At 71.9% G+C, this 226,578-nt stretch carries 202 protein-coding genes, 4 tRNA genes and 6 pseudogenes (2 of these 212 cut by a window edge); 109 read left to right on the top strand and 103 right to left on the bottom strand.

Annotation, left to right across the window (positions count from 1 at the left end):
- Positions 1 to 1,500: the 5' portion of an MFS transporter gene (locus K8Z49_RS13550; protein ID WP_412519040.1), read on the bottom strand. 207 nt of this gene lie to the left of the window's left edge; the window shows 1,500 of its 1,707 coding nt (coding positions 1-1,500); its start codon is at positions 1,498 to 1,500; the stop codon falls past the left edge of the window.
- A gap of 170 nt (positions 1,501 to 1,670) precedes the next feature.
- Between K8Z49_RS13550 and K8Z49_RS13545 the strand changes: the two genes are divergently transcribed.
- A complete protein-coding gene (locus K8Z49_RS13545; protein WP_021597884.1) occupies positions 1,671 to 2,408 on the top strand; it encodes a TetR/AcrR family transcriptional regulator C-terminal domain-containing protein in 738 nt (245 codons plus the stop codon).
- Here the strand turns inward: K8Z49_RS13545 and K8Z49_RS13540 are convergent.
- On the bottom strand, positions 2,381 to 3,235 hold the full coding sequence (locus K8Z49_RS13540; protein ID WP_024935048.1) for a TIGR02452 family protein: 855 nt from the start codon (positions 3,233 to 3,235) through the stop codon (positions 2,381 to 2,383). The two genes, K8Z49_RS13545 and K8Z49_RS13540, sit on opposite strands and share 28 nt — an antisense overlap.
- 76 nt (positions 3,236 to 3,311) lie before the next feature.
- Between K8Z49_RS13540 and K8Z49_RS13535 the strand changes: the two genes are divergently transcribed.
- The 3 genes from K8Z49_RS13535 to K8Z49_RS13525 all read left to right on the top strand — a co-directional run bounded on the left by K8Z49_RS13535 (position 3,312) and on the right by K8Z49_RS13525 (position 8,236).
- Positions 3,312 to 4,175, top strand: coding sequence for a DUF3152 domain-containing protein (locus K8Z49_RS13535; RefSeq protein ID WP_412519038.1), 864 nt, complete (start codon positions 3,312 to 3,314; stop codon positions 4,173 to 4,175).
- Positions 4,176 to 4,244: 69 nt separating this feature from the next.
- Positions 4,245 to 5,678, top strand: coding sequence for a 3' terminal RNA ribose 2'-O-methyltransferase Hen1 (locus tag K8Z49_RS13530; protein WP_075020228.1), 1,434 nt, complete (start codon positions 4,245 to 4,247; stop codon positions 5,676 to 5,678).
- The gene (locus K8Z49_RS13525; RefSeq protein ID WP_412519035.1) at positions 5,675 to 8,236 is read left to right on the top strand and encodes a polynucleotide kinase-phosphatase; all 2,562 of its coding nucleotides are present in this window, start codon (positions 5,675 to 5,677) and stop codon (positions 8,234 to 8,236) included. The genes K8Z49_RS13530 and K8Z49_RS13525 overlap by 4 nt, the downstream gene beginning before the upstream one ends.
- A 54-nt stretch (positions 8,237 to 8,290) precedes the next feature.
- On the opposite strand, the gene K8Z49_RS13520 is transcribed toward K8Z49_RS13525, so the two are convergent.
- From K8Z49_RS13520 to K8Z49_RS13505, 4 genes are all read right to left on the bottom strand, one after another.
- Positions 8,291 to 8,557, bottom strand: coding sequence for a zf-TFIIB domain-containing protein (locus tag K8Z49_RS13520; RefSeq protein WP_024935050.1), 267 nt, complete (start codon positions 8,555 to 8,557; stop codon positions 8,291 to 8,293).
- 67 nt (positions 8,558 to 8,624) lie between these two features.
- Positions 8,625 to 9,524 (bottom strand): phosphotransferase family protein, encoded by a 900-nt coding sequence (locus tag K8Z49_RS13515; RefSeq protein WP_412519033.1) that lies wholly within the window; start codon positions 9,522 to 9,524, stop codon positions 8,625 to 8,627.
- Between the two features lie 8 nt (positions 9,525 to 9,532).
- Positions 9,533 to 11,212, bottom strand: a complete 1,680-nt coding sequence (locus tag K8Z49_RS13510) for an AMP-binding protein (RefSeq protein ID WP_021597891.1) — start codon at positions 11,210 to 11,212, stop codon at positions 9,533 to 9,535.
- A gap of 64 nt (positions 11,213 to 11,276) precedes the next feature.
- A complete protein-coding gene (locus tag K8Z49_RS13505; protein WP_111829801.1) occupies positions 11,277 to 11,819 on the bottom strand; it encodes an Lrp/AsnC family transcriptional regulator in 543 nt (180 codons plus the stop codon).
- A 105-nt stretch (positions 11,820 to 11,924) separates the two neighbouring features.
- Between K8Z49_RS13505 and K8Z49_RS13500 the strand changes: the two genes are divergently transcribed.
- From K8Z49_RS13500 to K8Z49_RS13475, 6 genes are all read left to right on the top strand, one after another.
- Positions 11,925 to 13,118, top strand: coding sequence for an MFS transporter (locus tag K8Z49_RS13500; RefSeq protein WP_024935052.1), 1,194 nt, complete (start codon positions 11,925 to 11,927; stop codon positions 13,116 to 13,118).
- A 279-nt stretch (positions 13,119 to 13,397) separates the two neighbouring features.
- The gene (locus tag K8Z49_RS13495) at positions 13,398 to 14,243 is read left to right on the top strand and encodes a hypothetical protein (protein ID WP_412519031.1); all 846 of its coding nucleotides are present in this window, start codon (positions 13,398 to 13,400) and stop codon (positions 14,241 to 14,243) included.
- Positions 14,244 to 14,315: 72 nt separating this feature from the next.
- Positions 14,316 to 15,440 (top strand): mannose-6-phosphate isomerase, class I, encoded by a 1,125-nt coding sequence (gene manA, locus K8Z49_RS13490; RefSeq protein WP_412519029.1) that lies wholly within the window; start codon positions 14,316 to 14,318, stop codon positions 15,438 to 15,440.
- Positions 15,437 to 16,348: an ROK family protein gene (locus K8Z49_RS13485; protein WP_021595731.1), complete on the top strand. Its 912-nt coding sequence runs from the start codon at positions 15,437 to 15,439 to the stop codon at positions 16,346 to 16,348. The genes manA and K8Z49_RS13485 overlap by 4 nt, the downstream gene beginning before the upstream one ends.
- A 224-nt stretch (positions 16,349 to 16,572) precedes the next feature.
- Positions 16,573 to 17,001, top strand: coding sequence for a hypothetical protein (locus tag K8Z49_RS13480; protein WP_143118300.1), 429 nt, complete (start codon positions 16,573 to 16,575; stop codon positions 16,999 to 17,001).
- Positions 17,002 to 17,474: 473 nt separating this feature from the next.
- Positions 17,475 to 17,738 (top strand): sigma factor-like helix-turn-helix DNA-binding protein, encoded by a 264-nt coding sequence (locus K8Z49_RS13475; protein ID WP_235206397.1) that lies wholly within the window; start codon positions 17,475 to 17,477, stop codon positions 17,736 to 17,738.
- Here K8Z49_RS13475 and K8Z49_RS13470 read toward each other — a convergent pair.
- Complete coding sequence (locus K8Z49_RS13470) at positions 17,726 to 18,604, bottom strand: LysR family transcriptional regulator (RefSeq protein ID WP_075020247.1); 879 nt, start codon at positions 18,602 to 18,604, stop codon at positions 17,726 to 17,728. The genes K8Z49_RS13475 and K8Z49_RS13470 overlap by 13 nt on opposite strands.
- 81 nt (positions 18,605 to 18,685) lie before the next feature.
- Between K8Z49_RS13470 and K8Z49_RS13465 the strand changes: the two genes are divergently transcribed.
- The 6 genes from K8Z49_RS13465 (at position 18,686) to K8Z49_RS13440 (ending at position 21,952) form a co-directional block, all read left to right on the top strand.
- Entirely contained in the window at positions 18,686 to 19,534 is an 849-nt protein-coding gene (locus K8Z49_RS13465; protein WP_412519026.1) for an oxidoreductase, read from the top strand.
- 195 nt (positions 19,535 to 19,729) lie between these two features.
- Positions 19,730 to 19,814: transfer RNA gene (locus tag K8Z49_RS13460), tRNA-Ser, on the top strand.
- Position 19,815: 1 nt separating this feature from the next.
- A tRNA-Met gene (locus tag K8Z49_RS13455) sits at positions 19,816 to 19,888 on the top strand.
- Positions 19,889 to 19,901: 13 nt separating this feature from the next.
- Positions 19,902 to 19,974 (top strand) — tRNA-Arg (locus tag K8Z49_RS13450).
- 2 nt (positions 19,975 to 19,976) lie between these two features.
- Positions 19,977 to 20,048: transfer RNA gene (locus K8Z49_RS13445), tRNA-His, on the top strand.
- Between the two features lie 59 nt (positions 20,049 to 20,107).
- Complete coding sequence (locus tag K8Z49_RS13440; protein WP_412519024.1) at positions 20,108 to 21,952, top strand: glycoside hydrolase family 3 protein; 1,845 nt, start codon at positions 20,108 to 20,110, stop codon at positions 21,950 to 21,952.
- A 24-nt stretch (positions 21,953 to 21,976) separates the two neighbouring features.
- On the opposite strand, the gene K8Z49_RS13435 is transcribed toward K8Z49_RS13440, so the two are convergent.
- Positions 21,977 to 23,260, bottom strand: coding sequence for an ABC transporter substrate-binding protein (locus tag K8Z49_RS13435; RefSeq protein ID WP_021599743.1), 1,284 nt, complete (start codon positions 23,258 to 23,260; stop codon positions 21,977 to 21,979).
- On the bottom strand, positions 23,257 to 24,540 hold the full coding sequence (locus tag K8Z49_RS13430; RefSeq protein WP_412519022.1) for a Gfo/Idh/MocA family protein: 1,284 nt from the start codon (positions 24,538 to 24,540) through the stop codon (positions 23,257 to 23,259). The genes K8Z49_RS13435 and K8Z49_RS13430 overlap by 4 nt, the downstream gene beginning before the upstream one ends.
- Before the next feature lie 126 nt (positions 24,541 to 24,666).
- On the opposite strand from K8Z49_RS13430, the gene K8Z49_RS13425 reads away from it, so the two are divergent.
- The 4 genes from K8Z49_RS13425 to K8Z49_RS13410 all read left to right on the top strand — a co-directional run bounded on the left by K8Z49_RS13425 (position 24,667) and on the right by K8Z49_RS13410 (position 30,451).
- Positions 24,667 to 25,866 (top strand): ROK family protein, encoded by a 1,200-nt coding sequence (locus K8Z49_RS13425; protein ID WP_412519020.1) that lies wholly within the window; start codon positions 24,667 to 24,669, stop codon positions 25,864 to 25,866.
- A 175-nt stretch (positions 25,867 to 26,041) separates the two neighbouring features.
- Positions 26,042 to 29,773 (top strand): glycoside hydrolase family 2 TIM barrel-domain containing protein, encoded by a 3,732-nt coding sequence (locus K8Z49_RS13420; protein WP_412521052.1) that lies wholly within the window; start codon positions 26,042 to 26,044, stop codon positions 29,771 to 29,773.
- Between the two features lie 79 nt (positions 29,774 to 29,852).
- On the top strand, positions 29,853 to 30,164 hold the full coding sequence (locus K8Z49_RS13415; RefSeq protein WP_021599027.1) for a hypothetical protein: 312 nt from the start codon (positions 29,853 to 29,855) through the stop codon (positions 30,162 to 30,164).
- A complete protein-coding gene (locus tag K8Z49_RS13410; RefSeq protein WP_250356754.1) occupies positions 30,161 to 30,451 on the top strand; it encodes a hypothetical protein in 291 nt (96 codons plus the stop codon). Before K8Z49_RS13415 ends, K8Z49_RS13410 begins: the two co-directional genes overlap by 4 nt.
- Positions 30,452 to 30,466: 15 nt before the next feature.
- Here the strand turns inward: K8Z49_RS13410 and K8Z49_RS13405 are convergent, their stop codons facing one another.
- The 10 genes from K8Z49_RS13405 to pdhA all read right to left on the bottom strand — a co-directional run bounded on the left by K8Z49_RS13405 (position 30,467) and on the right by pdhA (position 41,590).
- Positions 30,467 to 31,576 carry an AAA family ATPase gene (locus tag K8Z49_RS13405; protein WP_412519017.1) on the bottom strand — a complete coding sequence of 370 codons (1,110 nt, stop codon included), beginning with the start codon at positions 31,574 to 31,576 and terminating at the stop codon, positions 30,467 to 30,469.
- Positions 31,577 to 31,590: 14 nt separating this feature from the next.
- On the bottom strand, positions 31,591 to 32,241 hold the full coding sequence (gene pnuC, locus K8Z49_RS13400) for a nicotinamide riboside transporter PnuC (protein ID WP_075020254.1): 651 nt from the start codon (positions 32,239 to 32,241) through the stop codon (positions 31,591 to 31,593).
- Positions 32,242 to 32,281: 40 nt separating this feature from the next.
- Positions 32,282 to 33,016 carry an anti-sigma factor gene (locus tag K8Z49_RS13395; RefSeq protein ID WP_024935060.1) on the bottom strand — a complete coding sequence of 245 codons (735 nt, stop codon included), beginning with the start codon at positions 33,014 to 33,016 and terminating at the stop codon, positions 32,282 to 32,284.
- Entirely contained in the window at positions 33,013 to 33,624 is a 612-nt protein-coding gene (sigK, locus tag K8Z49_RS13390; protein ID WP_075020255.1) for an ECF RNA polymerase sigma factor SigK, read from the bottom strand. The genes K8Z49_RS13395 and sigK overlap by 4 nt, the downstream gene beginning before the upstream one ends.
- Positions 33,625 to 33,689: 65 nt before the next feature.
- Positions 33,690 to 35,084, bottom strand: coding sequence for a hypothetical protein (locus K8Z49_RS13385; protein ID WP_075020256.1), 1,395 nt, complete (start codon positions 35,082 to 35,084; stop codon positions 33,690 to 33,692).
- On the bottom strand, positions 35,081 to 36,391 hold the full coding sequence (locus tag K8Z49_RS13380; RefSeq protein ID WP_412519013.1) for a hypothetical protein: 1,311 nt from the start codon (positions 36,389 to 36,391) through the stop codon (positions 35,081 to 35,083). Before K8Z49_RS13380 ends, K8Z49_RS13385 begins: the two co-directional genes overlap by 4 nt.
- 8 nt (positions 36,392 to 36,399) lie before the next feature.
- Positions 36,400 to 37,956 carry a DUF4331 domain-containing protein gene (locus tag K8Z49_RS13375; protein WP_075020258.1) on the bottom strand — a complete coding sequence of 519 codons (1,557 nt, stop codon included), beginning with the start codon at positions 37,954 to 37,956 and terminating at the stop codon, positions 36,400 to 36,402.
- Between the two features lie 243 nt (positions 37,957 to 38,199).
- Complete coding sequence (locus tag K8Z49_RS13370) at positions 38,200 to 39,462, bottom strand: dihydrolipoamide acetyltransferase family protein (RefSeq protein WP_412519011.1); 1,263 nt, start codon at positions 39,460 to 39,462, stop codon at positions 38,200 to 38,202.
- Complete coding sequence (locus tag K8Z49_RS13365; protein WP_412519009.1) at positions 39,459 to 40,475, bottom strand: alpha-ketoacid dehydrogenase subunit beta; 1,017 nt, start codon at positions 40,473 to 40,475, stop codon at positions 39,459 to 39,461. The genes K8Z49_RS13370 and K8Z49_RS13365 overlap by 4 nt, the downstream gene beginning before the upstream one ends.
- Positions 40,476 to 40,486: 11 nt before the next feature.
- Entirely contained in the window at positions 40,487 to 41,590 is a 1,104-nt protein-coding gene (pdhA, locus tag K8Z49_RS13360) for a pyruvate dehydrogenase (acetyl-transferring) E1 component subunit alpha (protein WP_021598759.1), read from the bottom strand.
- A gap of 208 nt (positions 41,591 to 41,798) precedes the next feature.
- On the opposite strand from pdhA, the gene K8Z49_RS13355 reads away from it, so the two are divergent.
- Complete coding sequence (locus K8Z49_RS13355; protein WP_021598760.1) at positions 41,799 to 42,431, top strand: GntR family transcriptional regulator; 633 nt, start codon at positions 41,799 to 41,801, stop codon at positions 42,429 to 42,431.
- Between the two features lie 22 nt (positions 42,432 to 42,453).
- On the opposite strand, the gene K8Z49_RS13350 is transcribed toward K8Z49_RS13355, so the two are convergent.
- Entirely contained in the window at positions 42,454 to 43,149 is a 696-nt protein-coding gene (locus K8Z49_RS13350) for a GntR family transcriptional regulator (protein WP_021598761.1), read from the bottom strand.
- A 158-nt stretch (positions 43,150 to 43,307) separates the two neighbouring features.
- Between K8Z49_RS13350 and K8Z49_RS13345 the strand changes: the two genes are divergently transcribed.
- From K8Z49_RS13345 to K8Z49_RS13280, 14 genes are all read left to right on the top strand, one after another.
- Entirely contained in the window at positions 43,308 to 44,537 is a 1,230-nt protein-coding gene (locus K8Z49_RS13345; protein ID WP_021598762.1) for an NRAMP family divalent metal transporter, read from the top strand.
- 7 nt (positions 44,538 to 44,544) lie between these two features.
- Complete coding sequence (locus K8Z49_RS13340; protein ID WP_075020260.1) at positions 44,545 to 45,153, top strand: 5-oxoprolinase subunit B family protein; 609 nt, start codon at positions 44,545 to 44,547, stop codon at positions 45,151 to 45,153.
- Positions 45,150 to 46,040: a biotin-dependent carboxyltransferase family protein gene (locus K8Z49_RS13335; RefSeq protein ID WP_075020261.1), complete on the top strand. Its 891-nt coding sequence runs from the start codon at positions 45,150 to 45,152 to the stop codon at positions 46,038 to 46,040. The genes K8Z49_RS13340 and K8Z49_RS13335 overlap by 4 nt, the downstream gene beginning before the upstream one ends.
- A complete protein-coding gene (locus tag K8Z49_RS13330; protein WP_021598765.1) occupies positions 46,037 to 46,828 on the top strand; it encodes a putative hydro-lyase in 792 nt (263 codons plus the stop codon). The genes K8Z49_RS13335 and K8Z49_RS13330 overlap by 4 nt, the downstream gene beginning before the upstream one ends.
- 20 nt (positions 46,829 to 46,848) lie before the next feature.
- Complete coding sequence (locus tag K8Z49_RS13325; protein WP_412519007.1) at positions 46,849 to 48,339, top strand: protein kinase domain-containing protein; 1,491 nt, start codon at positions 46,849 to 46,851, stop codon at positions 48,337 to 48,339.
- A gap of 161 nt (positions 48,340 to 48,500) precedes the next feature.
- Positions 48,501 to 49,790: an ABC transporter substrate-binding protein gene (locus tag K8Z49_RS13320; RefSeq protein ID WP_075020264.1), complete on the top strand. Its 1,290-nt coding sequence runs from the start codon at positions 48,501 to 48,503 to the stop codon at positions 49,788 to 49,790.
- A gap of 603 nt (positions 49,791 to 50,393) precedes the next feature.
- On the top strand, positions 50,394 to 50,684 hold the full coding sequence (locus K8Z49_RS13315; RefSeq protein WP_412521050.1) for a hypothetical protein: 291 nt from the start codon (positions 50,394 to 50,396) through the stop codon (positions 50,682 to 50,684).
- Between the two features lie 12 nt (positions 50,685 to 50,696).
- Complete coding sequence (locus K8Z49_RS13310) at positions 50,697 to 51,590, top strand: carbohydrate ABC transporter permease (RefSeq protein ID WP_083597357.1); 894 nt, start codon at positions 50,697 to 50,699, stop codon at positions 51,588 to 51,590.
- The gene (gene yicI, locus K8Z49_RS13305; RefSeq protein ID WP_075020266.1) at positions 51,590 to 53,881 is read left to right on the top strand and encodes an alpha-xylosidase; all 2,292 of its coding nucleotides are present in this window, start codon (positions 51,590 to 51,592) and stop codon (positions 53,879 to 53,881) included. The genes K8Z49_RS13310 and yicI overlap by 1 nt, the downstream gene beginning before the upstream one ends.
- Positions 53,881 to 55,245: a GH1 family beta-glucosidase gene (locus K8Z49_RS13300; RefSeq protein WP_412519004.1), complete on the top strand. Its 1,365-nt coding sequence runs from the start codon at positions 53,881 to 53,883 to the stop codon at positions 55,243 to 55,245. The genes yicI and K8Z49_RS13300 overlap by 1 nt, the downstream gene beginning before the upstream one ends.
- Positions 55,242 to 56,474, top strand: coding sequence for an MFS transporter (locus tag K8Z49_RS13295; protein ID WP_250356734.1), 1,233 nt, complete (start codon positions 55,242 to 55,244; stop codon positions 56,472 to 56,474). The genes K8Z49_RS13300 and K8Z49_RS13295 overlap by 4 nt, the downstream gene beginning before the upstream one ends.
- Entirely contained in the window at positions 56,458 to 57,465 is a 1,008-nt protein-coding gene (locus tag K8Z49_RS13290; protein ID WP_412519002.1) for a LacI family DNA-binding transcriptional regulator, read from the top strand. The genes K8Z49_RS13295 and K8Z49_RS13290 overlap by 17 nt, the downstream gene beginning before the upstream one ends.
- Before the next feature lie 91 nt (positions 57,466 to 57,556).
- Positions 57,557 to 60,544: a glycoside hydrolase family 3 C-terminal domain-containing protein gene (locus tag K8Z49_RS13285; protein WP_412519000.1), complete on the top strand. Its 2,988-nt coding sequence runs from the start codon at positions 57,557 to 57,559 to the stop codon at positions 60,542 to 60,544.
- Between the two features lie 60 nt (positions 60,545 to 60,604).
- Positions 60,605 to 63,439 carry a beta-galactosidase gene (locus tag K8Z49_RS13280; RefSeq protein ID WP_412518998.1) on the top strand — a complete coding sequence of 945 codons (2,835 nt, stop codon included), beginning with the start codon at positions 60,605 to 60,607 and terminating at the stop codon, positions 63,437 to 63,439.
- A 33-nt stretch (positions 63,440 to 63,472) separates the two neighbouring features.
- On the opposite strand, the pseudogene K8Z49_RS13275 reads toward K8Z49_RS13280, so the two are convergent.
- Positions 63,473 to 64,344: pseudogene (locus K8Z49_RS13275) on the bottom strand (helix-turn-helix transcriptional regulator).
- A 67-nt stretch (positions 64,345 to 64,411) separates the two neighbouring features.
- Between K8Z49_RS13275 and K8Z49_RS13270 the strand changes: the two are divergent.
- The 3 genes from K8Z49_RS13270 to K8Z49_RS13260 all read left to right on the top strand — a co-directional run bounded on the left by K8Z49_RS13270 (position 64,412) and on the right by K8Z49_RS13260 (position 66,166).
- Positions 64,412 to 65,140, top strand: a complete 729-nt coding sequence (locus K8Z49_RS13270) for an SDR family NAD(P)-dependent oxidoreductase (RefSeq protein ID WP_111829868.1) — start codon at positions 64,412 to 64,414, stop codon at positions 65,138 to 65,140.
- A 236-nt stretch (positions 65,141 to 65,376) separates the two neighbouring features.
- Positions 65,377 to 65,769, top strand: coding sequence for an SSI family serine proteinase inhibitor (locus tag K8Z49_RS13265; RefSeq protein ID WP_412518996.1), 393 nt, complete (start codon positions 65,377 to 65,379; stop codon positions 65,767 to 65,769).
- A gap of 73 nt (positions 65,770 to 65,842) precedes the next feature.
- Positions 65,843 to 66,166 carry a protealysin inhibitor emfourin gene (locus tag K8Z49_RS13260; protein ID WP_021595652.1) on the top strand — a complete coding sequence of 108 codons (324 nt, stop codon included), beginning with the start codon at positions 65,843 to 65,845 and terminating at the stop codon, positions 66,164 to 66,166.
- 12 nt (positions 66,167 to 66,178) lie between these two features.
- Here the strand turns inward: K8Z49_RS13260 and K8Z49_RS13255 are convergent, their stop codons facing one another.
- From K8Z49_RS13255 to K8Z49_RS13205, 11 genes are all read right to left on the bottom strand, one after another.
- Positions 66,179 to 66,661, bottom strand: coding sequence for a deaminase (locus tag K8Z49_RS13255; protein ID WP_033331437.1), 483 nt, complete (start codon positions 66,659 to 66,661; stop codon positions 66,179 to 66,181).
- 145 nt (positions 66,662 to 66,806) lie between these two features.
- Positions 66,807 to 67,817, bottom strand: coding sequence for a LacI family DNA-binding transcriptional regulator (locus tag K8Z49_RS13250; protein ID WP_021595654.1), 1,011 nt, complete (start codon positions 67,815 to 67,817; stop codon positions 66,807 to 66,809).
- A gap of 36 nt (positions 67,818 to 67,853) precedes the next feature.
- A complete protein-coding gene (locus K8Z49_RS13245; RefSeq protein WP_412518993.1) occupies positions 67,854 to 69,278 on the bottom strand; it encodes a GH1 family beta-glucosidase in 1,425 nt (474 codons plus the stop codon).
- On the bottom strand, positions 69,275 to 70,096 hold the full coding sequence (locus tag K8Z49_RS13240; protein WP_033331439.1) for a carbohydrate ABC transporter permease: 822 nt from the start codon (positions 70,094 to 70,096) through the stop codon (positions 69,275 to 69,277). Before K8Z49_RS13240 ends, K8Z49_RS13245 begins: the two co-directional genes overlap by 4 nt.
- Positions 70,097 to 70,173: 77 nt before the next feature.
- Entirely contained in the window at positions 70,174 to 71,160 is a 987-nt protein-coding gene (locus K8Z49_RS13235; protein ID WP_021595657.1) for a carbohydrate ABC transporter permease, read from the bottom strand.
- A gap of 111 nt (positions 71,161 to 71,271) precedes the next feature.
- On the bottom strand, positions 71,272 to 72,567 hold the full coding sequence (locus tag K8Z49_RS13230) for an ABC transporter substrate-binding protein (protein WP_235206398.1): 1,296 nt from the start codon (positions 72,565 to 72,567) through the stop codon (positions 71,272 to 71,274).
- A gap of 187 nt (positions 72,568 to 72,754) precedes the next feature.
- The gene (locus K8Z49_RS13225; RefSeq protein ID WP_024935074.1) at positions 72,755 to 73,801 is read right to left on the bottom strand and encodes a LacI family DNA-binding transcriptional regulator; all 1,047 of its coding nucleotides are present in this window, start codon (positions 73,799 to 73,801) and stop codon (positions 72,755 to 72,757) included.
- 10 nt (positions 73,802 to 73,811) lie between these two features.
- Positions 73,812 to 75,443, bottom strand: a complete 1,632-nt coding sequence (locus tag K8Z49_RS13220) for a glycoside hydrolase family 13 protein (RefSeq protein ID WP_021597789.1) — start codon at positions 75,441 to 75,443, stop codon at positions 73,812 to 73,814.
- A gap of 31 nt (positions 75,444 to 75,474) precedes the next feature.
- The gene (locus tag K8Z49_RS13215; protein ID WP_021597788.1) at positions 75,475 to 76,299 is read right to left on the bottom strand and encodes a carbohydrate ABC transporter permease; all 825 of its coding nucleotides are present in this window, start codon (positions 76,297 to 76,299) and stop codon (positions 75,475 to 75,477) included.
- A complete protein-coding gene (locus K8Z49_RS13210; protein ID WP_412518991.1) occupies positions 76,296 to 77,315 on the bottom strand; it encodes a carbohydrate ABC transporter permease in 1,020 nt (339 codons plus the stop codon). The genes K8Z49_RS13215 and K8Z49_RS13210 overlap by 4 nt, the downstream gene beginning before the upstream one ends.
- Positions 77,316 to 77,320: 5 nt before the next feature.
- On the bottom strand, positions 77,321 to 78,634 hold the full coding sequence (locus tag K8Z49_RS13205) for an ABC transporter substrate-binding protein (protein WP_412518989.1): 1,314 nt from the start codon (positions 78,632 to 78,634) through the stop codon (positions 77,321 to 77,323).
- Positions 78,635 to 78,839: 205 nt separating this feature from the next.
- On the opposite strand from K8Z49_RS13205, the gene K8Z49_RS13200 reads away from it, so the two are divergent.
- The 9 genes and pseudogenes from K8Z49_RS13200 to K8Z49_RS13160 form a co-directional block, all read left to right on the top strand.
- On the top strand, positions 78,840 to 79,541 hold the full coding sequence (locus tag K8Z49_RS13200) for a nucleotidyltransferase domain-containing protein (RefSeq protein ID WP_021597785.1): 702 nt from the start codon (positions 78,840 to 78,842) through the stop codon (positions 79,539 to 79,541).
- The gene (locus K8Z49_RS13195; RefSeq protein WP_024935076.1) at positions 79,538 to 80,281 is read left to right on the top strand and encodes a nucleotidyltransferase domain-containing protein; all 744 of its coding nucleotides are present in this window, start codon (positions 79,538 to 79,540) and stop codon (positions 80,279 to 80,281) included. Before K8Z49_RS13200 ends, K8Z49_RS13195 begins: the two co-directional genes overlap by 4 nt.
- 113 nt (positions 80,282 to 80,394) lie before the next feature.
- Entirely contained in the window at positions 80,395 to 81,060 is a 666-nt protein-coding gene (locus K8Z49_RS13190; RefSeq protein WP_021597783.1) for a GTP cyclohydrolase II, read from the top strand.
- Entirely contained in the window at positions 81,057 to 81,887 is an 831-nt protein-coding gene (locus K8Z49_RS13185; protein WP_412518986.1) for a CDP-alcohol phosphatidyltransferase family protein, read from the top strand. Before K8Z49_RS13190 ends, K8Z49_RS13185 begins: the two co-directional genes overlap by 4 nt.
- Positions 81,844 to 82,815: a zinc-dependent alcohol dehydrogenase gene (locus K8Z49_RS13180; RefSeq protein WP_412518984.1), complete on the top strand. Its 972-nt coding sequence runs from the start codon at positions 81,844 to 81,846 to the stop codon at positions 82,813 to 82,815. The genes K8Z49_RS13185 and K8Z49_RS13180 overlap by 44 nt, the downstream gene beginning before the upstream one ends.
- Before the next feature lie 25 nt (positions 82,816 to 82,840).
- Positions 82,841 to 83,239, top strand: coding sequence for a 6-pyruvoyl trahydropterin synthase family protein (locus K8Z49_RS13175; RefSeq protein ID WP_021597780.1), 399 nt, complete (start codon positions 82,841 to 82,843; stop codon positions 83,237 to 83,239).
- Entirely contained in the window at positions 83,236 to 84,348 is a 1,113-nt protein-coding gene (locus tag K8Z49_RS13170) for a glycosyltransferase family 4 protein (RefSeq protein WP_412518982.1), read from the top strand. The genes K8Z49_RS13175 and K8Z49_RS13170 overlap by 4 nt, the downstream gene beginning before the upstream one ends.
- Complete coding sequence (locus tag K8Z49_RS13165) at positions 84,345 to 85,253, top strand: SAM-dependent methyltransferase (RefSeq protein WP_412518980.1); 909 nt, start codon at positions 84,345 to 84,347, stop codon at positions 85,251 to 85,253. Before K8Z49_RS13170 ends, K8Z49_RS13165 begins: the two co-directional genes overlap by 4 nt.
- Positions 85,253 to 86,044: pseudogene (locus K8Z49_RS13160) on the top strand (lysylphosphatidylglycerol synthase domain-containing protein); the annotation flags it as partial. The gene K8Z49_RS13165 and the pseudogene K8Z49_RS13160, both read left to right, overlap by 1 nt.
- Before the next feature lie 3 nt (positions 86,045 to 86,047).
- On the opposite strand, the gene K8Z49_RS13155 reads toward K8Z49_RS13160, so the two are convergent.
- Positions 86,048 to 86,809 (bottom strand): creatininase family protein, encoded by a 762-nt coding sequence (locus K8Z49_RS13155; protein ID WP_412518978.1) that lies wholly within the window; start codon positions 86,807 to 86,809, stop codon positions 86,048 to 86,050.
- 52 nt (positions 86,810 to 86,861) lie between these two features.
- A pseudogene (locus K8Z49_RS13150) lies at positions 86,862 to 87,395 on the bottom strand (phosphatase PAP2 family protein); the annotation flags it as partial.
- A gap of 288 nt (positions 87,396 to 87,683) precedes the next feature.
- On the opposite strand from K8Z49_RS13150, the gene K8Z49_RS13145 reads away from it, so the two are divergent.
- Both K8Z49_RS13145 and K8Z49_RS13140 read left to right on the top strand, forming a co-directional pair.
- Positions 87,684 to 88,247, top strand: a complete 564-nt coding sequence (locus tag K8Z49_RS13145) for a DUF1349 domain-containing protein (RefSeq protein ID WP_021599534.1) — start codon at positions 87,684 to 87,686, stop codon at positions 88,245 to 88,247.
- A gap of 55 nt (positions 88,248 to 88,302) precedes the next feature.
- Positions 88,303 to 89,265, top strand: a complete 963-nt coding sequence (locus K8Z49_RS13140; RefSeq protein ID WP_412518976.1) for an alpha/beta hydrolase — start codon at positions 88,303 to 88,305, stop codon at positions 89,263 to 89,265.
- Position 89,266: 1 nt separating this feature from the next.
- Here K8Z49_RS13140 and K8Z49_RS13135 read toward each other — a convergent pair whose 3' ends face one another.
- Positions 89,267 to 90,139: an NAD(P)-dependent oxidoreductase gene (locus K8Z49_RS13135; protein WP_021599532.1), complete on the bottom strand. Its 873-nt coding sequence runs from the start codon at positions 90,137 to 90,139 to the stop codon at positions 89,267 to 89,269.
- A gap of 155 nt (positions 90,140 to 90,294) precedes the next feature.
- Here K8Z49_RS13135 and K8Z49_RS13130 point away from each other — a divergent pair, with 155 nt between their 5' ends.
- The 4 genes from K8Z49_RS13130 (at position 90,295) to K8Z49_RS13115 (ending at position 93,394) form a co-directional block, all read left to right on the top strand.
- Positions 90,295 to 90,798, top strand: coding sequence for a hypothetical protein (locus tag K8Z49_RS13130; RefSeq protein WP_021599531.1), 504 nt, complete (start codon positions 90,295 to 90,297; stop codon positions 90,796 to 90,798).
- Between the two features lie 1,006 nt (positions 90,799 to 91,804).
- A complete protein-coding gene (locus K8Z49_RS13125; protein ID WP_024936503.1) occupies positions 91,805 to 92,158 on the top strand; it encodes a hypothetical protein in 354 nt (117 codons plus the stop codon).
- A gap of 84 nt (positions 92,159 to 92,242) precedes the next feature.
- On the top strand, positions 92,243 to 92,473 hold the full coding sequence (locus tag K8Z49_RS13120) for a hypothetical protein (protein ID WP_412518973.1): 231 nt from the start codon (positions 92,243 to 92,245) through the stop codon (positions 92,471 to 92,473).
- A 258-nt stretch (positions 92,474 to 92,731) separates the two neighbouring features.
- Positions 92,732 to 93,394 (top strand): DNA alkylation repair protein, encoded by a 663-nt coding sequence (locus tag K8Z49_RS13115; protein ID WP_412521048.1) that lies wholly within the window; start codon positions 92,732 to 92,734, stop codon positions 93,392 to 93,394.
- Positions 93,395 to 93,416: 22 nt separating this feature from the next.
- Here the strand turns inward: K8Z49_RS13115 and K8Z49_RS13110 are convergent, their stop codons facing one another.
- Both K8Z49_RS13110 and K8Z49_RS13105 read right to left on the bottom strand, forming a co-directional pair.
- Positions 93,417 to 94,772 (bottom strand): DUF222 domain-containing protein, encoded by a 1,356-nt coding sequence (locus tag K8Z49_RS13110; protein ID WP_412518971.1) that lies wholly within the window; start codon positions 94,770 to 94,772, stop codon positions 93,417 to 93,419.
- 771 nt (positions 94,773 to 95,543) lie between these two features.
- A complete protein-coding gene (locus K8Z49_RS13105) occupies positions 95,544 to 96,209 on the bottom strand; it encodes a class I SAM-dependent methyltransferase (RefSeq protein WP_412518969.1) in 666 nt (221 codons plus the stop codon).
- Between the two features lie 162 nt (positions 96,210 to 96,371).
- Between K8Z49_RS13105 and K8Z49_RS13100 the strand changes: the two genes are divergently transcribed.
- A complete protein-coding gene (locus K8Z49_RS13100) occupies positions 96,372 to 96,872 on the top strand; it encodes a winged helix-turn-helix transcriptional regulator (protein ID WP_021596887.1) in 501 nt (166 codons plus the stop codon).
- A 254-nt stretch (positions 96,873 to 97,126) separates the two neighbouring features.
- On the opposite strand, the gene K8Z49_RS13095 is transcribed toward K8Z49_RS13100, so the two are convergent.
- Both K8Z49_RS13095 and K8Z49_RS13090 read right to left on the bottom strand, forming a co-directional pair.
- Positions 97,127 to 97,747, bottom strand: a complete 621-nt coding sequence (locus K8Z49_RS13095) for a hypothetical protein (protein WP_412518967.1) — start codon at positions 97,745 to 97,747, stop codon at positions 97,127 to 97,129.
- A gap of 739 nt (positions 97,748 to 98,486) precedes the next feature.
- Positions 98,487 to 99,608, bottom strand: a complete 1,122-nt coding sequence (locus K8Z49_RS13090) for an ROK family protein (RefSeq protein ID WP_412518965.1) — start codon at positions 99,606 to 99,608, stop codon at positions 98,487 to 98,489.
- 173 nt (positions 99,609 to 99,781) lie between these two features.
- Here K8Z49_RS13090 and edd point away from each other — a divergent pair, with 173 nt between their 5' ends.
- From edd to K8Z49_RS13070, 4 genes are read left to right on the top strand one after another with little or no spacing between them, the layout of a single operon-like run.
- Positions 99,782 to 101,593, top strand: a complete 1,812-nt coding sequence (edd, locus tag K8Z49_RS13085; RefSeq protein WP_412518963.1) for a phosphogluconate dehydratase — start codon at positions 99,782 to 99,784, stop codon at positions 101,591 to 101,593.
- The gene (locus K8Z49_RS13080) at positions 101,590 to 102,753 is read left to right on the top strand and encodes a glucokinase (RefSeq protein WP_412518961.1); all 1,164 of its coding nucleotides are present in this window, start codon (positions 101,590 to 101,592) and stop codon (positions 102,751 to 102,753) included. Before edd ends, K8Z49_RS13080 begins: the two co-directional genes overlap by 4 nt.
- Positions 102,750 to 103,376, top strand: a complete 627-nt coding sequence (eda, locus tag K8Z49_RS13075) for a bifunctional 4-hydroxy-2-oxoglutarate aldolase/2-dehydro-3-deoxy-phosphogluconate aldolase (protein ID WP_075020283.1) — start codon at positions 102,750 to 102,752, stop codon at positions 103,374 to 103,376. Before K8Z49_RS13080 ends, eda begins: the two co-directional genes overlap by 4 nt.
- Positions 103,377 to 103,412: 36 nt before the next feature.
- Positions 103,413 to 103,802, top strand: coding sequence for a PPOX class F420-dependent oxidoreductase (locus tag K8Z49_RS13070; protein WP_075020284.1), 390 nt, complete (start codon positions 103,413 to 103,415; stop codon positions 103,800 to 103,802).
- On the opposite strand, the gene K8Z49_RS13065 is transcribed toward K8Z49_RS13070, so the two are convergent.
- Positions 103,783 to 103,953: a hypothetical protein gene (locus K8Z49_RS13065; protein WP_177287635.1), complete on the bottom strand. Its 171-nt coding sequence runs from the start codon at positions 103,951 to 103,953 to the stop codon at positions 103,783 to 103,785. The genes K8Z49_RS13070 and K8Z49_RS13065 overlap by 20 nt on opposite strands.
- 73 nt (positions 103,954 to 104,026) lie before the next feature.
- On the opposite strand from K8Z49_RS13065, the gene K8Z49_RS13060 reads away from it, so the two are divergent.
- On the top strand, positions 104,027 to 104,953 hold the full coding sequence (locus K8Z49_RS13060) for a LysR family transcriptional regulator (RefSeq protein WP_412518958.1): 927 nt from the start codon (positions 104,027 to 104,029) through the stop codon (positions 104,951 to 104,953).
- A gap of 33 nt (positions 104,954 to 104,986) precedes the next feature.
- Here K8Z49_RS13060 and K8Z49_RS13055 read toward each other — a convergent pair whose 3' ends face one another.
- Positions 104,987 to 107,578 (bottom strand): ABC transporter permease, encoded by a 2,592-nt coding sequence (locus tag K8Z49_RS13055; RefSeq protein WP_412518956.1) that lies wholly within the window; start codon positions 107,576 to 107,578, stop codon positions 104,987 to 104,989.
- Positions 107,579 to 107,707: 129 nt separating this feature from the next.
- Between K8Z49_RS13055 and K8Z49_RS13050 the strand changes: the two genes are divergently transcribed.
- Complete coding sequence (locus tag K8Z49_RS13050) at positions 107,708 to 109,066, top strand: sensor histidine kinase (RefSeq protein ID WP_412518954.1); 1,359 nt, start codon at positions 107,708 to 107,710, stop codon at positions 109,064 to 109,066.
- A complete protein-coding gene (locus K8Z49_RS13045; RefSeq protein WP_021598189.1) occupies positions 109,063 to 109,707 on the top strand; it encodes a response regulator in 645 nt (214 codons plus the stop codon). Before K8Z49_RS13050 ends, K8Z49_RS13045 begins: the two co-directional genes overlap by 4 nt.
- A 27-nt stretch (positions 109,708 to 109,734) precedes the next feature.
- Here the strand turns inward: K8Z49_RS13045 and K8Z49_RS13040 are convergent, their stop codons facing one another.
- Both K8Z49_RS13040 and K8Z49_RS13035 read right to left on the bottom strand, forming a co-directional pair.
- Complete coding sequence (locus K8Z49_RS13040) at positions 109,735 to 110,235, bottom strand: DUF1707 domain-containing protein (protein WP_412518952.1); 501 nt, start codon at positions 110,233 to 110,235, stop codon at positions 109,735 to 109,737.
- A 2-nt stretch (positions 110,236 to 110,237) separates the two neighbouring features.
- Positions 110,238 to 110,927, bottom strand: coding sequence for a PadR family transcriptional regulator (locus tag K8Z49_RS13035; protein ID WP_063747830.1), 690 nt, complete (start codon positions 110,925 to 110,927; stop codon positions 110,238 to 110,240).
- A gap of 205 nt (positions 110,928 to 111,132) precedes the next feature.
- Between K8Z49_RS13035 and K8Z49_RS13030 the strand changes: the two genes are divergently transcribed.
- Both K8Z49_RS13030 and K8Z49_RS13025 read left to right on the top strand, forming a co-directional pair.
- Positions 111,133 to 113,118 (top strand): bifunctional phosphatase PAP2/O-acyltransferase family protein, encoded by a 1,986-nt coding sequence (locus K8Z49_RS13030; RefSeq protein WP_111833044.1) that lies wholly within the window; start codon positions 111,133 to 111,135, stop codon positions 113,116 to 113,118.
- 120 nt (positions 113,119 to 113,238) lie between these two features.
- Entirely contained in the window at positions 113,239 to 113,799 is a 561-nt protein-coding gene (locus K8Z49_RS13025; protein WP_021598193.1) for a PH domain-containing protein, read from the top strand.
- Positions 113,800 to 113,832: 33 nt separating this feature from the next.
- Here K8Z49_RS13025 and hpnH read toward each other — a convergent pair whose 3' ends face one another.
- The 7 genes from hpnH to K8Z49_RS12990 all read right to left on the bottom strand — a co-directional run bounded on the left by hpnH (position 113,833) and on the right by K8Z49_RS12990 (position 121,391).
- Positions 113,833 to 114,837 carry an adenosyl-hopene transferase HpnH gene (hpnH, locus tag K8Z49_RS13020; protein WP_024936511.1) on the bottom strand — a complete coding sequence of 335 codons (1,005 nt, stop codon included), beginning with the start codon at positions 114,835 to 114,837 and terminating at the stop codon, positions 113,833 to 113,835.
- Positions 114,838 to 114,840: 3 nt separating this feature from the next.
- Positions 114,841 to 116,811, bottom strand: a complete 1,971-nt coding sequence (gene shc, locus K8Z49_RS13015; RefSeq protein ID WP_111833045.1) for a squalene--hopene cyclase — start codon at positions 116,809 to 116,811, stop codon at positions 114,841 to 114,843.
- Entirely contained in the window at positions 116,811 to 117,821 is a 1,011-nt protein-coding gene (locus tag K8Z49_RS13010) for a polyprenyl synthetase family protein (protein WP_021598196.1), read from the bottom strand. The genes shc and K8Z49_RS13010 overlap by 1 nt, the downstream gene beginning before the upstream one ends.
- Positions 117,818 to 119,203, bottom strand: coding sequence for a hydroxysqualene dehydroxylase HpnE (gene hpnE / locus K8Z49_RS13005; RefSeq protein ID WP_412518948.1), 1,386 nt, complete (start codon positions 119,201 to 119,203; stop codon positions 117,818 to 117,820). Before hpnE ends, K8Z49_RS13010 begins: the two co-directional genes overlap by 4 nt.
- A 28-nt stretch (positions 119,204 to 119,231) precedes the next feature.
- Positions 119,232 to 120,149, bottom strand: coding sequence for a phytoene/squalene synthase family protein (locus K8Z49_RS13000; protein WP_024936513.1), 918 nt, complete (start codon positions 120,147 to 120,149; stop codon positions 119,232 to 119,234).
- Positions 120,146 to 121,009: a squalene synthase HpnC gene (gene hpnC / locus K8Z49_RS12995; RefSeq protein WP_255268471.1), complete on the bottom strand. Its 864-nt coding sequence runs from the start codon at positions 121,007 to 121,009 to the stop codon at positions 120,146 to 120,148. Before hpnC ends, K8Z49_RS13000 begins: the two co-directional genes overlap by 4 nt.
- Before the next feature lie 151 nt (positions 121,010 to 121,160).
- On the bottom strand, positions 121,161 to 121,391 hold the full coding sequence (locus tag K8Z49_RS12990) for a hypothetical protein (protein ID WP_412518946.1): 231 nt from the start codon (positions 121,389 to 121,391) through the stop codon (positions 121,161 to 121,163).
- A gap of 100 nt (positions 121,392 to 121,491) precedes the next feature.
- Between K8Z49_RS12990 and K8Z49_RS12985 the strand changes: the two genes are divergently transcribed.
- On the top strand, positions 121,492 to 123,066 hold the full coding sequence (locus K8Z49_RS12985) for a carboxylesterase/lipase family protein (protein WP_412518944.1): 1,575 nt from the start codon (positions 121,492 to 121,494) through the stop codon (positions 123,064 to 123,066).
- Positions 123,067 to 123,081: 15 nt separating this feature from the next.
- Here the strand turns inward: K8Z49_RS12985 and K8Z49_RS12980 are convergent, their stop codons facing one another.
- The 4 genes from K8Z49_RS12980 to K8Z49_RS12965 all read right to left on the bottom strand — a co-directional run bounded on the left by K8Z49_RS12980 (position 123,082) and on the right by K8Z49_RS12965 (position 125,016).
- Positions 123,082 to 123,384, bottom strand: a complete 303-nt coding sequence (locus tag K8Z49_RS12980; protein WP_021599394.1) for a DUF1905 domain-containing protein — start codon at positions 123,382 to 123,384, stop codon at positions 123,082 to 123,084.
- A 145-nt stretch (positions 123,385 to 123,529) separates the two neighbouring features.
- Positions 123,530 to 124,150 (bottom strand): dihydrofolate reductase family protein, encoded by a 621-nt coding sequence (locus K8Z49_RS12975; RefSeq protein WP_075020288.1) that lies wholly within the window; start codon positions 124,148 to 124,150, stop codon positions 123,530 to 123,532.
- The gene (locus K8Z49_RS12970; RefSeq protein WP_412518941.1) at positions 124,150 to 124,671 is read right to left on the bottom strand and encodes an SRPBCC family protein; all 522 of its coding nucleotides are present in this window, start codon (positions 124,669 to 124,671) and stop codon (positions 124,150 to 124,152) included. Before K8Z49_RS12970 ends, K8Z49_RS12975 begins: the two co-directional genes overlap by 1 nt.
- Positions 124,672 to 124,674: 3 nt before the next feature.
- On the bottom strand, positions 124,675 to 125,016 hold the full coding sequence (locus K8Z49_RS12965) for an ArsR/SmtB family transcription factor (RefSeq protein WP_075020290.1): 342 nt from the start codon (positions 125,014 to 125,016) through the stop codon (positions 124,675 to 124,677).
- Between the two features lie 114 nt (positions 125,017 to 125,130).
- Here K8Z49_RS12965 and K8Z49_RS12960 point away from each other — a divergent pair, with 114 nt between their 5' ends.
- The gene (locus K8Z49_RS12960; protein WP_412518939.1) at positions 125,131 to 126,309 is read left to right on the top strand and encodes a HEAT repeat domain-containing protein; all 1,179 of its coding nucleotides are present in this window, start codon (positions 125,131 to 125,133) and stop codon (positions 126,307 to 126,309) included.
- 42 nt (positions 126,310 to 126,351) lie between these two features.
- On the opposite strand, the gene K8Z49_RS12955 is transcribed toward K8Z49_RS12960, so the two are convergent.
- Both K8Z49_RS12955 and K8Z49_RS12950 read right to left on the bottom strand, forming a co-directional pair.
- Positions 126,352 to 127,104: a hypothetical protein gene (locus K8Z49_RS12955; RefSeq protein ID WP_412518937.1), complete on the bottom strand. Its 753-nt coding sequence runs from the start codon at positions 127,102 to 127,104 to the stop codon at positions 126,352 to 126,354.
- 398 nt (positions 127,105 to 127,502) lie between these two features.
- Positions 127,503 to 128,006, bottom strand: a complete 504-nt coding sequence (locus K8Z49_RS12950) for a hypothetical protein (RefSeq protein WP_412518935.1) — start codon at positions 128,004 to 128,006, stop codon at positions 127,503 to 127,505.
- Positions 128,007 to 128,407: 401 nt separating this feature from the next.
- Between K8Z49_RS12950 and K8Z49_RS12945 the strand changes: the two are divergent.
- Positions 128,408 to 128,953: pseudogene (locus K8Z49_RS12945) on the top strand (DUF222 domain-containing protein); the annotation flags it as partial.
- Positions 128,954 to 129,184: 231 nt separating this feature from the next.
- On the opposite strand, the gene K8Z49_RS12940 reads toward K8Z49_RS12945, so the two are convergent.
- The 3 genes and pseudogenes from K8Z49_RS12940 to K8Z49_RS12930 form a co-directional block, all read right to left on the bottom strand.
- Positions 129,185 to 129,340 carry a hypothetical protein gene (locus tag K8Z49_RS12940; protein ID WP_412521356.1) on the bottom strand — a complete coding sequence of 52 codons (156 nt, stop codon included), beginning with the start codon at positions 129,338 to 129,340 and terminating at the stop codon, positions 129,185 to 129,187.
- A gap of 354 nt (positions 129,341 to 129,694) precedes the next feature.
- Positions 129,695 to 130,587: pseudogene (locus tag K8Z49_RS12935) on the bottom strand (transposase).
- A gap of 91 nt (positions 130,588 to 130,678) precedes the next feature.
- On the bottom strand, positions 130,679 to 132,382 hold the full coding sequence (locus K8Z49_RS12930) for a hypothetical protein (protein WP_412518933.1): 1,704 nt from the start codon (positions 132,380 to 132,382) through the stop codon (positions 130,679 to 130,681).
- A gap of 642 nt (positions 132,383 to 133,024) precedes the next feature.
- Between K8Z49_RS12930 and K8Z49_RS12925 the strand changes: the two genes are divergently transcribed.
- The 3 genes from K8Z49_RS12925 (at position 133,025) to K8Z49_RS12915 (ending at position 136,810) form a co-directional block, all read left to right on the top strand.
- Positions 133,025 to 133,426: an acyl-CoA thioesterase gene (locus K8Z49_RS12925; RefSeq protein WP_412518931.1), complete on the top strand. Its 402-nt coding sequence runs from the start codon at positions 133,025 to 133,027 to the stop codon at positions 133,424 to 133,426.
- A gap of 236 nt (positions 133,427 to 133,662) precedes the next feature.
- On the top strand, positions 133,663 to 136,428 hold the full coding sequence (locus K8Z49_RS12920; RefSeq protein ID WP_412518929.1) for an aconitate hydratase: 2,766 nt from the start codon (positions 133,663 to 133,665) through the stop codon (positions 136,426 to 136,428).
- 160 nt (positions 136,429 to 136,588) lie between these two features.
- On the top strand, positions 136,589 to 136,810 hold the full coding sequence (locus K8Z49_RS12915) for a hypothetical protein (RefSeq protein ID WP_412518927.1): 222 nt from the start codon (positions 136,589 to 136,591) through the stop codon (positions 136,808 to 136,810).
- A 56-nt stretch (positions 136,811 to 136,866) separates the two neighbouring features.
- On the opposite strand, the gene K8Z49_RS12910 is transcribed toward K8Z49_RS12915, so the two are convergent.
- Entirely contained in the window at positions 136,867 to 137,487 is a 621-nt protein-coding gene (locus K8Z49_RS12910) for a LysE family translocator (protein WP_412518925.1), read from the bottom strand.
- A gap of 95 nt (positions 137,488 to 137,582) precedes the next feature.
- Between K8Z49_RS12910 and K8Z49_RS12905 the strand changes: the two genes are divergently transcribed.
- A complete protein-coding gene (locus K8Z49_RS12905; protein ID WP_021596220.1) occupies positions 137,583 to 138,302 on the top strand; it encodes a sulfite exporter TauE/SafE family protein in 720 nt (239 codons plus the stop codon).
- Positions 138,302 to 138,850 carry a G/U mismatch-specific DNA glycosylase gene (gene mug / locus K8Z49_RS12900; protein ID WP_021596221.1) on the top strand — a complete coding sequence of 183 codons (549 nt, stop codon included), beginning with the start codon at positions 138,302 to 138,304 and terminating at the stop codon, positions 138,848 to 138,850. Before K8Z49_RS12905 ends, mug begins: the two co-directional genes overlap by 1 nt.
- A 102-nt stretch (positions 138,851 to 138,952) precedes the next feature.
- Here the strand turns inward: mug and K8Z49_RS12895 are convergent, their stop codons facing one another.
- The 5 genes from K8Z49_RS12895 to idi all read right to left on the bottom strand — a co-directional run bounded on the left by K8Z49_RS12895 (position 138,953) and on the right by idi (position 143,483).
- Complete coding sequence (locus K8Z49_RS12895; protein ID WP_235206587.1) at positions 138,953 to 139,375, bottom strand: hypothetical protein; 423 nt, start codon at positions 139,373 to 139,375, stop codon at positions 138,953 to 138,955.
- Between the two features lie 249 nt (positions 139,376 to 139,624).
- Positions 139,625 to 140,545: a carbohydrate ABC transporter permease gene (locus tag K8Z49_RS12890; protein ID WP_021596223.1), complete on the bottom strand. Its 921-nt coding sequence runs from the start codon at positions 140,543 to 140,545 to the stop codon at positions 139,625 to 139,627.
- Positions 140,542 to 141,450, bottom strand: a complete 909-nt coding sequence (locus tag K8Z49_RS12885) for a carbohydrate ABC transporter permease (protein WP_021596224.1) — start codon at positions 141,448 to 141,450, stop codon at positions 140,542 to 140,544. Before K8Z49_RS12885 ends, K8Z49_RS12890 begins: the two co-directional genes overlap by 4 nt.
- The gene (locus K8Z49_RS12880; protein WP_235206586.1) at positions 141,447 to 142,751 is read right to left on the bottom strand and encodes an ABC transporter substrate-binding protein; all 1,305 of its coding nucleotides are present in this window, start codon (positions 142,749 to 142,751) and stop codon (positions 141,447 to 141,449) included. The genes K8Z49_RS12885 and K8Z49_RS12880 overlap by 4 nt, the downstream gene beginning before the upstream one ends.
- Positions 142,752 to 142,904: 153 nt before the next feature.
- Entirely contained in the window at positions 142,905 to 143,483 is a 579-nt protein-coding gene (gene idi / locus K8Z49_RS12875) for an isopentenyl-diphosphate Delta-isomerase (RefSeq protein ID WP_024936648.1), read from the bottom strand.
- Positions 143,484 to 143,632: 149 nt separating this feature from the next.
- Here idi and dxs point away from each other — a divergent pair, with 149 nt between their 5' ends.
- On the top strand, positions 143,633 to 145,549 hold the full coding sequence (gene dxs, locus K8Z49_RS12870; RefSeq protein WP_024936647.1) for a 1-deoxy-D-xylulose-5-phosphate synthase: 1,917 nt from the start codon (positions 143,633 to 143,635) through the stop codon (positions 145,547 to 145,549).
- A 31-nt stretch (positions 145,550 to 145,580) separates the two neighbouring features.
- Here the strand turns inward: dxs and K8Z49_RS12865 are convergent, their stop codons facing one another.
- The 5 genes from K8Z49_RS12865 to K8Z49_RS12845 form a co-directional block, all read right to left on the bottom strand.
- Positions 145,581 to 145,946 (bottom strand): hypothetical protein, encoded by a 366-nt coding sequence (locus K8Z49_RS12865; RefSeq protein ID WP_021598810.1) that lies wholly within the window; start codon positions 145,944 to 145,946, stop codon positions 145,581 to 145,583.
- Positions 145,947 to 146,016: 70 nt separating this feature from the next.
- The gene (locus tag K8Z49_RS12860) at positions 146,017 to 147,372 is read right to left on the bottom strand and encodes an FAD-dependent oxidoreductase (RefSeq protein WP_033334162.1); all 1,356 of its coding nucleotides are present in this window, start codon (positions 147,370 to 147,372) and stop codon (positions 146,017 to 146,019) included.
- A gap of 60 nt (positions 147,373 to 147,432) precedes the next feature.
- Positions 147,433 to 148,917, bottom strand: a complete 1,485-nt coding sequence (locus tag K8Z49_RS12855) for an amino acid permease (RefSeq protein ID WP_021598812.1) — start codon at positions 148,915 to 148,917, stop codon at positions 147,433 to 147,435.
- Positions 148,918 to 149,086: 169 nt separating this feature from the next.
- Complete coding sequence (locus K8Z49_RS12850) at positions 149,087 to 151,174, bottom strand: 3-hydroxyacyl-CoA dehydrogenase NAD-binding domain-containing protein (protein WP_412518919.1); 2,088 nt, start codon at positions 151,172 to 151,174, stop codon at positions 149,087 to 149,089.
- A gap of 47 nt (positions 151,175 to 151,221) precedes the next feature.
- Positions 151,222 to 152,424 carry a thiolase family protein gene (locus K8Z49_RS12845; protein ID WP_412518917.1) on the bottom strand — a complete coding sequence of 401 codons (1,203 nt, stop codon included), beginning with the start codon at positions 152,422 to 152,424 and terminating at the stop codon, positions 151,222 to 151,224.
- 171 nt (positions 152,425 to 152,595) lie between these two features.
- Here K8Z49_RS12845 and K8Z49_RS12840 point away from each other — a divergent pair, with 171 nt between their 5' ends.
- Entirely contained in the window at positions 152,596 to 154,401 is a 1,806-nt protein-coding gene (locus K8Z49_RS12840) for an AMP-binding protein (protein ID WP_412518915.1), read from the top strand.
- On the opposite strand, the gene K8Z49_RS12835 is transcribed toward K8Z49_RS12840, so the two are convergent.
- The 6 genes from K8Z49_RS12835 to K8Z49_RS12810 all read right to left on the bottom strand — a co-directional run bounded on the left by K8Z49_RS12835 (position 154,398) and on the right by K8Z49_RS12810 (position 159,015).
- The gene (locus K8Z49_RS12835; protein ID WP_235206594.1) at positions 154,398 to 155,579 is read right to left on the bottom strand and encodes a sensor histidine kinase; all 1,182 of its coding nucleotides are present in this window, start codon (positions 155,577 to 155,579) and stop codon (positions 154,398 to 154,400) included. The two genes, K8Z49_RS12840 and K8Z49_RS12835, sit on opposite strands and share 4 nt — an antisense overlap.
- A complete protein-coding gene (locus tag K8Z49_RS12830; RefSeq protein ID WP_024936711.1) occupies positions 155,576 to 156,238 on the bottom strand; it encodes a response regulator transcription factor in 663 nt (220 codons plus the stop codon). The genes K8Z49_RS12835 and K8Z49_RS12830 overlap by 4 nt, the downstream gene beginning before the upstream one ends.
- 25 nt (positions 156,239 to 156,263) lie before the next feature.
- Positions 156,264 to 156,881, bottom strand: a complete 618-nt coding sequence (locus tag K8Z49_RS12825; protein WP_075020304.1) for a TMEM175 family protein — start codon at positions 156,879 to 156,881, stop codon at positions 156,264 to 156,266.
- 14 nt (positions 156,882 to 156,895) lie between these two features.
- Positions 156,896 to 157,702 (bottom strand): hypothetical protein, encoded by an 807-nt coding sequence (locus K8Z49_RS12820; protein ID WP_412518912.1) that lies wholly within the window; start codon positions 157,700 to 157,702, stop codon positions 156,896 to 156,898.
- 86 nt (positions 157,703 to 157,788) lie between these two features.
- Positions 157,789 to 158,688 (bottom strand): superoxide dismutase, encoded by a 900-nt coding sequence (locus K8Z49_RS12815; RefSeq protein ID WP_412518910.1) that lies wholly within the window; start codon positions 158,686 to 158,688, stop codon positions 157,789 to 157,791.
- 126 nt (positions 158,689 to 158,814) lie between these two features.
- Positions 158,815 to 159,015 carry a hypothetical protein gene (locus tag K8Z49_RS12810; RefSeq protein ID WP_412518908.1) on the bottom strand — a complete coding sequence of 67 codons (201 nt, stop codon included), beginning with the start codon at positions 159,013 to 159,015 and terminating at the stop codon, positions 158,815 to 158,817.
- A gap of 322 nt (positions 159,016 to 159,337) precedes the next feature.
- Here K8Z49_RS12810 and K8Z49_RS12805 point away from each other — a divergent pair, with 322 nt between their 5' ends.
- The 7 genes from K8Z49_RS12805 (at position 159,338) to K8Z49_RS12775 (ending at position 166,259) form a co-directional block, all read left to right on the top strand.
- Positions 159,338 to 161,323 carry a cation:proton antiporter gene (locus tag K8Z49_RS12805; protein WP_412518906.1) on the top strand — a complete coding sequence of 662 codons (1,986 nt, stop codon included), beginning with the start codon at positions 159,338 to 159,340 and terminating at the stop codon, positions 161,321 to 161,323.
- Positions 161,272 to 162,156, top strand: a complete 885-nt coding sequence (locus tag K8Z49_RS12800; RefSeq protein ID WP_412518904.1) for a serine/threonine-protein kinase — start codon at positions 161,272 to 161,274, stop codon at positions 162,154 to 162,156. Before K8Z49_RS12805 ends, K8Z49_RS12800 begins: the two co-directional genes overlap by 52 nt.
- 232 nt (positions 162,157 to 162,388) lie before the next feature.
- Entirely contained in the window at positions 162,389 to 162,898 is a 510-nt protein-coding gene (locus K8Z49_RS12795) for a hypothetical protein (RefSeq protein ID WP_152564156.1), read from the top strand.
- Positions 162,895 to 163,935, top strand: a complete 1,041-nt coding sequence (locus K8Z49_RS12790) for a peptidoglycan-binding protein (RefSeq protein ID WP_024936708.1) — start codon at positions 162,895 to 162,897, stop codon at positions 163,933 to 163,935. Before K8Z49_RS12795 ends, K8Z49_RS12790 begins: the two co-directional genes overlap by 4 nt.
- A complete protein-coding gene (locus tag K8Z49_RS12785) occupies positions 163,932 to 164,627 on the top strand; it encodes an ABC transporter ATP-binding protein (RefSeq protein ID WP_075020311.1) in 696 nt (231 codons plus the stop codon). The genes K8Z49_RS12790 and K8Z49_RS12785 overlap by 4 nt, the downstream gene beginning before the upstream one ends.
- Complete coding sequence (locus tag K8Z49_RS12780) at positions 164,624 to 165,817, top strand: ABC transporter permease (RefSeq protein ID WP_021597516.1); 1,194 nt, start codon at positions 164,624 to 164,626, stop codon at positions 165,815 to 165,817. The genes K8Z49_RS12785 and K8Z49_RS12780 overlap by 4 nt, the downstream gene beginning before the upstream one ends.
- Before the next feature lie 79 nt (positions 165,818 to 165,896).
- Positions 165,897 to 166,259 (top strand): hypothetical protein, encoded by a 363-nt coding sequence (locus K8Z49_RS12775; RefSeq protein ID WP_021597515.1) that lies wholly within the window; start codon positions 165,897 to 165,899, stop codon positions 166,257 to 166,259.
- Between the two features lie 10 nt (positions 166,260 to 166,269).
- Here the strand turns inward: K8Z49_RS12775 and efeU are convergent, their stop codons facing one another.
- From efeU to K8Z49_RS12755, 4 genes are all read right to left on the bottom strand, one after another.
- Positions 166,270 to 167,127, bottom strand: coding sequence for an iron uptake transporter permease EfeU (gene efeU, locus K8Z49_RS12770; RefSeq protein ID WP_412518901.1), 858 nt, complete (start codon positions 167,125 to 167,127; stop codon positions 166,270 to 166,272).
- A 120-nt stretch (positions 167,128 to 167,247) separates the two neighbouring features.
- Positions 167,248 to 168,486, bottom strand: coding sequence for a ribonuclease D (locus K8Z49_RS12765; RefSeq protein ID WP_033334242.1), 1,239 nt, complete (start codon positions 168,484 to 168,486; stop codon positions 167,248 to 167,250).
- A 184-nt stretch (positions 168,487 to 168,670) separates the two neighbouring features.
- On the bottom strand, positions 168,671 to 169,237 hold the full coding sequence (locus K8Z49_RS12760; protein ID WP_021600136.1) for a DUF3000 domain-containing protein: 567 nt from the start codon (positions 169,235 to 169,237) through the stop codon (positions 168,671 to 168,673).
- A 154-nt stretch (positions 169,238 to 169,391) separates the two neighbouring features.
- Positions 169,392 to 169,571, bottom strand: a complete 180-nt coding sequence (locus K8Z49_RS12755) for a hypothetical protein (RefSeq protein WP_021600137.1) — start codon at positions 169,569 to 169,571, stop codon at positions 169,392 to 169,394.
- 255 nt (positions 169,572 to 169,826) lie between these two features.
- Here K8Z49_RS12755 and hemE point away from each other — a divergent pair, with 255 nt between their 5' ends.
- Positions 169,827 to 170,849 carry a uroporphyrinogen decarboxylase gene (gene hemE, locus K8Z49_RS12750; protein WP_033334241.1) on the top strand — a complete coding sequence of 341 codons (1,023 nt, stop codon included), beginning with the start codon at positions 169,827 to 169,829 and terminating at the stop codon, positions 170,847 to 170,849.
- Positions 170,850 to 170,872: 23 nt separating this feature from the next.
- Here hemE and K8Z49_RS12745 read toward each other — a convergent pair whose 3' ends face one another.
- Positions 170,873 to 171,886: a DUF4349 domain-containing protein gene (locus K8Z49_RS12745; protein ID WP_075020313.1), complete on the bottom strand. Its 1,014-nt coding sequence runs from the start codon at positions 171,884 to 171,886 to the stop codon at positions 170,873 to 170,875.
- A 198-nt stretch (positions 171,887 to 172,084) separates the two neighbouring features.
- On the opposite strand from K8Z49_RS12745, the gene hemG reads away from it, so the two are divergent.
- From hemG to K8Z49_RS12730, 3 genes are read left to right on the top strand one after another with little or no spacing between them, the layout of a single operon-like run.
- Positions 172,085 to 173,557 carry a protoporphyrinogen oxidase gene (gene hemG / locus K8Z49_RS12740; RefSeq protein WP_021596877.1) on the top strand — a complete coding sequence of 491 codons (1,473 nt, stop codon included), beginning with the start codon at positions 172,085 to 172,087 and terminating at the stop codon, positions 173,555 to 173,557.
- The gene (gene hemQ, locus K8Z49_RS12735) at positions 173,514 to 174,212 is read left to right on the top strand and encodes a hydrogen peroxide-dependent heme synthase (RefSeq protein WP_021596876.1); all 699 of its coding nucleotides are present in this window, start codon (positions 173,514 to 173,516) and stop codon (positions 174,210 to 174,212) included. Before hemG ends, hemQ begins: the two co-directional genes overlap by 44 nt.
- Before the next feature lie 56 nt (positions 174,213 to 174,268).
- Entirely contained in the window at positions 174,269 to 174,844 is a 576-nt protein-coding gene (locus tag K8Z49_RS12730) for a hypothetical protein (protein WP_143118311.1), read from the top strand.
- On the opposite strand, the gene K8Z49_RS12725 is transcribed toward K8Z49_RS12730, so the two are convergent.
- Positions 174,841 to 175,251, bottom strand: a complete 411-nt coding sequence (locus tag K8Z49_RS12725) for a TIGR04222 domain-containing membrane protein (protein WP_412518897.1) — start codon at positions 175,249 to 175,251, stop codon at positions 174,841 to 174,843. The genes K8Z49_RS12730 and K8Z49_RS12725 overlap by 4 nt on opposite strands.
- Positions 175,143 to 175,544, bottom strand: coding sequence for a peptide-methionine (R)-S-oxide reductase MsrB (gene msrB / locus K8Z49_RS12720; RefSeq protein ID WP_021596873.1), 402 nt, complete (start codon positions 175,542 to 175,544; stop codon positions 175,143 to 175,145). The genes K8Z49_RS12725 and msrB overlap by 109 nt, the downstream gene beginning before the upstream one ends.
- Positions 175,545 to 175,594: 50 nt before the next feature.
- Here msrB and K8Z49_RS12715 point away from each other — a divergent pair, with 50 nt between their 5' ends.
- Entirely contained in the window at positions 175,595 to 176,677 is a 1,083-nt protein-coding gene (locus K8Z49_RS12715) for a DNA polymerase domain-containing protein (RefSeq protein WP_021596872.1), read from the top strand.
- A 63-nt stretch (positions 176,678 to 176,740) separates the two neighbouring features.
- Positions 176,741 to 177,511, top strand: coding sequence for an MBL fold metallo-hydrolase (locus K8Z49_RS12710; protein WP_075020318.1), 771 nt, complete (start codon positions 176,741 to 176,743; stop codon positions 177,509 to 177,511).
- Between the two features lie 66 nt (positions 177,512 to 177,577).
- Here the strand turns inward: K8Z49_RS12710 and K8Z49_RS12705 are convergent, their stop codons facing one another.
- Positions 177,578 to 179,512: a Xaa-Pro dipeptidyl-peptidase gene (locus K8Z49_RS12705; RefSeq protein ID WP_244938858.1), complete on the bottom strand. Its 1,935-nt coding sequence runs from the start codon at positions 179,510 to 179,512 to the stop codon at positions 177,578 to 177,580.
- A gap of 250 nt (positions 179,513 to 179,762) precedes the next feature.
- Here K8Z49_RS12705 and K8Z49_RS12700 point away from each other — a divergent pair, with 250 nt between their 5' ends.
- Positions 179,763 to 179,954, top strand: a complete 192-nt coding sequence (locus K8Z49_RS12700; RefSeq protein ID WP_021596869.1) for a DUF4236 domain-containing protein — start codon at positions 179,763 to 179,765, stop codon at positions 179,952 to 179,954.
- On the opposite strand, the gene leuA is transcribed toward K8Z49_RS12700, so the two are convergent.
- Entirely contained in the window at positions 179,951 to 181,663 is a 1,713-nt protein-coding gene (leuA, locus tag K8Z49_RS12695; RefSeq protein ID WP_200871952.1) for a 2-isopropylmalate synthase, read from the bottom strand. The genes K8Z49_RS12700 and leuA overlap by 4 nt on opposite strands.
- 278 nt (positions 181,664 to 181,941) lie before the next feature.
- Here leuA and K8Z49_RS12690 point away from each other — a divergent pair, with 278 nt between their 5' ends.
- The gene (locus K8Z49_RS12690) at positions 181,942 to 182,634 is read left to right on the top strand and encodes a FadR/GntR family transcriptional regulator (RefSeq protein ID WP_111833060.1); all 693 of its coding nucleotides are present in this window, start codon (positions 181,942 to 181,944) and stop codon (positions 182,632 to 182,634) included.
- On the opposite strand, the gene K8Z49_RS12685 is transcribed toward K8Z49_RS12690, so the two are convergent.
- Entirely contained in the window at positions 182,631 to 185,039 is a 2,409-nt protein-coding gene (locus tag K8Z49_RS12685; RefSeq protein WP_412518893.1) for a HelD family protein, read from the bottom strand. The genes K8Z49_RS12690 and K8Z49_RS12685 overlap by 4 nt on opposite strands.
- Positions 185,040 to 185,259: 220 nt before the next feature.
- On the opposite strand from K8Z49_RS12685, the gene K8Z49_RS12680 reads away from it, so the two are divergent.
- Entirely contained in the window at positions 185,260 to 186,936 is a 1,677-nt protein-coding gene (locus K8Z49_RS12680; protein ID WP_412518891.1) for an alkaline phosphatase D family protein, read from the top strand.
- A 75-nt stretch (positions 186,937 to 187,011) separates the two neighbouring features.
- Here the strand turns inward: K8Z49_RS12680 and K8Z49_RS12675 are convergent, their stop codons facing one another.
- Positions 187,012 to 188,103 (bottom strand): ATP-dependent DNA ligase, encoded by a 1,092-nt coding sequence (locus K8Z49_RS12675; protein ID WP_024936199.1) that lies wholly within the window; start codon positions 188,101 to 188,103, stop codon positions 187,012 to 187,014.
- Positions 188,104 to 188,178: 75 nt separating this feature from the next.
- Here K8Z49_RS12675 and K8Z49_RS12670 point away from each other — a divergent pair, with 75 nt between their 5' ends.
- Entirely contained in the window at positions 188,179 to 188,892 is a 714-nt protein-coding gene (locus K8Z49_RS12670; RefSeq protein ID WP_412518889.1) for a dihydrofolate reductase family protein, read from the top strand.
- On the opposite strand, the gene K8Z49_RS12665 is transcribed toward K8Z49_RS12670, so the two are convergent.
- Complete coding sequence (locus tag K8Z49_RS12665; protein ID WP_412518887.1) at positions 188,874 to 189,596, bottom strand: pyrimidine reductase family protein; 723 nt, start codon at positions 189,594 to 189,596, stop codon at positions 188,874 to 188,876. The genes K8Z49_RS12670 and K8Z49_RS12665 overlap by 19 nt on opposite strands.
- Before the next feature lie 237 nt (positions 189,597 to 189,833).
- On the opposite strand from K8Z49_RS12665, the gene K8Z49_RS12660 reads away from it, so the two are divergent.
- Positions 189,834 to 190,139, top strand: coding sequence for a hypothetical protein (locus K8Z49_RS12660; RefSeq protein ID WP_256255248.1), 306 nt, complete (start codon positions 189,834 to 189,836; stop codon positions 190,137 to 190,139).
- A gap of 9 nt (positions 190,140 to 190,148) precedes the next feature.
- On the opposite strand, the gene glgX is transcribed toward K8Z49_RS12660, so the two are convergent.
- The 3 genes from glgX to K8Z49_RS12645 form a co-directional block, all read right to left on the bottom strand.
- Positions 190,149 to 192,242: a glycogen debranching protein GlgX gene (gene glgX / locus K8Z49_RS12655; RefSeq protein WP_021593099.1), complete on the bottom strand. Its 2,094-nt coding sequence runs from the start codon at positions 192,240 to 192,242 to the stop codon at positions 190,149 to 190,151.
- A gap of 147 nt (positions 192,243 to 192,389) precedes the next feature.
- Complete coding sequence (locus tag K8Z49_RS12650; protein WP_075020325.1) at positions 192,390 to 192,971, bottom strand: GNAT family N-acetyltransferase; 582 nt, start codon at positions 192,969 to 192,971, stop codon at positions 192,390 to 192,392.
- 49 nt (positions 192,972 to 193,020) lie between these two features.
- Positions 193,021 to 193,596, bottom strand: coding sequence for a DUF4262 domain-containing protein (locus tag K8Z49_RS12645; RefSeq protein ID WP_075020326.1), 576 nt, complete (start codon positions 193,594 to 193,596; stop codon positions 193,021 to 193,023).
- 171 nt (positions 193,597 to 193,767) lie between these two features.
- Between K8Z49_RS12645 and K8Z49_RS12640 the strand changes: the two genes are divergently transcribed.
- The gene (locus K8Z49_RS12640) at positions 193,768 to 194,571 is read left to right on the top strand and encodes a DeoR/GlpR family DNA-binding transcription regulator (RefSeq protein ID WP_021593102.1); all 804 of its coding nucleotides are present in this window, start codon (positions 193,768 to 193,770) and stop codon (positions 194,569 to 194,571) included.
- Between the two features lie 15 nt (positions 194,572 to 194,586).
- Here the strand turns inward: K8Z49_RS12640 and galK are convergent, their stop codons facing one another.
- A complete protein-coding gene (gene galK / locus K8Z49_RS12635) occupies positions 194,587 to 195,732 on the bottom strand; it encodes a galactokinase (protein ID WP_412518883.1) in 1,146 nt (381 codons plus the stop codon).
- 81 nt (positions 195,733 to 195,813) lie between these two features.
- Here galK and K8Z49_RS12630 point away from each other — a divergent pair, with 81 nt between their 5' ends.
- The 6 genes from K8Z49_RS12630 to galT all read left to right on the top strand — a co-directional run bounded on the left by K8Z49_RS12630 (position 195,814) and on the right by galT (position 202,563).
- The gene (locus K8Z49_RS12630) at positions 195,814 to 196,593 is read left to right on the top strand and encodes a DeoR/GlpR family DNA-binding transcription regulator (RefSeq protein ID WP_412518881.1); all 780 of its coding nucleotides are present in this window, start codon (positions 195,814 to 195,816) and stop codon (positions 196,591 to 196,593) included.
- A 104-nt stretch (positions 196,594 to 196,697) separates the two neighbouring features.
- Positions 196,698 to 197,786 carry an ABC transporter substrate-binding protein gene (locus K8Z49_RS12625; protein WP_021593105.1) on the top strand — a complete coding sequence of 363 codons (1,089 nt, stop codon included), beginning with the start codon at positions 196,698 to 196,700 and terminating at the stop codon, positions 197,784 to 197,786.
- Between the two features lie 122 nt (positions 197,787 to 197,908).
- Positions 197,909 to 199,516: a sugar ABC transporter ATP-binding protein gene (locus K8Z49_RS12620; RefSeq protein WP_412518879.1), complete on the top strand. Its 1,608-nt coding sequence runs from the start codon at positions 197,909 to 197,911 to the stop codon at positions 199,514 to 199,516.
- Between the two features lies 1 nt (position 199,517).
- On the top strand, positions 199,518 to 200,483 hold the full coding sequence (locus K8Z49_RS12615) for an ABC transporter permease (RefSeq protein ID WP_021593107.1): 966 nt from the start codon (positions 199,518 to 199,520) through the stop codon (positions 200,481 to 200,483).
- On the top strand, positions 200,480 to 201,493 hold the full coding sequence (locus K8Z49_RS12610; protein WP_083597391.1) for an ABC transporter permease: 1,014 nt from the start codon (positions 200,480 to 200,482) through the stop codon (positions 201,491 to 201,493). Before K8Z49_RS12615 ends, K8Z49_RS12610 begins: the two co-directional genes overlap by 4 nt.
- Positions 201,490 to 202,563, top strand: coding sequence for a galactose-1-phosphate uridylyltransferase (gene galT, locus K8Z49_RS12605; RefSeq protein WP_021593109.1), 1,074 nt, complete (start codon positions 201,490 to 201,492; stop codon positions 202,561 to 202,563). Before K8Z49_RS12610 ends, galT begins: the two co-directional genes overlap by 4 nt.
- Positions 202,564 to 202,645: 82 nt before the next feature.
- Here the strand turns inward: galT and K8Z49_RS12600 are convergent, their stop codons facing one another.
- The 5 genes from K8Z49_RS12600 to K8Z49_RS12580 form a co-directional block, all read right to left on the bottom strand.
- Positions 202,646 to 205,114 (bottom strand): LamG-like jellyroll fold domain-containing protein, encoded by a 2,469-nt coding sequence (locus tag K8Z49_RS12600; RefSeq protein WP_412521045.1) that lies wholly within the window; start codon positions 205,112 to 205,114, stop codon positions 202,646 to 202,648.
- Between the two features lie 142 nt (positions 205,115 to 205,256).
- The gene (locus tag K8Z49_RS12595) at positions 205,257 to 206,207 is read right to left on the bottom strand and encodes a sigma-70 family RNA polymerase sigma factor (RefSeq protein WP_412518876.1); all 951 of its coding nucleotides are present in this window, start codon (positions 206,205 to 206,207) and stop codon (positions 205,257 to 205,259) included.
- Between the two features lie 18 nt (positions 206,208 to 206,225).
- Positions 206,226 to 207,437, bottom strand: a complete 1,212-nt coding sequence (locus tag K8Z49_RS12590) for an NAD(P)/FAD-dependent oxidoreductase (protein ID WP_412518874.1) — start codon at positions 207,435 to 207,437, stop codon at positions 206,226 to 206,228.
- A 194-nt stretch (positions 207,438 to 207,631) separates the two neighbouring features.
- Positions 207,632 to 208,999: an APC family permease gene (locus tag K8Z49_RS12585; protein WP_021593113.1), complete on the bottom strand. Its 1,368-nt coding sequence runs from the start codon at positions 208,997 to 208,999 to the stop codon at positions 207,632 to 207,634.
- Positions 209,000 to 209,032: 33 nt separating this feature from the next.
- Positions 209,033 to 209,923 (bottom strand): carbon-nitrogen hydrolase family protein, encoded by an 891-nt coding sequence (locus K8Z49_RS12580; RefSeq protein WP_021593114.1) that lies wholly within the window; start codon positions 209,921 to 209,923, stop codon positions 209,033 to 209,035.
- Positions 209,924 to 210,026: 103 nt separating this feature from the next.
- Here K8Z49_RS12580 and K8Z49_RS12575 point away from each other — a divergent pair, with 103 nt between their 5' ends.
- Positions 210,027 to 210,785, top strand: a complete 759-nt coding sequence (locus tag K8Z49_RS12575; RefSeq protein ID WP_412518871.1) for a FadR/GntR family transcriptional regulator — start codon at positions 210,027 to 210,029, stop codon at positions 210,783 to 210,785.
- 67 nt (positions 210,786 to 210,852) lie between these two features.
- On the opposite strand, the gene K8Z49_RS12570 is transcribed toward K8Z49_RS12575, so the two are convergent.
- Both K8Z49_RS12570 and K8Z49_RS12565 read right to left on the bottom strand, forming a co-directional pair.
- Positions 210,853 to 211,395: a hypothetical protein gene (locus K8Z49_RS12570; protein WP_412521354.1), complete on the bottom strand. Its 543-nt coding sequence runs from the start codon at positions 211,393 to 211,395 to the stop codon at positions 210,853 to 210,855.
- 22 nt (positions 211,396 to 211,417) lie between these two features.
- Positions 211,418 to 211,789: pseudogene (locus K8Z49_RS12565) on the bottom strand (tetratricopeptide repeat protein); the annotation flags it as partial.
- A gap of 409 nt (positions 211,790 to 212,198) precedes the next feature.
- Here K8Z49_RS12565 and K8Z49_RS12560 point away from each other — a divergent pair.
- The 10 genes from K8Z49_RS12560 to K8Z49_RS12515 all read left to right on the top strand — a co-directional run bounded on the left by K8Z49_RS12560 (position 212,199) and on the right by K8Z49_RS12515 (position 223,151).
- Positions 212,199 to 213,011: an alpha/beta fold hydrolase gene (locus K8Z49_RS12560; protein ID WP_412518869.1), complete on the top strand. Its 813-nt coding sequence runs from the start codon at positions 212,199 to 212,201 to the stop codon at positions 213,009 to 213,011.
- A 5-nt stretch (positions 213,012 to 213,016) separates the two neighbouring features.
- On the top strand, positions 213,017 to 213,886 hold the full coding sequence (locus tag K8Z49_RS12555; protein WP_412518867.1) for a VOC family protein: 870 nt from the start codon (positions 213,017 to 213,019) through the stop codon (positions 213,884 to 213,886).
- On the top strand, positions 213,886 to 214,647 hold the full coding sequence (locus tag K8Z49_RS12550) for a 3-hydroxybutyrate dehydrogenase (protein WP_021593119.1): 762 nt from the start codon (positions 213,886 to 213,888) through the stop codon (positions 214,645 to 214,647). The genes K8Z49_RS12555 and K8Z49_RS12550 overlap by 1 nt, the downstream gene beginning before the upstream one ends.
- Positions 214,637 to 214,891, top strand: coding sequence for an isochorismatase family protein (locus K8Z49_RS12545; protein ID WP_412518865.1), 255 nt, complete (start codon positions 214,637 to 214,639; stop codon positions 214,889 to 214,891). Before K8Z49_RS12550 ends, K8Z49_RS12545 begins: the two co-directional genes overlap by 11 nt.
- The gene (locus K8Z49_RS12540; RefSeq protein WP_075020336.1) at positions 214,892 to 215,674 is read left to right on the top strand and encodes an alpha/beta fold hydrolase; all 783 of its coding nucleotides are present in this window, start codon (positions 214,892 to 214,894) and stop codon (positions 215,672 to 215,674) included. It abuts the gene before it with no gap.
- Positions 215,671 to 217,302 (top strand): FAD-dependent monooxygenase, encoded by a 1,632-nt coding sequence (locus tag K8Z49_RS12535; RefSeq protein WP_021593121.1) that lies wholly within the window; start codon positions 215,671 to 215,673, stop codon positions 217,300 to 217,302. Before K8Z49_RS12540 ends, K8Z49_RS12535 begins: the two co-directional genes overlap by 4 nt.
- Before the next feature lie 21 nt (positions 217,303 to 217,323).
- Complete coding sequence (locus K8Z49_RS12530; protein WP_075020338.1) at positions 217,324 to 219,426, top strand: hydantoinase/oxoprolinase family protein; 2,103 nt, start codon at positions 217,324 to 217,326, stop codon at positions 219,424 to 219,426.
- A gap of 11 nt (positions 219,427 to 219,437) precedes the next feature.
- Complete coding sequence (locus K8Z49_RS12525) at positions 219,438 to 221,762, top strand: hydantoinase B/oxoprolinase family protein (protein WP_412518862.1); 2,325 nt, start codon at positions 219,438 to 219,440, stop codon at positions 221,760 to 221,762.
- Between the two features lie 447 nt (positions 221,763 to 222,209).
- Complete coding sequence (locus tag K8Z49_RS12520) at positions 222,210 to 222,785, top strand: hypothetical protein (protein WP_412518860.1); 576 nt, start codon at positions 222,210 to 222,212, stop codon at positions 222,783 to 222,785.
- A gap of 156 nt (positions 222,786 to 222,941) precedes the next feature.
- Complete coding sequence (locus K8Z49_RS12515; RefSeq protein WP_218163609.1) at positions 222,942 to 223,151, top strand: hypothetical protein; 210 nt, start codon at positions 222,942 to 222,944, stop codon at positions 223,149 to 223,151.
- Here K8Z49_RS12515 and K8Z49_RS12510 read toward each other — a convergent pair.
- From K8Z49_RS12510 to K8Z49_RS12495, 4 genes are all read right to left on the bottom strand, one after another.
- Complete coding sequence (locus K8Z49_RS12510; RefSeq protein ID WP_412518858.1) at positions 223,139 to 223,786, bottom strand: TetR/AcrR family transcriptional regulator; 648 nt, start codon at positions 223,784 to 223,786, stop codon at positions 223,139 to 223,141. The genes K8Z49_RS12515 and K8Z49_RS12510 overlap by 13 nt on opposite strands.
- 159 nt (positions 223,787 to 223,945) lie before the next feature.
- Positions 223,946 to 225,064 (bottom strand): sugar ABC transporter substrate-binding protein, encoded by a 1,119-nt coding sequence (locus K8Z49_RS12505; RefSeq protein ID WP_111831156.1) that lies wholly within the window; start codon positions 225,062 to 225,064, stop codon positions 223,946 to 223,948.
- 40 nt (positions 225,065 to 225,104) lie between these two features.
- Positions 225,105 to 226,181: an ABC transporter permease gene (locus K8Z49_RS12500; RefSeq protein WP_081842846.1), complete on the bottom strand. Its 1,077-nt coding sequence runs from the start codon at positions 226,179 to 226,181 to the stop codon at positions 225,105 to 225,107.
- Positions 226,178 to 226,578, bottom strand: the 3' end of a protein-coding gene (locus K8Z49_RS12495) for a sugar ABC transporter ATP-binding protein (RefSeq protein WP_021593129.1). The gene runs 1,087 nt beyond the window's last position; only the last 401 of its 1,488 coding nucleotides appear in the window; its start codon lies off the right edge, out of view; it ends in the stop codon at positions 226,178 to 226,180. Before K8Z49_RS12495 ends, K8Z49_RS12500 begins: the two co-directional genes overlap by 4 nt.

Raw genomic sequence — 226,578 nt, 5'->3', positions numbered from 1 at the left:
GTCCTGGAGCCGGTGGCAGGACGCGGGGACGGCGGCGGCGTCCTTGGCGGTGGCGCGGTCGTGGCCGCAGTCGCGCAGGCCGTCCACGATCCGGTCCCGCTGCGCCGCGGGGACGGACGCGGCGGCGAGCCGCCCGCGCAGCCCGGCGGCGCCGTCGTCGGCCGCGGCGGCGACGTGCCCGCCCAGCAGGCCGAAGAAGATCGTGCCGAGGACGGCGGCGCCGAGCGCGGCCCCGAGCTGCTGGACGGCGGTGAGCGTGCCGCCCGCCGAGCCGGTCTCCTCGGGCTCGACGCCCGCGAGGACGGTGTCGAAGAACGGCGCCATCAGCAGGCCCATGCCGAGCCCGGTCACGGTCAGCGCGGGGACGAGCTGCCACGCGGTGACGTCGATCCCGGCGTACTGGAGGGTGGTGGAGAACCCGGCGATGCCGGCGGCCATGGTGAGCGCCCCGGCGTGGATCACCGTGCGGCCGAACCGCCGCACGGCCTGGGCGACGCCGAACCCGATGACGATGCCGGCCGACCAGGGGATCTGCGCGAGCCCCGTCTTCAGCGGGGAGAACCCGAGGCCCATCTGGAAGAACAGCGACAGCACCAGGCCGAGGCCCGCGACGCCGGAGAAGAACACCATGCCGACGACGAGCCCGCCGGTGAAGCCGCGCTTGCGGAACAGGCTCGGGACGATGAGCGGGTCGCCTCCGGCGCGCTGCTTGCGGGACTCGTACCGGGCGAACACGCCCCAGACGAGCAGGGACGCGGCCATCATGGCGAACGTCCAGGCGGGCCAGTCGTGCTCGCGGCCCTGGACGAGCGGGTAGATCAGCAGGCCGGCGCCGAGGGACGCCAGGGCCGCGCCGGTGAGGTCGAGGCGGGAGGCGTGCTCGGCGCGCCCGGCGGGCAGGAACCGCAGCCCGGCCAGCACGGCGGCGGCGCCGAGCGGCAGGTTGATCAGGAAGATCATCCGCCAGCCGGTGCCGAACAGGTCGGCGTCGATCAGCCAGCCGGCCAGCACCGGGCCGCCGACCGACGACAGGCCCATCACCGGCCCGAACAGGCCGAACGCGGCGCCCATCTCCTTCGCCGAGAACATCTGCTTGATCATCCCGATGCCCTGCGGGAGCATCAGCGCGCCGAACAGGCCCTGCAGGGCGCGGGCGCCGATCAGCATCCCCGGGGAGACGGCGATGCCGCACAGCAGCGATCCGAGGGTGAAGCCGGCGGCGCCGACGAGGAACATCCGCCTGCGCCCGTAGAGGTCGCCGAGGCGTCCGCCGGTGATGAGGCCGACCGCCATGGCGAGGGTGTAGCCGGCGGCGAGCCACTGGATCGTGGCGGCGGATCCGCCCAGCTCGGCGCGGATCGTGGGGGCCGCGATGTTGGTGATCAGCGCGTCCAGCATGTCCATGATCTCGCCGGCGAGGATCACGAACAGGGCGACCCAGCGCCAGCGGTAGCCGGCCTCCCCGGTGCCGTGTTTGAGGGGCGTCATCGTCTCGGTCATCGTCATCTCCGGAGGGAACATCATTCGTTTAACGAACACTGTTTCTAGATAGGAACAGTGTTCGTGTCAAGTACGATGTTCGGGTTCGACTCGAACTTCTCTCTCAAGTAGAGAAGATATATCGCGATTCGCCAGAGTCAAGATGTATCGCGAGATTGGGAGGTCCCGCCGTGGGCACCGCGCACCCGGACATGCCGACGCCGCCCGGACGCAAGGCCCGCAAGGCCGCGCCGCCGAAGCAGCCCCTGACGCAGGAGGCCGTCGTCGAGACGGCGATCCGCGTCCTGGACGCCGAAGGGCTGGAGGCGGTGACCATGCGCCGCGTCGCGCAGGAGCTCGGGACCGGCCCGGCGTCCCTGTACGCGCACGTGTCGGGCAAGGAGGAACTGCGCGAGCTGATGCTCGACCGGATCGCCGCCGAGGTCCCGCTCCCCGTCCCCGATCCGGCGCGCTGGCAGGAGCAGCTGAAGGACCTGGCCCGCGACATCCGCCGCGTCTACATCTCGCACCGCGACATCGCGATGGTCTCGATGGGGCTGATCCCCACCGGCCCTCACCTGCTGGACGTCGCCGAGGCGCAGCTCGCCCTCATGCGGGCCGGCGGCGTCCCGAAGCGGGTCGCCGGCATCGCCGTCGACACCCTCGGCAGGTTCCTCGACGCCGAGGCCATCGAGGAGACCGCCTACGTCGCGAAGACGCCCGCCGGGCAGGACGCGTGGGAGCACTTCCAGGAGTACTTCCGGCAGATCCGCGACTACTTCTCCGCGCTGCCGCCGGACCGCTACCCCACGATCGGCGGCATGGTGGACGAGCTGCTGGACGAGAACGGCGACGGGCGGTTCGAGTTCGGCCTCGACCTGCTCGTCCGGGGGATCGCGTCCTACGTCGAGGAGCCGCGCCCGTCCTGACCGAAGACGCGCTGGAAGGCGGTGTGCCTGGGGGAGCCCGCGGCGGTGTCCCAGACGGCGAAGACGACGTGCTCGAACCGTCCGGCGAACTCGCCGCCGGGACGCAGCGCCTCGGCGAACACCTCGGCGACCTCCGCCGGGTCGTTGCGGAAGACGCCGCAGCCCCAGGCGCCGAGGACGATGCGGCCGTGCCCGTTGGCGAGCGCCACGGCGAGGACCTTCCGGGCGCGCAGCCGCAGAACCGCCGGGATCCGCTCGGCCTGGGCGGCGTCCCGGATCGCTCCGCGGTTCGGAGCCGCGGACGTCAGGAACGCGATCTCGTACGGCTCCTCCAGCAGGCGCCCGGCATCGTCCCTGAACACCGGCACGCCCGGTGAGTAGATCATGTGGTCGCTGTAGAGCAGATCACCCTGGGCGCGGTGGAAGTCGTAGTACTCCCTGGCCGAGCGCAGCGACTCGTACAGGCCGGACGAGCGCGCCAGCCCCTCCTCCTGGGCGTGCGCCCCGTTGAGGAACCCGCCGCCGGGGTTCTTCGCGGAGGCGAAGTTCAGGGCGAACGGAACCGCCCCCTCCCCGCGCAGCCGGCGTGCGGCGGCGAGCGTGGTCTCGTCGGTCACCTCGATGAGGGTCCCGGTGCCGCCTCCGCCCGCGGGGAGGTTCTTCAGGAGGGTGTCCAGCTCGTCCGGCCGGTACAGGACGGTGTCGTGGACGGCGCGGGCGAGGCCTCCGGCGATCGAGACGGTGCGGCCGGAGGGGGCCGTGTAGTCGCCGCGTTCGAGGATGGCCACGGTCTCCTGCGCGGTCCTGCGGCGGGGATGTCTGCTCATGTCGCCTAGGATTCTGCTGGCTCGGAAAACCCGGTCGCAAACCCTTTTGTGATCATTTCTGGCATCCTGGCTCGCGATGCACCCCACACGAACGCGTACCAGACGGTCCGGCAGGGGGACGCCCGGAGACCTGGACGCGGAGTTCGAGCGGGCGCGACGGGGACGGGTTCGCGGCACGATCGCCGGCATGCTGGCGCTCGTGCTGGTGATCACGGCCGGCGGCGCGCTCGCCTGGTACCTGCGGCCGGGCTCGGACGTGCCCGGTGTCACCTCCGCCGGGAGCGGCGGCGGCACGGGCGGCGAGGAGAACCATGCCAGGGTGGAGACGGAGCCGTCCGACCCGCCCCTCGTCAAGCCCGCGCGTCCCCCGTACGTCCCCGCCAAGGGGTCCGGGAAGTTCGCCCGCCCGACCTCGACCGGCAAGGTGCACGGGCGCGGCAAGCTCATGCGCTACATGGTCGAGGTCGAGGGCGGCCTCCGGCAGGACCCCGCCGCGTTCGCGCGGAGCGTCGACGACATCCTGGCCGACCCCCGGGGATGGACGGCCGGCGGCCGGTGGTCGTTCAAGCGCGTCAGCTCCGGACCGTACGACTTCGTGGTCAAGCTGGCCTCGCCCGGCACCGTCGACCGGATCTGCGGCGCCTACGGGATGACGACCGAGGGCAAGGTGAACTGCAGCGCGGGCAAGCAGGTCGTCGTCAACCTGAAGCGCTGGCTGCTGCTCACCACCTACTACCGCGGGCAGCCCGAGCACTACCACGCGCTGACCATCAACCACGAGGTCGGCCACCGGCTCGGGTACGGGCACATGACCTGCGCCGGGCGGGGCCTCCCCGCGCCCGTCATGCAGCAGCAGATCTTCGGGCTGAAGGGCTGCCGGATCAACGGCTGGCCGTACGACCGCAAGGGCCGGTTCGTGAAGGGGCCCTCCGTTCCCTGAGCGCGGCTCCCGAGCCCGGCGCGGCGAAAAAGAATGTGGGCGTCCGGGACGGTCCGCCACACTTGGGGCGTGCTTTTGACGATCACGACGACGATGGACCAGGCGACCGACCTGGGTTTCCTCCTGCATAAGCATCCGGACCGCGTGCAGCGGTTCGAGCAGTCCTTCGGGACGGCGCACGTCTTCTACCCGGACGCCGACGAGCGGCTCTGCACCGCGGCGCTCCTGCTCGATGTCGACCCGGTCAAGCTCGTGCGCACGCGCGGCAGGAACACCCCCGACTTCTCTCTCGGTCAGTACGTGAACGACCGTCCATATGCGGCGTCGTCCCTGCTGGCGTCCGCCATGGCGAACGTCTTCCGCACCGCCATGCGCGGACGATGCGACCTGCGCCCCGAACTCGCGGAAACGGCGATCCCGCTCGAAGTCGTCCTTCCAGCGCTCCCATGCAGAGGCGGTCCGGGGCAGGCGGAGCGCTTCTTCGCACCACTCGGCTGGGACGTGTCCGCCGTGCCCGTCCCGCTCGACCCGGAGTTCTCCGAGTGGGGCGACTCCCGGTACGTGACCCTCACGCTGTCCGGGACGCTGCGGCTGGCCGACGCCCTCAACCAGCTGTACGTGCTGCTGCCCGTCCTGGACGACTCCAAGCACTACTGGATGGCGCCGGACGAGGTCGACAAGCTCATCCGGGCGGGGGAGGGCTGGCTGGCCACGCACCCCGACCGCGGAGCCATCACCCGCAGGTACCTGGCCAACCGGCGCGGCCTCGTCCGGTCCGCGCTGGGACGCCTCGCCGATGCGGAGGACGCGCCGGACGAGGCGCTCGACCCCGCGGAGGTCGAGGAGGAGGCGCCCGCCACCGAGGAGGACCAGGAGCGGGCACCGTCGGAGGAGAAGTCCGTCCCGCTGGCCGAACAGCGTCTCGAGTCGGTCGTGCGGGCGCTGCGCGAGGAGGACGCGCGGCGCGTCATCGACCTCGGCTGCGGCTCCGGGAAGCTGCTCGCGCGGCTGGCCAAGGACGACTTCTTCAGCGAGGTCTCCGGTACGGACGTCTCCCACCGTGCGCTGAGCCACGCGTGGCGGCGGCTCCGCTGGGACCAGGAGCCGCGCCGGGAGAGCGGCCGCGTCCACGACGTCTTCCAGGGCGCCCTGACCTACGCCGACGAGCGGTTCCGCGGCTACGAGGGCGCCGTGCTGATGGAGGTCGTCGAGCACGTCGACCCGCCCCGCCTGGGCGCGGTCGAGCGTGTCGTGTTCGGCCACGCCGCGCCCCGCGTGGTGGTCGTGACGACGCCGAACGCCGAGCACAACGTCCGCTACGAGGGGCTGGCGCCGGGGGCGATGCGCCACCCCGACCACCGCTTCGAATGGACGCGGGCCGAGTTCCGCGCGTGGGCCGACCGGGTCGCCGCCGACCACGGCTACCGCGTCCGCCACGTGCCGGTCGGCGCCGAGGACCCCGAGGTGGGCGCGCCGACCCAGATGGGGGTGTTCACCCGATGACCGAGATCCGGATTCCGGAGATGGGCCTCGTCCTGCTGGTCGGCGTGTCCGGGTCGGGCAAGTCGCACTTCGCGCGCACGCACTTCCGGCCCACGCAGGTCGTGTCGTCGGACTTCTGCCGCGGGGTCGTGTCCGACGACGAGAACGACCAGTCGGCCACCGGCGACGCGTTCGACCTGCTGCACTACATCGTGGCCAAGCGGCTGCGGCGCGGCCTGCTGACCGTGGTGGACGCGACCAACGTGCAGAGCAAGGCGCGGGAGTCGCTGCTGCGGATCGCCAAGGAGCACGACGTGCTGTCGGTCGCGATCGTGCTGGACGTCCCCGAGAGCCTCGCGGCCGAGCGGAACGCGGCCCGGCCGGAACGCGACCTGGCACCGCACGTGCTGCCGCGCCAGCGGCGGGAGCTGCGGCGCGGCCTGCGGTCGCTGGGGCGCGAGTTCCGCCGCTCCTACGTCCTGACCGGCGCCGAGGAGATCGACGCGGCGACCATCGTCTACGAGAAGGCGTGGACCGACAAGCGGGAGCTGACCGGCCCGTTCGACATCGTCGGCGACGTGCACGGCTGCCGCGCGGAGCTCGAGGACCTTCTGCGCGACCTCGGCTACGAGCTCCGGCACGACGCGGGGGGACGCGCCGTGGGGGCGAGCCACCCCGGCGGGCGGACCGCCGTCTTCGTCGGCGACCTCGTCGACCGCGGGCCCGACACGCCGGGCGTCCTGCGCCTGGTGATGGGCATGGTGGCCGCCGGCGACGCACTGTGCGTCTCGGGCAACCACGAGGCGAAACTGATCCGGGCCCTCCGCGGCCGGAAGGTGCGCCTGTCGCACGGGCTCGCCGAATCCATGGAGCAGCTCGGCGCGGAGGACGACGACTTCCGCGATGGCGCGCTGCGTTTCATGGACGGCCTCATCAGCCACTACGTCCTGGACGGGGGCCGCCTGGTCGTGGCCCACGCCGGGCTGAAAGAGGACTACCACGGCCGCGCGTCCGGCCGGGTCCGCTCGTTCGCGCTCTACGGGGACACCACGGGGGAGACCGACGAATACGGCCTGCCGGTGCGCTACCCGTGGGCGCGCGACTACCGGGGCAAGGCCATGGTGGTCTACGGGCACACCCCCGTCCCCGAGGCGGAATGGGTCAACAACACCATCTGCCTGGACACCGGTGCCGTCTTCGGCGGAAAGCTGACCGCGCTGCGCTATCCGGAGCGCGAGCTGGTGTCGATTCCCGCCCACCAGGTCTGGTACGAGCCCGCACGGCCGCTGGAGGCCTCGCGGGCGGCGGGGACGAGCGCGGGCGGGCACCGGGAGAACGACGTCCTCAACATCGGGGACGTCCTCGGGAACAACGGCGTCGAGACCCGCCTGATGGGCCGGGTCACCGTCCGGGAGGAGAACGCGCTGGCCGCGCTGGAGGTGATGAGCCGGTTCGCCGTGGACCCGCGCTGGCTCGTCTACCTGCCGCCCACGATGGCCCCGGCCGAGACGTCGTCCCTTCCGGGCTGCCTGGAGCACCCGGCGGAGGCCCTCGCCGCCTACCGGGGGAAGGGCCTCCAGCGGGTGGTGTGCGAGGAGAAGCACATGGGCTCGCGCGCCGTGGCGGTGGTCTGCCGTGACGCCTCGGTCGCCGCGGAGCGCTTCGGCGTGACCGACGGGACGACCGGTGCCCTCTACACCCGGACCGGGCGCTCCTTCTTCCGCGACCCGTCCCGGACGGACGAGGTCCTCGACCGGCTCCGCGCCGCGATCGGCGCCGCCGGGCTGTGGGACGAGCTGGACACCGGATGGCTCGTCATCGACGGCGAGCTGCTGCCCTGGTCGGCGAAGGCCATGGACCTCATCCGCACGCAGTACGCCGCGACCGGCGCGGCGGCCCGCGCCGCGCTGCCGGTCGCGTCCGGCGTCCTCGCGCGGGCGGGGGCGCGCGGTCTCGACCTCGGCGGGCTCGAGGAGCGCATCGGCCGGCGCGCCGCCAACGCGTCCCTGTTCCGGGACGCCTACGCGCGGTACTGCTGGACGGTGGACGGGCTGACCGGCATCCAGTTCGCGCCGTTCCAGATCCTCGCCGGAGAAGGGCGCTCCTGGGCGGACTCGCGCGACCACGACTGGCACATGGCCGCCGCCGGCCGGCTGGCGGAGGGCGACCCGAGCGGGTTCGTCCGGCGGACGCGGTCGCTGGAGGTCGACCTGACCGCGCCGGAGGCGGAGGCCGCCGCGGTCGAATGGTGGGAGAAGCTCACCGCCGCGGGCGGCGAGGGGATGGTCGTCAAGCCGCTGGGCCCGGTTCCGGAGGGCACGAGGATCCAGCCGGGCGTCAAGTGCCGCGGGCCGGAGTACCTGCGGATCATCTACGGCCCCGACTACCTGGAGCTGGAGAACCTCGACCGGCTGCGGCGCCGCTCGCTCGGCCGCAAGCGGTCCCTGGCGATGCGCGAGCACGCGCTCGGCATCGAGGCCCTCGCGCGCCTCGCCGGCGCGGAGCCGCTGTGGCGCGTGCACCAGGCCGTCTTCGCCGTCCTGGCACTGGAGTCGGAGCCGGTCGACCCGCGCCTGTGACCGGCTCTCCGCCGCGGCCCGCCTCCCGTCGGGGGGCGGGCCCGCGACGGCCGGTCAGGTCGTGAAGAGCATGTGGAACACGCCGCCGTGATGAGGGCGGTGGTGTCCGCCGTGGTGATGGTGGTGGACCGAGGCCGCGGGGGCACCCCATCCCGGCGCCGCGGCGGGCGGAGGCGCCGCCCTGTACTGCGACTCCATCTGGCTCAGGGCCTCAAGCTCGCCGTAGTCGAGGAAGATGCCCCGGCAGCTGTCACATTGCTCGATGTGGACGCCGCTGCGGGTGTAGGTCCGCATCACGCCACGACACTTAGGGCAGTGCATCGCCTTGTCGTCCTTCCGGTATGGATCCCCAGGTAGAGGCTAAAGGTAGGGCAGGTTCCGCGCCACGTCATGCCGCGTCCCCGGCCGCGGATATTCTCGCGCAGGCGTCGACCATCGCCTGCTCGGGCCCGTCAAGTGGTCGATCTTCCCTCCTCGCGGATATGACGCACGTGGCGGCGATCTGGATCGCAAGACTTCGGGCGGGGACGTCCAGGACGTTCCACGGGTCGCCCTGCGCCGGGACGGCCGGGCCGCCGGCGTCCCTGTACGCGCCGAGAAAGCGGTCCCAGTCGTCTGGAGGCAGGACGCCGGCGGAGTAGAGCGCCGCAGGTCGGGCGAGGTCCCAGGCCGGGTCGCCCCTGCCGAGGTCTTCGACGTCGATGAGCCGCCAATGGCCGCCGGGTATGCGGACCATTTGCCCGAGATGCCAATCCCCGTGGATAAGGCAATGGGTCCTGGTCGTGGGTTCGTGGCTGTCACCGCGTATCCAGGTGGGAAGCGTGGCGAACGCGCGCCGCACTTCGTCCTCGGGGGAGCCGTCGTCAAGGCCCGAGACCAGTCGCGCTACACGGATCGGGCGTCCCCAGGGAGGCGCGTCCGCCGGAACGGGCATCGCGTGGAGGGCCGCCAGGAGGCGTGCACCCTCCTCCCAGGGGAGAACCTGGGACGGGTCCACGGGGTCACCGAACGTCGAGAGCGTCACCATCCGGCCGTCCACGGTGAGCGGCGGGCCGAGGGGGCCGACCAGCAGGTCCGGCAGCGTCCCGGCCAGCCGGAGCCGGGCCAGGAACGGGTCCCCGTACTCCCGGTCGGCCTGGTGCGCCTTCACGACGACGTCCCCGACACGCACCACGAGGACGCCGTGCCGGTCGTACAGGGTCTGCGGGGGACCGGCTTCGCCGGCCTTCTCGCGGCCGATGCCGGCGAGCCGTGCGAACAGCTCGGACTGGACGGTCTCGGTGTGCACCCGCTCAGTCAACCACTCTGCGCCGAGCGCATCCGCCGCGTCGGCGAGGCGACGAACTCGTCCCGCAGCCGCTGGCGGACGACCTTGCCCAGCATGTTCCTCGGCAGGTCCGTCCGCGGGAGGAACTCGGAGGGCACCTTGTAGTGCGAGAGGTAGCGCTTGCAGTGCCGCCGCAGCTCGTCCGCCGAGAAGGGGTAGGCGGGATGCTCGACCACGTGGGCGATGACGCGCTCGCCCCGCCGGGCGTCCGGGACGCCGACCACCGCGCAGTCGTGGACCGCGGGGTGGCGGCGCAGCACCTTCTCCACCTCGGACGGGAACACGGTGAACCCGCTGACCTTGATCATGTCCCGCTGGCGTTCCAGGATGGTGATGAAGCCCTTCTCGTCCATCACGCCGATGTCACCGGTGCGGAGCCAGCCCTTCGACAGCGCCTGCGCGGTGGCGAGGGGCGCGTTCCAGTACCCGGCGAACACCTGCGGCCCGCGCACGACGACCTCTCCGGTCTCGCCCGGCGGCAGCACCTTCGTCGGCTCGTCCTGGTCGACGATCACGGCGTCGGTCATGGGCAGCGGCAGCCCGACCGTCAGGTTCCGGGCGCCGCCCCCGAGCGGGTTGGCCGTGACGGCGGGGGACGCCTCCGTGAGCCCGTAGCAGTTGATCAGGCCCCGGGCGCCGACCTTGTCGAGCCGGTCGATCGTCCCCTGCGTGAGGGCCATCGCACCGGAGATGTAGATGCGCAGCGACCGCAGGTCGTCCGGGCGGAAGCGCGGGCTGTCGAGGACCTGCTCGTACAGCGTCGGCACCCCGGGGAAGATGGTCGGCCGGTACCTGCGGATCGCCCGCACCACGCGGTCGCCGTCGTAGCGCGGGAGCAGCACCACCGCCCCGGCCGTCATCACCGGGGCCACCAGGCAGCTCGTCAGGCCGAACGAGTGGAACAGCGGCAGGACCGCCAGCGTCACGTCCTCGCCGGGACGCCCGTCGAGGTCCCACGCGTGCTGCTGGCAGGCGTTCGCCACCAGGTTCCGGTGCGTCAGCATCGCGCCCTTGGGACGCCCCTCGGTCCCGCCGGTGTATTGAATGGCGGCCAGATGCCGCGCCGGGTCGAGCGGGAACTGCCGCACAGGCTGCCGGGGCGCCCGCTGCAGATCCTTGAACGGGACGACGCCGGGATCGCGGGGCACGTCCGCGGTGATGGCGGCCCGGCGCTTCTGCGCCTGCACCAGCGGCAGCCGCAGGGCCATCCGCCTGGACAGCGGAAGGTGGTCGACCAGCGACGTCACCACGATGTGGTCGAGGCGGAGCCGCGAACGGACCGCGCGCACCGTCGCGTAGGAACGATCCAGGACGACCGCGACGCGCGCGCCGCAGTCCGCGAGCTGCCGGAGCATCTCCTCCTCGGTGTACAGCGGGTTGTGCTGGACGGCGACCGCGCCCCGCCGCAGCACGCCCCAGAACGCGATGACCTGCTGCGGGCAGTTCGGCAGGATCAGCGCCACCCGGTCGCCGGGCTGCACGCCGAGCCGGTGCAGGCCGGCGGCGAACCGGTCGGCGGCCTCGCGCAGGTCGCGGTAGGTCATCCGCCGCCCGAAGAAGATCAGCGCGGGCCGGCGCGGGTACCGCTCCGCGGCGTCGTCGAGCAGCCGGGTGACCGGGACGTCCGGAATGTCGATCTTTCCGGGCACCCCGGGCTGATACCACTGCCGCCACGGTGTGGAACGTAGTGACGAGTGCCACATAGCGCCCGATTCAATCACCTCCCGCAGGTCCGCGCTCCCTCGCCGGCCGGGCCGGCGCTGCCCGGCGCGTCCAGCCCTCGGAGGCGGTGACCGTCCGGGCCCCGGGGGACGGCGGCTCCACGGGCCGTCCCTCGTAGGCGGTCGAGAGCACGATATGCGAGTTCATCTCGCCGTGCTCGCCGAGCCGCTCCAGCAGCCCTTCCAGGTGCGGCATCGAGGCGACCCGCACCCTCAGCATGGAGCACCAGTTCCCGCTCAGCTTGTGCACCTCGGTGACCTCGGGCAGGTCCTCGGCGGCGGAGGTCTTCAGCAGGCAGCGGCCGTGGGCGCAGCGCATCTGGACGAACGCCGTCAGCGGCTGCCCGACCCGCGCCGGGTCGACCCGCGCCTGGTAGCCGGTGATCACACCGGCCTCCTCCAGGCGGCGCACCCGCTCGGCGACCGCCGGCGCCGACAGGTTGACCAGGCCCGCCAGCCTGTTGAAGGACAGCCGCCCGTCCCGCTGCAACTCGGCGAGGATGCGCCAGTCCGTCTGATCAGGCTCTCTGTCCATGCCGAAAGTCCTCTCGCCGAAATGCCTTTCAACCTAAAGGTCGTGGCGGATGAATACCAGGAAGCTCCCATTCCTCGGGCTGATCAGTCTTTCTAGCGTTAAAGCATGAATACTCGATCTCGTCCCATGGCGGCGCTGTGTTCCGGCACCGCCCTCATGAACGCGTCCATGGCGGTGGCGAGCGCGACCGGCACCCTGGTCGCCGCGGACCGGCTCGGCGCCGGCTGGGGCGGCGTCCCGGCCACCGCCGGCATCGTCGGGACCGGTCTCGGCGCGCTGGCGCTGACCCGGCTGGCACGCCGCACGGGCCGCCGCCGCTCCTTCGTCCTCGGCTACGCGGCCGCCGCGGCGGGCGCCTGCCTGGCCGCCGCCGCGGTCGCGTCCGGCGACGTCATCGGCCTCTGCCTCGGGATGCTCCTGCTGGGCCTCGGCAACGCGGGCGCGCAGCTGTCGCGGTACGCCGCGGCCGACCTGCACCCGGCCGGGCGCCGCGGCTTCGCCATCGGGCTCGTCGTCTGGTGCGCGGCGGCCGGCGCGGTCGGCGGGCCGCTGCTGCTCGACCCGTCCGGCACGGCCGCCGCCGGAGCGGGCCTCCCGGCGTTCACCGGCCCGTACCTGCTGGCCCTCCTCACCTGCGCGGGCGCCGCGTTCGCCGCGACGGCCGGCCCGCGCGGCGCGGCGACCACGCGGGCCACGCCGTCGGTGCGGGAACTCGCCCGCACGCCGGCCGCGCGCTCCGCGCTCGTGGTGATGGTGACGGCGCAGGTCGTGATGGTCGCCGTCATGACCGCCGCGCCGCTGGAGATGCACATGCACGGCGACGGCCTCGGCACGGTCGGCATGACGCTGTCCGCGCACACCCTGGGCATGTTCGCCCTGTCACCCGTGACCGGCCGCCTGTTCGACCGCCACGGCGCCCGCCCGGTCATCCTCGGAGGGCTCCTCACGCTGGCGCTGTCGACGGCGGCCGCCGCCGTGCTGACCGGCCCGTCCGGACGCGCCCTCGCGCTCTTCGCGCTCGGCTACGGGTGGAACCTCTGCTTCGTCGGCGGCAGCGGCCTTCTCGCCCGCGACCTGCCCGAAGAGCAGCGCCCGCACGCCGAGGGAGCCGTCGACGCCGCCGTCTGGATGATCGCCGCCGCCGCGAGCCTGCTGTCCACCGTCGTGCTGTCGGCGGGCGGCTACGCCGTCCTGGCCTGGGCGTCCTGCGCCGCCGCGCTCCTGGTCGCGCTCGGCCGGTCGCGCCGCGGCGGGCCGGTGCCCGCGGAGGCGGCCCGGCAGCCCGCGCGGCACCCCTGACGTCAGATCCGGCCGGTCCCGCGGCAGACGTTGCACCGTTCGCGGGTGGCGGTGCTGGTGCCGGTCCCGTTGCAGCCGGGGCACGACCGCGTCGCCGGTTTGTTGTGCTTCCCCACGTCACACCCCCTGGGCGTCCATTCTAAGGGCTCGGCCGATCCGGTACCGGGCCCCGATCATGAGTTCGCCGACGAGGCCTCCCAGGTTCACCAAGAGCGTTGCCGAACCCGAACCGTGACGGTCACCGTGCAAGAAGTAGGGGAACCGCGAGGGGAGATCGGCATGTTCGACGCGGCCGCGACGGCGGACGAGCGGGTCCGGGAGGCCGCCGGCGCCACCGGGCGGCTCCGGCTCGCCGCCGAGTTCTACGCCGGCGACCGGGCCCGCTACGGCCGCGCCGAACTGAGCTTCCTGCGCTGGGCGATCGCCCGCGGCGTGCTGAACCCGCCCGGCGGCGCCCCACCGGGAAGCCCCTGGTGGCGCGCCGTCAACGACCGGCTGCTGCGCGACAAGGCCGAGGCCGCGCTGCTCGACGCGGGCCGCCCCGGCGAGCCGTCGTCGCGGAGCGTGCTCCTCTGGGGCGAGTTCCTCCGCGTCCCGTCCCCGGCGGCCTGGTACCGCGCCCACAACGCCAGCGTCGTCACCGGATACCTGGACGGCGAACCGCTCGCCCTCGCCGAACTGCCCGCCGAGCGCTTCATGATGAACGTGGCGCTCGTCCGCGTCCTGTACGCGCACGCGCTGGTGGCGCGGCCCCGGCTGGCCCTCGGCGCGTTCGCGCCGCTCGGCACGCTGCTCGGCGACCCGCGCGGCGGCTCCGTCGGGTTCTTCCTCGACCTGCGCCGCGCGTTCCCCGAGCGGTACCCGCTGGACGGGCTGTCGGCCCGGGACCTGGTCGCCGCCGAGGGACCGCTGCCGCGCGCCCTCGACCACGGCGTGATCGTGCCGCGGCTCGTCCCGCTGTACGACTTCGCGGGCGCGTCCCTCGGCCTCCCGGGCATCGAGGGCATGATCGGCGACGGCGTCCCCTGCTACGCCGGGCGGGCCCGCCGCGCGGACTGGCACGCCGCGGGGCCCCTGCCCCTCACGGCCCGCCTGACCGCCTACGCGGTCCGGGTACGCGCCTGAGACTTGTACGCTATCCCTCACGAGCGCCGGCTTCCCGTAATGGCGCCCAAGGTAAGGAGATCGCGCAGGTTGGTGCCCTTGCCGCTGACCACCGCGATCCGGCCCTATGACTGGGGATCGCGGACCGCGTTGCCCGCCCTGCTCGGCGTCGAGCCGACCGGGCGCCCGCAGGCCGAACTCTGGGCCGGAGCGCACCCCGCCGCCCCGTCGTCCGCCGGCGGGACGCCCCTCGACACGCTCATCGAACGCGACCCGCTCGGCATGCTCGGCGCCGCCTGCGTGGACCGCTTCGGGCCCACCCTCCCGTACCTGCTCAAGGTGCTGGCCATCGAGAAACCGCTCTCACTCCAGGTGCACCCGACCATGGCCCAGGCCGAGGCCGGGTTCGCCCGCGAAGAGGCACGCGGCATCCCCGTCGACGATCCGGCCCGCACCTACAAGGACCGCTTCCACAAGCCGGAGATGGTCTGCGCCCTCACCGACTTCCACGGCCTCTGCGGCTTCCGCGACCCCGCCGAGACCGCCGACCTCCTCAACGGCCTGGCCGTCCCCGAGCTGCGCCTGTGGATCACGATCCTGCGCACCGAGCCGCCCGCGACGGCGCTGCGGACCGTCCTCGGGCAGATGCTGGACGAGTCCGCCCGCCCCGCCCTCGCCGCCACCGAACCGGCCCTGACCGGCGTCCACGCCGCCATCGCCCGCGCCTACCCGGGCGACCGCGGCGTCCTCGCCGCGCTCCTGCTCAACCACGTCGAGCTGAAGCCGGGCGAGGCCCTCTTCCTGGACGCCGGAGTGCCCCACGCCTACCTCGGCGGCCTCGCCGTCGAGATCATGGCGAACTCCGACAACGTCCTGCGCTGCGGTCTCACCGGGAAGCACATCGACGTCCCCGAGCTGATGCGCGTGGTCGAGTTCGCCCCCTCGGCCCCCGACCGCGTCGAACCCGCCGCCGGCCGCTACCGCGCGTCCGCGGAGGAGTTCACCCTCGTCCGCCACGACCTCACCCCCGTCCCCGACCTCCTCCCGACCGGCCTTCCGCAGACGCTGCTCTGCCTCGAAGGCGAAGCCCGGCTCACGACGGACCAGACCTTGACCCTCACCCGGGGCGACGCCGCCTTCATCCCCGCGAACGCCCCCGCGACCCGCCTCACCGGCGAGGGCACGCTCTACCGCGCGCTCCCGGGAATCGGTTCATGACCGTCCTCGCCCTCGACATCGGCGGCACGAAGTTCGCCATCGCCCGCGTCGACGCCGCCGGAACCCTCCTCGACCGCGCCGAGCACCCGGTCGGGCAGTCGCCGACCGCGACCCTGCGCGGCCTCGTCGCCGACTTCGCCGGCCCCGGCCTGACCGCCGTCGGGATCGGCTCGGCCGGCCCGATCGACACGGCGGCCGGCACCGTCAGCCCGATCAACATCCCCCGCTGGCGCGGGTACCCGCTCGTCGCCGCCGTCCAGCGCCTCGTCCCCGGCGTCCCGGTCTCCCTCGCGGGCGACGCCCAGTGCATGGCGCTCGGCGAATGGTGGCGCGGCGGCCACGGCGGCTCGTCCCTCCTCGGCATCGTGGTGTCGACCGGCGTCGGCGGCGGCCTCATCATCGACGGCCGCCCCTGGACCGGCCGCACCGGCAACGCCGGCCACATCGGCCACGTCGTCGTCGACCACGACGGTGAGCGCTGCGTCTGCGGCGCCCGCGGCTGCCTGGAGACGATCGCGGGCGGCCCGAGCATGGTCCGCTGGGCCCTGGCCCAGGGCTGGACGCACGCACCCGGCCGCCCGGACGCCAAGGCCCTGGCCGCCGCCGCCCGCGCCGGCGCCTCCATCCCGCTGGCCGCCTTCCACCGCGCCGCCGGCGCCCTCGCCACCGCCATCCTCAACACCGCCGCCGTCCTCGACGTCCGCGACGTCGTCATCGGCGGCGGCGTGGCCGCCGCCGGCGACCTCCTCCTCGCCCCCCTCCACAAGGCGATCGCGGACCGCGCGGGCATGCCCCACCTCCGCGACCTGCGCGTCTCCACCACCACCCTGGACCGCGACGCCGGCCTCTACGGCGCCGCCGCCCTGGCCCTCCTCACCGCCAAAACCCCCCTCCACCAAACCCCCTGAAACCGGAAGGCCGGCGCAGCGGCCTCCAGGCCATCGGTGGACAGGGGGTGATCCGGAAGCCGCTGCTCGGGCGCTGGCACGCGTACGGCACGCGGAGCTGCCGCTGCCCGCGGGTGCCGACCCGTCCGTGCGGGACTTCCTGTGCCCGACCTCGACAAATCCTCTGCATCGGGTATGAGTCATGGAGCACAGACTCACGTGGAGGGCTTCCCTAGGTTCCACACGTGATCGAAAACGATGCAGGTGAAGGCACGGGTTCCCGCAGCGGCCGCGAAGTGAGGCAGGGACAGTTCCCGTTCGCAGTCCTCACCGACAAGAGCGTCGTCATGGCCGAGTTCCGCACGAGCCTCGAATCACAGGGGCCCGGTTGGGGCTACGCCGAAGTGACGGAGTGGACGCTCACCCACCACGGGCACCCGTTTCGGGTCACCGCCGAGAACGAGAAGGCCGCCTATCTTCCCATCAGCGAGCGCAGGACCCACGGCAGTCGCAAACCGCTGAAGGCGCGACCGTCAGGGCCGTGTGAAGTGGTGACCTACTATTATTACAAGGCCCATCATTACGGATCGATCTCAGGTGATGTGACGCTCGCCTTCGACCCCGTCAACATGACCGTCGACGTCCGAGCAGACTTTGATATCGATCTCGATTGACCACTCACGCATCCTCTGTGCCTGGTGGACGCCGTCGTGTAGCGGCGGCAGCTGTGCAGGATGTTCCACCGCTTCATGTGCTCGACGCGGGCGCGCAGCGCTTGCGGACAGAGGGCGAGGGGCATGCGGTGACGTGCCATCCGCAGTCAGCGGGGCAGCGGTGGCGATGACCTGGCCATTTATCGCCGTGGTCATCGTGGTCACGCGTTTTCCATGGCCATGGGAATCCCTCCTCCCTGCTGAGCGGGAGGGCGGTCGGTCTTGGGAGCCGATGCAGGTCGGGTTAAGGCGGCCGTGATCGACGGTGCCGGAGTGATGCTCTGGCTTCTCTTGCTTGTTCTTGCAGGTGAGCGGCCTTACCGGTGAGTCGGCGGGGCCGGGGTGGAGGAGGCGCGGATAAGTCCTCCTCATTCCTTCCTTAACGCGGGCATAAGGAGGGCGGCTTGAGGGGGTGGGGATGGGAGGTTCTTGGCGTGGCACTGCGAATGGGCAAAGACACCGGTTCGTTCGCCCCCGGTTCGCCGGGGGAGCGGATGCGCCCCGCGGTGGTGGCCCGGGCCTTCCAGGCGCTGCCGTCGGCGCACCGCGAGATCCTCACCGAGACGGTCTTCAGGGACCGGTCGGTCAATGAGGCCGCCGCCTCGCTGGGGGTGCCGGTGGACGTGGTGAAGGTCCGCGTCTACCAGGCGCTGCGGGCGCTGAGCGCGGCCGTGGAGGCGCCGCGTCAGACCGTCTGAGAGAGTTCTCGGACGATCGTGGCGAACGCCTGGACGAGCGGGCCGTCGTCGTCCCAGGCGAGCGCGACGCGTAGCGGCTCCACGTCCGTGAGGGGCACCCAGGTGAGGCCGGGGCGCGTGTAGTACAGCCCCATGCTGGACGGCGCGAAGCAGATGGCCGTGCCCTCGGCGACCTGTTCGAGCATTTCCTCGACGTTGTCGTTGGTGGGTCCCCAGCGTGGTTCGGATCCGTCGGGGCGGGGGTTGACCGCCCACCAGTCCACCCAGGCGCGGGGGGCGCGCCTGGTCCACATGAGGGGCTCGTCGTTGACGTCCATGATGGAGACGCTCGCCGCGGAGGCGAGCGGGTGGGTCGTGGGGAGGCCCACGACGCGGGGCTCGGTGTGGACGAGCTCCGAATGCAGGCCCGTCAGGTCGGCGGGCAGCCACACGAAGGCGACGTCCACGTCGCCGGCGCGGAGGGCGGCGGTCTCGCCGCCCCAGTCGAAGCGCTTGGGCTCGACGCGGACGTCGGGGTGGGCGCGGGCGAACTCGGCGCGGGACCGGGTGGTGAGCTCCCCGGCGCCGCTGGCCTCGAAGCCGACGCGCAGGACGCCGGTCCGCCCGCGCCGGTGCCGGTCGGCGACGGCGGTGACGCGGGCGGCCTGCCGGACGGTGCGGCGGGCCTCGGCGATCACGTCGCGTCCGGCGGGGGTGGGGGTGACGCCGCCGGGGTGCCGGTCGAAGAGGCGCAGGCCGAGTTCGGTCTCCAGCCTTCGCAATGCGTAGGACAGCGCCGGCTGGCTCACGTAGAGGGTGGCGGCGGCGCGGCCGAGGTTGCCCTCGTCCGCGATCGCGATCAAGTAACGCAGCTGGCGCAGCTCCATGCTGCGATCATAAAGGTTCTTTATCGGGTGAGTTGATCTTTGTCTTGGACGGGGAGCTTCGTGGTCTGCGATAACCGTCGCATGACGAACACGAATGAGAACGGACGGGTCTGGCTGATCACCGGGGCGAACTCGGGCTTCGGGCGGGCGATCGCGGAGGCGGCGCTGGCCGCGGGCGGCACGGTCGTCGCGGCGGCGCGGCGGCCCGAGACGCTGGACGACCTGGTGGCGCGCCACCCGGGGCGGGTCAACGCGGTCGCCCTGGACGTCACCGACCCGGCGCGGGCCGCGGACGTCGTCGCGGACGCCGTGCTGTGGCACGGGCGCGTCGACGTGCTGGTCAACAACGCGGGGCGAGGGCTCGTCGGCGCCGTGGAGGAGACCACGGACCGGGAACTGCGCGACCTGATGGAGCTGCACTTCTTCGGCCCGGCGGCGCTGACCCGCGCGGTGCTGCCCCACATGCGCAGGCAGGGGGGCGGGGCGATCGTGCAGATGTCGAGCATGGGCGGCCGGTTCTCGTTCCCCGGCGTCGGCGCCTACTCGGCGACCAAGTTCGCCCTGGAGGGGTTGTCGGAGGCGCTGGCCCAGGAGGTCGCGCCGTTCGGCATCAAGGTGCTGGTGGTCGAGCCGGGTTCGTTCCGGACGTCGTTCGCCGGCGGCGGTCTCTACCAGACGGCCGCGATGCCGGAGTACGCCGGGAGCGTCGGCGCGGTCCGCGCCGGGCTGCCGGGCAGTGACGGCAAGCAACCGGGCGACCCGGCGAAGGCGGCGGCGGCCATCGTGACGGCCTTGGACGCGGAGGACACGCCGCTCCGGCTGCCGCTGGGCAACGACGCCGCGGACGCCGTCGTGTCCGCGCTCGCCGGGGCGCAGAAGGAGTTCGAGGCCTGGGAGGGCACGGCGCGCGGAACCGATTTCGACGAATGAGCCGATAAAATGGGTTGCCGGGGCGGGAACCGTCCCGGCACCATGGACGTCGAAGGCAGCGAGACCGGAAGGAGAGGGAAAGATGCGCGGTCATCGAGTGCACAGCAGCCCTTCCGGTCGCGGGAGCCGCCGAAGGACGTGACACGTCCTGACGCCTGACCGCCCGGAGCATGACGGGCGGTCTTTTGGTTTTCCGGAGGGTTGGCCGAGCGGGAAGGCAGCGGCTTGCTAAGCCGTCGTCAGGGTCATCCCTGCGCGAGTTCGAATCTCGCACCCTCCGCGCTGAGCAGGGACGCTGGTGCGTCCGGCGGTCTCATAAGCCGCATCAGGTACGTTCGATTCCTGCGCTCAGCACGCTTGAAAACACGTCTTCGTGGCGCAGTGGAGAGCGCGCCGGGTTGCGGACCCGGAGGTCGCAGGTTCGATTCCTGCCGGAGACACGGCCTTCGTGGTGTAGTGGTTCGCACGCCGGTTTGTGGTGCCGGAGGTGTCGGTTCGATTCCGGTCGGAGGCCCTGCCAGATATTGCCCAGGCGCTGGCGTCCGGTTGCCGTGCGTTTGATCAATTCCGGAAATGCCCTTCCGCATGGACATCTCGTCGTCAAGGGTGCGCCTGGCCGCCTTCGGCGTGCTCGGCGTGCTCGCGCTCGTCGCCCAGGGCGGTCCCGTCCGGGCGGAGCCGGGGCCCGCGCCGTACCTCGATCCGCGGCTGTCGGTCGAGGACCGGGTCGAGGACCTGCTGGATCGGATGAGCCTGGACGACAAGCTCGGCCAGATGACGCAGCCCGAGCGCCGGTACATCACCACGGGGGAGATCACCCGCCACCGGATCGGGTCGGTGCTGTCCAGCGGCGGTTCCGCGCCCGACCCGAACACGCCGCGGAACTGGGCGGACATGTACGACGGCCTGCAGAGGGCCGCGCTCGCCGGGCCGCTGCGCGTCCCGCTCATGTACGGGGTGGACGCGGTGCACGGCCACAACACGGTGGTCGGCGCGACGATCTTCCCGCACGCCATCGGGCTGGGCGCGTCCCGTGACCCTGCCCTCGTCCGCCGGATCGGGGCGGCGACCGCCGAGGAGATGGCGGGGACGGGCGTCGACTGGAGCTTCGCACCGTGCGTGTGCGTCGCCCGCGACGACCGCTGGGGACGGACGTACGAGTCGTTCGGCGAGGTGCCCGAGTTGCCCGCCGCCATGACGACGCTCATCGACGGGCTGCAGGGCGACGAGCCGGGCCCCGCGTCCGTCCTGGCCACCGCGAAGCACTACGTGGCGGACGGCGGCACCGAGGGCGGAGACGACCGGGGCGACGCGCGGATCTCGGAGAAGGAGCTGCGCGCGGTCCATCTTCCGCCGTTCCGCGCCGCCGTGCGGAGAGGCGTCGGCGCGGTGATGGTCTCCTACAGCTCCTGGAACGGGCTGAAGATGCACCGCAACCGGTACCTGATCACGGACGTCCTCAAGCGCGAGCTGGGTTTCGACGGGTTCGTCGTCTCTGACTACAACGGCATCGACACGATCGACGGGCGACCGGGGTTCACCAGGGAAGAGGTCGCCATCGCGGTCAACGCCGGCATCGACATGGTCATGGTGCCCGTGGATTGGCGCAGGTTCATCGACTACCTGCGGGACGCGGTGAAGCACGGCGACGTCCCGATGGCCCGCGTCGACGACGCGAATCGCCGCATCCTGACCAGGAAGTTCCAGCTCGGCCTGTTCGAGCGCCCGATGGCCGACCGGGCGTACCTCGCCTCGGTCGGGAGCGCCGCGCACCGCGGGCTGGCCCGGCGCGCGGTCGCCGCCTCGCAGGTGCTGCTGAAGAACGACGACGCCCTCCCGCTGTACGAAGACGACAAGGTGTTCGTCGCCGGGCGCGCGGCCGACGACATCGGCATGCAGTCGGGCGGCTGGACGATCACCTGGCAGGGCGGGACGGGCCCGGTGACACCCGGCACCACGATCCTGGACGGCATCCGCGAGGTCGCGGATCCGTCCGCGACCGTCACCTACAGCCGGGACGGCACGGGCATCGACGGGTCCTACGACGCGGCGATCGCGGTCGTGGGGGAGCGGCCGTACGCCGAGCACCACGGCGACCGGACGGATGCCATGGGCCTCGACGACACGGATTCGAGAACGATCGGCCGGCTCCGCGCGTCCGGCGTCCCGGTGATCGTGGTGCTGGTGTCGGGCCGCCCCCTCGACGTCGCCGCGCAACTGCCCGGGTGGGACGCGCTCGTCGCGTCCTGGCTGCCGGGGACCGAGGGGGCGGGCGTCGCCGACGTCCTGTACGGCGAGACCGCCCCGACCGGCCGGCTCCCGGTGACCTGGATGCGCGGCGCGTCCCAGCAGCCGATCAACAGGGGGGACGGCAAGAAGCCCCTCTTCCCCTTCGGCCACGGCCTCACCTACGAGTGAGCATGATCGTCGGCGCCACGCCGGTCAGTCGGCCAGCGCCGCCAACGCCTTCTGGAGATCCTCCGCCGCCTGGGCGACCGGCTTCTTCCCGGTGACGGCCGCGGTGACGTGCTCCTGGATGGCCGTGCTGACCTCGTTGTACCGGACGACCACCGGCCGCGGCTTCGCCTTGTCCATGCCCTCCTTCAGCACCGGCAGGTACGGGTACTTCTCGATCATCTCGGGCTGGGTGTAGAGGGCGGCCAGGGAGAGCGGGAACGACTGCGCGCGGCCGTATTCGTTCTGGACCTCCGGGCTGACGATGTGGGCGATGAAGTCGCGCGCGGTCGCCTGGTGCTCGGAGAACGCCGACACGGCCAGGTTGTTGCCGCCGAGGGTGCCTGAGCCAAGCCCGTCCTTGCCCGGGATGGGGGCGACGCCGAACTTGCCGGCGACCTTCGAGCCGTCCTTCTCGGACGCGAGCGCGTACACGTAGGCCCAGTTGCGGTGGAAGAGGAGGTCGCCTTCCTGGAAGGCGCGGCGGCCCTCTTCCTCCTTGTAGGTGATGGCCTTCTCGGGGATTGTGCCGTTCTCGAAGCCGTCCACGAGGAACTGGAGACCCGCCTTGGCCTGCGGGGTGTTCACCCGCGGCTCGCCCGACGCGTCGAAGACCTCGCCGCCCGCCGATTGGACGGCCTCGGAGTAGTTGACGGTCAGCCCCTCGTACTTGCCGAACTGGCCCGCGTAGCAGCCGATGCCCTTGCCCTCCGGGGTCTTCTGCACCTTGGCGCAGTCATCGGTCAGCTCGGCCCATGTCTTCGGCGGGTTCTCGATGCCGGCCTTGGAGAGGAGGTCTTCCCGGTAGTAGAGGACGCCGGTGCCGGTCAGCCACGGCGCCGCGTACAGCTTCCCCCGGTACTTGCCGGTCTCCAGTGCCGCCGGGACGAAGGAGGAGGTGTCGAGCAGGCCGTCCGGCAGCGGGAGGACCCAGCGGCGCGCGGCGAACTCCGCCGTCCACACCGCGTCCAGCCGGACGACGTCGTAGGCGTCCGACTTGATCTGCATGTTCTGGACGAGCTGCTGGCGCGCCTGGTCGCCGTCCTCGGGCAGTTCCACGAGCCGGACCCGCTCCTTGGGGTGCCGGTCGTTCCACGCGGCGACGAGCCTCTGGACGGTCTGGGTGAGGTCCTTGCCGGTGGCGACGGTGATCGGGCCGCGGCCGTCGTTGCTCGCGGGCGCGCCCGAGCCGCCGGAGTCGCCGCAGGCGCCCAGGGCGAGGGTCAGGGACAGCGCCGCCGCGGCTCCGCACCACAGGGGTCTGGTCGTCATGGGCGCACCGTGCCTTTCGCGGGGGTGGGGTCGCGGGCGAGGCCGACGACCGTGCCGGCCAGCCGCGCCCGCTCGGCGGCCCAGACGACGCGGTGCGAGGCGAGGCTCTCCCGGGGGCCGGAGCTGAGCGGGGCCGGGTCGCCGCCGGCCAGCGCGGCGGCGAAGGCGTCGGCGAGCGCGTCGTCGGCGTGGTCGTGCCGGCCGTCCGGGGACGCCTCGCCGGGCTCGACGGTCTCCAGCTCCCCGGTGACGAAGTCGCGGACCGAGATGCGCACGCCGTCCCCCTCCAGGCAGCCGGACGTGCCGAAGACGCGCGTCTGGCGCTGGGCGGCCGGGGAGAACGCGGTCATGGTGAACACGCCCGTCGCCCCGGACGGGAACTCCATGTTCACCACCTGGTGGTCGACCACGTCGTTGTCGCAGGCGTAGACGCAGCGCCCGTACGGGCCCTCGCGCAGCGCCCGCAGGACGCCCTTCTCGGTGCGGTCGTCGGTGACCGCACCGAGCGGCCAGGCCTCGCGGCCGGGGTCGCCCAGGCACGACAGGTACAGGCGCGTCGCGGAGTAGGGGCAGCGCGGCTCGACCGCGCAGTCGACGCAGCGGGCGGCGGCGCCGGGCGGCCGGTTCTCCGGACGGAAATGCGACAGCCGCCCGAACGAGGACACTCGCGCCGGGATCTCGCCCATCACGTGGATCAGCCAGTCGACGTCGTGGACCGACTTGGTCATCAGCATCGGCCCGGACTCGTCCGCGCGCCGCCAGTTCCCGCGTACGTAGGAGTGGGCGTGGTGCCACCAGCCGACCGGTTCGAGGTGCTGGACGCTGATCGGGGCGCCGATCCGGCCGTCCTCGATCAGGCCGGCGAGGGCGCGCGTGTAAGCGGTGTACCGCAGCACGTGGCAGACGGCGAGCATCACCCCGGCGCGCTCGACGGCCTCCACGATGCGCAGCGCGTCGGCCTCGGACGTCGCCATCGGCTTCTCCAGCAGGACGTGGCAGCCGAGGCCGGCGAACCGGATCGCGGGCTCGGCGTGCTCGGCGTCCTGCGTCGCGATGATCACGCCGTCGGCGACGCGGCCGGCGGCGGCCATCTCCCGCCAGCCGGCGAACGCGCGCTCCGGCGCGATGCCGTGCTCGGCCGCGAACCGGGCGCGCCGCGCGGGGTCGGGCTCGGCGACCGCGACGACCCGGGCGGCGCCGGTGTCGCGGATCCGCGCGGCGTACCCGCGGCCGCGCAGTCCGGCTCCGGCCACGGCGATCGCGGGCCCCGTCTCGTGCATCGAGTGACCTCTCCTGACCTGGGTATTCTGGGCGCCACCGGGCCCGGCACCGGTATTACGCAAGTACCTTTCATAAGTAGGTTGGCAATAATGTCGTCCGTCCGCCGATCGCTGTCAAGGGGTGCCGTGCCGCAACACTCTCTCCACGGGGGCGACCCCTCGGTGCTCCGCCGCCTCAACTCGGCCGCGACCCTGCGCGCGCTGCGCGACGGCGGCGAGGCCACCCTGTCGGAGCTGGCCCGCCGGGTCGAGCTGTCCCGGCCGACGACCGAGGGCGTCCTCGGCGGGCTGATCGCCCGCGGCCTCGTCACCGAGGACGCGCCGCGGCCCGGCGCCGGGCTCGGCCGCCCCGCCCGCCGCTACCGGTTCCGCGCCGAGGCCGGCCACGCCCTCGGCATCGACATCGACGCGCACCGGGTGCGGCTGCTCGTCGCCGACCTCTCCGGCGACGTCGCCGACGGCCACAGCGCCGTGCTGGACGCGCAGGCCCCGCCCGGCGAGCGGATCGCGGCGGTGCGCGCCGCGGTCCGGACGTGCCTGGCCGCCGCGCGGATCGACCGGCGGTCGCTGTGGGCGGTCGCCGCGGGAACCCCCGGCGTCGTCGCCCCCGACGGGACGGTCACGTCCTGCACGGTCGTGCCCGGCTGGGAGGGCGTCCACCTGGCGCGCGAGCTCGGCCGCTCGTTCTCCTGCCCGGTCCTCGCCGAGAACGACGCGAACCTCGCCGCGATGGCCGAGCGGTGGCGCGGCGCCGCCCGCGACGCCGACGACGTCGTCTGCGTCCACGCGGCCCTGCACACCGGCATGGGGGCGCTCATCGGAGGGCGGCTGCACCGCGGCCGCTGGGGCGCCGCCGGTGAGATCGGCGTCCTGGACGAGCTGGGCCTGCAGGGCACCACCGAGACGCTGGTGCGGGGCACCCCGCCCGGCCCGGCCTTCCAGCGGGCGGAGGAGGTCCTGGACGCGGCGCTGGGCGGTTCCCCCGAGGCGACGGCCGTGGTGGAGGGGCTCGCCGGACGCATGTCGCGCGGCATCGCGGCGATGGCCCTCGCCCTCGACCCCGAGATGGTCGTCGTCGGCGGCCCGCTGATCGGGCCCGGCTCCCCGCTCGTGGCGGAGCTGCGCCGGCGGGTCCGGCCGCTGTGCCTGAGCCCCGTCCGCATCGAGGCGTCCGAGCTCGGGGACGAGTCGGTCGCCCTCGGCGCCGTCCGGCTCGCCCTGGACCGGATCGACGAGGACCTCTTCCGCCTCGACCGGCGCCCCGACCCGGACGGCGAGGCGGTCTTCGGCGAGGACCGCCAAGCACGGCCGTCCCCGCTGTCATGAAACGCCACACCTGACGCGATGCGTTGACCGCGGCCTGACACGCACCTAGCGTCCCAGACGTAGGTGATCGAGATACGGGTGTCGTCAGGGGGCCTGCCCGCGAGGAGGCGCCGCGCCGATGACCGCGTTCCCCCGACTCCGTGCCCGCGGCCGACATGATCGTCACGTGTACCGCATGCTCGTGGTGTGCCTCGCGGTGCCGGCGCTCGTGGTGTCGGCGCTCCAGGGCCTCGCCGCCGCCCAGCCCGGATCCGCGCCGCCCTCCGACGTCTACACCTACCTGGACGATCCCGAGATGGTGGGGGAGGGGCAGGAGGCCCCGCACGCCGTCCTGCGGCCCTACGAGGACGCCCGACAGGCGGCCGGCGGGAAGGCTTCGCACTGGACGAGATCGCTGGACGGCGACTGGCGCTTCGCTCTCGCCGACCGTCCCGCCGAGGTGCCGTCGGGTTTCTACGAGCAGGGCTACGACACGTCCGACTGGCGCAGGGTGAAGGTGCCGCACACGTGGCAGAGCGACCGGCTCGACCACCCCATGTTCCGCAACATCCCGACCGAGGTGTGGCCGGACGACCCGCCGAAGACGCCCCGCGACATCAACCCGACCGGCGCGTACGTCAAGACGCTGAACGTGCCGGGGAACTGGGACGGACGCCGGACGTTCCTCCGCTTCGAAGGCGTCGTCAGCGCGTACTTCGTGTGGGTGAACGGCAGGTACGCCGGCTACGACCAGGGCGGCTACACGCCCGCCGAGTTCGACGTCACCGACCTCGTGCACAAGGGCGCCAACACGGTCGCCGTCCAGGTGCACCGCTGGAGCTCCGGCTCCTACATGGAGGACGTCGACCAGTGGCGGTACAGCGGCATCTTCCGTTCCGTGTGGGCGTACTCCACGCCGAAGACGTACCTGCGTGACGCCACCATCACCACCGACCTGGACGGCGCCTACCGCAACGCCACGCTGAACGTCGGCCTCGTCGTGGGCAGCCGGGGCGGTCCCCAGGGCGAGCACACCGTCCGCGCCACCCTGGTCGATCCCGAGGGCCGGACGGTGCAGCGCTTCTCCGGCAGGACGTCCGTCACGGGCGACGGGACGTCCGTGCGGCTGACCGCACCGGTGACGAACCCGTCGAAATGGACGGACGAGACGCCGAACGTGTACACGCTCGTCCTCGAACTCGCCGACGCGCGGGGCCGCGTCGTCCACACCACGGCCGAGACCCTCGGCTTCCGCGAGATCGAGGTGAAGGACCGGCAGGTCCTCGTCAACGGGAAGCGCATCCTCATCAAGGGCGTGAACCGGCCCGAGACCGATCCCGACACCGGACGGCACCAGACCCGCGCCCGCATGGAGTCGGACGTGGCGTTGATGAAGCGGTTCAACCTCAACGCCGTCCGGACCGCGCACTACCCGTCCGACCCCTACCTGTACGAGCTGGCCGACCGGCGCGGCCTGTGGGTCGACGACGAGGTCGACATCGAGACCCACAACTGGGAGGACTGCGGCCGGACCGGGGACCAGGACTGCCTCGCCGACCGCCCCGAGTGGCAGAAGCCGTTCCTCGACCGGTTCAAGGCGATGCTGGCGCGCGACAAGAACCACCCGAGCGTCCTCATGTGGGACACCGGGAACGAGGCCGGGCTCGGCGCCGCCCACTACAAGATGGCCGACCACGCGCGCGCCACCGACCCGACCCGCCCGCTGTACCACCAGTCGAACAGCCCGGACGGCGACGCGCCGTTCGCGGACGTGTGGGGGCCGCGCTACCCGACGCCCGCGCGCCTGGAGGCGCAGTCCGCCGCCACCACGAAGCCGATCATCATGGGCGAGTACGCCCACGCGATGGGCAACAGCCTCGGCAACTTCCGCGAGTTCTGGGAGGTGATCCGCCGGCATCCGCAGACGCAGGGCGGGTTCATCTGGGACTGGGCCGAGGGCAATCCGCGGCACCCGCTCATCACCACGCCCGACGGTTCCGGCAACGGCATCCGGGCCTGGCTGCAGGGCCTGCCGAAGACCGTGGACGGCCACCGCGGCAAGGCCCTCTACTTCTCGGGCCTGGACGACTTCGTCGAGGTCTACCGCGACCGCCGCTTCGACCTCACCGGCACGTCCGTCACGCTGGACTCGTGGGTGAAGCCCGCCCGGCCGTGGACGGGCGACTTCACCATCATGGGGAAGGGCGACCACTCGTACGCGCTGAAGATGTCGAACGAGAACACGCTGGAGTTCTTCGTCCACAGCGGCACGTGGCGGACGGTCCGGGCGCCCGTCCCGGCGAACTGGTACGACACGTGGCACCGGGTCACCGGGACCTACGACGGGACGGCGATCCGGCTGTACGTCGACGGCCGCGAGGCAGCGTCCGTGCCGTTCACAGGGAAGATCGACCGGTCGTCCGGGGACGTCAACATCGCCCGCAACTCCGAGACCATGCAGGACGGCTACCGGGGGCGGATGGCGCACGGCACGATCGACGAGGTCCGCATCTACGGCCGCGCGCTCACGGCGGACGAGCTGGGGTCGGGCGCCGACCCGAAGAAGGACGCCATCCTCGCCCTGGACTTCGACCGCTTCGACACCAGGGGCTCGTTCCTGTCGAGCGGCGAGAGCCTGTCCGGGGATGACGGGCTCGTCGGCTCCGACCGGTACGTCCAGCCGGAGACGGCCCAGCTGACGTGGGTGCAGTCGCCGTTCCGCGTGACCCGGGCCGGTGACGGGACGGTGTCCGTCTCCAGCGAGCGGGTCTTCGCCACGAGCCCCGTCCAGATGCGCTGGCGGTACACCGAGGGCGGCCGGACGCTCTCCTCGGGCAGGTCGTCGGTGAAACTGCCGCCTGGTGGCTCAAGCGAAGTGGAAATCCCCGCGCCTCCCACCAATCCGTCGAATGCCGAACGGTGGCTGACGGTGGAGGCCGTGGAGAATGGCCGCGTGACAGGATTCGGCCAATTCTCGGTGGGCGGCACGGAGGTCCCCGGAATAAAGAAGAAATCCACCGGCGAAGTGAAGAGCGAAGACAACGGAAAGGAAATCATCGTCACCGGCAAGGGTTTCCGGTACGTCTTCGACAAGGCCAAGGGCACGATGACGTCCATGCGCGCCGGCGGGCGGGAACTGCTCCGCACCGGACCGGAACTCGACGTGTGGCGTCCCCCGATCAGCAACGAGACCTACACCTGGGGGCGCGCCGAGGGCGAGGACTGGCGCGGGCTCGGCCTCGACCGGCTCGCCACCACACCGACCGGCGTCACCGTCACCGGCGGCGAGCGCGTGACGGTCGAGATCGCCGCGAGGACGGCCGCGCCCGACCATCCCGACGCCTGGTTCGACCAGACCGCCACCTATGCCGTCGACGGCGCCGGACGGATCGAGCTGACGCATCAGGTCGTCCCGCAAGGCCAGGTCAGAAGCCTGCCCTACCTGGCCCGCGTCGGCTACACGCTCAAGGTGCCCGACCGGTACAAGCGGTTCGCCTGGTACGGGCGCGGCCCCGTCGGCAACTACAACGACCGCAAGGACGGCACGCCCATGGGGGTGTGGTCGTCCACGGTCGACGAGCAGTACGTCTCGTACTACCGGCCCCAGGACTACGGCAACCACGACGACGTCCGCTGGACGATGCTGACCGACGGCCGCTCCGGTCTGCTGGCCGCCGGGCTGGACGGAACCATCGAGGCGAGCGTCACGCCGTACGACGACCTCGACCGCGCGCTCTACCCCTTCGCCCGCGTACGGAACCCAGGCTGGAACACCCTCCATATCGACCACTCGGTCACCGGAGTGGGCGACACGCCCAACCCGGTCCGGCCCGAATACCAGACCCGTCCGGATCGCACTTATACCTACAAGACGCTTTTGTCTCCTCTCACGCCGGCGGAGATCAATACGCTGCGTGCCGCGAAATGACGCTCCGTCCTGTCGGTGGGGCGCTGTAGGGTCCCCGTGTACGGGTGAGCGGGGACCGAACAAGACGGACGGGAGAGACATGAGCGCAGAACCACTCGAACCGCCCCTGCCGACCCCCGGGCAGGTCCACCGGGTCCCGAGGACGATCAAGGGCATCGCCGAATGGCTGCCCGAGGAGAAGGAGGCCCAGTTCCTCCGCGAGGTCATGGACGCGAAGATCGGGCCCGAGCTGACGAACCTGCTCGCCGGCTGGCACGCCGAAGCCATGTTCGGCCAGGTGCCCGGCAGGGAGGAGCGCCGCGCGAGGACGATCGAGGAGATGAGGGCGGGGAGGAAGGTCTCCCTGGAAGAGATCAAGGCCGGGCGCCGGTTCCGAAGCGGGAACGTGTGACCGCTGCCAAGAGCGGCTGGACGGTCTTCTGTTCCGAGACGGCGGGGGCGATCCTTCACTCCTCGCTGCCCAAGCCGATCGAGGACCGGCTCGTCGAGTACCTGTGCGAGCTGGCCTGGCAGGGCGGCGCCGCGGTCGACCTGGGGTTACCCCCGCCCGGCAAGCCGCTCGACGCGGCCGGAGTCGCCTTCGAGGTCTCGGTGGGCGACATCGACGCGTCCATCGAGTACCTGGTCCTCCGCGACATCAAGGAGTTTCACATCACCGACATCAGCTGGGCCGGATGACCGGGCGGCCAAGGGCTAAGGCTTTAGCGGCGTGTTGAAAGCCCATCCCCTGGCCAGCAGGGCGTCGGTCGCCTCCACCGCGGTGGCCAGGCGGTGGTCGTGGGGGCCGGTCACGGTGAGGTGCGGCAGGCCCCGCCTCTTGAGCTCGTCGGTGAAGCGTCCCGACATCCACAGTCTGATCGACTCGCCGTCCCGCCAGCCGTCCTGCTCGAACGGGACGCCCTCCGGATCGGTCAGGATCCACAGGTCGTGCCGGACGCGCGAGTGAACGGCCTCGACCTCGGGGGCCGGAGCGCCGAGATACCGCTCGTGCCAGAGGGCCGTGGCGAACGCGTCCGTGTCGCAGACCAGCAGCGGTGAACCCGACCGGGCCGCCGCGTCCTCCAGGGCCGCGTGGCGCTCGGCGATCCGGGTGAACTCGGCCGACTCCCACAGGAGGTCGTCCAGCCACAGCGACGGATGGCCCGACTCCCGTCGCGCGGCGGCCAGCTTCTCCTCGGTGTACGTCCGGCCGTACTCCGGCACCCACCGGGTCGCGGCCCAGACGCCGCCCCGCTCCGCGTAGTGGGCCGCGAGGGCGCGGGCCAGCGTCGTCGTCCCCGTCGACTCGGCGCCCACCACCACGACCCGGCGCGCCAGGTACGCCCGGACGGGCGGCGCGAGGAACTCCCAGTTCCCCACGGGATCGTCCCGGACGGCCGTGCCGCTGACCGGGAAGCGGCCGCGCGGCGGGTCGACCGCGACATGGACGGCGGAGAACCGCTCCGCCAGCTCCGGCCCGTACTCCTCCGAGCTGAACACCGCGTCCACCGGCGGGACGGACACGCCGAGACCCGACCGCATCGCGAGTCCCGCCCGGAACGCCATGACGTGCGTCGACCAGAGCTCGTCCGAGCCGTAGTCGATCTCGGCGTCGTCCACCACCGGGAAGACCTCCACGTGCGGCTGCGGGTGGGCCTCCCGCAGCCAGGCCGTCCGCAGCGCGAGCGGGATGCTCTCCACGGTCGACGCCGCGACCACCACGCTCACCCGCGCGCAGGCCGCCGCGGCCGTGTCGACCAGGTGCCGATGGCCGGCGTGCGGCGGATAGAACTTGCCGATGACGAGGCCGTGCGCGTACCTCATGCGGGCCGCGTCCTTCATGCGGGTACTGCCGCCGGGCTCGCGGCCTGGGAGCGCAGGTCGCGCCGCCAGGCGAGCAGCCCGAACACGCACAGGGTCAGGAAGATGACGTAGAGGGCGCTCGTGAGCTTGAGGTCCTTGTAGAAGTACAGCGGGATGTAGACGAGGTCGGCGGTGATCCAGAGCCACCACGACTCCAGCAGCTTCCGCGACTGCCCGTAGACGGCCATGAGGGAGATGGCGGTGGTCAGGGCGTCCCAGAACGGCACGGTCGAGTCCGTCCACGCCGACAGCGCCCAGGTCAGGAACGCGGTGCCCGCCGCGCCCGCCGCGACGAGGGCCGCCCACTCGCCCCGCCGCGTGCGCCGCACCTGGAGCCGGTCGCGGCCGTCCCCGCCGTACAGCCACACCCACCACCCGTACAGCTGCAGCGCGACGTAGACGACCTGCAGCCCGGAGTCGGCGTAGAGGCCGCCGTCCAGGAACACCAGCCCGAGCAGGATCACGTTGGCGATGCCGATCGGCCAGTTCAGGATGTTCTGCCGGACGACGAGCCACACGTTGACCGCGCCGGTCGCGAAGCCGAGCAGCTCCGCCCACGTGGTGGGGACATCCCCGAGATGGAAGGCGGGATCGAGCAGCGGACCCAGCGGGACGTTCACCGACATGCCCGCAATGATCACATGTCGTCAGAAGGACGACAAGTGGTCAGGTGGCGCTGAGCAGGACGAGCGGTGTCGTGGTCGGCTGCGCGGAGCCGCCGGCCGGTTCGACGGTGACGCCCAGCTTGTCCGACGGGCGCCACGTCCCGGCGACGACCGGACGGCTCCGGTCGCCCGGGAGCAGGCCCGCCGAGCGGGGACCGGCCGCGTCGATCAGCCACAGCTGGTACGCCTGCGAGGACGGCAGCGTCCGCAGCCCCGAGGACGCCACGACCACCCGGCCGCGCGACGCGGACGCCACGATCGTCACCGTCCCGCCGCCCGCGGCCCGGCCCGTAGCCGACCGCGCGTCGGGCGCCGACAGCACGGACGCCACGTCCCGGTAGGCGGCCTCCGACCGCTCCACCTTCTGCCGCTCGTTGATCGCCACCCCGACCGACGCCGCCGTCACCAGGCACGCCGCGGCGGCGAGCCCGGCGGCGGCCGCGCGGCGCCATCGCCGCGGCCGGAGCGGCCGCACGGCGGCCTCCCGGCGCGCCGGGGCGGGCGGCAGCTGCCGGACGTTGCGGATGTCGGCCATGACCTGGGCGCGCAGCCGCGGCGGGGGCGCCTCGGCGACCGCCATTCCCAGCCGGGCCGTCGTCGCCCGGAACTCGCGCAGCTCGGTCTCGCAGGTCTCGCACCCGGCGAGATGCGACTCGAACAGCCGCCGCTCCTCCGCGTCGTCGATCGCGTCTAGCGCGTACGCGCCGGCGAGGGCGTGCAGGTCGTACGCCGTCATCGTTCCACCCCCAGGCAGTCGCGCAGGCGGATGATGCCGTCGCGCATCCGGGTCCGCACCGTGTTCGGCGGGGCCCCGACCAGCTCGGCGACCTCGCGGTAGGAGTGCCCGCCGTAGTAGGCGAGCGTCACCGACTCGCGCTGCAGGTGCGTCAGCGTGCCGAGGCAGCGCCGCACCCGCTCGTGCTCCAGCCGCGCCTCGACCCGCTCGCCCACCGGGTCGTGCGCGGTGCCCGCCCCGTGGTGGGCGGCGGGGTGTTCGGCGGGGTGGCCGGCCCGCGCCTCGCGGTCGCCCGCGGCCTGCTCGCGCCGCACCCGGTCCACGGCCCGGCGGTGCGCGATCGTCATGATCCACGCCATGGCGCCGCCGCGGCCGGGGTCGTACCGGGTCGCGGACCGCCACACCTCGATCATCACTTCCTGCGTCACCTCCTCCGCCATCGCCGGATCGCGGATCACCCGCCGCACCAGGCCGTACACGGGAGCCGCCACCACGTCGTACAGCAGCTCGAACGCGCGCTCGTCGCCGCGGGCCGTCCGGCCCAGCAGCGCGTCCACGTCGTGCCCGGCCACCGTCCCGTCGTCCGGCGGTCTCGTCTCAGGCGGCATGCGGCGCTCCCCTCGGTAGGCCGTCCGTCCGGCACTACGCATCCGGGGCCGCCTCGGATCGAACATCACGGCACCAGGCTGCGCAACGTCAGCCCCAGCCCGAGGACGACGACCGTCGCGGACGTTCCTATCGGCATCATTCCGGTTGGGAGCCGCGGCCGCATGGCCGGAATGCGCCGCGCCAGGGCGCGCCCGGAGCCGAGGACGAGCAGCCCGACCGACACCAGGGCGGCGGCCAGGCCGAGCCCGTACGCCAGGACGAGGACGACCCCGAACCAGGCCCGGCCGATCGCCGCCCCGCCGACCAGCACCACCACGGCGGACGGGCTCGGGACCATGCCGCCCGCCAGTCCCATCAGCACGACCCCGCCCCGCCGCGAAGACGCGTGCCCGTGGCCGTGCCCATGCCCATGCCCATGCCCATGGCCATGTCCGTGGCCGTGCCCATGCCCGTGGGCGTGGCGGCGGTTGCGCAGCGCGCGGCGCAGCAGCAGCGCCCCGGCGGCCGTCACGAGGACCCCGCCGGCCGCGCCGAGCCAGGGGAACAGGGTCTCGGGCGCGAGGAGCGTCCCGGTCGTCACGAGCAGGCCGAGCGCGAGCACCCCGGCCGTGTGGGTGAGCGTGACCGTCAGGCCGAGGGTGAGGACGTCCCGGGTCCGCCGCCGCCCCGTCCCGATGGCGTGCGCCGCCATGATCGTCTTGCCGTGGCCGGGGGCGAGCGCGTGCAGGGCGCCGAGCACCAGCGCGATGAGGAACGCGAGCGCGGCGAAGCCGGGCGTGAGGTCGTGCCGGGCGACCAGGGACGTGAACCGCTGGGTGAGCCCGTCCGTGCCGCGGGGCAGCAGCCGCTCGGCGCCGCCGCCGGACGCCGGGGCGGCGAGCGGCGGCCCGCCCGCCCGCACGTCCAGGGTCGCCGACCGCTGGTCGAGCGGCGAGCTGAGCATGCCGTCCGGGTAGGCGGTGAGGCGCCGGCTGCGGGACGCCTCCGGCACGTCGGACGCCGCCGGCGTCATCCGGTCGCCGCGCGCGGTGATCTCCCGCCAGCCGATCCGGCCGTCCGCGCCGCCGCCGCGGAAGGTGATCTTCCCCGGCCCGGCGGGCGCGGTGAGCCGGCATTCGAGCCGCAGCGTCGGCAGTCCCGCCTGGCCGCGCGGCGCGGAGGCGGTCGCGGACGCGACGGACGCGGTGACCGCGCGCCCGTCCACCGCGATGCGCAGCGACGACGCCGCCCGCCCGCAGGCGCCGCGCGCCCAGGCCGACAGCTCGCCGCCCGACGGGCGCCCGTCATGGTCGGTGTCGATCGCCGGCATCGCCTGCGCGGCGGGGATCTCGGCGTGGTCCTCCACGTGGTCGATCCGCAGCTCGTGCGGGGCGGCGACCAGCCCGTCGTAGTGGTTGACGGTGAAGTTCCCCAGCGGATGCGCGGCGATCAGCCCGGCCGCCAGCAGTGAACCGATCACGGGGTCCCTCCCAGGTCTTCCAGAGCGGCCTTGGCGCGGGGCGCCCACAGCGGCGAGAACCGCGGGTTGCCGCGCAGCGCATCGGCCAGGTCGCGGCGGGCGTCGGCGCGCTTCCCGAGCGCCTTCTCGATGGCGCCGAGGTGGTAGCGGAACTGCGCGCGGCGGTACCCGGTCGCCGTCGCCTGCCGGGCGTAGCGGAGGGCCTCCTCGTCCCGCCCGTTGACGTGCAGGGCCCAGGCCAGCGCGTCCGCCGCGTGCACGCTGCACTGCCGGACGCCGGGGTCCGGGCAGCGGCGCTCGTACTCGGCCCTCGCCGCCCGCAGCGCCGCCTTCGGGTCGCCGTGGTCGCTCTCGGACAGCGCGGTCTCCAGGTCGGCGTCGACCCCGTTGGCCTCGGCGATCCGCGCCCACGCCGTGGCGACGGCGTACTGCCGCTTCGCCTCGTCCGGGCGGCCGGAGGCCTCCAGCAGCTCCCCGTACTCGGTCAGGTACTGCGGCAGCGGCAGCCGGCGGACGATCTCGGCCCGCTCGGCGAGCGCGCCGGCCGTGTCGCCCCGCGCGGCCTTGACACGGGCCTGGCCGTCCAGGGCGGGCAGGTAGCCGGGGGAGAGGCGGAGGGCCTCGGCGTATTCGCGTCCCGCCCGGCCGAGGTCGCCGTCGTTCCAGGCCAGCTCGCCGAGCTGTGTCGCGATGTAGGCGAGGTCGCCGGGGTCGGTCGCCGACGAGCGCGCCAGCCCGAGGACGCGCCGCGCCTCCCGCACCTCCCCGCGCAGCTCCCGCACGTACGCGAGCCGCGTGAAGATCGGCACGCCGGGCCGGACGGTGTCCGCGCGGCGGGCCGCGGCCAGCGCGACGTCGTAGCGGCCGAGCTCGACCAGCGCGTCCACCCGGACGGCCGCGGACTTCTGCCCGTGCGGGTTCGCCTTGAGCGCCTGGTCCGCGTACCGCAGCGCCCCGTGGAAGTCGTGCCGCGCCGCCGCGAGGGCGCCGAGCCCGGCCAGCGCACCGTCGTTGCCGGGAGCCTCCCGCAGCGAGCGGCGCAGCACCTCGTCCGCCTTCGGGTAGTAGGCCGGGTCGGCGGTGAGCCGGGCCTGCTCCACGTACGCGATCCCGAGCGCCGCCCATGCCGCGGCGTCATGCGGCTGCTCGCGCACGCGTTCCTGCAGGCCGGCGATTCCGGAGGCCGGGGCCCCGGCGGGGGCCGCCGCGGCGGGCCGCTCGGACGGGCGGCCGAACGCGACCGCCGATCCGAGCGTGAGCGCCGCGACGAGCCCGGCCACCGAGGCCCCGGTGAGAAGGGGACGCATCGGCTCGCTTACCGTCCCATCCCGGGAAGCCGGCGCCGCCACCACAGCAGCCCGCCGGTCAGCAGGAACGCGCCCGCGCCCGCCAGCGCCGCGGTGGGCAGCAGCGGGATCATCCCGCCGTCGTCGTCCGACCCGGCGGTGCTGTCGGTCGCGCCCGCGTTGAGCAGGGTCACGGTCTCGCCGTCCTTCTTCACCGTGCCGGACGCCTTCGCCCCGGTCTTCTTCGGGCCGCGCACGTCCGACCCCGAGTGGGGCTGCGCCACGTACGGGAACGACTTGCCGAACGCGGCGTCGTTGGTGTTGACCGCGTCGCCGAGGTCGTTCTTCTTGCCGAGCAGCTCGCCCTCGACGGCCTGCAGCGAGATGTCGAGGACGTCGTCGGTGAGCCGCCGCCCGTTCGGGAAGCCCGCCTTGTCGCCGCCGAGCACCCCGAGCCGGTCCGGCGTCGCGGTCGGCTTGATCGAGGTGTTCAGCCGCAGCAGCTCGGCCGGCCGGACGTTCGCCGGCTGGTTCAGCCCCGGCACGCCGGTCAGGAACGCCTGGACGAGGTCCTTGCGCGGGCCGGCCGGCGCCGGGATCTTGTAGATCTGCTCGATCAGCTTCGGCAGCTCCGGGTCGGTGACGAACTTGGCGAACTGCGCGTCGTACCACGGCACGGACGCGTTGAACGTGTCCTTCTTGCCGCGCGGGATGACCACCTCGTTCACCAGCGGGCTCCCGAGCCGCGACACCTGCGTGTGCTCGCCGGACGCGCCGAGCCGCGACACCGTCGAGTGCACCCCGATCACCGGGTCCTTGCCCTTGACGAGGTGCCGCGTCGGGATCTGCAGCGCCACCGTGTTGACGTTGTAGCCGCTCAGGGTGTCGTTGCCGACCTCCTTCAGGTTGGCCCCGTACAGCAGGTCGAACACCCGCAGGTCGAGGAAGAACGAGTCGTCGGCCTGCCCGGCGAACGACGTCACGCCGTCGCCAAGTTGCCGGGTGGCCTGGGCGCGCAGCTTCGCGTAGTCCGGCATCGACGCCTTGCCCACGTTGGACGGTGCGACCGGCGCTCCCGAGACGAGCGTGCGGGTGCTGTGCACCTGGCCGCCCACCCGCCGGATCACGGTCAGGTCGTAGGTCTGCGTGAAGTTGAGGTCGGGGTCGTCCAGGCTCGTCACCGGCCCGGTGTTGTAGAGGAAGGTGTTCGCGTTCTTCAGCCGGTCGTGGAAGCGGAACCGGTAGGTGAGGTCGGGCAGGGAGTCGCCGTCGTTGTCGACGTTCAGCTCGTAGCGGGCGTCCCGCGCGAACTTGTAGAAGTTGGGCCCGCCCGCCGGGTCCTCGAACGGGATGAAGTTCGCGATCAGCGTGGTGGTGTCCGGCTTGTCCGGACTGACGAACGCGTAGACGTCGGTGTTGTCGTACTGCGGCTGCCCGGAGATGAGCGGCGCCTCGCGGTGGCTGGACGCGGTGCCCTGCTTTGGCGCGAGCCCGGCGAACCCGCCCGCGACCAGCAGGCCCCCGGCGGCGACCAACGCGGCGACCCGCGTCCTGGACCGTGCCCCGGCTGGATGGAGTGTCGGCATCGTGGAACCCTCGCCGGTCTCCGGGTGCCCGCCGCGGCGGCGCCGTTCCGTGGCGCTGGGCTTCGGTGCCGCGACGCCGGATCGACCGGTTTCTTCGCCTTGCCCGCGGATACTTCGCGCGCCCGCCCGAAAGTGATTGGTCGCTTCCGCCCTTTGGCCGGATACGGACATCGGCGAACCCGGGACCGGCGATCTGCGTCCCCGCCGGCCGACCGCCGGCGGGGACGGGTGATGCTCTGGTCGTCAGGCCACGATGAGCAGCGGGTTCTGGAGCAGCTCGGCGAGGCGGGCGAGGAACTTCGCGGCGGTCGCGCCGTCCGTGGCGCGGTGGTCGACCGACAGGGTCACCGCCATGCGCTTGCCCGGCACGACCTGGCCGTCGCGGACCACCGGCTCGTCCCGGACCGCGCCGACGGCGAGGATCGCCGCCTCCGGCGGGTTGATCACCGCGGAGAACGAGTCGACGCCGAACATGCCGAGGTTGCTGACGCTGAACGTCCCGCCGCTCATCTCCTGCGCGGACAGCCTGCCCTCGCGGGCCTTCCCGGCCAGCTCGCGGGCCTCCCGGCCGATCTCCGAGACGCTCTTGCGGTCGGCGTCCCTGACGACCGGGACGACCAGGCCGTCCTCGACCGCCACCGCCACGCCCACGTGGATCCGCTTGTGGAAGAGGAGGTTCTCCTCGGTGTAGGAGACGTTCACCGCCGGGTGCTCGCGCAGCGCGGTCGCCGCCGCCTTCACGACCAGGTCGTTCACGCTGACCTTCGCCGGGGCGAGCGCCTCGTTCAGGGTGGCGCGGAACGCCAGCAGGGCTTCGGCGTCCACCTCGCGGTTCAGGTAGAAGTGCGGCGCCTCGCGCTTGCTCTGGCCGAGCCGCTTGGCCGCCACCTTTCGGAACCGGTTCAGCGGGACGGCCTCGACGTCCGGGTCGTCGGCCCTGCCCTGGACCGGCGGGGCCTGTACGGCCGGCGCCGGAGCGGCGGGAGCCGGAGCCGGGGCTCCGGTGCGGATCGCGGCCTCGATGTCGGCGCGGACGATGCGCCCGCCCGGTCCGGATCCGGTCAGCGTCGCCAGGTCGATGCCGTGGTCGCGGGCCAGCCGGCGCGCCAGCGGCGACGACGGCGGACGCGACGCGCCCGGAGGCCGCGGCGCCGGCGCGGGTGCCGCGGGAACCGCGGAGGGCTCGGGTTCGGCGGCGGGCGCGGGCTCCGGTTCCGCCTCGGCGGCCGGTTCGGCGGCCGGTGCAGAAGCGGCGGCGGGCTTGGCGCCGCCGACGGGGGCGATCACCGCGATGGGGGCGCCGATCGCGGCCGAGTCGCCCTCCTTCACCAGGATCTTCTCGAGCACGCCGGCCTCGTACGCCTCGTACTCCATGACGGCCTTGTCGGTCTCGATGTCGACGATGACGTCGCCGACCGCGACCTCGTCCCCCGGCTGCTTCTGCCAGGAGCTGATGACGCCCTCCTCCATCGTGTCGGAGAGGCGGGGCATGAGGATCTCGGTCATGGGGTCGGCTCCAGGATCTGGCGGCCGGTCGCGCGGAGCGTGGCGCGGACGGCGGTGAGCAGGGAGTCGGCGGACGGCAGCGCCGCCGTCTCCAGGGACTTGGCGTAGGGGAGCGGCACCTCGGCCATCGCGACCCGGCGGACCGGGGCGTCCAGCCAGTCGAACGCGCCCTCCTGGATGGTCGCGGCGATCTCGGCGCCGATGCCGTAGGTGAGCCAGTCGTCCTCGGCCACCACGGCGGAGCCGGTCCTGCGGACCGAGTCCACGATGGTCCGCCGGTCGAGCGGGCGCAGGCTGCGCAGGTCGACGACCTCGGCGGAGATCCCCTCCGCGGCGAGGGTCTCGGCGACGTCCGCGGCGACCCGTGCCATCCGCGAGTAGCCGATGATCGTGATGTCGGTGCCGGGACGGGTGACGGCGGCGCGGCCGATCTCGGCGGGCTCGATGTCCTCGACCGCGGCGGGCAGCTCGCCCTTGGTGTTGTAGAGCGCGAGGTTCTCCAGGAACAGCACCGGGTCGTCGTCCCGGATCGCGGCCTTCAGCATCGCGGACGCCTCGGCGGGCGTGCTCGGCGCGACGACCTTCAGTCCCGGGATGAACGAGTAGAACAGCTCCACGTTCTGCGAGTGGGTGGCGCCGAGCTGCTGCCCGCCGCCGCCCGGCGTGCGGATCACCATCGGCACGCTGGCCTGCCCGCCGAACATCCCGTAGATCTTCGCGGCGTGGTTGACGATCTGGTCCAGCGCCAGCAGCGAGAAGTTGATCGTCATGATCTCCACGACGGGGCGCAGGCCGAGCATGGCGGCGCCGATCGCGGCGCCGACGAAGCCCTCCTCGGCGATCGGGGTGTCCTTGACGCGGCGGGGGCCGAACTCCTTCAGCAGCCCCTCGGTGATCTTGTACGAGCCCTCGAAGAGCCCGATCTCCTCGCCCATCAGGAAGACGTTCTCGTCGCGGAGCATCTCGGCGCGGAGCGTGTCCCGGAGGGCCTGGCGGTAGGTCGCGGTTGCCATGGGGGTGCCTCTCAGGAACCGAAGACGGGGTCGGCGGGGAGCCGGCGCAGCTCGCCCGGGACCGGGGTGGCATAGGTGTAGTCGAACAGCGTGGAGACCTCGGGGGCCGGGCTGTCGTCGGCGAACGCGGCGGCGGCGTCGACCTCGGCCGTCACCTCGGCGTCCAGCGTGTCGCGGTCGTCGTGGGAGAGGATCCCGGCCTCCTCCAGCTCCAGCGCCATCCGGGCCAGCGGGTCGGCGGCCTTCAGCGCCTCCTTCTCCTCCTTGGACCGGTAGCGGGCCGGGTCGACGACCGAGTGGCCCTTCAGCCGGGGGCTGACGGTCTCCAGCAGGTACGGCTTGCTCTGCGACCGGGCGCGCTCGACGGCGGTGCGCGCGGCGTCCCGCACCGCGACGACGTCGGTGCCGTCCACCCGGGCGCTCTCCATCCGGTACGCGGCGCCGCGCCGGTACAGCTCGGGCTCGGCGGAGCTGTTCTCCACGGTGGTGCCCATGCCGAGGCCGTTGTTGATCACGACGAAGACGACCGGGAGGTCCCAGAGGCCGGCGATGTTCAGCGACTCGTGGAACGCGCCGATGGCGGTCGTCCCGTCGCCCATGTGGCACATGACGACCTCGTCGCCGCCCTTGTAGGACACGGCGAGCGCGGCGCCGGCCGCGAGCGGCACCTGGCCGCCGACGATCCCGTACCCGCCGAGCAGCCGCGCCTCGGCGTCGAACAGGTGCATCGACCCGCCCCAGCCCTTGGAGACGCCGGTCGAGCGCCCGTACAGCTCGGCCATGACGCGGTCCGCGCCGATGCCCTTCGCGAGGGCGTAACCATGCTCGCGATAGTTGGTGAACAGATAGTCGGTGGGCCGCAGCGCGGCCATCAGCCCGACGACCGTCGCCTCCTCGCCGAGGTTCAGGTGGCAGTAGCCGCCGATCTTGGCCTCGGTGTAGGCGCGGGCGGCCCGCTCCTCGAACCGCCTGATCAGCAGCATCTGCCGGTAGTAGCCGACGAGGGTGGCGGCGTCGGGCGCCTTCGGCGATCCCGCGGCGCTCTTCGGGCGGGGAGCCTTGGTGCCGCGCGCGCTCCGGCTCCGCGCCGGAGCGGCCTGGACGGTCTCAGCCATCGGCGATCTTCCCTCTGTCCGGGGCAGCGCCGTAGGATCGCCACGACGCTCCCGATCATCATTGATCTATGATCGATCATATCCGATTCTACCTCGCCGTCTGTCAAGGGTCACTTACCTCCTCCCGCGGCGGTGGACGTGGCAGAGGGCGCCGTGCCGGGGGCCCGCAACGGCGCACTTAACGACGCGCCGTCTACCATGTCATCTCGTGAACGCGCCGATCCCCGCCCAGCTCCTCCGCACCGGACTCGCCGACCAGATCCGCGAGTTCATCGTCGAGGGCATCAGCTCGGGGCGGTGGGAGCCGGGCGAGCGCATCGTCGAGCGGCGCATCGCGAGCGAGCTGGGTGTGAGCCAGGGGCCCGTCCGGGAGGCGCTGCGCCAGCTGGAGGCGCAGCGGCTGATCGAGACGCTGCCGAACCGGGGCGCCCGCGTCCGCGACTTCACCGAGCGGGACCTCGCGGAGATCTTCCCGGTCCGCGCCGGGCTGGAGCGGACCGCGGTGGAGCTGGCGCTGCCCCGCCTCGCCGGCTGCCTGGACGCGCTGGAGGAGCACAACCGCCGGCTCGGTGAGGCCGCCGGGGGCGGTGACCTGCACGAGCAGATGCGGCTCAGCATCGCCTTCCACCGCGAGATCGTCGAGTCGGCCGGGAACCGGCTGCTGGTGTCGGTCTGGGAGGGCCTCGGCATCGAGCTGTGGACGACCCTGTCCCTCCGCCTGCACCACACGGAGATCTACTCCAAGTCGGCCGAGCACGCCGAGCTGATCGAGGCGTTCCGCCGCGAGGACCCGCGGGCCCCGCAGCTCCTCCACGACCACGTCATGAACTACGCCCCGTGACCCCCACCGGACGTGGGCGCGGTCACGCCTTCTCGCGGTACGCCTTCGTGAGCTGTTCCTCCGCGTCGTCCAGGTAGGAGCGCAACTCCCGCTCCGCCTCCGCGAAGTCGCCCCGGGCCATCAGGTCGTACAGGCGCCGGTTGCGGGCGAGGTACGGCTCGTGGAACTCGCGCGGCGAGCCCATCTCGTGGAAGACGAGGCGCATCTCGGCCAGCAGATGCTCGATCACCTCGTAGGCCCGGGGGCTGTCCATCAGCGCGACGATCGCCTTGTGGAACAGGATGTCGGCCGTCCCGACGTCCTTCCAGTTCCCGGCCGCGGAGGCGCGCTCGCCCTCCAGCACGGCGGCCTCCACCCGGCCGAGCGCGGCCGGGGCGCCGTCCGCCGCGTCGCGCACGGCCTCGCACTCCAGGAGGCGCCGGACGCGGTAGAGGTCGGCGAGGTCGTCGGCGGGGACGCGACGCACGAACGTGCCGCGGTTGAACTCGTGCACGAGCAGCCGCTCTTTGACGAGCATCTGGAACGCCTCGCGCATCGTGTTGCGCGAGACGTCCATGGCCTTCGCCAGTTCCTTGTCGGGCAGCCGCGTCCCGGGGACGAGCCGGCCGTCGGTGATCTGGGCGCGGAGCAGGTCGGCGACGCGGGCGGCGGTGCTCGACCGGTCCAGGCCGTGCCGCGCGGCCGCGATCTCGTCGAGCCACGGCTCCCGCACCGTCATCGGCGTCCTTCCGGAGAGCGCGGCGGAGCGCCGCCGCGGACGGGTGTGCCCCGCCAGCGTATCCCATCGGGACGTAAATACCTCAACAAGGGGATTGCCGGATTGTTGAACAATCTCTACGCTGTCGGAAAGCTCACCCCCTGGAAGGGGCCCAGCCCATGACGGACCGGACCACCCTGGACAAGACCCCCGCCCCGGCCACCCCCTCGCGCCGCGCCGCCCTCCTCGGCGCGATGTTCCTGATGGCCACCAGCGCCATCGGCCCCGGCTTCATCACCCAGACCACCGTGTTCACCGCGCAGCTCGGCGCGGCCTTCGCGTTCGCGATCGTCGTGTCCGTGCTGGTGGACATCGCGATCCAGTTGAACGTGTGGCGCGTCGTCGGCGTCTCCGGCATGCGCGCGCAGGAACTCGGCAACCGGGTGCTGCCCGGCGCCGGCTACGGCCTCGCCGCGCTGGACGTGTTCGGCGGCCTGGTCTTCAACATCGGCAACATCGCCGGCACCGCGCTCGGGCTGAACGCGCTGCTCGGCCTGGACGTCAAGATCGGCGGCGCGATCTCCGCGATCACCGCCATCGCGATCTTCCTGATCCGGCGGGCCGGCGTCGCGATGGACCGCATCGTGGTCGTGCTCGGCGCCCTGATGATCCTGCTCACCCTGTACGTGGCGTTCGTGTCCGATCCGCCCCTCGGCGACGCGCTGAGGCAGAGCGTCGCGCCGGAGACGGTCGACTTCCTCGTCATCACCACCCTGATCGGCGGGACGGTCGGCGGCTACATCACCTACGCCGGCGCGCACCGCATGATCGAGTCGGGGCTCACCGGCAGGGAGAACGTCCGGGAGATCAACCGCAGCGCCGTCACCGGCATCCTCGTGACCGGCCTGATGCGGGTGCTGCTCTTCCTCGCCGTCCTCGGCGTCGTCGCCGGCGGCGTCACGCTGGCCAAGGAGAACGCGCCCGCGTCCGCCTTCGAGCACGCGGCGGGGGAGGCCGGGCTGCGCCTCTTCGGCCTGATCATGTGGTCGGCGGCGATCACCTCGGTGATCGGCGCGTCCTACACCTCGGTGTCGTTCCTCGTGTCCTTCTCGTCGTTCGTCGAGAAGCACCGCAACCATCTGGTCGTGGCGTTCATCCTCGTCTCGGCCTCCATCTACCTCGCGATCGGCACGACCCCGGCCAAGCTGCTCATCCTCGCGGGCGCGCTGAACGGCCTGATCCTGCCGTTCGGGCTGGCCGTGCTGCTGTGGGCGGCGGGCCGCCGCCGCGACCTGCTCGGCGGCTACCGGTACCCGGTCTGGCTGCTCGTCCTCGGCGCCGCCGCCTGGCTGCTCTCCCTCTACCTGGGCTGGAACAGCCTGTCCGGGCTCGACGACCTGTGGAGGTGAGGGACGGGTGCGGATCCTCCCGAGCGGCGACGCGGCGATCCTGGTCGAACTGCCGGACCTGCCGGCGATGCTCGGCCTGTACGCGGCGCTGTCGGCGGCCCCGCCCCAAGGCGTCGCCGACATGGTCCCGGCGGCCCGCACCCTGACCCTGCTTCTCGACCCGTCCGCCGACCCGGCCGCGGTCGCCGCCACGGTGCGCGCGACCCGGCCCGGGACGGCGGACGGCGCCGCCGGTACCGCCGAGATCCCCGTCGTCTACGACGGCGAGGACCTCGGCGAGGTCGCCCGCCTCACCGGCCTCACCCCGGCCGGGGTCGTCGCCGCGCACACCGGGACGCCGTGGCGGGTGGCCTTCACCGGCTTCGCGCCCGGCTTCGGCTACCTGGAGGGCGGGGACCCGCGGCTGGACGTCCCGCGCCGCGCCACCCCGCGCGTCCGCGTCCCGGCCGGCGCGGTCGGGCTGGCCGGGCGCTTCAGCGGCGTCTACCCCGTCGAGTCCCCGGGCGGGTGGCGGCTCATAGGACGCACGGAGGCCGTCCTCTGGGACCTCGACCGCGAGCCGCCCGCCCTCCTGCGCCCGGGGGTCCGGGTCCGCTTCGTCCAGCGGGAACCATGAAGCGAGGGCTGGACGTTGTCGCGACAGGGCCGCTGGCTACAGTCCAGGACCTGGGCCGCCCGGGTCGCGCGGCGCTCGGCGTGGGGGTGTCGGGCGCCGCGGACCCGGGCTCGCTCCGCCTCGCCAACCGGCTGCTCGGCAACCCCGAGGGCGACGCCGCGATCGAGGTCACGTTCGGCGGCCTGCGCGTCCGCTGCCGCGGCGGGGTGTTCGCCGCCGTCACCGGCGCACCCGCCCCGCTCCTGGTGGACGGCCGCCCCGAGGCGCCCTACGCGATCCTCCACGTCCCGGACGGCGCCGAACTGCGGATGGGCGCACCGCCCGCCGGGCTGCGCAGCTACCTCGCCGTCCGCGGCGGGATCGCCGTCCCGCCCGTCCTCGGGTCCCGCTCCGCCGACACGCTCGCCGGGCTCGGCCCCGCGCCCCTCAAACCCGGCGACCTCCTCCCGGTCGGCCCGCCGCCCGCCGCCGCGCCGCTCCTGGACGTCCTGCCCGTCCGCCCGCCGCCCACCGGGGACCTCGAACTGCGCGCGATGCCCGGACCGCGCGCCGACTGGTTCGCCCCCGGCGCGCTGGACGTCCTCTTCACCGCCCCGTTCACGGTGACCAGCGAGATCGACCGGGTAGGGATGCGGCTGGACGGACCCGGCCTTGCCCACGCCGGCCGCGGCGAACTGCCCAGCGAGGGGACGGTCACCGGAGCGCTGCAGGTCCCGCCGTCCGGCCTGCCGGTGCTGTTCCTCGCCGACCATCCGCTGACCGGCGGGTACCCCGTGATCGCGGTGGTCGCCCGCGCCGACGTCGGGCGCGCCGCCCAGGCCCGCCCCGGGCAGCGGCTCCGCTTCCTCCCGCAGCCCGCGCCGCCCCTCGGAAAGGAGAGACCATGACCGCCCCCCTCGACCCGGCCGCGCTGTCGCCCGACCAGGCCAGGGCGCTGTTCCGGGAGGGCCTGCGCGTGCCCACCTCGGGATGGTGCGCGGGCTGGACGCAGGCGAACCTCATCGCCGTCCCCCGGGAACAGGCCTACGACCTGCTGCTGTTCGCGCAGCGCAACCCGAAGCCGTGCCCCGTCCTGGACGTCACCGAGCCCGGCGAGGTCTCCGCCTCGCTGTTCGCCGGCGACCTGCGCACCGACCTGCCCGGCTACGTCGTCTACGAGCACGGCGAACCCGTCGCCGAGGTGGCCGACGTGACCGGCTTCTGGCGCAGCGACCTGGTCGCGTTCCTGATCGGGTGCAGCTTCACCTTCGAGGACGCCCTCCAGGAGGCCGGCGTCCCCGTCCGGCACATCGAGCAGAACCGCAACGTCCCGATGTACCGGACGAACCGGATGTGCCGCCGCGCCGGCGACTTCGGCGGCCCGCTGGTCGTCTCGATGCGCCCGGTCCCGGCCGCGCAGGTGGCCGACGCCGTGCGGGTGACGGCCCGGTACCCGTCGGTCCACGGCGCGCCCGTGCACGTCGGCGACCCCGTCGAGCTCGGCATCGACGACCTGTCGGCCCCCGACTTCGGCGACCCGGTCGACGTGCGGGTGGACGAGATCCCGGTGTTCTGGGCGTGCGGCGTCACCCCGCAGGCGGCCGTGATGGCGTCCCGCCCGAAGCTCGCCATCGGGCACGCCCCCGGCCACATGGCGATCACCGACGTTCGAGACACCCGGTACCTCGTGCCCTGAACCGGCATAGGCTTCGCCCCATGCCGGACATCGTCGCCTCGGGCGACCGCCTCGGGGAGCGCTACCGACTGGAACGGCCCCTCGGCGCCGGAGGCATGGCGACCGTCTGGCGCGCGGTCGACCTCGTCCTCGACCGCGCCGTCGCGGTCAAGGTGCCGATGGAGGGCCGGCCCGCGGAGTTCACCCGGCGGCTGCGCCAGGAGGCGCAGGCCGCCGCGGCGCTCACCCACCCGAACATCACCGGCGTCTACGACTACGGCGAGCACGACGCCGGGCCGGTGGGCTGGCAGGGCCACATCCCCTACGTGGTCATGGAGCTGCTGGACGGGGAGACCCTGGCGACGCGGCTGTCCCGCGGCCCGCTTCCCTGGCGCGAGGCGGCCGGGACCTGCGCCCGCGTCGCCGACGCCCTGGCCGCCGCCCACGCCGCCGGCATCGTCCACCGCGACATCAAGCCCGCGAACGTCTTCCTCACCCCCGTCGGCGTGAAGGTCCTGGACTTCGGCATCGCCTTCACGGGCTCGCCCGACGGCCAGATCATGGGCACGCCCGCCTACGTCGCCCCCGAACTGCTGACCGGTACGGCGCCGACGGCGGCGGCCGACATCTACTCGCTGGGCGTCGTCCTGCACGAGTGCCTGACCGGTGCCCCGCCCACCCCCGCGTCCACCTTCAGGAAGGACACCCCGGACGAGGTCGCCGACCTCTGCCGGGAGTGCCTGTCGCCGGACGCCGGCGCCCGTCCCACCGCGGCGGAGGCCGCCCGGCGGCTGGCCGGCAGTGCCGGGGTCCAGCTCGCGCACCTCCCGCCCGGCGGCGCGGACGAGTCCGCGGAGCAGGCGGCGGCGCCCCCGCCCGAGGCCCCGACCCGCGTCCTGGACGACCCCGCTCCACCGGAAGAGCCGCTGGACGGGGAGGACGAGCCCGGTGGCGCGGACCCTGCCGGCGAAGAGGCGGAGCCGCCCGCGCCCCCGCCTCCGGCCCGGGGCGAAGGCGGAGGCGGGGGCGCGGCCGACGAGCACGGCGCGGCCGGGACCTCGACGCGCAAGCCGCTGGTCATCGCCGGCGGCGCGGTGGGGGCGGCCGCGGTGGTCGCGCTCCTGCTCGCCGCCCTGGCGCCCGGATCGTCCGACGACGGAGGGGCGGCGGCGCCGCCCCCGGACACCGCCTCGCCCACGGAGACGGCGGCGGCGGTCGCGTGCTCGGTGGCGTACCGGGTCGACGGGTCGTGGCCGGACGGCTTCAAGGCGACCGTGCGGATCACGAACGTCGGCGACACCGCGATCGACGGCTGGAAGCTCGGCTTCGCGTTCCCGGACGGGCAGGCCATCACCCAGATCTGGAACGGCTCCCAGGAGCAGGACGACGCGTCCGTCACCGTGACGGCGGCGGACTGGAACCGGTCGATCCCGCCGGACGGGACCGCGGAGTTCGGGTTCCTCGGCAGCCAGGACGGAGACAACGGGTCCCCGTCGCGGTTCACGCTGAACGGCGCGGAGTGCCGCGGCTGACCTCCCGCAATGGGAGCGCTCCCAGCTCGTCGTCGCAGGTCAAAAGGGTCACGCTCGAATTGATGCGGCCGGACCTATTGTCTCGCGGCCGATCCGGGGCTTACGATCCCGGCAATCGAAGCGCTTCGACAGGCACTCGGTCCCACCCCGGAGGAAGACCCATGATCAAGGCAGGCAGGAGCGCGGCGGTGCTCGCCGCCCTTGCCGCGGCGGCGCTGTCGCTCACGGCGTGCGGCGGCGACGGCGGCGGCGACGGCTCGGGCGGCAAGGAGCTGAAGCTCTGGCACTACGAGGCCCCGGAAAGCGCCATGGGCAAGGCCTGGAACGAGGCCATCAAGGAGTTCGAGGCCACCCACCCGGGCGTGAAGGTGACGTTCGAGGAGAAGGGCTTCGAGCAGATCCAGAAGACCGCCCCGATGGTCCTGAACTCCAAGGACGCCCCCGACGTCATGGAGTACAACAAGGGCAACGCCACCGCCGGCATGCTGTCCAAGCAGGGCCTGCTCACCGATCTCACCTCCGAGGTGACCAAGCGCGGCTGGGACAAGCTGATCAGTCCGAACGTCCAGGTCACCGCCAAGTACGACGCCAAGGGCACGATGGGCGGCGACAAGTGGTTCGGCGTGCCGAACTACGCCGAGTACGTGCAGGTCTACTACAACAAGGACCTGTTCAAGAAGCACGGCGTCGAGATCCCGACGACGTTCGCCGAGCTCACGGCCGCGATGGACGAGTTCGTCGCGAAGGGCGTCACGCCGCTGACCAACGCGGGCGCCGAGTACATGGCGCACCAGTTCGTCTACCAGCTCGCCCTCGACAAGGCCGACCAGACCTGGGTGGACGCCTTCCAGCGCTACACCGGCAAGACGAACTTCAACGACGCCGCCTGGACGTACGGGGCGACCACCTTCGCCGACTGGGTGAAGAAGGGGTACATCGCCAAGAAGTCCGTCAGCCTCAAGGCCGAGGACGCGGGCGTCGCGTTCATGAGCGGCAAGTTCCCGATGATGTTCTCGGGCAGCTGGTGGTTCGGCCGGGTCGCCTCCGAGGCGAAGTTCGACTGGGAGACCGCCGTGTGGCCCGGCGCGAAGATGACGCTCGGCTCCGGCGGCAACCTCTGGGTCGTCCCCAAGGGCTCGGAGAACAAGGAGCTCGCCTATGACTTCATCGACATCACGATGAAGAAGAAGGCGCAGAACACCCTGGCGAACGCGGGCGGCGTCCCGGTCGCGGCGGACGCGTCCGCGGTCACCGACGCGAAGGCCAAGAAGCTCATCGCCGACTTCGACGCGCTCACGAAGTCCGGCGGCCTCGCGTACTACCCGGACTGGCCGGTGGCGGGCTTCTACGACGCCTGGGTGTCGCAGACGCAGAAGCTCATGAACGGCACCCCGCCCGGCGAGGTGCTGGGCAGCATCCAGAAGACCTACGACGGCGGCCTGCCGAAGTGACTCGGCCGGGCCGCGGCCGGCCGCGGGAGCAGCTGGCGTACCTGCCGTACCTGCTCCCCGGCCTGCTGCTCTTCACCGCCGTCATCGGCGTGCCGTTCCTGATGAACCTCGGCACCAGCTTCACCGAGTGGACGGGCGTCGGCCGCCCGACGTGGATCGGGCTCGGCAACTACCGGGAGCTGGTCCAGGACGGGCAGTTCTGGGCGTCGTTCCGGCACAACGCGATCATCATCATCGGGATGGCGATCGTCCCGACGGCGATCGGGCTGGTGCTGGCCTCGGCGCTGACGGACCTGGTCGGCCGGCACTTCGGGCCGCGCACCGCGAGCGTCCTGCGCGCCTGCCTCTACCTGCCGCAGGTGCTGCCGGTCGTCATCGCGGGCGTGGTGTGGAGCTGGCTGCTGGCACCGGAGAACGGCGCGGTCAACGAGCTGCTGGACGCGATCGGCCTCGGCTCTCTCGCGCACGACTGGCTCGGCGACCCGGCCACGGCCCTGTGGACCGTCGTCGGCGTCATGGTCTGGATGCAGATCGGCTTCCCGCTGGTGATCTTCATGTCGGGTCTCCAGCGGGGTCGACCCCTCCCTCTACGAGGCCGCCGAGATCGACGGCGCCACCTGGGCCCGCCGCTTCTGGCACATCACGGTCCCGCAGATTCGCCCGGAGATCTTCGTCGTCCTGCTGTGGACGACGATCGCCGCGCTCAAGGCCTTCCCGCAGATCTTCGTCCTCACCAAGGGCGGGCCGGGCGGGGGCGACGAACGTGCCGTCCTACTACTCCTGGGTCAACTTCTTCGAGAAGTCCGACGTCGGCTACGGCTCGGCGATCGCGACCGTGCTGACGCTCGTGATCGTCGCGCTGACCATCGTCTTCCTGCGCATGCAGGCACGTGAGCTGGAGACCTCATGACGGCGACGGTGACCCCGGAGGCGGGCGCGCCGCCCCGTGAGAACCGGGGCCCGGCCGGCCGCAAGCGCCGCCGCGGGCCGTCCGCCTACGCGGTGCTGGTGGCGCTGGCCGCACTCGCCGGAGTGATGCTCATCCCGTTCGTCGTCGTTGTCTTCAACGCGCTGAAGACGCCGGACGAGTACTCCTCGCAGGGGCCGCTGTCGCCGCCGGACGGCTTCGACCTGGACGCCGTCCGGCAGTTCTGGGAGCGGGTCGACTTCGGGAACGTCCTGCTGAACAGCGTGTTCATCAGCGGTTCCGTGGCCGTCCTCGCCGTCCTGCTGTCGGTGCTGAACGCGTACGCGCTCGGCATCGGCCGGATCAAGGGCCGGATGTGGGTGCTGGTCCTGCTGCTGATGGCGAACACGCTGCCGCAGGAGGCGCTCGTCTACCCGCTGTACTACCTGTCCAAGCAGGTCGGCCTGTACGACACCAGGATCAGCGTGATCATCGTGTTCACGGTGATCCAGTCGGCCTTCGGCACCTACCTGCTGTCGTCGGTGCTGTCGGCGTTCCCGCGCCCGCTGCTGGAGGCGGCGCGGATTGACGGCGCGGGCCGCTGGCAAGTGCTGTGGCGGGTGGTCGTCCCGGTCGTCCGGCCGACGCTGTCGGTGCTGCTCGTCTTCTTCTTCGTGTGGACCTGGAACGAGTTCCTGATCCCCATGGTCTTCCTCATCTCCAACGAGAACCAGACGGTCTCGGTCGCGCTCGGCGTGCTGCAGGGGCAGCGCCTCATGGACGCCACCATGTCCAGCGCCGCGTCGCTGCTCGGCCTCCTTCCGACCGTCGTCTTCTTCCTCATCTTCCAGCGCACACTCGCGCGCGGACTGACCGCAGGAGCCATCAAGTAATGAAGTTCAGTGACGGCTACTGGATGATGCGCGAGGGTGTGCGGGCGTTTCATCCGGTGGAGGTCCTCGACGTCGACGCCGGGCCCGGCTCGTTCCGGGTGTACGCGCCCGTGCAGCGGATCCGGCATCGCGGCGACCTTCTCAGGGGGCCGGTGGTGACGGTGACGTGCGAGTCGCCGATGCCGGACGTCATCGGCGTCACCCTCACCCATTTCGCGGGGGAGCGGCGGCGCGGGCCCCATTTCGAGTTGGCCACCGACCCGGCCGGGGACGTGTCCGTGGACGACGACGCGGCGACGCTGACGTCCGGCGCGTTGTCGGTGCGGGTGGGGCGCGGTGAGGAGTGGGGTGTCGACTTCCTTGTGGACGGACGCCGCCTGACCGGCAGTGCTCCCAAGGCGCAGGCCGTCATCGACACCGACGACGGGCGCCATTATGTGCGGGAGCAGCTCGACCTGGGCGTCGACCATTTCGTCTACGGGCTCGGTGAACGGTTCGGGCCGCTGGTGAAGAACGGCCAGTCCGTGGACGTGTGGAATGCCGACGGCGGGACGGCCAGTGAGCAGGCGTACAAGAACGTGCCGTTCTTCCTGACGAACGCGGGTTACGGGGTGTTCGTCGACCATCCGGGGCGCGTGTCGTTCGAGGTGGCGTCGGAGGCCGTGGCCCGGACGCAGTTCAGCGTCGAGGGCCAGTCGATGCGGTACTTCGTCATCTACGGGCCTTCCCCCAAGGAGATCCTGCGCAAGTACACGGCGCTCACCGGGCGCCCCGCGCGGCTGCCGGATTGGTCGTTCGGGCTGTGGCTCTCCACGTCGTTCACCACCGACTACGACGAGGAGACCATCACCTCGTTCATCGAGGGGATGGCGTCACGCGACCTGCCGCTCAGCGTCTTCCATTTCGACTGCTTCTGGATGCGCGAGTTCCAGTGGTGCGACTTCGAATGGGACCCGCGCGTGTTCTCCGACCCGGAGGGGATGCTGCGCCGGCTTCGCGACCGTGGCCTGCGGACCTGCGTCTGGATCAACCCGTACATCGGGCAGCGGTCCCCGCTGTTCGAGGAGGGCCGCGCGCACGGGTACCTGCTCAAGCGACCGAACGGGGACGTGTGGCAGTGGGACAAGTGGCAGCCCGGCCTGGCGGTCGTCGACTTCACGAACCCCGAGGCGCGGGAGTGGTACGCGGCCAAGCTGGAAGCGCTCCTCGACATGGGCGTCGACTGCTTCAAGACCGACTTTGGCGAGCGCATTCCGACCGATGTCGTCTACCACGACGGCTCCGACCCGGAGCGTGCTCACAACTACTACACCTATCTCTATAACCAGACGGTCTTCGACCTGCTCCGCAAGAAGCGCGGTGAGAGCGACGCGGTCGTGTTCGCCCGGTCCGCGACGACCGGCGGGCAGCGCTTCCCGGTTCACTGGGGCGGTGACGCCGAATCGACATTCGAGGCCATGGGGGAGAGCCTTCGCGGCGGCCTCTCCCTGGGGATGTCGGGGTTCGGCTATTGGAGCCATGACATCGGCGGTTTCGAGGGGACGCCCGACCCGGCGCTGTTCAAGCGGTGGATAGCGTTCGGGCTGCTGTCCTCGCACAGCCGGCTGCACGGCAGCCATTCCTACCGGGTGCCGTGGCTCTTCGACGAAGAGTCCGTGGACGTTCTGCGGGAGTTCACCCGCCTGAAGATGCGGCTCATGCCCTACCTGGCGGGCGCCGCCCGCCAGGCGTACGGCGAAGGGCTGCCGATGATGCGGGCGATGGTCGTCGAGTTCCCGGACGACCCTGGCTGCACGCATCTGGAACGCCAGTACATGCTCGGTGAGGATCTGCTCGTCGCGCCCGTGTTCTCGTCCGATGGTGACGTCTCGTACTACGTGCCGGGGGGTGTGTGGACGCACTACCTCACGGGTGAGCGTATTGAAGGCGGCCGTTGGGTTCGGGAGCGGCACGGGTTCGACAGTGTGCCGCTGCTCGTCCGTCCAGGAGCGGTCATCCCGGTGGGCGCGGTGGAGGACCGCCCGGACTACGACCATGCGGATGACGTCACGTTGCGCGTGTACGAGCCCTCCGACGGGAGCGCCGTGGTCACCCAGATCGGCGACACCTCGTTCACCACAACGAGAAACGGTGAAAACGTGCGCGTGACAGGAGAGGGGGCCTGGAACGTTCTTCTCGTCAACGCACGGGTGGCCGGGGTAGAGGGCGGCGAGGTCGCAGACCATCCGCTCGGTGTTCTCATCAAGGCGACCGGTGGCGAACTGCTCATCACGCTGGAAGAGGAGAACTGATGGGGTTCCCAAAGGGGTTCCTATGGGGAGCGGCCACCGCCGCCTATCAGATCGAGGGCGCGGCCCGGGAGGACGGCCGTGCGCCGTCCATCTGGGACACGTTCAGCCACACGCCGGGGAAGACCCTCAACGGCGACACCGGCGACGTGGCCACCGACCACTACCACCGCCGGCAGGACGACATCGCGACGATGGCCGAGCTCGGCATCGGCGCCTACCGGTTCTCCATCTCCTGGTCGCGCGTCCTCCCGGACGGGACGCCCAACCAGAAGGGCATGGACTTCTACTCCCGCCTCGTCGACGAGCTGCTCGACCACGGCATCGCCCCGGTCGCCACCCTCTACCACTGGGACCTGCCGCAGGCCCTGGAGGACGCGGGCGGCTGGCCCGAGCGGGACACGGCCCGCCGGTTCGCCGACTACGCCGAGCGCGTCGGCCGCGTCCTCGGCGACCGCGTCCACACCTGGACGACGCTGAACGAGCCGTGGTGCTCGGCGTTCCTCGGCTACGCGTCCGGTGTGCACGCGCCCGGACGCGCCGACCCGGCCGCCGCGCTCGCGGCCGCCCACCACCTCAACCTCGCGCACGGCCTGGGCGTCCGGGCGCTGCGCGGCGTGGTCCCGGCGTCCGCCCGGCACTCGGTCACCCTCAACCTGCACCATCTGCGCGGCGACCCGGAGGCCGTCCGGCGGGTGGACGCCGTCTCCAACCGCGTGTTCCTCGACCCGATGCTGGGCAACGGCTATCCCGCCGACCTTCTGGAGGACACGGCGTCCCTGACCGACTGGGGTTTCCTGCGCGACGGCGACGAGGAGATCATCGCCGCGCCACTCGATGTGCTGGGCGTCAACTACTACTCGCCCACGCTCGTGCGGGACTGGGATGGTGTCTCCCCGCGCGCACACGCGGACGGCCACCGGCAGGGCGCGACGACCCCGTTCGTCGGCTGCGACAACGTGGAGTTCGCCGAACAGCCCGGCCCCTACACGGCGATGGGCTGGCCCATAGATGCGACCGGCATGGAAGAACTGCTTCTACGGCTGCATCGCGAGTACCCGCACACTCCACTGATGGTCACCGAGAACGGTGCCGCGTTCGACGACGTCCTGGACGACGGTGGCCGCGTCCACGATGACCGGCGCATCGCCTATCTGCGCGACCACATCGCGGCCGTCGAAAGGGCGTGCGTGGCCGGCGCCGACGTCCGCGGCTATTTCGCCTGGTCGCTGCTGGACAACTTCGAATGGGCCTACGGCTACTCCAAGCGCTTCGGCCTCGTCCACGTCGACTACGCCACCGGTGACCGCACCTGGAAGGACAGTGCCTCCTGGTACCGCGACACGATCGCCCGCGGACCGTCATGACGATCGGACGCGGGGGCATGGCGGTGGCGGCGCTGGCCCTGGCCGCGTTCTGCTTCGGCACGACCGAGACGCTGCCGATCGGGCTGCTCCCGCTCATCGCGGACGGCCTGGACGTCTCGGCTTCGGCCGTCGGCCTGCTCGTCACCGGCTACGGGGCCGTGGTCGCGGTCGTGTCCGTCCCGCTCGTCCGGATGACGGTCGGGATGGGACGCCGCCGGCTGCTGACCGGCGTGATGCTCGTGTTCGTCGTCATGACGTTCGCCGCCGCGGCCGCCCCCGGCTACGGCGCCCTGTTCGCCGCGCGGCTCGTCACCGCGCTGGCCCAGGCGGTCTTCTGGCCGGTCGCCGTGGTCGCGGCGGCCGGCCTGCTGCCGCCGGAGTCGCGGGGCAGGGCCGCCTCCTACGTGTTCGCGGGCGGGTCGCTCGCCATCGTCCTCGGCGTCCCCGCCGGCACCTGGCTCGGCCGGGCGGCCGGCTGGCGCGCGTCCTTCGTGGTCCTCGGCGTCCTCTGCCTGATCTCGTTCGCGGCGATCAGCGCCCTGCTGCCCGGCGGGAGGACGGGCGGCCCCGCCCCGGTCGCGGCGTCCGCGCCGGACGCGCGGCGCTTCCGGCTGCTGATCGTCACGATCATGCTGGCGGTCGGCGGGGTCTTCACCGCCTACACCTACATCGCCGAGTTCCTGACCGACGTCACCGGCTTTCCCGGCTCGGCGCTCAGCCCGCTCCTGCTGGCGAACGGCGTCGCCGACATCGCCGGGGTGGTCATCGCCGGCATCGTCGTGGACCGCGGCCCGCGCGCCCTGCTCGCCGGGTCCGCCGCGGTGCTGGCGATCGCCCTGCTCGGCCTGTTCACGCTGGGCACGGCGGCGATCCCCGCGGTCGTCATGCTCGTCCTGCTGGGGATCGGGCTGCCGGGCGCCGCCACGGCGATGCAGGCCAGGGTGCTGGAGTCCGCCCCGGGCGACACCGACATCGCGTCGGCCTGGGCGTCGGCCGCGTTCAACGTCGGCATCGGCGGCGGCGCCCTGCTCGGCGGCGCGCTGCTGCCGGTCACCGGTGTGCGCGGCACCGCCCTCGCCGGTGCGATGGCCGCCGGTGCCGCCGTCGCCGTGATCGGGCTGGAACGGCCGTCGCGCGCCCGCGCTCCGACCGGGGCCGGCACGGCTAGCATCGTTCGCACTCTGCACCCCTTCGAGGACGACGGGACGGTCCGTGGTCAAGATCACTGATGTGGCGCGGCACGCGGGAGTGTCGCCGAGCACGGTCTCCTACGTGCTGAGCGGGAAGCGCTCGATCTCCGAGGAGACCCGGCGGCGCGTCCGGGAGAGCATCCGCGAACTCGGGTACCGGCCGCACGCGGGCGCCCGCGCGCTCGCCAGCAGCCGCTCCAACGTGCTCGCGCTGATGATCCCGCTGCGCTCGGGCATCGCGGTGCCCGTCGTCATGCAGTTCGCCGTGTCGGTCGTCACCGCCGCCCGGAGCCACGACCACGACGTCCTGCTGCTCACCCAGGACGAGGGCGAGGACGGCCTGCGCCGCGTCGCCGACAGCGCCCTCGTCGACGCGCTGATCGTCATGGACGTGCAGATGAAGGACCCGCGGCTGCCGCTGCTGCGCTCCCTCGACCGGCCGAGCGTGCTCATCGGCTTCCCCGCCGACGCCGACGACCTGACCTGTATCGACCTCGACTTCCACGCCGCCGGCGCCGTCTGCGTCGAGCACCTGGCCGGCCTCGGCCACCGGGAGATCGCGCTGATCGGCTCGCCGCCCGAGGTGTACGCGCGGCAGACCGGCTACGCCCAGCGCGTCGCGGACGGGTTCGCCGAGGCGGTCCGCGAGCACGGCCTGACCGGGGACGTCCACCCCTGCGAGGCCACCGCGGACGCCGCCCGCGAGCTGGTCGCGCGGCTCCTCGCCGACCGTCCCGGGTTCACCGGCGTCCTCGTCCACAACGAGCCGGTCGTCGGCCCGGTCGTGCGGGCGCTGCGCGCCGCCGGCCGCCGCGTCCCCGAGGACGTGTCCGTCGTCGCGCTGTGCCCGGACGAGATGGCCGAGCACGCCGAGCCGCCGCTGTCGTCCGTCGCGATCCCCGCCGAGGAGGTCGGCGGGCGCGCCGTGGAGCTGCTGATGGACAAGCTCGACGGCGTCCCCGTCCCGGCCGCGACCCTGCTTCCGCCCACCCTGACCAGGCGCGCCAGCAGCGCGCCCGCCGCACGCTGACCGGCACGACAAGGAGGTGAGGGGCCGTTCCGGCCCGTTATCGAAGCGCTTCGATAGTCATGCTCGGGGGGCTAGTCCAAGAGGAGAATCGGTGTACGGAATCCATCGAAGTCCCCGTTCCCCCGGCCGGCGCAGCCGGTCGCTGACCCTGGTCCTGGCCGCCGCGCTGGTGGCCCCGGTCGCGTGGACGGCGCCCGCCGCCGCCCGCGAGACCCTGCCCTTCCGGAACCCGCGGCTGTCCGTCGACGCCCGCGTGGACGACCTGGTCGGGCGGCTGACGCTCGACGAGAAGGTCTCGCTGCTCCACCAGTACCAGCCCGCGATCCCGCGCCTCGGCATCGGCCGGTTCAAGACCGGCACCGAGGCGCTGCACGGGGTCGCGTGGTCCACCGACGTCCACAACAACGGTGCGGTCGTGACCGCCAAGGGCACCGTGTTCCCGCAGTCGGTCGGGCTCGGCGCGACATGGGACCCGGCGCTGCTGAAGCGGATCGGCTCGGCCGTCGGCGACGAGGCCCGCGGCTACAACAGCGAGAACCCCGACGTCTGGGGCCTGCAACTATGGGCGCCGGTCGTCAACCTGCTCCGCGACCCGCGCTGGGGCCGCAACGAGGAGGGCTACTCCGAGGACCCGCTGCTCACCGGCCTCCTCGCCACCGCCTACGGCCGCGGCATCGAGGGCGACGACCCGGACCGCCTCCGGGCCGCGCCCGTCCTCAAGCACTACATGGCCAACAACAACGAGATCCGCCGCGACCAGACGTCCTCCAGCCTGCGGCCCCGGGTGAAGAAGGAGTACGACGAGGTCCCGTTCAAGATGCCGCTGACCCGGGACGCCGCGACCGGGATCATGACGTCCTACAACCTCGTCAACGGGCGTCCCGCGACGGTCACGCCCGACGCGGGCGGCCTGGTCCGCTCGTGGAGCGACCGGACGCTGTTCAACGTCACCGACGCGGGCGCGCCGAACGGCCTGATCAACTCCCAGCGGTACCACCCCGACCTCGCCACCGGCGACGCGGCGATCATCAAGGCGGGCGTGGACAGCTTCACCAGCGACGACGCCAACTCCTCGATCACGATCAACGCGGTGAAGGAGGCGCTGTCGCGCGGGCTGCTCGCCGAGTCCGACATCGACCGGGCCGTGGGGCACATCCTGAGCATCCGGGTCCGGCTCGGCGAGTTCGACCCGGGCGGCGGTCCCTACGGGAAGATCACCAAGGACGTGGTGGACAGTCCCGCCCACCGCGCCCTCGCCCGCAAGGCCGCGGCCGAGCAGATGGTGCTGCTGAAGAACCAGGGCAGGGCGCTGCCCCTCTCGTCCGGGAAGGTCGCAGTCGTGGGGCCGCTCTCGAACACGCTCTACACCGACTGGTACTCGGGTTCGCTGCCGTACCGGGTCACGCCGCTGGACGGCATCAAGAAGCGGGCCGGCTCGGTGGCGTCCAGCGAGGGCGTCGACCGGATCGCGCTGAAGGACGTCGAGACCGGCGAGTACATCGCGGGCGGTACGGGCCCCGGTTCCATCCTGAAGACCGGGCCTGCCTCGTCGGCCGACGTGACCACCCAGTTCGACGTGTTCGACTGGGGCCAGGGGATCGTCACCCTGCGCAGCGCCGCCAACGGCAAGACCGTCGGGCGCTACAACTGGGGCGACAATTTCGCCAACGACCAGGATCAGCCGAACAACTGGTTCGTCCAGCAGATGTTCAAGCTGGAGAAGCAGGACGACGGCGAATACCTGCTCCGCTACGCCGGCTACGAGAAGGCGTACGACTGGGCCGACCCGGCGAAGACCTACGTGAAGACGCAGGACGACGGCACGCTGGCCCTGACCACCAAGGACGACGCCTCCCGGTTCGCCAAGGACGTCGTCAGCAGTGGCGTCGACTCGGCGGTCAAGGCCGTCACCGGCGCGGACAGCGCCGTCGTCGTGGTCGGCAGCATGCCGTTCATCAACGGCCGCGAGGACCACGACCGCACCACGATGGCGCTCGCCGAAGGGCAGTCGGAACTCGTCAAGGCCGTCCGGAAGGCGAACCCGAACACGGTCGTCGTGGTGGAGAACAGCTATCCGACGACCCTCACCTGGGAGCAGCAGAACGTTCCGGCGATCCTGTGGACGAGCCACGCCGGCGCCGAGACGGGCAACGCCCTCGCGTCCATCCTGTTCGGCGACGAAAGCCCGTCGGGCAAGCTTCCGCAGACCTGGTACCGCTCCGAGAGCGACCTGCCCGACATTCTCGAGTACGACATCATCAAGTCGGACCGGACGTACCAGTACTTCAAGGGACAGCCGCTCTACCCGTTCGGTCACGGCCTCTCCTACACGAGCTTCCGGTACGGCAAGCCGAGGCTCAACGGCCATTCCGTGGGACGCGACGGAACGGTGACGGTCACCGTGCCGGTGACCAACACGGGCAAGGAGGCCGGAGACGAGGTCGTCCAGCTTTACACGCACCAGCGCGACTCGCGCGTGAAGCAGCCGGTGAAGAGGCTGCGCGCCTTCGACAAGGTCCATGTCGAACCCGGGAAGACGGTGACGGCGAAACTGCGGCTGACCGCGTCCGACCTCGCGATCTGGGACGTCACGCGCAACACGTGGACGGTGGAGAAGTCGAAGCACGACCTGCTGATCGGCTCCTCGTCCACCGACATCCGGCAGCGCACCACGCTCGACGTGCGCGGCCAGACGATCCCCGATCGCGACCTGTCGAAGCCGACCCGCGCCGCCGACTTCGACGACCAGAACGGCATCGAGCTGGTCGACGAGTCGAAGGCGAAGGGCGACGCGGTGGCCGGCACGGCCGGCTCCTGGCTGAAGTTCGCGGACGCCGATCTCGGCGGGTCCGCCGGCACGATCACCGCACGCGTCGCGGGCACGTCGGCGACCACGATCCAGGTCCGCCTGGACGGCCCCGATGGCCCCCTGGCCGGAACGCTGACCGTGCCGTCCACCGGCGACAGGTACGCCTACAAGGAGATCACCGCACGGCTCGGCGACGCCCGCGGAAACCGTGACGTCTACCTGGTCTTCAACGGTGAAACGCGCCTGAGCACCTTCTCCCTCACTCGATGAATCCCTCGGCCCGCCCCGGTTCGCCCGGGGCGGGCCGGTCCGCTGCAAAGGACGCCACCCATGCGTGCCAACAGCAAACTCGCCGCCCCCCTCGCCGCCGCGGCCGCCCTGTTCACCGCCGCCGCGCTCCTCTTCGCCCCGGCTCCCGCTCCGCCGGCCGGGGCCGCGGCACATCACGTCGCCTACGACCGCCATTCGCTCACCGTGGACGGGCGGCGCGTCCTGCTGTGGTCGGGCGAATTCCACTACTTCCGGCTCCCCAGCCCGGTCCTCTGGCGGGACGCCCTGGAAAAGATCAAGGCCGCCGGATTCAACGGAGTGTCGCTCTATTTCGACTGGGCCTACCACTCACCGGCCCCTGGGAAATACGACTTCACCGGCGTCAGGGACGTCGACCGGCTCCTCCGCCTGACCGAGAAGATCGGCCTCTACGTCGTCGCGCGTCCCGGCCCGTACATCAACGCCGAGACCACCGGCGGCGGCTTTCCCGCGTGGCTGAAGACCGTCCCGGGACGCGCCCGTTCCAGCGACCCGAACTACACCCGCGCCTACCGGGAATGGCTCGCCCGAATCGACCCGATCATCGCCCGTCACCAGGTCACGCGCGGCGGATCGGTCATCGTCTACAACGCCGAGAACGAGTACGCCGCCAACACCGACCCGGCCTATATGGAGGACCTCCAGCGTCAGGCCCGCGCCCATGGAATCGACGTTCCCATCAGCCATAACCAATGCTGCGACGCGTCCTGGACGCCCACCTGGGCGACCGGCCGGGGAGCCGTGCAGATACCCGGCGTGGACGACTATCCGCAGGCCTTCGAATGCCGCGACCCCGACACCTGGGGAACGTGGGGAGAGGGCGTCACCGAACGCCTCAGCCCGGACGCCCCCGCCTACGCCGCCGAATACCAGGCCGGCGCCATCGACCTGAACCGCGCCGGCTACGAGAAATGCCGCGAACTCACCGGCCCGAACTACATGAAGGTCTACTACAAGTCGAACCTCATCACCTCGGGCGCCACGATGTTCGGCTACTACATGGCCTTCGGCGGGACGAACTGGGGACGGCTCGCCCAGCCGAACGACGTCTACACGTCTTACGACTACGGCGCGCCCATCACCGAGAACCGGCGGCTCACCGCCAAGTACGACGAGTTCAAACGCCAGGGCCTCTTCGTCACCACCGTCGCACCGCTCGCGAAGACCGATCCGGCGGCGGCCCCCGCGTCCGGCAATTCCTCCGTCCACACCGAGGCGCGGGCCAACCCCGACACCGGAACGCAATTCGTCCTCGTCCGGCACGCCGACCGGAAGACCGACGACGACCAATCCGCGAACCTCGCCTGGAACACACCGGACGGCACCTACGACGTTCCGGTCACCCTGAAGGGCCGCGACGCCAAGATCCTCGTCGCCGGCTATGACATGGGCGGCCAGCGCCTCGCGGCATCGACGTCCGAACTCCTCACCCACACGACCGCCAACGGGCGAGACATGGCAGTCCTCTACGGCACCGAAGGGGTCGAAGGAACAACCGTCCTCCGCTACAACACCCGGCCCGACGTCAAGGTCCTCAGCGGCTCGGTGAAGTCCGCCTATTCCAACGGCGACCTCAAACTCGACTACACCCACCGAGGGTTGGCCCGCGTCCAGATAACGGGCGGCGGCCGTAAGCCCCTTCTCCTCCTCCTCGGCACTGACGCGGAAGCGGCCACGTTCTGGCGCTCCGGCGAAACCCTCGTCCGGGGCACGGACCTGGTCCGCTCCGCCACCACGAGACATGGCACCACCGCGATCCGGGCCGACATCGCGAAGTCAGGCGACATCGAGGTCTTCAACGCGACCCGCCGCCTGACCCTCAACGGCGAGTACCTCCACGCCCGGCGAACCGGAAGCGGCACGCTAATGGCCCGAGCCAAGGGTCCGCGCCCCGTCGAACTCCCCGCCCTGAACCATTGGCGAGGCAGGCGAGGAGCCCCCGAAACCGCCCCGGGCTTCGACGACTCGTCCTGGAAACCCGCCGACCACACCACCACGGCCGGCCCGATCAAACCGAAGAAGCCACCCGTCCTCTACGCCGACGACTACGGATTCCACTACGGCCACGTCTGGTACCGCGGCCACTTCACCGCGACCGGCGACGAGACAACGGTCAACCTCAACGCCATCACCGGAAAGGGAGGCATCTACCAGGTCTGGCTCAACGGCCGCTACCTGGGCTCGGCCGCCGGCGGCGAACAGAAGGACGCCGACGCCCCCATCAACGACGATCCCGGCCCGGGGACCTTTGAAATCCCCGCCGGCGCCCTTCCCAAGGGCGAGAAGGCCGTCCTTTCCGTCCTGGTCGAGAACATGGGCCACAACGACGACTGGACCGCCGACGACTACCGCCAGAAACAGCCGCGCGGCCTGGTCAACGCCGAAGTGACGACCAATCCGATCACCTGGCGCATCCAGGGCACCCGCATCAGCGATCCGCTGCGCGGCCCGCTGAACACGGGCGGCCTGTACGGCGAACGAGAAGGCTGGCACCTGCCGTCCGCCCCCGCAAAGACCTGGTCCGCCACATCACCGGCCGCCCTCATAGGACCAGGCGTCCACTGGTACAGCACCAGAACCCACCTGGCCCTTCCGAAGGACCAGGACGTCCCCGTAACCCTCCATTTCGAACCTGGCACCGGCCGCTACCGAACCCTCATCTTCATCAACGGCTGGAACATGGGCGAATACGTGAACGGCGGGGTCCAGCACGACTTCACCCTTCCGGAGGGAGTTCTCCGCCCGCGCGGCCACAACACCGTGACCCTCGCCGTCATCGCAGAAGAAGACTCAAAGCCGGGCCGCGTCTCCCTGAAGGCGGCCGCCAACGTGAGAGGAGGCGCCCCGGCCCCCTGACCCGCGCATGACCCCGGCTCTCCGGCGCCGGGGTCACCCGCTCGCGGCCAGCCCTCTCAGCGACCGGAGCGCCTCGGACGCGGCGGAACCGGGGGCCGCCGTGTAGAAGACGGTCCACTGGTCAGAGGCCGGGTCGTGCAACGCCTCGCATTCGAGATCGAGCCGGCCGACCACCGAATGGTGGATCCCTTGCGGGTCGAGTGCCTGACCTGGACGTCCCCTTCGTGCCACAGCGCCCGGAACTCGGCGCTCGCGGCGAGCAGCCGCTCGACCAGATCGCGGACGCCGGGATCCCGCGGGTAGCGGGCGGCCACCGCGCGCAGGTCGGCCACCGCCCCCCGGGCGAAGCGGCGGGCGTCGGCGGCATCGATGCGGTCATCGCTCTCCGGCCGGGTGAACGCCCGCCACACGACGTTGCGCTCGCGCTCGGGCACCGCGGAGAAGTCGCCGAGCAGGGCGGCGGCCATCGGGTTCCACGCGAGGATGTCGTACTTGGCGTCGCAGACGAGCGCCGGCGTGTCGTCCAGCCGGTCCAGCAGGTGCAGCAGGCCGGGCCGCACCTCCCGCACCGGCGTGGACGGCGGCCCGGGCATCTCACCCGCCAGGTAGTGCAGGTGGGACCGCTCGTCGTCGGTCAGCCGCAGCGCCCGCCCGAGCGCGGCGAGCATCTGCCTCGACGGCCGCGGTCCCCGGCCCTGTTCGAGCCGGACGTAGTAGTCCACCGACATCCCGGCGAGGTTCGCCACCTCCTGCCGCCGCAGGCCGGGCGTGCGGCGGCGTCCCCGCTCCAGCCCGACCTCGGACGGCTGCACCCGCGCCCGCCACCGCCGCAGGAAGGCGGCCAGCTCCGCCCGGTCTCTGTGCTCCACCCCTCCAGTGTGGCCGCGGACCCGCGAGGTCACCATGGGACCGCCGATACCAGCCTCGACGGTGCTCTCCCGGTACCGCCCGCCGGCGGCGAGGGTGGGCCCCATGACCACGACCAACAAGATCGTCCTCATCACCGGTGCCAACAAGGGCATCGGCCTCGGGACGGCCGGCGCCCTGGCGCGGGCCGGGCACACGGTTCTGCTCGGGGCCCGCGATCCGGAGCGCGGGGCCGCTGCCGCCGCCGGGCTGTCCGAGCAGGGGCTGGACGCCCGGTTCGTCCGGCTGGACGTGACCGATCCCGCGACCATCGCGGCCGCCGCCGAGCTGATCGACGCCGGCTACGGCCGCCTGGACGTCCTCGTCAACAACGCCGCCATCGCCCAGGGCGGCCACTGCCCACCGGACGAGCTGCCCGTCACCGCCCTGCGGGAGGTCTACGAGACCAACGTGCTCGGCGTCATCGCCGTCACCAACGCGATGCTCCCGCTCCTCCGCCGGTCGCCGTCCGCCTGCATCGGCAACGTCTCCAGCGGCCTCGGCACGTTCGCGTTCCTGAGCGAGCCGGAGGAGGAGTTCGGCGAGTACGCGAACCTGCTCGGCTACAACTCGTCCAAGGCGGCCCTCAACGCGGTCACGCTGATCTACGCCAACGCCCTCCGCGATTCCGGCATCAGGGTCAACGCGCTCTCACCGGGCTTCTGCGCCACCGACCTCAACGGCCACACCGGAGTCCTCACCGCGGACGAGGGCGGCGCCTGCATCGCCGAGCAGCTCTCCCGCCCCGAGAGCGGGGCCTTCCTCAACGAGAACGGCGGAATCTATCCCTGGTAAGCGACGCGCCCGTTCGCCCGAATATCACATTGTCGGGGTAATGTGCGGGCAATCGGCATTGCACAGGTGGGCAGACTTGATTTAAGAGTGAACCGGTGGCCAGGTTGGGCCGGAGTTCGGCCTTGTTTGGGGGAGTTTGCGGCACCTAATGTCTGGATGCGGCGGGGCGCCCACCACAATTCGGCGTCCGGCCGGCCGATACCGCAGATCGCGGTGGCGAATCCAGGGAGGAAGACATGCACATGTCGCGTGCCCGTTCCCGGTGGGCGGCCGTGCTGGCCGGGATGGCGGCCGTCACCTCGGCCGCACCGGCGCAGGCGGCCGAACCGGCCGGCGTCTACCTGCTCACCATGGCGCCGCAGCACGGTCCGTCCAGCACGTGGAGCCTGTCCTGCGACCCGGACGGCGGGACGCACGGCGCGGCGTCCGCGGCCTGTGATCAGCTGGAGGCCGTGGACGGCGACGTGGGGCGCATTCCCGCGAGGCCCGGGGCCTGCACGCTGGAGTACGCGCCCGTCAGGGTGACCGCGGACGGCTCGTGGCGCGGCGCCGCCCGCCATTTCGCGCGGACGTATCCCAACCGGTGCGCCGCGGTGCGCGACACCGGCGGAATCCTTTTCGACGGATAACCACCCACAGACCGCGGGCCGCCGGAATGGGGAGCGGGGTGCTGTCCGGCGGCCCGCATGAAAAGGAGCGTCCATGCTGGCATTCACCGGGCCGGATGTGCTGGTCGCCTACGAGCGCTCCGGCGGTTTCGCCGGAATCCGCGAAAAGGTGACCGTCGACGCCGCGGGCACGGCTCTGGTCAACGACAGAAAGGTCACGCTGAAGGACGAGGAAATGCGCGGCCTGCGGGAGGCGCTGGGGCAGGTGACGACGACGCGGTCCTCGACGCGGGGCTGTGAGGTCGCCGACCACTTCACCTACACGCTCACCTACCGCGGGCACCGCACGACGCGGTGCCGGCTGCCCCTCGACTGGCGGGCGGCCGTCACAAGGCTGGAGGCACTGGCCGGGCGCTAGGCGCTCGCCGCCCTAGGAGCAGGCGCGGGTGTGCAGTTCGCGCATCGCCGCTTCGAGGGCGGCGACCGGCCCGTCCACCCGGATCCCCGGCACGACCTCCTGGATCGGGATCGCGTTGACCGGCCCGGGCGGCACGCCGAGCTCGGAGCGCCACGCGGAGACCTGCGCGGACGAGTGGATGTAGACGATCCGGCCGAGCCCGACCCAGCCGTGCGCCGCCGAGCACATCGGGCAGTGCTCGCCGGAGGTGAACACCACGGCGTCCGCCCGGTCCTCGGGCGCCATGTTCCGCGCCGCCCAGCGGGCCACCTCGAACTCGGGGTGGCGGGTCTGGTCGCCGTCCGCGGTCCGGTTGCGGTCCTCGAACAGGACCTCGCCGGACGCCGACACCAGCACGGTCCCGAACGGCTCGTCCGCGGCCTCCAGGGCCTCGGCGGCCAGTTCGACGCAGCGGTTCAGGTGGACGAGCTCGGCGGCGGTCGGTTCGTAGGTCATGGACGTCAGCTCCTCGGCGTGGCGGACCGCCAATGATCATAGGCCGGGGACGCGGAGGGCGCGGACCGCGTCTCCCCGAGGGCGCCGGTGAGGGGGCCCGCTGAGGGGCGCCGACGGGCGGCGCCGCCCCCTCACCGGCACGTTCTCAGGCGGACTCGCGCAGGACCAGGTGGGGTCGCAGGATGATCACCGGCTCCTCGACGGTCTCGCCGCGGATCCGCGAGACCAGCAGCCGGGCCATCTCCAGGCCCATCTCCTCCGGCGACTGGTGGACGGTGCTGAGCGGAGGGTCGGCCAGCGGGGCGGCGGCCGAGTCGTCGAAGCCGATCACCGCGACGTCGCCCGGGATGGCGCGGCCGTGCCGGTGCAGGACGCGCATCGCGCCGAGCGCCATCGGGTCGTCCGCGGCGAACACCGCGTCCAGGGCCGGCTCGGCGGCCAGCAGCCGCTCCGCGGCGGCGATGCCGCTGGCCTCGCCGAAGTCGCCGTACTCGACGTACTCGGGCAGGCCCGCCTCGCCGAGCGCCTCCCGGTAGCCGGCCAGCCGGTCGATGCCCACCCCCATGTCCTGCGGGCCGGCGATGGTCGCGATGCGCCGCCGGCCGCCCGCGATGAGGTGGGAGACGGCCTCGCGGGCGCCGCTGCGGTTGTCGACGTCGACGTAGCTGACCGGGTGCAGGCCGGGCGGCCGGCCGCCGAGGACGGTCGGCACGCCGTTGGCCTCCAGCTTGGCGGGCAGCGGGTCCTCGGCGTGCAGGGAGGTGAGGAGCACCCCGTCCACGTGCTGGGTGGTGAGGTACTCCTCCAGCCGGCCGTACTCGGCGGGGGAGCGGGCGAGGGCGAGCAGGAGCTGCAGCCCGGTGTCGCCGAGGCCGTTGCTGATCCCGCGGATGATCCCGGCGAAGTACGGCTCGCCGAACAGCCGCTGGTCCGACTCGGCGACGACCAGCGCCACGGTGTCGGTGCGGCGGGTGACGAGCGTGCGCGCCGCGCGGTTCGGGACGTACCCGAGCTCCTCGATCGCCTTCAGCACCGCCTCGCGAGCCTGCGGGCTGACCCGCGGCGAGCCGTTGACCACCCGGGACACCGTCCCGCGGCCCACGCCGGCCCGCGACGCGACCTCCTCCAGGGTCGGGCGCGTGCTCCTGCCCGTCATCTGGCCCCCTCCGTCCGTACCTCGCCCCACCCGCGGTCAGCCGCGTTCGGGCAGCCCGCCCCGCCGGATCACCCCGGCGTACCACCGTGCGCTGTCCTTGGGCACCCGGCGCTGCGTGGCGTAATCGACGTGGACCAGCCCGAAACGCTTGGAGTAGCCCCAAGCCCACTCGAAATTATCCAGCAGGGACCAGGTGAAGTAGCCGTGAAGCGGCACTCCCTCGGAGATGGCGTCGTGGCACGCGCGCAGGTGCGCGTCGAGGTAGGCGATGCGCCCCGTGTCTTGGACCGTGCCATCGCCGTCCGGCGTCTCGTCGTAGCCCGCCCCGTTCTCGGTGATGTACAGCGGGACGGACGGGTACTCGCGGTGCAGCCGGGTCAGCACCTCGTACAGGCCGCGCTCGTCGATCTCCCAGCCCATCCCGGTGACCGGGCGGCCGGCCGGGACGAACCGGACGTGGTCGCTGCCGACCCAGGGGGAGTGCGTCGAGAACGGCGACGACGCGGTCTGCGCCGCCTCGCCGGGCGTGCCGGCGACGGTGTGCCGCGAGTAGTAGTTGATGCCGAGCTGGTCGATCGGCTGGTTGATCTTCGCGGTGTCCGCGTCCGGCGGCGCGAACCCGTACCGGGCCGTGTCGGCGAGGACGTCCTCGGGGTAGCGGCCGAGCAGCAGCGGGTCGAGGAACAGCCGGTTCTGCAGCCCGTCGATGCGGCGCGCCGCGTCCACGTCCGCGGGGTCGTCGGTCGCGGGGGACACCGCGTACAGGTTGACGGCCGCGCCGAACCGGTTGTCCGGGTGCCGGGCCCGCATCGCCTCGACGGCCAGCCCGTGGCCGAGCATCAGGTGGTGCGCGGCCAGCAGCGACGCCGGCGGGTCGAGGCGCCCGGGCGCGTGCTCCCCGGACGCGTAGCCGAGGAACGCCGCGCACCACGGCTCGTTGACCGTCATCCACTGCCGGACGCGGTCGCCGAGCACCGCGTGCACGTGGGACGCGTACTCGGCGAACCGGTGCGCGGTCTCCCGCTCGGGCCAGCCGCCCTTGTCCTCCAGGGGCTGCGGGAGGTCCCAGTGGTAGAGCGTCGGCCAGGGCTCGATGCCGGCCTCCAGCAGCGCGTCCACCAGCCGCCGGTAGAAGTCCAGGCCTTCCTGGTTGAAAGCGCCGGTACCCGTCGGCTGAACCCGCGACCAGGAGATCGAGAACCGGTACGCGGTCAGCCCGAGGCCGGACATGAGCGCCACGTCCTCGGGGAAGCGGTGGTAGTGGTCGACCGCGACGTCGCCGGTGTCGCCGCCGAGGACCTTGCCCGGGGTGCGGCAGAACGTGTCCCAGATGGACGGTCCGCGTCCGCCCTCGCCCGCGGCGCCCTCGATCTGGTAGGCGGCGGTGGCGGCCCCCCAGCGGAACCCGGTCGGGAAGGGTGCGGCGGGAGCCGCGCTGGTGTCGTCCTGTAGGGAGGTCACGCTTTCACTGCACCTTCCATGATTCCGCCGATGATCTGGCGGCCGAACACGATGAACACGATGAGGAGCGGCAGGATCGCCACGCTGGTCCCGGCGAACATGAGCGTGTAGTCCTTGAAGTACGCGTTCGCCAGGTTGTTGATGGACAGCTGCACCGTCGGGTTGTCGGGGTTCAGCACCGCGAGCGGCCACATGAACTCGTTCCAGGTCTGCATGAACGTGAACAGCCCGAGGACGCCCGCGGCGGGCCGCAGCGCGGGGAGCACGACGCGCCAGTAGATGCCGAACGTGGTGCAGCCGTCGACGCGGGCCGCCTCGATCAGCTCGTCCGGGACGGCCTGGTCGGCGTACTGCCGCATCATGAACACGCCGAACCCGGTGACGAGGAACGGGACGATGACGGCCTGGAGCTGGTTCTGCCAGCCCAGCTCCACCATGATCATGTAGAGCGGGATGATGCCCATCTGCACCGGGATCATCATCGTCGCGATGATCGTCAGCATCAGCCCGTTCTTGCCGCGGAAGCGCAGCTTGGCGAAGGCGAACCCGGCCAGCGAGGCGAAGAACACCGTGGAGACCGTCACCGCGGCGGAGGCGATCGCGGAGTTCAGCAGGCCCTTGGCGAAGTAGGCCTCCGGGTTGTCGAACAGCCGTCCGACGTTGTCGGCGCCCTGCCCGCCGGGGAGCAGCGGCGGCGGGACGTCGGCGACCACGCTGTTGGTGCGGGTCGCCACGATGATCATCCAGTAGATCGGGAAGATCGACAGCACCAGCGCGACGATCAGCGTGATGTAGGTCAGCGGGCTGGCGTTCCACATGCCGCGGAAGCGGCCGGGACGCGCGGCGGCGTGCTTGGCGTCGGTGCGCCGGCCTCCCGGGCCGGCCAGGAGCGTGGTCACTTGGTGCCTCCGGTGCGCCGCACGGCCAGGAAGTTGATCAGGGAGAACACGATGATCATCACGAACAGCGCCCAGGCGACGGTGGCGCCGTAGCCGTACCGGTCATGGCCGAACGCGTTGTCGTACATGTACATCGTGATCGTCTGGAACTGGTGCGACGCGCCGCCGTCCATCTTGTTCGGCGTGCCGACGCTGAACAGCACGGGCTCGGTGAACAGCTGGAGCCCGCCGATGGTCGAGATGATCACCGTGAAGATGATCGTGGGCCGCAGCATCGGCACGGTGATCTGCCAGAACTGCCGGATGCGCGACGCGCCGTCGATCGCGGCGGCCTCGTACAGGTCCTTCGGGATCGCCTGCATCGCGGCCAGGTAGATCAGTGCGTTGTAGCCGGTCCAGCGCCAGTCGACCATCATCGCGATGGCGATCCAGGACCAGCCGCGGCTGCTCGTCCAGTTGATCGGGTCGATGCCGACCAGCCCGATCACCCAGTTGATCATGCCCCAGTCGGTGTCGAACATCTGGGTGAACACGATCGCGACGGCGGCGGTCGAGGTGACCAGCGGCGCGACCATCCCGATCCGGAACAGGGTCGGCAGCCGCATCCGCCGGTTCAGCGCGTTGGCGATCATCAGCGCGATCAGCAGCTGCGGGACGGTCGAGACCGCGAAGATCCCGATGGTGTTGACCGTGGCGTGCCAGAAGTCGGCGTCGGTCAGCAGGTAGTCGTAGTTGTCGAGGCCGATGAACTCCCGCGTGCCGGACGCCAGCTCCCACTCGTGGAGGGAGACCCACAGCGTGTAGACGAGCGGGAACGCGCCGAAGAGCAGGAAGACGATGTAGAACGGCGAGATGAAGGCATAGGGGGCGCCCTTCACATCGAGCCGCGCCAGGCGGGCCCGCCAGGTGCGGCGGGGTGCCGGGCGGGCCTGCGCCGGCGTGGGCGGCGGGCCGTTCCGGCTGGGGCGCAGATCGGTGGTCATCGTCGTGCGCCTCCTTTCCGAGGACGGTCTGAGCAGAGGATGGGAACGGCGGCGGCGCCGGCGGGGAGGTGACGGCGCGGCGCCGCCGCCGTGGTCAGCGTGCCCGGGGGGTCACCGGGCGGCCTTCTCGGCCTCCTCGACGGACTTCGACCACGCGTCCTCCGGCTTCTGCTTGCCCTGGCCCACGGAGATCAGGACGTTCTCCACCGCGGACCGCACGTCCTCGTTCTTCGGCCCGAGGTGGACCGGCTTCACCGAGGCCACGAGCTGCCCGAAGATCTGGCCGATCGGGGCGTCGTTGAAGTACGCGCTCTTCGCGCCCGCGACCGCCGGGTCCTGCGCGGCCTGCGGCGAGGACGGGAAGACGTTGGCGGCCTTGAACGCGCCCACCTGGCCCTCGGGGGAGGTCAGGAACTTGGCCAGCTCGGCGGCGGCCTTCGCGTGCTTGGTCTGCTTCGGCACGGCCAGCCACGACCCGCCCCAGTAACCGGAGCCGCCGGGCGTGGTCGCCACGTCCCACTTGCCCTTGCCCGCGTCACCCGAGAACTCCTCGATGCCCCCGAGCATCCAGGACGGACACGGCAGCGTCGCGAACGTGTCGCGCTTCAGCGCCGTCTGCCACGGCGGCGTGAAGATCGACATGTCGGCGGTGAGCTTGTTCTGCGCGAACTTCAGCGACGTGTCGAACGCCTGCCGCACCGCGGGGTTGCTCTCGAACACGAGGTTGTCGCTCTTGTCGAAGAAGCTGTAGCCGGGGCCGGCGCCGGCGTTCTGCAGGACGGTGGCGCGGAAGACGGCGGTCGGGCCGTCCAGCCACTTGCTGCCGGGCACCTGCTGCTGGAACTTCTGCCCGGTGGCGAGGAACGCGTCCCAGGTCGGCCACAGCTTGCCGACCTCCCCGCGCTCGGTCGGCAGGTCCGCCTTCTCGAACAGGTCCTTGCGGTAGCACATGGCGAGCGGGCCCACGTCGGTGCCGAGGCCGATGAGCTGCTTGCCGTCCGGGGTGACGCCCATCTGCCACTTCCACGGCAGGAAGTTCTTCTCCAGATCCTTGCCGCCGTGGTCGAAGAGGTTGACGAACTTCGCCTTCTGCTGCATGTAGAGCGGCAGGATGCCCTCCTCCAGCATGACGACGTCGCCCGCCCCGCTGCCGGTGGCCATCCACTGCTGGATGCGCGGCTTGTACTCGTCCAGCGTCGAGACCTTGCGCTGCTTGATCTTCACGTTGGGGTGGGACTGCTCGTACTGCTTGTAGAGCGCGTCGTATCCCGGCTCGCCGAAGACGTCGACGGTGAGCTCGACCGGCCCGCTTTCGGAGCCGCCGTCGTCGTTGTCGTCCCCGCCGCAGGCGACGGCGAGGCCGCCGACGAGCACGGCCGCCATCGCCGTACTCAGTCCGCGCCGCATGATGGCCCTCATCGCGGACCCCTCTCAGGTTGTGTTGTGCAGGTGTGTGGGAGCGCTCCCACGAAGGAAAGACCGTGACCCGGCTCACTGTCAATGCGCCGCAACACAACCGTTACAAGAACCTGGCTCCGGCGGGAGCCCGGCCGGCGCGCGCCCGGCGGCCGGCCGGCCCCTCGCCGGCCCCCGGTCAGCCCTCCGTGACGGGGGTCAGCCGGGCCGCCGCCGGGGCCGGCGCCGTGGACCGCCGGACGACGAGTTCCGGCCGGTAGAGCAGCTCCGTGCGGGGTGCGCGGGCCCCGCGGATCTCGTCCAGGACGGTGCTCACCGCGGCCATCGACATCTCCCGCACCGACTGCCGGATGGTGGTCAGCGGCGGGTCGAGGTAGGCGGTGAGGAGCGAGTCGTCCATCCCGGTCACCGACACGTCCGCGGGCACCCGGAGGCCGCGCGCCCGCGCGGCCCGGATCGCGCCGAGCGCCATGATGTCGTTGCCGCCGCAGATCGCCGTGCAGCCTGCGTCGAGCAGCTTCGCCGCCGCGGCCTGCCCGCCCTCGACCGTGTACATGGTGTTGACGATCAGCTCGTCGACCTCCTCCGGCGCCAGGTCGGTGTGCGCCGCCATCCCGCGCCGGAAGCCCTCGGTCTTGCGCCGCGTCGGGACGTAGACGTCCTGCCCGATCGCGAGCCCGATCCGCCGGTGGCCCATTGCGGCCAGATGCGCGACGATCGCCTCCAGCGACGCGACGTCGTCGTTGGAGATGTACGGCGCGTCGATGTCGGGCCGGTACCCGTTCACCAGGACGATCGGCAGCGCCTGCTCCAGCAGCCGCGCGTAGCGGGCGCGGTCGGAGTTGGCGTTGGCGTGCAGGCCGTTGACGAAGATGATCCCGGCGACGCCGCGCTCCAGCAGCATCTCGATGTAGTCGTCCTCGGCGACGCCGCCCGGCGCCTGCGAGCACAGCACCGCCATGTACCCGTGCCGGGCGAGCGCGCTCTCGATGACCTCGGCGAACGCCGGGAAGATCGGGTTGGTCAGCTCGGGGATGATCAGCCCGATCAGCCCGGCCCGCTGCTGGCGCAGCCGGGCCGGGCGCTCGTAGCCGAGCACGTCCAGGGCGGTCAGCACCGCCTGGCGGGTGCCCGGGGACACGCCCGGCTTGCCGTTGAGCACGCGGCTCACGGTCGCCTCGCTCACCCCGGCGTGCGCCGCGATGTCCGCCAGGCGTGTCGTCATGGGTTTCAAATTATCGCTCCTCGACGTCCCACCACAGTGCGGTGTCCGGGGGCAGTTCGGCCTGTTCGCCGTCCATGTGGACCGGTCCGCTCGCGAGGAGCGGCGTCCCGGGCACGGGGACGGGCGCGGCGCGGTCGCCCATGTTGACCGCGCAGGCGAGCCGCCGTTCCCCGCCGCCGGCCTCCCGGACGAAGACCAGTGTGCCCGGTGGGCCCGCCAGCCAGCGCAGCCCGCCGTCGCCGAGCGCCGGGTGCTCGCGCCGGACGCGCAGCGCCTCGTGGTAGAGGGCGAGCACGGAGCCGGGGTCGTCGCGCTGCGCGGTGACGGTCAGGTCGCGCCACGCGGTGGGGATCGGGAGCCAGGACGCGCCCGCGCCGAAGCCGAACGGCGGCTCCTCGCCCTCCCACGGCAGCGGGACGCGGCAGCCGTCGCGGCCCGCGCCCTCCCCGCGCAGCCGCTGCGGGTCCCGCTGGTACTCCTCCGGCAGGTCGAGCACCTCCGGCAGGCCCAGCTCCTCGCCCTGGTAGACGTAGGCCGAGCCGGGCAGCGCGAGGGTCAGCAGCGCCGCCGCGCGGGCGCGCCGCAGCCCCCGCTCGCCGCCGCCGTACCGGGTGACGTGCCGTTTCACGTCGTGGTTGGACAGCACCCAGGTCGCGGGCGCGCCGACCGCCCCGGCGGCGCGGAGCGACTCGTCGATCACCTCCCGCATCCCGGACGCCTCCCAGGGCGCGGTCAGGTAGTGGAAGTTGAAGGCCTGGTGCAGCTCGTCCGGGCGGGTGTAGTCGGCGAGTCGCTCGGGGGTGGGCGCCCACGCCTCCGCCACGGCGATCCGCTCGCCGTCGTAGGAGTCGAGCAGCCGGCGCCATTCGCGGTGGATGTCGTGAACGGAGTCCTGGTCGAAGTACGGCAGGACGGCCGTGCCGAGCATCTCCACCTGGTCGGCGTGGCCGACGTCCGGCAGGCCGGGGGCCTTGGCCATGCCGTGCGCGACGTCGACGCGGAACCCGTCCACGCCGAGGTCGAGCCAGAACTTCAGGATGTCCGCGAACTCGGCGTGGACCTCGGGGTTCTCCCAGTTCAGGTCGGGCTGCCGGGACGCGAACAGGTGCAGGTACCACTGGCCGTCCGGCAGCCGCGTCCAGGCCGGGCCGCCGAACACCGACTCCCAGTCGTTCGGCGGTTCGGCGCCGTCCGGGCCCCGGCCGTCGCGGAAGACGTAGCGGGCGCGTTCGGCGGATCCCGGGGCCGCGGCGAGCGCGGCCTGGAACCAGGCGTGCCGGTCGGAGGTGTGGTTCGGCACCACGTCCACGATGATCCGCAGTCCGTGGGCGTGCGCGTCGGCGATCAGGCCCCGGGCGTCGGCGAGCGTGCCGAACAGCGGGTCGACGTCGCGGTAGTCGGCCACGTCGTAGCCGAAGTCGGCCATCGGGGAGACGTAGAACGGGGTCAGCCACAGCGCGTCCACGCCGAGGTCCGCAAGGTACGGCAGCCGCGACCGGACGCCGGGCAGGTCGCCGACGCCGTCGCCGCCGGAGTCGGCGAAGCTGCGCACGTACACCTGGTAGATGACGGCGTCGCGCCACCAGCGGGTCCCGCCGGCGGTGCCGCCGCCGGCGGGGACGAGCAGGGTGTCCTGGGTCATGAACATCCTTCGAATCGGGAGCCGTCAGGAGCTACTTGACGCCGCCGGCGGTGAGCCCGGCGACGATCCGGCGCTGGAACACCAGCACCACGACGATGAGCGGGACGGTCACGACCACCCCGGCGGCCATCTGGGTGCCGAACGGCTGGTCGAACCCGGAGACGCCGGTGAACTTGGAGATCGCGACCGTGGCGGTCTGCATCTCCTTCTTGTTGACCATGGACAGCGCGATGAGGAACTCGTTCCACGCGGCGATGAACGTCAGGATCGCCGTGGTGAACACCCCGGGCGCCGCCAGCGGGATGATGATCTTGCGGAACGCCTGGCCGCGGGTGCAGCCGTCCACCATGGCCGCCTGCTCCAGCTCGAACGGCAGCTGCCGGAAGAACGCCGTGAGCAGCCAGACCGACAGCGGCAGCGCGAATCCGAGGCTGGGCAGCACCATCGCCTGGTAGGTGTTGATCCACTTGATGTCGGTGAAGAGCTTCAGCAGGGGAACGAGCTGGGAGATTCCCGGGAACATCGTCGTGGCGACGATGAGCCCGAGCACCGCGTTCTTGAACCGGAAGTGCAGCCGGGCGAGGGCGTACGCGGTGAACGTGCCGATCAGCAGCGTCAGCACGGTGGTGGTGCCGGCGACGATGACGCTGTTCAGCAGCGCGCGCCCGAACCCGTTGTCGCCGGAGAACACCGCGGAGAAGTTCTCCCCGGACCACCGCGCCGGGACGATCGAGTTGTCGAACTGGTCCTGCGGGCGGCGGAACGCCGAGACCGCCATCCAGTAGAACGGCGCCAGGCAGTACACCGCCACCGCCGCGAACCCGAAGTAGGACAGGAACCGCTTCGCCCGCGTCATGCGGCCCTCCTCGTGCCCTTCACCGGCCTGCTCCTGCGTTCGCGCCCGGTGTGCTGGCGGGCCTCGCCGATGATGTCGGCGCCGAGCAGCTTCACGAACAGGTACGCGATCAGCGCGATGTACAGGAACAGGACGGTCGCGTACGCCGCCGCCGACCCGTACCGCAGGTTGGACGCCTCGAACCAGGCGATCATCGTCAGCGTCTCGACCGACCTCTGGTTGACGCCGATCAGCACGGCGGGCAGGTCGAACATGCGCAGCACGTCCAGCATCCGGAACAGCACGGCGACCAGCAGCGCGGGCTTGACCAGCGGCAGCGTGATCCGCCAGAACTGCTGGACCGGGCCGGCGCCGTCCACCCGCGCCGCCTCGTAGACGTCCCGGGGGATCATCTGCAGGCCGGCGAGGACGAGCAACCCGATGAACGGCGAGGTCTTCCACACCTCGGCGATGACGACGGCCGTCTTGGCGGGGAACCCGTCGGCGGTCCACAGGATCTCCTGGCGCAGCACCGCGTTGGCTGCGCCGTCCGCCTGGAAGATCCACCGCCACAGCAGGCCGGAGATCGCGGTCGGGACCGCCCACGGGACGAGGATGCTCGCCCGCACGATCGCCCGCCCCCGGAACGCCCGGTGCATGATCAGCGCCATCGCGACGCCGATCACCGTCTCCAGCACGACCGTGGTCAGCGTGAAGAACGTCGTGTTGCCGAAGGCGTTCCAGAACGCGCCGGCGCGGTCGCCCTGGAAGATGGCGGTGTAGTTGTCGAGGCCGACGAACCGGTCGCCCTCCACGACGAACCCTTCGGCGTCCAGCCCCTCGCCGCGCGCGTACAGCGACTCGCGGAACCCGGCGAGGACGGGGTAGCCGATGACCAGCGCGAGCACGAGCAGCGTGGGGGACAGCAGCAGCGCCGCGAGCCGTTTCGTCCCCTGCACGTCGCGCCGGCGCCCGCGCGGCGCGCCCGCCGCGGGGGTGCCCGCGGCGGACGGCCTCTGGTTTCGCGTGGTGGTCATGCCGCTCACTGCGCGGTCAGCGGCCGGAGCTTGGACTGCAGATCGGCCAGGGCCTGTTCCGCGGACTTCTTGCCGGTCACCGCGTCGTACATCTCACCCTGGACGGCGGCTGTCACGTCGCCGTACTTCACCGCGACCGGACGCGGCTTGGCGTTCGCGATGGCCTCCTTGAGGACGGGCAGATAGGGGAACTTCTTCACCATCTCCGGGTCGTCGTACAGCGCGGCGATGGTCGGCGCCTTCGACGTCGCGATCAGGTTGGCGCGCTGCGACTGCTCACCGGCCAGGTACCGGATGAAGTCGAGCGAGGTGGCCTTGTTCTCGGCGAACGCGGAGATCGCGAGGTTGTGGCCGCCGAGGTTGGCGACGCCGGGGCCGGACGGGCCCGGCAGCGGCGCGACCGCGAACTTGCCCGCGACCTTGGACGAGCCGTCGTCGGAGTTCGCGAGGGCGTACTGGTAGGGCCACTGCCGCTGGAAGAGCAGCCTCCCGGACTGGAAGTAGCGGCGCCCGCCCTCGGTGTCGAGGGTGACGGCCTCCTTCGGCATGTGCTCCTTCTTGGCCTTCACGAGGAACTCCACGCCCTGCTTGGCCTGCGGCGTGGTCAGCGCGGGCTTGCCGTCGGCGCCGATGATCGAGCCGCCGGCGCTCGCGATCGCCTCGACCGCGCTGATCGTCATGCTCTCGGTCTTGTTGACCTCGGTGAAGAAGCAGTCGACGTCCTCGCCCTCGGGCAGCTTCCGGACCTTGTCGCAGGCGGCCCACATCTCGTCGTAGGTCTTCGGGGGCTCGGCGATCCCGGCCTTCTTGAGCAGGTCCTCGCGGTAGTAGAGCATCCCCGCGTCGGACGTGGACGGCACGGCGTACAGCTTGCCGCGGTACTGCCCGGTGGTGACGGTCGCGGGCAGCATCTTCGACAAGTCGATCTGATGCTTGGGGAGCTGCGTCAGCCACCGGTTCGCGGCGAACTCCGCCGTCCACACCACGTCGAGGTTGAGCACCGAGTAGGCCTCCGACTTGGTGGTCGCGTTCTGGATCATCTGCTGCCGCTGCTCGTTCGGCTCGTCCGGCAGCTCGATGAGGCGGACCTGCTCCTTCGGGTGCTCGGCGTTCCAGCCGTCCAGCTGCTTCTGGAGGTAGCCCGAGCGGTCCTTGCCGGTGACGAAGGTGATCGGACCGCGGCCCTGCAGGCTCGCCGCGCCCGTGCCGCCCGCGGAGCCGCCGTCATCGCCGCCGCAGGCGGAGAGCGAGAGCGCGAGGGCGGCGCAGATGAGGCCTCCAGCCAGAGGGGCGCCGCCGATCGGGGGGATGCGCCGCATGGTGTCCTCCTTCGCGGGGCGCGCCGTCCGGCCGGCGCCCCGCAGGTCACGAGATGGGGTGGCTGGACGGGGACGTTAGCAACGCGTTTCAGTCCCGTAAACCTCTTGCAGAAACTTTCAGCAAGTCCGTGGCCGATCTGTAACCCTTTGCGGGCCGTCGGCAATCCGGTCGACACGCCCGGAGGCGCTGCGCGAGGCTTCCTCCGTGACCGAACCCGACCGCGCCGCGGCCCTCGGCCTCGTCCGCGACCACACGATCCTGTCGGTGGTGTCCGGCTCGCGAGCCTACGGGCTGGCGACCGATGCCAGCGACGTCGACCGGCGCGGCGTCTACGCCGCGCCGGCCCCTCTGTTCTGGCGTTTCACCAAACCGCCCACCCACGTGGACGGCCCGCTGCCCGAGCAGTTCTCCTGGGAGCTGGAGCGCTTCTGCGAGCTGGCGCTGGCCGCGAACCCGACCGTCCTGGAGTGCCTGTGGTCGCCGCTGGTCGAGCGGGTGACGCCGGTGGGGGAGGAGTTGCTGGCCGTCCGGTCCGCCTTCCTGTCGCGGCACGCGCACCGCACATTCCTCCGCTACGCCCAGGCGCAGTTCCGCAAACTGGAAGGCGACTTGCGCAACGGCGGCGTCCCGCGCTGGAAGCACGTCATGCACATGCTGCGCCTGCTGGAGAGCGGCGTGCACCTCGTCCGGCACGGCGAGCCGCGCGTGGACGTCGGCGGCCTGCGCGACCGCCTCCTCGCCGTCCGCCGGGGTGAGGTCGGCTGGGACGAGATCGAGGCGTGGCGCGCCTCCCTCACCGCCGACCTGGAGGAGGCCACGGCCCGCAGCCCCCTGCCGCCCGAACCCGACCGCGCCACGGTCGAGGAACTGCTGATCTCCGTCCGACGCAGGAGCGTGACGTGGTGAACCTCCCCGAAGGCATGATCGACCGCTTCGCCGCCGACCACCCGTACCCCCGCGCGTTCCTCACGGTGAGCGGCGCGCACCTGTACGGCTTCCCCTCCCGGGATTCCGACGTCGACCTGCGCGGCGTCCACCTGCTGCCCCTGGAGGAGATCGTCGGGCTGGAACCGGGCCAGGACACCGTCACGCTGATGTGGGACCACGCCGGCGTGGAGGCCGACGCCGTCACCCACGACCTGGCGAAGTTCTGCACGCTGCTCCTGCGGCGCAACGGATACGTTCTGGAGCAGGTCATGTCGCCGCTCGTCGTGGCCACCTCCCCGGTGCACGAGGAGCTGCGGGCCCTGGTCCCCGGGCTGGTCACCTTCCACCACGCGCACCACTACCTGGGGTTCGCGCGGAACCAGTGGAGGCTGTTCGAGAAGTCCGGCGAGCTGAAGCCGCTGCTCTACACCTTCCGGGTGCTGCTGACGGGCGTCCACCTGATGCGGACGGGCGAGGTCGAGGCCGACCTGACGCGGCTCGCCGGCGGACCGCCCTACCTTCCCGACCTCGTCGAGGCCAAGCGGGCCGCCGAGCACGGCGCGCCTCCGCGGGACGCGCCCGGCCCGCCCCGCCTGCGGGACGACGTCGCCGCGCTCACGGCCCTGCTGGAGGACGAGCGCGACCGAAGTCCCCTTCCCGAAGCGCCCGCGAACCACCGCGCCCTTCACGACTTGGTGGTCCGCACGCGCCTAGGCTGAACCCTCAAGAGCCTCCCCTGCGTGCCACCGGTTATACGGACCGTTTTTGGACGCAACCACCCGGTGCGGTCGCCACGTACCAGGAGTGATTGCGGAGCCGAGGAAGGGGAGCGATGCGGGACCAGGGCATCGATGAGAAGGACATCGCGGAGGCGGACCTCCGGACCAGGAGGGGCGTGTTCCGCGCCGTCGCGTTCCGGGACCCGGTCGACGGGCAGGAGCACATGGCGCTCGTGCGCGGCGACGTGCGGGGACGCGAGAACGTGCTCGTCCGGATGCACTCCGAGTGCATGACCGGGGACATCTTCGGCGCGACGCGCTGCGAGTGCGGCGACCAGCTCGGCGCCGGCCTGGACGCGATCGTCCGGGAGGGCGCGGGCGTCCTGGTCTACCTGCGCGGGCACGAGGGACGCGGCATCGGGCTGGTGGCGAAGGTCCGGACCCACATCCTGCAGGACGACCAGGGCCTCGACACCGTCGACTCCGCCACGGCGATCGGGCTGCCGGTGGACGTCCGCGACTACGGTCCGGCCGCGCGCATCCTGCACCACCTCGGCGTCGGGTCGGTGCGGCTCATGTCGAACAACCCGGTCAAGCTCAGCGCGCTGGAGTCGTACGGCGTGCCCGTCGCGGCCCGCGTGCCGCTGCTCGTCCCGGTCAGCGACGACAACGTCCGCTACCTCACCGCCAAGCGGGACCGGCTCGGGCACGACCTGCCGCAGATCGACGTCCCCGCCGCCGCGCTCGGCGACGCGCCGGTCAGCGAGGTGCGCGGATGACGCGGCCGGCCACGTTGACCCGGCCGGTCGCGGTGCGGCCGCCCGCTGCTCCGCCGCCGCGCCGGCCCCGGCTCACCCGGGGGTCCGAGCTGGCCGCCGCGGTGGCCGTCCAGCTCGCGCTGCTGGCGCTGCTTCGTCCCGGCTACGCGGGCCTGGCCGTGGGCGTCCTGTACGCGCTGGCGTCATGGGGGATCCTCGGCATGGCGTTCCGGCGGCGCCGGACGCTCGGACCGGCCGATCATGTGACGCTCGCCCGGGTCGTGCTGACCGGGGGTGTCGCGGCGCTGGTCGCGGGGCATCTCACCGGTGGGGGGAACACCTGGGCGCTGGTCGCCGTCGCGTCGCTGGCCCTCGTCCTGGACGGCGTGGACGGGCAGGTCGCCCGGCGCACCGGGACGGCGTCCAAGCTCGGCGCGCGGTTCGACATGGAGACCGACGCCTTCCTGGTGCTGGTGCTCAGCGTCGAGGTCGCGTGGTCCGCGGGGGCGTGGGTGCTGGCGATCGGGGCGATGCGGTACCTGTTCGGCGCGGCGGCGTGGGCGGCGCCCTGGCTGCGCGCCGACCTGCCGCCGAGCGTCGCGCGCAAGGCCGTCGCGGTGGTGCAGGGCGTGGCGCTGGTCGTCGCGGCGGCCGGGGTCGTCCCGCTGTCCGGCGCGCTGGTGGCGGCGGCGCTGGGGCTGCTGGTGTGGTCGTTCGGACGGGACGTGCTGTGGCTGGTCAGGCGGCACCGTGCGGCCCGTCCGGACGGGCACGGCGTTCGGGGGACTCGGGGGAGGAGCACGGATGGAGCGCGAGGCGCGCGCCTTCTGGATCCGGTCGCCCGGTAAGGGGGAGATCCGTGATCTCGTCCTGCCGGAGCCGGGTCCCGGCGAGGTGCTGGTCCGGACCGTGTTCTCCGGCGTCAGCCGCGGCACCGAGGCGATCGTGTTCCGCGGCGGCGTCCCGCCGAACCAGCACGCGATCATGCGGGCGCCGTTCCAGGACGGGGCGTTCCCGGGACCGGTCAAGTACGGGTACCTGAACGTCGGCACCGTCGAGGACGGGCCGCGCGAGCTGCTCGGGCGGACGGTGTTCTGCCTCTACCCGCACCAGACCAGGTACGTCGTCCCGGCGAGCGCGGTCAGCGTCGTCCCGGACGGGGTGCCGCCGGGGCGCGCGATCCTCGCCGGGACGGTGGAGACCGCGGTGAACGCGCTGTGGGACGCGGCCCCGCTGGTCGGCGACCGCGTCGCGGTGGTCGGCGCCGGGATGGTCGGCTGCTCGGTCGCCGGGGTCCTCGCGGGGTTCCCCGGCAGCCGCGTCCAGCTCGTCGACACCGACCCGTCCCGGGCCGGCGTCGCCCGCGCGCTCGGCGTCGAGTTCGTCCCGCCCGAGGAGGCCGCCGGCGGCTGCGACCTGGTCGTGCACGCGAGCGCCACCGAGGCGGGCCTCGCCCGGTCGCTGGAGCTGGTCGCGCCGGAGGGCGAGGTCGTCGAGCTGAGCTGGTACGGCGACCGGCGGGTCAGCGTCCCGCTCGGCGAGTTCTTCCACTCGCGGCGGCTGACCGTCCGGGCCAGCCAGGTCGGCGCGATCCCGCCGTCGCGCCGGTCCCGCCGGACCTTCGCCGACCGGCTCGCGCTGGCCCTGCGGATCCTCGCCGACCCGGCGTTCGACGCGCTGATCACGGGGGAGAGCCCGTTCGGGGAGCTGCCGCAGGTCATGCCGCGTCTCGCGACCTGTGAACTTTCCGCCCTGTGCCACCGAATCACCTACTGAGACACACCCTGACTGGAGGCCGTCGTTGTTCGCACTCACCGTCCGCGACCACGTCATGATCGCGCACAGCTTCCGCGGCGAGGTCTTCGGACCCGCGCAGCGGCTGCACGGCGCCACGTACGTGGTGGACGCGACGTTCCGCCGGGCGGAGCTGGACCCGGACGGCCTCGTCGTCGACATCGGGCTCGCCACCCGCGAGCTGGGCGGGGTCCTGGGCGGGCTGAACTACCGCAACCTCGACGACGAGCCGGACTTCGCCGGCGTCAACACCTCGACGGAGTTCCTCGCCAAGGCCATCGCCGACCGGCTGGCCGACCGGATCCACGCCGGCGAGCTCGGCGAGAACGCGCGCGGCCTGTCCGGCCTCCAGGTGACGCTGCACGAGTCGCACGTCGCCTGGGCCAGTTACGAGCGTGACCTGTGACCGTGAACGAGGCGGCGGCCAAGCCCGCCGGGAGGGCCGGGGCGCGCGAGATCTGCGTGGTCGTCCCCGGCGACATCGACGAGGCCGGGAACCCGAGCGGCGGCAACCGGTACGACCGGCGGGTGTGCGACGAACTCGTGAAGTCGGGCCGCCCCGTCCGGGAGCTGGCCGTCGCCGGGACGTGGCCGCGCCCCGGCGAGACCGCCCGGACCGAGCTCGCGGAGGCGCTCGCGGCGCTCCCCGACGACTCCGTCGTCCTGCTGGACGGGCTGGTGGCGTGCGGGGTGCCCGGGATCGTCGTCCCGGAGGCGAGGCGGCTGCGGCTGGCCGTCCTCGTCCACCTGCCGCTGGCGGACGAGCCCGGCCAGGCCGACCTCAACGCCGGCGAGCGCGCGGTGCTGGAGGCGGCCGGGGCCGTCATCGCGACCAGCCCGTGGGCGAAGGACCACCTCATCGCCCACCACGGCCTCGAACCGTCCCGCGTCCACGCCGTCCCGCCGGGCACCGACCCGGCGCCCCTCGCCGCGGGCACCGACGGGGCCGGCCGCCTGCTGTGCGTGGCGTCGGTGACCCCGCGCAAGGGGCACGACGTCCTCGTCGAGGCGCTCGCCGACGTGGCGCACCTGCCCTGGCACTGCCAGTGCGCCGGGCCGCTCGGCCGCGACTCCGGCCACGTCGCGACCGTGCGCCGCCTCATCGGCGGGCACCGCCTCGACGACCGCGTCGAGCTGGCCGGGCCGCTGACCGGCGCGCCGCTGGACGACGCCTACGCCGCCGCCGACCTGCTCGTCCTCGCCTCCCGCGCCGAGACGTTCGGGATGGTGGTGACCGAGGCCCTCGCCCGCGGCATCCCCGTCGTCGCCACGGCGGTGGACGGCGTCCCGGACACGGTCGGCTGGGACCCGGTCGGCGCCGTCCCCGGCATGCTCGTCCCGCCCGACGACCCCGCCGCGCTGGCCACGGCGCTGCGCCGCTGGCTCGTCGAACCCGAGCTGCGCGGCCGGCTGCGCGCCGCCGCCCGGCTGCGCCGCGGCATGCTGCCCGGCTGGGACGACACCGCCCGCCGCCTGGCCACCGTCCTGACCCGCCTGCGCAGGGAGGCACGATGACGGAGCGAAGCGAGGGCATCGGTGCGGCTTTTGCCGGGGGGCGTGGGGGGTCGTCCCCCCACAATGAGGCGCTGACGGAGATCGAGAACTTCTCCGGCGAGGAGCGGGCGGACGCCTACGCGCCCTCGTGGCTGGCGCTGCGGGAGACCGCCGACGCCGCCGCGCGGGCCTCGGAGCTGCTCGACCCGCTCCGGGCCGCGCTCCCGCCGGACGGGCCGCTGACCATCTGGGACCTCGGCTGCGGCACCGGCTCCCTCGGCCGCTGGCTGTCCGGACGGCTGCGCGGCCCGCAGCACTGGATCCTGCACGACCGCGACCCGGGCCTGCTCGACCTGGCCCGCGCCAACGCCTACGTCACCGCGGACGGGACGCCCGCCACGATCGAGACCCGCGCCGGAGAGCTCGGCACGCTCCGCGCGTCCGACCTGGTGGGCGTGTCACTGGTCACCGCGTCCGCGCTGCTCGACGTGCTCACCGCCGCCGAGATCGAGGCGATCGCCGCGGCGGTGGCCTGCCCGGCCCTGCTGACCCTGTCGGTCGTCGGGCGCGTCCGGCTCTCCCCGTCCGAGCCGCTCGACGCCGAACTCGCCGCCGCCTTCGACGCCCACCAGCGCCGCGCCGGGCTTCTCGGCCCGGACGCCGTCACCGCCGCGACCGCGGCGTTCGGGCGCCGCGGCGCCACCGTCCTGACGCGGCCGAGCCCGTGGCGGCTCGGCCCCGGGCAGGCCGCGCTGACCGCCGAGTGGCTGCGCGGCTGGGTCGCCGCAGCCGTCGAGCAGCGGCCGGACCTCGCCCCGCCCGCGGACGGCTACCTCGCCCGCCGCCTCGACGCGTGCGCCGCCGGGCGGCTCACCGCCGAGGTGCACCACCTCGACCTGCTCGCCCTCCCCGGGAGTCCCCAGTGATGTCCGCCCCAGTGATGTTCAACGCCGTGAAGAAGTCCTGGCCCTGGCTGCGCCTGCTCATCGGGCTGGGCATCCTCACCGCGCTCCTGTGGTGGCACAGCACGGACGCGTTCGTGGACGCGCTCCACGCGATCGACACCGGCGCCGTGGTGATCGCCCTCGCCGTCGGCCTGGCGACCACGGTGCTGAGCGCGGCCCGCTGGTGGCTGGTCGCCCAGCGCCTCGGCCTGCACCTGCCCCTGTCCGCCGCGGTCGCCGACTACTACAAGGCCCAGTTCCTCAACGCGGTCCTGCCGGCGGGGGTGCTCGGCGACGTGCACCGCGCCGTGAGCCACGGCCACCGCTCGGGCGACGTGGCGCGCGGCGTGCGGGCCGTGTTCCTCGAACGGATCGCCGGGCAGGGCGTCGCCGTGGTCGCGGGCGTCCTGGCCCTGTTCGCCCACCCCGCGCTGCTGTCGGCGATGGCTCCCGCGCTGCTCCCGGCGGGGGTGGTCCTCGGCGTCGTGCTCGTCCTGGCCCGGTGGCGTCACCGCGCTCTGACCTCGACGTTCGCCGACCTGCGCGCCGTCCTCGGGGCCTGGCCGAGCGTCGTGGCCCTGTCCGTCGCCGCCCTCGCCGGGCACCTGGCCCTGTTCGTCGTCGCCGCCCGCCTGGTCGGCTCGACGGCCCCGCTCCTCACCCTCCTGCCGCTGCTGCTGCTGGCGCTGCTGGTGATGGTGCTGCCGGTGAACGTCGGCGGCTGGGGGCCGCGCGAGGCCGTCCTCGCCCTGGCGTTCGGCGCCGCGGGGCTCGGCTCAGCGCAGGGCCTGACCGTGTCCGTCGTGTACGGGGTGCTCAGCTTCATCGCGTGCCTGCCCGGCGCCGGCACCCTGCTGCTGAAGCACCGCGAGCACGTCCCCGAACGCCTCGACAAGGCTCCGCAGCGCGTCCCGGCCCTTGTCGGCGCGGGCCAGTGACGGCCGCCCGATGACGCCCGACCCGGTGTAGGCCGCCATCCCGGCGGTCAGCAGGTGCCGCCGGTCATCGGCCAGGTGATCGGCGGTGTCGTACCCGTCCCGGACGAGCTCCGGGTGGGCGTGGAGCAGGATCGACGTCTCCAGCTCCCCGGCGTGCATGTCGCCGACGCCCGTCGTCTCGATGCCGGCCGCCCTCCGCGCCTCCTCCCACTCGTCCATCCCGGGGAAGAGGGCCATGGCGCCGTGCGCCTCCTGGACGACGTTGCCGAGCACGTAGTTGCCGCCGTGCCCGTTGACCAGGACCAGCTTCGGGACGCCCGACCGGCGCAGCGACTCGGCGACGTCCCTGACCACCGCGTGCAGGGTCGCCGCCGAGATGCTCACCGTCCCGGGCCAGCCGGCGTGCTCATGCGAGCACGAGATCGTCACGGGCGGGAGCGTCCGCACCGGGTACGCCTTCGCGATCTCCTCGGTGATCGTGCAGGCGATCACGGTGTCGGTCGAGAGGGGCAGGTACGGGCCGTGCTGCTCGTGGCTCCCCACCGGCAGGACCGCCACCGGGACGTCCGGGACCTCGGTGCTCGTGTGCGTCGGCAACATGGCCCCCACCCTGCCGTACTCGCCCGGCCGCCGAAACCAGCGCCATCGCCCCGGCCAGCAGGACGGCGGCGACGATCCCGTCCGTCCAGTAGTGGTTGGCCGTCACGACCACCACGAACACCGTGACCGGCGCGTGCAGGGCCACGACCCACCGCCACCGGCTCCGCGACACCCGCAGCACCGCGACCGCGACCAGGATCGCCCACCCGATGTGCAGGGAGGGCATCGCGGCGTACTGGTTCGCGATCCCGTCGGCGGCGGCCGGATAGGCCGACGGGCCCACGGTCAGCATCGTGTCCACGGCCCCGATCCCCGCGAGCCGCGGCGGGGCCAGCGGGAACACCATGTGCACCAGGAGCCCGGCCGCCGTCAGCACCACCAGCTCGTTCCGCACCCTCCCGTAGGCTCCGCGATGCCGCACGTAGAGCCAGACCAGCAGCAGCGCCGTCCCCGGGAAATGGACGCTCACGTAGTAGACATTGGCCAGGAACGCCGTGTGGTCCCATCCGAGGGCCCAGTTCTGGACGTCGACCTCGTTCGGCAGCCACGTCCGCTCGAAACCCCACAGCCGGCGCGCGTTCGACATCGCCTGGCCCGGCCCGTGCTCGACCAGCGTCCGGCCCCACTTGTAGAAGGCGAACAGGACCGCCAGCAGCCCCACCTCGGTGACCAGGGGCCGCGTTCGGCCCCGCATCACCCGTCCCGCCACCGCAGTGCTCGCCATCCCGGTCCTCCCCGTACCCGTCGTCCGCGTCCAATCACAACCCTCGCGTCCGACACTTCTCGGGGCATTGGGTCCAGCCACCCGGTCCGTGGAGGGAAAGCCCCTCACCGGGGGTGGAGGTAGCCCCACCCCTCCCGTAGATTCCGGTGTGTGATCACCGGCGACTGGCTCAACCCGCCCCCGTCCGTCCGGGACGACGGCTCCGCGCTCCTCGTCACCGCCGCCGCGGGCAGCGACTTCTGGCGGACGACCTCCTACGGCTACGACCGCGACAGCGGCCACGCCCTGCTGTCCCCGTTCGGCCCCGAGGCGGCCGTCGAGGTGTCCTTCCTCGCCGACTACGACCACCAGTTCGACCAGGCGGGCCTCCTCGTCCGGCTGGACGAGACGACCTGGATCAAGGCGGGCGCCGAGTACTGCGACGGCGCCCTCCAGTTGGGCGCGGTGGTGACGCGCGGCGTCTCCGACTGGTCCTCGTTCCCCGTCCCGTGGACGGGCCGTGAGGTGACGATCCGGGCCAGCCGCAGCGGCGACGCGGTGACGATCCGCGCCCGCGCCGGCGACGACCCCTGGCAGATGATCCGCCTGGCCCCGTTCCCGCCCGCCGTCGAGGCCGCGGCCGGCCCCTACTGCTGCGCCCCCGAACGCGAGGGCCTCACGGTCCGCTTCACCCGCGCGGCCCCGGCTCCCCCCGACGAGGCCCTCCACCCGTAGATACCCAAGCACTTACTTGCTAGGCTCCTCCGGGCACGGCGGGAGGGGACGGGGCATGGCGGTCGCGGCGGTGATCGAGGAGCGCCCGGGATGCGGCCGGGGCGCGCGGCTGGTCGCCCGCCTGATGCGCCGCTTCATGCGCCCGCTCGTCACCCGGCTCCCATGGACCCCGTTCACGTTGCGCTTCGCCCCGCTGCTCGACCTGGCCGCGGCCCTCCTCGTGCCGCCGCGCGGCACCAGGGTCACCAAGGTCGACGGGCCGGGCTGCGCGGCCGAATGGGTCCGGGGGCGCGGCGTGCCCGCGGACTCCCGCCGGGTGATCCTCTACTTCCACGGCGGCGGCTTCGTCGCCTGCGGCCTGCGCACCCACCGCCGCATGATCGCCCGCATCTCCCAGGCCGCCGGCATGCCCGTCCTCTCCGTCGCCTACCGCATGCAGCCCCGCGTCACCATCCAGACGTCCATCGACGACTGCGTCGGCGCCTACCGGTGGCTCCTCGACAGCCGCGCGCCGGACGACATCGTGATCGCCGGCGACTCCGCGGGCGGCTACCTCGCCTTCATGGCGCCGATCCACGCGCTGCGCACCGGCCTGCCCCGCCCGGCAGGGATCGCCGCGCTCTCCCCGTTCACCGACCTGGACATCGACGTCAAGATCGCGCACGCGAACGCCGCCCTCGACCCGTTCATCCCGGCGCCGCGCTTGCGGGACATGGTCCGCACCTGCTTCCCGGACGCCGACCTGACCGACCCGTGGCTCTCCCCGGTGCACGCCGACCTGTCCGGCCTGCCCCCGACGCTCATCCACGTCGGCTCCATCGAGGTCCTCCTCGCCGACGCCGAGCTGATGGCCGAACGCCTCGGCGCCGCGGGCGTCCCCTGCACCCTCCAGATCTGGGAAGGCCAGGCGCACGTCTTCCAGATCTTCGCCGACCTCTCCCGCGAGGGCCTGACCGCCATCAAGGAGATCGGCTCCTTCGCCCGCCGCACCACCTCGTCCCACACCCGGGCTGCATAATTCAGATAGAACGCCGGAAATGCTCGACCAGCCGCGAGTAGCTGTCGTCGCCGTGCCCCCGCCCGACGGCCTTGGCGACGAGACCAAGCGTGTACTCGGGCAACTCGGTATCGATCCCCCGCGCCCTGCTCTCCCGGACGAGATCCTCGATCGACGGCAGATGATGCCGGAGCGCCCCGTACGGTGTCGCGTGCTCGCCCCGGTCGACCTCCCCGGCGATCACCGGCAGGAACCCCGAGAGCGCCGAAAGCGCGGGATCGGCCCGCTCAAGGAAGTCCTCCAATCGGACACCCTCGTCGGCCAACGCCGCCGCCCCATGCAGGAACCCGTTGAGCAGACCCCACATCGTCCCGTGGACGGCCATGCCGTAGAGGACGGCCACCCCGGGATCGCCGGACACCAGGGGCGCGTGCCCGCTCAGCAGCCCCAGCGCGGCCCGGTGGCGCTCGTAGACCGCCTCCGCGCCCGCGTAGAAGATCGTCGCGTCCGGATGCCCGATGCCGGGCGCAATGGTCATGATCTGCCCGTGCAGATACCCGGCGCCGGCTGCCCGCTCGGCCACCCTCCTCACCTCGGCGGACGTCCCGTCGGTGAGATTGACGACCGCACGCCCGGCCAGCGCGTCACCCGCCTGCCCGAGAACGTCTTCCGCGACCGAGGCCCCCTTCACGTTGACCACGACGACGTCCGCCTCGCCGACGGCCTCGCGGACCGTCGAGCCGAGCTTCGCCCCCTTGGCGACCAACCCCTCGCCCTTGCCAGGCGTGCGGTTCCACACCGTGGTCGGATGCCCGCCGTCCAGAAAGGCACCGGCCAGCGCCGAACCCATCTCCCCGAGCCCGAGCACGGCCACACGCACGTTGCCGAAAGTCATGAAGATGCTCCTCTCTACGATCGGACGCTCACGCTAGAACCTCAACGCAACTTGAGGTCAACCGACCCGATTGCCGTTCTTGGCCCGTTCTCGTCCCACCTTTTACGGGGGTTCATGCGACGCTCGACGGGCCGCACCGACCGCCTGGGGGGCTGATGAAGGCGCTGCTGAACTCGCTGAACGAGCCCGAGAAGGCTCTCGTCCGGGAGACCGGGAGCGCCGAGCTCTCCTACCTCACGGAGGACGGCCTCGTGGACCTTCACACCCGGATCCGCCGCGCCCGCAACAAGTACAGCAAGCTGTACCGGCGCACCGCGAGCGACCGCGTCGCCGAACACGGCGGCCGTGGCAAGGCCCGCCCGAAGAACACCCGCGACGCCCAGAAAGCCGAGGTCTTCGAGGACGCCCTGGCCCGGGTGAGCTGGTACCTGGCACGAGCCGCACGGCGCAGCGCCTCCGAACTGAAGGCCGAACGCATCGCCGCCGCCAACCCGTCCCGCACACCCCCACCCGCCCCCGGCACCCCAGAACCCGAGCCCATGACCCCCCAGACCACACCCCGCCGCAGACCAACAACAGCCGACCCGGCCCTCAACCGCCGCCACGCCGCCACCCGAGCCAAGGGCGCCCGCCGCCAGTCCCACCGCGACACCCGCTAACGACTGGGCCATAGTCAGCCGCACGGTCCAAGATCAGCGTTCCACCACTACGGGACCGTCAACGAGGCCACGAGGCAGTACACAGAACACATATGGCTACATCTCGGGATCATGCAGAGCGCCGGGACCCTGGTCGGGATGAATTGAGTTGGTCGTCCTCCAAGGAGCCGTGGCCACCGGCGGCCCGGCGCGAGACCTGCGAGTTGGCCCAATGCCGATACGTCTTGCCGGGCGCGGTGCCCCTCTGGGCATGGGGCACGGTGTCCATCACTTGCTCGACCTGCGGGTCCCGGCCGAACCGAGGCGGCGCAGGACGTCCTTGACCCCGGCGGGCAAGCTGGCAGCGTCACGAATGCAGCCCACGCGGCACAGGCGGGCTCCCGGCGATGACCCGACTGCTTTGCGACAGCCTTCTAGAAGATCTCTGTAAGGCCGTCGAACCCATGGGCCATCGCCGTTTGGCGCCGTTGCTCCAGCGAACCGGTGATGACCATGGAGTGCGTTGCGGCGGCTTGTGCTGGCTTATGGCGGACGGTTAGCGGAGCTCGCCGGAACGCATGGCGGGGCGGTTGCTGGTTCGCGAGGGGACTCGGCGGGCCAGGCGCTGGACGCGGTCGCCGAGAGTCTGACCGGGCTGTTGGATGACGTGGTGAGGCGTGGGCGCGTCGGCGCTGAGCGGGGTAGCGGCGGTGCCGTGGTGATAACCGAGCGCGGCGGCGCGGGTCTGGGTGACCTGGACGCCGAGGCGCGTAGTGCTGGCGGAGGGCGCCGGGGATGAGCGGCCGCCGGGAAACAACCAGTCGGCGTCAGGGTTGGTCGCGGTGTTCATTGGTGGCGCGGTCGGCGTAACAGCCGAGGATATGTTCGATCAGCGGCTCGGGGCATCGGATCCGCCCGAGTCGCGCCAGCCATGTAGCGACCTCGCTTGTGCAGATCGTTGGTTGGTCTGTTCCGGTCTGTGGTGATCCTGTAGCTTTGCGCAGTGATCATTACTAGGAGCGAGCGGATGACCACGTTGGTCCGGTGGCCGCTTGTAGCGGCCACCGTCGTGCTGTTGTCGGGCGCATGCTCGTCCAATGACGAGCCGCACACGCTCACCTTCGAAGTCGAGGGCGAGGGGACTGTCACCATGACTTACGTCATCAACGGCCGTTCAACGACCGAGCCGCAGGTGACGCTCCCCTGGCAGAAGGACATCAAGCTCACCAAGCAAGGCGAGGACACCTGGAGCCTCGTCATGAAGCGCGAGGGCGAAGGCTCGCTGAGTGCGGTCGCATATGTCGACGGCCAGCCCCTTACCCGCACCGCGGGCTCGGGCTCAGGCGGTGGCACCAGCCGGCTCAGCGGCTCCGTCCGCTGAGCCAACCGCCCATAGCTGCCGCCCTGCTCGGTTCCACCCCCACACGCACGCCGCCGACACGGCGATCTCCTTGAGGAGAACGGGATGCGGATTGAGTCGTCCGCTGCGGAGCCTGTTGATGGTGGACATCGCCCGTTTAGTCCGCCGTCCCATTTCTTCAAACGAAATTCCGCGCAGATCCATCAGCCTGGTGAAAACTCTTCCGAATGGATGCGGCTCTGGCTAGCCGGCAGGCGCGTTCGCCGGGCGGAGGACCACGTCACCCATCTTGGCATGGGATCCGAGCAGTTGATCGTGAATGAAGTAGGACGGTGAGATGCACCGGGTCCGGAGGATTCTTTTGACCCCGATAAATGATGCCGGGCCAGTACGTCAGTGCCGCGATCACGTCTGCCGTAAGCGTGCGGTTGGCAGTCTCCATGACCTCACCTTCCCACCAGTCGTACACGTGTGGCAGCGGGCGCGGGCCGCCCTGGATTCGTTCCCCCGGTCCTACAGCTCGGTCTGACGGGGGACGGCTCTCGGCGTACGCTGAGGCTCGCGTGTGGTGGGCGGGAGGTTGCTGTGGCCGAGATGACAATGACCGAGGTGATGGCCGAGCTGGCCGCGCTTGAGGATCCGAAGGCGCGCGAGGTGAATGAGAGACACGGTGACGATCACGGTGTGAACCTCGGCAAGTTGCGCGCGCTCGCGAAGCGGTTGAAGACGCAGCAGGAACTCGCGTGCCGGCTGTGGGAGACGGGGGACAGTGCGGCGAGGCTGCTGGCGATTCTGATCTGCCGGCCGAAGGCGTTCGAACGTGACGATCTGGACGTCATGGTGCGCGATGCGCGCACGCCCAAGGTGCACGACTGGCTCGTGAATTACGTGGTGAAGAAGAGCCCGCACTCCGAAGATCTTCGGCTGGCCTGGTTCGCCGATCCAGATCCGGCGGTCGCCAGTGCCGGTTGGGCGCTGACCACCGAACGCGTGGCGAAGAATTCCGAGGGCCTTGACCTCGCGGGACTGCTCGACGTGATCGAGGCGCAGATGAAGGACGCCCCGGAACGCCTCCAGTGGGCGATGAATCACTGCTTGGCTCAGATCGGGATCGAGCACGCTGAGCACCGCTCCCGCGCGATCGACATCGGTGAGCGGCTGGAGGTGCTCAAGGACTACCCGACATCCCCGGGGTGTACGTCTCCGTTCGCGCCCATCTGGATCAACGAGATTGTGCGCCGTCACCACGATCAGTGAGAACGTCCGGCTGGGCGTCGGGTTACTGTCGGGTGGGAAGGGTGATGTGCCAGCTTCCCGATGGGGTTGTCCAGATCAGGAGGCCTGGCCAGGGCTGGATCAGGGTCCAGCCGGGGGACTGTTTTGTCCGGTGATGTCGCCTGCAGAGTGGGGCGAGGTTGCACTGGCAGGTGAGTCCCTGGCCCCAGGGGACGGTGTGGTCGAGGTCGCAGCGGTTCGACCGTCGGTTGCAGGTCGGGAAGACGCAGGTTGCGTGGCGGGCCTCGATGAGGCGCCGCATGGCCGCCGGTGGGCGGTAGCCGCTGTGGCCGTGCCGGTCGCCGGTGGCATGGCACCAGCTCTCGCGAAGGCCGCGCAGTTGGTCATGCATGTCCTGGACGGCCCGGTTGATCAGGAAGGGCAGGGCGTTGGTCCGTCCCGTGGCGCGGGCGTGTGTGAGGATCTTGCTGAACCGCTCATCGGCCATCTTGGCGAGGGTCTCGACGATCGTCGCGTCTGGAAGGGTGACCGCTGCGGAAGCGACGGCCGTAGCTCGCGGCGGCTCGACCTGCCGGGCGTCGGACGCACGCGTGGCCTCGGGGAACGACGTTCCCTTCAGGAGTTCCTTGGCGAGGTCGGCGCGGATGGCGTGGAGAGGGCGCACATCGCCGTCCGCCTTCAGGCCCCGCGCGACGGCGACGATCTTGTTGAAGATGGCGTGGGCCTCGGTCGTCTCCAGACCGGTGAGAGTCAGGTCGGTGGTGCCTTCGAGGGTGTCCCAGACTTGCAGGTCACGGCGGCGGACGGCCTCGCGCTTACGCTCTTCGAGGCGTTCAGGGGCGAACTTCTGCACGATGCGCCGTATGCGGCGGCGAAGCTGGCCGGTGGTCTGGTCGGGCGCCTTGTCCAGGACGGCGGTTTCGACCCGCTCGGGGAGGCCGTCCAGAAGCCCGTCGGTGAGGTCGCTGATGACGCGGGTCTTCGGCAGGTCGATCCGGCCGGTCTCCAGGGCCTCGCGCGTGGCCGGCAGGTCGTTGGCGAGTCGGTCGGCGAGGTGGACCAGTGTGGCGGCCGCGTCGCCGGTCACCGCGAGTGCGGCGGCGACTTCTTCGACGACCGATTCGTGGGCGGACAGGATCCGGTAGTCGGGGCCGCCCTCGGCCTCGTCGGCGAGACGGCGGCGGGACAACTCCGCGATGGCGGCGAGTTCGCGAGCCTGCGCCCATGAGGTCTGACGTCGCGCGGCGGCGGCCACTTCCATGAGTTCGGTGTCCGAGAGTCCGTCCAATCCGCTGGAAAGGCAGATGGCCAACTGCGGGCCTGGCGGAAACCATCCGCGCCCTTCCCACTCACCCACTTCGATGCGCACGTCTTCGGCGATCGTCAGAGCCGTCATCATTGGATCACCCCCTCCCGCTTCACCAAATTCATCTTACCATCTTTGTGGCTCTACGCAGTCATACTGTAGCTCTGAGTCAAAACTTTCTCGCCCCTTCTCTTGATCGTCAAAGCTGAGGCAGTCTTTTTGTCGGAATAGCGTGGTTGAGGCAGGTGGACGGCTGAGCGGGCTCCCGCGGATAGTGCCTACATGTAGGTCACCGTCGGCTGAAGTCACGTTGGTTGTTGTAGGGGCTGGTATTTGAGCTCAAGGGTTGCGGTCCCACCGGGGTTGCGCCCAGAAAGCGCGCCTTCGGCGCGTCGCCGACAACAGCGCGGCCGCAAGGCCGCGCCAGGAACGCAGGAGAGTCGCAAAGCCGCAGATAAAACGAACAACAACCCGCTACCTCAACCAACGTGACAGCAATATGTGGTGAGCGGGACGGGCGTGCAGACGTACAGGAGCGGGCCCAGCCGTCCACTCGCATCAGCCAGGATTCTCGATAAAACTCCACCCGCAGAAGCGGCAAGGCTAAGGCGGGCGCAGACCTCAAGCCCGGAGCCCGATCAACAGACAGCAAGGTGCAACAACCCAAACAGTCGCGCCGACCGTAACTGTCGCGCTGGCGCAAACGTTAAGTCGGCTTCAGGTTCGGGCCTCAACAGCCGCACCAGCAGTTAACGTTGCGCTGAACCCCTTGTCGCTGTGGCAATCCGCAACAAGCCCCACCCGAGATGAGTCCTAGGAGTCAGGATCGCGGAAGGCTCAGGCGGGCGTGGCGCCGTCGGGCGATCAGGTGCGGCGGGCGTGGCCCAGGTAGGTGACGACAGGCGGGCCGTTCGGGTCGAGCTTGAAGTCCACCATCGAGGAGAGTTGGTCGTCGGCGACACGGCCGGCGCGGCGGGCGCGAGTCGCTGAGATCAGCGCGCCGACGCTGCGGGGCTTGAAGGAACAGGTGTCGAGGTTGGTGAGGCCATGGGCGGTCATCCGGTCGGCCAGTTCGGCAGGCGGACGCAGCCGGGCGGCGCTATAGCGGCCGGGAGGCATGATGCGTGTGCCGGGAACGCGCTGGAACATCCCCAGATAGACCAGGCGGGAGATCGGCGTCCGGTTCACGGTGTCGTAGATCAACGTGCTGCCGGGGCGCAGCAATCGGGCGACCGCGGCCAGCACTGCGTCCAGGTCTTCGGTGATCTCGAACGTGTCGGCGCAGTAGACGAGGTCGAACGTCCCCTCTGGCAGGCCGGGGCGCTCGAAAGGCGCGGTGCTGTAGACGACCGCCCCGGAGTCGTCGGACACCCGGGCCAGTGCGGTGGCCTCGGGTGAAGGGTCCACGGACATGACCTCCATCCCCAGGCGGGCCAGCCCCTGGGCAAGGAGCCCCCGTCCACCGCCGATCACGGCGGCGCGCTTGCCGGAAGTCTCGTCCAGAACCTTCGTGACGTACTGCAGGCGCACGTCCTGGAAGACGGCGGCTCGAAGATGGCGTCCGTCAACGCTGCCGGGTGCGGACGAGTCCAGGACCAGGATCGGTGAAGCCACCAGCGCATCCCTCCATAAGTTTCTCAAGGGAACTAACATGCCAAGTTTCCTCGGGGAACTCGGGTAGGATCCAGCGCCGTGACACGTACACCACTGGGCCAGGTCGCCTGCTCCATCGCCCGTGCCACCGACCTGTTCGGGGACGCGTGGACGGCGCTGATCATGCGGGACGTCATCACCGGCGTCACGCGGTTCGACGATCTGGCCCGGGACCTCGGTATCTCCCGTAAGGTCCTGGCCGCGCGCCTGGCGCGTCTGGTCGAGGAGGGCGTGCTGACACGCGAGCGCTACCAGGACCATCCGCCCCGCGAGCACTACCGCGCGACCGCGAAGGGGGAGGAGCTGTACCCGGTCCTGCTGGCCCTCATGGCGTGGGGCGACCGGTGGTATGCCGGTCCCGAAGGCCCGCCGGCGCGCATCCGGCACCTGGACTGCGGGAACGACACCACGTCCGTCCCGTCCTGCGCACACTGCGGCGGGACGCTCACGCCGTCCAACACCACCCAGCTCCCCGGCCCCGGCGGACGCGTCGGCCCAGGCACCCAAGTACTAGGCCCCCTCCTGGCCGAACGCGCCTGAACGCCGGACGTGCTTGATCACCGGACGCGCCCGGCCACTGGACGCGCCTGGCCACCGAGCGCGCTTGAACACAAACGCGTCTGGTCTCGCTGCGCCTGACCACTCGACACCCGCACACTTCGGAGGCCCCGAACGCTAGGACGCTCTGAACACTTCGGAGGCTCCGAATGCTTGGGCGCTCAGAATGCTCGATCGCTCTGAACACTAGGACGCCTGGACGTGCCTGGACGCCCGGAAGCCATGGGGCTTGAGTGTCAGGGTCTCTTCGGCGGGGCGTCCGTGTGGGTGACCGTGGCGTGATAGCAGGTCAGTGACCAGTGGGCGGTGCCGCCGGGTGTGACGGCCATGGTGCCCGTGGCGACGGTGACCTCTCGCGGCCCCGCAAGGTAGAACATGAACTCGTCGAGGCGCTCCAGGGTCCCTTTGTACAGCCAGCAGTTACTCAGAACCTCCTGGCCGTCCAGGAAGGGCAGTTGGAGAAGTCGCTGTGCCCGGGCCGGGAGGTTGCCGAGGATGTCGTAGTCCTCTTGGTTGATGCCGAGGTCAGGCGGGTCGACCGGCATGCTGTCCTCGGGTGGTTCGGTGTCCGAGGGGTAGCCGCCGTCGACCGGCACCCGGTTGAGGGAGCCGGGGGTGAAATCGAAGGAGAAGACGTCGAAGTTGGTCCGGTATGCGGCGAGGCCGCGCTTACCGAAGGTCACCGCCCACGGGAGGCCGTCAGGGCCGAGGTTGGCAATCCAGTCAATGGGTTTGCCTGACCGCCGCTTGAGCCTTTTGCGGGTGCGCTTGGGAATGGTCTGCCAGGTCTCCTCCCGCGTCATTGGCGCGTTGAAGAGCATGTCGCCTGGTTGGTGAAGAGGAACCGACGCGTCCATGGCGCCCCTTTCGGCCTGCCGCCGATTCTAAGCCGTAGCGCCCACGCCACGCCCGCCGTCTACGCCGCCCCCGCCCGTCTATTCCTTGCGTGTTTCTACGCCGTGCGTCGCCGGCTATGCGGCGCCTGTCGGCTATGCCGCGCTGGCTGCGCGGCGCCTGTCGGGCCCGCGCATGCCGATGCACCTCGAAACACGAGGGACGCTCGGTGATCTTTTCGTCTACCTCAAGCCACCGGACCCATCCGGGCAGCATCCGCTGCGGCGGATACACGTACACCCCGGCCACCACCACGCTGATGGCCCCCCGCCACGGCCAGTGCGGCGTCCAGGACGTCCGGGAGGTCCGAGACGATCAAGGAAAGGGCCGTCCACGCCGCGAATATCAGACCGAACCGGCGAACCATGTGGCGGCGAGCAAGCGAGTACGCCCACTTAAAGATGGGATTGCCGTGCCAGGACCGGCTGCGCGGCGCCTGTCGGCTATGCCGTGCGTGTCGGCTATGTCGGGGCTCGCCGTCTCTGCGGCGTCGGCTGGGTGGTGCGTGTCGGCTATGTCGTGCCTGTCGACTACGCCATCCCGCCGTCTCTGCGGCGCCGTCTATGTCGTGCCTGCCGGCTACGTCGCGCCCGCTGTCTATCCCGCGCTGTCTACCGCCGTGCGTGTCGGCTGCGCGGTGCGTGTCGGCTGCGCGGTGCGTGTCGGCTGCGCGGTGCGTGTTGGCTGGGTGGTGCGTGTTGGCTAAGTGGTGGCGTCGATGGCGGTGGGGGAGAGGATGTGGTCGAGGACCATGGCGGCGCAGCCGGTGAGGCCGGCCTGTTCACCGAGGCGGCTGGGCTCGATGCGGAGGTTGCGGGTGGCCAGTGCGGTGGAGCGCTGGTAGACGACCTCGCGCAGTCCCGCGATCAGGGGCTCGTCGGCGCCGACGAGGTCGCCGCCGAGGACGACGACGGCGGGGTTGAGCAGGTTGACGGCGGTGGCGACGACCTCGCCGATGCGGCGGCCGGCGTCGCGCAGGAGGGCGACGGTGGCGGGGTCGCCCGAGCGGGCGAGGGCGGCTAGGCCGGGCAGGTCGTCCGCGGGGGAGCGGGCGAGGAGCGCGGTGCCGCCCGCGATGGCCTCGACGCAGTTCACGTTGCCGCAGCGGCACGGCGCCTCGTCGGGCGAGGGGACGGGAACGTGGCCGATCTCCCCGGCCGCGCCCAGGGCGCCCCGCTGGATGCGGCCGCCGGCGATGACGCCCGCGCCGATGCCGGTCGAGACCTTGACGAACAGCAGGTCGTCGACGCCGGGGTGGGCCTGGTGCTCGCCGAGGGCGGCGGCGTTGACCTCGTTGTCCAGGTAGGCGGGGACGCCGAAGCGGGCGGAGATGGGCGCGCCGATCTCGACGGCGTCCCAGCGTCCGGCGACGTGCTCGACCGCGTCGGGGACGCCGAGGCCGACCCCGCGCACGGAGGACGCGTCGATGCGGGAGGCGGACAGCAGCGACGTCCACTGGTCGAGGAGCCGGGGGAGCGTCTTGCCGGGGGACACCTCGGCGGGCGGCCCGTCGGCGCGGGCCAGGATCGTCCCCGCGAGGTCGCAGACGGCGAGCTGGCCGCGCGACTGGCCCAGGTTCGCGACCAGGACGGTGCCGCCGGCGGCGTTGAACGCGAGCCGCACGGGGGGACGTCCGCCGGTGGACGGCCCGTCCCGGTGCTCGGCGACGAGGCCGCGCGCGATGAGGGAGGCGACGCGGGACGCCACCGCGGGACGGGACAGCCCGGTGATGCGGCCGAGGTCGGCACGGGTGGCGACGCCGTCCTCGCGGATCAGGCGGAGGATGTCGCCGACCGTGGAGGGGCGGGTGACGGGGCGCGGCATCCGGCCAGTCAAGCACGCGCCCCTTCAGCCAGTCCACTTGGCGCAATCGACCGACTTATGTCATTCAAAGTTCATAAGTACGGTTGATCGGATGACCGATGTCTCGATAGCTTGGCGAGGACGATGACGATCTAGAGATCCCCGGTCGTGGAAGTTTGGAGCAGGAGCGTTTGATGGCTGTGCATCCCGTGCTGGCGGCAGTGACCCGGCGCGTCGTCGAGCGGAGCGCCGGGCCGCGCGGCGCGTACCTGGAGCGGATCCGCGACGCCCGGACGGAAGGCCCGGTGCGCTCTGGGATGGGCTGCGCGAACCTGGCGCACGGCTTCGCCGCCTGCGGCGTCCAGGACAAGCTGTGGCTCCGCGGCGACGCCACGCCGAACATCGCCATCGTGTCGTCGTACAACGACATGCTCTCCGCGCACCAGCCGCTGAAGGACTACCCGGACCTGCTGAAGGCCGCGATCCGCGCCGCGGGCGGCACGGCCCAGTTCGCCGGCGGGGTGCCCGCGATGTGCGACGGCATCACGCAGGGCCGCGCCGGCATGGAGCTGTCGTTGTTCAGCCGGGACGTGGTGGCGATGGCGACGGCCGTGGCGCTGTCCCACGACATGTTCGACGGCGCCCTGCTCCTCGGCGTGTGCGACAAGATCGTCCCGGGGCTGGTGATCGGAGCGCTGTCGTTCGGGCACCTGCCGGCGATCCTGGTGCCGGCCGGGCCGATGGCGTCCGGGCTGCCGAACGGGGAGAAGGCGAAGGTCCGCAAGCGGTTCGCGGCCGGGGAGATCGGGCGCGAGCAACTGCTGGCCGCCGAGGCGGCGTCGTACCACTCGCCCGGCACCTGCACCTTCTACGGGACGGCCAACTCCAACCAGCTCCTCATGGAGGTCATGGGCCTGCACCTGCCGGGGGCGAGCTTCGTCCCGCCGGGGACGAAGCTGCGCGACGCCCTGACCGAGGCGGCCGGCAAGCGCGTCCTGCAGCTCACGGACCTGGCCGGCGGCTACACGCCCATCGGCGAGTTGCTGGACGAGCGCGCGTTCGTGAACGGCGTCGTCGCCCTCCTCGCGACGGGCGGCTCGACCAACCACACGCTGCACCTGGTCGCGATGGCTGCGGCGGCGGGCATCGAGCTGACCTGGGACGACTTCGACGAGCTGTCCAAGGTCACGCCGCTGCTCACCCGCCTCTACCCGAACGGCACCGCCGACGTGAACCACTTCCACGCTGCGGGCGGCACCGCGTTCCTCATCGGCGAGCTGATCGACGCCGGGCTCCTGCACGAGGACGCGCGGACGGTCGGCGGCGACACCCTCGCCGCGTACCGGAACGCGCCGGAGTTCGCCGATGGCGGGGTCGAGTGGCGGCCGATCGGCGGAGGATCGGGCGACACCGACGTGCTGCGCCCGGTCGCCGAGCCGTTCGACTCGCACGGCGGCCTGCACACCGTGCGCGGCAACCTGGGAAGGGCGGTGATCAAGGTGTCGGCCGTGCGGCCGGAGCACCGGACGATCGAGGCCGCCGCCCGCGTGTTCGACTCGCAGGAGCAGCTCCAGGAGGCGTTCGCCGCAGGGGAGCTGGACCGGGACGTCGTGGCGGTCGTCCGCAACCAGGGGCCGCGCGCCAACGGGATGCCGGAACTGCATCGGCTGACCCCGCCGCTGTCGGTCCTCCAGGACCGAGGGCACCGCGTCGCGCTGGTGACGGACGGTCGGATGTCGGGCGCCTCTGGGGCGGTGCCCGCCGCGATCCACGTGTCACCGGAGGCGGCGGCGGGCGGGCCGCTCGCCCGCGTCCGCGACGGCGACATCGTTCGGCTCGACGCGGACGGGGGGCTCCTGGAGGTCCTCGTCCCGGAGGACGAACTCGCCGCCCGCGAGCCCGCCGCCGGGCCGCCCGACCAGACGTGGGGCACGGGACGCGAGCTGTTCCGGTCGTTCCGCCACGCGGTCGGCCCGGCCGAGCGCGGCGCGGGGGTCTTCTCATGAGCCAGTGGCTGGTCGCGGACGTCGGCGGGACGAATGCCCGGTTCGCGCTGGTGGACGGCCCGGAGGGCCTCCCCGCCCACGTGGAATCGCTACCCACGCGCGACTATCCGGGCCTGGCGGAGGCCGCGGCCGACTACCTCAGAAGGCACGCGCCCAGCGCGAAACCGTCCGCCGCGTGCCTGGCGGTGGCCGGACCCGTGGGGAACGGCACCTTCCGCCTGACCAACGCCGGCTGGCCGGAGGGCACGCCAGAGGCGGTGCGCGCCCACCTCGGCCTGCCGTACCTCGACATCATCAACGACTTCGAGGCCCTCGCCCTCGCACTCCCGCGCCTGGGCCCGGACGACCTGATCCCCGTCGGCGGGGCCCAGCCGAAAGCGGGCGCGCCGATCTCGGGTGCTCGGATCCCGGGCGCTCGGATCCCGGGCGCTCCGCTTGCGGGTGCGCCGATCCCGGGTGCGCCGAAAGCGGGTGCGCCGAAAGCGGGTGCTCCGATCTCGGGTGTGCCGATCCCGGGTGTGCCGATCCCGGGTGTGCCGATCCCGGTTGCGCCGCTCGCGGGCGCTCCCACCCCGGGTGCGCCGCTTGCGGTCGTCGGGCCCGGTACGGGGCTCGGGGTGGCGGGTCTGGTGCCGACCCCGTCCGGCTGGGTGCCGGTTCCCGGCGAGGGCGGGCAGGTCGACATCCCGGCCGCCACCGAGCGGGAGATCGCCGTGGCGCGGCTGCTGCGCGCCGAGAAGGGCGCGGTCACCGCCGAGTACCTGCTGTCCGGCGCGGGGCTCGTCCGCGTCCACTGCTATCTGGCGACGCTCGACGGCGAGCCGCAGGAGGAACTTATCCCGCGGCAGATCTGCGAGAGGCAGGACGACCCCCGCTGCCGGGAGACGCTGGAGATGTTCTGCGCGCTGCTCGGCTCGCTCGCCGGCAACGCCGCCCTGACCCTCGGCGCGCGGGGCGGCGTCTATCTCGGCGGCGGGATCCTGCCGCGCATCGTGGACGTGCTGCGCGGCAGCGCGTTCCGGGCCCGCTTCGAGGGGAAGCCTCCCGTCGAGGACTACATGCGCGCCATCCCGACCGCCCTCATCGTCCACCCCGGCCCGGCCCTGGTCGGCGCCACCGTCCGGCTCGCCCAGAGCCTGCCAGACCTGGAGCCCGCATGATCGCCGAAGAGCTGTTCGACCTCGTGCCCGTCATCCCCGTCGTCGTGCTGGACGACGCGGACGCCGCCGTCCCGCTGGCCCGCGCCCTGGTCGAGGGCGGGCTGCCGGTGATCGAGGTGACGCTCCGCACGCCGGCGGCGATCGCGGCGATCACGCGGATCGCCGCGGAGGTCCCGGACGCGGTCGTCGGCGCCGGGACGGTCGTCCGTCCCGAGGACGCCGAGCGCTCGGCCGCCGCCGGGGCGAGGTTCCTGGTCAGCCCCGGCTGCACGGCGCGGCTCCAGGCGGCGATGGTCGCGACGGGCCTGCCGTTCCTGCCGGGCGTGGCGACCGCGTCGGAGGCGATCGCGCTGCTGGAGGGCGGGGTCACAGCGATGAAGTTCTTCCCCGCGGAGGCCGCGGGCGGGGCCGCCTACCTGAAGTCGCTCGCCGGGCCGCTGCCGCAGATCCGGTTCTGCCCGACCGGCGGTGTGAGCCCGCGCAACGCCGCGGACTATCTCGCGCTGAAGAACGTCGGCTGTGTCGGCGGGTCCTGGCTGACCCCGGCGGACGTCGTCCGCGACGGCGACTGGGACCGGATCCGCAAGCTCGCCGCCGAGGCCGCCGCCCTCCGGGCGCGGTGATGTCACATCCGGAGGCGGCGCCCCCGTCTCCTGGATATGAACACCACATCGACGCTTGAGAACCTGAAGGCGCAGCGCACCGTCCGGCTGACGACCTACCGCAAGGACGGCACGCCGGTCGGGACGCCCGTGAACATCGTCGTCCTCGGCGACCACGCGTACTTCCGCACCTACGACCAGGCCTTCAAGACCAAGCGGCTGGCCCGCAATCCCGAGGTGGAGATCGCGCCGAGCACCTTCAAGGGCGAGGCCACCGGCCCGGAGACGCACGGCCGCGTCCGGCTGCTCAGCGAGGAGGAGTCGAAGCCGGTCCGCAGGCTGCTGGCCCGCAAGCACCCGCTCCTGCAGGGGTTCGCGGTGCCGCTCTTCCACAAGATGAAGCGTTACCGGACGCTGCACTACGAGGTCACGATCGACGAGGGCTGACCGCGCAGTGCGGGCACGGGCCCGCGACGAGGCCGCGCCCGCCGTCGTTCGGGACGAGGTCCATGCGCAGCCTGCCGCAGGCGCAGCGGGTCCAGACCACGACTCCGTCGCTGGTGAGATGCCGGGACACGAGGGTGTTCTGCTGTGTCATGGCACCAGTCTGCGGTCCGCCGAACGTTGCCGTCCATTTCAGATTTACGCACTGGATCGTGCAATATGGTTGCATGATTGATCTGCGGCGGCTGCACATGCTCCGGCTCGTCCACCAGTACGGGACGGTCACGTCCGCGGCGGACGCGCTGCACCTGACCCCGTCGGCGGTCTCGCACCAGCTGCGCGAGCTGGCGCGGGAGCTGAAGGTGCCGCTGCTGGAGCCGCAGGGCCGCAAGGTGCGGCTGACCCCGGCCGCGCACCTGCTGGTCGAGCACGCCGACGGGCTCCTCGCCAAGTGGGAGGAGACCCTCGCCGACCTGGAGTCGCACCGCGCCGGCGCCGCCGGGCCGCTGCGGATGTGCGGGTTCACGACCGCGGTCGGCGGGCTGGTCGCCCCGGCCGCCGGCGCCCTGCTGCGGGACGACCCGGACCTCGCGGTCGAGATCCGCGAGTGCGACACCGACGTGGCGATGGGGCTGCTCGCCGCGGGCGAGACCGACATCGCGGTCATCGAGCCCACCCCCGAGGCGCCGCCGCCCGGCGACCCGCGCTTCGACCGGCAGCCGCTGCTGGAGGAGGCGCTCGACCTCATCGTCCCGGCCGGGCATCCGTTCGCGGCCCGCGGCGGCGTCCGGCTGGAGGACGCCGCGGACGAGCCCTGGATCAGCGTCCAGCCCGAGGGGTGCGCCCACCACCAGCAGGTCATGGCCTACTGCGCCGCCGCCGGGTTCACGCCCCGCATCGCCCACAACGCCACCACCTGGTCGGTGATCTGGGCGCTGGTCGCCAACGGCCTCGGCGTGTCCCTCGTACCGAGGCTGGCGGGCGGGCCGTCCGACCAGCCGGTCGTGCGCGTTCCGCTGGGCGGCGACGGCGTCCCGCGGCGGCGGGTGCTGACCTGCGTGCGGCGCGGCAGCCGCGGCAACCCGCTGATCGCCCGCGGCCTCCGGGCGCTGCGCGACGCCGTCCCCGACCGCTGCGTCCTCGCCGCCGCGTGAGCCAGTCCGCGTGAGCCAGTCCGCGTGAGCCGGCTACTCGGTGGCGATCGCCTGCAGCACGTCCATCCGGGCGGCGCGGCGGGCGGGCCACACGGCGGCGACGGCGCCGATCAGCGCCGCCGCCGCGACGCACACGGCGAGCCGCCCGGCGGGGATCGCGAGGACCTCCATGCCGCCGTCGCCCTCGGCCATCGCGTGCTGCAGGACGATCCCGAGCAGCACGCCGGTGCCGACGCCGAGCAGCGCGCCGAACAGGGAGACCGCGACCGCCTCGTAGCGGATCATGCGGCGGATCTCGCGGCGCTGCATGCCGAGGGCGCGGAGCATGCCGATCTCGCGGGTCCGCTCCGTCACCGCGAGCGCGAGCGTGTTGACGATGCCGAGCGCGGCGACCACCACCGACAGGACCAGCAGGCCGAGGACGAGGTCGAGGAACTGCCCGATGGCGCCGGCCGCGTCGTCCTTGACCTGGGCGCGGTCCTTGAGCTCCACGTTGGGCCAGGGCGCGAGCGCCTTCTCCAGGGCGCCCCGGGTCGCGGTCGTGACGTCGACCTCGATGCGGTCGATGGTGGCGCCGGGGTCGTGCGCCCGGTAGCCGTCCCAGCCGATGATCATCGTGGGGGCGGACGGGGTGATCGACGGGCGGTCACGGTAGATCCCGGCGATGCGGAACGTCCGCTTCGCCCCGTCCTGGTACTCGCCCCGGAAGGTGCTCCCGACTCGCCAGCCCTGGGCCTCGGCGACGCTGCTCCCGACGAGCAGCTCGTCCGCGCCCGGCGAGGGCGAACCGGCCCGGAGCGGAAGCCGGAAATGCGCCAGCAGCTCGCCCGGCGAACCGGCCGCGGCGGTCCGGACGGAGCCGTCCACCCGGAACCGGGCCGCGCGGACCGGGATCGCCGCCCGCACGCCGTCCACACCGGCGACCGCGCGGGCAGCGTCCGCCGCCACGGGCGTGATCTCGCTGCGCGCGGTGACCCGGTAGTCGGCGGTGAGGCCCGCGTCGAGCTGCCGTTCCACCGACGACGCCATCGACTGGACGATCACCGACACCGCGGCGATCAGCGCGAGGCCGATCGTCAGCGCGGACGCCGTCGCCGCCGTCTGCCGGGGCTCTCGCAGCGCGTTCCGCCCGCCGATCCGGCCCGCGCCGCCGCCCCACCGCGCGAACGGCCAGGCCAGGACGCGGATCGCGGGGCGGGTCAGCACCGGCGACAGCGTGACGACTCCGGCGAACACCGCCAGGCACCCCGCCCCGGTCAGCGTCAGCGCGGTCCTGCCGTCCGCCGCGGAACCGGCCGCGACGAGCCCGGCGCCCGCCGCGGCCGCGACCGCGCCGCCCAGCGCGCGCGCCCGCAGCGGGCGGGCGGGCGCCGTCCCCTCGCGCAGCGCCGCGACGGGCGGGATCCGCGACGCGCGGCGGGCCGGGACGAACGCGGCCGCCAGCGTCACCAGCGTCCCCACCGCGAAGGACGCGATCACCGCGGAGACCGGCGGTACCGGCGTCCCGAACGGCAGCTCCTCACCGCCCAGGAAGACCGCGAGGATCCGGGCGAGCCCGGCCGCGACGCCGACGCCCGCCGCCAGACCCAGTGCGGAGCCCGCGAGCCCGACCCCGGCCGCCTCCCCGAGCACCGACCGCGTCACCTGCCCGCGCGACGCCCCCACCGCGCGCAGCAGCGCCAGCTCCCGGACGCGCCCGCCGACCAGCATCGTGAACGTGTTGAAGATGATGAACGAGCCGACGAACACCGCGATCACGGCGAAGACCAGCAGGAACGTCCGGATCACGGCGAGGATTTCCTTGAAGGATCCGGCCTGCTCGTCGATGGCCTCCCGTCCGGTGACCGCCTCCAACCCGGGCGGCAGCGTCGCCGCCACCGCGTCCCGGAGCCGCTCTTGGGAGACGCCGTCGTCCGCGTGCACGACGACCCGCGCATAGGCCCCGGGGTGCTCCGACAGGAGCCGGGGCGCCGCCTCCGGCGCGAACGCGGTCATCGAGAGGGAGTCGCCGAACGCCGAGTCCCCGACCTTGAACAGGCCGGTGAGGCGGAAGGTCCGCGTGCCCGAGGCCAGCGCGACCGTGATCCGGTCCCCGATCCGGTAGCCGGCGTCGCGCGCAGTCCCGGTGTCGGCCGCGACCTCGTCGGGCGCGGCGGGGGGACGTCCGGACGTGAGGCGCGGCAGGGACAGGTCCCGGTCGCCGTCCCAGGCCACACCCGTCTGCGGTTCCGCCCCGACGATCGTGCCGTGCCGGTCGACGACGGCGGCGAACCCGGTGACGACCCCGCGGGCCTTCGCGACGCCGTCCACGCCCTGGACGGTCCCCAGCACCGAAGCCGGGACGGGACGTTCCGGCGCCGGCTCGCCCAGCCCCGGCTCGAAGGCCCGCTGCGACCGGACGATCACGTCCGTGCCGCGGCCGAGGTCGTCGAAGGCGCGGTCGACCGACCGCTCCAGCGTCGCGGAGAAGATCAGCGTGCCGGCGACGAACGCGACGCCGGCGACCACCGCGACCATCGACATCAGCAGCCGGGCGCGGTGCGCGACCAGGCCCCGCAGGACGAGCCCGCCCATGCGGGGGAGGCGCGGAGCGGGCGGGCGGCGGAGAAGGCGCTTGACCGTCATGGCGCCGATTCCAGTCGGCCGGGCCCCACGGCGGGAGCGCGGAACGTCGTGTCCCACCGCGACGAACGGCCCTGCGGGCACGACTTTCGTAGGGGTCGCGGGCCGGGGGCGGGTGCGTACGGTATGGGCATGAGCGGAGCGAACCCGTGGGGGGCCACCCTCTTGCGGCGGGCCCGGGTGCGCCCGCCCTCGCCGCGTCTCGCCCTCGCGCGGCTCCTCCCGGCCGGGCGGCGCCGCGACCGCGCCGCGGACGCCGCCGTCGTGCTGTCCGGAGTGGCGCTCAGCGTCCAGACGGTCATCGACCTGGGCGCCATCGTCCACCGGCACGGCGGCGCGTCGGTCGCGCTGTTCCTCGTGCCCGCCGCCGCGCTGGCGCTCCGGCGCCGGGCCCCGATGGCGGTCGCGTGGCTCACCGCCGGGTTCGCCGTCCTGGTGTGGCTCCTCGAACTGGCCGCGCCGGGCGCGCTGCTGCGGGTGGACGCCGACCACACCCTCAGCCCGGTGGTGTGGTGGCCGCCGACGGCGCCGCTCGCGGCCTACGCGGTGGCGGCGTTCCCGCGCGACGGCGGGCGGCCGGCCTGGATCCGCCTGCTGCCGGTCGCCGTGCTGCTCGTCCCGATCGCCGTGCTGGAGGACGTCCTCCCCGACTCGGCCATGCGGCACTTCAACGCCGAGGAGACCGACAGCGTCGACGCGGTGGTGTTCCGCAGCGTCGCCATCGTGATCGTCGCCGCGCTGCTCGGGCTGTACGCCGCCGCGCGCCGCCGCGTCGTGCAGGCGCTCACCGACCGGGCGGAGCGCGCCGAAAGGGAGCGGCACCTGCTGGCCGAGCGGGCCCGCGCGGAGGAACGGGCCCGGCTCGCCGCCGAGATGCACGACGTCGTCGCGCACCGGGTGACGCTGATGGTGCTGCAGGCGGGGGCGCTGCGGATCCGGGCGCCGGACGAGCCGACCCGCGCCGCCGCCGAGGAGCTGCGCGGCACCGGCTGCCAGGCCCTCGAAGAGCTCCGCGACGTGATCGGCCTGCTCCGCCGCGACCCCGAGGGGCCGCCCGCCGCGGTGTCCGAGCCGCTGCCCGACCTGTCCGCGCTCGTCGCCGACTCGGCGGCGGTCGGCGTCCCGGTCGAGCTGGCCGAGCACGGCGACCCGCCGTCCGCCTCGCCCGCCGTCGGGCGCACCGCCTTCCGGGTCGTCCAGGAGGCGCTGACCAACGCCCGCAAGCACGCGCCGGGCGCCGCCGTCCGGGTGGACGTCCGCTACCGCACGGACGGCGTGACGCTGACCGTCCGCAACGCCGCCCCGTCCCGGGAGCCGGACGCCGACCTCGCCGCCAGCGGGTCCGGGATGGGCCTCGAAGGGCTCCGCGAGCGCGTCGAGCTGATCGGCGGGACGTTCACGGCCGGCCCGGACGGCGGCGGCTTCCGCGTCGAGGCGTCCCTGCCCGCCTTCGTGCCCGTCGCGGCGCCCGACCCGGCCGGGCTGCCGTGATCACCGTCCTGCTGGTCGACGACGAGCCGATGGTGTGCGCGCACCTGCGCGTCATCCTCGGCGCGGCCGACGACGTCCGGGTGGTCGGGGAGGCGCACGACGGGGCGGCGGGCGTCGAGGCCGTCGTCCGGTACCGGCCGCACGTGGTGCTCATGGACCTGCGGATGCCGGGCGTGGACGGCCTCGCCGCCATCGAGCGGATCGCCGCGTTCCGGTCGCCGCCCGCCGTCGTCGCGCTGACCACCTTCGACGGCGACGAGCACGTCATCCGGGCGCTGCGGGCGGGCGCGAGCGGGTTCCTGCTGAAGTCGACGCCGCCGGAGGATCTGGTGAAGCTCGTCCGGGTCGCCGCCGACGGGCACACGGTGATGTCGGCCGCCGCGACCATGCGGCTGCTCGGCACCGCGGCGGACCGCGCGTCGGGCCGCGACCGGACGCGCGCGCTCGTCGGCGGCCTCACCGGGCGGGAGACCGAGGTGCTGGCCTGCCTCGGCGAGGGCCTGTCCAACGCGCAGATCGCGGGGCGCCTCCACCTCAGCGAGGCCACCGTGAAGGGCCACGTCTCCCGCCTGCTCGACAAGCTCGGCTGCGCCAACCGCACGCAGGCCGGCCTCCTCGCCCGCGACGCCGGGCTGGGCTGAGCCCGGCGGTCGCGCGCCGGGCCCGGGTCACGCGCCGGGGGACAGGGGCGGGCCGGACCGCCGGGACCGCCGCGCCCCGAACGCCAGCAGCACCGCGCGCACGACCCAGACGGCCACCGCGATCTGCAGGACCACGAGGAAGCCCGTGCCCGGCCCGGCCGTGAAGGCCAGCACCAGGAACACCCCGAGCAGGACCGGGAACGCCGGGAAGGGCGGCCCGTGCCGGTGCCCCCGGGCGGCCATGTGCCGGTGGTGGCGGTGCCACGCGGGGTGCCCCGGGCCGCCGAACATGACCGCCATCCCCTGCTCCAGGGACGGGGCCTTCGGCGGGTCGGGCAGCCCGGTGGGGGCCGGCAGGTCCCGGACGAGGGTCCGCAGGTCGCCGCGCGTCTTGGCGGACAGGACGGCGTCCAGCCGCCCGTCCAGCTCACCACGGTCCAGCCGCCCCTCGGCGAAGTGGTCGTGCAGGGCGACCATGACCGCGTCCCGCTCGGCGTCGCCGACGCGGATCTCGTCGTGCCGTGCCATCTCTACTCCTCGTCGCGGGCCGTCGGGCCCGCGTCGTCGTCGGTGCCGGGGGTGTCGTCTGGGTCGTGGGCGAGGTCGTCGGCCAGGATCCGGTACAGGCTCCGGCGGGCGTCCGACAGGACGTCCCTGGCCTGGGCGACCTGCTCGGGGGAGCCGGAGTGGACGATCTGCATCACCGCGGCTCCCGTCTGCGCGGCCTGCTTGAACAGCTCCGGGACGCCCTCGCCGTACTCCGGGGTCATCTCCGCCCACGGCTCGGCGAGCCGGTCGGCGTTCTCCTCGGCGTAGGCGCGGCCCTCGTCGGTCAGGTGGAAGGTGCGCCGCCCGCCGGACTCGTCGCCGGCGATCAGGCCCTCGTCCGCGAGTTGCTGGAGCGCCGGGTAGACCGCGCCGGGGCTCGGCTTCCACGCCCCGCCGCTGCGCTCGTGGATCTCCTGGATGATCTGGTAGCCGTTGCGCGGCTCCTCGGCCAGCAGGACCAGGATCGCCGCGCGGACGTTGCCCTTGCGCGCCTTCGGGCCCCTGCCCCAGGGCCCGCCGCGTCCCCGCGCCCAGGGCGGCCGGGGGCCGGGACCGGGCCCGAAGCCGCCGGGCGGGCCCCAGGGGCCGGGGCCGCCGCCGAACAGCGCGCCGAGGTTCGGGAAGTCGCCGCCGCGCCCCCAGGGGCCGCCGCGTCCATGCATGTGACCCATGTTCTCCACCACCTTCTGAGATCTCTCTAAGACCTCTCGCGATACGACAACGATATATCGAAGACGCCCGGACGGGCCAGATGGTTCCCGGAGATTTCCAGCGGATCGGACGGGTCTCTCGCGGCGGGCCGGGCATGATCCCCGAATACCGGCATCGCCGTCTGATTTGGCGAATCTGTGGGTACCACCCGGGGCGAGGGGGACTATGGGCACACACGAGGCGGTGACCGCGCCGGACGCGGTTCTGGCACCGGACGCCGCGGGCACCGTTCCGCGCGCGAGGCCGCGCGTGCGGAACGAGCTCGCGCTCGGCTTGGCGCTGTTCGCGCTGTACTCGCTGGTGACGATGCTGCCCGAGCAGGCGAGGGAGAAGGCCGCCCGCGACCACGGGGAGTCGCTCTACGCCCTGGAGCGGGCGCTCCACCTCGATGTCGAACCGGCTCTCAACCACTGGCTGGCGGACCAGCCGGTCTGGCGGGTGCTGGCCAACTACGAGTACGCGATCACCTACATCGCGAGCGCTCTCGCCCTGCTGACCTGGTTATTCCTCCGGCACCCCGAGCGGTACCGGACGGCCCGCAACGCCTTCGTCATGCTCAACCTCGGCGGGCTGGCCTGCTTCGCGCTGTACCCCGTCATGCCGCCGCGGCTGATGCCCGACCTCGGTTTCATCGACACCGTCACCGAGGGCCGCACCTGGGGGTCCTGGGGCTCGCCGATGGTCGAGCACGCCGACCGGTTCGCCGCCGTCCCGTCCCTGCACATGGCCTGGACGCTGTGGGTCGGCGTCGAGCTCGCCCGCGTCAACGCGAAACGCTGGGTCCAGGGCCTGAACGCCCTGCACATCATCGTGACCCTCTACGTGATCCTGGCGACCGCGAACCACTACCTGCTGGACGCGGTCGCCGCGATCCCGTTCGTCGTCGTCCCGGTGTACCTCGCCGAGCGCATCGCCCGCCCGCCGGCGCCGCGCGTCCAGGGGCCCGACGCGTTCTTCCTGGCCGTGGAGACGCCCGAGGCCCCGCAGCAGGCCGGCGGCGTCATCATGCTCGACACCCCGCGGGCCGACGTCGGCCGCGCCGACCTCGTCCGGGTGATCAGGAGCCGGCTGGACGGGCTGCCCCGGTTCCGGCAGCGGCTCGTCCGGCGGGGCCGCTGGCGCCGCCCCGTCTGGCGCGACCACGACCCCGTCGACTGGGCCTGGCACGTCGCCGAGCGGCGCGTCGACGGCATGGCCGGGCTGCGCGCCGAGGTCGCCCGCATCCAGGCCGAGCCGCTGCCGCCGGACCGGCCGCCGTGGCGGATGGTCGTCCTGAAGGGCGCCGAACCCGGCCGCACCGCCGTCGTGTACCTGATGCACCACGTCGTCGCCGACGGCGTCGGCATCGTCGCGCAGGCGATGTACCTGATGGAGCCGCCGCCCGAACCCGTCCCCGGGCCTCCGCGCGCGCCGTTCCGCAAGGCGGTCGCGACCGTGGTCGGGCTCGGCCAGCTCGCGACCGCCGTGACGCGACCCGAGCGGCTGCCCTCCGCCGGGACGTCCGAACGCCGGTACGGCACGATGGCCCTGCCGCTGCGCGCGGTGCGGGACGTCGGCCGCCGCCACGGCGCCCGCGTCACCGACGTGGTGCTGTGCGCGGTCGCGGGCGCGCTGAACCGGGTCGTCAGCGAGGACGACGGGCGGCCCGGGTCCTGCCGCGTCGCGGTCCCGCTGATGATGCGCCCGCCGGGCAGCGCGATGGTCGGCAACCACACCACCGCCGTGATGGTCGACCTGCCCATCGGGAAGATGGCCGAGACCGACCGGCTCGCCGTGATCGCCGAGCGCGGCCGGGTGCTGCGGTCGGGGACGCGGGCGCAGGCCGCCTGGTTCGTGATGTGGCAGGCGGGACGGCTGATGCCGGCGCCACTGCACGCCCGTTTCGCCCGGATGTCCTACAGCGGCCGTTTCCTGCAGGGCACCGTGTCGAGCCTTCCCGGACCCGACCGGCAACTGTGGCTGGCCGGGGCACCGCTCACCGCCGTGTACCCGATCGTCCCGCTCGCGCCCGGCACGCCCCTGGCGATCGCCGGCCTCGGCGTCGACCGCGACCTGTGCTTCGGGCTCTCGGTCGACCCCGGCCTCACCGACGACGCCGACGCCCTCATGGACGCCGTCCGCGACGTGATCGACGAGCTCCGCGACGCCTGACCCGGTGCCGGCGGACCGCTGGCCGCTTGCGGCCACCTGCCGTCCGGCCGGGACTCGATCAGCGGGCCGTCCGGTACGTGATCCTTGCGGTAGGCGGGCGGCGACGAGGACGGTGCGGTCATGGTGCGCGCGGCGGAGCAGGCGCTGGGGAAGTTCGTGCGGCGTTTCGAGACCGACGACGCCCGGCGCGGCAAGGTGGCGGTGGTCTCGACGCTGATCGGCCTGGCCGGGGTGGGCCTGTCGGCACCGGTGCTGGTCGCGGTCTTCACCCGGGGCGAGACGGCCTACACGATCGCCGGGCTCTTGCTGGGGTTCTCGCTGGTCGGGCTGTGGTGGGGGTTCTCGTGCGGCCGCCGGTACCTCATGACGCCCGGCGAGGTGTTCCGGGTCCGCGTCGGAGGGCTGGCGTACGAGCACGCCGGCCGGTTCCGGGTGATCCCGTGGGACCGGATCAGGAGCGTCTCCGAGCGCGGCCAACGCCACTGGGTGGGCGAGATGCTCGGGTGGGACGTCTACAGCGTTGTCAAGATCAAGGGCGGTGACGGCCACAAGGGCGGCCGCCTGCTCATCACCGGCTTCACCTCCGACGCCGATGTCCTGGTCGCCCTCATCCGGCACGCGCTGGAACACGGCACGGCGCCGCTGCCGCCCGGCTCGGACGCTCCGCACGGCGCGCGGTGACGCGTGCCGCCGAACCCGGCACGTCGTTGACGATCACACGCTCCGCATGGCGCGTATCGACTCCTTGAGCGAGCCCATCGTCGCGAACACGGCGGTGGGCTCGTAGCCGCAGTGGGCCATGCAGTTCGCGCAGCGGGCGTCGCGCCCCCGCCCGTAGGCGTCCCAGTCGGTCGTGTCCAGAAGCTCCTGGTAGGTGTCGACATAGCCGTCGTCCATCAGGTAGCAGGGCCGCTGCCAGCCCTTCAGCGAGTACGACGGGATCGCCCACGCCGTGCACGGGAAGTCGACCTTCCCTTCGAGGAAGTCCAGGAACAGCGGCGAGTGGTTGAACCGCCAGCGCTCGCGCCGGCCGTCCGCGAACGCCGTGCGGAACAGGTTCCGGGTCTCCTGGACGCCGAGGAAGTGGTCCTGGTCCGGTGCCTTCTCGTACGCGTACGCGGGCGAGATCATCATCTGGTCGACGCGCAGCTCGTCGTTCAGGTAGTCGAGCACGTCGATGACGGTCCGCGGGGTGTCGGTGTTGAACACGGTCGTGTTCGTCGTGACGCGGAACCCGCGCTCCCGGCATATCCGGATCGCCTCGACGGCCTGGTCGAACACGCCCTCCTTGCAGACGGACGCGTCGTGCCGCTCCCGCAGCCCGTCGATGTGCACGGCCCACGCGAAGTACCGCGACGGCCGGAACGCGTCGATCTTCTTCGGGATCAGCGCCGCGTTCGTGCACAGGAACACGTACCGCTTCATCCTCACCAGCTCGGCGACCATCTCGCCGATCTGCGGATGCATCAGCGGCTCGCCGCCCGCGATCGACACCATCGGCGCCCCGCACTCGCGGATCGCCGCGACCGCCTGCTCGACCGGCATCCGCCGCTTCAGCACGTCCGCCGGATGCTGGATCTTCCCGCAGCCCGCGCAGGCCAGGTTGCACGCGTACAGCGGCTCCAGCTCGACGATCAGCGGGTACCTGCGCCGTCCCGCCAGCCGGTTGCGCAGGACGTACCCGCCGACGCGCAGGCTCTGGCGCACTGGCATCGCCATGTTCTAGATCCCTTCCGGGTCGCTGTGCCCGCCGTCCGCGGCGGCGCCGGGCCGTGCGGGGGACGAGCCGGCTCCGCTCAGGTAGCGGCCCAGGGCCGACAGCGGGAAGACCAGGCGGTACAGGTGGTAGTTGATGTAGAAGTCGCCGGGGAAGCCGGTGCCGGTGAAGTGGTCCTCGTCCCACGTCCCGTCCGGCCGCTGGCGGTCGACGAGCCAGCGGATCCCGCGCTCGACCGACGGTCCGCGCTCGCCGGCCGCGAGCAGCGCCATCAGCGCCCACGCGGTCTGGGACGGGGTGGACGCGCCGTGCCCGACCCATGACCGGTCCCGGTAGGAGCGCAGGTCCTCGCCCCAGCCGCCGTCGTCGCGCTGGTGGCGCTCCAGCCAGCCGACCGCGTCCCGGATCACCGGCTTCTCCGGCCGGACGCCCGCCGCGATCAGCGCGGGCACGACGGCGCCCGTCCCGTACACGTGGTTGGCGCCCCACCGGCCGAACCACGAACCGTCCGGCTCCTGCGCCCTCAGCAGCCAGACGACGGCCCGCTTCACCAGCAGCGAGTCCGCCATGCCGCGTCGCGCCATCGCCTCCACGACGTGCGCGGTGACGTCGGCGGACGGCGGGTCGATCACCTCGCCGAAGTCGCAGAACGGCAGCCTGCGGCATAGCGCGCGGGTGTTGTCGGCGTCGAACGCGCCGAACCCGCCGTCCTTCGACACCATCCCGGCCATCCAGCGCACACCGCGCTCGATCGCCGGCTCCGCCCGCGGGTGGCGGACGCGGTCCAGCGCGATGACCACCTCGGCGGTGTCGTCGGTGTCGGGGTAGCAGTCGTTGTCGAACTCGAACGCCCAGCCGCCCGGGGGCAGGCCGGGCCGCCCGACCGACCAGTCGCCGGGCCCCCTCACCTCCTCGCCGATCACCCACTCGGCGGCCCGCTCCAGGGCCGGGTGCCCGGCGGGCAGGCCCGCGTCGGCCAGCGCGTTCATGGCGAGCGCGGTGTCCCAGACGGGGGACTGGCAGGCCTCCAGCCGCCGCCCCCGCTCGTCCCGGATCGTGAAGCGTTCGAGGCCGTCCAGCCCTCGCCGGACCACCGGGTGGTCGAGCCCGTAGCCGAGCAGGTGCAGCGCGAGCAGCGAGTACACCCACGGCGGCTGGATCCCGCCCCACGAGCCGTCCCGCTCCTGCCGCGCGATGATCCACTCGGCGGCGCGGCGGAGCGCGGCCCTGCGCACGCGCCTGAGCGGGCGCCGCTCGTACACGTGCAGGGCCCTGTCGAGCGCCTCGAACGCCTCGCCCCATCCGGGCAGGCGCCGCCCGCGGGGTCGCGGGACGTCGTGGTCCGGGTACAGCTCGTCCAGCGTGAACGGCAGCGGCCGGACGGGACGCAGCGCGCCCACCACGGTCAGCGGGACGATCGTCTGCCGCGCCCAGCACGCCCAGTCGTAGACGTTCAGCGGGAACCAGCGCGGCAGGAACATCATCTCCGGCGGCAGCACCGGCAGCTCGTCCCAGGGCCAGCGGCCGAACATCGCCAGCCAGAACCGGGTGAAGACGCGGGTGGCCGGGACGCCGCCCTCGCCGCGGATGTAGGCGGCGGCGCGGACCATGTGGCCCGCGTCGGGGAGGTCCCCGGCGAGCCGCAGCGCGACGTACGCCTCGGTGGTGGTGGACAGGTCCGGCGGGCCGTCGTGGAAGTTCGCCCAGGTGCCGTCGGCGGCCTGCTGGGACCTGATCCAGCGGGCCGCCTCGAAGGTGTCCTCGCCGGTGCGGATGCCGAGGAACTCGCGCAGCAGCAGGTCCTCGGCGTCCATGGTCACGTTGGTCTGGAGCTCGCCCTTCCACCATCCCTCGGGGGACTGGAGGAGGAGCAGGTGCTCGCGCGCGGCGTCCAGGGCCTCCGCGGCCGTTCTGGTCGTGGTGGGCGCCGTGGTGGGCGCTGCGGCGGTCTCCGTGGTCGGCTCTGTGGTCGTCATCAGTGGTCCCGGCAGGTGACGAAGTCGGCGATGTGCAGGAACTCGGCGCGGACGGGGTCGGGCAACCGGGCGTCGAGGAGGTGCTCGGCGGCCCGCTGGATGCGGCTCTCGGCCTCGATCTCGGCCCAGGCGCGCCCGCCCGCGGCCTCCACGAGCGCGGCCGTCTCGGCCAGGTCGTCCTCCGACGGGTCCGGCCGCGCGTACAAATCGGAGAGCCGTGCCGCCTCCGGGGTGCCGGAGTTCAGCGCGGCGACGACCGGCAGCGACATCTTGCGGGACCGCAGGTCCGACAGCGCGGGCTTGCCGGTGATCTCCGGGTCGCCCCAGATGCCGAGGAGGTCGTCCACGAGCTGGAACGCGATGCCGAGGTCCTCGCCGAACCCCTGCAGCGCGGCGCACAGCTTCTCGGAGGCGCCGTCCAGGACGGCCCCGATCGCGCAGGAGCACGCCAGCAGCGCGGCCGTCTTGCCGGACGCCATCGCGACGCACTCGTCCACGCCGATCTGCCGGCGCGTCTCGAAGTCCATGTCGAGGGACTGGCCGGCGATGAGGCGGCGGGTCGCGGTGGACAGCGCGTGCGCCGCCCGCGCCGAGCCCTGGCCGGGCGCCTCCAGCAGCACCTCGGCCGCGAGGGCGAGCAGCGCGTCGCCGGCCAGGATCGCGGACGCCTCGCCGAACACCGTCCACGCCGCCGGCCGGTGCCGGCGCGTCCGGTCGCGGTCCATGATGTCGTCGTGCAGGAGCGAGAACGCATGGGTCAGCTCGACGGCGACCGCTCCCGGCAGGGCGCTCTCCGGCGGCGCCACGGCGGCGCGCGCGGACAGCAGGGCGAGCGCCGGGCGCAGCGCCTTTCCCGCCGGCTCCTTGCGCGGACGGCCCTCCTCGTCGGTCCAGCCGAGGTGGTAGGCGGCGACCCGGTACGTGCGCGGGTCGAGGCGGCCGACCGCGGCGCGCAGCGCCCCGTCGACGAGCTCGCGGACGTCGGTGAGCGAGACCGGCACGGTGGTCATCGGACGCTCACCCTCTCCTCGGCCCGGCGCGTGCTCCTGAGATGGCGGCGGACCAGGTGGGCGGCGGTGAGACCGCTGCGCACCGCGCCCTCCATCGTGTCCGGCCAGCCCGTGTCGGTCCACGCGCCGGCCAGGAACAGGCCCGGCGCGCGCGTCACCGGCCCCGGCCGGGCGGCGGCGGAACCGGGACGCTGCCGGAACGTGGCGCGCCGCTCCCGCGTCACGAACAGCTCCCGGACCTCGGCGTCCCACGCGGCGGGCAGCAGCCGCCGCAGCTCCGGCACGAACCGCGACCGGATCCGGGCGGTCGGCATGTCGATCCAGCGGTCGGCCGCCGACAGCGAGACCGCGAGATACTGGCCGCGGCGCAGCCCGCTCACCGCCGTCCGGTCGAAGACCCACTGGACGGGGGAGCCGACCGCGGCGGCGAAAAGGTCGTTCCGGGGGGTGTGGGGGGTCGTCCCCCCACGCGAGAGCGGGAAGTCCGTGACCTTGCGGTCGTAGACGACGTGCACGTTCACGATCGGGCTCGCGTCCAGCTCGGCCCAGCGCAGCGGCTCCGGCAGCGCCTGCGCGGGCAGCAGCCGCGCCGCCGCCTCGTGCGGCACCGCCAGGATCACCGCGTCGGCGGCGATCGGCGTCCCGTCCACCACCACCTTCGGGTCGGTGGTGACGGCCTCGACCTTGGCCTTCAGCCGGACGGTCCCGCCCATCTCGGCGATCCGCCGCAGCGCCGGGCCGCCGTGCAGCTCCTCCAGCGGGACGAGCGGCAACCCGATGTCGGCGGCGTCGGCGCGGCCGAACAGCGCCCGCCGGCACACCATCGCCGACAGCCCGAGCGCCGCCTCGTCCACCTCGGCGTTCAGCGCGGACGTGATGAACAGCCCCCACAGCGCGTCCCGCACCCAGGGCCGCTGCCCCCGCTGCGCCAGCCATGCCCCGGCCGACAGCGTGTCGAGCGCGGGGTCGGCGGGATCGAGGCGCCGCAGCGCCGCCGCGGCGCGCACCGCCCTGAGCCGGTCGGCGGGCGACAGCGGCGCGTACCCGGCCAGCGCCGGCAGCAGGTGCAGCGGGCTCGGCAGCGGCGACCGCCGCAGCCGCGCCGGCTCCGCCCCCGCCCGCAGGACGGGGACGTCGAACCTGTCCTGGACGTCGACGAGGTGATCGGCGCGCAGCCTGCGCAGCAGCCCCTGGTACGCCGAGCAGCACCGCAGGAACACGTGCTGGCCGTTGTCGACGCTCAGGTCGCCCCGCGTGAACGAGTGCGTGGCGCCGCCCAGCCATGGCCGGGACTCCACGAGCGTCACCGGCACGCCCGACTCCTGGAGCGCGATCGCGGCGCTGATGCCGGCGAGCCCTCCTCCGACGATGACGACGCTCACCGGCCCACCCCCAGGGCTCCGGCGGCGCTCACCGCTCCACCCCCGACAGCGCGCGGGCCGCCACGACGGCCTTCTGCCAGGTGGGCAGCGACGCCCGCGCGTTCAGCGCGAGCTGGGGGCGCTCGGCGATGTTCTCCAGGAGCCGCCGGTAGATGCCGGCCATCGCCGCCGTGCACGCCGCGCTGCGCCGGTCCAGCAGCGGCAGGAGGCGCAGCCCTTCCGCGTACCAGGCCCGCGCCCGCTCCGCCTGGAAGCCGATCAGCTCGTTCAGCCGCCACGGCGGGTCGACGAACGCGCCCGACTCGTCCAGCTCCAGCGTGCAGCCGAACCGGGCCAGGTCCTCCGCCGGGATGTAGGTCCGCCCGGCCATCCGGTCCTCGCGCAGGTCGCGCAGGATGTTCGTGAGCTGGAGCGCGACGCCGAGCGAGTCCGCGAGCCCCTCGGCCCGCTGCCGGCCGTCCGGCCCGAACACGCCGAGCGACAGCCGCCCGACCGTCCCGGCGACCCGCTGGCAGTACCGCAGCAGGTCGTCGAACGTCCGGTAGTCGGCGCCGCGGACGTCGTTCTCGCAGCCGTCGATCAGCTCCTCGAACGCCTCCAGCGGGATCGGGTAGCGGCCCGCCGCGTCCGCCAGCGCCGTCAGCACCGGGTGGCCCTCCAGCGCCCGGACGTCCAGCCGCCGCCGCAGCACCTCCTGCACGGTCGCGAGCCGCTGCCGCGACCGGTCCAGCAGGTCGAGCCGCACGCACGCCGGCTCCGGCCCGTCCCCGATGTCGTCGATGCCCCGCGCGAACGCGTAGATCGCGCTCATCGCCCGGCGCTTCGGGGCCGGCATCAGCCGGATCCCGTAGGCGAAGTTGCGGGCCTCGTCGCGCACCACCCGCTCGCAGTGCCGGTACGCCTCGGCAACCCGCTCGGAACGCTCGCAAGCCTCCGAAACCGTCATCGCCCTCTCCCTCCAAGAGCGCGCGCCCAGCGGGCCGGCAGGGCGGCCCGCCGCGGACGCGGCGGATGCGCGAGCACGTCGAAACGCCCGCGTTCCAGAGCCGACAGCGCCGAGCGTCCCCCGGCCACGTAGCCGGCGACGGCGAAGCGCGCCCACCCGGTCAGGCCCGCCATCAGCGGCCCGGCGCCCCCGTCCAGCAGGTCGCGGGCACGCCCGGCCTGCAGTGCCAGGACGCCGCGCAGCCGCGTCGGCGTCACCCGGCGGGCCAGGTCGTCCTCGGCGCAGCCGAACCGCCGCAGGTCCTCGCCGGGCAGGTAGATCCGCCCGCTCCGGTAGTCCTGTCCGGCGTCCTGGCAGTGCTCGATGATCTGCAGCGCCGTGCAGACGTCGTCGGACGCCGCCTCCAGCCGCGGCGTGTGCGCGCGGAACACGCGCAGCACGATCCGTCCCACGGGCGCGGCCGACAGGGCGCAGTACCCCTTCAACTCCTCGAACGTGTCGTACCGGTGGACGGTCTGGTCCTGCCGGTTTGCCTGGACGAGGTCGCGGAACGGCTCCTCCGGGATCCGGTGCGCGTGCACCGTCCGCGCCAGCCGCCTTAACTGCGGCAGGTTCGGCGTCCGTCCGGCGAACACGCGGTCCAGGTCGTCGTCCACGAGGCCGAGCAGCTTCGGCCGCTGCTCCGCCGGCGCCTCGTCGCCGATGTCGTCGACGAGCCGCGCGAAGCCGTACACGGCCCGCAGGTCGGCGCGGTGCCGGGCCGGGAGCAGCCGCGCCGCCACCGGGAAGTTCTCCCGCGCCGCGAGCCGGTCCAGCGCGCGGTCGTGCTCCTCGGCGCTCCAGGACGGTTCAATGATCACCTAGAGGAGATCGGCAGGTCCGGCACGAGAGAAACTCTGGCCGAGGTATGGACTTATTTAAACGATGCGTGTCCCGGGCCTGAACCGGTCCAGGATTCCGCGCCGCGACAACCCGGGAAAGGCCGCCCGGAACCGGCACGCGACCGGACGATCAGTGGGGTTGCGGGTCGAGGCCGAGTTCCGTCCGTTCCACGAGCGGGTCGCGCGGACGGAACTCGGCATCGTCGGCACGGTCGGCATCGAGACCCCAGCAGTGCTTCGACCACTTCAGCGGGCGCGCCCGCACCGACGGCGGCACCTGGATCGACTTCGACGACCTCACCGGGTGGGCTGAGGAGTCCCGCCAGCGGTGGTGAATCCCCGCCTGTATCGGGGCTTGCATCTATCTTAGAATCAAGTTCTAATTTGAGTCCGGGGCGCGGGGTTCGGTGCCGTGCCCGGCTCGGGGGGCTGCCAGAAGCGCCGTGCTGAAAGGGGGCCCTGTGAGGCTCACCGGCATCTCCCTGCTCGCGTCCGCTCTCCTTCTCGCCGGGGCCGCGCCGGCCGTGGCCCAGCAGCGTCCAACGGATCCGTCCGCCGTCGTCCGCACCGACCGCGGACTGGTGCGCGGCCAACCGCAACCGGGCTATCGGCTGTTCCAAGGCATCCCCTATGCGGCGCCTCCGACGGGGAGCCTGCGCTGGAGACCGCCGCAACCGGTGCGGCCGTGGCAGGGCACCTACGACGCGACGTCCCCGCGCAGCCAATGCGCGCAGCTCGCCCCGCCCTACGGCGGCGACACCACCTACGGCGAAGACTGCCTGTACCTCAACGTCACCGCCCCTGACCGCGCACACCGGCGGCACGGGCTGCCGGTCATGGTGTGGGTCCACGGCGGCGGCAACACGACCGGTAGCGGCAGCGTCTACAACGCGGCCAAGCTCGCGGTGGACGGCGACGTCGTGGTCGTCACCGTCAACTACCGCCTCGGGCCCCTCGGCTGGCTCGCGCACCCCGGCCTGGAGAACGGCGCCGATCGGCGCTACCAGGCAGGCAACTACGGACTGCTCGACCAGCAGGCCGCGTTGCGTTGGGCGCAGCGCAACGCCAGGGCCTTCGGCGGGGATCCTCGGAACGTGACGTTGTTCGGTGAATCCGCCGGTGCCGCCGACTCCTGCGCCAACCTCGCCTCGCCGTCTGCGGCCGGACTGTTCCACAAGGTGATACCGGAAAGCTTCAGCTGCGCCACCCCCGTCCGGACCGAAGCCTCGGCAGAGGCCGACGCGGCATCGCTCGCCAAGGCCGTGGGGTGCGACCAGGGCTCGCCGGTGGACAACGCCGCATGCCTGCGGGGCGTGCCCGTCAAGACGCTGCTGGAGACCTTCGACGCGGCGGGTATGAGCGCCGGGCCCGTCGCCGGCGGCGACCGCGTGCTGCCACTGCAACCCGCGAAGGCCATCGAGCAGGGGCGCTTCAACCGGGTGCCGGTGATGCACGGCAACACGCTGGACGAGATGCGGCTGTACGTCTCGTTGCTCCACCCGAACCCCATGACGGAGGCGCAGTACGAGAGCATCGTCCGCTCGACGTACGGCGACGCCGCCGGCGCGGTGCTCGCTCGGTATCCGGCACGGAACTACTCCGATCCACGGATCGCGCTGGCCACCATCCAGACCGACGCCGGCGGCGCGCTCTCCACCTGCCTGCACCAAGACGCGTTCCAGCTGCTCGAACGCGCGGGCGTCCCGGTCTACGCGTACCAGTTCGCCGACCGCACCGCACCGCCGCTCATCGACGTCCCCGGATTCGACGAGGGCGCCGAGCACGCCACCGAGCTGACCTTCCTGTTCCCGGGACTGCTCGGCGAACTCGACCCGCGGCAGCAGCGGCTCTCCGATGCGATGGTCGGCTACTGGACGTCCTTCGCCTGGAACGGCAGGCCGAAGGCGCGGCACGCACCGCACTGGCCGCGCTTCCGGTCACCGGGCGACGTCCTGTCACTGGCCCCGGGAGCGCGCGGCATCCACCGCACCGACACCGCCCGGACCAGCAACTGCGCGTTCTGGGACTCCCTCTGACCACGCCCCGCCCGGCTAGCCGAGGCGTTCGGTGAGGTGGACGGTGACCTTGTCGCCTTCCTCCTTGCCGAGCGCCTCACGGAGCTCCGCCTTCACGGCCAGTTTGTGGTTGCCGTCGCCCAGGGCCATGAAGGAGCCCTGGAACGGGTGCCCGTCGATGGTCCCCGTCACCTTCACCAGGCCGCGGGTACCGAAGAACTCGGCCGACTCCGGCCAGATGACGTAGGTCCAGCCGCCCTTGGCAGGGCTCTTCCGCAGGATCTCGGTGAACTCCTTGTCGAGCGGCGTGCTCTTCGCGCTCTTGGACTGTGCTGTCACGGTGTGTCCTCCCCGCGTGTCGGCCCCGGCCTCTGTCAGGGCCTTCCATGGACGAGACCACGCCGGGCGGCAGAACTCATCGATGTGGGCGAGATGGAGACGGTTCACGAGGCTCACCGTTCCCGGACGGCTCGCGGGGAGGGTCTCACCGCTCCCGGACGGCGTAGGTCAGGTGCGTCACCCTGGGGGAGTGCTCCGTGCGGACCGGTTCCAGGGCCACGCGGCCGGCGTCCACCCCCTCGAACAGGCGGACTCCGGAGCCGAACAGCACGGGTGAGAGCGCGATCGAGAACTCGTCGACCAGGCCGGCGTTGAGGTACTGCAGGATCGTCGCGCCGCCGCCCGCGATGCGGACGTCCCGGTCGCCGGCGGCCTGGCGGGCCTGGTCGAGCGCCGCCTCGATGCCGTCGTTGACGAAGTGGAAGGTGGTCCCGCCCGGCCGGTGCCAGGGATCGCGCTTCTCGTGCGTCACGACGAAGACCGGCGTGTGGAACGGCGCCTCCTCCGGCCACGCCCGCTCGCCGGCGTCGAACATGCGCTTGCCCATCACGCTGGCGCCGGTGCGCTCGAAGGTCTCCCGCGCGATGTCGTTGTCGCGCCCCTCCTCGCCGCCCTCGCCGAGCTTCAGGTTCTCCCGCATGAAACGCAGCGGGAACACCCACGCCTGCAGTTCCATCCATTGCCGCCCCATCAGTTCCTCGGGGGACTCGGGTGCGATGAACCCGTCCAGCGACATCGAGACGCTGAAGAACACCTTTCCGGCCATCAGCTGTCATCTCCCTTCCGGAGGAGTTCGGTGATGTAGGCGGCGAGGTTGTTCAGGGTCTGCCGGCCGCCCTCGATCGCGTGGTACTTCTCGACCGCCTCGTCGCGCAGTTCCTTGGTGGGGAACACGGTGCACATCTGGATCCGGGTCGCCGCGCCGTCGGGGCGGCCCGGCGCGGGCGCGAACGTCAGGACGGATTCGAAGGCGTTCGGGTCGTCGCCGGACTCGCCGTGCAGCAGCGCGATCCGCTCGGGCGGGGTGATCTCGGTCCAGGAGATCCACTCCTGGTAGTCGGTCCCGTCCGGCCCGTGCATCACGAAGTCCCACGCCCCGCCGACGCGGAACTCGAACGCCCGCGTGGTGGTGGTGAATCCCTCCGGCCCCCACCATCGCGACAGGTGCCGGACTTCGGTGAACGCCTCGAACACCAGCTCCCGCGGGGCATCGATGACCCGGGAGATCACGACCTCGCGGTCGGCCGTCGCCGACCGCGCCGGCGTGCCGGGTTCCGTGGCTGCCATAGGTCACTCCTCTTGTTTCGCCTGTTTGAGGTCCTGCACGTAGGCGTCCAGCCGGTCGAAGCTCTCGTTCCAGAACCGCTCGAACCCGCCGGTCCACTCGTGGACCGGTCGCAGCCCGCGGGCGTCCAGGCCGTACAGGCGCTGCTTGCCCGCCCTGCGGTCCCGTACCAGCCCGACCTCCCGGAGCACCCGCAGGTGCTTGGACGCCCCCGGCTGGGTCATTCCCAGCTCCCGGGCCAGCTCCGTCACCGGCAGCTCGCCCGCCCGCAGCAGCACCAGGATCTCCCGGCGCTGCGGCTCGGCGATCGCGTTGAACACGTCCGACGTCGTCGCTGCTCGTGCCATGGCCGTCATCATATGCCCATATGGGTATGCGTCAAGCGGGCGGCCGGATCGGCTGGGCTTCCGGCGCCTGCGCCGGCCCGATCCAGCGCTCCGTCCTTCTGTCATAGTGGGCGCATGTTCCCCGGCTCCCAGAATCGAAAGCTCAACAGGCTTAAACGGAAAGTCGACAGGCTTGAGCAGAAACGCGATGTGGCGAGGTTGGCGGATTTTCTCGGGCACGGCGACGTTCTTGTTTACAGTCGGGCCCGCGAGGCTCTAGAAAGGATCGTCGGAGACACGGCGATCGATTCGGTGTTCCCTTTTCTCGGCCATCCGGTCGGGGCCGTTCGTGCCGAGATCAGCAGAATGCTGGGCAATCTCGGTGATCCTCGCGCCGTGCCGGTACTCGTGCCGCTGCTCGTCGAAACAGGCCGGATCCGTGACAAGAACGGCCGCGCCACCAGATTTTCCAGCTACGAGACGATCAGTTCCATCACGGCCGGGGCACTGGGACGGATCGGGGATCCCTCCGCCAAGGACGCGCTGATCGGTGTGCTGGCCGACGGTGAGTTCTCTGGGTTGCGCGAACCGCTGTTGAGCGCGCTGGTGGCAGTGGCCGGGTCGGAAGTGGCCGGAGCACTGCTTGCTCTGCTTCGTGACAGAGATGCCGCGACCCCCGCATTGGGTCGCCTCAGCGGTCCGGTCGCGAGGCAGGTGCTGATCGACACTCTTGACGGCCAGAACGACATCAGGGCTCGCCACCCGGTGCTCCAGGCAATGGTGAAAGTGAGCGCATCGGGCACCGTCAACGCGTTGGCAGAGTTGGCGCGCAGAGGCGGGGACCAGGAACGCCGCGCGGCCATCGCGGCGCTCGACCTCGGCCACTTCGTGGAAATGGACGACGCGGAGGCCGACGCGGCGTTGCGCGACGTCCTGGATCCGGACGGCGCGCTCCGAGCGGAGTTGGAAGCGGACGGTCGCGCCGCCCCCGGCGCCCTCGGCGCCGGAGGCGATGACGAAGAAGCCGTCGCGAACCTCCGGTTGATCATTCGGGACCCCGGTTACGCCGTGATCCCGAACGGTGCGACCTATCGTGACCGGGCGGCTCGGAAGGCCCTCGATGCCCTTGAGGACATCGTCGCCCAGCGGGGCGGCGGCGTTCCCCGCTGGGTTCTCTACGCGGGTGCCACGCTCGATGACTTCGTGGTCTGGACCGAGATCGACGGGGAGCCGATGGGGCTCAGGATCACCGCGGCCGGACTGCGCCGCCTCTGCCTGTCAGCCCTCCTCCGCCAGGACAGTGAGGCGCGATAGGGATCCCGCCGCCGCCTCTGTGTCGGAACTCTTCGCTCGGGCTCACCAATCGAGTAGGACGCCGTATCCCTCCTCGGCCGACGCTTCCAGCCACACAAGCGTGTCGTCCGGCGAGGGGTCGTCGAGGAACTCCTCATAGCTCGGCGGCTTGGGGACGTGCACCTTCTGGTTGGCCGGCACGCGCCTGTTCCACTCGCGCGCCAGCTCAACGAACGGTGTTGCGTCGATGGGGTGTGGGTCATGTGAGCGTCCCCAGCGGGGTGGCGGGCTGACGGTCGGTTCCGCCATCACGGTGATGCGTTCGCGCACTTCGACCAACGCGGGGCGGACGGCCCAGGCGTTCGTGCGTGTCCTGGCGTTAGTTACTAGTTGCCGAAGGGTGGTCCATTCCTCGGCAAGCCGCTGGGAAATCGTGTAGGCGTACCAGGCTTGCAGGTACGCGCGGTGACCGCCTGCCCGCACTTCATCGATATGGGCGCGCCATCGGCTGATGTGTCGCGCCAAATCTTCCGGCAGGAAGCTGCGGTACATGGCGAAGCGCCATTCGGCGGGCAGCAACGGTGTCAGGACCAGCGCGTTCACTCGATGCGTGTTGCCAGGACGATCGTTGACGTGGACCATCTCGGTGATCCGTGGTCCTGGCGTTGCTGGTGCGGGACGCGCGATGTGGCCGAACTCATCGGAGAACCAGCAGCCGGACGCCACGAACTGCGCGGCCTGCGCGCGGATCGCCTCGTCGAACGATGCTGCGGAGATTCCCGGGCGTGGCCGCATCTGCACCCAATCGACACCCATGTCCCGCCCCTTGTTGCTCTATCCACGGCCAACTTCGACATTTTCTCCGCGCCGGACTACTTCGCCAACCGCGCCCCCTGCGCGGCGGGCAGCTCACGCGCATCGGCTCTCCGGTCGCGGTGCTTCCCGGCGAGCGGCCCAGCCCGTCGAGGTGGTCGCGCGGCTGGGGCCTCTCTTATCGGTTTCGTGTGGTGCCGGTCTGTGGACGACTGAAGTGCCTTCCGTAGGTGGGTGCGCTCGCTTGTCTTGTTGCCGGTTGCTGTCACGTTAATTGAGGTCGCTGGGTTGAGGTCGGGATTTACCGTGTCGGGTTGGTGCGTGATCCTGTCTTTGCCGCGCTTCGCGCGGCCAGACATCAGTAAGTCGTGAGCCTTAGCGTTGCTGAGTGGATTGTTTGGTCAGGTCGGGGTGAAGGGGTTGGCGGTCGGGACGTCTCCGAAGAGTTCTGCGACCAGGGCGCGAGGGCTCAGGCCCAAAGGGGGTGGTTTCGTGGCGCCGTTGGCCCATTCGTCGTCCCATTCGCCGTCGCTGTCGATGTAGAACGCCTCGGGAGCAAGCATGTGGCAGCGCAGCAGCACTGCGCATACCGCCAGGTCATAGGGGTGACGGTTAGTCTTGCAGAAGGTCCGGATGCTCCTCGGCGGGTCATACTGGAAGGGCTGCGGGTGATCGGCCGTGGGGCGTATTTCGAGCGGTTCGCCATCGAGTTCGTCTGCGACGCTGCCGGTGAACAGGATGCGCTCATCGGTCACGGGCGGAAGGTCATCGGGGATGTCGTTGAGGAGGATACCGCCGGCCCCTACGCGTTCCACGATGCGGCGGGCGTCGGCGACAATGCGCGGCCACGCGCTACGGAACGCCGGGTCGGAAGGCGCGTACCTATAGTAATGGGTGTATCCCATTTCCTAGAACTCCAGCAATAGCGTGATCTTGCAGGTGCCGAAGTATACAGGCGGCCACCGCCTTACTTGCCATTGGAGGGCCAGGGGGCACTACGAAAGTGCTTTCTCTTGACTCGGTCGCGAGTCATCGATTAAAGAAAATCAAAGAAAGATGTGATGTTGGCGTGGCATGTCTGTATTGTCGAGCCCTGTTGATGGAATCGTGGCGTAGAATTAAAAGAGTCCAGGGTGGGGGTGAAAATGTTGTCGATGCCCGTTGTAATTGCCGATCAGAGGCGTGAAGGTGGAGTGCGGGCGTCGGACCTGCCTGCCGCCCGACTTCCTGAGCGAAGAGAGCGTCTTGGTGACCTCAGTGAAGATGAACTTCTTGAGGTCGCTCAAGCGGCTCGCCGCCATGCCTCGTGGGCGCAGGCCTCGGAATTGGCCGCCATCGCCGAGCTTCACCGGCGTCGCATCGCAGCGGAGGATGTCGGGGATCTCGACTATTGAATTCTGTCCGCGCAGGAGTCGGTCACCGAAGAGGTCGCTGCGGCTCTAACGATCACCAGCAACTCCGCCGCCACTTTGGTGCACTTGGCCGAACGTCTCACCGGCCGCTGGCCGCGACCGGCGCGGCACTGGAAGCCGGGCGGATCGACCTGGCCCGAGCCCGCGTTATCTGCGACGTTACCGACGACCTTCCCGATCACGCCACCGAATTGGTCGAGGCCGCTGCACTGGAGAGGGCGTCCGACCAAACCACGGGGCAATTGCGCCGCCGCATCAAGCGCATCGCGCAACGGCTGGCACCCGAGTCGATCGAAGAACGCAAGCGGGAGGCGGTGCGTAGGCGACGGATGGAGTTGTGGGAGAACCCGTCCGGAACGGCCGACCTGGCGCTGTGCGATCTGGCCGTCGAAGATGCTCACGCGATCTACAACAAGATCACTGCTGTCGCTCACGGTCTCAAGGCCGACGGTGATACGCGTACTCTCCACGCCATTCGTGCAGACCTGGCCACCCGACTCCTACAAGGCGTCCAGCTTCCCGACGCCACCCGCGACCTCCTCACCAAGGCGTACGCAGTCGGCACGCAGGCTGCCGGAGCGGGGGAGGCCCTTGCCGGTCACAGGAGTGGCCACGAGTGTTGCGAAGGCGGTGGCGATACCGACCGCGCCAGGGTCGATGCGGAGTTGGCGTCACTCGCGAACATCGCCGATGAGCTTCTTGTCGAAGCACGCGGAAGGGTTCGTCCCCAAGACAGGCAACTGGCCGTCGGACGGGCCGCGCAGCGCATTCACCACCGACTTGCCGCTGCTCGTGACCTGGCCTGCCAAGGCGAGGAGTTGACTCACGGACGCCCCGGGTATCGCCCGCCCGCCCGGATGCGCCGGGAGGTCGAGGCGCGGCACGCGACCTGCGTTTTCCCTACCTGCAACCAGCCTTCGCACCGCTGCGACCTCGACCACACCGTGCCCTGGCAGCCCGGCATCACCTGCCGCTGCAACCTGGCTCCCCTGTGCAGACGCCACCACAGGCTCAAGCAGCGTCCCGACTGGAAGCTCTTCCAAATCTGGCCCGGCCTGCTCATCTGGGTCACGCCCTCCGGCGCCTGGCACATCATGCGCCCCGACCGCCAGTGATTCACGCAGCGCATGCGGAGCCACTTCAGGTGTGGAAGACCTTGCAGGCAGACGGTGAAGTCGGCTTTACCTGATGCGTCCTGGATAGGCCTCGGCGAGTTCGTTGAGTGCTTCGCGCCATCCGGCGGCGCGTTGTCCCTCGACGAGGCGTGCGGGTGCGAAGGCGTGCTCGTCGCCGTTGTGGCGTTTGACGGCGCGTTCGCGGGCGCGTTTGTCCTCGATGTTGATGATGGCCAGCCAGAGTAGCTTGACCACGGCGTCGTCGGTGGGGAAGTGCCCGCGGGCTTTTGCGGACGGGTCGGGTGCTTGTTCTGCACCACATGGTTGTCGCGCACCTTCACCACGATCGCGTCCAGGAACACCACGGCCCAGGTCGGGTCCAGCGGACGCGTCTGCCATGCCTTGACCTCGTCCATCACCTGGTCGGTGATGCGGGAGACCTGCTCGTGCGACAGTTCGGTGCCATTCACCTGCCTGAGGTGGTGCAGGATGTCGCGCACGCTCATGCCGTGCGCAGACAGGCTGATGATCATGTCGTCCAGGCCGCCGGCGATGCGCTCGGCCCGCTTGGGCACCAGCACCGGCTCGAACGTCCCGGCCCGGTCCCGCGGCACCGACAACCGGACGGGGCCGACCCTGGTCTGCACCGTTTTGCCCTTGCCACGCCCGTTGCGGGAATTGCCCGAATTGTCGTGCTTGTCATAGCCCCAGGTGCGCGGTCAACTCGCCCTCCAACGCCCGCTCCAGGACGGCCTTGACCAGCTCGCCGAGCATCGACCCCTCGCCGGTCACACGCAGCTGCCCGCCTCGTCGCGGGAACGCTCGGCCAGCAGGTCCAGCACCTCATCGCTCAGCAGTTCCCGGATCGGCACATCCCGGCTCCCGGCCGGCATCGGCACCATCCCACCCGCACCGGCCCCAGACCGGGCGACACTCCCATCTCCCTCGATCACGGTCATGGCTCCGAATCCCCCGAATTCGATGGATGGTCTCTCTGTCGATCATCTACTTACCAAGATCATTTCCACGCTAGAAGAGATACCCCCGGGCTCAGTGGTCTCGAAGAACGCTGACTTGGGGGAGACCGCGGTGGCGGTGGTGGGCTCCGGCGATTGCGGCGAGGTTGGGGCGGCCGAGGGTGTTGTAGGCGGAGACGAGAAGTTCGTTGGCGTGGCGTTCAAGCTTCGCATCGCCTCCGCTTATCCAGTGCAGGTCACGGCCGAGAGTGAGAGCGTCGGCGGGGTTCCCGGCGGCGCAGCGCCTGCGGGCCTCTGCAAGGTGTGTTTCGAGGGCGGCAGGGTCTTCGGTCAGCTCCCTTCTTAGGTTCGTGCAGAATTCGTAGTCGTCGTAGGGTTTCTGTCTCTTGCGGTCGATGGCGGTCTCGCCGTGGACGAGCGCGCCACCGCCGTCCAGGGTCTGGATCCGGTTCGGGTCTCCGTGGTCCAGGATCGCCTGGGAGATCTTGGTGGCATCGTCGTACTCTTCGCCTTCCTCGGGATGGTCGCCGGTTTCGAAGGTCATCAGGAATTCGCGGAGCAGCCGGATTCGGTGTCGTCTTTCGGCCAGCTCCGTTTCGTAGGGCCTGGTGTCGTCGTCTTCGCCGATGTACGCCGGGTCGTTCACGTGGTGCCAGTGCACTTCGAGGGTCGCTCGTACGGCTTCGAGTGGGGTGCCGCTGGGGAGGCCCACGCCGCCGCCGTCATTGTTGTAATAGGCGGTGACTCCATCGCAGGTGCGGCCGTCGTCGAACCACAGGCCGAAGTGCAGCCCGTCGGTGCCGCCGTGCATGAACGTGAGGAACTCCGGCGGATCACGGTAGTAGCGGCCGTGCACGCGCACGTCGATGCCGTCACGAGGTCGGTGCGCGGGTGCGTCGAACAGGTCCATGATCCCGAAGGGGCACAGCTCCAGATCGTCCAGAGCTTGCCGCTCGATCGGCCCGCAGGCTTGGAGGAACGCCCAGAACCGGAAGATCGAATCCGGTAGCTCCACGCCCCAGTCCCGGGCGAACCGCTCCTCGATCGCTGCCCGTTCCCGTTCTACCTGGGCCAAAGCGTCTGACCGGGCTTGCGCGTGCTGTCCTGGAGGCCGGACGGAGGTCCTCCATACCGTGTAATCCCGCATATCCGCAGCCGACCGCGCACGGATTCGCCGCTCCATGGCCTGCTCCATCGGCGACGGTGGAGGAGGAGCTTCTCCGGAGATCACCGCCAGCAGCCGCGACTCCGGGTCGGAGCCTTCGGGATCTGGATACTGCGAGCGCCGCCGTTGCCTGACGGCGTCCGCGGGAAGCCAGTTTTCAGGGTCGCCCTCGACGCGCGCGGTCGCCTCGTCGACCGGCAAGAACGCCACTTCCTCATCGAACCGCTTCAGCGCGGTCACCTTTAGCCCCTCGGCACGGATCTCCGCTTCGGCGCGGCACGTGACGTAGGCATCCCATTCCGCGACCAGGTCATCTTCCGGTTTATCAACTCGTTTGAGGAAGAAATCGAAACTTTGCACCTTGGCCAAGTCGTCGTGCTGTTCAGTGATCCGGCTCCGCAGCAGCGCGACGATGTCTTCGTCTCGCTCTCCCAGCCGCCGCAGTGCTTCGATCCCCATCGGGGTCTCCAACTGGTCACGGCGGATATCCACCGTTGTTTCCCGGCCGAATATCGTCAACCGCACCAGCACCTTGTCCCTGTCGCCGGAGACGACCTCACCCTCGAAGTCGGCGAACGGGCCATCAATGATCTTGACGAGAGCGCGGTCCATGAACAGGTCCCCATGTCGACGATTTCTTGAAGCCGGACCCATGTTAGAGATCATCACCGACAAGATCGGAGCGTAAGCAAGATTCACGAGCTGTCGATCACGATCTCTCAAGCTGCCGACGGCGGCGCTTGCTCACCAAGTGAGGTGGTCCTTGTCCTTGGCGTTCGAGATCTCGGCCCGTGCCTTCTTCGCGCCCGGCCACCTCGCACTGCGCGCCCTAGAACCCGGACCGCCATCATCGGTGCGCGCATCCTGCGGTAGGTGCATGAGGTCCCGGGCGGCGAACGCGCCTTCCTGCTGCTCGGTCAGCGGGGGCAGCGTTAGGCGAGAAGTGATGCGTCTGCCACGGCCGCCCGCAGCTCGTTGGGCGCAGTGAGCAAGCCATCCACGATCGCAGGCTGGTCGGGCCACCGCCATGCCATGAGGCTAGCGATCTCATGAAGGTGACGCGCAAACCATCCCGGTTGCACCAACTGGTCCCTTAGAAAGAACCGCTCCCGCCGAGTTCCAAACCACGGTGGGTGGCCAGAGACGCTGGTTAGGCGCCATCTCATTTCGATCAGTGTGGCGGCGGTGGCGACCGAGGGAGGGATGGTTGCGTGGGCGAGGCTTCGTCGCTGAGTCCGGCGCTAGCGTGGCCGCATGGGTGAGAAGGATGGGGATTTCGGGTTCGTGCATCGCGTTCGGGTTCGGTACGCCGACTGCGACATGCAGGGGGTGGTGTTCAACGCCAACTACTTCGCCTACATCGACGACGCCATGGACATGTGGCTCCAGCACGCGCTCGGCGAGGAGTACCTCGACGGGTTCGACTACGCGGTGAAGAAGGCCGGTATGGAGTGGGACTCTCCGGCTCGTGTGCGCGAGGTCGTCGAACTGCGGCCGGCGGTCACGCGGTGGGGGCGCACCTCGTTCGATGTCCGCATCGGGCTCAGTGTCGGTGACCGTGCCCTTGGGGTGGGGGAGTTGGTGCTGGTCAGCGTCACGCCGGGTGGGTACGAGCCGTCGCCCGTGCCCGAGCGGGTCCGCCGGGCGCTCAAGTAGCTCGATGTCGAGATAAAGTGGAGATAGCTTGACGTCGAGAGAAAAGCGGCGGAAGTTAGGCGGGCCTGATTCCCGGTGAGAAGGCCGACTAGGGCAGGATCAAGGAGGACGAGCACCCGCCCCGCCGCGCGCCGACCGCCGCGGCCCCCGGGGCGGAGGGCCCATCGAGGAAACAAGACGAGCGCCGCGCGCTCATGTCCCGGACCGGACGCGCGGTGGCGACTGAGGAGGAGTCCGTGTCCGCGAACAGCTTCGGCAGCCGTGACAAGCTGCAGGTTGGCGACAGGTCGTACGACATCTACCGGCTGGACGCCGTCGAGGGCGCGGCCCGTCTCCCGTACAGCCTGAAGGTGCTGCTGGAGAACCTGCTGCGCACCGAGGACGGCGCGAACGTCACCGCCGAGCACATCCAGGCGCTGGCCCAGTGGGACCCCACGGCGCAGCCGAGCAAGGAGATCCAGTTCACCCCCGCCCGGGTGATCATGCAGGACTTCACCGGCGTGCCGTGCGTGGTGGACCTGGCGACGATGCGCGAGGCGGTGCGGGACCTGGGCGGCGACCCGTCCAAGATCAACCCGCTGGCGCCGGCCGAGATGGTGATCGACCACTCGGTGATCGTCGACTATTTCGGTTCGCCGGACGCGTTCGAGCGCAACGTCCAGCGGGAGTACGAGCGCAACAGGGAGCGGTACCAGTTCCTGCGGTGGGGCCAGACGGCGTTCGACGAGTTCAAGGTCGTCCCGCCCGGCACCGGCATCGTGCACCAGGTGAACATCGAGCACCTCGCGCGCGTGGTGTTCGACCGGAACGGCGTGGCCTACCCCGACACGTGCGTGGGCACCGACTCCCACACGACGATGGAGAACGGCATCGGCGTGCTCGGGTGGGGCGTCGGCGGCATCGAGGCGGAGGCCGCGATGCTCGGCCAGCCGATCTCGATGCTCATCCCGCGCGTGGTCGGCTTCAAACTGACCGGTGAGCTGCCCGCCGGGACGACGGCGACGGACCTGGTGCTCACCATCACCGAGATGCTCCGCGAGCACGGGGTGGTCGGCAAGTTCGTCGAGTTCTACGGCGAGGGCGTGCACGCGCTGCCGCTGGCCAACCGCGCCACGATCGGCAACATGAGCCCCGAGTTCGGCTCCACCTGCGCGATCTTCCCCATCGACGACGAGACCCTGTCGTACCTGCGGCTCACCGGACGGGACGAGGAGCAGATCGCGCTCGTCGAGGCGTACGCCAAGGCGCAGGGCCTGTGGCTCGACCCCTCGGTGGAGCCCGAGTTCTCCGAGTACATGGAGCTGGACCTCGCGACGGTCGTCCCCTCGCTGGCGGGCCCGAAGCGCCCGCAGGACCGCATCGCGCTGTCGGAGGCCAAGGAGACCTGGCGCCGGGACGTGCAGAACTACGCGAGCAGCGTGCAGGGACCGGCGGACGAGGCGTCCAACGAGTCGTTCCCCGCGTCCGACTCCCCGGCGATCGGCCGCGGCGGCGAGGGCGACAAGCCGCGCGAGCACCGGACGAACGGTGCGAGCCGCCCGCACAACCGCGTCCCGGTCACGCTGGAGGACGGGACGACGTTCGAGATCGACCACGGGCACGTCGCCGTCGCCGCGATCACGTCCTGCACCAACACGTCCAACCCGTACGTGATGGTCGGGGCCGCGCTGCTGGCCAAGAACGCGGTCGAGAAGGGCCTGACCCGCAAGCCGTGGGTCAAGACGTCGCTCGCGCCCGGATCCCAGGTCGTCACCGACTACCTGGAGCGCGCCGGCCTCACCCCGTACCTCGACAAGATCGGCTTCAACCTGGTCGGGTACGGCTGCACCACCTGCATCGGCAACACCGGCCCGCTGCAGCCGGAGATCTCCCAGGCCGTCAACGACAACGACCTGGCGGTCACCGCGGTGCTGTCCGGCAACCGCAACTTCGAGGGCCGCATCAGCCCCGACGTGAAGATGAACTACCTGGCGTCGCCGCCGCTGGTCATCGCCTACGCGCTCGCCGGGACGATGGACGTCGACATCCTCAACGACCCGATCGCCGAGGGCGCGGACGGGCCCGTGCACCTGCGCGACATCTGGCCCGCGCCGGACGAGGTCGCCGCGATCGTCGAGTCGTCCATCGGGCAGGAGATGTTCGCCGAGAGCTACGCCGACGTCTTCAAGGGCGACGAGCGCTGGACCGGCCTCGACATCCCGACCGGCGACCTGTTCGAGTGGGACGCCGCGTCCACCTACGTCCGCAAGGCCCCGTACTTCGACGGCATGGGCGCCGAGCCGGAGCCGGTCGCCGACATCCACGGCGCCCGCGTCCTGGCGAAGCTGGGCGACTCGGTCACCACCGACCACATCTCCCCGGCCGGGTCCATCAAGGTGGGCACCCCCGCCGCGCAGTACCTCCAGGACAACGGCGTCGCGGTCAAGGACTTCAACTCCTACGGCTCGCGCCGCGGCAACCACGAGGTCATGATCCGCGGGACGTTCGCCAACATCCGGCTCCGCAACCAGCTCCTGGACGATGTCGAGGGCGGCTACACCCGCGACTTCACCCAGGACGGTGCCCCGCAGGCGTTCATCTACGACGCCGCGCAGAACTACGCCGCGCAGGGCACCCCGCTCGTGGTCATCGCCGGCAAGGAGTACGGCTCCGGCTCGTCCCGCGACTGGGCGGCGAAGGGCACCGCGCTGCTCGGCGTCCGCGCCGTCATCGCCCAGTCCTACGAGCGCATCCACCGCTCCAACCTGATCGGCCTCGGCGTCCTGCCGCTGCAGTTCAAGGACGGCGAGTCCGCCGAGTCCCTCGGCCTCACCGGCACCGAGACGTTCGACATCACCGGCGTCACCGCGCTGAACGAGGGCGGCGTCCCGGACGAGGTCACGGTCAAGGCCGACGGCAAGGAGTTCACCGCCACCGTCCGCATCGACACCCCAGGTGAGGCGGACTACTACCGCAACGGCGGCATTCTCCAGTACGTCCTCCGCAACCTGCTCCGCAAGTAGGCCGCGGCGACGGCGACGGGCCGGCTCCCCCGGACGGGGGCCGGCCCGTCGCCGTTTCCTCACCCCACGCGACCTCGCCGAACGGTTCGGGCTGGCCGCCGTCCCCTACTACGGCCTCGCGTCGGGCTTCCTGACCGGCAAGTACCGTCCCGGGACGACGGTGCGCAGCGCGCGCGCCGGCCGCGCCGGCAAGCACCTGGACACCGAGCGCGGGCGCAGGGTCCTGGCCGCGCTCGACCTCGTCGCCGAGGAGCAGGGCACCGCCGTCGCGACCGTGGCGCTCGCGTGCTCGCCGCCCGGCCGACCGTCGCCGCGCCCATCGCGAGCGCGCGGACCCTCGACCAACTCCCGCCGCTCATCGAGGCAGCCCGGACGACCCTGACCCGCGACCAGCTGGACCGCCTCACTGCGGCGTCCGCATAGCCTGACCCGCGGGACTCAGCGTTCGACGGCCAGGCGGACGCCGAAGCCGATGAACGCCAGGCCGGTGACCTGCTGGACGCGGCGCTTGACGGCCGGCCGGGCCAGGGTGCGGCGGGCCGCGCCGGCGGCGCCCACCACCAGCGCGAACCACAGGACGCCCTGGAGGGCGTGGATCGCGGCGAAGAGCATGCTCGTCCAGAACATCGACGCCCCCTCCGGGACGAACTGGGGGAGCAGGCTCATGTAGAAGACGCCGATCTTCGGGTTGAGCAGGTTGGTGGTGAAACCCGTGCGCAGCGCGGCGCGACCGGACAGCTCGGCGTCCGGCGCCTCGATCGCGGACGTCGCCTCGCGGCGGGCCCTCCAGAGCGCCCGCGCGCCGAGCCACAGCAGGTAGCAGGCGCCGGCGGCGCGCAGTACGTCGAACGCGACCCGGGACGCGGCGAGCAGCGCGGTGAGCCCGGCCGCGCTCGCCAGCGCCCAGCAGAGGCAGCCGGACGCGACGCCCGCCGCGGCGAGGCCGCCCGCCCGGCGCCCGCCCGTCACGGTGGCGCGCAGGACGAGCATCGTGTCGAGGCCGGGAGTGATCGTGACTAGGGCGGCCGCGGCGGCGAAGGCGAGGCAGGCGGTGAGCACGCGTGCATTCTGCCAGGCACCTTCGGCGGGGCGGTGCGCGCCCGCCCGATGGTGGGCATTCAGACCGGATAGGTGGGGATGTAGCGTCACGCGGCGTGCCGCATCTCGACTTCCTCCTGGTCGGCGGGCTGGCCGCGCTGGCCGGCGCGATCGTGCAGAGCAGCGTCGGCCTCGGCGTCGGGCTGGTCGCGACGCCGATCGTGGCGATGCTGTTCCCCTCGCTGATGCCCGGGGCGATCCTCACGGTCGCGCTCGTCCTGCCCGTCGCCACCCTTCTCCAGGAGGGCGGGCACGCCGACCTGCGCGGCTTCGGCTGGGCGTTCGGCGGCCGGCTCGCCGGGACGCCGCTCGGCGTGTGGCTGGTGGCGGCCGCCCCGGAGCGCGTCCTCGGCATCGTGATCGGCGTCGTCGTCCTCGCCGCGCTCGCCCTGACCGCGTGGACCCGCGAGGTGCCGCGCAACCGCCGGACGCTCGCCACCGCCGGGGTCGTGTCCGGCGCGACCGGCACCGCGTCCGGCATCGGCGGCCCGCCGGTCGCGCTGCTCTACCAGCACGAGAGCGGCCCCCGCGTCCGCGCCACGCTGGCGGTCTTCTTCATCGCGGGCGCGCTGCTCTCCCTCGGCACGCTCGCCCTCGCGGGACGTCTCCCGGGGCGGCAGGTCGTCGCGGGGCTGGAGCTCCTCCCGTTCGTCCTCGCCGGGTTCGCCGCCGCCGGACCGCTGCGCCGCCACCTCGACGCCGGACGCCTCCGCGTGGCGCTCCTCCTCGTCGTCGGCGCGTCCGCGGTGACGCTGATCGTCCGTAATCTGGTCTGATGCGCCCCACGAAGGCCGACCTGGAGGCCGCCCGCGACCGCGTCATCCCCGACGTCCTGCCTCCGGACGGCGGGACGCTCCGCGTCCTGTTCAGCGGCATCAACCCCGGCCTCTACTCGGGGGCGACGGGCCACCACTTCGCCCGTCCGGGGAACCGCTTCTGGCCCGCGCTGCACCGGTCCGGCTTCACCGACCGCCTGCTCGACCCGTCCGAGCAGGATCTCCTGCCCGGCTACGGCCTGGGCATCACCAACCTGGCGCACCGCACCACGGCCCGTGCCGACGAGCTGACGGCCGCCGAACTGCGCGAGGGCGGGCGCCGCCTCGAAGCGCTCGTCGAACGGCACCGCCCGTCCTACCTGGCCGTCGCCGGCGTCACCGCCTACCGCACCGCCTTCGGCCGCCCCCGGACGCGGATCGGACCCCAGGACGAGACCTTCGGCCCGGCCAGGCTGTGGGTGCTGCCCAACCCGAGCGGCCTCAACGCATCGTGGACGCTTGGGCAGATTGCTGAGGAGTTCGCTCGTCTGCGGGTTGCCGCGGGCTGAGCTGTGGTGCTGCACCCAGTTCGCTAAGCGGCCTGAACGCATCGTGGACGCTCGACGGGATGGCCGCCGAGTCTCGCCGCCTCCGCGAAGCGGCGGAGGCGCTCAGAGCCGGTTGAGGGCGGCGGCGAACATCGCGTTCACCTCGGCGACCAAATTGGGGTGCGGCTGCCAGAGCTCCTGGCGGCCCACGGCCACGATGGGGCGCGGCAGGGCCCGGACGCCCGACAGGTGCCAGTGGTGCGCGCCGGGCGCCGCCCAGGGCCCGCAGTCGCAGGACGCGTTCTGCACGGCCGCCGAGCAGACATGGCCGAGGTCGGCGACGGCGATGACGGCGCCGATCGTGGCGAGCGGGTCGCGCGGATCCCAGCCGGCGGCCTGGATCAGCGGGGAGTCGCACGCCTTCAGGTCGACGCGCATCGAGGCGTGGATGAGGAGCGGCCCGCGGTAGGCGGTCGGCAGCGCCTGGTTGGAGACGGTCTTGCCCCCACGCGCGATCGCGAAGGCCCAGGGCTGCTGAACACTCATCGCCTGCACGCGCTCACCTCCGGTGTTCGCCCCGCCTCCGTCGCCGGGGGATCGCCGAACCCGCCGGCGGGGATGCCGGCGGGCTGGACGACGATGCCCGAGAGGCTAGGCGCATCCTGCCGGAATTGCCAACGGGCGGGGCGAAACGTGTCGTTGTCCGTCATGGGGGTACCGGCCCCCACGCGGAACTCGTCTGATCATCCATGTGACGTCTGAGATCGATGTGCGGTTGACGGTCCGGTGTGATTTTCACCCCTTCAGAGCGCCGGCCATCAGGCCGCGCATGAAGAACCTCCCGAGCAGCAGGTAGACCAGCAGCGTCGGCAGGGACGCCAGCAGCGCGGACGCCATCTGCTGGTTGTACTGGACGGCCACCGCGCCCGAACCGGCCGTGTTGTTCAGCATCACCGTGACGGGCCAGCTGTCGGGCGCGCCGAGGAACACAGCGAACAGGAAGTCGTTCCACATCGAGGTGAACTGCCAGATCAGCGTCACCGCGAACGCCGGCGCCGACACCGGCAGCACGACCGACCAGTACGTGCGGAGCATCCCGGCGCCGTCGACGCGGGCCGCCTCGATCAGCTCGTCCGGGATCGTCACGTAGTAGTTCCGGAAGATCAGCGTGCAGATCGGGATGCCGTACACGACGTGGGCGAGCACGAGGCCGCGGATCGTCCCCACCAGCTCCATGTCGGTCAGCAGCCCGGCCAGCGGGATCATGACCGCCTGGTACGGGATGAACATGCCGAACAGGAACAGCGTGAACACGACGTCCGCGCCCGGGAACCGCCACTTCGACAGCACGTAGCCGTTCAGCGAGCCGAGCACGGCCGAGATCAGCGACCCGGAGACGGCGATCTTGACGCTGTTCTCCAGGCCCGGTCTCAGCGTGTCCCACGCGGCGCTCCAGCCGGACACGCTCCAGCTTCCCGGCAGGCTCCACGCGCTGCTCGGGTCCGCCTCGCTCAGCGGCTTGAAGCTCGTGACCACCAGCACGTACACCGGGATCAGGAACAGCAGGACGAACGCCAGCAGGATGACCAGCTTCACGGCCCGCCAGGCGGGGGAGGACCCGCCCGGCGGCTTCGCCCCGCCGCCGTCCCTCCGGCCGCGCAGGCCGCTCGTCACCCGGCGCCACAGCGGCGCCGGGGGTGCCTCCACGTGCGTCATCGCGTCCGCTCCGTACGTACCGACCAGACCAGGTAGGGGATCACCAGGACGGCCACCGCGACCAGCATGTACGTCGCGATGGTGGCGCCGTTGGCGGGGTCGTGCCGGTCGAAGATCTCGACATAGGTGGCGACGGCCGGGACGTAGGTGATGATCTGCTTGCCCGCGATCGCCATGATCAGGTCGAACACCTTCAGCGAGATGTGCCCGAGGATGATCAGCGCGGACAGCGTCACCGGGCGGAGCTGCGGGAACACCACGTACCGGTACACCTTCCACTCCGATGCGCCGTCCACCCGGGCCGCCTCCCGCAGGTCCTCGGGGACGCTGCGGAACCCGGCCAGGTACAGGGCCATGACGTATCCGGACATCTGCCAGATCGCCGGCAGCGCCATCGCCGCCATGCCCCAGTCCGGGTCCTGCCACCAGCTGTTCGACAGCCCGCCCAGGCCCAGCTTGTCGAACAGCTGGTTGAAGCCGACCGCGCGCTGCGGCGGCGCCGGGTTCATCAGCCAGCGCCACACGACGCCGCTGGCGATGAACGACACCGCCATCGGGAACAGGTAGATGACGCGGAAGGACGCCTCACCCCTGATGCCCTTGTCCATCAGGAAGGCCAGGAAGGCGCCGAGCACCAGGGCGCCGATCACGAACACCGCCGTGAACAGCAGGGCGTGCCTGACCGCGCCGGGCCAGCTGGGCTGGTCCCACAGGTCGACGAAGTTCTTGCCCTTGTCGAACCCGTACTCGGAGACCTCGTCGTGCTTGCCGCTCAGTGCGACGCGCGTGTTCCAGAAGATGAGCCCGTAGACGAACAAGCCGATCGCGACGATGGACGGCGAGACCAGCAGCAGCCCTGGGAGCCACTTGCGCCTACGGACCCATCCAGAACCGGGAAACCTCACTGTCCGCTGTTCTTGGCCGCGTTGACCAGTCCCTGCTGCAGCTTGCCGACGTCTTTGTTCTGCAGGAAGAGGCCCACCGCCGTGTCGATGTCGGTGTGCTGCTTCTTACTGGCGTTGACGCCGTGCCAGAACGAGCCCGCCAGCTTGATGTCCGGCTTGTTCCACTGCTCGAACGCGTACTGGAGGTAGCCCTTGTAGAGGGACTTGTCGGCGTCCTTGCGCGCGGGGACCGAGCCCTTCTTCGGGTTGAAGAGGTCCTGCCCTTCCTTGCTGGACACCTCCTTCAGCCACGCGATGGCACCGCCGCGGTGGGGTGCGTTCTTGGGCAGCGTGAAGCTGTCCGACAGCCACATGTAGGTGCCGTCCGTGCCGGGCGACGGCGCGTACTTGAAGTCGGTGTCGAGCTTCTTGCCGAGCCCGTTGGGCGCGCTGCCGGTGAAGTACCCGTACGCCCAGTCGCCCATGATGTTGAACGCGGCCTTGTCGTCCACGACGGCCTTCGCGGCGCCCTGCCAGTCGGTGGACGCGGCCTCCAGCGTCGTGTACTTCATGATCTCGGCGAAGTCGTTCAGCGCCTTGGTGACCTGCGGGCTGCTCCAGTCGGCGCCCGGCTTCCACAGCGCGTTGTAGCCGTCGGTGCCGAGGTCGCCCAGCAGGACGTTCTCCAGCAGGTGGTCGGCCGTCCACTGCGCGCCGAGCGACAGCGGGACCTTCTTCGTCTTGTCCTTGACGGCCTTCAGCGCGGTGATGAACTCGGCGATCGTCTTCGGCGGCCCGTCGACCCCGGCGTCCTTCAGGATGTCCGGGTTGTACCAGAGCACGTTCGACCGGTGGATGTTCACCGGCACCGAGTAGATCTTCCCCTTGTAGCTGATCTGGTCGAGGAGCTGCTGGGGGTACACCGACTTGAGGTTGTTCTCCTCGTAGAAGGAGTCCAGCGGCTCGATCTGCCCGGCCTTGATGTAGTCGAGCAGCTCGGCGCCCGCGTGGCCCTGGAAGGAGTCCGGCGGCTTGCGGTTCTGCAGGCGGCTCGCGAGGACGGCCTGGGCCTGCGTGCCCGATCCGCCGGCGATGGCCGCGTTGACGAACTTGGTGCCGGGGTTCTTCTTCTCGAAGTCGGCCTGCATCGCGGCGAGCCCGTCGGCCTCGCCGGGCCCGGTCCACCAGGAGAAGACCTCGACCTGGGATTTGTCGTCCGACCCCTCGCCGCCGTCGCCGCCGCAGCCCGACATGGCCAGCGCGCCGGTCATGGCAACGGCCGCGAAGACCGTCCAGCGGCGCCGGGGAACACGTATACGCATCGTTCGTCCCTTCGGATACCCCGCGGACCAAGCGTCCGCTCGGACGTGCGCGGCGGTCAACACCGAGCGGCGCAATGTGATCTTTCGGTGATGCGGGGTTCCGATCGTCCGGCGGCCGGGCGGCTGCGGCCGAGCGGGGTTCGGCCCGGCCGGCTACCAGCCGAGCGCGGGCGGCAGCCCGGCCCGCCCGGCGTCCGGCCAGTCCCGCGGCGCGCCCAGCGGTGCCAGCTCGGCGAGCTGGAGCCGGTACCACGGCGACGACTCGGGCCGCCCGGCGAGCTCCAGGCAGCGCTCCCACGTCCACCACTCGGCGTGCTCGACCTCCTCGGGGTCCGGGACGAGGGCCCCGTTCGCGGGGACGGTGGCGCGCACCACGGGGCAGCGCTCGTGCTCGACGGTCCCGTCGGCGGCGACGGCCCGGTACTTGAACCCGGGCAGGACGGACGTGAGGGACGCCTCGGGGATGCCCAGCTCGTCGCGGAGCCGGCGCAGCACGGCGTCGCGGAGCTTCTCGCCGGGGCCGGGATGGCCGCAGCAGCTGCCCGTCCAGACGCCCGGGAACGTCCGCTTGCGCAGGGCGCGCTGCGTGATCAGGACGCGACCCTCCGTATCCGTGACATAGCAGGAGAAAGCCAGGTGGTACGGCGTGTCTTTATGGTGACTATCACTCTTCGGCGCGGTCCCGATCGCCTCATCGTCCGCGTTGAGCAGCACAATCTCTTCGACGCCCATGCTCATTTCCTACCCCATCACGCACGGTGAGGATGTCGTTTCCCGCACGCTGCGCGGACGGCCTTCGGCGCGTCGCGGGCGAACCGGGATTAAACTCGGAACGGCCCGAGCCGGGGGAGCCCGGTCTCCAACGGAGGAGTTGAAAACGAGTGAGCCTGCTGGAGTCGATCACAGGTCCCGATGACCTCAAACGACTGGACGCCGCTCAACTGCCTCGGCTCGCGGAGGAGATCCGCGAGTTCCTCGTCCAGGCGGTCTCCAAGACCGGCGGGCACCTGGGGCCCAACCTGGGCGCGGTCGAACTGACGATCGCGCTGCACCGGGTCTTCGACTCGCCGCACGACAAGATCCTCTTCGACACCGGCCACCAGGCCTACGTGCACAAGATGCTCACCGGCCGCCACGACTTCGACCTGCTGCGCAAGCGCGGCGGCCTGTCGGGGTACCCGAGCCGGGCCGAGTCCGAGCACGACATCATCGAGAACTCGCACGCCTCCACCGCGCTGTCGTACGCCGACGGGTTCGCCAAGGCTTTCCAGCTGCGCGGCGAGGACGACCGGGCCGTCGTCGCGGTCGTCGGTGACGGCGCGCTGACCGGCGGCATGTGCTGGGAGGCGCTGAACAACATCGCGGCCGGCGTCGACCGTCCCGTCATCATCGTCGTGAACGACAACGGCCGGTCGTACTCGCCGACCATCGGCGGCCTGGCCTCCCACCTGGCCGACCTGCGCGTCACCCAGGGCTACGAGAACGCGCTCGACCTCATCAAGAAGACGGTGCCGCGCGCCCCGGTGGTGGGGAATCTCACCTACGAGGCGCTGCACGGCATCAAGAAGGGCCTCAAGGACGTCCTCCAGCCGCAGGCCATGTTCGAGGACCTCGGCATGAAGTACGTCGGCCCGATCGACGGCCACGACGCGGACGCCGTCGAGCGCGCCCTGCGCCGGGCCCGCGGGTTCGGCCGTCCGGTCATCGTGCACTGCATCACCACCAAGGGGCGCGGCTACGCCCCGGCCGAGAACGACACCGAGGACTGCATGCACGGCGGCGGCGCGTTCGACCCCGCCACCGGCAAGTTCGTCACCAAGAAGGGCGGCCCCGCCTGGACGAAGGTGTTCGGCGAGGAGATGGTCGCGATCGGGCGGGAGCGCCGCGACGTCGTCGGCATCACCGCGGCGATGCTCTACCCGACCGGGCTCGCGCCGTTCGCCGAGGCGTTCCCGGACCGCATCTTCGACGTCGGCATCGCCGAGCAGCACGCCGTCACGTCCGCGACGGGCCTCGCGATGGCCGGCATGCACCCGGTCGTGGCCGTGTACGCGACGTTCCTCAACCGCGCGTTCGACCAGGTCCTCATGGACACCGCGCTGCACCGGCAGCCGGTCACGTTCGCCTTGGACCGCTCCGGCGTGACCGGCGACGACGGCGCCAGCCACAACGGCATGTGGGACATGTCGATCCTGCAGCTCGTCCCGGGCATGCGGATCGCCGTCCCGCGCGACGGCGCCCGGCTGCGCGAGCTGCTGCGCGAGTGCGTCGCGGTCTCCGACGGCCCCACCGCGATCCGCTACCCGAAGGGCCCCGCCGCCGAGGACATCGAGGCGATCGGCAAGGCCGGCGAGATGGACGTGCTGGCCCGTCACGACGGCTCCAACGGCACCCGCGTCCTGCTGGTCGCGGCGGGCTCGATGGCGACCCCGGCCGTCGAGGCGGCCGAGCTGGTCGCCGCGCAGGGCATCGGCGTCACGGTCGTCGACCCGCGCTGGGTGAAGCCGCTCGACCCGGCGCTGCTCGACCTCGCCCGCGAGCACGCGATGGTCGCCGTCGCCGAGGACAACGGCCGCACCGGCGCCGTCGGCGACGCCGTGGCCCGGCTGCTGCGCGACGCCGGGGTGGACGCCCCGCTCCGCACGTTCGGCATCCCGCAGGAGTTCCTCGACCACGCGTCCCGGGGCGAGATCCTCTCCGACATCGGCCTCACCCCGCAGGCCCTCGCCCGCGACCTCACCGAGTACGTTTCCCGCATCACCGCGACGGAGACGCACGCGCCCGCGACGTCCGACTGAGCCGGGCGCCCGCGGGTCGGGCGTCCACGGGTCAGGCGCCCTCGGCCGAGAGCAGCTGCCAGAAGTGGGTGATGGACGCGGCGGACGTGCCGAGCTCGCGTCCCGAGTACGTCCATCGCCCGCGCAGGCACCAGGGGCGCCCGGCGCCGTCCTGGACGTAGACCTGGAGCGGGAAGCAGGCGTCGTGCGCGCGGATGACGCCCGTGGGGTCGACCGAGGGGTCGAGCCTGGGCTCGCCCTCGCACCGCACGCCCATGACGGACGTGCGCGGATCCTGGCGCAGGAGTCCCTGGGTCAGGTCGTACACGAGTACGGACACGTAGTCGGGGCCCAGCCACCTGAGGTCGGGGACCGTCTCGGGTGGAGGGAACCCGTACAGTTCTGGACCACCGGTCACACGCCGCACCGTAGCGCCCGCGTCACATGTCCGTCACTAGTTTCTCGGCGGGATCTTTACAGAGGACCAATCACTCGCCGCGGCAGGCGGACGTCATCGCCTCCCAGCGCGCCAGCTTGACCCGCTCGCCGCGGTCGAGGCTCTCGCCGAGCGCGATCTCGGCGGCGTCCAGCTTGAGCCAGTCGTCGTAGGTGACGACGCGCAGGCCCCGCGACTCCAGCAGCTCCTCGATCGTGTGCTTCGGCGCGGTCTCGGCTCCGGCGAGATCGTCCAGGAGGTTGCGGACGGTCTCGGCGGCGTCGGACTTGTTGGTCCCGACGACGCCCGTCGGCCCGCGCTTGATCCAGCCCGCGACGTACTCGCGGGGGACGGGCGCGCCGTCCGGGCCGGTGATCCGCCCGCCCTCGTTCGGGACGACGAAGGAGCGCTCGTCGAACGGGACGCCCTCCAGCGGGACGCTCTGGTAGCCGACCGACCGCAGCACCATGCCGACGGGGAGCGTCTCGAACTCGCCGGTGCCGGTGACGCGGCCCGACTCGTCCAGCCGGGTCCGCTCCAGCCGCAGGCCCTCGACCCGGTCGGTGCCGAGGATCTCGGCGGGGGCGCGCCAGAACCGCACGTCGATGTGGCGGGGACGGCCGGCGGCCGGCTCGCCCGTCCAGCCGTTCAGGACCTTGATGTTGCCGCGGACGTGCCGGTCGTTCTCGGCCAGCTCGGCGCTCGCCGGGTCGAGGTCCATGTCGGCGGGGTCGACGTGGATGGTCGCGTTCGGCAGCTCGCCGAGTTCGCGGGCCTCCTTGGTGGTGAACTTCGCCTGCGCCGGGCCGCGCCGCCCGATCATGTGCACGCGCCTGACCCGGCTCCGCGACAGCGCCTCGATGACCTGCTCGGGGACGTCGGTCTCGCGCAGCTCGCCGGCCGTCTTGGCGAGGATCCGGACCACGTCCACGGCGACGTTCCCGACGCCGATCACCGCGACCTCCTCCACGGACAGGTCGAACTCGTGGTCGGCGGCGTCGGGGTGCCCGCAGTACCAGTTGACGAAGTCGGTGGCGGCGATGCTGCCGGGCAGGTCCTCGCCCGGGACGCGCATGTGCCGGTCGACCATCGCGCCGGTGGAGTAGATGACGGCGTCGTAGCAGTCCAGCAGGTCGGCGCGGGTGAGGTCGCGGCCGAGCTCGACGCAGCCGAAGAACCGGACGCCCGGGTTCTCCAGCACCCGCTGCAGGTACCGGGCGATCGACTTGATCGACTTGTGGTCGGGCGCGACGCCGTAGCGGACCAGTCCGTAGGGGGTCGGCAGCCGGTCGAACACGTCCACCCGGACGTCCCCGCCGGTCTGCTTGACGAGTGCTTCGGCGGCGTAGATCCCCGCCGGGCCGGACCCGATCACCGCGACGCGCGCTGGAGAAGCCATGCGGGTCATTGTGCCCACCCGCCGTTCAAAAGGACACCGTGACCCCCCTCACGGGCGGTTTCGGCGGTGTCAGGACTTGTAGGCGACGGGCCCTTGGCGGCCCAGCCGGCTCTGCCGGTAGCCGTACGCGGCGTAGATGACGATGCCGACGGCCATCCAGGCCAGGAACCGCAGCCACGTCTCCACCGGAAGGTTGATCATCACGAACAGGCAGGCGAGCACCGACAGGATCGGGATGACCGGGACCCAGGGCGTGCGGAAGGCGCGCGGCAGGTCGGGGCGCGTGTTGCGCAGGATCACGACGCCGACGGAGACGACGAGGAACGCGAACAGGGTGCCGATGTTGACCAGCTCGGCGAGCTCGGCCAGCGGGATGAACCCGGCGAGCACCGCGACGATCACGCCCATGATGATCGTCGAGCGGTAGGGGGTGCCGAACCGCGGGTGGACGGCCGACAGCCAGCGCGGCAGCAGGCCGTCCCGTCCCATGGCGAAGAAGATGCGGCTCTGCCCGAGCAGCAGGATCAGCACGACGGTGGTGAGGCCGATGACGGCGCCGACGCTGATGAACGTCGAGAAGACGGGGCGGCCGACCGCCTTGAACGCGTCGGCCAGCGGCGCCTCGTCGCTCAGCTCCTTGTAGTTCTGCATTCCCGCGACGACGGTGGCCACCGCCGCGTACAGGACGGCCGTGATGATGAGGGAGCCGATGAGCCCGATCGGCAGGTCCCGCTGCGGGCGGCGCGCCTCCTCGGCGGCGGTCGCCACGACGTCGAACCCGATGTAGGCGAAGAACACGATGGCGACGGCGGCGAAGATGCCGGGCCAGCCGAAGCTGACCGGCGCGCTCCCGAAGATCACTTGGACCAGCGGCGCCTTGAGTCCCTCCACGTCCGGGGTCGGCTCGGACGGCGGGATGAACGGGTCGTAGTTGGCGCCGGTGATGAAGAACAGCCCGGCGAAGATCACCAGCAGCACCACGCCGACCTTGATCGCGACGACCACCGCGTTGACCCGCGAGGAGATCTTGATGCCGAGTACGAGCAGGCCGGTGACGAGCAGCACGAGGACGATGGCCGGGACGTTGACCGTCCCTCCCTCGCCGGGCGGCGCGGCGATCGAGTCGGGCAGCGTGATGCCGATGTCGTCCAGCAGCGCGGCGAAGTACCCCGACCAGCCGACCGACACGACCGCCGCGCCGAGCGCCATCTCCAGGATGAGGTCCCAGCCGATGATCCAGGCGGGGAACTCGCCGAGCGTGGCGTAGGAGAACGTGTAGGCCGAGCCGGCGACCGGGACGGTCGAGGCGAACTCGGCGTAGCAGAGCGCCGCGAGCCCGCAGACCACGGCGGCGAGGATGAACGACAGGGCGACCGCCGGACCGGCCTTGTCCTTGGCGACCTGCCCGGTGAGGACGAAGATGCCGGTGCCGATGATGACGCCGACGCCGAAGACGGTGAGGTCGAGCGCGGACAGTGCCCGCCGGAGCCGGTGCGCGGGCTCCTCGGTGTCCTGGATCGACTGCTCGACCGACTTCGTGCGCAGCAGGTTCATCCTCGGCGCCCCCTCGCGTCGCGGTGGCATTCGTCCCGTCGCCGTATGCCCATATGTGCGCGTCTTATGATCAGCCGAAACGCCGCCCCGTCCATGACCTGGGGAAATGCCGGGAAAGAGGCGTTCCGGCGGTGCGCGGAACGCCCCTTTCCGGGGGAGCGGCCGGGGGTCAGGCGGGCAGCGAGGCGACCCCCGGCTCCAGGAAGCGGCGGCCGGCCGCCTTCTCCGCGACGCCCGACCTGTCCAGGTACGGGGTGATGCCGCCGAGGTGGAACGGCCAGCCGGCGCCGAGGATCATGCACAGGTCGATGTCCTCGGGCGCCGCGACGACGCCCTCGTCCAGCATGATGCGGATCTCGTCGGCGAGCGCGGCGAGCGCCCGGTCCAGGACCTGCTCCTCGGTGGACGGGCTCGTCCCGCCCGCGAAGATCTCCACGACCTCGGGGTCGAGGGAGAAGTCGGGCAGGTACACGCCGCCCTTGCCGGCCGCGACCATCTTGGCGAGGTTGTCCGACAACGGGAACCGGTCCGGGAACGCGGCGTGCAGGGTCTCGTTGACGTGCAGCGCGATCGCCGGGCCGACGAGCCCCATCAGCACGAACGGAGGCATCGGCAGGCCCAGCGGGGCGGCGGCGCGCTCGGCCACCTCGATCGGCGTGCCCTCGTCCACCGTCCTGACGATCTCGGCGAGCAGGCGCAGCAGGACGCGGTTGACGACGAACGCCGGCGCGTCCTTCACCAGCACGCACGACTTCTTCAGCGCCTTGCCGGTCGCGAACGCGGTCGCGAGCGCCGCGTCATCGGTCCGCTCGCCCCGGACGATCTCCAGCAGCGGCAGGACGGCGACCGGGTTGAAGAAGTGGAACCCGACGACGCGCTCGGGGTGCCTCAGCTGCGACGCCATCTCGCCGACCGACAGCGACGAGGTGTTGGTCGCGAGGACGCAGTCGGCCGAGACGTACTCCTCGACCTCGGCGAACACCTTCTGCTTGACCGACATCTCCTCGAAGACGGCCTCGATGACGAAGTCGGCGTCGGCGAACGCGTCCTTGGTCAGCGAACCGGAGATGAGCGCCTTGAGGCGGTTGGCCTTGTCGGGGGAGAGGCGGCCCTTGCCGAGCAGCTTGTCGATCTCGCCGTGCGCGTAGCCGACGCCCCTGTCCAGGCGCTCCTGGTCGAGGTCGGTCAGCACGACCGGCACCTCCAGGCGGCGGGCGAACAGCAGCGCGAGCTGCGAGGCCATCAGGCCCGCGCCCACCACGCCGACCTTGGTGACCGGCCGGGCGAGGGCCTTGTCCGGCGCCCCGGCGGGCTTCTTCGCGCGCTTCTGGGTGAGGTCGAACGCGTACAGGCCGGCGCGCAGCTCGTCGCTCATGATGAGGTCGGCCAGTGCCTCGTCCTCGGCGGCGAAGCCCTCGTCGCGGGTGCGGTCCTTGGCGGCGCCGATCAGGTCGAGGGCGCGCGTGTAGGACGGCGCGGCGCCGTGGAGCTTGGCGTCGACGTTCCAGCGCGCCATCGCGACGGCGTCGCCCCACGCCTTGCCCTTGTCGACCTCGGGCCGGCGGACGGTGATCTCGCCGTTCAGCACGCGGGCCGTCCAGGCGAGCGACTCCTCCAGGAAATCGGCCGAGTCGAAGATCGCGTCCGCGATGCCCAGCTCGAACGCCTGCCCGCCCTTCAGCATCCGGTTCTGCGCGAGCGGGTTGTCGATGACGACCGTGAGCGCCTTCTCCGCGCCGATCAGGTTCGGCAGCAGGTACGTCCCGCCCCAGCCGGGCACCAGCCCGAGGAACGCTTCAGGCAGCGCGAACGCCGGGACGCCGGCCGAGATCGTCCGGTAGGTGCAGTGCAGCCCGATCTCGACGCCGCCGCCCATCGCCGCGCCGTTGTAGTAGGCGAACGACGGGACGCCCAGCTCGCCGAGCCGGCGGAACACGTCGTGGCCCAGCCTGCCGATCGCGGCGGCGTCCTCGCGCCTCCGGACCAGCGGGACGCCCTTGAGGTCGGCGCCGACGGCGAAGATGAACGGCTTCCCGGTGACGCCCACCGCGGCGATGTCGTCGCGTCCGGCGACCGTGTCGATCGCGGCGTCCAGCTCGGCGAGCCCGTTCGGGCCGAACGTGTTCGGCCTGGTGTGGTCGTGCCCGTTGTCGAGCGTGATGAGCGCGAGCGTCCCCGCGCCGTAGGGAAGCGTGACGTCACGGACGTACGCGTGCGTGACGACCTCGTCCGCGAACAGTTCTCCCAGCCCACTCATTTGCTTTCCGGGGGCGGTCCCCCGGACCCCCCGAACGACTCCGTCGCTCATTTGGTGCCCTCCCAGTTCACGTTCTCCCAGAGGACGGTCCCGCCCATGCCCATGCCGACGCACATCGTGGTCAGCCCGTACCGGACGTCCGGGCGCTCCTCGAACAGGCGGGCGAGCTGGTTCATCAGCCGGACGCCGGAGGAGGCCAGCGGATGCCCGAGCGCGATCGCGCCGCCCCACGGGTTCACCCGCGCGTCGTCGTCGGCGATCTTGAAGTGCTCCAGGAACGCGAGCACCTGCACGGCGAACGCCTCGTTGATCTCGATCAGGCCGATGTCGTCCATGGTCAGCGCGTTGCGGGCGAGCAGCCGCTCGGTGGCCGGGACGGGCCCGACGCCCATGACCTCGGGCTCCACCCCGGCGAACGAGAAGTCGACCAGGCGCATCCTCGGCGTGAGGTCGAGTTCGCGGGCGACGTCCTCGGCGGCCAGCAGGCAGGCGGTGGCGCCGTCGTTCAGGCCCGCGGCGTTCCCCGCCGTGACGTTCCCGTGCACGCGGAACGGCGTCTTCAGCTTCGCGAGGTCGTCCAGCGTGGTGCCGGCCCGCGGCGGCTCGTCCTCGGTGGCGAGCCCCCAGCCTTTCTCGGCGGAGCGGATCGCGGTCGGCACGAGGTCGGGCTGGATCTTCCCGGCGGCGTAGGCGGCGGCGACCTTCTGCTGGCTGCGGACGGCGTAGGCGTCCGTGCGGTCCTTGGTGATGCCGGGGAACCGGTCGTGCAGGTTCTCCGCCGTCGAGCCCATGACCAGGGCGGACGGATCGACCAGCTTGTCGGCGAGGAACCGCGGGTTCGGGTCGACGCCCTCGCCCATCGGGTGCCGTCCCATGTGCTCCACGCCGCCCGCGATGACGACGTCGTAGGAGCCGAACGAGATGCCGGCGCCGGACGTGGTCACGGCGGTCATCGCGCCCGCGCACATCCGGTCGATCGCGTAGCCCGGGACGCTCTTCGGCAGCCCGGCCAGCACGGCGGCGGACCGCCCGATGGTCAGGCCCTGGTCGCCGGTCTGGGTGGTGGCGGCGATGGCCACCTCGTCCACCCGCTCGGGCGGGAGGGACGGGTTGCGGCGCATCAGCTCGCGGATGGCGCGGACGACCATGTCGTCGGCGCGGGTCTGCGCGTACAGGCCCTTGGGGCCCGCCTTGCCGAACGGCGTGCGGACGCCGTCGACGAACACGACGTCGCGTGCGGTGCGAGGCACGGGATCGTCCTCCCTGCGATGGGCTCGATGACGGTCCAGCGATGCTACTCGCTGGTAACTCCACATACTACTCGTCAGTAGCCACTGACGGGAGTCCGGCGCCCGCAGGCGCCCTTGTTCGGTCCATGACTGATGGGTAACGTGGCTCGAAATCACCGGAGGAGGGGTACGGTGACGCACGCGAGGCCCGCCTACCGGCCGGGGATACGCCGGCGGATCGGGCATATCCGCGATCTCACCGCCCTCCTGCTGCGCACCGGCCTGCTGTTCGGCGGCGGCCCCCGCCGGCTGGTCCGCCAGCTGAGCACGCTGCGGCGCTGGGGCACCACGCTCGCCGGGCTGGTCGCCTCGTCCGCCGCCCGCTCCCCGTCCCGCCCCGCGCTGATCGACGACGAGGGCGTCCTCACCTTCGCCGAACTGGACGAGCGCGGCGCCCGCCTCGCCGCCGGGCTCCCCCTGCGCGGCCCGCGCCCGCGGGTCGGCGTCCTGTGCCGCAACCACCGCGGCATGGCCCTGACGCTCGTCGCGTGCTCCCGGCGCGGCGCCGAGGTCGTGCTGCTCAACACCGGTTTCGGAGCGGGCCAGATCCGCGCCGTCCTCGGCGAGCTGCGTCCCGCCCTCATCGTCGCCGACGCCGAGTTCGCGCCCCTGCTGGCGAACGTCCCGATCGCGCTGCGCCGGACCGTGCTGTGGGCCGACCACCGTCCGGGCCCGCGGCCCGCGATGCCGCTCGCCGCGCCCGTCGCCACCGAGACGCTGCCGCCCGCCCCCCGGCCCCCGCTCGACCCCGGCCCGGCCGACCCAGGGCCGAGCATCGAGGAGGTCATCCGCTCGGTGCCGCCGGACGGCGCGGTCGCCGAGCCCCCGCAGATCCAGAGCCGGACGATCATGCTCAGCTCGGGCACCACCGGCCGGCCCAAGGGCGCCCGCCGCCCGCCCCGCCCCGGCCTGTGGCCGCTGGCCTCGATGACGTCCCGGATCCCGCTGCGCTCCCGCCAGACGATGATCGTCGAGGCGCCGCTGTTCCACACCTGGGGGTACGCCGCGATGCAGATGGCGTGGGCGCTGCGAGCCCCCGTCGTCCTGCACCGCCGGTTCGACCCCGAGCAGACGCTGCGGGCCGTCTCCTCCCACCGCGACGTCACCGTGTTCGCCGTGCCGGTCATGCTGCAGCGCGTCCTCGAACTGGCCCCCGAGGTCCGCGGCATGTACGACACGTCGTCGCTGCGGATCGCGGCGCTCAGCGGCGCCGCGCTGCCCGGCGACCTCGCCACCCGGTTCATGGACGCCTTCGGCGACCGGCTCTACAACGTCTACGGCTCCACCGAGGCGTCCTGGGTGTCCATCGCCACCCCGCGCGACCTGCGGCTCGACCCGCGCACCGCCGGCCGCCCGCCGCGCAACACCAAGCTGTCGATCCTGGACGACCAGGGCCGCCCGCTCGGCCGCTCCATCCGCGGCCACATCTTCGCCGCCAACGAGCTGCTGTTCGAGGGCTACACCGGCGGCGAGCCGATGGAGGTCCGCGACGGCCTGCTGTCCACCGGCGACCTCGGGCACATCGACCACCGCGGCCTGCTGTTCGTGGACGGGCGGAGCGACGGCGTGGTCGTGTCCGGCGGCGAGAACATCGTCCCCCGCGACGTCGAGGACGCGCTGCTGCGGCTCCCGGAGATCCACGAGGTCGCGGTCACCGGGGTCGCCGACGACGAGTGGGGGCAGCGGCTCGCCGCCTACGTCGTCCTGCGGCCCGGCACGCGGCTGGACGCCGACGCCGTCCGCGCGTACGTGCACGCGCAGGTCGCCCGGTACGCGGTGCCGCGCGACGTGTACTTCATCCCCGAGCTGCCCCGCAACGCGACCGGCAAGGTCGTGCACCGCTGGCTGTCCGCGCGCCCCGGCCGGCCCGAGCCCGAGGGCCGCGTCCAGTGGCCGCAGCCGCCGCCCTGGCCCCTCGGCGCCGGCCGGGCCGGCTAGGCGGCGAGGGCGGGCCGCGCGGCCGCGGGCAGCCGCACGGTGATCGACAGGCCGCCGCGCGGCCGCGGGACGGTCTCGATCGTGCCGCCGTGCGCCCCGACCACCGCCCGCACGATCGACAGGCCGAGGCCCGCGCCGTCCTTGGACCCCGTCCGGTCGGCGCGCAGCCGCCGGAACGGCTCGAAGATCGACGCGACCTCGTAGGACGGGACGGGCCGTCCGGTGTTGACCACCTGCAGGAACGCCGCGCCGTCCCGGACGCCCGTGCGGACCCAGACCCGCCCGTCCCGCACGTTGTACTTCACGGCGTTCTCCAGCAGGTTCACCGCGCAGCGCTCCAGGAGCACGGGATCGCCCACCACCTCGGCCGGGCCCAGCCTCGCCTCGACGTCCACCGACGCCTCCTCCGCCCGCCCTTCGAGATGGTCGAGCGCGCTGCGGACCACGTCCGGCAGCGGGGTCCCGACCCGGGTGCCGAGCTCCCGCTCCGACCGCGCGAGCAGCAGCAGCCCCTCGATCAGCCGCTCGTGCCGGGCGGTGTTGCCGAGCAGGACGTCCGCGAGCGCCTTGGTCTCCGGCGGGCTCTTGCGGCTCGCGAGCGCCACCTCCAGCACCGTCCGGTTGATGGTCAGCGGCGTGCGCAGCTCGTGCGTGGCGTTCGCGACGAACCGGCGCTGGGCGTCGAACGCGCGGTTCAGCCGGTCCAGCATCCCGTCGAACGTGTCGGCCAGGTCCTTGATCTCGTCCTGCGGGCCCTCCAGCGCGATCCGCTCGTGCAGGTTGCTCTCCGACAGCTGCCGCGCCGTCGCGGTCACCTTGTGCAGGGGACGCAGCATCCGCCCCGCGACCACGTACCCGATCACGATGGCGAGCACCCCGAGGACCAGCATGGTCACCAGCGAGCTCTGCAGGAGCTGTTCGAGAACATCGCGCTTCTGCTGGGCGACCCGCTCGTCGGCGTCGGCCTTCAGCCTCATCAGCTCGCTGACGTCGCCCCCGAGCGCCATCTCCCGCAGCCGCGCGATCGTCGCCGCGTCCACGCTCTGGCTCGCCGGGAACCGGTCGTCCATCGTCCGGACGGTCAGCAGGTACGTCACCGCGACCAGCGCCGCCGACGTGACCAGGAACAGCCCCCCGTACACCAGGGTCAGCCGCGTCCTGACGCTCAGCCTGTTCATCGTGCCTCCAACCGGTACCCGGACCCCGTCACCGTCTCGATCACCGGCGGCTGGCCGAGCTTGCGGCGCAGCGTCGCCATCGTGACCCGGACGATGTTGCTGAACGGGTCGATGTGCTCGTCCCACGCCCGCTCCAGCAGCCGCTCGGCGCTCACCACGCCGCCCTCCGCCCGCAGCAGCTCCTCCAGCACGGCGAACTCCTTGTTCGTCAGCCGCACCTCCCGGCCGTCCCGCGCGACCCGCCGCCGGTGCGGGTCGAGCCTTATGCCCCGCCGCTCCAGGACGGGCGGCACCGGCGGCCCCGACCGGCGCGCCAGCGCCCGCACCCGCGCCACCAGCTCGCTGAACACGAACGGCTTCGGCAGATAGTCGTCGGCGCCGAGCGACAGCCCGTCCACCCGGTCGTCGACGTCCCCGGCCGCGGTCAGCATCAGGATCCGCGCACCGCCGCGCCGCCCCACCAGCTCCCGGCACACGTCGTCGCCGTGGACGGTCGGCAGGTCCCGGTCCAAAACCACCACGTCGTACTCGTTGTACGACGCCCGCTCCAGCGCATCGTCGCCGTCGTACACCACGTCCACGGCCATGGCCTCCTCGCGGAGCCCCTCGGCGATCGTGTCCGCGAGCACCCGCTCGTCCTCGACGATCAGTACACGCATGCCGCCGAGCATGCACCCCCAGGGGTTAAACCCCGATAAGCCGCCAGATCCTGTTCAGGAAGCGGTCCAGTGCCAGCAGCAGGAGCGCGTAGTAGGAGAAGCTTGGCACGGTCCACGCCAGGGCGAACGCCACGGCGACGACGAGCGTCGCGGAGAGCCCCGAACGGACCGCCTCGATCGTCGGCGGATCGGTCTCCGACGCCACCTCGGGATCGCGATAGGGGATCACCGTGAGCGCCGTCTGGCACACCGTGGCGGCGAGGATGGTGCCGAGGTACAGCACGGCCGTGAAGCGGTCGTCCGAGGAGTAGGCGCCGACCATCTCCGTCGGGAACGGGAGGATCACGACGGAGAGCAGCCAGGCCGCGTTCCACCCCATCAGCGGCTTGGAGTAGGCGGAGATGCGCTCGAAGATCCGGTGGTGGTCGAACCAGAGCCGGAGGATCACGACGAAGCTGAGCAGGAAGCCGTACACCTGCGCGTCGTGCTCGGTGATCACCTCGCTCGACGGGCGGCGCGCCTCCGCCGTCTGGGTCACCACGTCGACGAGCGGCAGCACGAGCACCGTCACGGCGATGGCCACGACGGCGTCGGTGAACAGGACCAGCCGATCCGGGTCCCGGGAGATCACTCGCGACGTCATCGATCGTGATCGTACTAGCGCCACCAGCAGGTATACGTGACCGCCGCGGTGCCTCCGGGGGAGAACGAGACCGTCCCGCTCCCGCGTCCGCCGATGTAGCACAGCACCGTCGGGCGGACGGTCACCGCCACCGACGCCGAACGCCCCGACTCGAGCGTCCCGCCGCCGCCCGCGCTGATGCGCCCGGCCCGGTCCCGCACCGACGACACCGCCCACCTCACCCGCCCGCCGACGGCGGTGAGCCGGACGACGCACCGCGCCGGCAGCCCGGCCGCGCGCACGCCGCGGCAGGCCGCGTCGTCCACCGACAGGCGCCCAGGCGTGTTGCGCTTCTTCGTCGGCTTGACGGCCTTCTTCGGTTTCTTCTTCTGCTCCTTCTCCGCCGCGGGCTTCGTCGGAGCGGCAGTGGGGGAGGCGGGCGTCGTCATCGCGGCCGGCGGCGCCGCCGAGGGCCGGGGCGCCCGCTCCGTCGACTCGAACAGGACGAGCAGGCTCCCGGTCAGCGCGACGGACGCCGCCGCACCGCCGATCACCACCAGCCACCCGCGCCGCGGTTCGGCGCGGCACCGGTCGCGGACCAGCTCGTACAGCCGGTCGCGGAACGTCCCGGCATCGGGCACGTCGGCGTCCGGGAGGGCGAGAAGCGCCTCCCGGACGGCCTCGACGGCCCGCGCGCGGTCACCGAGCAAGTCCTCCGCATACTCGACGAGCTCGGGCCCGTACACGTTGTAGACCTGGCCGACCGCCCCGGGACGCTGTTTCCGGAGCGCTTCGACCAGCCGGAAGTCCTCGTTCAGCGGCGGCGTGCTTGGGCTGGGCACGACGGGAGTATGACCGCTCGTGCACGGTGTGTAATCTGCAACGACCCCACACTTCGCGAGGCCGTTTTGTCACCCGGCCACGAAGACTAGGGCCGGATCGCGATGACGTCGTACGGCGTCTCCGGAGTGGGCGGCGTGCTGAACCGCGCGTTCGGAAGGTAGAGCCGCGAACCGGAACGCGCGATCGTCGTCGGGATGTCGAAACGGGGATCGGCAATGCGCTTGACGACCCGTCCTTCCGTGGCGCGCTTGTTCAGCCGCACCACTGCCACGCTGTTCAGCCGGTTCTGCACGGCATAGAGGGTGCTTCCCTCCAGCAGCAGCCCGTCGCCGTTCACCAGCGACTCCCCGTGCAGATCGACCTCCTTGGCGACACCGGTACGGGAATCGACCCGGAACAGCTTTCCGGTGTTGGACTGGACGATCAGCAGCGTCCGCCCGTCCCGGCCGGCGACGATCCCGTTGGCGTTGATGCCCTCGCCGTAGACGATGTCCCCGCTCAGCGGCAGTGTCTTCACCCCGCCTCGCCCTCTCGCAGGAATCCGGTAGAGAACGGGATTGGTCGAATCGGTGAACCACGCACCATCACGGCTGAGGGCGACATCATTGACGAAGGACGGCTGGGTCGTGAGCGTGTACGACTTCAGCACCGCCCCGCTCCGCGTATCGACGACGCGCGCGTCCCCACCGGACCCGCCCGCGACGAACAGCCTGCTCCCGAGGGTCTTCATGCCGAGCGACGGGGTGCCCGGCCCGGCGCTGATGACCTTGCCCTTTCCGGTGCGCAGATCGGCGCGGTAGATCGCTCCCGTGGCCCGCGACCCGAAGAACGCCACGGGCCCGGGCCCGGTCGCGATCCCCTCGGGCTGGAACCCGGCCGGAAGCGCGATCCGATCGGGCGCCCGCCTGGGCGCGGCGTCCGCCGACGCCCCCACGGGCGCGAGCAGTCCAACGGTCAGCGCGGTGATGAGAATCCGAGACCACATGCCCCTCAACCTCTCCCGCCGGTCGCCCTCGTGCCAGACCCAGCTGTCAACGCGGGCGAACCGGGATCAGGCCGACACCAGTCGGCAAACGCTTTCCGGATGGAACGTCGCTGGGGCCCTTCTGGTTCAAGTTTGGACGAGTTGCTCCACGTTGGTAATGATCTGCTGCGCCTTGCGGCGGTCGATGCCGCACTTCTCGGCGAGGTGGCGCCGAGAGACCGGACGGCGGCTGCACACCAGGGCGAGCGCCGTAGTGATCCCAAACGAGGTGGTCGGCCACGGCCATTGGAATCCAAGCCGGTCCATCCGCGCGGTGAGATAGGCCACGTTTCGCAGGCGGGCGGAAGCTGCTATGGCGGCCAGAAACCAGAACCGCGCTCGGCCGGATAGATGTGGATTCGATGGCGCCTGTTACTTGACGAAGCACGGTCGCCGCGAACGATACGTACTGGCACGCGGGAGCGACCGCTCCGCGTCGGTGAACAGTCGGACTGCCCAGAAAGCGCGTACGACAGAACCGGCAGATATCGCTGGCCGGGCTGATCCACATTGACAACACGTCGAAGGTCAGAAGGCATTCAGCAGCACTGATAGCAGAGTTATCTCTCGATCATGCGCCGAGAGTCACACCTTCTGGAGGTTGGCCTCATTGCTCCGCGTCGACGTTCTCTTGCTTGATCTCGTCATCGTGCTGGCACTGGCCCGGCTGTTGGGAGCCGGAGCGCGGCTGATCGGCCAGCCGCCCGTCATCGGCGAAATCCTCGCCGGGATCCTTCTCGGGCCCACCGTACTCGGCCATCTGATCGGTGACGGCTTGTTCCCCGCCGACGTCCGCCCGGCACTGGAGGCGCTCGCCGACGTGGGCCTGGTGCTCTTCATGCTCGTGGTCGGAATGGAACTCGACCAGAAACTGGTACGTGGCCAGGGGCGCGCCGCGGCGAGCGTGGCGCTCGGCTCGATGACGCTACCGCTCGGCCTGGGATGCCTGCTGGCGCTGGGGCTGGCCGACGACCACGCACGGGGGGAGACCCTCTCTTTCGTGCTCTTCTTCGGCACCGCCATATCGGCGACCGCCTTTCCCGTGCTGGCCAGGATCATCACCGACCGTGGCATGCAACGTACCCGGCTCGGTGCCCTGGCGCTGGCCTCGGCGGCGATCGCCGACGTCATGGTTTGGACCGCGCTGACCATCATCATCGGCGCCAGCGGCTCCAGCGCCTGGCAGTCCGTGATGGTGGTTCCATTCGGCATTTTCATGTTCGTGGTCGTCCGGCCGCAGCTACGGCGGCTGATTCCCGTCTACGAACGTGCCGGACGCCTCACTCCCGGCATACTGACCCTGGTTCTTCTCGGGCTGTTCTGCTCCGCCTTGGCGACCGAATCAATGCACATACATTTCATTTTCGGAGCGTTCTTGTTCGGCGCCGTAATGCCGCGCGAAGGCGCCGAACGACTCAACCAGGAGATTCTTGCGCGGCTGGAACAAATCACCGTGCTCATGCTGCTGCCGATGTTCTTCGTCGTCTCGGGGCTGGCGGTGGATCTGTCCGCGCTGGAGGTCTCGAGCGCCGGCACGCTGGCGGCCATCCTCACCGTCGCGGTCCTCGGCAAGCTCGGCGGTGCTTACGCCGGGGCACGGCTGCGGCGGGTGCCCCAACGTCAGTCCGCGGCGCTGGCCACGCTTATGAACACTCATGGGCTCACCGAGATCGTGATCCTCAGCGTGGGATTGGAGAAGGGAATACTCGACAAGGAGTTGTACTCCTTGATGGTGGTGGTGGCCCTGCTCACCACCGCCATGACCGGCCCGCTACTGCGCCGTGTCTATCCGGATCGCGCGGTCGCCCGTGACCGGGCCGAGGCCGAAGGAGCCGCCCTCGGCGAGCACACCGCCTACCGGGTGCTGGCGGTGGTGGAGGACCCCGCGAACGGCGCCGCGCTGGCGAAACTGGCCCGTGACGTGGCCCTGAGCGCGGCCCGCGTCCCCGCCTCCGGGCGGTCCGAGGTGATCTTGGCCCACATACGGGACTATCCGACCGAACGTCTGGAATCGAGCTTCGGTCTACAGGGTGAGCTGGCGGACATCATCGCGGCGCTCAGCGAGATGGAGTCGCTGGCCGCCGAGATCCGCGGCGACGACCTGCCGGTCCGGGTGGTCAGCCGGTTCTCCGGCGACATGGCCGCCGAACTGCCGCTGCTGGCCGCCAAGGCTGAGGCCGACGTGGTGGTGGTCTCGCCCACCCAGCCCGGATACTCGATCTTCAAGGAGAAGATGCCCGCCCTCCTGATCACCACGATGCGGCCGGACATCGCCACCAGCGTGGCGGGCGAGATCGCGGTCCTGTACGAGCGGGGCGGCGAGGTCGCCGTCGAGATGGCCCTTCGGCTGGCGGCGGGCCGGGCACTGACGGTGGTCGGCGGCCGGCGCGCCAGTGCGCTGGCCGACCGACTGGCCAGACTCGGGATCGGCGTCCATACCAGTGCGGCGCGTCCCGACGGTACGCCGCTGGTGGCCATGGACGGACCGGACACCGCCGACGCCCACCTGCTGGTGCATCCCGGGCCTCGCACCGAGCCGATCGAATGGTCGTCTCTCGTGACGGCGTCCGCCGGGTCCGAAAGTGGGGGGCGGTGATGCGGGGAATCGCCGCGTACGACTTCGTCCGGCCGCTGGGGAAGGGCTCACACGGAGAGTTCTTCATGGCCCGGCGACCCACATGGCTTCCGGTAGACGCCCGGTACGTGACCGTCAAGGTGGTCGGCGCCGGTGAGGACGCCTACCGCCAAGCCACCGGCGAGCTAAACGCCTTCGCCACCGTGCGATCCCGCTACCTGGTCACGCTCTACGACGCAGGCCACGAATCCGGACTCTTCTACTACTCCATGGAGTTCCTGCCCGCAGCTCGATCGCTTCGGGTGCCCCAAGGGCTCCAGCGGCGACGCCGGCTTCTCATGGCCCTGGCCCATGCCGCCCGAGCCGTGCAGGACCTGCACGATGCCGGGCTGGTGCATTGCGACATCAAGCCCGAGAACATCCTGCTCACTGGCGAGGGCGGGAAACTGGCGGATCTCGGACTGGTGCGACCCCTGTCTCCCAGAACCGAGCTGACCAGAATGGGCACGCTGCCCTCAATGGAGTTCGTCGACCCGTCCGTGCTGGGCGGAGAGGAACCCTCACCCGCCGCCGACGTCTGGTCGCTGGGCGCCACGGCGCACTGGCTGCTGTCAGGCAGAGGGCTGTACAGCAGGCTGCCGATCCACGATCCGCTACTCGCTCTGCGTATGGTGCTCAGCTCTCAACCCCTCCTCGCGGAAGGCATCGATCCGGAGATCGCCGGGCTGCTCCGTACCTGCTTCGATGAGCCGGACAAGCGATCGAGCGCCGCCGAGATGGCCGCCCGTCTCGAAGCGCTCGCGCATGCTTGGTCAGGTGAGAATTCGGCGGCCGGAAATCAGAAAAGATCCTGAGCAGGCCCGCAAACCGGTCATCCAACACGACGGCGACGTAATAGGCACGGCGACGATCCACTCAACCCCACCGAAGGCATAACGATTCGGCAGCGCCGCGCCCTCGCCGTAAGAGCGCACGACCTCGGACCTGCCCCGATGGCACAGCAGAACGTGCGGCTAATGCGGGTTTAACCCTCTTGGGGGTCTTATGGCTTTTCGCTGGGGCAGGGGCTCTGGCGGAGAGGATGAGATGGGGATTCGGGTGTGGGCCGCCGGGCTGGTGGTGCCGCTGGTGTTGGGGCTCGCGGCGTGTGGTGGTGACGACGCGAGCGGGGTCGCGAGTGTCGGGGGGACGGCGGGCAAGGCGTCTGCTTCGGCTTCGCCCAGCGGGTCGCTCGCGCCGGAGGACGCGGAGCTGAAGTTCGCGCAGTGCATGCGGGAGAACGGGGTCGACGTGCCCGATCCCGGCGGCGACGAGCCGATGCGGCTGGGGAAGGGCGGCGACCGGAAGAAGCTGGAGGCGGCGCTGGACAAGTGCCGGCAGTGGCTGCAGGCGGGCGGGAAGATGCCCGACCTCAAGGATCCGAAGGTGCGCGACCAGTACGTCAAGTTCGCGCAGTGCATGCGCGAGAACGGGGTGGACGTCCCGGACCCCGGGCCGGACGGGCAGATCAAGCTCCCCACGGGGAAGGTCGACCGGAGCAAGATCGACAAGGCGCGGGAGGCGTGCGGGGAGCTCCTGCCGGGGGCCGGGAGGTGAGGCGGGTCGTGGTCGCGGGCGGTGTCGCCGTCGTGGTCGTGGGCGGGGGTGGTGCCCTGGCCTGGACGCTGGACGGGGGTGAGGCGGCGGCCGGGCACGCGCCCCCGCTGGCCACCGCCGCGGTGAGTCGGGGTGATCTCGTTGATACCGAGAAGGTCGACGGGACGCTCACTTATGGCGACTCCCGTGAGGTGTGGGCGGGTGCGTCCGGGGTCGTGACGTGGGCGCCGGAGCCGGGGCGGACGGTCAAGCGGGGCGGGACGCTGCTCAAGGTGGCGGGGCGGCCGGTCACGTTGATGTACGGCGGTAGCCCCATGTACCGCGTGCTCGGGAACGGAGACTCGGGGCGCGACGTCCGGCAGCTCGAAGAGAACCTGAAGGCGCTCGGCTACGACGGCATGACCGTGGACGACGAGTTCACCGGGGCGACCGAGACGGCGGTCAGGGAGTGGCAGGACGACCGGGGCCTCGATGAGACGGGACGGGTCGACGGGAGCCAGGTGGCCTTCCTGGGTGGAGCCGTGCGGGTTCGGGAGGTCAAGGCGCCGGAGGGGAAGCGGATCGCCCAAGGGCAGCCAGTCCTGACGGTCGCCGGGACGAAGCGGGTCGTCCACGTCGATCTCGACGCCGACAAGCAGGACCTCGCGAAGAAGGGCGCGGCGGTGTCGGTGGAGCTGCCCGGCGGCAAGACCGTCAAGGGGAAGATCACCGACGTGGGCGGCGTCGCCGAGTCCACCGGGTCGGGCCAGGAGAAGAAGACCACGGTCGATGTCGACATCTCGATCGGCGGCGGGACGGGGCGCCTGGACGAGGCGCCCGTCACCGTGGAGCTGGAGAGCGAGCGGAGGAAGGACGTCCTGTCGGTGCCGGTGGAGGCGCTGCTGGCGCTGCGCGAGGGCGGGTTCGGGGTCGAGGTCGTCGACGCCGCCGGGCGGCGCCTGGTGCCCGTGGAGGCCGGGGTGTTCGGCGGGGGGCGCGTCGAGATCAGCGGGGCCGGCATCCGCGAGGGAGTGAAGGTCGGGGTGCCGGCCGGATGAGCGCGCACGGAATCGTCGAGCTGGCCGGGGTGACCAAGGAGTACGCGGGGGGTGTCGCGGCGTTGCGGGGCGTCGACCTGGTGATCGCGCCGGGGGAACTGGCCGCGATCGTCGGGCCGTCCGGGTCCGGCAAGTCGACGATGCTGCACATGATCGGGACGCTGGACCGGCCCTCCGGGGGCGTGGTGCGGGTCGCCGGGCACGAGGTCGCCGGCCTCGGCGACCGGGAGCTGTCGGCGCTGCGGGCACGGCACATCGGGTTCGTGTTCCAGCAGTTCCACCTGGCCGCCGGGGTCAGCGCGCTCGACAACGTCGCCGACGGCCTGCTCTACAGCGGGGTTCCGCTGAAGGAGCGCAGGGAGCGGGCGCGGGCGGCCCTGGAGCGCGTCGGGCTGGGGGAGCGGACCGCGCACCGGCCGCACCAGCTGTCGGGCGGCGAGCAGCAGCGGGTCGCGGTCGCGCGGGCCGTCGTGGGGGAGCCGGACCTGCTCCTCGCGGACGAGCCGACCGGCAACCTCGACACCGCCGCGGGCGCCGAGGTGCTGGCGCTGCTGGACGAGCTGAACCGCGCCGGCACCACCGTCGCGATCATCACCCACGACCTGGAGGTCGCCTCCCGCGCGCCGCGCCGGATCAGGCTTCGGGACGGCCTCGTCGTCGCCGACGAGCGAGCGGGGGTGGGCAGCCGATGAGGGCCGGGCTCGCACCGGCGCGGCTCGGTGCCGGCGACATCGTGCGCGTCGGGCTCGGCGGGCTCCGGGCCCGGCCGGCGCGGGTGGTGCTGTCGGCGCTCGGCATCGCGATCGGGATCGCCACGATGGTCGCCGTCATCGGGATCTCGTCGTCCAGCAAGGAGGACCTGCTGCGCAGGCTGGACCGGCTCGGCACGAACCTGCTGACGGCCAAGCCGGGCGACACGCTGTTCGGCGAGACGGCGGAGCTGCCCGAGACGGCGCCGGAGATGGTGCGCCGCATCGGGCCGGTCACCGCGGTCGGCGCTACCGGCGCGACGGGCGCGACCGTCCGCCGCACCGACCGGATTCCGGACGAGGTCACGCAGGGCATCTCCGTGCAGGCCGCCACCACCGGCCTGCTCGGCACGCTCGGTGTGGAGACCGCGAGCGGCCGCGGCATCGACGCGGGCACGGGACGCTATCCCGGCGTCGTCCTCGGCTCGGAGGCGGCGCGGCGGCTCGGGCTGGACCGGGCGGGCGGCCAGGTGTGGATCGGCGGCCGGTGGTTCGTCGTCCTCGGCGTCCTGCGTCCCGCCGAGCTGGCTCCGGAGATCGACCGCTCCGCCCTCGTCGGGTGGGACGCGGCGGAGCGCTACCTCGGCTTCGGCGGGCACCCGACGACGATCTACGAGCGGTCCACGGACGCGTCGGTCAACGACGTCCGGGACGTCCTCGCCCGGACGGTCAACCCCGAGCATCCCGAGGAGGTCGAGGTCAGCCGCCCCTCGGACGCGCTGGAGGCCAAGGCCGCCGCGGCCGGGGCGTTCACCGGGCTGCTGCTCGGGCTCGGCGCCGTCGCGCTGCTGGTCGGCGGGGTCGGGGTCGCCAACACCATGGTGATCTCGGTGCTGGAGCGGCGCCGCGAGATCGGGCTGCGCCGGTCCCTCGGCGCGACCCGCGGCCAGGTGCGGGTGCAGTTCCTCGCCGAGTCGCTGCTGCTGTCGGCGTTCGGCGGCGCGGCCGGGGTCGTCCTGGGGGCGGCGGTGACCACCGGGTTCGCGCTGTGGAAGGGCTGGCCGCCGGTCGTGCCCGCATGGGCGCTCGGCGGCGCCCTCGCCGCGACCCTGGCGATCGGGACGGTCGCGGGCCTGTATCCGGCGATGCGCGCGGCGCGGCTCCCGCCGACCGCGGCGCTGGCGGCGGCCTGAGTCTGGTCACGCTCCGGCGTCCCGGGGCATGATTGTCACACCGACGACGATCGCCCCCCGGGGAGGTGCCCGATCCGCCATGCCGGTGCCACGTCCGCTCCGTGAGCGCTGCCGGGAGTTCCTCGGGATCGACGGGGAGATCCGCTACATCTTCCCCGCGATGGCCTACGGCGGAGGGGCGGGCTTCATCTTCGTCGTCACCGACGAGCAGGTCGCGGTGATCTCCACCGGCTCGCTGAGCCGCAGCACCCCGAAGACCATCTGGGGCAGCTACCCGCGCGGCACCCGCATCGGGCCGGTGGAGACCGGCGCCGGCGCGTCGTTCGAGTTCGCCGGCGCCGTGTTCGAGGTGGACGACGAGTACGTCCCGGTCGTCAACGCGGCGGACACCGAGATCTTCGCCCGCGACAGCCTCCCCCGCGACCCCCTGCCCGACCTGTGACTCCGGAGGGTCACGTCGCGGCGGGCTCGGCGGTCGTGGCGGCGGGCCTGGACGCCGACGGGCCGCGCAGGAACAAGAACATCACCGGCACCAGGTAGGCCGCCCACATGACCAGCTGGAGCCACGTGATCTGCGGGGTGACGTTCAGGACGCCCTGGCAGACCGTCTGCATCCAGTCGCCGGCGTCGCCGAACTCGGCGAAGAACAGGTGCGGCTCCAGCGCGACGGCGTGCAAGCCCGGGAACACCTCGGCCTCCTGCAGGTCGTGGAAGCCGTACCCGAACACGCCCGCGGCGACGACGATGAGCGCGGCGCCCGTCCAGGTGAAGAACCGCCTGAGATTGATCTTGAGGCCGCCCCGGTAGAGCAGGTAGCCGAGCACGACGGCGACGGCGAGGCCGAGGAGCGCGCCGGTGATCGGCTGGGCGGACCCGCCGGACGAGTTGGAGATGTTCGTCCACAGGAACAGCGCGGTCTCCAGGCCCTCGCGCCCGACGGCGAGGAACGCGACGGCGGTGAGGGCGAGCGGCCCGACGTTCAGCGCGCCCTCCAGCCTGCCCTCCAGTTCCGCCTTCATGAACCGGGCGGTGCGCCGCATCCAGAAGACCATCCAGGTCACCAGGCCCACGGCGATGATCGACAGGATGCCGCCGAACAGCTCCTGCGTCTTGAACTGCATCTCCGACGACGCGGCGCTCAGCGCGATGCCGAACGCGAACGAGAGGGCGACGGCGATCGCGATGCCCGTCCAGACGGGGACGAGGGCCCGGCGGTTGCCGGTCTTCACCAGATACGCGATCAGGATGCTCACGACCAGGGCGGCCTCAAGCCCTTCGCGCAGGCCGATGAGGAAGTTGCCCAGTAGCATCGCCGCACTCCTCGGAGGTCACAGACGTTTAGGCAAACCTAACCTAATCCCGTCCGAACTCCGCGCCCACCCCTCGCGAACCGGCCACTCGACCGCCATCACGGCCGGGCGCTCCAGAAATCAGAGCTCGCCCTTGGTCTCGAGGCGGAGGAAGGCCTTGGCCAGGGGCTGGGCGGTGAGCCCGACCTGCCAGCCGCGGGCGCCGAGCTCGCGCAGCGCGGCACCGATCGCGGACGCCGACGACTCGGCGGGCGGCGTCCACGCCAGCCGGCGGACGTAGTCGGGCTGCACCAGGTTCTCCGACGGCATCGAATGCTCGTCGGCGAGCGCGGCGACGACGGCGCGGGCGGCGGTGAGCCGCTTGGCGGCCTCCGGGTCGCGGTCGGCCCAGCGGTGCGCGGGCGGCGGACCGTCGCCGGGCAGGTTGGACTCGGGCAGCGCCCGGTCGGAGAGGTCGCGGGCGCGGGCGACGGCGCGCAGCCAGGCCGACTGGTGCCGGCGGGCGCCGCGGCCCCGCATCGTCGGCAGGGACTGCAGTTCGGCGGGGGTCTTCGGGGCCTTCTGCGCCAGCTCGATGATCGCGGCGTCCTGCAGCACCCGGCCGGGGGACAGGTCCCGCTCGCGGGCGATCTTGTCGCGCGCCTCCCACACCTCCCGGACGGTGGCGAGCGCCCGCCGGTTGCGCACCCGGTGGATGCCCGACGTGCGGCGCCACGGGTCGGGACGCGGCGGCTTCGGCGGCGTGGTCAGGATCGCGGCGAACTCCTCCAGCGCCCACTCCAGCTTGCCCGCGGCCTCCAGCTCCTCCCGCAGCGCGTCGCGCAGCTCGACCAGCAGCTCGACGTCGAGCGCGGCGTAGCGCAGCCAGTCCTCCGGGAGCGGGCGCGTCGACCAGTCGGCCGCGGAGTGCCCCTTCTCCAGCAGGTAGCCCAGCACGTTCTCGACCATCGAGCCGAGCCCGACCCGCGGGTAGCCGAGCAGCCGCCCGGCCAGCTCGGTGTCGAACAGCCGCCGCGGCACGAGACCGACCTCGGCCAGGCAGGGAAGGTCCTGGTTGGCGGCGTGCAGCACCATCTCGGCGTCGGCGAGCGCCGCGTCCAGCCCGGACAGGTCGGGCAGCGCGATCGGGTCGATCAGCACGCTGCCGGCGCCCGCGCGGCGCAGCTGGATCAGGTAGGCGCGCTGCCCGTACCGGTAGCCGGACGCCCGCTCGGCGTCGACCGCGACCGGGCCGGTGCCCGCGGCGAACGCCGCGATGACACGTTCCAGATCGGCCGCCGACGTGAGCACCGGGGGGACGCCCTCGCGCGGCTCCAGCAACGGGACGGCGGGGGGACCGGTGCCGGCCTCCGCGCCCACCGGGCCCGGTTCCGTCCGGGCCGGGCCTGGAACGCTCCCGGCTTCCGCCGCCTCCGCCGTCTTCTCCGCACCGGCGCCCGTCTCGGGGCCGGTCGCGCGCGTATCGGACACTCCCACTGCTTCCGTGTTCTCCCCCGCCGCCTCGGTCTCGGACGCTGTGCTCACGCCCCCTACCGTACGTCGCTCAGCCGCCCCCGCCGCCCGGGCGGTCCGGCAGGGCCGCGACACCGGTCGGCGGCAGCCCCGCCGTGGTGCACATCACCTCGCACCAGGCCAGTACGTGACCGGTGAGATCGTCGCCGGCCGGCGACCAGGAGGCGCGCAGCTCCAGCTCCGTCGTGGACGGCTCGCCGCGCTTGTCGCCGAAGCTCTCCGACACCGCGCGGGTGACCGTGCCGGAGACGCCGGCGTAGCCGGCGGGCTCCAGCGCCTCCAGCAGCCAGTCCCACGCGACGGAGCCGATCAGCTCGTCGGCGGCGATGTCGGGCTCCAGGTCGGCGCGGATGTAGGCGACGACGCGGAACCCGTTCGTCCAGCCGGACCGGCCCTCCGGGTCGTACAGCACGATCAGCCGCCCGGTGGCGACCTCGGTGTCGTCGTCGCGGTAGACGCTGCCGGACATCGCCGCCGCGTACGGCGCGAGGCGCTGCGGGGCGGGCATGTCCTCCAGGTCGAGCTCCGGCCGGAGGGCGGGGCCGTCGAGGATCTCGCGCAGCGTGTCGGCGGCCCGCTGGAAGGCAGGTGGGTTCATGGGTGGACCGGCCTGATCGCGGGGGAGTGACGGGTTGCGTGGGACCGGCTCGGGCCGGTGGGGCCGGGACGGGGTGCCGCCGCAGGCGGCGACGGGGGGACGCGGAGGGGAGAAAGGCACGGCACAGGTGGTTTCGTCTCGGGGGCGGGGCCGGTCAGGCCACGGCCCGCACGGTGGTGGCGCGGTCCCGCGCCCGTCCGGCGCCGGCCACCCGGACGGGGGCCGGGGCGATCACCGGCGGCAGGCCGACCAGGATGGCCGTGCCGCAGTCGGCGCAGGCCCGTTCGGGGCACTCCTCGCCATGACCGTCCGGACACGGCGGCTGCTCGAACACACGTTCATCACCGCAGGTGGAGCAGTACAAGGGGGAACCTCCCTCGGCTATGACACGCATCACGTTCGCACGCGCCGGTGACAGAATGCGGGACTTCGCTCGGCGTGTCCGGAAGTTCATGCCGTCGCAGGCGTCACTCCTGTGCCTTGGCAACGTGTTTCGTGGGACCATCACCCCGTGACCGCTGACGCCACCCGCCCGAACGACGACTCCGCGAACCCGCCCGGCAGCGGCGGCCTCGCGGACAGCCCCTTCCTGCTGGCCTGCCGGCGGCGGCCCGTGCCGCACACGCCGGTGTGGTTCATGCGCCAGGCGGGCCGCTCCCTGCCGGAGTACCTGCGGGTGCGCGAGGGCGTCCCGATGCTGGAGTCGTGCACCCGGCCGGACATGATCGTGGAGATCACCATGCAGCCGGTGCGCCGGTACGCGGTGGACGCGGCGATCTTCTACAGCGACATCATGGTCCCGCTCAAGGCGATCGGGGTCGACCTCGACATCAAGCCGGGCGTCGGGCCGGTCATCGCCGACCCGGTCCGCACCCCGGCCGATCTGGACGCGCTGCGCCGGCTCGACCCCGGCGACGTCCCGTACGTGACGGAGGCCGTCGAGGGCCTGGTCGGCGAGCTCGGGGACACCCCGCTGATCGGGTTCGCCGGCGGCCCGTTCACGCTCGCCTCGTACCTGATCGAGGGCGGCCCGTCCAAGAACCAAGAGCGCACCAAGGCCATGATGTACGGCGAGCCGGAGCTGTGGTCCGGCCTCCTGGGCCGCCTCGCCGACCTCACGATCGACTTCCTCAAGCTGCAGATCGCGGCCGGCGCGAGCGCGGTGCAGGTCTTCGACTCGTGGGCGGGCGCCGTCGCCGCGCAGGACTACCGCGAGTCCGTCCTGCCGCACACCCGCCGCATCTTCGCCGAGATCGAGCCGCTCGGCGTCCCGCGCATCCACTTCGGCGTCGGGACGGGCGAGCTGCTCGGCCCGATGGGCGAGGCCGGGGCGGACGTCGTCGGCGTCGACTGGCGGGTCCCGCTGGACGAGGCCGTGAGCCGCGTCGAGCCGGGCAAGGCCCTGCAGGGCAACCTCGACCCGGCGATCCTGTTCGCCCCGTGGGAGACCGTCGAGCACCGGGCCCGCGACGTGCTGGCCCGCGGCCGCACCGCCGAAGGGCACATCTTCAACCTGGGCCACGGCGTCCTGCCGTCCACGGACCCGGACGTGCTGGCCCGCCTCGCGGACCTCGTCCACGAGGCGAGCGCCGAGGCCGCGCGGCAGGACTGAGGCCGCGCGGCCGGGTCCGCGCGTCAGGCGGGCGGCGGCGGTCCGGCAGGCCCCGCCGGGCGCTCCGGCGGCGCCCCTTCGCCGGCGCCGACGGCGGCCTTCTCGGGTTCCGGTGCCGGGGAGGGCGCGCCGGCCGAGCCCCAGCCGGAGAAGCGGTCGCGCAGCCGGTGCCGGAACGCCAGCACGGGGATGCCGAGGACGGCGGCCGTGACGAGGAACGGCAGCAGCCAGCCCAGCACGGTGGCCAGGCCGCCCACGAAGGCGGTGAACGCGCCCCAGCCGTTCTCCAGGCCGCCGATGAAGCCGCCGCGGGGCTCCTCCTTCTTCTCGGGCGGCGCGGGCTTGGTCACGAGCGTCACGGTCACGGTCGCGAACGCCGTGCGGTGCGTGAGCGACTTGTGGCGCGCCTGCAGCGACTCCAGATCGGACTCGCGCTCGGCGATCTCCTCCTCGATGTTGATGATCTCGCTGACCGAGTTCGCGCGGTCGAGCAGCTTGCGGAACGACTCCAGCGCGGCCTTCGCCGACCGCACCCGGGCCTCCACGTCGGCGACCTCGCCGGTGACGTCCTCGGCCTGCTGGCTGAGCGAGAGCTTGGTGCCGAGCTGCGTGCTCAGCTGGTTCAGGACGTCGGTGTACCGGTCGGTCGGGATCTTCAACGCGATCTCCGAGCGGGCGGGGTCGCTGGACGTCGACTCCTGCTCGACGTAGCCGCCCGCCGTCGTGACCATCTGCTTGGCCTTGGTGGCGGCGCTCTCCACGTCGCCCGCCCGGACCCGCAGCTGCGCCGAGTGGACGACCTCGCGCCCGGAGGGCAGGGGCGGCGCCGCCCGGCTCCCGCTCCCAGACCCGCCCCCGGCCTCGCCGGACTGCTGCCTGCCCGCCCCGCTCGTCGCGGCCGGCGCGCGGGCGCCGCCGCGGTCGACCGCCTCGGAGGACGCCCCCGATGAGTCGTCTCCGCCGCCCGAGCACCCCGCCAGGACCCCGGCGAGCAGCAGGACGACCAGTGCACAGGTGATGTTCCTGACGATCCGCATGGGGCTTGGACGGGGGTGACGCACATCACCGTTCCGGCAGGCGGATCGCGATGCGGGAACGATGAGGGCACGCGCGGATCACGGCCCGGCTCCCGGCGCTCGCGCCGGCGTCGGTCCAGGTCCGGGCCCCGGATGCGACGCCCGCCGCTCCGGGCGCCCCGGTGCGCGGTTCCGGGGGGCGTCTGGAAGGCTGGAGGCATGTCCACGTCCCATGCCGTCGTCGTCGGGGGCGGCATCGCGGGCCTCGCCGCCGCGCGCATGCTCGCCCGGGGCGGTGTGCGGGTGACCGTGCTGGAGGGCTCCCCCCGGATCGGCGGCAAGCTGCGGGTCAGCGAGATCGCCGGGATCCCGGTGGACGAGGGCGCCGAGTCGATGCTCGCCCGCCGTCCCGAGGGCCTCGACCTGGTGCGCGACCTCGGCCGCTCCGGCGACCTGGTGAACCCCGGCACCACGTCCTCGGCGATCGTCAGCCGCGGGTCGCTGCGGCCGATCCCGGCCGGGCAGGTGATGGGCGTCCCGTCCGACCTGAAGGCCCTCGCCGCCTCCCAGGTGCTGTCGCCGGCCGGGCTGGCGCGCGTCCCGCTCGACCTGGTCCTGCCCGAGACGCCGCGCGGCGCGGACGTGTCCGTCGCGGACTACATCGGCGCCCGCCTCGGCCGCGAGGTCGTCGACCGCCTCGTCGAGCCGCTGCTCGGCGGCGTCTACGCGGGACGCACCGAGCTGCTGTCGTTCGACTCCACCCTGCCCGCGGTCGCCGCCGCCGCGCGCAGCCACCGCTCGCTGGTGCACGCCGTCCAGGGCATCCGGGACGCCGCGCCGAAGGACTCCGGCCCCGTCTTCGCGACCCTGCCGGGCGGGCTCGGCACGCTCCCGCACCTGGTGGCCGGCGACGTCGAGGAGGCCGGCGGGACGGTCCGGACCGGCGCGATGGTCCGCGAGCTCCGCCGCCGCGAGCACGGCTGGCGGCTCACCGTCGGCCCGACCCGCGCCCCCGAGCACCTCGACGCCGACGCCGTGGTGATCGCGGTCCCGGCGGCCCCCGCGGCCCGGCTGCTGGAGCACGACGTGCCCGCCGCCGCGCGGGAGCTGGCCGGCATCGAGTACGCGAGCATGGCGATCGTCACGCTCGTCTACCGGGCCACCGCGTTCCCGCGGCTCCCGAAGGGGAGCGGCTACCTCGTCCCGGGCGTGGAGAGCGACCCGGAGAGCGGCGGCCGGGGGGTCAAGGCCGTCACGTTCAGCTCGGTGAAATGGCCTCACCTGCGCGAGCGCGACCCCGGCGTCGTCGCGGTCCGCTGCTCCGTCGGGCGGTTCGGTGAGGAGCGCACCCTCCAGCGCTCCGACGAGGAGCTGGTCGCCACGGCCATGGCCGAGCTCGCCGCGACCTGCGGCGTCACCGAGCTGCCCGTGGAGAGCCGGGTGACCCGGTGGGGCGGCGGCCTCCCGCAGTACAACGTGGGCCACGCCGACCGCGTGGCCAAGGTCCGGGTCGCGGTCGCCGCGGCGCCGGGGCTGGCCGTCGCGGGCGCCGCCTACGACGGCCTCGGCATCCCCGCGTGCATCGCCTCGGCGCGGGCGGCGGCGACCCGGGTGCTGGACGACCTGCGCAGTCGAGAAGGAGAAGATCATGACCGAGCCGGCGGGCAAGCCGAAGGCACGCGAACTCAATAACGTCATCCGCTACACCATGTGGTCGGTCTTCCGGGTCGCCCAGCCCGGCACGGTCGGTGACAGGGACGCGGCCGAGGTGCAGGACCTGCTCGACCAGGCGGCCCAAAAGGACGTGACCACCCGCGGCGCCTACGACGTCGCCGGGTTGCGCGCGGACGCCGACTACATGTTCTGGTGGCACGCGCCCACGTCCGAGGACCTCCAGGAGGTCTACACCCGGTTCCGCCGGACGGCCCTCGGCCGCGCGAGCGAGCCGGTGTGGTCGCAGATGGCGCTGCACCGCCCCGCGGAGTTCAACAAGAGCCACATCCCCGCGTTCCTCGCCGACGAGGAGCCGCGCGGCTACGTCTGCGTGTACCCGTTCGTCCGCTCCTACGAGTGGTACCTGCTGCCGGACGAGGAGCGGCGCGCCATGCTCGCCGAGCACGGCAAGATGGCGCGCGACTACCCCGACGTCCGGGCCAACACGGTGTCGGCGTTCGCGCTCGGCGACTACGAGTGGATGCTGGCGTTCGAGGCCGACGAGCTGCACCGCATCGTCGACCTGATGCGGCACCTGCGCGGCGCGAAGGCGCGCCTGCACACCCGCGAGGAGGTGCCGTTCTACACCGGGCGCCGCAAGCCGGTCGCCGAGCTGGTCGCCGGCCTCGCCTGACGCCGATCACCCCAACCCGGCGGATGATGGGGCGAATCCGCAGTAAAGTGCCGTCCGTGACCGAGTCTCCCGCCAAGCACTCCCGCGGACGGCACGCCAAGCCGCCGTCCAAGCTCGCGATCCACTGGAACCGGCTGGTCAGGGCGCTGCGGAAGTCGCGGTGGCGACGGCTCGCCGCCGGTGGGGCGACCGCGGTCGTCGCGGTGGCCGCGGTCGCCGGCTTCCTGTTGCTGCCCGGCGGTTCGGAGCCGGGCTCCCGCGCCACCGTCGCCGCCCGCACCGGATCCACGCCGTCCCCGCACGAGAGCGCCGAGGCCGTCGGGGACCCCGACGAGATCACCGACGCGGTGCCGTACTTCGAGACCAAGGACCCGGACAAGAAGGTCGTCAAGCACGTCACCGACGTCAGGCGCAGCGGCACCTTCGTCCGCGTCTACACCGACCTGGGCGAGGAGGACGAGAACTCCAGGCCCGCTCTCGACCTCTGCGAGTGGACGACCCAGTTCCTGGAGGACGGCGGCGACGACGAGCCCCGCGTCTTCGTCCACGGCAAGAGCGACGACAACGGCAGCGTCGTCCTCGCCAACAAGCAGAGCGACAAGGACGACTGCGAGGTCGGCGAGACCCGCTAGTCGTCGCTCTCCAGGATCTCCCGCATCCTGGCCTCCTCGATACCGGCAGGGCCCATCATGGCGACCCGGAGGACGGGGGACGGGTCGTTCGCTTCGCGCACCACCACGTCGATCCGGTGCGTTCCTCGGGAGACCCGGACGCGGCGCTGCCGGTACAGGACGAAGATCGCGGTCTCGACGACCCGTCTCGGCCCTCCGCAGAGGTACGCCATCTCGTAGGGGTCGATCTCTTCCATGGGCGCCCTCCGGGCGGCGTGCCGTCGCCCATGAGGACGCCTGCGCGCCCGCTCCGGTTGGCCTATTCGGCGGGTTCGAGGGTGAGCGAGATCGAGTTGATGCAGTAGCGGTCGTCGGTGGGGGTGTCGTAGCCCTCGCCGTGGAAGACGTGGCCCAGATGCGAGTCGCACACGGCGCACCGCGCCTCCGTGCGGACCATGCCGAGCGAGCGGTCCTCGATGAGCGTGACCGCGTCGGAGCCGGACGGGGCGTAGAACGAGGGCCAGCCGCAGTGGCTCTCGAACTTGGTCTCCGACCGGAACAGCTCGGTTCCGCAGGCGCGGCACCGGTACACGCCGACCGTCTTGGTGTCGGTGTACTCGCCGGTGAAGGGCTTCTCGGTGCCCGCTTCGCGCAGCACGTGGAACTCCTCGGGGCTCAGTCGCGCCCGCCACTCGTCCTCGCTCTTGCGGATCTTCTCCATACCCCGACCGTACCCGGCACCGTGTCCGACCGGTGGGTTAGCGTGCAGGCATGGCCTCGCCCTTCATCGAGATCCCGGTCGGGGATCGGCTCGTCAAGGTGACCAATCCCGACAAGGTCTACTTCCCCGAGCACGGGTACACCAAGCGGCAGCTCGTGGAGTACTACGTGGCCGTCGGGGACGGCATCCTGCGCGCCACGCGCGACCGCCCGACGACGCTGGAACGCTGGCCCGCCGGAGTCTTCGAGGGCGCCAGGATGGCCACCCGGGAGGACTACGCCCGCGGCCAGGCCGGCATGGGCGCCGGCAAGTCCGACGCGTTCTACCAGAAGCGCATCCCGAAGGGCGCGCCCGACTGGGTGCGGACGGCCCGGATCGCGTTCCCGAGCGGGCGCTCCGCCGACGAGGTCTGCCCGACCGAGGTCGCCGTGATCGCCTGGGCGGCGAACCTCGGCACGCTGACGTTCCACCCGTGGCCCGTCCGCAAGGGCGATGTGGACCACCCGGACGAGCTGCGCATCGACCTCGACCCGCAGCCCGGCACCGGCTTCTCCGACGCCGTCCGGGTGGCGCTCGGCCCGGCCCGCGACCTGCTGGCGGAGCTGGGCTACACCGGCTACGTCAAGACGTCCGGCAAGGGCGGCGTGCACATCTACGTCCGCATCGAGCCCCGCTGGACGTTCACCGAGGTCCGCCGCGCCGCCCTCGCCTTCGGCCGCGAGGTGGAGCGCCGCGCGCCCGCCGAGGTCACCACCAGGTGGTGGAAGGAGGAGCGGGGCGAGCAGATTTTCATAGATTTCAACCAGAACGCCCGCGACAGGACGATCGCGTCGGCCTACAGCGTCCGCCCGGCCCCGCACGCCCCGGTCTCCGCGCCCGTGACCTGGGACGAGCTGGCCGACGCCGACCCGCACGACTTCACGATCGCCACGATGCCGGCCCGGTTCGCCGAGATCGGCGACCTCCACGCGTCCATCGACGAGGAGTCCTTCTCCCTGGAGGGCCTCCTGGAGCTGGCCGACCGCGACGAGAAGGACCACGGCCTCGGCGACATGCCGTACCCGCCGAACTACCCGAAGATGCCCGGCGAGCCCAAGCGCGTCCAGCCCAGCAAGGACACCGACAACCAGTAGGGAATATCCGCCGCCGCGCCTCGCTTGAACCGTCGTGCGGAAGGTCGAGTCGAAGGCGGGAGCATGTCCTCGTTGAACGTCCGGTATCTCGGTGGCCCGAGCGCGATCCTGGAGATCGGAGGCGTGCGGCTCGTCGTCGACCCGACGTTCGACGCGCCCGGCGACTACCCGATCGGGTCCCGGAAGCTGACCAAGACCATCGGCGCGGTCGTGGGCCCGGACGAGATCGGCGCGGTCGACGCGGTGCTGCTCTCGCACGACCAGCACCCGGACAACCTGGACACGGCCGGCCGGGCGTACCTGGCGGACGTCCCGCTGACGCTGACGACGGAGACCGCCGCCGGACGCCTCGGCGGCACCGCCCGCGCCCTGCCGAACTGGGAGCACGCCGACCTGCCGCGCCCTGACGGCGGAACCCTCCGCGTCACCGGCGTCCCGGCCCGGCACGGCCCGGACGGCACCGAGCACCTCACCGGCCCGGTCACCGGGTTCGTGCTGTCCGGCGAAGGCGTGCCGACCACCTACGTCAGCGGCGACAACGCGTCGCTCGACGTCGTCCGGGCCATCGCCGAGCGGTTCGCCCCGATCGACGTCGCCGTGCTCTTCGCCGGCGGAGCGCGGACACCGCTCGTCGGCGACGCCCACCTGACGCTGACCAGCGAGGGCGCGGCCGAGGCCGCCGCGATCCTGGGCGCCGCCCGGGTCGTCCCGCTGCACTTCGAAGGCTGGACGCACTTCTCCGAGGGCCGCGACACGATCCCGCCCGCCTTCGACAAGGCGGGGCTCACCGACCGCCTCCACCTCCTCGACCCGGGCGAGGGCATCGCCCTCTAGGACGTGCTTGAGGCCCGCCGGCTCGGGGGCGGCGGGCCTCAAGGACGGTCGGCGGAGATGGTCGGGTCAGTAGAGCTTGCGCTCCTGGACGGGCAGGTCGACCTTGGACGGCCCGCGCCACGTCGTGCTCGTCCGCGGCGGGGCGACCAGGGTGTTCACGTCCTCCTCGGCGGCGACGACCGGGATGCTGACGGAGCTTCCGCGCAGATCCACCGTCACCCGGGCGCCCGTGGGCGTCTCGGTGTTGTAGTCGGCGTCCGTCCCGGCGAGGACGAGGGCCAGGCGGTGGCCCTTCTTCAGCACGTACTCCTGGCTGAGAGTCTCCCAGTCGACGGTGTAGTAGCGGCCCGGCTGCAGCGGCCGGGGCCGGCTCAGCGACCGGTCGTTCTGGGCGTCCAGCCAGCCGCGGGCGATGACGTTGACGGGGGAGGCGACCGTCGTGACCTCCGTCTGCTTGTAGCAGGCGTCGTCGGACGGGGTGCTCTCACCGTGGCAGTCCTCGGTGTCGAGCGTCCGGATGCCGGAGCCGGCGCCGAGGTAGTTCACGCGGGTGTCCTCGCCGTAGTCGACGAGCAGCGCGGTGACGTTCGTCGTCGGCTTGTCCAGCTTGATCCGCAGCCGCGCCGCCGGGGTGCCCGACAGGCGCCCGGTCTTCGGCAGCGGGGAGGAGACGAACGCGGCCCGGTACGGCTGCGCGGTCGTCGGGTCGGCGACCATCGCGCTCTCCGGGAAGCCGCCGCCCTGCGGGCCGGCCGCGTCGGTGAACGCGGCGGTCGCGCCCCCGGCCGCGGGCTTCAGGCCGAGCGAGCCGTCCGCGCCCGGCCGCAGGACGATGTTCCGTGCGTCCCGGGACGGCCAGTCGCGCTGGGTGATCCACTGGTCGGGCCCGACCTCGATGTCGGCGCGCGGCTCCCGCATGACGCCGTTGGGGATCTTCTGCAGCTCGTGGTCGAACCACCGGTGCAGGGTGCGCACCCACGCGTCCCGCCGGATGTCGAACGGGTCGACGTGGCCGCGCTGCGACAGCCACACCTTGCGCTGGACGCCCCGCTTCGCGAGGGCCTCCCACCAGAGCGCGAAGTGGTCGTCCTTCACGTTCAGGTCGTTGACGCCGTGGTAGGCGAAGATGCTGGCGCGGACCTTGCGGGCGTCGGCGATCGTCCCGTTCCGGTAGTCGGCGGTCTTCCAGTAGGCGTTGTAGTTGCCGGTCGCGTCGTCCTCGCCCTCGTCGAGGCCGGCGTTCACGGCGGCGCACTTGGCGGGCGGGTCGGTGTCGACGTAGTCGGCGAGCCACGGCTGCTCGTCCGTCCAGTACTTCACGCCGTTCATGCGGCTGTACTGGTACCAGCTGCTGATCGCCGCGATCGGGACGATCGTCTCCAGCCCCTCCACGCCGGTCGCCGCGACGCCGTTGGCGAGCGTCCCGTCGTAGGACTTGCCGATCATGCCGGTGCGGCCGGTCGTCCACGTCGCCTTCACCGGGCTGCCGTCCGGCCGGTAGGCCTTCGCGCGCCCGTTGAGCCAGTCGACCACGGCCTTGCCGCCGAGGACGTCGCTCGGGCCGCCGCTGACGGGGCAGCCGTCGGAGCGGGTCGTCCCCACCATGTCCACGGCGAGGAACGCGTACCCGCGCGGCACGAAGTAGTTGTCGTAGTAGAGCGGGAACTTCACCGGGTTCCCGTTCGCGTCGTAGGTCTTGAGCTCGCTCTCGTTGCCGCGCCCGGCGTTGTCGTAGTACGGGCTCTCGTCCATGATCACCGGGACCTTGAGGCCGTTCTCGGTCTCCTTGGGCCGGATGATGTCGACGTTGACGCGGTCCTTCCTGCCGTCCCCGTCGCTGTCCACGCCGGACTCGACGTAGACGTGCTCGCGGATCGCGTCCTTGTAGGAGAAGACCGGCTGGGTCACGCCGTCCTTCACCACGATCTTGGGGGACGTCCGGGCCAGCGCCGTCGCGCCGCCGCCGGTGCCGGCGAGCGCGACGCCCGTCAGCACGGCCACCGTCATCGTCCGCCGGGTTCGTCTCAGGGATCGCCTGGCCAACCCGCACCTCCGGTCATGAAAATGATCTCCGTCGGGCCACAGGTTCCTCGCCCGGCGGCGCGGGGTAAAGGGCGGCGCACGACGAACTCGGACCGGATTTGGTCACGTCCTGCCGTTGCGCCTCACGGTCCGTCCGTAACCCTGATCTCGGTCCGTCCGTGACGGCGGGGAGGGATGCCCGGCGTGCCTGCCGGGCACCCCCGCCTCCATGGGTTGGAGCTATCGAAAATCACTCCGCAAGGGACCGTTCCGGATCAACCTGTCCAAGAAGGGGGTCGGGCACAGCGTCGGGACGCGCGGCGCCCGCTACACCCGCTCCGCGGACGGGCGCCGGCACATGACGTTCCGCATCCCCGGGACGGGCCTGTCCTGGCGCCGCCCCCTCGGCCGGCGCCGCTAGCCGCGCTTCGCGCGGTTCACCGCCGACAGGACGGCCTCCACCGACGCGGTGAGCACCGACGTGTCGAGGCCCGCGCCCCACGCCGTCACACCGTCCACCCGGCACTCGGCGTAGGCGGCGGCCTTGGCGTCGGGACCGGCCTCGGTCGAGTGCTCGGCGTGGTGCAGCACGTCCACCTTGATCCCGGCCGCGGCCAGCGCGCCGGTGAGGGCGTCCAGGGGGCCGTTGCCGGAGCCGGTGCACTCGCGCTCGTCCCCGTCGACGGCGATGACACCGGTGAAGTCGTGCCGCGCCGGGCCTGTCCCCTGTGAAGGGCGTCCCTCCGCACGAGGATCGGCGTGGGACGTCCGCCATCCCGCCACCGAGACCGGCCCGGACCGGTCGAGGTACTCGGCGCGGAACAGGTCCCACAGATCGGCCGCGGTGATCTCCTCGCCGCTGCCGTCCGTCGCCCGCTGGACGACCTGGGAGAACTCGATCTGCAGGCGGCGCGGCAGGTCCAGCCCGTACCCGGTCCGCAGCAGGTAGGAGATCCCGCCCTTCCCCGACTGGCTGTTGACCCGGATGACCGCCTCGTACCCGCGCCCGACGTCGGCGGGGTCGATCGGCAGGTACGGGACGTCCCACGGCAGCCGCTCCGGCGGCATGCCCTGTTCCTCCGCGCGCCGGACGTGGCGGGCCATGCCCTTGCCGATCGCGTCCTGGTGCGTCCCCGAGAAGGCCGTGTAGACCAGGTCGCCGCCGTACGGGTGCCGCTCGTGGACGGGCAGCCGGTTGCAGTACTCGACCGTCCGGCGGATCTCGTCGATGTCGGAGAAGTCGATCCGCGGGTCGACGCCCTGCGCGTGCAGGTTCAGCGCGAGCGTGACCAGGTCGACGTTCCCGGTCCGCTCGCCGTTGCCGAACAGGCAGCCCTCGATCCGCTGCGCGCCCGCGAGCAGCGCCAGCTCCGCGCAGGCGACGCCCGTCCCGCGGTCGTTGTGCGGGTGGACCGAAAGGATCACCGCGTTCCGCCGGGCGAGGTTGCGGTGCATGTACTCGATCTGGTCGGCGTACACGTTCGGCGTGGCGATCTCCACCGTCGCCGGCAGGTTCAGGATCACCGGGCGGTCGGGCGAGGCGTCCCACAGCCCGGTGACCGCGTCGCAGACCTCCAACGCGTAGTCCGGCTCGGTGACGTTGAACGTCTCGGGCGAGAACTCGAAACGCACGCCTGGCCGGGCGAGGCGCGCCACGTCCGCCGCCCCGTCCAGGATCAGCCGCCGCACGCCCTCCCTGCCGGAGCCGAGCACGACGTCCCGCCACACCGGGCCCGTCGCCGTGTACAGGTGGACGACCGCCCGGGGCAGCCCCTCGATGGAGGCGAACGTCCGCTCGATCAGCTCGCGCCGCGCGGGCGTGAAGACGACCGGGGTCACATCGTCCGGAACGCCCGCCTCCGCCAGGTGGCGGACGAAGTCGAAGTCGGTCTGGCTGGCCGACGGGTAGCCGACCTCGATCTCCTTGAAGCCCATCGCCACGAAGAGGTCGAACATGCGGCGCTTGCGGGGCGTGTCCATCGGCTCGGCCAGCGCCTGGTTGCCGTCCCGCAGATCGACCGGCACCCACAGAGGCGCGCTCTCGATGCGCCGCGACGGCCAGGTGCGCTCGATGTTCGGCACGGGCGACGGCACGCGCTCGTGCACCGACCGGTACCGGTGGAACGGCATCGAGCTGCCGCGCTGCGGGTTCCAGAAGGGCGCGCCGTCCGCCACCGGACCGGACGGGGTGCGCAAAGTGGAGAAGTTCATGGGGCTCTGTCCTTCACATCGCCGGACGACCGGCAGCACCGGACCCCGCGGCGGGGTGCCGGTCCGGATCAGGCCCCGCCGCGGCGACCGAGAAGAAGAACCCGCCACGACATGGCGGCCACCCAACCACACCTCAGCTCCTCAGACAAGCTGAGGTGAAGCTAGGCTGGGACCGTCACCGTCCCGGAGGAACCCGCATGCCGCTCGGCCCGCTCCGCCCCAGCCCGCTCGTCGAGCAGGCCGCCCAGCGCCTCCGCGACCAGATCACCGGCGGTTCGTGGCCGGTCGGGACGCGGCTCCCCGGCGAGACGACGCTCGCCAGGGAACTCGGCGTGGGCCGCTCCACCGTCCGCGAGGCGCTGCGCGCCCTCGCCGGCGCCGGGCTCGTCCAGGCCCGCCAGGGCGCCGGCGTCTTCGTCGTCGCGACCGAGCCGGACGAGGACTGGCCCGCCCGGCTCCGCCGCGCCTCCGTCGCCGACGTCTACGAGATCCGCACGATGCTGGAGGTCCGGGCCGCCGAGCTCGCCGCCGCCCGCCGCACGGACGCCGACCTGACCGCCCTCGACACGGCCCTGGCCGCCCGCGACGAGGCCTTCGCGGGCCCGTCCCTCGAACCCTTCATCGACGCCGACATCGCCCTGCACACCGCGGTGATCGCCGCCGCGCACAACCCCGTGCTCGCCGACCTGTTCGCCGAGTTCGTCCCCGTCCTGCGCGACGGCCTCCTCGACCTGGTCGCCCTCGTCGACGTCCGCACCTCCGACACCGCCCACGGCCGGGCCGCCCACGCCGCCCTGGTAGAGGCCATCCGCACCCGCGACCCCGCCGCCGCCGGCCAGATCATCACAACCGAACTCCACCGCACCCTCGCAGCCATCCAGCGCGGTTAGGCCAGGGCTGACAGGAGGGGTGGGAGGTCGTGGTCGTGGACGATGGTCAGCCGGCGGGTGGCGCGGGTCATGGCGACGTAGAGGTCCTGGCCGCCCTTCGGTGACTCGGTGAGGATGCCGGACGGGTCGACGACGATCACCGAGTCGAACTCCAGGCCCTTGGCCTCCTCGGTGGTCAGCACGACGGCGGGAGAGTCGAGGGCCTCCGGGGTGGCGCCGGCGGCGGCGTCCGGGAGGGCGTCCAGCGCGGCGGCGTGCCGGGCCGCCGAGGTGATGACGGCGAGGCGGCCCTCCTTGAAGGCTCCGCCGATGTCCTCGCCACCCGTGACCAAAGACAGTTCCGAGCGGACGAGGGACGGTAGCTCGGCGACCGGCAGCGCGAGCGCGGCGGGCGGCGGGCCGTCGTCGCGCACGGGTTCGGGCGGGGTCTGGTCGGGGGCGACGGCGGCGAGGACGTCGGCGGCGACCCGCATGATGGCGGCCGGGGTGCGGTAGTTGACCAGGAGGCGCTGCTCGCGCCAGCGGCCCGGCACGTAGCGGTCGAGCATCTGGCCCCAGGACGAGGCGCCCGCGGCGCTGCCGGTCTGGGCGATGTCGCCGACGACGGTGAGGGAGCGGGTCGGGACGCGGCGCATCACCGTGCGCCAGGCCATCTCGGAGAGTTCCTGGGCCTCGTCGACGATGACGTGGCCGTAGGCCCACTCGCGGTCGGCCATGGCGCGCTGGGCGGTGGTGAGGAAGGGGCCGCCGTCGTGGTGGCGCTCGGCGAGCTCGCCCGCGGAGATCACGTCGCGTGCGGACAGGAGGTTCGTCGTCCCGGCGGTCTCGATGACCTCCCGGGCGTAGCGCTCCTCCTCGGCCTGGGCGGCCCGCGCGGCCCGCTCCCGGGCCCGGTCGGCGGAGTCGTCCTTGCCGAGATGCTCGGCGGCCTCGTCCAGCAGGGGGACGTCCGAGACCGTCCACGGTGAGCCCGACGTGCGGTGCAGGAGCGCACATTCGGTGGGGGAGAGGCCGGCCTGCGCCCCGACGCGGGTGAGCGCCTCGGGATCGGCGAAGAGGTCGTCGAGGAGTCGCTGGGGCGTCAGCTCGGGCCACAGCCCGTCCAGTGCGGACCGGACGGCCGGGTCCTGCCACAGGGCCTCCTTGGCCAGGCGGAGGTCCGTCTCGTCGAGGAGGGGTTCGTCCTCGGCCTCGTCGATGAGCTCCTGGAGCCAGTCGGGGAGCCCGCCGGACTTCGCGATCTCCTCCAGCGGCTCGTCCATGATGCGGTCGTACTGCTCCGCCCGGTTGAAGGCGAGCGCCTCCAGCATGTCGTGGACGAAGCGGCGCCGCTGCATGTTGTGCGGGAGGCGCAGGGCGCGGGCGCGGTCGCGGATCTGCTCGCACCTTTCGGCGTCCACGACCAGGGTGAGGCCGTCGGTCTCGATGCGCAGGCCGCCGGCGGGCGCGATCTGCCGGTCGTGGACGGCGGCCTCGACGAGGTCGGCCATGCGCAGGCCTCCCTTGACGACGGCGGCCGCCGGGGTGTCGGCGGCCGCCGCCTTGAGGCCCGGATACAGCTCGCCGACCGTGGCCAGCGCGACGTCGGTCTCACCCAGGCCCGGCAGCACCTGCTCGATGTAGCGGAGGAACGTGGCGTTGGGGCCGACGACGAGCACTCCGCGGCGTTCGAGGACGTCGCGGTGCGTGTAGAGGAGGTACGCGGCCCGGTGCAGGGCGGCGACCGTCTTGCCGGTGCCGGGGCCGCCCTGGACGACCAGCACGCCCTGCAGGCCGGACCGGATGACCTGGTCCTGCTCCTCCTGGATGGTCGCGACGACGTCGCTCATCCGGCCGGTCCGGCGGCGGCGGAGCGTGGCGAGGAGGGCGGCCTCGCCCACGATGCCGCCGCGTTCCGACTCCTCCAGGCCCTCCAGGTCGAACACCTCGTCGTCCAGCCGGACGACCTCGCGGTGCCGCAGGTGCAGGTGGCGGCGGCGCGCGAGCGTGCCGGGCGCGCCCGGGGTCGCGGTGTAGAACGGGCGGGCCGCCTCGGCGCGCCAGTCGATCAGGATGGGCTCGCGGTCCTCGTCGCGGAGCCCGACGCGGCCGATGTAGAACGTGTCGCCGGGGCCGCCGGCGCCGGCGCGGTGGTCGATGCGGCCGAAGCACAGGCCGTGCTCCACCCCGCCGAGCCGGGCGAGGCGGCGGCCGGCCTCCTCGGAGGCGACGGCGCTCTCCAGGCGCGCCTGGAACACGCCGCCGCCTCCGGCCGGCCCCTGCCGCAGCGCGGCCTCGGCGCTCGCCCGCTCGACGTCGAGCCGCGCGTACACGCGGGACACGTACTCCTGCTCGGCCCGCAGGGCGGCCTGCCGTGCCTTTTCTTCGCGCTCGGGGTTGACAGCGTCGGCTTGACGGAGTCCCATGCCTTGGGTACACTCCTATTCATAGGATCGGCTATCTGTGTGCGTAACTTGTAGCGCGCTAGCCTAGCATCCTTTTCCTCGCGCTGCGTGATCTTCCCGGCGCCGCCCAAAAGATCGTTTCTGTTGCGGCGGACGTCATCCGCGCGGTGCCCCGAGGTCACCGGCCTTCGTGAGGCTGTCCGGCGATCACTGCCGGATTCCTCCGAAAGGTCGCTCCTCCATGGCAGCCTCCGCACACCCCCTGAACCGGCGCACCTTCCTGGTCACCAGCGGGCTCGCCACCGCCGTCGCCGTGACCGGCGCCCCCGGAACCGCCCAGGCCGCCCGCCGTTCCCGCACCCTGCCCGGCGACCCGTTCACGCTCGGCGTCGCCTCCGGCGATCCCGAACCGGACGGGTTCGTCCTCTGGACCCGGCTGGCGGTGAACCCGCACGCCGAGGACGGCCTCGGCGGCATGCCGCCCCGCACGGTCCCCGTCCGCTGGGAGGTCTCGTCCGACGAGCGGTTCCGCCGCGTCGAGCGGCGCGGCGTCGCCGCCGCCCGGCCGCAATCCGCCCATTCCGTCCACATCGAGCTGAACGGCCTGCGCCCCGGCCGCGACTACTGGTACCGCTTCCGCGCCGGCGACCACGTCTCGCCGGTCGGGCGGACGCGCACCGCCCCCCACCCCGCCACCTACGGTCCCGCCCTCGCCATGGCGTTCGCGTCCTGCTCCCAGTTCGAGCACGGCTACTTCACCGCGTACCGGCGGCTCGCCGAGGAACACCCCGACCTGGTCCTGCACCTGGGCGACTACCAGTACGAGTACAAGAAGGGCGTCTACACCATCCCGGGCGGCAACGTCCGTGACCACGAGGGACCCGAGACCGTCACGCTGGCGGACTACCGGCTGCGGCACGCCCAGTACAAGTCCGACCACGACCTGCAGGCCGCGCACCAGGCCGCACCCTGGCTCGTCGTGTTCGACGACCACGAGATCGAGAACAACTGGGCCGACGACGTCCCCGAGGCCGGCTCCGACACCCCGTCCCCCGAGGCGTTCCGCGCACGCCGGGCCGCCGCGTTCCAGGCCTACTACGAGAACATGCCGCCGCGCCGCCGCTCCGTGCCGAGGGGCCCGGACATGCAGCTCTACCGGCGGGTCCGGTGGGGGCGGCTGGCCACCTTCCACATGCTCGACACGCGCCAGTTCCGGGACGACCAGAGCTGCGGCGACGGCTACCGGGACTGCCCCGAGGCGGCCGACCCGAAGCGCTCCATCACCGGCGGCGCGCAGGAGAGGTGGCTGCTGGACGGCTTCCGCCGCTCCACCGCCCACTGGGACGTCCTCGGCCAGCAGGTGTTCTTCGCCCAGCGCGACAACACCGACGGCCCCGTCAAGAAGACCTCGATGGACGCCTGGGACGGCTACGTCGCCTCCCGCGACCGGATCACCAGGGGCTGGCTGGACGCGGGGGTCCGCAACCCGGTCGTGCTCACCGGCGACGTTCACGCCCACTGGGCGAGCGACCTGAAGTCCGACTACGACGACCCCGGCTCCCGGACGGTCGGCGCCGAGCTGGTCTGCACGTCCATCACCAGCACCGGCGACGGCGCGGACTCCGACCCCGCCGCCCACCCCTTCCTCAAGATCAACCCGCACCTGCGCTTCTACAACAACCAGCGCGGCTACGTGATCACGAGGATGAGCAGGGAGGAGATGAAGGCCGACTTCAAGACGCTCCCGACCGTCCGGACGCCGGGCGCCGAGATCTCCACCAAGGCGACGTTCGTCATCGAGGACCGCGTCCCCGGCGTCGAGCAGACCTACCTGCGCCCGTTCACCTCGGCGAAGAGGTCCGCGCCGCCGGACGAGGAGCTGATCAGGCAGACCATCGAGAACGAGACCCAGCCCTGACGGCCGGCGGCCGGGGCGCGGCGCGCCCCGGCCGCGCGGGTCCGGCGCCGGACGCGGCGCGGCGCCGGACCCTGTTCAGCGGTCGACGCGCGGGCTCGTCGCCTGGCCGCCGAAGATGTCGGCGAGGTCGTAGGCCACGGGGATCTCCAGCTGCTCGTAGGTGCAGGACTCCGGGGTCCGGTCGGGCCGCCAGTTGCGGAAGCGGGCGGTGTGCCGGAACCGGTTGCCCTCCATCGCCTCGTAGGCCACCTCGACCACCAGGTCGGGACGCAGCGGCACCCAGCTGAGGTCCTTCTTGCCCGTCCAGCGGGAGATGGCGCCCGGCATGCGGTCGACGGTGGCCTCGGTCTGGTTCGCCCACTCCGACCAGGGATGCTGTGAGAGATCCTCCAGCCGGTAGGGCTTCAGCTCCTCGACCAGCTCCGCCCGGCGCTTCATCGAGAACGACGCGGCCACCCCGACGTGCTGGAGGTTCCCCTCGGCGTTGTAGAGGCCGAGCAGCAGCGACCCGACGATGGGCCCGGACTTGTGCCAGCGGAAGCCGGCCACGACGCAGTCGGCGGTCCGCTCGTGCTTGACCTTGAACAGCACGCGCTTGTCGGGCTGGTACGGGATGTCCCGCGGCTTGGCGATGACGCCGTCCAGCCCCGCGCCCTCGAACTCCTCGAACCAGCGCAGCGCCAGGTCGTAGGAGTCGGAGGCGGGCGTGACATGGATCGGCGCCTTCGCCGCGGTCAGCGCCTCGGTCAGCCGCCGCCGGCGCTCGCCGAGCGGCACCTCCATCAGCGACTCGTCCCCGAGCGCGAGCAGGTCGAACGCGACGAACGACGCCGGGGCGTTCTCCGACAGGAGCTTGATCCGCGACGCGGCGGGATGGATGCGCTGCTGGAGGGCGTCGAAGTCGAGGCGCGTCCCCATCGGCAGCACGATCTCGCCGTCCACCACGCACCGCGGCGGCAGCTCGCGCCTCGCCGCCTCGACCAGCTCGGGGAAGTAGCGGGTGAGCGGCTTCTCGCCCCGGCTGGACAGCTCCACCTCGTCGCCGTCCCGGAAGACGATGCAGCGGAATCCGTCCCATTTGGGCTCGTACAGCAGGTCGCCCTTGGGCATGGTCTTGACCGCCTTGGCCAGCATCGGCGGCAGCGGCGGGCTGATCGGCAGGTCCATCCCCCCATCTTGCGCCCCCGGACCGACAAAAGGACACGCCGGGGGCGCGATACGGCGTTCGATAACGTGCAGGTCATGCGCCGTCTGCTGCCCGAGCCTCCCGCCGGCGCCGCCGCCCCGCACGTCGACCCGTACGAGGCCTACGCCGACCTGCCGGGCCTCCGGCTGGGCATGGTCATGAGCGTGGACGGCTCCGTCACCGACGCCGAGGGGTGGACGGACGGTCTCGGCGGCGCCGCCGACTTCCGTGTGTTCCGGACTCTGCGGGCGCTGGCCGACGCGATCCTCGTCGGGGCCGGAACGGCCCGCACGGGACGCCTCGGCCCGGCCCGCCTCCGCTCCGATCTGCGCGCGCGCCGCGGTCGGCCGCCCGCGCCGATCATCGTCGTGAGCCGCTCCGCCGATCTCGACTGGACGCTCCCGCTGTTCACCGAGGCCGAGACGGCCACGCTCGTCGTGACGCCACGCGGCGTCCGGCACAGGGTTCCGGACCACGTCCAGGTGGTCGCCGCCGGGGAGGACGACGTCGACCTGCCCGCGGCCGTCACGATCCTCCGCGAGGAGCTCGGATACGAGCATCTGCTCTGCGAGGGCGGTCCTTCCCTGGCCACCGCGCTCATCCGCGCGTCCCTCGTCGACGAGCTGTGCCTCAACATCGCCCCGACCCTGCTCGGAGCCCGGCGCCACACCCGCCTCCTGGACGGGCTGGACGCCGAGATACCGCTCACCCCCACGGCCCTCTACCTGGACGAGGGCGTGCTGTTCGCCCGCTACCGGCTGCGGGTGTAACGCAGGAAGAGGAAGCCGTCGTCGTCCTGGAGGACGTGGGCGAGCTTCAGCTCGGACGGGACGGACATGGGCGGCCCGTCCAGGATCCGTGTCGGGTGCCCGGCGAGCAGCAGGGGGCTCAGCGTGAGGCACAGCTCGTCCAGCAGCCCGTGCGCCACCACCTGTGCGAGGACCCCCGGACCGCCCTCGCACAGGAGGCGCCTGTGGCCGCGGGCGGCGAGCTCCCGGACCGCGGCGGGGAAGTCGAGCGTGTTCTTCCCGGCGACGATGACGTCGGCGCGTTCCCGGGCGGCCGCCAGCCGGTCCGGGCCGGCGGACGCGGCCGCCAGCACGATCGTGCGGCTCTCCGCCTCGGTGAAGACCGGCGCGTCGAAGTCGAGGTCGAGCGTCCGGGACACGATCGCCAGCGGCGGGACGGCCGGCCTGCCGTCGCGCAGGCCGTCCCAGCCCGCGCTCGGCCGGACCGGCCCGTAGCCCTCGGCGCGCACGGTGCCGGCGCCGACGATCACGACGTCGGCGAGCCCGCGCAGCAGCAGGAACAGGTGCCGGTCGGAGGCGTTGCCGAGGCCCCCGCTGCGCGCGTCGCGCTGCGCGGCCCCGTCCAGGCTGGCCACCATGTTGGCACGCATCCAGGTGGTGTCCGCCGGATAGGCGTAGCGCTCGGCGAGGTCGACCTCGCCGGGCTCCGGAGAAAGCGTCCGCATAGAGGTCTCAAGCTACTCGACGCCGGACGCGCGGAGTGACCGGCCGTACACCAAGTTTCGCGAATCCGTCATACGCGGGGCCTCCGGCCGCGACACTGGCCGCGGGGTCGGAGATGAGAATCTCACGAAGGGAGCGGGGGGTTGGGTTACGCGGCACTCGGCGCGTGGATCCTCGCCGCCGTCGGCGGCGGCCGATTATTGGTCATCTGGATGGCTCACGGGGGTCCGTCGACGAAGGTGACACGGTTTCCGGTGCTGGTCGTGGCGGGGCATCCGCTCGCGGCCGTCGCCGGACTGGCCGTCTGGATCGCCTACCTGGCCACCGAGAGCGCGGCCTGCGCCTGGGTGGCCTTCGGGACGCTGCTCGTCGTCATCTTCCAGGGGTTCCTGATGTTCACCCGCTGGCTCGTCGGGCGCGGCGGCCGGCACGCCCGCGGCACGGAGCAGGCGTTCCCCGCGACGGCGGTGATCACGCACGGCGCGGTAGCGGCCGCCACGTTCGTGCTGGTGTTCCTGACCGCGCTGGAGGCGACCCGCGCGTGAGCGGCGGGCTCACGCCCCCCGCTTCAGGACGAGCAGCGCCCGGTCCCCGACCGGGACGGCGTCGCGGGCCTTCAGCCGGGGGCGCTCGCCGACGGTGCCGGGCTCGGCGGTGTCGAGGACGAACTCCCAGCGCTCGCCGTACTCGGCACCGGGGAGGGTGAACTCGACCGGCTCCGACCCGGCGTTGACCAGCAGGAGGAACGAGTCGTCGCGGACGCGCCGGCCCCGCGGGTCGGGCTCGGTGATGGCGTCGCCGTTGAGGAACACGCCGAGCGACTTGGCGAACCCGACGTTCCAGTCCTGGTCGGTCATGCTCTCGCCGGCGGGGGTGAGCCAGGCGATGTCGGCCGCGGCGCCGGTGCCCCTGCCGGTGAAGAAGCGGCGGCGCCGGAACACCGGGTGGTCGTGCCGCAGCCGCGACAGGATCCGGACGAACTCCATGTCGTCGGAGTCCTCCCAGCGCACCCACGCGATCTCGTTGTCCTGGCAGTAGGCGTTGTTGTTGCCCTTCTGCGTGCGGCCCAGCTCGTCCCCGTGCGAGAGCATCGGCACGCCCTGCGAGAGGAACAGCGTGGCGAGGAAGTTGCGGCGCTGCCGGGCGCGCAGGTCGAGGACGGCGGGGTCGCGGGCGGGGCCCTCGACCCCGCAGTTCCAGGAGCGGTTGTCGTCGGTGCCGTCCCGGTTGTGCTCGCCGTTGGCCTCGTTGTGCTTGTCGTTGTAGGAGACCAGGTCGGTCAGCGTGAACCCGTCGTGGCACGTGACGAAGTTGATGGACGCGAACGGGCGCCGCGCGCTGTGCTCGTACAGGTCGGAGGAGCCGGTGAGGCGGGACGCGAACTCCGGCATGGTCGCGTACGAGCCGCGCCAGAAGTCGCGGACGGTGTCGCGGTACTTGCCGTTCCACTCCGTCCACAGCGGCGGGAAGTTGCCGACCTGGTAGCCGCCCTCCCCGACGTCCCACGGCTCGGCGATCAGCTTCACCTGGGACACGACCGGGTCCTGCTGGACGAGGTCGAAGAACGCGGCGAGCCGGTCGACGTCGTGCAGCTCGCGGGCGAGCGCGGAGGCGAGGTCGAAGCGGAACCCGTCGACGTGCATGTCCAGGATCCAGTAGCGCAGCGAGTCCATGATGAGCTGCAGCGCGTGCGGGTTGCGGACGTTCAGCGAGTTGCCGCAGCCGGTGTAGTCGAGGTGGTAGCGCTTGTCGTCGTCCCGCAGCCGGTAGTACGAGGCGTTGTCGATGCCGCGGAACGACAGCGTCGGCCCGAGGTGGTCGCCTTCGGCGGTGTGGTTGTAGACGACGTCCAGGATGACCTCGATGCCCGCCTCGTGCAGGGCGCGGACCATCGCCTTGAACTCCAGCACCTGCTCCCCGTACTGCCCGGACGAGCTGTAGGAGTTGTGCGGCGCGAAGAACCCGATCGTGTTGTAGCCCCAGTAGTTGTCGAGCCCGCGCGCCACCAGCGCGTGCTCGGGGACCGACTGGTGCACCGGCATCAGCTCGACCGCCGTCACGCCGAGGTCGAGCAGGTGGTCGACCATCACCGGGTGGGCGAGGCCCGCGTACGTCCCGCGCTGCTCCTCCGGGATCCCGGGATGCAGCTTCGTCAGCCCCTTGACGTGCGCCTCATAGATGACGCTCTCGTGGTAGGGGACGCGGGGCGCGCGGTCGTCCGCCCAGTCGAAGAACGGGTTCACCACCACGTTCTTCGGCATGTAGGGGGCGCTGTCGTCCTCGTTCAGCGCGTCGGGGTCGGCGAACCGGTAGGAGAACAGCGACTCGTGCCAGCGGACGTCGCCCTCCACCGCCTTGCCGTACGGGTCGAGCAGCAGCTTGGACGGGTTGCAGCGGTGCCCTTCGCGCGGGGCGAACGGCCCGTGCACCCGGTACCCGTACCGCTGCCCGGGGCCGACGCCGGGCAGGTAGCCGTGCCAGACGAACCCGTCCACCTCGGGCAGGTCGCGCCGCGTCTCCCGTCCGGCGTCGTCGAACAGGCACAGCTCGACCCGCCGGGCCACCTCCGAGAACAGCGCGAAGTTCGTCCCCGTGCCGTCCCAGGTGGCGCCCAGCGGATAGGGGTCCCCGGGCCACACCTCCCGCATAGCGTGCTCTCCCCCTCGGGGCCGGTTGGTCCTGGCCCGTCGATTGTTGCGTACCCACCGTCCTCCAGCCCCCACCCACCACCATTCAACCGACGGACTCCGTCCGCCCACCGTCCTCCACCCCCCACCAACCCACCAACCCACCTATCACGGGACGGCCCGGCGGCGGAGGCGCCAGACGCTCTCCTCCTCGCTGGTCTCGCCGGTGGCGCGCATGCCGATCTTGGACGCGACGGCCTCCGACGCCCGGTTCTCGGGGTGGATGGTGGCGACGACGTCCCGGATCCCGTGCGCCGCCAGCCAGTCCAGCAGCGCGCGGGCGGCCTCGGTCGCGAAGCCGAACCCCTGGTAGGGCATGCCGATCACCCAGGCGACCGAGGCGCGGTGCCGCGGCGGACCGGGCGTGACCGTCGAGCCGGCGTCCGCGGGCGTCACCGTGAACCCCGGCGGCGCGGGGGCGACCGTCGCCTGGACGTAGCCGACGGCCTGCCCGTCCCGGACGCGCCGCACGATCCAGTTCAGCCAGTACTCCTGGTGGAACGGCGCCGGGCCCGCGACCAGGTGCGCGTAGCGGGCGCGCAGCTCGTCCCGCGTGAGCGGCTCGCCGCCGATGTAGGCGTGCAGCCGCCGGTCGTCCAGGACCGGGGCCAGCTCGTCCGCGTGGTGGACCGCCAGCGGCTCCAGGACGAGGCGCTGGGTCCGGATGGTCGCGGCGATCGGCCCGTACACCCGCCGATCGTATGCCCGCCGCGGGGCTCCGGCCCGGTGGCGCCGCCGGTCAGAGCCACCCGTCGGCGCGCCGCCCGGCGAGCCGCCGCGTCCAGGCGCCGGCCGGATGCTGCTTCGGGTCGAGCCACAGCCAGGGCTGCGCGTGCCGGAAGGGCAGGTCGGTGCCGGGCTGCCACGGGAACAGGCCCTCCCGGTTGGGCCACACGACCTGCAGGATCGGCAGCGGGGGGCGCCGGTAGAACGTCACGGCGCCGGAGAACAGCCCGCCGTACCAGTGCGGGTCGGCGTCCCGGAAGGCGGCCTGCTGCCCCCGCACGACGCCGTCGCGGCGCTCGCCGTCCGCCGGGACCCGGCCCTCGGCGGCCTGCCGGCCGAGGGCGTTGAGGATCTCCTCGGTCTCGTACACGTCGCCGCCGAACATCGCCAGCTCCGGCGCCCGGTGGCTGTGCCACAGCCCCACCGTGTACGCCCATCCGGGGCCGTCGTCGTCGGCGTGGACGAGGACGACGCTCCACCCGTACTGCGTGATGTGCACGATCGTGCGGAGCTGGAAGTTGTCCAAGCGGTCGCGGTCACCGTAGTCACGGCAGATGACGCACGTGCACGTGGGACCCTCGCCGGACATGACCCTCAGTTTACGATCAATCGACCCTGGGCGAGCGCGCGTGTCCTCTTCCATGGGACCGTCCGGCGGATCCGGGCGCCCGGCGGGCGCGGATCGTTCGGTGGGGGCGCGGATCTGGCATCATCGGGACCACCGACCTGTCATCACGGAACCGTTCCGGGAAGGGCACGCATGCCACGTCGTCCGGGGTTCGCCGCCGAGCGCCGCCAGCGGCTGCTGGAGATCGTCCGCGCGAACGGCGCGGTCTCCATGCGCGACCTGGCGGCGTCGCTGGAGGCGTCCGAGGCGACCGTGCGCCGCGACATCCGCGCCCTGGAGGCCGAGGGGCTGCTCGACCGCCGGCACGGCGGGGCGATGGCGCCGGGCGGGCTGTCCCGCGAGCCGACCTACCAGCAGAAGGCCAAGGTGGCGGCCGAGGAGAAGGCGGCGATCGCGCGGCTCGCGTCCGACCTCATCGAGGAGGGCGACGCGGTGGTGATCGGCGCGGGGACGACCACTCGGGAGCTGGCCCGCGAGCTGGTCGGCTTCGACTCGCTGACGGTCGTCACCAACTCGCTGCTCGTGGCCCAGGTGCTCGCCGAGGCGCGCGGCGTCGAGGTGGTGATGACGGGCGGGTCCCTGCGGGGCGCCATCCACGCGCTCGTGGGCGGGGCGGCCGAGCAGACGCTGGCCAGCCTGCGGGTCCGCCGGGCGTTCATCTCGGGGAACGGGCTGACCACCGAGCGGGGCCTGTCCACGCCGAACATGCTGGTCGCGGGCGTCGACCGCGCGCTGGCGCACGCCGCCCAGGAGGTGGTCGCCCTGGTCGACCACACGAAGGTGGGCGTCGACACGATGTTCCAGACGGTGCCCACCGACGAGATCGCGTTCCTGGTGACCGACGGCAGGGCGCCCCAGTCGGAGCTGAGCGAGTTCGAGAACGCGGGGGTCGACGTCTGGGTCGCCCCGGTCCGCTCCGACGCCGCCGAGGCGTAGGACGGGCCGGCCCGCTCAGGCGGCCCGTGCGGCTCCGGCGGACGGCGTCACCCGGTGGATCCGGGGTGACGGCCGCTCCTGCGCGGCGTAGGCGGCCTCGATCCCGGCGCTCACGCCGGCGACCTTCCCGGCGGGGCAGAGCAGCAGCACGGAGCCGCCGAAGCCGCCGCCGATCATCCGCCCGCCGTGCGCACCGGCGTGCACGCCCGCGGACACGGTGAGATCGGCCTCCGGCCAGGAGACCTCGTAGTCGTCCCGCAGGGACGCGTGGGACGCGGTGAGCAGGGCCCCGAGTTCCGCGCCGGGCTCGCGTCCCGGCGTCCGGGCGGCGGCCCCCAGCAGCCGGGCGGCCGATGCCACCCGCGCGTTCTCCGTCACGATGTGGCGGACCCGCCGGCGGAGGACCGGGTCGCGCAGCGTCCGGAGGGCCGGATCCAGGTCCGCGACGTCCCGGAGCGCGGCGACGCCGAGGAGTTCGGCGGCCCGCTCGCACTGCCCGCGCCTGGCGGCGTACTCGCCGCCGGCGAGGGCGTGTTCGGCGCGGGTGTCCACGACCAGCGCGGCAAGGCCCTCGAATGCGAGCGGCACCTGCTCGGTCTCGCCGCTGCGGCAGTCCAGCAGCAGGGCGTGCCCCGCGACGGCCAGCAGCGACGCCGACTGGTCCATGAGCCCGCAGGGGACCCCGGCGAAGAGGTTCTCGGCCCGCTGGGCGAGCCGCGCGAGTTCCGTCCGCGAGACGGCGACGCCGTAGAGGTCGCACAGGGTCAGCGCGGTCGCGCATTCGAGCGCGGCCGACGAGGAGAGCCCCGCACCGCGCGGCAGGTCGGCGTCCACCAGCAGGGACGCGCCGCCCACGCCGTGCTCGCGGAGCGCCCACGCGACGCCGGCGGGGTAGGCGGCCCACCCGGGGACGCCGCGCGGCGCCAGGTCCTTCACCGGCACGGTCACCTCGCCGCCGGGCGCCTGGCGCGACCGGAGTTCGAGCATGCCGTCGTCCCGGCGGGCGCCCGCGACCGTGACCCCGAGCCCGATGGCGAAGGGGAGCACCAGGCCGTCGTTGTAGTCGGTGTGCTCGCCGATCAGGTTCACCCGGCCGGGCGCGCGCCAGGTCGCGGTGGGCGTCCGGCCGTAGGCGGCGGCGAACTCGTCCTCGATCGACACGGCGGCTCCTCGCTGACAGGCTGCTGGCGCAATCCTGGCAGAATCAATCAAGAACTGTCACTTACGAACATCGAGGATCGGGTGAGCGGACCGGGCTTCGCCGCGGCGCGCAGGCGGCACATCCTTGAGCTCGTCCAGCGCAACGGCTGGATGGCGCTGCGCGACCTCGCCACCGCGGTCGGCGGCTCGGACGTGACCGTGCGCCGGGATCTGCGCGTGCTGGCCGAGCAGGGGCTGCTCGTCCGGGCCCGCGGCGGCGCGTTCCCGCCCGGGACGCTGGCGTACGAGCCCTCCTACGGCGAGAAGGCGCGGGTGGCGGGGGCCGAGAAGGAAGCCATCGCCGTGGCCGCGGCGGGCATGGTCGAGGACGGTGACACGGTGGTGCTCGGCGCCGGCACCACCACCGAGCGGCTCGCCGCCCACCTGGTGGCCCGGCGCGGGCTGACCGTGGTGACCAACTCGCTCGCGGTCGCGCACACGCTGGCCAGGGCGCCCGACGTGGAGGTCCTGCTGACCGGGGGAGTGCTGCGCGGGTCCATCCGCGCGCTGGTGGGCGGGGCGGCCGAGCAGTCGCTGGCGGGCCTGCGGGCGCGGGTCGCGTTCCTGTCGGGGAACGGGCTGACGGCCGAGCGCGGGCTGTCCACGCCGAACATGGAGGTCGCGATGGTGGACCGCGCGCTCGCCCGCGCCGCCACGGAGGTGGTGGTGCTCGCGGACGCGACGAAGGTCGGGGTCGAGGCGGTGTACCAGACCGTGCCGCCGGGCCTGATGGGCGCCCTCGTCAGCGACGCCCCCGTGGCCGGTGCCGAGCTGGCGGCCCTCGCCACGGGCGGGGTCCGGGTGACCGCCGTCCGCGGGTGACCGTTCTCGGTTGCCCGGATGTCGTTACCTGAGCGATATTGACAGAATCTGATCGGCAGTGGCTGAATGACGGCACCACCCCGGTTCGCGAAAGGACCACGATCATGGTCAAGCCCCCCAGGCCCGGCGCCTCGCTGAGGTCCGCCATCGCGATCTGTGCCGCCGTGACACTCGCCGTGTCGGGCTGCGCCAAGTCCGAGGACGACGCGGGGTCCGCCGGCGGCCAGGACGCCGAGGGCCAGCAGCAGGTCGTCCAGTCCTCCGCGGCCGCCGGGCCGACCTGCACGCTCGGCAAGTTCGGGGGCGAGAAGTTCGACCCCAAGAGCGCGGTGATCGGCTTCTCCCAGTCGGAGAAGGAGGCCAACCCCTTCCGCATCGCCGAGACCGGCTCGATCAAGGCCGAGGCCAAGAAGATCGGCGTGTCCAAGCTGCGCAGCACCAACGCCCAGTCGCAGTTCGGCAAGCAGATCAGCGACGTCCAGCAGCTCATCGCCCAGGGCGCCAAGGCGCTGGTCATCGCCCCGCTCAACTCCGACGGCTGGGAGCCGGTGCTGCAGCAGGCCACGGCCAAGAAGATCCCCATCATCACCGTCGACCGGCAGATCAACGCGACCGCCTGCAAGGACTACGTGACCTTCATCGGCTCGGACTTCGTCGAGCAGGGCAAGCGGGCCGCCGACCAGATGATCAAGGCGCTGGACGGCAAGGGCAAGGTGGCGATCCTGCTCGGCGCGGCCGGCAACAACGTCACCACCGAGCGCACCAAGGGGTTCAAGGACCAGATCAAGGCCAAGGCGCCCGGGATCCAGGTCACCTTCGAGCAGACCGGCGAGTTCGCCCGGGAGAAGGGCCAGCAGGTCACCGAGCAGCTCGTGCAGAGCCACCCCGACATCGACGCCATCTACGCCGAGAACGACGAGATGGCGCTCGGCGCCGTCACCGCGCTGAAGGGCGCCGGCAAGAAGCCCGGCGACGTCAAGATCGTCTCGGTGGACGGCACGCGCGCCGCGGTGCAGGGCATCGTGGACGGCTGGATCCACGCGGTCGTCGAGTCCAACCCGAGGTTCGGCCCGCTGGCCTTCCAGACGCTCCAGAAGTTCCTCGACGGCGGCGAGATCCCGCAGAAGGTCGTGATCGAGGACCGCGAGTACGACTCCTCCAACGCCAAGGAGGCCCTGTCGTACGCCTACTGATCCGGACCCGGCGTTCCGGACGCCGCATGACCCTGTTTCCCCGCCTCTGACCGGGCGGCGGGCGCGCCTGACTACCCCGTGGCCGCCCGCCGCCCTCCGGAGATCTCCGCCGGGAGTGGCCCGTGCCCCCATCCAAGTCCGCCCCCCACGACGTGCCGCTCATCGAGGCGGCCGGGATCGTCAAGCGCTTTCCCGGAGTGCTCGCGCTCGACGACGTCTCCTTCGGCCTGCGCCCCGGGGAGGCGCACGCGCTGGTCGGGGAGAACGGCGCCGGCAAGTCCACGCTGCTGAAGGTGCTGACCGGCGTGCACCGCCCCGACGCCGGCGGGCTCCGCATCAACGGCGAGCCGGTCTCCTTCGCGGGGCCCCTCGACGCCCAGCGCGCCGGCATCCAGGCCATCCACCAGGAGATAGGCCTCGTCCCGCTGATGAGCGTGGCGCGCAACCTGCTGCTCGGCCGCGAGCCCCGCAACCGCCTCCGCCTCATCGACACCCGCGCGCTGCACGAGCGCGCCGAGGAGATCCTCGCCCCCTACGGCGTCCGGATCGACGTCCGCCGCCCGCTGCGGTCCTACGGCGTCGGGACGCAGCAGATGGTCGCGCTCGCCAGGGCGGTGTCGGTGGACGCCCGCGTCGTGGTCATGGACGAGCCGACCAGCTCCCTCGAACCCCGCGAGGTGGAGACGCTCTTCGGCGTCATCCGGGGCCTGCAGGACCGGGGCATCGCGGTCGTCTACGTCAGCCACAGGCTGGACGAGCTGTTCCGCGTGTGCGACCGCGTCACCGTCCTGCGCGACGGCCGGATGGTGCACACCGGCGTGCTCGCCGACCTGGACCGGCTCCGGCTGGTCTCGCTGATGCTCGGCCGGGACATGGCCGAGGTGCGCGCCGAGGGCCTCACGAAGTTCTCCGGAGACCACGAGCGGACCGGCGACGTCCCGGTCCTGGAGGCGCGCGGGCTGACGCGCCGCCATCAACTGCACGACGTGTCGGTGACCGTCCGTCCCGGCGAGGTCGTCGGTCTCGGCGGCCTGCTCGGGTCGGGACGCAGCGAGACGGCCAAGGCGATCGCCGGGGCGCTGCCCCTGGACGAGGGGACGGTCGTCGTCGCGGGACGGTCCCTGCGGCGGCCCACCACGGCGAGCGCGAACAAGGCGGGCATCGCGATGCTGCCCGAGGACCGCAAGGCCGAGGGGATCGTGCCGGGCCTGTCCATCCGCGAGAACATCGCGCTGGCCGCGCTGCCCGGCCTGTCGCGGGCGGGCATCGTCTCCGACGCCCGCATCGACCGCGTCGTCGACACGTTCATGAAGCGGCTGCGCATCAAGGCGTCCTCGGTGCACCAGCGGGTCGGCGAGCTGTCCGGCGGCAACCAGCAGAAGGTGCTGCTGGCCCGGTGGCTCGCCACCGAGCCGAAGGTCCTCCTGCTGGACGAGCCGACGCGCGGCATCGACGTCGGCGCCAAGGCGGAGGTGCAGACCCTGATCGACGAGCTGGCCCGCGAGGGCCTCGGCGTCCTGCTGATCTCCTCCGACCTGGAGGAGCTCGTCGAGGGAGCCGACCGGGTGGTCGTCCTGCGCGACGGCGCGGTCGCCGGGGAGCTCACCGGCGACCAGGTGAGCGAGCAGGGCGTCATGGCGGCCATCGCCGCCGAGCCGGACCCCCGGACCCCCGCGGACGCGGCGCCGGAGGAGGACGGGCCGGCGGCGACCGGAAAGGACAAGGACTGACATGGCCCAGGTGACGGCCTCCCCCTTCCAGGGGCTCGACCGCGCCCGCGCGCTGACGTGGCTGCAGAACTACGGCGTCTACCTCGCCGTCGCGGTGCTGCTGCTGTTCAACGCGTTCTTCACCCCGCACTTCCTGGAGGTGGACAACTTCCGGAACCAGCTCGTCCAGGTGACGCCGGTCCTGATCGTATCGCTCGGGATGGCGCTGGTGATCGGCACCGAGGGCATCGACCTGTCGGTGGGCTCGGTGATGTCGCTGGCCGCGGCCATGATCGCGCTGTACCTCGGGTACGGCCTGGTCCCCGCGGTGCTGATGGCGCTGCTGGCCGGCGCGCTCAGCGGGCTGGCGGGCGGCTCCCTGGTCGCGTTCGTCGGGGTGCAGCCGATCGTGGCGACGCTGGCGCTGCTGGTCGGGCTGCGCGGGCTCGCCAACGTCTTCGTCCCGCAGTTGGAGGACTTCCGCGACCCCGCACTGCTGTCGCTCGGCGGCGACGCCGTGCTCGGCGTCCCCTACGTCGTGCTGGTCGCGGCGGCCGTCGTCGCGCTGGTCGCGTTCCTCGTCGGCCGCACCACGTTCGGGCGGCGGCTGGTGGCGATCGGCGGGAACCGGCGGGCCAGCGAGCTGTCCGGGCTGCCCGTCAAGCGGGTCCTGCTGCTCGTCTACATGCTGTCGGGCGTCCTCGCCGCGATCGCGGGGGTGCTGTCCACCGCGCGGATCCAGGCGGCCGACCCGACCTCGCTCGGGCTGCTGATGGAGCTGTCGGCGATCACCGCGGTCGTCGTCGGCGGCACCCCGCTCACCGGCGGGCGGGTGCGCGTGGCGGGCACCGTGATGGGCGCGCTGCTCATGCAGCTGCTCACCTCGACGCTGACCAAGCACGACCTGCCCTCGTCCGGGACGCAGATGGTGCAGGCCGCCATCATCCTCGTCGCCGTCTACGCGGCCAGGGAACGGATGACCCGATGACACCGCTCACCACCGTCGGCCGGCCCGCCGCCGAGCCGGAGCCGGGCGCCGCCGCGGCACGCGGCGAGCAGGCCGGGCGCCTGCTGCAGCAGTACGGCGCGCCGATCGTGCTGCTCCTCGTCGCGGCCGTGGGCGCCGTCGTCTTCGACGGCTTCGCGTCGGGGGCGAACCTCGCCAACCTCGCCGCCGGCTCGTCCTTCCTGGCGATCATCGCCGTCGGCATGACGTTCGTCATCATCAGCGGCGGCATCGACCTGTCCGTCGGCTCGCAGTTCGCGCTGGGCGGGGTGCTCGCCGCGTGGGCGTCCCAGTACGGATGGGCCGCGGCCCTCGCGGTCCCGCTCGCGGTGTGCGGCGCCATCGGCCTCGCGCAGGGCGTGATCATCGCGCGCACCGGGATGGCGCCGTTCATCGTCACGCTCGCGGGCCTGCTCGGCGCGCGGGGCCTGATGCTCGCCATCTCGAACGAGGGCGCCGAGACCTACCTGGTGAAGAGCGACGCCTTCGCGCGGCTCGGGCAGGGCACGTTCCTCGGGCTGTCCTACCCGGTCTACATCACGCTGGGGCTGTTCGTCCTCGGCGGCCTCGCGCTCCAGCGCGGGCGCTTCGGGCAGCGCGTGTACGCCGTCGGCGGCAGCGAGGACGCGGCCCGGCTCATGGGCGTGCCCGTCGCCCGCACCAAGATCCAGGTCTATCTCCTGACCGGCCTGCTCGCCGGGCTGGCGGGCGCGCTGAACGCCGCCCGGCTGTCCTCCGGCGTCACGATCCTCGGCGCCGGCATGGAGCTGGACGTGATCGCCGGCGTGGTCATCGGCGGCACCCTGCTCACCGGCGGCGCGGGAGCGCTGTCCGGAACCCTGGCCGGGGTGCTCCTGCTCGGCGTCATCCAGAACATCATCAACCAGATCGGAAGCCTCACCTCGGCTTACCAGCAGGTGGTCAGCGGCACGTTCCTCGCCGTGGTCGTGGTCGTGCAGCGCTACCTGAGCCGCGTGCAAAGGCTCACATGACGGTCTCCGAGACCGGGGGCGGCACCCTGGACCACCGGAACTCGCTCCGCACGTCGGTCCGGCTGGCCGACGACCGGGAGCTCATCTACTTCGACGACGAACCCGGCCACGACCGCACGGCGCCCGACCTGCGCCCGCTGCCCCCGCTGCGGCCCCGCTCCGAGCTGCGGCTCGACCCCGTGATGGGCGAGTGGGTGGTCATGGCGGCGCACCGGCAGGACCGCACGCACCTGCCCGCGCAGAGCGAATGCCCGCTCTGCCCGTCCACCGGCGGCCGGCGGAGCGAGATACCGGCCGCCGACTACCACGTGGTCACCTTCGAGAACCGCTTCCCCTCCCTCGGCGGCCCGCCCGCCGGCGGCCGGTGCGAGGTCGTCTGCTTCACCGGCGACCACGACTCCTCGTTCGCCCTGCTGCCGGACCGCCGCCTGGACACCGTGGCGCGCGCCTGGACGGACCGGACGGCCGAGCTGAACCGGCTCCCCGGCACCGAGTACGTCTTCGTCTTCGAGAACCGCGGCGTGGAGATCGGGACGACCCTGCACCATCCGCACGGGCAGATATACGCCTACCCCTTCGTCCCGGCGGCGCCGGCGCGCGCTCTGGAGATGGCGCGCCGGTACCGGGCGGAACAGGGCTCCTGCCTCTTCTGTTCCATCGTGGCCGCGGAACGGGCCGGGGAGCGGGTCGTCGCCAGGTCGGACCGCTTCGTCGCGTTCGTCCCCGAGGCGGCCCGCTGGCCCTACGAGGTCCACATCTACCCGTACGGGCACGTCGGCGGGCTCCCCGACCTCGACCCCGGCGAGCGGTCCGAGCTGATGGTGCTCTACCGGGACGTCCTGCGCCGCTTCGACCGGCTCTTCGACGCGCCCGCGCCGTACATCGCGCACCTGCAGCAGGCCCCGGCCCGCGTGGACGCCGGACTGGCGCACCTGTCGGTCCGCGTCTTCACGCCCCGCCGCGCCGAGGGCAAGCTCAAGTACCTTGCGGCGAGCGAGTCGGGCGCGGGCGCGTTCATCAACGACGTCCTCCCGGAGGAGGCCGCCCGCCGCCTGCGCGCGGCCGGCTGAGACACCGCGCACAACGAGAAGGAGGCGAGGAGCGGACTCCTCGCCTCCTTCGTTCAGGCGTTCGTGCTACTCGCCGGGGGTGCTACTCGCCGGCCTCGGCGAGCTTCGCCACCTCCTCGGCCGACAGCGCCCGGTCGAACAGGCGCACCGAGTCGACCGCGCCGGGCCAGAAGTCGACGGGGTTGCCGCCGAACTTGGCCCGTCCGATCACTGTGTGGCCGGTGGAGGCGGTCCCGAGGCACGCCTCGGCGGCGCCGGCCTTCTGGCCGTTGACGTACAGCGTCAGCGCCCCGGACGCCGCGTCGCGGACGCCCGTCAGGTGGTACCACTGCCCGGTCTGCGGTGCCGCGGGAGCCAGCGCCCGGACGCCGGCGAAGCTGAACGCGAACCGGTTGTCGGCTCCCGAGTACTGCAGGAAGAAGGCGCTGTTGCTCGGGCCGTCCTGGCTGACCGCGGTCGCGAACGAGCCGAGGCGGTCCAGCTTCACCCAGGCGGAGACGCTGTAGCCGCCCGCGGTGTCGAGGATCGCGGCACCGGTGTCGGCGAACTGGTCCGAGCCGTTGAACTGCAGGCCGGAACCGTCGTGGCCGGTCGTCCACTGCGGCCCGCCGACCAGCGTGGCGTCGTGGTCCCCGGCCTCGTCGGCGGTCGTGGTGCCGGAGCCCTCACTGAACGGGTAGAAGCTCACGCCGGCGAGCCCGGGAGTGCCCGACGGCTCGTCGCCGCCGCCGGACGACGGCTTCGCCGCGATGACCGCCCGGTTGGCCGCGCGGACCTTGGCGGCGTCCATCTTCGGCACCTGCCGGTCGTAGGTGAAGAGGCCGTTGACCTCCTTCTCCACGTCGGTGATCTGCGTGTAGACCGACCCGGACAGGCCGCACTTGACGACGAGCTTGCGCACCCCGTCCTGCACCTCGGTGTAGCGGCGGGTCAGCGTCGCCGAGTCGGGCGCCATCTCGTAGGCGAAGCTGCCCGCGGGGTCGAACTCGTGGCCGTCGACCTTGAGGCCGAGGCCGCCGTACTCGCCGGCGACGGTGGCCCGGTGGCCGCGCGGGATCGGCGGAGAGCCGGGCCCCACGTAGGTGTGGTCGTCATAGATGTCGCCCTCGCCGTTGTCCGGCAGCGAGTCGCAGCAGTTGACGCCGCTGTCGGCGTTGACGAGCCGGCTCGGGTCCCAGCCCTTGACCGTGTCGGCGACCCGCTTGGGCTCGTACTCGCCCCAGCCCTCGTTGAACGGCACCCACATGACCACCGACGGGTGGGCGTCGTGCTGCCGCACCATGTCCTGCATCTCGGTCTCGAACTGCTGCTTGTCCGCCGCGGGCGGGTTGTGGCCGCCGAACATGGCGGGCATGTCCTGCCAGACGAGCAGCCCGAGCCGGTCGGCCCAGTAGAACCAGCGGTCCGGCTCGACCTTCATGTGCTTGCGGACCATGTTGAAGCCGAGCTTCTTGTGCTCGACCAGGTCGAACTTGAGCGCCTCGTCGGTCGGGGCCGTGTAGACGCCGTCCGGCCAGTAGCCCTGGTCGAGGGTGCCGACCTGCGGGACGAACTTGCCGTTGAGCAGCATGCGGGTCTTGCCGTCGTCGCCCTTGCCGAGGCTGATCGAGCGCATTCCGAAGTAGGAGCCGACCTCGTCCACGACCCGGCGGCCGTCCCGGAGCCGGATCTTCAGCGTGTAGAGGTACGGGTCGTCGGGCGTCCACAGGTGCGGGCGGGGGATCCGGAGTGAGAGCTCGTCCCCGGCCTTGCCCGTCACCTTGCCCACCGGCTTGCGCCCCGCGTAGGCGACCGCCTCCACCGTCGCGCCGGACGCTCCGGGCGCGTGCGCGGTGAGGCGGAGCCTCTTGCCGGCCAGGTCCGGGGTCATCGTGAGGTCCTCGACGTGGCCCGCGGAGAGCGGCTCCATCCACACGGTCTGCCAGATGCCGGACGCCGGGGTGTAGAAGATCCCGTCGCCGGGCTTGCGCTGCTTGCCGACGGCCTGGCGGCCGATGTCGGTGGGGTCCTCCACGCCGACGATCAGCTCCTGCGCGCCGCCGGGCTTGAGGGCGTCGGTGACGTCCGCGGAGAACGCGGTGAAGCCGCCGGTGTGCGCGGCCACCTGGCGGCCGTTGACGTACACCGTGGCCTTGTAGTCCACGGCGCCGAACCGCAGGACCAGCCGCTGGCCGCGCGTCCGCCAGTCGCGGGGGACGGTGAACGTGCGCCGGTACCACATGTTGTGGACGTCGCGGGCGATGCCGGAGAGCGCGGACTCCACCGGGTAGGGGACGAGGATCCGCTCGTCGAGGGTCTTGCCCACGGGGGGCTGCTCACCCGCGGTGGCGCCGGCGAACTGCCAGACGCCGTTGAGGTTCTGCCACCGCGTCCGGGTGAGCTGGGGACGCGGGTAGTCGGGCAGGGCGTTGCGGGGACCGACCTCGTGGGTCCAGGGGGTGGTGAGCGGTGGCGTCTTCGGCTGCCAGCCGTCGGCGGATGCCGGTGGCAGCGCGACCGCGCTCACGATGGCCGTGAGAAGCGCGATCAGCAGGGTGGGATGGCGACGCACATGCAACGGACAACTCCAATCCGTTCGAAGCCGTCGGGGGGTCTTCGCCGACCAAGCATGAGCGGTTTAGAGCGAAGTTGCAATAATATGATCGAATCTTTTCGAACCTGCGGAGACGTCGCTCACCAGCCCGCGCGCGGGGTCACCACCGGGCGATGAGCGGCGTGTCCGCTTCGTGCCGCCGCCAGGCTTCGGTGAGCCGGGCCAGGCGGGTGGGGGCGGCGATGCCGAGCACGGTTGCGATCTTGCCGTTGGCGAGGTCGAACGCCACCATGCCGCTGACCCGGTCGCCGAACACGACGAGGAGAGCGGGCGTGCGGTTGACAAGCGCGTAGTGGATGGCGGGCGCGCCGCCGAGCCGCCGTTGCGCGGATGCGGGCTGGAAGCCGGCCCGTGCGATGGCGGCGATGCCCTGCGGGGTGTCGTAGCGCAGCAGCGTCCTGGTCAGGCCGGCGCCGTCGGAGACCGCGGTCGCGTCGTCGGTGAGCAGCGCCATCAGCCGTTCGGTGCGGCCCGAGGAGGCGGCGGCGAGGAACTCCTCGACGATCCTGCGGGCGGACGCGGCATCGGCTTCGCCGCCGCGGCGGCGCGCGGTGGTGATGCGGCGCCGGGCCCGGTGCAGGTGCTGCTGGCTCGTGGATTCGGTGATGTCGAGGATCTCGGCGATCTCGGCATGGCTGTAGGAGAACGCTTCGCGCAGGAGGTAGACGGCCCGCTCGGGCGGTGACAGTCGCTCCATGAGGGTCAGCACGGCCAAAGAGACCGCTTCGCGCTGCTCGGCGGTGTCGGCCGGGCCGAGCATCGGGTCGCCCTCCAGAAGAGGTTCGGGCAGCCAGGCGCCGACGGTGCGTTCGCGGCGGGTCCGTGCCGAGCGGAGCCGGTCGAGGCACAGGTTGGTGACGACCTTGGTCAGCCATGCCTCCGGCACCTCGATCCGCCGCCGGTCGGCCGCCTGCCAGTGCAGGAACGCGTCCTGCACGGCGTCCTCGGCGTCGGCGGCCGAGCCCAGCAGCCGGTAGGCCAGCGAGGCCAGCCGGTTCCGGCTGGCCTCGAACCGGCCGGCGTCGAAGCGATCGGCGGCGGTCTCGTCCACGGGGACCAACCTAGGCGGCTACGTGGCCGACTTCGCGGCGGACACCATCGCCTGCTCGGCGGGCGCGGCGGTCAGGCGGCGCCTGCGCAGGGGCATGCCGAACGTCGGATGCGAGGTGCCCCACAGCGCGCCCCTTTGAAGGCTCTCCTTGATCCGCACGGCCATGCGGCCGCCCATGTACTTCGTCCTCGCCTGCCCGGCACCGTCGATCAGCTGAAGTATCCCGTCCCTCCGTCCGAGGCTTATGGCGTTGTACCGGTAGACCAGCTTGGTGTTCGCGATATCGCGGCCGGTCAGCCTTCCCACGATCGCCTCGATGGCCTGCCGGGCGGTGTAGCCGACCGAACCGCAGTTCATCGGCAGTTGAAGGCCGTTGTCACCGAGGGTGTAGACGCTGTCGCCGACGGCGTAGACGTCCGGGTGCGAGACCGACCGCATGGTGCGATCGACGACGACCTGACCGTCCTCGGTGACCTCAAGACCGCCCGCGGCCGCGACGGGACTGACCGCGAACCCGGCCGTCCACACGGTCGCGTCGGACGCCAGGACGGTGCCGTCGGCGCACCGCACCCGCGTGGCCTCGACGGCCTCGACGCCGGCGTGCTCGACAACGGCGACTCCCAGCCGGTCGCAGGCCCGGCGCAGGTGGCCGCGGGCCCCGGGGGAGAGCCGGGCCCCCAGCTCGCCGCGGGCGACAAGCGCCACCGACAGGCCGTGCCGGGACTCGGCGATCTCGGTGGCGGTCTCGATGCCCGTCAACCCGTCGCCGACGACCAGCACCCGCCCGCCTCCGCCCCGCCTTTCCAGGTGATCCAGGCGCTCGCGCAGGCGCAGCGCCGAGGGCCGACCGGCGACGTCGAAGGCGTGCTCGGCCACGCCGGGGACGCGTTGGTCGGCGACGTGGCTGCCGAGCGCGTACAGCAGCGTGTCGTAGCCGACCTCGCCGCCTCCGTCGGCGTCGGCCACGGCGACGACCTTGCGTTCAGGGTCGATGGCCGTGACACGGGCCACGCGCAGCCGAATATCCGTGCCCGCGAAGACGTCGGTGAGCTTCGGAGCCTCGATCTCCCGGCCGGCCGCCAGCTGGTTCAGCCGCTGCCGCTGGACGAAGTCCTCCACGGCGTTGATCACGGTGATCTCGATGTCCGCCGGGGAGAGCCGGCGGGCCAGGTTCCCGGCCACGTAGGCCCCGGCATAGCCGGCGCCGAGGACGACGATGCGGTGCTTCATGCGCTGCTCCTGTCGGTTCGTTCTGCTCTCGCTGACTTGAGCGAGACAGCACCCCGATACCTGACAGGCACCGCATGTGGCATGAGTCACACACGGCACCGAGGGCGGCCCCAGTCGCCCGCGAGGCGGCCATTACCCGCGGCCCGTCCCCCGCGCGCCCGCCTGAGACGGTCAGCACTTGTCGCCGTTCTGGCCTACTCGGCGGGTAGCGGCTCGGCAGGGCGCTTGTCCTCGGTGAACTCCAGCTCCGGGGGTGGGAGCCGGAAGAATCTCGTCAGGTACGCCAGGTAGGCGACGCCGAGCGCGAGCCAGACCATGCCGAGGATCTGGGCTCGTCCATCGAGGTGGAACAGCAGCCACAGGTCCACCAGCGCGCCGACCGTGGGGACCAGGACGCCGGTCAGGACGCGGCCGCCCGCGCCGGAGCGGCGGTTGCGGACGAACATCGCGATGACGCTCAGGTTCACGCACGTGAATGCCACGAAGGCACCGAAGTTGATGAACGACGTCGAGGTGGCGACGCTCAGCCGGAGCGCGATGAGGCCGACCGCGCCGGTGAGCAGGATGTTGAAGGCCGGGGTTCGGAAACGCGGGTGGACATAGCCGAACAGCCGGCGCGGCAGGACCGAGTCCCGGCCCATCGCGAACAGCAGGCGTGACCCGCTGGCCTGCGCCGCGATCCCGGAGGCGCACTGCGCCACGACCAGACCCGCGAGGAAGATCGAGGAGAACAGGTCACCGCCGATCGTCATGGCGATCTCGAACGCCGCCGAACTGGAGTCCTCGAACGCGCTGCCCGGATGGGCCAGCTGCGTGGTGTACGCGACCGTGACGAAGATGGCCCCGCCTATCAGCGCGATCAGAAGGATCGCGCGCGGCATCGTGCGTTTGGGATCGACGGTCTCCTCGGTGAGGGTGGTGACCGCGTCGAAGCCGAGGAAGGAGTACGCCGCGACGGCCGCCCCGCCCGAGATGCCGGAGAAGGTCGCCCCGTCGTGGAAGAACGGTGTCCCCGAGGCGAGCGCCGAGGCGCCGTCCACATCGACGGCGTGCCGCAGTGACAGCAGCACGAAGATCGCGATGACCAGGATCTGGAAGACCATGAGCAGGTTGTTGGTGCGCTCCGCGGTCTTGATCCCCAGCAGGTTCAGCACCGTGGTCACGGCGATGTAGGCGAGGATCCACGTCCAGCCCGGCACGCCGGGGAACTTGGCCTGCAGGTACGCCCCGCCGATCAGCCAGATGACCATCGGCAGGAAGAAGTAGTCCAGTAGCGTGGCCCAGCCCACGAGGAAGCCGAGGCGAGGCTCGATCGCGCGCCGTACGTACGTGTACGCCGAGCCGGCCACCGGGTACGCCGCCGCCATGCGTCCGTAGCTGTAGGCGGTGAAGAGCATCGCGACGAGCGCGAGCAGGTAGGCCGTCGGCACGACGCCGTTCGTCGTGGTCGCCACGACCCCGAACGTGCCGAGGACGATCAGCGGCGTCATGTACGCCAGGCCGAACAGGACGACCGATCTCAGGGTCAGGCTGCGCTTGAGCGGACGGGGGTGGGTGTCCATGGACGGCTCCGTGGGGTGATGCGAGGGACGGGCTCAGTTGGTCGCGGGCGGGCGATGGCCCGCCGGGCGCCACCGCCGAGGGTCGATGCGGCCTTCGTACAGCGGCAGTTCGATGGGGGAGTCCGCGTCGGTGAACTGGTCCCACATGCGGTTCACTCCGGCCGTGCCGTGCGTGCGGACGCGGGTGACCTCGTCCAGGTCCAGCACGTCGGTGAGGACGGCGGGGGCGTCGCCGGGGGCCTCGGCGCGTACGGCGCCCTCCGGGTCGACCACCAGCGAGTGCCCGGTGCCGGCCGGTCCGGCGGTGTTCACGCTCGCGACGAAGACCTGGTTGGCGATGGCGGCGGCACGTACGAGCACCAGTTCCTGCGCCCGGTCCTCGGTCGTGGTCATCACCGGGTTGACGATCAGCTCGGCGCCCATCCAGGCCAGGTGGCGGGCGACCTCGGGGAACCAGATGTCGTAGCAGATCGCGAAGCCGACCCGGCCGCCGCCGTCGAGGTCGAAGACGACGAACCGGTCACCGGGGTCGTACGGCTCGTACGGCCGCCAGGGGAAGATCTTCCGGTACGACGCGGCGAGGCGGCCCTCGGGAGAGAAGGCGAGCGCGGTGTTGAACAGCTCGCCGTTCGTGCCGCGTTCGACGACGCTGCCCGGCAGCAGCCAGATCCCGAGCTCGCGCGCCAACTCGGCGAGCTCCGCCCTTCGCGGCCCGTCCAGCGGCTCGGCGGCGTCCCGCACCTGCTGCCGCACGTGCCCGCGCGTGGTGTCCACGCCGCACAGGTGCAGCTCCGGGTACACCAGGACGCGCGTTCGCCGGAACCGGCCGAGCAGGTCCCGGGCCTCGGCGGCGAAATCGGCGAAAGGCGCCGTGAGCAGGCGCGGCGGTACCTGCGCGAGCGTGATGGGCAGTGGTCGGGCCACGGTCGTCCGCCTCTCTCTGGGCCTGGAAGGAAAATAGAGCAAAATGAGCAGTTATCCAAGAGGCCGGAGCCGGGACCTCCCCCGGCATGGCTAGAGTGGGCGCATGCCCGTCCCTCCCGACGCACCCGAGCCGGGCGACCGCGCGACCACCGAAAGGCTTCGCGCGCCGGCGCTCAGCGGCATCCGGCGGCTCTCGGCGCTGGAGACGGTGCGGGCCCGGATCGCCCTCGCGGTCGACCTCGGGCTGCTGGCGCCGGGGGAGCGCCTTCCCGGCAATGACCAGATCGCCCGGGCCCTCGACGTCGCGGAGATCACCGTGCGGCGGGCGCTCGTCTCGCTCTGCGAGGACGGGCTACTCGAACGGCGGCGCGGCCGGAACGGCGGGACACTCGTCGCCACGCACCCCAGGCGGCAGGCCGTCAAGGCCATGAACGCCTACCGGTCCGCCGCCGCCGACGTGCACCGGCTGATCGACCACCGCCTGGCCCTCGAATGCGGCATCGCCTACCTCGCCTCCCGCGACGCCGGCGATGCGGCCGTCGCGGCCCTCGACGACCTCGTCGCGGAGATGGACCGGGCGGCGAACTGGGCGGAGTTCCACGGCTGCGACGAGCGGTTCCACCTCGCCGTCGCCGCCGCGACCGGCGCCCCGGCGGCCGTCGAGCCGTACGGCGCGGTGCTGCGCGAGCTGTACCACTACTACCTGCCGTACCCGCTCGAGACGCTGCGACGGTCCAACGACGAGCACCGGGCCCTGGTCGAGGCGATCCGCCGGCACGACCCGGCGGCGGCCGGCATAGCCCACGATCACGTCGTCCAACTCCACCGGACGATGTTCGTCGGCCTGACGCGCGATGCTTGAACGACCGGGTCCCCGATCTCGCGCCGCCTGCCCCGTCGGGCGATGCCTTCACGTCGAGCCGGGAAGGTCATTCACCTGCCGTGATGAAAAGGCACATGTCGGTGTAGTCGAAGGTGATGGCGTAGGGCTTGAAGAATTCGTGGGTGAAGTTGGCGATCAGATCGAAGCCGAACTGTGCCGACTGGCCCGGGCCGGGGAATCCGGGAAAGACGTTCTCGGCCGCGTGGCCGGGCATATCGCGCCTGACCCGGGTGCCCAGGCTGATCCGCTCGGGCCTGATCGGAAAGAGCCTGCCCCCTGGCTGTTGGGTCGGATGGTCGTAGTCCACCTCGATGCCCGCCCGTTCGGCGATCTCCACCGTGGTGTCGAGGCCGATGCCGATGCCGCCGGTGTCGACGGTGACCATCCGGGGCCTATAGTCGCCCAAACTGCCCAGCGTGCAAGGGTAATGGTCCCCGGCCAGCCACAGCGGCAGCCGGTCGGCCGGCCGCATGCGCGGGGCGGCCCCGGTCTTGCGCCGCAGAACCAGGGTGCGGCCGGCGTAGTTCATCGTGGTCAGGAAGTGGTAGAAGACCGTCGTTCCGAACGCGCCCGCCGTACGCCTTGTCACGCGAACTGCCCGTGCTTTGGAGGAGCGGTATCGCCCGGGCGAACCGATCTTGCCGGACGTAGCACTCGGCCAGTCGCTGTGCCGAGGTGCCGCCGGGCTCTAGGGCGACAGCCTTGGACAAGTGCTTCTCCGCGTCGCCGAAGCGGTTGGACAACAGGGCGGTGTATCCGATCTGGGCGTAGGCGTGCCCGTCCTCCGGATCCTCGCGCAGAAGACGTCGATAGCCGCGCTCGGCCGCGGCGAACCTGCCCTCCCTGAACAACTGGTCGGGGTCGTCCGCGGAGGCGAACACCGATCTCGGGGCGGACTCCAGCAGGGGAAGGCTCGCACCCGCGGCAACGGCCAGCCCCGCGCGCCTCAGAAACGCGCGTCGGGAATCGGCTGCAGTGGGCATCTCCAGGCTCCTCATGCCGTACTCGGAAAGTCGCAAGATCAAGGTGGGTAAGCCGGCGTGATGCCACCCAATAGGGACGCAAGTTTCCCCTGTGTTTCCCGCTACCGTTCGGCAGTGCCTGCAATCCCGCGCTGATAGCGGCCTGCACCAGCGCGAGGCGTTCGAACTGCACCGGTTCGGCACGCCCGAAGAGATCCAGATCCGCCGCGTAGCAGGCCGCCTGTAGACCACGCGGCCGGTGTCGCCCGCGCATGAGCGGGGCGAGTGCTGCGGTGGCCCGCGCGGAGCGCCGCCCAGGCAGTGCTGTCCGGGGCAGCGGACACCGTCCTCACGGATTCGTCGGCCGCTCTTGATGGCCTCGAACCCGGCTGTATAGTGAACGCTACATACAGAGGGAAGGTCGTGGACGATGAGCACGTTGGATGTCGGGGACGCGCAGTTGGCCTACACCGATGTCGGTGCAGGCAGCCCGGTCGTGTGGCTGCACGGCTCGGGACCGGGTGCGACGGGGATGAGCAACTTCGGCGGAAACCTGGCGGCCTTCCAGGACTACCGGAACATCGTGGTCGACCTGCCGGGTTGGGGCGGCTCGCCCCGTCCCGCCACGGACGAGCCGTTGATCTTTCAAGCCGCTGAGACGGTGTGCCGTGCGATGACCGCTCTAGGGATCGAACGGGCCCACATGGTCGGCAACTCCTACGGCGGCAGCGTGGCGATGCGGATCGCGATGCGGTACCCGGAGCGCGTCGACCGCCTCGTTCTCATGGCGCCGGGCGGGGTCCTGCCGGCGGACGCGCCGCCCTGGCCGGTCGGCCTCGAACGCCTCTTCGCCTATATGGCCGCGGAGAAGCCCTCACGCGAGGCAATGGCCGAGTTCACCCGCCTCATGGTGTTCGACGAGACCCTGGCGACGGAGGCCCTGATCGACGAGCGGTACGAAGCCAGCCGTAGGCGCCATCCGGAATTGCCGACCCCCCCGAACTACGGCGACCTGACTCCGGACCTGGCCCTCATCAGCGCCCCCACGCTGCTCGTATGGGGACGGGAGGACCAGACCGTTCCGCTCACCTGGGCGTCCAGGATCCTCGTCGGCATTCCCGACGCGGAACTGCGCGTGTTGCCGCACTGCCGGCACTGGGTCCAGTACGAGCGTGCGCCCGAGTTCAACCACATCGTCCGTGAGTTTCTGCGCGGCGGCGCATCCGCGGCATCGGAAAGGTGACCGGCGTGGGCATCAGGAAGCTGGGATACGTCGGGCTGAACGTCACCGACGTCGACGCGTGGACCGACCTGCTCGGCCGCACACTGGGAATCGGCGTCGCCCACGCCGAGTTCGGCGGGGACGAAGTCGTCCTGGCCGAACTCGACGAGTACAAGTACCGCATGGCGCTCTACCCCTCCACGGTGGACTCGCCACGAGAGCTGGGCTGGATCGTCGATTCGCCGCGCGAGCTCGACCGGCTCACCGAACGGCTGACGGACGGCGGCTTCCCCGTCGAAGAGGGGACCGCGGACGAAAAGGAGCTGCGCGGAGCCACGCATCTTCGCTGGTTCACCGACCCCGTCGGCTACCGCGTGGAACTGGCGATCGGCGAAACCAAGGCCCGCACCGCTGCCTCCAAACCGGCCGGTGGGTGGTCCGGCGCCACGGGCCTGGGCCACTTCGTCCTGGCCAGCCCCAAGCTCACCGAACTCCGCGAGCTCTACGCATCGGTGCTCGAGTTCAGGCTGACCGACTACCGCGCCCCCGGCCTGTTCTTCTACCGCTGCAACTCGACCCACCACAACATCGCGCTCGCGGCCGCGGAAACGCCGTCCATTCACCACCTCGAACTCGAGCACGGCTCGATCGACGACGTCGGCCGGGCCTACGACCGGGCCAAGGCCAACGGCGTCCCGATCTCGATCAGCCTCGGACGGCACAACAACGACAAGACCATCTCGTTCTACGTGCGAAATCCCAGCGGGTTCCACCTCGAAATCGGATGGGGCGGGATCCAGGTGGGAGAGGACTGGCTCCCGCATGATTTCGGGGTCCCGGACGTGTGGGGGCACCACCACGCCGACGCCAATCCCTTCGCGTCTCCGAGGTCGTGATGGGTACCCCTCCGGGGCCGGATCTTTCCGGTCGGCGTGCTCTGGTCACGGGAGCGGCGAGCGGCATCGGCGCGGCCGTCGCGACCCGGCTGGCGGGCCTCGGCGCCCATGTCGTGGTGTGCGACATCGACGAGGACGGCGCGGCACGGACGGCCGGGCGGATCGGCGGTGAGTTCCTGGCCATCGACTTGAGCCGGACCGCCGACCTGGCCGAGCGGAGATTCGAGGCGGACATCCTGGTGAACAACGCCGGTGTCCAGCACGTCGCGCCGGTCGAGCAGTTCGCCCCTGAGCGCTTCGCCTTCATGCTGCGGCTGATGCTGGAGGCGCCGTTCCTGCTGAGTCGCGCCGTCATTCCGCACATGTACGAGCGCGGCTGGGGACGGATCGTCCACATCTCCAGCATCCACGGCCTCCGGGCCAGCGCGTACAAGTCCGCCTACGTGAGTGCCAAGCACGGTCTCCTGGGGCTTTCGAAGGTGATCGCATTGGAGGGGGCGGCCAACGGGGTCACGAGCAACTGTGTGTGCCCCGGGTACGTACGCACCCCACTGGTCGAGAACCAGCTGGCGGACCAGGCCGCAGTGCACGGCATGAGCACCGACCGGGTCGTCTCGGAGGTGCTGCTGGCGCGATCGGCGGTGAAACGCCTGATCGAGCCCGACGAGGTCGCGGCCGCGGTGGGGTACCTGTGCTCGCCGGAGGCGGCGTCCGTCAGCGGCACCCAGTTGACGCTCGACGGAGGCTGGAGTGCTTCCTGACATTTCGCAACGGCGTTCTTGCGGCTCGGCCCGGCAAGGCCAGAGGACACGGCGGCGTCACACGGACTTGGAAGTCATTTTGCAGGGAATTGGCGTGGGGACGGTGTTCCTCGCCGGGTTGACGACCGAATGCTGTGTTCTCGGTACAGCCTGCGGTTCCTTGGAACGCGGATCCCGTTCCCCGGTCGTCGCGGACGCCGTGAACCGCGACCGCAATGCGCCCTGTTCATTGAGGAGGCTGTAGGTGACGGCCACATCGCAGGATGCCGTCCGGGCCGGCGCCGGACCCGTTCTCGTGCTGCTGCACGGAGGCGGGCCGGGGGTCGATGCCGCGAGCAACTGGGCGTCCGTGCGCTCCCGGATCTCGTCCGAGTTCCGCTGTCTCGTCCCCGACCTCCTCGGATTCGGCACGCAGATCACCGGCGCCGCAGCCCGCGGGCTGCGTGGGCCGGGGGCCTGGGCGCGGGCCCGCTCGCGGCAGATCCTGGATCTGCTCGATCGCCACGGCCTGGAACGCGTGCACCTCGTGGGCAACTCGGCCGCGGGCGGTGCCGCGGCGCTGGCCCTCATGACCGCGGCGCCCGGCCGGATCGGGCGCGCGGTCGTGATGGGAGGCGCGGGTACCGGGCCGCCGCCTCGCGCCGTTCCCTTCTACGACGAGCCGACAAGGGAGTCCATGCGCGCCACCTTGGGCCGTCTGGTCGCCGATGAGGGTCCCCACCGCGCGCTGCTCGACGAGCTCACCGACCTCCGGCTGGAGCAGGCCCTGCGCCCCGGCTCCGAGGCGGCGTTCCGGTCGATGTTCGCCGCCGGAGGCCCGCCCCCCGTCGATCCGGCCGGCATCGTCAACCCGGTCCTCGTCCTGCACGGAGAACGCGACCGGGTCTCAGCGGTCGAGGTTTCCGAGCGGCTCGCCGGCGCTCTGCCCAACGGCCGCCTGAAGGTGGTGGCCGGGGCCGGGCACTGGATCCACGTCGACCGGCCGGACGAGTTCTGCGGCCTGGTAGGGGAGTTCCTCGACCCATGACACAGGAGACGAACGGCCGAGCGGACCGGATCGACGTCCTGGTGGTCGGGGCGGGTCCCACCGGCCTCACCCTTGCCATCGACCTCGCACGGCGCGGCGTCGCGTGCCACGTCGTGGAGGCGGCCGAAGAGCGGGGCGTCAACCCCCGGTGCAACACCACCTCCGCCCGGTCGATGGAGATCTTCCGGCGGCTCGGGCTCGCCGACGACATCCGGCGGGCCGGGCTCCCCGCGGACTATCCCACGACGATCCAGTACCGGACGGCCCTGCGCGGCGAGGAGATCTTCCGCATCGACCTGCCCTCGGCCCGCGACGTGCTGGCCGGGGCCGGCAAGGAGGGCTGGCCGACGCCGGAGCCGCAGCACCGGATCTCGCAACTGTTCCTGGAGCCCATCCTGGAGAGGCACGCGCGGAGCCTCCCCGGGCTGACGCTCGAACGCGGCACCCGGCTGGTCGGCCTGCGGCAGCGGGAGGACCACGTCGAGGCGGTCGTGGAGACCGGCGGCACCACCCGGGTCCTGCGCTGCTCCTACCTGGTCGGCTGCGACGGCTCGCACAGCATGGTCCGCCGCGGGTTGGGGTTCCGCTACCAGGGCGTCGACGCGATACGGAAGTTCGTCTCGACCTTCGTCCGGTCGCCCGAACTGGGCCGGCTCGCCGCGCGGGACCGGGCCTGGACGTACTGGACCTACGGACGCGGGCAGTCCTCCCTGATCGCCATCGACGGGGACGAGCTGTGGCTCAACCACGTCGCCTTCGCGCCCGACCACGACACCGAGGGCGAGGACCCCGAACGGCTCCTGCGGGAGGCCGTGGGCGGGGAGGTCGAGCACGAGGTCCTCGGTGTGGTGCGCTGGACCGGACGCCGGCTCGTCGCCGAGCGGTACAACGAGGGAAGGGTGTTCCTGGCCGGGGACGCCGCCCACCTCTGGATCCCGGTCGGCGGGTTCGGCATGAACGCCGGGATCCAGGACGCGGCGACGCTGGGCTGGATGCTCGCGGCGGTCCGCCACGGGTGGGCCCCGCCGGACCTGCTGGCCGCGTACGAGAAGGAGCGCAAGCCGGTGGGGGAGCAGTTCGCCGCCGCGGTGGGCTCGGCCGCGCAGGCGTCCCTGGCGGACGTCTCTCCGGACGTCCACCTGCCGGGCCCGGACGGTGCGCGGGCCCGCGCCGCGCTCGCCGGCCGGCTGGCGGTGACGGAGCCGCACCGGTACTCGCCGGACGGGTTCAGCTTCGGCTACCACTACGCGAACTCGCCGCTGGTCGTCGGGGGCGCGGACCAGGCGGCCGTCAGCATGGGCGGGTACCGGGACCGGGCGCAGGCGGGTTTCCGACTGCCGCACGTCTGGCTCGACGACGGCAGGCCGGTGCTCGACGTCCTCGGGCCCGACTTCACCCTGCTGCGGACCGACCGCACCGCCGGCGTGCGGCAGTGGGCCGACGCGGCAGGCGAGCTGGGGATCCCCCTCACCACGGTCGACCTCCCGGGGGACTGCGCCGGGCGCTATCCCACCCCGCTCCTGCTCGTGCGCCCGGACCAGCACGTCGCCTGGATGGGCGGGGCGGACGCCCGTCCTGAAGAGCTCTTGCGGACAGTCACCGGGCGGGTCGCCGCCCGCCAAGGGTAGAACGATCACCAGGAGAAGCACATGGCATACGCACTGGGCGTCGATGTCGGGGGCACCTTCACCGACGCCGTCGCCTCGGACGGGGCCGGCCGGATCGTGTCGGCCAAGACTCCGACGACCCCGCCGAACCGCGAGGCCGGTGTCATGAACGCGATCGAGGGCCTCGCCGGCGAGCTCGGCATCACCGTCGCCGAACTGCTCTCGCAGACGGACTACATCGCCCACGGCACGACGGCGTCGATCAACGCCCTCGTCCAGGGGACGGTGGCAGACGTCGGGCTCATCGCCACGAAGGGCCATCGGGACGCGATCTACATCATGAACGCCGAGGGCCGCACGCTCGGCCGGTCGGCCCACGAGATCCAGGACACGCTCCGGCAGCGCAAGCCCGCGCCGCTGATCCCGAAGTACCGGGCCCTGGAGGTCACCGAGCGGATCGACCACGCCGGCAAGGTGCTGGTCCCGCTCGACGAGGACGAGGTCCGCCGGGTCGCGCGGTCCCTCGTGGAGCAGGGGGTCGAGGCGATCGCCGTCTGCCTGCTGTGGTCGTTCAAGAACGGAGCCCACGAGCAGCGCGTCCGCGAGCTGATCCACGAGATCGCGCCGGACCTGTACGTCACGCTCTCCTCGGAGGTCAGCCCGCGCATCCGCGAGTTCGCGCGGACCTCGACGACGGTCATGAACGCACAGGTGGGGCCGCGGCTCCGCACCTACCTGACCCCGCTGCAGAGGCATTTGGAGGAGGGCGGGCTCAAGGGGCCACTGCTGGTCATGCAGAGCGAGGGCGGCACCATCACCGCCGACCGGGCTCCGGAGCACGCCATCACCACGGTCGGTTCCGTGCTGTCCGGCGGGGTGATCGGCGGGATGCGCCTGGCCGGGCAGCTCGGGCACCGCAACATCATCACCACCGACGTCGGCGGCACGACCTTCCTCGCGGGACTGATCGTCGACGGGGAGCCGGTGATGGCGCCGGGGTCCATCGTGAACCAGTTCCCGATCAACGCGGCGACCATCCGCGTGCACACCATCGGATCGGGCGGCGGGGCACTCGCCTCCGTGGACGCCGGCGGCAACCTGCGCCTCGGCCCGCAGAGCGCCGAGGCCGTCCCCGGCCCCGCCTGCTACGGCAACGGCGGCACGCGGCCCACGAACACCGACGCCAACCTGGTCCTCGGCATCCTGAGCGAGCGCGGCCTGCTCGGCGGACGCCAACCGCTCCGGTCCGACCTGGCGCGGGAGGCCATCCGCGAGCATGTGGCCGAGCCGCTCGGCCTGACGGTCGAAGAGGCGGCCATCGCCATCCACGAGGTCCAGAACGCGCAGGCGGGGGACCTCCTGCGTCGGGCCGTCGTGCAGGCCGGCCACGACCCCCGGGACTTCGTCGCCTACGCCTTCGGCGGCGCCGGACCCGCCCACTGCGCCGGCTACTGCCGGGACCTCGGGGTGAGCGAGGTCGTCGTGCCGCTCGGTCCCGTCGCGTCCGCCTTCTCGGCGTTCGGGCTCGCGGCGTCGGACGTCGCGCTGAGCGCGGAGCTCTCCGATCCCTCCCCCTTCCCCGTCGACCGGACGGTGCTCGGGGCGCACTACTCCCGGCTGGAGGCCGAACTGCGGGGCGCGCTCGACCGGCAGGAGGTGAAGTTCCACGACGTGACGCTGCAGCGCGAGGTCGACCTGCGCTACTCGATGCAGGTCACCGAGCTCGCGACGCCCGTCCCGGACGCGGAGTTCTCCGAGCGCACCGGCGAGGAGATCCTCCAGCGCTTCGAGGAGCAGTACGAGCGCATCAACGGCAGCGGTGCCGGCTACCGCGAGGCGGGCGTGCAAGCGATCACCTACCGCGTGCGGGCCAAGGCGGGCCTCGGCTTCCCGGTCGTGCTGCCCGAGGTTCCGGAGTCCGACGGACCGGACCCCGCGGCGGCCCTGCTCGGGGAGCGCTCCGTCTGCCTCGACTCGCAGATCGGCTTCGAGACGACCCCCGTCTACGACTACGCCCGGCTGCGCGCGGGCCATGAGCTCGTCGGACCGGCGATCGTCGAGGTGCCGACCACGGTGGTCGTGGTCCCCGCCGGGGTCACCGGCCGCGTCGACCGCCTCGGCAACCTCGTGCTGAGCTACCAGTGAGGACGGCTTCCATGACATCCACGATCCCCGGGGCGGACGAGTTCACCAGCAGGCCCCTTCCCCGTGCGGAACTGCTGCGCCAGATCTCCCCCGCGCTGCCGCTGCACGACGTCGACGACGACCGGGCGGACCGGGTCGACGCCCTGACCTACGAGGTCGTCCGGCACCGGCTCTGGGCGATCACCCAGGAGATGGGGGAGACGCTGCGGCGGATGTCGGGCTCGCACGTCGTCACCGAGTCCAACGACTTCAACTTCTCCATCTGCGACGAGCTCGGCGAGCAGGTCCAGGTCGGCACCTACAACATCGGCCTGATCGGCTCCATGGACCTGGCCATCACGTGGACGTTGCGCAACCGCGGCGACAACCCCGGGATCGGCGAGGGCGACATGTTCCTGTGCAACGACCCGTGGATCGGCGGCGGACTGCACCAGAACGACGCCGCGATCCTGGCGCCGATCTTCCATGACGGCAGGCTGTTCGGCTGGACGACGGCCATCGCGCACCAGGTCGACCTGGGCGGACCGCGCCCGGGCTCCTTCAGCCCGTCGGCTCGGGACGTGTTCGGCGAGGCGCTCCCGACGCCGCCGATGAAGGTCGTCCGGGACGGGGTGCTGCAGCGGGACGTCGCCGACGCCTGGGTCCGGCGCTCGCGGCTCCCGCACCTGGTGGGGCTCGACCTGCGGGCCAAGATCGCAGCGAACAAGAACGCGGCCGAGCAGATCCTCCGGCTCATCGCCAAGTACGGCGCGGACACCGTCAAGATCGTGATGCGCCGGATGATGGACGACGCCGAGCGCCGGCTGCGGGCCAAGCTCGCCACCCTGCCGGACGGGACCTGGACCGCGGTCGGCTACCAGGAGCAGTCGCGGACCGGCGACCGCGACCTGCACCCGATCAAGGTCGCGATGACCAAGGAGGACGACCGGCTCGTCTTCGACTTCCGCGGAACCGCCGGGCAGACCGGCGTCATCAACTGCCCCTACCCGGGACTGCGCGCCGGGATCGTCTTCACGATGCTGCCCCTGCTGGCCGGGGACATCCCGTGGGCCGCCGGCGGGCTGATGCGCTGCTTCGAGATCGTCACCGACGAGGACACCATCACCAACGCGTCCTTCCCGGCCGCGGTCGGGAAGGGGCCCTTCGGCCCCGCGTGGGGATCGGGCAACCTCGTCGCCGAGGTACTCGCCAAGATGCTCGACGCCGAACCCGGCCACCGCGGTGACGTGCAGTCGATCTGCAACGGCACCACCGACCTGTGCGTGGTGTCCGGGGTGGACGTCCGAGGCGGTGGGAGCAAGGGCTTCGTGTCGCCCGTCTTCGACGTCATGGCCGGCGGATACGGTGCGCAGGTGTACCACGACGGTGTCGACACCGGCGGCCGGCTCATCATCCCCTCGGCGCGGGCACCTGACGTCGAGATGACCGAGTACCTCTACCCTCTCGTGGCCCTGTGGCGCCGCGAGCAGACCGACTCCGGCGGGCCGGGCCGGCAGCGGGGCGGGATGAGCGGCTCGGTCTGCTACGTGCAGCACCCGGACCAGAAGGGGACGATGCACCTGGTGGTCTCCGGAACCGGCAAGGTCGCCAACCAGAACGTCGGCCTGGCCGGCGGCTATCCGGGCAACTCCCAGCTCGACCTGGTGGTGCGCGGCATCGACGTGCCGCAGCTCGCCGGTGCGTCCGCCATCCCCGCCGATCTGGACGAACTCGGCGGCGAGAGCGAGGTGCTCCCCTGCGAGGGGGAGTCGGCCTTCGACCCCGGCGACGCGCTCTACCTGCACTGGCAGGCGGGCGGCGGGTACGGAGACCCCATGCTCCGCCCGGCCGGGAACGTGCGCGACGACGTCCGGCAGGCCCGGGTCTCGGCAGCGGCCGCGCGGGACGTCTACGGCGTCGTCTTCAGGGAGGACGGTGAGGTGGACGTGACCGCGACCGACGAGGCGCGCCGGAAGATCCGGCACCGGCGCGCGTCCGGTGCCGGACTGCCGGGCGCGGAGCCCGAGCCGATCGGCACCCTGGATCTGGCGGGGATGCGCCGGCTCGACGACAACCTCGCCGTCCTGGAGACGGCGGAGGGCGGGGTGGTCGTGTGCGTCCACTGCGGCACCCGGATCGGGCCGCTGGCCCGCGGCGCGTTCGTCGCGGCCCTGGCGCGCCGCGACGCGCACCCGACCGAAGCGGGCCCGCACATCTGGCACGACCCGTCGGAGTACGTCGATGCGGAGGTGGTCTTCCGGCAGCTCTTCTGCCCGGGCTGCCTGACCGCGGTCAACTCCCGCGTCGTCCCCGCCGACCATCCGCTCCCCCACGACGAGTACCGGAACTGGGCCTGACCCAGGACCGCGGCGCGCCGTCCCGCCGAATGATCTTTCAAGAACGGAGGTTCTCGCTGATCGACCGGCGATGTCGCCGCCTCCGCTCGGCGGCGCGCCCGGATGCGGATGGTCGGGGCCGGAGAATTCGGAGGCGGTGTTCAGGAACGCGCATCCCCGGAACCCGGGGGACCGGATGTCCCGCGCGATGGGCTCGCTGAGGGCCCGGACGGTGCCGGCCGCCGGCAGCCCGCGGGAGACGGCGTCGTCCGCCTGAGCGCGCGTGGCCCGGTCGACCTCGCTCAGATAGGCGAGGACGAGGTCCTCCTTGCCGGGGAAGTAGCGGCCCGCGTCACCTGCGCCCCGGCGACGATCCGGTCGATCCCGACCGAGTGGATCCCTCCGTACCGACGCTGCCGTGCAATAGACAGAACGTTCGTTTTACCTCCTTGGTCGAAAGGGACCACTGTGACCACCATCGCTTCGAACAGCATCGCCGGGACTGCTTTCAGCCTGCGGCGGCTGTACTTCGCCCGCTTCGGGTTCGCCGTCGTCTGGGCCCTCGTGATGTTCACGACCGCCTCGGATCTGGGTCCGCTCGCGGTCACCCTGCTCGTGCTGTATCCGCTGTTCGACGCGGCCGCCGCCATCGTCGACGCCCGCGCGGCGCGCCGCACCGGCTCGCCCGTGCTGCTGTACGTGAACATCGCGGTCAGCCTGCTCACCGCGGTCGGCGTGGCCGCCGCCTGCGCGTCCGGCATCCCGGCGGTCCTGCGCGTGTGGGGCGCCTGGGCGGTCGTGGCCGGGCTGGTCCAGCTGATCGTGGGCGTCACCCGCCGCACGATGGGCGGCCAGTGGCCGATGATCATCAGCGGTGCCGTCTCCGTGCTCGCCGGCGGCTCGTTCATCGTCGGTGCCTCCGCGGATGACCCGACGCTGACCAACGCGGCCGGTTACGCCATTCCCGGCGGCATCTTCTTCCTGATCTCGGCGATCCGTCTCGGCCGGGCCGCGAACGGGGGCCGGCACAGCGTCAACCCCTGAACGGCCGAGGATCCGGAACCGCTGCCGGGCGGGCAGGCCATGACCCCGTGCGTGAACGGGCCGTCCACGCCGTCCTCGGCGGGATCGGTGACGGACGCCTGGTGCCTGGCTCACGGTCGATGACACCCTGCGGGTCGTCGGGGAGGACGGGCACCGATCGGCGACGGGTGGCTGTACGCCGCCGGTGAGGACCGGAAGGTCATCGTCGGTTTCACGCTCGCCGGTCCCGAGGTCGCCGAACTGCTACAGGCGGCGACGATCGCGGTCGTCGGCGGGATCCCGCTGGACCGGCTGTGGCGCGCTGTTGCGGCCTACCCCACCGTCAGCGAGGTGTGGCTCCGGCTGCTTGAGGCCTACGGCCGCTGACCGGCTCCGGCGGAGCCGCGCTGCTCCGCAAGACCGCGGACCAGGGCGATGAACGGTGCGACCTGCGAACTGTAGGTCAGACCGTCGAGGCTGTTGGTCGCAGACAGGCCGTCCGTCAGGGCCCGCCCGAGCACGGCCAGTTGTTCGACGAGGGCCTCGTCGTCCTTGCCGCCATCCGGCGCGAAGATGGGCGCGAGCGCTTCCACCCAGGAAAGGTGAGCGTAGTCGCGGATGCGGCGCACGGTCTCCTGCACCGCCGCGGCGTCCTTGTGCGGGCCCACGCTGATGACAAGCAGGAGGCGAAGGTAGTCGGGCCTCTCGTCGAGGGACCTGCACGCCGCCGTGAACCATGCTTCGAGCCGTTCGAGCGGCGCGAGGTGGTCGAACGACGACGGGCTGGGGAACAGGGCGTGCAACTCCTCGAATGTGCGTTCGAGGAGAGACGCCAGAACGCCGAGCTTGTTTCCGAAGTGGTAGTAGATCGAGCTGGGCGGGAGCCCGGTCTGCGCGCACAGATCCGAAATGGCCATGCCGTCGTACCCTTTTTCGGCGATGAGGGCCCGCGCCGCGTTCAGGACGGCCGCGCGGCTGTTCTCACCGACGGTGGCCGTCGCAGAGCGGGATCCCCTCACCATGCGGCCATGATAGGGCCGCCCCGTCACCACTGCCTACCGAGCTGATCGAGTGGTGCGCGCACTCCAGAGGCCGCTGGCACGGGAAGGGCGGCCTCCGCAGCGGGACCTTGCCGGGTGGCCGGGCCGACCGTGGAAGGCCGTCCTCCGGTCGGGGTCACCCTATTTGCCCCACAGTGCCGTGAATCGACGTGCGGTGTCCGGATACGCGGCGAAGCCGCGCGCAGGATCGAAGGTGACGTCCTCCGGGCGGAGGAATTGCTGCCCCAGCGCCTCGCCATTGAGCACGTTCTGCTGGAGCTTCTGCTTGATGATGAGGCGGGCGGCGGTGTCGATGGCCGTCCAGGCCAGGGTGTTGAGGTCCGCTCCCAACTCCACGGTCGTCTGCTTGTCCTTCAGATATTGCAGGTTGGTCGGCAGCGGGTTGGCGCCGACGATCTGAGTGTTCTGCAGATTCGCGACCTTGAGGCGGGCGGGCAGGCCGGTGGCGGCCGCCGACGACTGGAAGACGATCGCGTCGGTGTCCGGATTCGCCCGCAGGTCACTCACGATGCGTTCGGGGGCCTTGTTGCCGACCTCGGCGATCGGGATTTGCACGACCCGGGCGGTGCAGGCTGGACACAGCTCTTTGAGCTCGGTCTCGAAGCCGCGCCGGACGGCGGTTCCATAGGCGAGCTCGTTGTGCACGTACAGCACCGCGTGGACCGCCTTGTCGTTGTTGGCGACCAGATAGGCGGCCTGAAGCCGGCCCTGCTTTTCGAACGCCGCTGCACCGTTCGGCTGGATCAGCCCGGAATCGGGTCCGGCGACCGTGCCCAGGGAGACCACCGGGACACCGGCGGCCACGAGCTGCTTGCGCTGGTTGTCCCAGAGCGCCGGGTCGATGGCGGTGTTGATGACCGCGGCGGGACGTTGCTGGACGACCGTGCTGAAGGCGCTCTGCACACCGCTGGCCGACGTGCCCGCACGGACGGCGTACAGCGTGACGCCGAGTTCCTTGGCCGCGGGCTGCATCAACTTGTACATCAGCGACACCAGGGCATTGCCGTTGTCGACGTACGCGATGCGAGTGCCGGCCGGGACCGGCGCGGCGAGCTTTTCGGTGATGGGGAACTCGCTCGGCTTACCGATGAGCGGCGTGACGATGGCCTGTGCCTTCTGCCGCGCACTGTCTGGAATGGCGGCGGACGCGTTGGTGCCGCTGCCGCCGCAGCCGGTCAGGAATGTGAAAGCCGCCAGCATGGCCGTGCTGCCGCCGAATGCGAGCATACGTGGTCTCATGGTTGTTCCTTCGTTTCGGAGGAGGGGTGGAAGAGGGATGTCAGCCGGCTGCGGGCGTGCGGGATTTCCGCGTACGGTCGGCGGATTTCCGCAGCCTGGTGACCGCGACCGCGAGAAGCAGCGCGACACCGTTGAAGAGTTCGGGGATCCAGACCGGCGCGCCGGCCAGCTGGAGCCCTTTGACGCCGGTCGCGAGGACGTACACCGCGACCACTGTGCCGAGCACGTTGAAGCGGCCGTTGCGGAACTGCGTGGAACCGAGGAAAGCGGCCGCGAACGCCGGCAGCATGTAGCCGGGGCCGACCGTGGGGTCGCCGGTCGCCAGTGACGAGCTGAGCAGGACACCGGCGACGGCGGCGAGCAACGAGCCGGCGACCATGCTGAGGATGACCACCATGTCGGTGCGCACGCCGGCCAGCCGCGCCGCGTTGGCGTTGCCCCCGGTCGCGTGGACGGCGCGGCCGAGGTGTGTGTTGTCGAGGACGTACCAGACGGCGACGGCGAGCACGACCATCAGGTAGACCGCCGTCGAGATCCCGAAGACCTCATGAGTGGCGACCTTCTGGAAGTCACTGCCGAGGTCGGTGATCTGGGCGTCGTGCGAGATCCAGGAGATCGCCGCCAGGATGACCGAGCTCATGCCGAGCGTGGTGATGAACGAGCTGATCTTCGCCTTGACGATGAGCAGGCCGTTGATCAGGCCCACGCCCGCGCCGACCAGCAGGGTGCCGCCGACGGACGCCCAGAGCCCGAGGTCCTGGAACGCCAGCAGCCACGCGACGATGATGGCGCCGAGGCCCAGCTGCGACCCGATCGAGAGATCGAAGGCCCCCGCCGCGAGCGGGATGACGAGCCCGATCGCCAGGATCGCGGTCAGCGCCTGGTCGGTGAGGATGACCCGGACGGTCTCCAGCGTCGGGAAGGTGTCCGGCGTCAGGATCGAGAACAGCACCACCATCGCGGCGAAGATGTAGATCGCGCTGATGTTGCGGAACGCGAGGGTGCGCCGCAGATCACGCCATACGCGGTGGGGTGCCGGGGGACTGGTGACGGACATGCGCTCGCGCTCTCCTGTGCTCGTTCCGGTCGGTTCCGGGGTGATGCGTACGCCGCTCATGCGCGCACGCTCGCGGTGAGGATCCGGGCCTCCGTGAGCTCGTCCCCGGCGAGCTCCTCGCCGACCACTCCGTCGTCCAGGACCAGGACGCGGTCGCACAACTCCGCGAGCTCCTTGGCCTCTGAGGAGGCGACGAGCACGCCCGTGCCCGCAGCGGCCGTCTCGGCGATCAGCTGGTGGATGACCGATTTGGCGCCGACGTCCACGCCCTGGGTCGGCTCCTCCAGGAGCAGCAGCCGCGGTCGCGTCCGCAGCCACTTGGCCAGGACGACCTTCTGCTGGTTGCCGCCGCTGAACCGGGACAGCTCCATCGTGGGCACCGCCGGGACCACACCACAGGTGGAGAACCACGTCGCCGCCTCGCGGGCTTCGTGTCCCTTCCGCAGGCGACTCCACC

It is taken from the genome of Actinomadura madurae (assembly GCF_047130825.1).
In the GTDB taxonomy this organism is placed as follows: domain Bacteria; phylum Actinomycetota; class Actinomycetes; order Streptosporangiales; family Streptosporangiaceae; genus Spirillospora; species Spirillospora madurae.
Note: the sequence above shows the minus strand (reverse complement) of the source record. Positions and strands in the feature narration are given on the sequence as shown.

Coding starts and splice junctions, on each gene's coding strand:
- K8Z49_RS12800 (WP_412518904.1), top strand. CDS start 161,272: ATGGTCGTCTCTCGTGACGGCGTCCGCCGGGTCCGAAAGTGGGGGGCG.
- msrB (WP_021596873.1), bottom strand. CDS start 175,544: ATGGAGAAGATCCGCAAGAGCGAGGACGAGTGGCGGGCGCGACTGAGC.
- K8Z49_RS13070 (WP_075020284.1), top strand. CDS start 103,413: ATGAACACCACATCGACGCTTGAGAACCTGAAGGCGCAGCGCACCGTC.
- K8Z49_RS13110 (WP_412518971.1), bottom strand. CDS start 94,772: ATGATGACGGCTCTGACGATCGCCGAAGACGTGCGCATCGAAGTGGGT.
- K8Z49_RS12700 (WP_021596869.1), top strand. CDS start 179,763: ATGGGTTGGAGCTATCGAAAATCACTCCGCAAGGGACCGTTCCGGATC.
- K8Z49_RS12510 (WP_412518858.1), bottom strand. CDS start 223,786: ATGGTGAGGGGATCCCGCTCTGCGACGGCCACCGTCGGTGAGAACAGC.
- K8Z49_RS12925 (WP_412518931.1), top strand. CDS start 133,025: ATGGGTGAGAAGGATGGGGATTTCGGGTTCGTGCATCGCGTTCGGGTT.
- K8Z49_RS12505 (WP_111831156.1), bottom strand. CDS start 225,064: ATGAGACCACGTATGCTCGCATTCGGCGGCAGCACGGCCATGCTGGCG.
- K8Z49_RS13540 (WP_024935048.1), bottom strand. CDS start 3,235: ATGAGCAGACATCCCCGCCGCAGGACCGCGCAGGAGACCGTGGCCATC.
- K8Z49_RS12930 (WP_412518933.1), bottom strand. CDS start 132,382: ATGGACCGCGCTCTCGTCAAGATCATTGATGGCCCGTTCGCCGACTTC.
- K8Z49_RS12775 (WP_021597515.1), top strand. CDS start 165,897: ATGCCGGTGCCACGTCCGCTCCGTGAGCGCTGCCGGGAGTTCCTCGGG.
- K8Z49_RS12965 (WP_075020290.1), bottom strand. CDS start 125,016: ATGGCACGAGCAGCGACGACGTCGGACGTGTTCAACGCGATCGCCGAG.
- K8Z49_RS12960 (WP_412518939.1), top strand. CDS start 125,131: ATGTTCCCCGGCTCCCAGAATCGAAAGCTCAACAGGCTTAAACGGAAA.
- K8Z49_RS13205 (WP_412518989.1), bottom strand. CDS start 78,634: ATGCGGCGCATCCCCCCGATCGGCGGCGCCCCTCTGGCTGGAGGCCTC.
- K8Z49_RS13350 (WP_021598761.1), bottom strand. CDS start 43,149: ATGACGGTGCGGGAGCCGTGGCTCGACGAGATCGCGGCCGCGCGGCAC.
- K8Z49_RS12830 (WP_024936711.1), bottom strand. CDS start 156,238: ATGCGTGTACTGATCGTCGAGGACGAGCGGGTGCTCGCGGACACGATC.
- K8Z49_RS12975 (WP_075020288.1), bottom strand. CDS start 124,150: ATGGCCGGAAAGGTGTTCTTCAGCGTCTCGATGTCGCTGGACGGGTTC.
- K8Z49_RS13000 (WP_024936513.1), bottom strand. CDS start 120,149: ATGACGGTTTCGGAGGCTTGCGAGCGTTCCGAGCGGGTTGCCGAGGCG.
- K8Z49_RS12575 (WP_412518871.1), top strand. CDS start 210,027: ATGCCCGTCCCTCCCGACGCACCCGAGCCGGGCGACCGCGCGACCACC.
- K8Z49_RS13010 (WP_021598196.1), bottom strand. CDS start 117,821: ATGACCACCGTGCCGGTCTCGCTCACCGACGTCCGCGAGCTCGTCGAC.
- hpnH (WP_024936511.1), bottom strand. CDS start 114,837: ATGGCGATGCCAGTGCGCCAGAGCCTGCGCGTCGGCGGGTACGTCCTG.
- K8Z49_RS12745 (WP_075020313.1), bottom strand. CDS start 171,886: ATGCGGATCGTCAGGAACATCACCTGTGCACTGGTCGTCCTGCTGCTC.
- hemQ (WP_021596876.1), top strand. CDS start 173,514: ATGACCGAGCCGGCGGGCAAGCCGAAGGCACGCGAACTCAATAACGTC.
- K8Z49_RS13130 (WP_021599531.1), top strand. CDS start 90,295: ATGAAGGCGCTGCTGAACTCGCTGAACGAGCCCGAGAAGGCTCTCGTC.
- K8Z49_RS13230 (WP_235206398.1), bottom strand. CDS start 72,567: ATGCGGCGCGGACTGAGTACGGCGATGGCGGCCGTGCTCGTCGGCGGC.
- K8Z49_RS12780 (WP_021597516.1), top strand. CDS start 164,624: ATGAGGGCCGGGCTCGCACCGGCGCGGCTCGGTGCCGGCGACATCGTG.
- K8Z49_RS13300 (WP_412519004.1), top strand. CDS start 53,881: ATGGGGTTCCCAAAGGGGTTCCTATGGGGAGCGGCCACCGCCGCCTAT.
- K8Z49_RS13035 (WP_063747830.1), bottom strand. CDS start 110,927: ATGGGTCACATGCATGGACGCGGCGGCCCCTGGGGGCGCGGCGGCGAC.
- K8Z49_RS13365 (WP_412519009.1), bottom strand. CDS start 40,475: ATGGCAACCGCGACCTACCGCCAGGCCCTCCGGGACACGCTCCGCGCC.
- shc (WP_111833045.1), bottom strand. CDS start 116,811: ATGACGACCACAGAGCCGACCACGGAGACCGCCGCAGCGCCCACCACG.
- leuA (WP_200871952.1), bottom strand. CDS start 181,663: ATGCCGTTCCACCGGTACCGGTCGGTGCACGAGCGCGTGCCGTCGCCC.
- yicI (WP_075020266.1), top strand. CDS start 51,590: ATGAAGTTCAGTGACGGCTACTGGATGATGCGCGAGGGTGTGCGGGCG.
- K8Z49_RS13270 (WP_111829868.1), top strand. CDS start 64,412: ATGACCACGACCAACAAGATCGTCCTCATCACCGGTGCCAACAAGGGC.
- K8Z49_RS13375 (WP_075020258.1), bottom strand. CDS start 37,956: ATGCCGACACTCCATCCAGCCGGGGCACGGTCCAGGACGCGGGTCGCC.
- K8Z49_RS13155 (WP_412518978.1), bottom strand. CDS start 86,809: ATGTTGCCGACGCACACGAGCACCGAGGTCCCGGACGTCCCGGTGGCG.
- K8Z49_RS12850 (WP_412518919.1), bottom strand. CDS start 151,174: ATGAGTGGGCTGGGAGAACTGTTCGCGGACGAGGTCGTCACGCACGCG.
- K8Z49_RS12815 (WP_412518910.1), bottom strand. CDS start 158,688: ATGTGGTCTCGGATTCTCATCACCGCGCTGACCGTTGGACTGCTCGCG.
- K8Z49_RS13115 (WP_412521048.1), top strand. CDS start 92,732: ATGACAATGACCGAGGTGATGGCCGAGCTGGCCGCGCTTGAGGATCCG.
- K8Z49_RS12670 (WP_412518889.1), top strand. CDS start 188,179: ATGCGCCGTCTGCTGCCCGAGCCTCCCGCCGGCGCCGCCGCCCCGCAC.
- K8Z49_RS13370 (WP_412519011.1), bottom strand. CDS start 39,462: ATGACCGAGATCCTCATGCCCCGCCTCTCCGACACGATGGAGGAGGGC.
- K8Z49_RS13265 (WP_412518996.1), top strand. CDS start 65,377: ATGCACATGTCGCGTGCCCGTTCCCGGTGGGCGGCCGTGCTGGCCGGG.
- K8Z49_RS13050 (WP_412518954.1), top strand. CDS start 107,708: ATGAGCGGAGCGAACCCGTGGGGGGCCACCCTCTTGCGGCGGGCCCGG.
- mug (WP_021596221.1), top strand. CDS start 138,302: ATGCGCCCCACGAAGGCCGACCTGGAGGCCGCCCGCGACCGCGTCATC.
- K8Z49_RS13140 (WP_412518976.1), top strand. CDS start 88,303: ATGGCGGTCGCGGCGGTGATCGAGGAGCGCCCGGGATGCGGCCGGGGC.
- K8Z49_RS13520 (WP_024935050.1), bottom strand. CDS start 8,557: ATGCACTGCCCTAAGTGTCGTGGCGTGATGCGGACCTACACCCGCAGC.
- K8Z49_RS13210 (WP_412518991.1), bottom strand. CDS start 77,315: ATGACCACCACGCGAAACCAGAGGCCGTCCGCCGCGGGCACCCCCGCG.
- pdhA (WP_021598759.1), bottom strand. CDS start 41,590: ATGGCTGAGACCGTCCAGGCCGCTCCGGCGCGGAGCCGGAGCGCGCGC.
- K8Z49_RS12535 (WP_021593121.1), top strand. CDS start 215,671: ATGACACAGGAGACGAACGGCCGAGCGGACCGGATCGACGTCCTGGTG.
- K8Z49_RS13165 (WP_412518980.1), top strand. CDS start 84,345: ATGACGGAGCGAAGCGAGGGCATCGGTGCGGCTTTTGCCGGGGGGCGT.
- K8Z49_RS13485 (WP_021595731.1), top strand. CDS start 15,437: ATGACCGTCCTCGCCCTCGACATCGGCGGCACGAAGTTCGCCATCGCC.
- K8Z49_RS12530 (WP_075020338.1), top strand. CDS start 217,324: ATGGCATACGCACTGGGCGTCGATGTCGGGGGCACCTTCACCGACGCC.
- K8Z49_RS12500 (WP_081842846.1), bottom strand. CDS start 226,181: ATGAGCGGCGTACGCATCACCCCGGAACCGACCGGAACGAGCACAGGA.
- K8Z49_RS13320 (WP_075020264.1), top strand. CDS start 48,501: ATGATCAAGGCAGGCAGGAGCGCGGCGGTGCTCGCCGCCCTTGCCGCG.
- galT (WP_021593109.1), top strand. CDS start 201,490: ATGACGGTCTCCGAGACCGGGGGCGGCACCCTGGACCACCGGAACTCG.
- K8Z49_RS12955 (WP_412518937.1), bottom strand. CDS start 127,104: ATGGGTGTCGATTGGGTGCAGATGCGGCCACGCCCGGGAATCTCCGCA.
- K8Z49_RS13055 (WP_412518956.1), bottom strand. CDS start 107,578: ATGACGGTCAAGCGCCTTCTCCGCCGCCCGCCCGCTCCGCGCCTCCCC.
- K8Z49_RS12665 (WP_412518887.1), bottom strand. CDS start 189,596: ATGCGGACGCTTTCTCCGGAGCCCGGCGAGGTCGACCTCGCCGAGCGC.
- K8Z49_RS12625 (WP_021593105.1), top strand. CDS start 196,698: ATGGTCAAGCCCCCCAGGCCCGGCGCCTCGCTGAGGTCCGCCATCGCG.
- idi (WP_024936648.1), bottom strand. CDS start 143,483: ATGGGCGTCGAAGAGATTGTGCTGCTCAACGCGGACGATGAGGCGATC.
- K8Z49_RS13120 (WP_412518973.1), top strand. CDS start 92,243: ATGCGGATTGAGTCGTCCGCTGCGGAGCCTGTTGATGGTGGACATCGC.
- K8Z49_RS13420 (WP_412521052.1), top strand. CDS start 26,042: ATGCTCGTGGTGTGCCTCGCGGTGCCGGCGCTCGTGGTGTCGGCGCTC.
- K8Z49_RS13060 (WP_412518958.1), top strand. CDS start 104,027: ATGATTGATCTGCGGCGGCTGCACATGCTCCGGCTCGTCCACCAGTAC.
- K8Z49_RS13065 (WP_177287635.1), bottom strand. CDS start 103,953: ATGACACAGCAGAACACCCTCGTGTCCCGGCATCTCACCAGCGACGGA.
- K8Z49_RS12835 (WP_235206594.1), bottom strand. CDS start 155,579: ATGAACAGGCTGAGCGTCAGGACGCGGCTGACCCTGGTGTACGGGGGG.
- K8Z49_RS13185 (WP_412518986.1), top strand. CDS start 81,057: ATGACGCGGCCGGCCACGTTGACCCGGCCGGTCGCGGTGCGGCCGCCC.
- K8Z49_RS13025 (WP_021598193.1), top strand. CDS start 113,239: ATGGTGCGCGCGGCGGAGCAGGCGCTGGGGAAGTTCGTGCGGCGTTTC.
- K8Z49_RS12590 (WP_412518874.1), bottom strand. CDS start 207,437: ATGAAGCACCGCATCGTCGTCCTCGGCGCCGGCTATGCCGGGGCCTAC.
- K8Z49_RS12855 (WP_021598812.1), bottom strand. CDS start 148,917: ATGAACCTGCTGCGCACGAAGTCGGTCGAGCAGTCGATCCAGGACACC.
- K8Z49_RS12640 (WP_021593102.1), top strand. CDS start 193,768: ATGCCACGTCGTCCGGGGTTCGCCGCCGAGCGCCGCCAGCGGCTGCTG.
- K8Z49_RS12685 (WP_412518893.1), bottom strand. CDS start 185,039: ATGGGACTCCGTCAAGCCGACGCTGTCAACCCCGAGCGCGAAGAAAAG.
- K8Z49_RS13125 (WP_024936503.1), top strand. CDS start 91,805: ATGACCACGTTGGTCCGGTGGCCGCTTGTAGCGGCCACCGTCGTGCTG.
- K8Z49_RS12825 (WP_075020304.1), bottom strand. CDS start 156,881: ATGACGTCGCGAGTGATCTCCCGGGACCCGGATCGGCTGGTCCTGTTC.
- K8Z49_RS12680 (WP_412518891.1), top strand. CDS start 185,260: ATGGCAGCCTCCGCACACCCCCTGAACCGGCGCACCTTCCTGGTCACC.
- K8Z49_RS13465 (WP_412519026.1), top strand. CDS start 18,686: ATGACGAACACGAATGAGAACGGACGGGTCTGGCTGATCACCGGGGCG.
- hemG (WP_021596877.1), top strand. CDS start 172,085: ATGTCCACGTCCCATGCCGTCGTCGTCGGGGGCGGCATCGCGGGCCTC.
- K8Z49_RS12710 (WP_075020318.1), top strand. CDS start 176,741: ATGTCCTCGTTGAACGTCCGGTATCTCGGTGGCCCGAGCGCGATCCTG.
- K8Z49_RS12760 (WP_021600136.1), bottom strand. CDS start 169,237: ATGAACCCACCTGCCTTCCAGCGGGCCGCCGACACGCTGCGCGAGATC.
- sigK (WP_075020255.1), bottom strand. CDS start 33,624: ATGCCGCCTGAGACGAGACCGCCGGACGACGGGACGGTGGCCGGGCAC.
- K8Z49_RS13495 (WP_412519031.1), top strand. CDS start 13,398: ATGTTCGACGCGGCCGCGACGGCGGACGAGCGGGTCCGGGAGGCCGCC.
- K8Z49_RS13405 (WP_412519017.1), bottom strand. CDS start 31,576: ATGAGGTACGCGCACGGCCTCGTCATCGGCAAGTTCTATCCGCCGCAC.
- K8Z49_RS13225 (WP_024935074.1), bottom strand. CDS start 73,801: ATGACGACACGCCTGGCGGACATCGCGGCGCACGCCGGGGTGAGCGAG.
- K8Z49_RS12715 (WP_021596872.1), top strand. CDS start 175,595: ATGGCCTCGCCCTTCATCGAGATCCCGGTCGGGGATCGGCTCGTCAAG.
- K8Z49_RS13030 (WP_111833044.1), top strand. CDS start 111,133: ATGGGCACACACGAGGCGGTGACCGCGCCGGACGCGGTTCTGGCACCG.
- K8Z49_RS12860 (WP_033334162.1), bottom strand. CDS start 147,372: ATGACCCGCATGGCTTCTCCAGCGCGCGTCGCGGTGATCGGGTCCGGC.
- K8Z49_RS13470 (WP_075020247.1), bottom strand. CDS start 18,604: ATGGAGCTGCGCCAGCTGCGTTACTTGATCGCGATCGCGGACGAGGGC.
- K8Z49_RS12990 (WP_412518946.1), bottom strand. CDS start 121,391: ATGCAAGCCCCGATACAGGCGGGGATTCACCACCGCTGGCGGGACTCC.
- K8Z49_RS12795 (WP_152564156.1), top strand. CDS start 162,389: ATGGGGATTCGGGTGTGGGCCGCCGGGCTGGTGGTGCCGCTGGTGTTG.
- K8Z49_RS12615 (WP_021593107.1), top strand. CDS start 199,518: ATGGCCCAGGTGACGGCCTCCCCCTTCCAGGGGCTCGACCGCGCCCGC.
- K8Z49_RS12675 (WP_024936199.1), bottom strand. CDS start 188,103: ATGGACCTGCCGATCAGCCCGCCGCTGCCGCCGATGCTGGCCAAGGCG.
- K8Z49_RS13090 (WP_412518965.1), bottom strand. CDS start 99,608: ATGCCGCGCCCCGTCACCCGCCCCTCCACGGTCGGCGACATCCTCCGC.
- K8Z49_RS13395 (WP_024935060.1), bottom strand. CDS start 33,016: ATGACGGCGTACGACCTGCACGCCCTCGCCGGCGCGTACGCGCTAGAC.
- K8Z49_RS13235 (WP_021595657.1), bottom strand. CDS start 71,160: ATGACCACCGATCTGCGCCCCAGCCGGAACGGCCCGCCGCCCACGCCG.
- K8Z49_RS13095 (WP_412518967.1), bottom strand. CDS start 97,747: ATGGACGCGTCGGTTCCTCTTCACCAACCAGGCGACATGCTCTTCAAC.
- K8Z49_RS13330 (WP_021598765.1), top strand. CDS start 46,037: ATGACCGCCCCCCTCGACCCGGCCGCGCTGTCGCCCGACCAGGCCAGG.
- K8Z49_RS13080 (WP_412518961.1), top strand. CDS start 101,590: ATGAGCCAGTGGCTGGTCGCGGACGTCGGCGGGACGAATGCCCGGTTC.
- K8Z49_RS13040 (WP_412518952.1), bottom strand. CDS start 110,235: ATGGCACGGCACGACGAGATCCGCGTCGGCGACGCCGAGCGGGACGCG.
- K8Z49_RS13505 (WP_111829801.1), bottom strand. CDS start 11,819: ATGGACAGAGAGCCTGATCAGACGGACTGGCGCATCCTCGCCGAGTTG.
- K8Z49_RS13295 (WP_250356734.1), top strand. CDS start 55,242: ATGACGATCGGACGCGGGGGCATGGCGGTGGCGGCGCTGGCCCTGGCC.
- pnuC (WP_075020254.1), bottom strand. CDS start 32,241: ATGTCGGTGAACGTCCCGCTGGGTCCGCTGCTCGATCCCGCCTTCCAT.
- K8Z49_RS13190 (WP_021597783.1), top strand. CDS start 80,395: ATGCGGGACCAGGGCATCGATGAGAAGGACATCGCGGAGGCGGACCTC.
- K8Z49_RS13440 (WP_412519024.1), top strand. CDS start 20,108: ATGCCCTTCCGCATGGACATCTCGTCGTCAAGGGTGCGCCTGGCCGCC.
- K8Z49_RS13215 (WP_021597788.1), bottom strand. CDS start 76,299: ATGACGCGGGCGAAGCGGTTCCTGTCCTACTTCGGGTTCGCGGCGGTG.
- K8Z49_RS13135 (WP_021599532.1), bottom strand. CDS start 90,139: ATGACTTTCGGCAACGTGCGTGTGGCCGTGCTCGGGCTCGGGGAGATG.
- K8Z49_RS12950 (WP_412518935.1), bottom strand. CDS start 128,006: ATGGGATACACCCATTACTATAGGTACGCGCCTTCCGACCCGGCGTTC.
- K8Z49_RS13250 (WP_021595654.1), bottom strand. CDS start 67,817: ATGACGGGCAGGAGCACGCGCCCGACCCTGGAGGAGGTCGCGTCGCGG.
- eda (WP_075020283.1), top strand. CDS start 102,750: ATGATCGCCGAAGAGCTGTTCGACCTCGTGCCCGTCATCCCCGTCGTC.
- K8Z49_RS12645 (WP_075020326.1), bottom strand. CDS start 193,596: ATGTCCGGCGAGGGTCCCACGTGCACGTGCGTCATCTGCCGTGACTAC.
- K8Z49_RS13240 (WP_033331439.1), bottom strand. CDS start 70,096: ATGTGGAACGCCAGCCCGCTGACCTACATCACGCTGATCGTCGCGCTG.
- K8Z49_RS13435 (WP_021599743.1), bottom strand. CDS start 23,260: ATGACGACCAGACCCCTGTGGTGCGGAGCCGCGGCGGCGCTGTCCCTG.
- K8Z49_RS13260 (WP_021595652.1), top strand. CDS start 65,843: ATGCTGGCATTCACCGGGCCGGATGTGCTGGTCGCCTACGAGCGCTCC.
- K8Z49_RS13220 (WP_021597789.1), bottom strand. CDS start 75,443: ATGACCCAGGACACCCTGCTCGTCCCCGCCGGCGGCGGCACCGCCGGC.
- K8Z49_RS12895 (WP_235206587.1), bottom strand. CDS start 139,375: ATGAGTGTTCAGCAGCCCTGGGCCTTCGCGATCGCGCGTGGGGGCAAG.
- K8Z49_RS13325 (WP_412519007.1), top strand. CDS start 46,849: ATGCCGGACATCGTCGCCTCGGGCGACCGCCTCGGGGAGCGCTACCGA.
- K8Z49_RS12890 (WP_021596223.1), bottom strand. CDS start 140,545: ATGACGCACGTGGAGGCACCCCCGGCGCCGCTGTGGCGCCGGGTGACG.
- K8Z49_RS13255 (WP_033331437.1), bottom strand. CDS start 66,661: ATGACCTACGAACCGACCGCCGCCGAGCTCGTCCACCTGAACCGCTGC.
- K8Z49_RS13345 (WP_021598762.1), top strand. CDS start 43,308: ATGACGGACCGGACCACCCTGGACAAGACCCCCGCCCCGGCCACCCCC.
- K8Z49_RS12560 (WP_412518869.1), top strand. CDS start 212,199: ATGAGCACGTTGGATGTCGGGGACGCGCAGTTGGCCTACACCGATGTC.
- K8Z49_RS12525 (WP_412518862.1), top strand. CDS start 219,438: ATGACATCCACGATCCCCGGGGCGGACGAGTTCACCAGCAGGCCCCTT.
- K8Z49_RS13180 (WP_412518984.1), top strand. CDS start 81,844: ATGGAGCGCGAGGCGCGCGCCTTCTGGATCCGGTCGCCCGGTAAGGGG.
- K8Z49_RS13335 (WP_075020261.1), top strand. CDS start 45,150: ATGAAGCGAGGGCTGGACGTTGTCGCGACAGGGCCGCTGGCTACAGTC.
- K8Z49_RS12690 (WP_111833060.1), top strand. CDS start 181,942: ATGCCGCTCGGCCCGCTCCGCCCCAGCCCGCTCGTCGAGCAGGCCGCC.
- K8Z49_RS13280 (WP_412518998.1), top strand. CDS start 60,605: ATGCGTGCCAACAGCAAACTCGCCGCCCCCCTCGCCGCCGCGGCCGCC.
- K8Z49_RS13500 (WP_024935052.1), top strand. CDS start 11,925: ATGAATACTCGATCTCGTCCCATGGCGGCGCTGTGTTCCGGCACCGCC.
- K8Z49_RS13430 (WP_412519022.1), bottom strand. CDS start 24,540: ATGCACGAGACGGGGCCCGCGATCGCCGTGGCCGGAGCCGGACTGCGC.
- K8Z49_RS12880 (WP_235206586.1), bottom strand. CDS start 142,751: ATGCGTATACGTGTTCCCCGGCGCCGCTGGACGGTCTTCGCGGCCGTT.
- K8Z49_RS13380 (WP_412519013.1), bottom strand. CDS start 36,391: ATGCGTCCCCTTCTCACCGGGGCCTCGGTGGCCGGGCTCGTCGCGGCG.
- K8Z49_RS12550 (WP_021593119.1), top strand. CDS start 213,886: ATGGGTACCCCTCCGGGGCCGGATCTTTCCGGTCGGCGTGCTCTGGTC.
- K8Z49_RS13415 (WP_021599027.1), top strand. CDS start 29,853: ATGAGCGCAGAACCACTCGAACCGCCCCTGCCGACCCCCGGGCAGGTC.
- K8Z49_RS12585 (WP_021593113.1), bottom strand. CDS start 208,999: ATGGACACCCACCCCCGTCCGCTCAAGCGCAGCCTGACCCTGAGATCG.
- efeU (WP_412518901.1), bottom strand. CDS start 167,127: ATGCTACTGGGCAACTTCCTCATCGGCCTGCGCGAAGGGCTTGAGGCC.
- K8Z49_RS13535 (WP_412519038.1), top strand. CDS start 3,312: ATGCACCCCACACGAACGCGTACCAGACGGTCCGGCAGGGGGACGCCC.
- K8Z49_RS12970 (WP_412518941.1), bottom strand. CDS start 124,671: ATGGCAGCCACGGAACCCGGCACGCCGGCGCGGTCGGCGACGGCCGAC.
- K8Z49_RS12785 (WP_075020311.1), top strand. CDS start 163,932: ATGAGCGCGCACGGAATCGTCGAGCTGGCCGGGGTGACCAAGGAGTAC.
- K8Z49_RS13525 (WP_412519035.1), top strand. CDS start 5,675: ATGACCGAGATCCGGATTCCGGAGATGGGCCTCGTCCTGCTGGTCGGC.
- K8Z49_RS12610 (WP_083597391.1), top strand. CDS start 200,480: ATGACACCGCTCACCACCGTCGGCCGGCCCGCCGCCGAGCCGGAGCCG.
- glgX (WP_021593099.1), bottom strand. CDS start 192,242: ATGCGGGAGGTGTGGCCCGGGGACCCCTATCCGCTGGGCGCCACCTGG.
- K8Z49_RS13310 (WP_083597357.1), top strand. CDS start 50,697: ATGACGGCGACGGTGACCCCGGAGGCGGGCGCGCCGCCCCGTGAGAAC.
- edd (WP_412518963.1), top strand. CDS start 99,782: ATGGCTGTGCATCCCGTGCTGGCGGCAGTGACCCGGCGCGTCGTCGAG.